This is a genomic window from Pseudomonas sp. GW821-FHT09D08 (assembly GCF_059416305.1).
This window is the reverse complement of record NZ_JBWKOX010000002.1, coordinates 1-226,253: the sequence shown is the minus strand read 5'-3', so window position 1 is coordinate 226,253 and position 226,253 is coordinate 1. Positions and strand designations below refer to the sequence as shown.

208 protein-coding genes and 3 pseudogenes (1 of these 211 running past the window's edge) are annotated in these 226,253 nt (G+C 61.1%); 122 read left to right on the top strand and 89 right to left on the bottom strand.

The features are described 5' to 3' along the window. The 7 genes from AC07OP_RS03995 to AC07OP_RS03965 form a co-directional block, all read left to right on the top strand. A protein-coding gene (locus AC07OP_RS03995; RefSeq protein WP_168209007.1) for an outer membrane usher protein crosses the window boundary here: on the top strand, positions 1-763 show its 3' portion. It extends 1,841 nt beyond the left edge of the window; only the last 763 of its 2,604 coding nucleotides appear in the window; its start codon lies off the left edge, out of view; its stop codon occupies positions 761-763. Then, the gene (locus AC07OP_RS03990; RefSeq protein WP_065926571.1) at positions 760-1,521 is read left to right on the top strand and encodes a fimbria/pilus periplasmic chaperone; all 762 of its coding nucleotides are present in this window, start codon (positions 760-762) and stop codon (positions 1,519-1,521) included. Before AC07OP_RS03995 ends, AC07OP_RS03990 begins: the two co-directional genes overlap by 4 nt. Positions 1,522-1,543: 22 nt before the next feature. Beyond that, complete coding sequence (locus tag AC07OP_RS03985; RefSeq protein ID WP_495100913.1) at positions 1,544-2,125, top strand: fimbrial protein; 582 nt, start codon at positions 1,544-1,546, stop codon at positions 2,123-2,125. 10 nt (positions 2,126-2,135) lie between these two features. Next, positions 2,136-2,630, top strand: a complete 495-nt coding sequence (locus AC07OP_RS03980) for a fimbrial protein (RefSeq protein WP_495100914.1) — start codon at positions 2,136-2,138, stop codon at positions 2,628-2,630. A 13-nt stretch (positions 2,631-2,643) separates the two neighbouring features. Next, complete coding sequence (locus tag AC07OP_RS03975; RefSeq protein ID WP_065926568.1) at positions 2,644-3,123, top strand: fimbrial protein; 480 nt, start codon at positions 2,644-2,646, stop codon at positions 3,121-3,123. 9 nt (positions 3,124-3,132) lie between these two features. Continuing rightward, positions 3,133-3,681, top strand: a complete 549-nt coding sequence (locus AC07OP_RS03970; RefSeq protein ID WP_115487692.1) for a fimbrial protein — start codon at positions 3,133-3,135, stop codon at positions 3,679-3,681. A gap of 112 nt (positions 3,682-3,793) precedes the next feature. Then, positions 3,794-4,750, top strand: a complete 957-nt coding sequence (locus tag AC07OP_RS03965; protein ID WP_115487693.1) for a fimbrial protein — start codon at positions 3,794-3,796, stop codon at positions 4,748-4,750. Positions 4,751-4,753: 3 nt separating this feature from the next. Here AC07OP_RS03965 and AC07OP_RS03960 read toward each other — a convergent pair whose 3' ends face one another. Both AC07OP_RS03960 and AC07OP_RS03955 read right to left on the bottom strand, forming a co-directional pair. Further along, a complete protein-coding gene (locus tag AC07OP_RS03960) occupies positions 4,754-5,521 on the bottom strand; it encodes a siderophore-interacting protein (RefSeq protein WP_495100915.1) in 768 nt (255 codons plus the stop codon). After that, positions 5,518-6,066: a PadR family transcriptional regulator gene (locus tag AC07OP_RS03955; protein ID WP_065938658.1), complete on the bottom strand. Its 549-nt coding sequence runs from the start codon at positions 6,064-6,066 to the stop codon at positions 5,518-5,520. The genes AC07OP_RS03960 and AC07OP_RS03955 overlap by 4 nt, the downstream gene beginning before the upstream one ends. 519 nt (positions 6,067-6,585) lie before the next feature. Here AC07OP_RS03955 and AC07OP_RS03950 point away from each other — a divergent pair. The 6 genes from AC07OP_RS03950 (at position 6,586) to AC07OP_RS03925 (ending at position 13,037) form a co-directional block, all read left to right on the top strand. Further along, entirely contained in the window at positions 6,586-7,077 is a 492-nt protein-coding gene (locus AC07OP_RS03950) for a CS1 type fimbrial major subunit (protein WP_115487695.1), read from the top strand. A 122-nt stretch (positions 7,078-7,199) separates the two neighbouring features. Continuing rightward, a complete protein-coding gene (locus tag AC07OP_RS03945; protein ID WP_495100916.1) occupies positions 7,200-9,725 on the top strand; it encodes a CS1-pili formation C-terminal domain-containing protein in 2,526 nt (841 codons plus the stop codon). 26 nt (positions 9,726-9,751) lie between these two features. Beyond that, on the top strand, positions 9,752-10,990 hold the full coding sequence (locus AC07OP_RS03940; protein ID WP_495100917.1) for a hypothetical protein: 1,239 nt from the start codon (positions 9,752-9,754) through the stop codon (positions 10,988-10,990). A gap of 15 nt (positions 10,991-11,005) precedes the next feature. After that, a complete protein-coding gene (locus AC07OP_RS03935; protein WP_115487697.1) occupies positions 11,006-11,746 on the top strand; it encodes a molecular chaperone in 741 nt (246 codons plus the stop codon). After that, entirely contained in the window at positions 11,746-12,276 is a 531-nt protein-coding gene (locus AC07OP_RS03930) for a CS1 type fimbrial major subunit (RefSeq protein WP_223841661.1), read from the top strand. The genes AC07OP_RS03935 and AC07OP_RS03930 overlap by 1 nt, the downstream gene beginning before the upstream one ends. Before the next feature lie 20 nt (positions 12,277-12,296). After that, the gene (locus tag AC07OP_RS03925) at positions 12,297-13,037 is read left to right on the top strand and encodes a molecular chaperone (protein ID WP_141156861.1); all 741 of its coding nucleotides are present in this window, start codon (positions 12,297-12,299) and stop codon (positions 13,035-13,037) included. On the opposite strand, the gene AC07OP_RS03920 is transcribed toward AC07OP_RS03925, so the two are convergent. Continuing rightward, positions 13,034-16,144, bottom strand: a complete 3,111-nt coding sequence (locus tag AC07OP_RS03920; RefSeq protein WP_495100918.1) for a transglycosylase domain-containing protein — start codon at positions 16,142-16,144, stop codon at positions 13,034-13,036. The two genes, AC07OP_RS03925 and AC07OP_RS03920, sit on opposite strands and share 4 nt — an antisense overlap. Before the next feature lie 457 nt (positions 16,145-16,601). Between AC07OP_RS03920 and AC07OP_RS03915 the strand changes: the two genes are divergently transcribed. Beyond that, a complete protein-coding gene (locus tag AC07OP_RS03915; protein WP_092356291.1) occupies positions 16,602-18,020 on the top strand; it encodes an amino acid permease in 1,419 nt (472 codons plus the stop codon). A 50-nt stretch (positions 18,021-18,070) separates the two neighbouring features. Here AC07OP_RS03915 and AC07OP_RS03910 read toward each other — a convergent pair whose 3' ends face one another. From AC07OP_RS03910 to AC07OP_RS03885, 6 genes are all read right to left on the bottom strand, one after another. Then, positions 18,071-24,559: an NEL-type E3 ubiquitin ligase domain-containing protein gene (locus AC07OP_RS03910; protein WP_495100919.1), complete on the bottom strand. Its 6,489-nt coding sequence runs from the start codon at positions 24,557-24,559 to the stop codon at positions 18,071-18,073. A 66-nt stretch (positions 24,560-24,625) separates the two neighbouring features. Then, positions 24,626-25,759 carry an OpgC family protein gene (locus AC07OP_RS03905; RefSeq protein WP_495100920.1) on the bottom strand — a complete coding sequence of 378 codons (1,134 nt, stop codon included), beginning with the start codon at positions 25,757-25,759 and terminating at the stop codon, positions 24,626-24,628. A 132-nt stretch (positions 25,760-25,891) separates the two neighbouring features. Continuing rightward, entirely contained in the window at positions 25,892-26,188 is a 297-nt protein-coding gene (locus AC07OP_RS03900; protein WP_495100921.1) for a cupin domain-containing protein, read from the bottom strand. A gap of 64 nt (positions 26,189-26,252) precedes the next feature. Then, positions 26,253-27,872, bottom strand: coding sequence for an FMN-binding glutamate synthase family protein (locus AC07OP_RS03895; RefSeq protein WP_495100922.1), 1,620 nt, complete (start codon positions 27,870-27,872; stop codon positions 26,253-26,255). 81 nt (positions 27,873-27,953) lie between these two features. Continuing rightward, positions 27,954-30,218 (bottom strand): glycoside hydrolase family 3 N-terminal domain-containing protein, encoded by a 2,265-nt coding sequence (locus AC07OP_RS03890; protein ID WP_495100923.1) that lies wholly within the window; start codon positions 30,216-30,218, stop codon positions 27,954-27,956. Then, positions 30,215-31,795: an OpgD/OpgG family glucan biosynthesis protein gene (locus tag AC07OP_RS03885; RefSeq protein ID WP_495101045.1), complete on the bottom strand. Its 1,581-nt coding sequence runs from the start codon at positions 31,793-31,795 to the stop codon at positions 30,215-30,217. Before AC07OP_RS03885 ends, AC07OP_RS03890 begins: the two co-directional genes overlap by 4 nt. 371 nt (positions 31,796-32,166) lie before the next feature. On the opposite strand from AC07OP_RS03885, the gene AC07OP_RS03880 reads away from it, so the two are divergent. Then, entirely contained in the window at positions 32,167-32,757 is a 591-nt protein-coding gene (locus AC07OP_RS03880; RefSeq protein ID WP_495100924.1) for a hypothetical protein, read from the top strand. Between the two features lie 81 nt (positions 32,758-32,838). Here the strand turns inward: AC07OP_RS03880 and AC07OP_RS03875 are convergent, their stop codons facing one another. The 4 genes from AC07OP_RS03875 to AC07OP_RS03860 are packed head-to-tail and all read right to left on the bottom strand — an operon-like array spanning position 32,839 to position 38,908. Beyond that, positions 32,839-34,218, bottom strand: coding sequence for an ATP-binding protein (locus tag AC07OP_RS03875; protein ID WP_495100925.1), 1,380 nt, complete (start codon positions 34,216-34,218; stop codon positions 32,839-32,841). After that, positions 34,215-36,029, bottom strand: a complete 1,815-nt coding sequence (locus tag AC07OP_RS03870; RefSeq protein WP_495100926.1) for a DAHL domain-containing sensor histidine kinase — start codon at positions 36,027-36,029, stop codon at positions 34,215-34,217. Before AC07OP_RS03870 ends, AC07OP_RS03875 begins: the two co-directional genes overlap by 4 nt. Before the next feature lie 10 nt (positions 36,030-36,039). Then, positions 36,040-37,008: a cytochrome-c peroxidase gene (locus AC07OP_RS03865; RefSeq protein WP_115487709.1), complete on the bottom strand. Its 969-nt coding sequence runs from the start codon at positions 37,006-37,008 to the stop codon at positions 36,040-36,042. Between the two features lie 25 nt (positions 37,009-37,033). Then, positions 37,034-38,908, bottom strand: a complete 1,875-nt coding sequence (locus AC07OP_RS03860; protein ID WP_495100927.1) for a putative bifunctional diguanylate cyclase/phosphodiesterase — start codon at positions 38,906-38,908, stop codon at positions 37,034-37,036. 219 nt (positions 38,909-39,127) lie between these two features. Here AC07OP_RS03860 and nosR point away from each other — a divergent pair, with 219 nt between their 5' ends. From nosR to AC07OP_RS03845, 3 genes are read left to right on the top strand one after another with little or no spacing between them, the layout of a single operon-like run. Further along, entirely contained in the window at positions 39,128-40,444 is a 1,317-nt protein-coding gene (gene nosR, locus AC07OP_RS03855) for a response regulator c-di-GMP phosphodiesterase, NosR family (protein WP_495100928.1), read from the top strand. 32 nt (positions 40,445-40,476) lie between these two features. After that, a complete protein-coding gene (locus tag AC07OP_RS03850; protein ID WP_092487404.1) occupies positions 40,477-40,890 on the top strand; it encodes an NUDIX hydrolase in 414 nt (137 codons plus the stop codon). A gap of 5 nt (positions 40,891-40,895) precedes the next feature. Then, on the top strand, positions 40,896-41,402 hold the full coding sequence (locus AC07OP_RS03845) for a GNAT family N-acetyltransferase (RefSeq protein WP_495100929.1): 507 nt from the start codon (positions 40,896-40,898) through the stop codon (positions 41,400-41,402). A 49-nt stretch (positions 41,403-41,451) separates the two neighbouring features. Here AC07OP_RS03845 and metR read toward each other — a convergent pair whose 3' ends face one another. Continuing rightward, positions 41,452-42,369 carry a transcriptional regulator MetR gene (gene metR, locus AC07OP_RS03840; RefSeq protein ID WP_027604617.1) on the bottom strand — a complete coding sequence of 306 codons (918 nt, stop codon included), beginning with the start codon at positions 42,367-42,369 and terminating at the stop codon, positions 41,452-41,454. Positions 42,370-42,551: 182 nt separating this feature from the next. On the opposite strand from metR, the gene AC07OP_RS03835 reads away from it, so the two are divergent. The 5 genes from AC07OP_RS03835 to AC07OP_RS03815 all read left to right on the top strand — a co-directional run bounded on the left by AC07OP_RS03835 (position 42,552) and on the right by AC07OP_RS03815 (position 46,169). Beyond that, positions 42,552-43,571, top strand: coding sequence for an alpha/beta fold hydrolase (locus AC07OP_RS03835; RefSeq protein WP_495100930.1), 1,020 nt, complete (start codon positions 42,552-42,554; stop codon positions 43,569-43,571). 55 nt (positions 43,572-43,626) lie between these two features. After that, positions 43,627-44,280, top strand: a complete 654-nt coding sequence (locus AC07OP_RS03830) for a DsbA family oxidoreductase (protein ID WP_495100931.1) — start codon at positions 43,627-43,629, stop codon at positions 44,278-44,280. A 190-nt stretch (positions 44,281-44,470) separates the two neighbouring features. After that, the gene (locus AC07OP_RS03825) at positions 44,471-45,391 is read left to right on the top strand and encodes an arginase family protein (protein ID WP_115487779.1); all 921 of its coding nucleotides are present in this window, start codon (positions 44,471-44,473) and stop codon (positions 45,389-45,391) included. Further along, positions 45,388-45,768 (top strand): DMT family transporter, encoded by a 381-nt coding sequence (locus AC07OP_RS03820; protein WP_065938684.1) that lies wholly within the window; start codon positions 45,388-45,390, stop codon positions 45,766-45,768. The genes AC07OP_RS03825 and AC07OP_RS03820 overlap by 4 nt, the downstream gene beginning before the upstream one ends. Next, complete coding sequence (locus AC07OP_RS03815; protein ID WP_027604612.1) at positions 45,765-46,169, top strand: DMT family transporter; 405 nt, start codon at positions 45,765-45,767, stop codon at positions 46,167-46,169. Before AC07OP_RS03820 ends, AC07OP_RS03815 begins: the two co-directional genes overlap by 4 nt. Before the next feature lie 116 nt (positions 46,170-46,285). On the opposite strand, the gene AC07OP_RS03810 is transcribed toward AC07OP_RS03815, so the two are convergent. Next, a complete protein-coding gene (locus AC07OP_RS03810; RefSeq protein WP_495100932.1) occupies positions 46,286-47,056 on the bottom strand; it encodes a MipA/OmpV family protein in 771 nt (256 codons plus the stop codon). 226 nt (positions 47,057-47,282) lie between these two features. Here AC07OP_RS03810 and AC07OP_RS03805 point away from each other — a divergent pair, with 226 nt between their 5' ends. The 6 genes from AC07OP_RS03805 (at position 47,283) to AC07OP_RS03780 (ending at position 54,741) form a co-directional block, all read left to right on the top strand. After that, the gene (locus AC07OP_RS03805; protein ID WP_027604610.1) at positions 47,283-47,987 is read left to right on the top strand and encodes an MtnX-like HAD-IB family phosphatase; all 705 of its coding nucleotides are present in this window, start codon (positions 47,283-47,285) and stop codon (positions 47,985-47,987) included. Next, positions 47,980-49,374 (top strand): aspartate aminotransferase family protein, encoded by a 1,395-nt coding sequence (locus AC07OP_RS03800; RefSeq protein WP_065938687.1) that lies wholly within the window; start codon positions 47,980-47,982, stop codon positions 49,372-49,374. The genes AC07OP_RS03805 and AC07OP_RS03800 overlap by 8 nt, the downstream gene beginning before the upstream one ends. After that, entirely contained in the window at positions 49,371-50,330 is a 960-nt protein-coding gene (locus AC07OP_RS03795; RefSeq protein ID WP_495100933.1) for an alpha/beta hydrolase, read from the top strand. The genes AC07OP_RS03800 and AC07OP_RS03795 overlap by 4 nt, the downstream gene beginning before the upstream one ends. A gap of 130 nt (positions 50,331-50,460) precedes the next feature. Further along, positions 50,461-51,585: a GNAT family N-acetyltransferase gene (locus tag AC07OP_RS03790; RefSeq protein ID WP_495100934.1), complete on the top strand. Its 1,125-nt coding sequence runs from the start codon at positions 50,461-50,463 to the stop codon at positions 51,583-51,585. Continuing rightward, positions 51,585-53,354 carry an ATP-binding protein gene (locus AC07OP_RS03785; RefSeq protein ID WP_495100935.1) on the top strand — a complete coding sequence of 590 codons (1,770 nt, stop codon included), beginning with the start codon at positions 51,585-51,587 and terminating at the stop codon, positions 53,352-53,354. Before AC07OP_RS03790 ends, AC07OP_RS03785 begins: the two co-directional genes overlap by 1 nt. After that, entirely contained in the window at positions 53,344-54,741 is a 1,398-nt protein-coding gene (locus AC07OP_RS03780) for a sigma-54-dependent transcriptional regulator (RefSeq protein WP_027604606.1), read from the top strand. Before AC07OP_RS03785 ends, AC07OP_RS03780 begins: the two co-directional genes overlap by 11 nt. A gap of 218 nt (positions 54,742-54,959) precedes the next feature. On the opposite strand, the gene AC07OP_RS03775 is transcribed toward AC07OP_RS03780, so the two are convergent. The 11 genes from AC07OP_RS03775 to AC07OP_RS03725 all read right to left on the bottom strand — a co-directional run bounded on the left by AC07OP_RS03775 (position 54,960) and on the right by AC07OP_RS03725 (position 67,242). Then, positions 54,960-55,298, bottom strand: a complete 339-nt coding sequence (locus AC07OP_RS03775; protein WP_495100936.1) for a GlpM family protein — start codon at positions 55,296-55,298, stop codon at positions 54,960-54,962. After that, positions 55,298-56,635 (bottom strand): two-component response regulator AauR, encoded by a 1,338-nt coding sequence (gene aauR, locus AC07OP_RS03770; protein ID WP_495100937.1) that lies wholly within the window; start codon positions 56,633-56,635, stop codon positions 55,298-55,300. Before aauR ends, AC07OP_RS03775 begins: the two co-directional genes overlap by 1 nt. Beyond that, on the bottom strand, positions 56,632-58,533 hold the full coding sequence (aauS, locus tag AC07OP_RS03765; RefSeq protein ID WP_368962184.1) for a two-component sensor histidine kinase AauS: 1,902 nt from the start codon (positions 58,531-58,533) through the stop codon (positions 56,632-56,634). The genes aauR and aauS overlap by 4 nt, the downstream gene beginning before the upstream one ends. Positions 58,534-58,598: 65 nt before the next feature. Further along, on the bottom strand, positions 58,599-59,333 hold the full coding sequence (locus AC07OP_RS03760; RefSeq protein ID WP_027604602.1) for an amino acid ABC transporter ATP-binding protein: 735 nt from the start codon (positions 59,331-59,333) through the stop codon (positions 58,599-58,601). After that, on the bottom strand, positions 59,330-60,001 hold the full coding sequence (locus AC07OP_RS03755) for an amino acid ABC transporter permease (RefSeq protein ID WP_027604601.1): 672 nt from the start codon (positions 59,999-60,001) through the stop codon (positions 59,330-59,332). The genes AC07OP_RS03760 and AC07OP_RS03755 overlap by 4 nt, the downstream gene beginning before the upstream one ends. After that, the gene (locus tag AC07OP_RS03750; RefSeq protein ID WP_024073702.1) at positions 60,001-60,747 is read right to left on the bottom strand and encodes an amino acid ABC transporter permease; all 747 of its coding nucleotides are present in this window, start codon (positions 60,745-60,747) and stop codon (positions 60,001-60,003) included. The genes AC07OP_RS03755 and AC07OP_RS03750 overlap by 1 nt, the downstream gene beginning before the upstream one ends. Before the next feature lie 194 nt (positions 60,748-60,941). After that, a complete protein-coding gene (locus tag AC07OP_RS03745) occupies positions 60,942-61,868 on the bottom strand; it encodes a glutamate/aspartate ABC transporter substrate-binding protein (RefSeq protein ID WP_115487721.1) in 927 nt (308 codons plus the stop codon). Between the two features lie 312 nt (positions 61,869-62,180). Further along, positions 62,181-63,719 (bottom strand): glycerol-3-phosphate dehydrogenase, encoded by a 1,539-nt coding sequence (glpD, locus tag AC07OP_RS03740; RefSeq protein ID WP_495100938.1) that lies wholly within the window; start codon positions 63,717-63,719, stop codon positions 62,181-62,183. A gap of 235 nt (positions 63,720-63,954) precedes the next feature. Further along, positions 63,955-64,710, bottom strand: coding sequence for a DeoR/GlpR family transcriptional regulator (locus AC07OP_RS03735; protein ID WP_253493455.1), 756 nt, complete (start codon positions 64,708-64,710; stop codon positions 63,955-63,957). 95 nt (positions 64,711-64,805) lie between these two features. Continuing rightward, positions 64,806-66,311: a glycerol kinase GlpK gene (gene glpK / locus AC07OP_RS03730; RefSeq protein ID WP_065926529.1), complete on the bottom strand. Its 1,506-nt coding sequence runs from the start codon at positions 66,309-66,311 to the stop codon at positions 64,806-64,808. Positions 66,312-66,387: 76 nt separating this feature from the next. Then, positions 66,388-67,242 carry an MIP/aquaporin family protein gene (locus AC07OP_RS03725; RefSeq protein WP_495100939.1) on the bottom strand — a complete coding sequence of 285 codons (855 nt, stop codon included), beginning with the start codon at positions 67,240-67,242 and terminating at the stop codon, positions 66,388-66,390. A gap of 326 nt (positions 67,243-67,568) precedes the next feature. Here AC07OP_RS03725 and ybaK point away from each other — a divergent pair, with 326 nt between their 5' ends. Next, positions 67,569-68,039, top strand: a complete 471-nt coding sequence (gene ybaK / locus AC07OP_RS03720; protein ID WP_027604595.1) for a Cys-tRNA(Pro) deacylase — start codon at positions 67,569-67,571, stop codon at positions 68,037-68,039. Between the two features lie 63 nt (positions 68,040-68,102). Here ybaK and AC07OP_RS03715 read toward each other — a convergent pair whose 3' ends face one another. Both AC07OP_RS03715 and argF read right to left on the bottom strand, forming a co-directional pair. Then, complete coding sequence (locus AC07OP_RS03715; protein ID WP_065926527.1) at positions 68,103-69,212, bottom strand: ABC transporter ATP-binding protein; 1,110 nt, start codon at positions 69,210-69,212, stop codon at positions 68,103-68,105. Next, entirely contained in the window at positions 69,209-70,129 is a 921-nt protein-coding gene (gene argF / locus AC07OP_RS03710; protein WP_027604593.1) for an ornithine carbamoyltransferase, read from the bottom strand. The genes AC07OP_RS03715 and argF overlap by 4 nt, the downstream gene beginning before the upstream one ends. Positions 70,130-70,560: 431 nt before the next feature. Here argF and AC07OP_RS03705 point away from each other — a divergent pair, with 431 nt between their 5' ends. After that, the gene (locus tag AC07OP_RS03705; RefSeq protein ID WP_495100940.1) at positions 70,561-72,669 is read left to right on the top strand and encodes a molybdopterin oxidoreductase family protein; all 2,109 of its coding nucleotides are present in this window, start codon (positions 70,561-70,563) and stop codon (positions 72,667-72,669) included. 86 nt (positions 72,670-72,755) lie between these two features. Beyond that, a complete protein-coding gene (grxD, locus tag AC07OP_RS03700) occupies positions 72,756-73,094 on the top strand; it encodes a Grx4 family monothiol glutaredoxin (protein WP_027604591.1) in 339 nt (112 codons plus the stop codon). A 69-nt stretch (positions 73,095-73,163) separates the two neighbouring features. Here grxD and bfr read toward each other — a convergent pair whose 3' ends face one another. Continuing rightward, entirely contained in the window at positions 73,164-73,634 is a 471-nt protein-coding gene (gene bfr / locus AC07OP_RS03695) for a bacterioferritin (RefSeq protein WP_012722487.1), read from the bottom strand. Between the two features lie 202 nt (positions 73,635-73,836). Then, the gene (locus AC07OP_RS03690) at positions 73,837-74,055 is read right to left on the bottom strand and encodes a bacterioferritin-associated ferredoxin (RefSeq protein WP_074844072.1); all 219 of its coding nucleotides are present in this window, start codon (positions 74,053-74,055) and stop codon (positions 73,837-73,839) included. A gap of 244 nt (positions 74,056-74,299) precedes the next feature. Between AC07OP_RS03690 and AC07OP_RS03685 the strand changes: the two genes are divergently transcribed. Then, on the top strand, positions 74,300-74,902 hold the full coding sequence (locus AC07OP_RS03685) for a peroxiredoxin (protein ID WP_003172097.1): 603 nt from the start codon (positions 74,300-74,302) through the stop codon (positions 74,900-74,902). Between the two features lie 66 nt (positions 74,903-74,968). Here AC07OP_RS03685 and rnt read toward each other — a convergent pair whose 3' ends face one another. Further along, complete coding sequence (gene rnt / locus AC07OP_RS03680) at positions 74,969-75,643, bottom strand: ribonuclease T (protein WP_027604590.1); 675 nt, start codon at positions 75,641-75,643, stop codon at positions 74,969-74,971. Continuing rightward, a complete protein-coding gene (gene pyrC, locus AC07OP_RS03675) occupies positions 75,640-76,686 on the bottom strand; it encodes a dihydroorotase (protein WP_027604589.1) in 1,047 nt (348 codons plus the stop codon). The genes rnt and pyrC overlap by 4 nt, the downstream gene beginning before the upstream one ends. 156 nt (positions 76,687-76,842) lie before the next feature. Here pyrC and AC07OP_RS03670 point away from each other — a divergent pair, with 156 nt between their 5' ends. The 3 genes from AC07OP_RS03670 to AC07OP_RS03660 all read left to right on the top strand — a co-directional run bounded on the left by AC07OP_RS03670 (position 76,843) and on the right by AC07OP_RS03660 (position 80,322). Beyond that, complete coding sequence (locus tag AC07OP_RS03670; protein ID WP_092356347.1) at positions 76,843-77,751, top strand: flagellar protein MotY; 909 nt, start codon at positions 76,843-76,845, stop codon at positions 77,749-77,751. 129 nt (positions 77,752-77,880) lie between these two features. Then, a complete protein-coding gene (locus AC07OP_RS03665) occupies positions 77,881-79,098 on the top strand; it encodes an argininosuccinate synthase (RefSeq protein WP_012722490.1) in 1,218 nt (405 codons plus the stop codon). 591 nt (positions 79,099-79,689) lie between these two features. Continuing rightward, on the top strand, positions 79,690-80,322 hold the full coding sequence (locus AC07OP_RS03660) for a response regulator transcription factor (RefSeq protein WP_027604587.1): 633 nt from the start codon (positions 79,690-79,692) through the stop codon (positions 80,320-80,322). Positions 80,323-80,406: 84 nt separating this feature from the next. Here the strand turns inward: AC07OP_RS03660 and AC07OP_RS03655 are convergent, their stop codons facing one another. The 4 genes from AC07OP_RS03655 to metG all read right to left on the bottom strand — a co-directional run bounded on the left by AC07OP_RS03655 (position 80,407) and on the right by metG (position 84,546). Next, positions 80,407-80,589, bottom strand: coding sequence for a PA3496 family putative envelope integrity protein (locus AC07OP_RS03655; protein WP_027604586.1), 183 nt, complete (start codon positions 80,587-80,589; stop codon positions 80,407-80,409). 107 nt (positions 80,590-80,696) lie between these two features. Continuing rightward, entirely contained in the window at positions 80,697-81,335 is a 639-nt protein-coding gene (gene nth / locus AC07OP_RS03650; protein WP_027604585.1) for an endonuclease III, read from the bottom strand. Between the two features lie 82 nt (positions 81,336-81,417). Next, positions 81,418-82,380, bottom strand: coding sequence for an electron transport complex subunit RsxB (gene rsxB, locus AC07OP_RS03645; protein WP_169899474.1), 963 nt, complete (start codon positions 82,378-82,380; stop codon positions 81,418-81,420). A 114-nt stretch (positions 82,381-82,494) separates the two neighbouring features. Beyond that, complete coding sequence (gene metG, locus AC07OP_RS03640; RefSeq protein ID WP_027604583.1) at positions 82,495-84,546, bottom strand: methionine--tRNA ligase; 2,052 nt, start codon at positions 84,544-84,546, stop codon at positions 82,495-82,497. 172 nt (positions 84,547-84,718) lie between these two features. Between metG and apbC the strand changes: the two genes are divergently transcribed. Next, complete coding sequence (gene apbC / locus AC07OP_RS03635; RefSeq protein ID WP_141156882.1) at positions 84,719-85,813, top strand: iron-sulfur cluster carrier protein ApbC; 1,095 nt, start codon at positions 84,719-84,721, stop codon at positions 85,811-85,813. 497 nt (positions 85,814-86,310) lie between these two features. Here the strand turns inward: apbC and fdxA are convergent, their stop codons facing one another. The 4 genes from fdxA to AC07OP_RS03615 form a co-directional block, all read right to left on the bottom strand. Next, entirely contained in the window at positions 86,311-86,634 is a 324-nt protein-coding gene (gene fdxA / locus AC07OP_RS03630) for a ferredoxin FdxA (protein ID WP_027604581.1), read from the bottom strand. 142 nt (positions 86,635-86,776) lie between these two features. After that, positions 86,777-89,368: a DNA mismatch repair protein MutS gene (mutS, locus tag AC07OP_RS03625; protein WP_098480304.1), complete on the bottom strand. Its 2,592-nt coding sequence runs from the start codon at positions 89,366-89,368 to the stop codon at positions 86,777-86,779. 214 nt (positions 89,369-89,582) lie between these two features. Beyond that, on the bottom strand, positions 89,583-89,909 hold the full coding sequence (locus AC07OP_RS03620) for a DUF2388 domain-containing protein (RefSeq protein ID WP_115485710.1): 327 nt from the start codon (positions 89,907-89,909) through the stop codon (positions 89,583-89,585). Between the two features lie 135 nt (positions 89,910-90,044). Beyond that, a complete protein-coding gene (locus AC07OP_RS03615; protein WP_115485711.1) occupies positions 90,045-90,260 on the bottom strand; it encodes a hypothetical protein in 216 nt (71 codons plus the stop codon). A gap of 261 nt (positions 90,261-90,521) precedes the next feature. On the opposite strand from AC07OP_RS03615, the gene AC07OP_RS03610 reads away from it, so the two are divergent. The 4 genes from AC07OP_RS03610 (at position 90,522) to AC07OP_RS03595 (ending at position 92,975) form a co-directional block, all read left to right on the top strand. Further along, positions 90,522-90,674 (top strand): hypothetical protein, encoded by a 153-nt coding sequence (locus tag AC07OP_RS03610; protein ID WP_168209008.1) that lies wholly within the window; start codon positions 90,522-90,524, stop codon positions 90,672-90,674. An 80-nt stretch (positions 90,675-90,754) separates the two neighbouring features. After that, positions 90,755-91,498 carry a LexA family transcriptional regulator gene (locus tag AC07OP_RS03605; RefSeq protein ID WP_169899530.1) on the top strand — a complete coding sequence of 248 codons (744 nt, stop codon included), beginning with the start codon at positions 90,755-90,757 and terminating at the stop codon, positions 91,496-91,498. A gap of 596 nt (positions 91,499-92,094) precedes the next feature. Continuing rightward, positions 92,095-92,439 carry a phage holin family protein gene (locus tag AC07OP_RS03600; RefSeq protein ID WP_027604569.1) on the top strand — a complete coding sequence of 115 codons (345 nt, stop codon included), beginning with the start codon at positions 92,095-92,097 and terminating at the stop codon, positions 92,437-92,439. A gap of 20 nt (positions 92,440-92,459) precedes the next feature. Continuing rightward, on the top strand, positions 92,460-92,975 hold the full coding sequence (locus AC07OP_RS03595) for an ATP-binding protein (RefSeq protein ID WP_495100941.1): 516 nt from the start codon (positions 92,460-92,462) through the stop codon (positions 92,973-92,975). A gap of 18 nt (positions 92,976-92,993) precedes the next feature. Here AC07OP_RS03595 and AC07OP_RS03590 read toward each other — a convergent pair whose 3' ends face one another. After that, entirely contained in the window at positions 92,994-93,140 is a 147-nt protein-coding gene (locus AC07OP_RS03590; RefSeq protein ID WP_227451278.1) for a hypothetical protein, read from the bottom strand. On the opposite strand from AC07OP_RS03590, the pseudogene AC07OP_RS03585 reads away from it, so the two are divergent. From AC07OP_RS03585 to recX, 11 genes and pseudogenes are all read left to right on the top strand, one after another. Further along, positions 93,093-93,588: pseudogene (locus AC07OP_RS03585) on the top strand (phage baseplate assembly protein V). The gene AC07OP_RS03590 and the pseudogene AC07OP_RS03585 overlap by 48 nt on opposite strands. A gap of 9 nt (positions 93,589-93,597) precedes the next feature. Then, positions 93,598-93,930, top strand: a complete 333-nt coding sequence (locus AC07OP_RS03580) for a phage baseplate protein (RefSeq protein WP_495100942.1) — start codon at positions 93,598-93,600, stop codon at positions 93,928-93,930. Beyond that, a pseudogene (locus AC07OP_RS03575) lies at positions 93,927-94,112 on the top strand (baseplate J/gp47 family protein); the annotation flags it as partial. The gene AC07OP_RS03580 and the pseudogene AC07OP_RS03575, both read left to right, overlap by 4 nt. A gap of 359 nt (positions 94,113-94,471) precedes the next feature. Next, a pseudogene (locus AC07OP_RS03570) lies at positions 94,472-94,603 on the top strand (zinc finger domain-containing protein); the annotation flags it as partial. 78 nt (positions 94,604-94,681) lie between these two features. Beyond that, positions 94,682-95,644: a DUF6242 domain-containing protein gene (locus AC07OP_RS03565; RefSeq protein WP_115485714.1), complete on the top strand. Its 963-nt coding sequence runs from the start codon at positions 94,682-94,684 to the stop codon at positions 95,642-95,644. 225 nt (positions 95,645-95,869) lie between these two features. Next, entirely contained in the window at positions 95,870-96,805 is a 936-nt protein-coding gene (locus AC07OP_RS03560) for a phage late control D family protein (RefSeq protein WP_495100943.1), read from the top strand. Between the two features lie 22 nt (positions 96,806-96,827). Beyond that, positions 96,828-97,385, top strand: a complete 558-nt coding sequence (locus AC07OP_RS03555) for a glycoside hydrolase family 19 protein (protein ID WP_141156887.1) — start codon at positions 96,828-96,830, stop codon at positions 97,383-97,385. Next, positions 97,373-97,873, top strand: coding sequence for a lysis system i-spanin subunit Rz (locus AC07OP_RS03550; protein WP_495100944.1), 501 nt, complete (start codon positions 97,373-97,375; stop codon positions 97,871-97,873). Before AC07OP_RS03555 ends, AC07OP_RS03550 begins: the two co-directional genes overlap by 13 nt. A gap of 81 nt (positions 97,874-97,954) precedes the next feature. After that, entirely contained in the window at positions 97,955-98,455 is a 501-nt protein-coding gene (locus AC07OP_RS03545) for a CinA family protein (protein ID WP_495100945.1), read from the top strand. 83 nt (positions 98,456-98,538) lie between these two features. Next, complete coding sequence (recA, locus tag AC07OP_RS03540; protein WP_065926514.1) at positions 98,539-99,597, top strand: recombinase RecA; 1,059 nt, start codon at positions 98,539-98,541, stop codon at positions 99,595-99,597. Between the two features lie 8 nt (positions 99,598-99,605). Beyond that, a complete protein-coding gene (recX, locus tag AC07OP_RS03535; protein ID WP_016977936.1) occupies positions 99,606-100,073 on the top strand; it encodes a recombination regulator RecX in 468 nt (155 codons plus the stop codon). 225 nt (positions 100,074-100,298) lie between these two features. On the opposite strand, the gene AC07OP_RS03530 is transcribed toward recX, so the two are convergent. Together AC07OP_RS03530 and AC07OP_RS03525 are read right to left on the bottom strand one after the other, a co-directional pair. Next, entirely contained in the window at positions 100,299-101,411 is a 1,113-nt protein-coding gene (locus tag AC07OP_RS03530; protein WP_065926513.1) for an LOG family protein, read from the bottom strand. Positions 101,412-101,787: 376 nt separating this feature from the next. Beyond that, positions 101,788-102,228 carry a PA3611 family quorum-sensing-regulated virulence factor gene (locus AC07OP_RS03525; protein WP_495100946.1) on the bottom strand — a complete coding sequence of 147 codons (441 nt, stop codon included), beginning with the start codon at positions 102,226-102,228 and terminating at the stop codon, positions 101,788-101,790. A 179-nt stretch (positions 102,229-102,407) separates the two neighbouring features. On the opposite strand from AC07OP_RS03525, the gene AC07OP_RS03520 reads away from it, so the two are divergent. The 3 genes from AC07OP_RS03520 (at position 102,408) to AC07OP_RS03510 (ending at position 104,468) form a co-directional block, all read left to right on the top strand. Next, the gene (locus AC07OP_RS03520) at positions 102,408-103,127 is read left to right on the top strand and encodes a tRNA-uridine aminocarboxypropyltransferase (RefSeq protein ID WP_495100947.1); all 720 of its coding nucleotides are present in this window, start codon (positions 102,408-102,410) and stop codon (positions 103,125-103,127) included. A gap of 252 nt (positions 103,128-103,379) precedes the next feature. Continuing rightward, the gene (erdR, locus tag AC07OP_RS03515) at positions 103,380-104,030 is read left to right on the top strand and encodes a response regulator transcription factor ErdR (protein WP_027604545.1); all 651 of its coding nucleotides are present in this window, start codon (positions 103,380-103,382) and stop codon (positions 104,028-104,030) included. Positions 104,031-104,105: 75 nt separating this feature from the next. Then, entirely contained in the window at positions 104,106-104,468 is a 363-nt protein-coding gene (locus AC07OP_RS03510; protein WP_065938722.1) for a diacylglycerol kinase, read from the top strand. A 3-nt stretch (positions 104,469-104,471) separates the two neighbouring features. Here AC07OP_RS03510 and AC07OP_RS03505 read toward each other — a convergent pair whose 3' ends face one another. After that, positions 104,472-105,398 carry a LysR family transcriptional regulator gene (locus AC07OP_RS03505; protein ID WP_065938723.1) on the bottom strand — a complete coding sequence of 309 codons (927 nt, stop codon included), beginning with the start codon at positions 105,396-105,398 and terminating at the stop codon, positions 104,472-104,474. A 124-nt stretch (positions 105,399-105,522) separates the two neighbouring features. Here AC07OP_RS03505 and fpr point away from each other — a divergent pair, with 124 nt between their 5' ends. Further along, entirely contained in the window at positions 105,523-106,302 is a 780-nt protein-coding gene (fpr, locus tag AC07OP_RS03500; protein WP_003172178.1) for a ferredoxin-NADP reductase, read from the top strand. A gap of 116 nt (positions 106,303-106,418) precedes the next feature. On the opposite strand, the gene tsaA is transcribed toward fpr, so the two are convergent. The 7 genes from tsaA to AC07OP_RS03465 form a co-directional block, all read right to left on the bottom strand. After that, positions 106,419-107,114, bottom strand: a complete 696-nt coding sequence (gene tsaA, locus AC07OP_RS03495; protein WP_495100948.1) for a tRNA (N6-threonylcarbamoyladenosine(37)-N6)-methyltransferase TrmO — start codon at positions 107,112-107,114, stop codon at positions 106,419-106,421. 3 nt (positions 107,115-107,117) lie between these two features. Next, positions 107,118-107,579: a YehS family protein gene (locus tag AC07OP_RS03490; protein WP_141156889.1), complete on the bottom strand. Its 462-nt coding sequence runs from the start codon at positions 107,577-107,579 to the stop codon at positions 107,118-107,120. A gap of 69 nt (positions 107,580-107,648) precedes the next feature. Beyond that, positions 107,649-108,359, bottom strand: a complete 711-nt coding sequence (locus tag AC07OP_RS03485; RefSeq protein ID WP_092356391.1) for an rRNA pseudouridine synthase — start codon at positions 108,357-108,359, stop codon at positions 107,649-107,651. Between the two features lie 71 nt (positions 108,360-108,430). Further along, positions 108,431-108,904 (bottom strand): GNAT family N-acetyltransferase, encoded by a 474-nt coding sequence (locus tag AC07OP_RS03480; RefSeq protein ID WP_495100949.1) that lies wholly within the window; start codon positions 108,902-108,904, stop codon positions 108,431-108,433. Between the two features lie 100 nt (positions 108,905-109,004). Next, positions 109,005-110,345: a 30S ribosomal protein S12 methylthiotransferase RimO gene (gene rimO / locus AC07OP_RS03475; protein ID WP_141156892.1), complete on the bottom strand. Its 1,341-nt coding sequence runs from the start codon at positions 110,343-110,345 to the stop codon at positions 109,005-109,007. 180 nt (positions 110,346-110,525) lie between these two features. Then, complete coding sequence (locus AC07OP_RS03470) at positions 110,526-110,861, bottom strand: addiction module antidote protein (protein WP_043293399.1); 336 nt, start codon at positions 110,859-110,861, stop codon at positions 110,526-110,528. Then, positions 110,858-111,181 carry a type II toxin-antitoxin system RelE/ParE family toxin gene (locus AC07OP_RS03465; RefSeq protein WP_065938726.1) on the bottom strand — a complete coding sequence of 108 codons (324 nt, stop codon included), beginning with the start codon at positions 111,179-111,181 and terminating at the stop codon, positions 110,858-110,860. Before AC07OP_RS03465 ends, AC07OP_RS03470 begins: the two co-directional genes overlap by 4 nt. A 413-nt stretch (positions 111,182-111,594) precedes the next feature. Between AC07OP_RS03465 and AC07OP_RS03460 the strand changes: the two genes are divergently transcribed. From AC07OP_RS03460 to AC07OP_RS03450, 3 genes are all read left to right on the top strand, one after another. Further along, a complete protein-coding gene (locus AC07OP_RS03460) occupies positions 111,595-113,496 on the top strand; it encodes a potassium transporter Kup (protein ID WP_027604535.1) in 1,902 nt (633 codons plus the stop codon). Positions 113,497-113,718: 222 nt separating this feature from the next. After that, on the top strand, positions 113,719-114,825 hold the full coding sequence (locus AC07OP_RS03455; RefSeq protein WP_065948863.1) for an NADH:flavin oxidoreductase/NADH oxidase: 1,107 nt from the start codon (positions 113,719-113,721) through the stop codon (positions 114,823-114,825). Between the two features lie 270 nt (positions 114,826-115,095). After that, positions 115,096-115,281: a hypothetical protein gene (locus AC07OP_RS03450; RefSeq protein WP_027604533.1), complete on the top strand. Its 186-nt coding sequence runs from the start codon at positions 115,096-115,098 to the stop codon at positions 115,279-115,281. A gap of 47 nt (positions 115,282-115,328) precedes the next feature. Here AC07OP_RS03450 and AC07OP_RS03445 read toward each other — a convergent pair whose 3' ends face one another. The 8 genes from AC07OP_RS03445 to AC07OP_RS03410 form a co-directional block, all read right to left on the bottom strand. Next, positions 115,329-116,954: a glucan biosynthesis protein D gene (locus AC07OP_RS03445; RefSeq protein ID WP_495100950.1), complete on the bottom strand. Its 1,626-nt coding sequence runs from the start codon at positions 116,952-116,954 to the stop codon at positions 115,329-115,331. A gap of 361 nt (positions 116,955-117,315) precedes the next feature. Then, entirely contained in the window at positions 117,316-118,740 is a 1,425-nt protein-coding gene (locus AC07OP_RS03440) for a gamma-aminobutyraldehyde dehydrogenase (protein WP_495100951.1), read from the bottom strand. Positions 118,741-118,826: 86 nt separating this feature from the next. Continuing rightward, positions 118,827-119,636 (bottom strand): ABC transporter permease, encoded by an 810-nt coding sequence (locus AC07OP_RS03435; RefSeq protein ID WP_025856826.1) that lies wholly within the window; start codon positions 119,634-119,636, stop codon positions 118,827-118,829. After that, complete coding sequence (locus AC07OP_RS03430; RefSeq protein ID WP_027604529.1) at positions 119,626-120,555, bottom strand: ABC transporter permease; 930 nt, start codon at positions 120,553-120,555, stop codon at positions 119,626-119,628. The genes AC07OP_RS03435 and AC07OP_RS03430 overlap by 11 nt, the downstream gene beginning before the upstream one ends. 1 nt (position 120,556) lies before the next feature. Continuing rightward, positions 120,557-121,591 carry an ABC transporter ATP-binding protein gene (locus AC07OP_RS03425; RefSeq protein WP_065926497.1) on the bottom strand — a complete coding sequence of 345 codons (1,035 nt, stop codon included), beginning with the start codon at positions 121,589-121,591 and terminating at the stop codon, positions 120,557-120,559. A gap of 137 nt (positions 121,592-121,728) precedes the next feature. Further along, positions 121,729-122,880, bottom strand: a complete 1,152-nt coding sequence (gene ydcS / locus AC07OP_RS03420) for a putative ABC transporter substrate-binding protein YdcS (protein WP_065926496.1) — start codon at positions 122,878-122,880, stop codon at positions 121,729-121,731. A gap of 71 nt (positions 122,881-122,951) precedes the next feature. Beyond that, entirely contained in the window at positions 122,952-124,409 is a 1,458-nt protein-coding gene (locus tag AC07OP_RS03415) for a gamma-aminobutyraldehyde dehydrogenase (protein WP_495101046.1), read from the bottom strand. 132 nt (positions 124,410-124,541) lie between these two features. Next, a complete protein-coding gene (locus AC07OP_RS03410; RefSeq protein WP_115485732.1) occupies positions 124,542-125,453 on the bottom strand; it encodes a LysR family transcriptional regulator in 912 nt (303 codons plus the stop codon). 168 nt (positions 125,454-125,621) lie between these two features. Here AC07OP_RS03410 and AC07OP_RS03405 point away from each other — a divergent pair, with 168 nt between their 5' ends. The 16 genes from AC07OP_RS03405 to AC07OP_RS03330 all read left to right on the top strand — a co-directional run bounded on the left by AC07OP_RS03405 (position 125,622) and on the right by AC07OP_RS03330 (position 142,277). Further along, on the top strand, positions 125,622-126,326 hold the full coding sequence (locus AC07OP_RS03405; protein WP_137211486.1) for a tellurite resistance TerB family protein: 705 nt from the start codon (positions 125,622-125,624) through the stop codon (positions 126,324-126,326). Between the two features lie 218 nt (positions 126,327-126,544). After that, a complete protein-coding gene (locus AC07OP_RS03400; RefSeq protein WP_027604523.1) occupies positions 126,545-128,167 on the top strand; it encodes a methyl-accepting chemotaxis protein in 1,623 nt (540 codons plus the stop codon). Further along, a complete protein-coding gene (locus AC07OP_RS03395; RefSeq protein ID WP_027604522.1) occupies positions 128,167-128,679 on the top strand; it encodes a chemotaxis protein CheW in 513 nt (170 codons plus the stop codon). Before AC07OP_RS03400 ends, AC07OP_RS03395 begins: the two co-directional genes overlap by 1 nt. Further along, on the top strand, positions 128,676-129,929 hold the full coding sequence (locus tag AC07OP_RS03390) for a CheR family methyltransferase (RefSeq protein ID WP_495100952.1): 1,254 nt from the start codon (positions 128,676-128,678) through the stop codon (positions 129,927-129,929). The genes AC07OP_RS03395 and AC07OP_RS03390 overlap by 4 nt, the downstream gene beginning before the upstream one ends. Next, the gene (locus AC07OP_RS03385) at positions 129,926-130,627 is read left to right on the top strand and encodes a chemotaxis protein CheW (protein WP_115485734.1); all 702 of its coding nucleotides are present in this window, start codon (positions 129,926-129,928) and stop codon (positions 130,625-130,627) included. Before AC07OP_RS03390 ends, AC07OP_RS03385 begins: the two co-directional genes overlap by 4 nt. Then, a complete protein-coding gene (locus AC07OP_RS03380) occupies positions 130,624-132,906 on the top strand; it encodes a hybrid sensor histidine kinase/response regulator (protein ID WP_495100953.1) in 2,283 nt (760 codons plus the stop codon). The genes AC07OP_RS03385 and AC07OP_RS03380 overlap by 4 nt, the downstream gene beginning before the upstream one ends. After that, positions 132,903-133,913 carry a chemotaxis response regulator protein-glutamate methylesterase gene (locus AC07OP_RS03375; protein ID WP_092356415.1) on the top strand — a complete coding sequence of 337 codons (1,011 nt, stop codon included), beginning with the start codon at positions 132,903-132,905 and terminating at the stop codon, positions 133,911-133,913. The genes AC07OP_RS03380 and AC07OP_RS03375 overlap by 4 nt, the downstream gene beginning before the upstream one ends. Before the next feature lie 49 nt (positions 133,914-133,962). After that, a complete protein-coding gene (locus AC07OP_RS03370; RefSeq protein ID WP_027604517.1) occupies positions 133,963-134,964 on the top strand; it encodes a response regulator in 1,002 nt (333 codons plus the stop codon). 156 nt (positions 134,965-135,120) lie between these two features. Continuing rightward, positions 135,121-136,216, top strand: a protein-coding gene (gene prfB, locus AC07OP_RS03365; protein WP_098465888.1) for a peptide chain release factor 2 whose coding sequence is annotated in 2 segments (ribosomal slippage) — positions 135,121-135,192 and positions 135,194-136,216 — 1,095 coding nt in all. Because the reading frame shifts where the segments join, the coding sequence is not laid out codon by codon here. A 91-nt stretch (positions 136,217-136,307) separates the two neighbouring features. Next, positions 136,308-137,810, top strand: coding sequence for a lysine--tRNA ligase (gene lysS, locus AC07OP_RS03360; protein ID WP_046071251.1), 1,503 nt, complete (start codon positions 136,308-136,310; stop codon positions 137,808-137,810). Between the two features lie 106 nt (positions 137,811-137,916). Next, positions 137,917-138,633, top strand: coding sequence for a TetR/AcrR family transcriptional regulator (locus tag AC07OP_RS03355; RefSeq protein ID WP_027604515.1), 717 nt, complete (start codon positions 137,917-137,919; stop codon positions 138,631-138,633). Positions 138,634-138,648: 15 nt separating this feature from the next. Next, on the top strand, positions 138,649-139,197 hold the full coding sequence (locus tag AC07OP_RS03350; RefSeq protein ID WP_115485736.1) for a hypothetical protein: 549 nt from the start codon (positions 138,649-138,651) through the stop codon (positions 139,195-139,197). A gap of 21 nt (positions 139,198-139,218) precedes the next feature. Next, entirely contained in the window at positions 139,219-140,496 is a 1,278-nt protein-coding gene (locus tag AC07OP_RS03345; RefSeq protein ID WP_027604513.1) for a flavohemoglobin expression-modulating QEGLA motif protein, read from the top strand. Between the two features lie 27 nt (positions 140,497-140,523). Next, positions 140,524-141,429 (top strand): alpha/beta hydrolase, encoded by a 906-nt coding sequence (locus AC07OP_RS03340; protein ID WP_495100954.1) that lies wholly within the window; start codon positions 140,524-140,526, stop codon positions 141,427-141,429. After that, complete coding sequence (locus AC07OP_RS03335; RefSeq protein WP_003172217.1) at positions 141,426-141,752, top strand: PA3694 family proteiin; 327 nt, start codon at positions 141,426-141,428, stop codon at positions 141,750-141,752. Before AC07OP_RS03340 ends, AC07OP_RS03335 begins: the two co-directional genes overlap by 4 nt. Before the next feature lie 30 nt (positions 141,753-141,782). Further along, a complete protein-coding gene (locus AC07OP_RS03330) occupies positions 141,783-142,277 on the top strand; it encodes a hypothetical protein (RefSeq protein WP_495100955.1) in 495 nt (164 codons plus the stop codon). Positions 142,278-142,659: 382 nt separating this feature from the next. Here AC07OP_RS03330 and lptF read toward each other — a convergent pair whose 3' ends face one another. The 3 genes from lptF to AC07OP_RS03315 form a co-directional block, all read right to left on the bottom strand. After that, the gene (gene lptF, locus AC07OP_RS03325) at positions 142,660-143,445 is read right to left on the bottom strand and encodes a lipotoxin F family OmpA-related lipoprotein LptF (RefSeq protein WP_065938744.1); all 786 of its coding nucleotides are present in this window, start codon (positions 143,443-143,445) and stop codon (positions 142,660-142,662) included. A gap of 55 nt (positions 143,446-143,500) precedes the next feature. Next, entirely contained in the window at positions 143,501-143,911 is a 411-nt protein-coding gene (locus AC07OP_RS03320) for a DUF4398 domain-containing protein (RefSeq protein ID WP_169899499.1), read from the bottom strand. A 296-nt stretch (positions 143,912-144,207) separates the two neighbouring features. After that, on the bottom strand, positions 144,208-144,552 hold the full coding sequence (locus tag AC07OP_RS03315; protein ID WP_495100956.1) for a pilin assembly protein: 345 nt from the start codon (positions 144,550-144,552) through the stop codon (positions 144,208-144,210). A gap of 184 nt (positions 144,553-144,736) precedes the next feature. Between AC07OP_RS03315 and ppc the strand changes: the two genes are divergently transcribed. The 7 genes from ppc to AC07OP_RS03280 all read left to right on the top strand — a co-directional run bounded on the left by ppc (position 144,737) and on the right by AC07OP_RS03280 (position 151,971). Further along, positions 144,737-147,382 (top strand): phosphoenolpyruvate carboxylase, encoded by a 2,646-nt coding sequence (gene ppc, locus AC07OP_RS03310; RefSeq protein ID WP_495100957.1) that lies wholly within the window; start codon positions 144,737-144,739, stop codon positions 147,380-147,382. A gap of 299 nt (positions 147,383-147,681) precedes the next feature. Beyond that, on the top strand, positions 147,682-148,329 hold the full coding sequence (adk, locus tag AC07OP_RS03305; RefSeq protein ID WP_010212617.1) for an adenylate kinase: 648 nt from the start codon (positions 147,682-147,684) through the stop codon (positions 148,327-148,329). Between the two features lie 87 nt (positions 148,330-148,416). Continuing rightward, positions 148,417-149,103, top strand: coding sequence for a tRNA (adenosine(37)-N6)-threonylcarbamoyltransferase complex dimerization subunit type 1 TsaB (gene tsaB / locus AC07OP_RS03300; protein ID WP_137211483.1), 687 nt, complete (start codon positions 148,417-148,419; stop codon positions 149,101-149,103). Between the two features lie 160 nt (positions 149,104-149,263). Then, complete coding sequence (locus AC07OP_RS03295) at positions 149,264-149,554, top strand: hypothetical protein (RefSeq protein ID WP_027604506.1); 291 nt, start codon at positions 149,264-149,266, stop codon at positions 149,552-149,554. After that, positions 149,554-150,414 carry a DUF72 domain-containing protein gene (locus AC07OP_RS03290; protein WP_495100958.1) on the top strand — a complete coding sequence of 287 codons (861 nt, stop codon included), beginning with the start codon at positions 149,554-149,556 and terminating at the stop codon, positions 150,412-150,414. Before AC07OP_RS03295 ends, AC07OP_RS03290 begins: the two co-directional genes overlap by 1 nt. Before the next feature lie 27 nt (positions 150,415-150,441). Next, positions 150,442-151,269 carry an isocitrate lyase/PEP mutase family protein gene (locus tag AC07OP_RS03285; protein ID WP_495100959.1) on the top strand — a complete coding sequence of 276 codons (828 nt, stop codon included), beginning with the start codon at positions 150,442-150,444 and terminating at the stop codon, positions 151,267-151,269. Positions 151,270-151,272: 3 nt separating this feature from the next. After that, on the top strand, positions 151,273-151,971 hold the full coding sequence (locus AC07OP_RS03280; RefSeq protein ID WP_495100960.1) for an extensin-like domain-containing protein: 699 nt from the start codon (positions 151,273-151,275) through the stop codon (positions 151,969-151,971). Here the strand turns inward: AC07OP_RS03280 and AC07OP_RS03275 are convergent. Further along, complete coding sequence (locus AC07OP_RS03275) at positions 151,968-152,588, bottom strand: energy transducer TonB (RefSeq protein WP_495100961.1); 621 nt, start codon at positions 152,586-152,588, stop codon at positions 151,968-151,970. The genes AC07OP_RS03280 and AC07OP_RS03275 overlap by 4 nt on opposite strands. A gap of 96 nt (positions 152,589-152,684) precedes the next feature. Between AC07OP_RS03275 and AC07OP_RS03270 the strand changes: the two genes are divergently transcribed. Continuing rightward, complete coding sequence (locus AC07OP_RS03270; protein WP_495100962.1) at positions 152,685-153,467, top strand: class I SAM-dependent methyltransferase; 783 nt, start codon at positions 152,685-152,687, stop codon at positions 153,465-153,467. A gap of 18 nt (positions 153,468-153,485) precedes the next feature. Here AC07OP_RS03270 and AC07OP_RS03265 read toward each other — a convergent pair whose 3' ends face one another. Continuing rightward, positions 153,486-154,139: a TetR/AcrR family transcriptional regulator gene (locus tag AC07OP_RS03265; RefSeq protein WP_495100963.1), complete on the bottom strand. Its 654-nt coding sequence runs from the start codon at positions 154,137-154,139 to the stop codon at positions 153,486-153,488. A 93-nt stretch (positions 154,140-154,232) separates the two neighbouring features. On the opposite strand from AC07OP_RS03265, the gene AC07OP_RS03260 reads away from it, so the two are divergent. Genes AC07OP_RS03260 through AC07OP_RS03250 form a run of 3 tightly spaced genes read left to right on the top strand, consistent with a single transcriptional unit; the run spans position 154,233 to position 159,001 of the window. Beyond that, positions 154,233-155,333, top strand: a complete 1,101-nt coding sequence (locus AC07OP_RS03260; RefSeq protein WP_115485748.1) for an efflux RND transporter periplasmic adaptor subunit — start codon at positions 154,233-154,235, stop codon at positions 155,331-155,333. Positions 155,334-155,339: 6 nt separating this feature from the next. Then, a complete protein-coding gene (locus AC07OP_RS03255) occupies positions 155,340-158,405 on the top strand; it encodes an efflux RND transporter permease subunit (protein WP_141156909.1) in 3,066 nt (1,021 codons plus the stop codon). Between the two features lie 2 nt (positions 158,406-158,407). Further along, positions 158,408-159,001 (top strand): LysE family translocator, encoded by a 594-nt coding sequence (locus AC07OP_RS03250; RefSeq protein ID WP_495100964.1) that lies wholly within the window; start codon positions 158,408-158,410, stop codon positions 158,999-159,001. Positions 159,002-159,380: 379 nt separating this feature from the next. On the opposite strand, the gene AC07OP_RS03245 is transcribed toward AC07OP_RS03250, so the two are convergent. The 3 genes from AC07OP_RS03245 to plsB are packed head-to-tail and all read right to left on the bottom strand — an operon-like array spanning position 159,381 to position 163,050. Continuing rightward, the gene (locus AC07OP_RS03245) at positions 159,381-160,070 is read right to left on the bottom strand and encodes a DUF4197 domain-containing protein (protein ID WP_495100965.1); all 690 of its coding nucleotides are present in this window, start codon (positions 160,068-160,070) and stop codon (positions 159,381-159,383) included. Positions 160,071-160,092: 22 nt separating this feature from the next. Further along, the gene (locus tag AC07OP_RS03240) at positions 160,093-160,494 is read right to left on the bottom strand and encodes a YbaY family lipoprotein (protein ID WP_027604494.1); all 402 of its coding nucleotides are present in this window, start codon (positions 160,492-160,494) and stop codon (positions 160,093-160,095) included. Positions 160,495-160,545: 51 nt separating this feature from the next. After that, a complete protein-coding gene (plsB, locus tag AC07OP_RS03235) occupies positions 160,546-163,050 on the bottom strand; it encodes a glycerol-3-phosphate 1-O-acyltransferase PlsB (protein WP_495100966.1) in 2,505 nt (834 codons plus the stop codon). Between the two features lie 180 nt (positions 163,051-163,230). Between plsB and AC07OP_RS03230 the strand changes: the two genes are divergently transcribed. Continuing rightward, complete coding sequence (locus AC07OP_RS03230; protein ID WP_017529713.1) at positions 163,231-163,440, top strand: cold shock domain-containing protein; 210 nt, start codon at positions 163,231-163,233, stop codon at positions 163,438-163,440. 80 nt (positions 163,441-163,520) lie between these two features. Here the strand turns inward: AC07OP_RS03230 and AC07OP_RS03225 are convergent, their stop codons facing one another. The 4 genes from AC07OP_RS03225 to AC07OP_RS03210 form a co-directional block, all read right to left on the bottom strand. Then, positions 163,521-163,898 (bottom strand): hypothetical protein, encoded by a 378-nt coding sequence (locus AC07OP_RS03225; RefSeq protein WP_065948851.1) that lies wholly within the window; start codon positions 163,896-163,898, stop codon positions 163,521-163,523. 54 nt (positions 163,899-163,952) lie between these two features. Further along, the gene (locus tag AC07OP_RS03220; protein ID WP_115485754.1) at positions 163,953-164,762 is read right to left on the bottom strand and encodes a putative RNA methyltransferase; all 810 of its coding nucleotides are present in this window, start codon (positions 164,760-164,762) and stop codon (positions 163,953-163,955) included. Further along, positions 164,762-165,913 carry a succinyl-diaminopimelate desuccinylase gene (gene dapE / locus AC07OP_RS03215; RefSeq protein ID WP_027604490.1) on the bottom strand — a complete coding sequence of 384 codons (1,152 nt, stop codon included), beginning with the start codon at positions 165,911-165,913 and terminating at the stop codon, positions 164,762-164,764. The genes AC07OP_RS03220 and dapE overlap by 1 nt, the downstream gene beginning before the upstream one ends. A gap of 111 nt (positions 165,914-166,024) precedes the next feature. After that, on the bottom strand, positions 166,025-168,616 hold the full coding sequence (locus AC07OP_RS03210; RefSeq protein WP_141156915.1) for a glycosyltransferase: 2,592 nt from the start codon (positions 168,614-168,616) through the stop codon (positions 166,025-166,027). A 218-nt stretch (positions 168,617-168,834) separates the two neighbouring features. On the opposite strand from AC07OP_RS03210, the gene tcdA reads away from it, so the two are divergent. Then, entirely contained in the window at positions 168,835-169,644 is an 810-nt protein-coding gene (gene tcdA, locus AC07OP_RS03205; RefSeq protein ID WP_495100967.1) for a tRNA cyclic N6-threonylcarbamoyladenosine(37) synthase TcdA, read from the top strand. A 20-nt stretch (positions 169,645-169,664) separates the two neighbouring features. On the opposite strand, the gene AC07OP_RS03200 is transcribed toward tcdA, so the two are convergent. The 4 genes from AC07OP_RS03200 to AC07OP_RS03185 form a co-directional block, all read right to left on the bottom strand. Next, a complete protein-coding gene (locus AC07OP_RS03200) occupies positions 169,665-170,078 on the bottom strand; it encodes a SufE family protein (protein ID WP_098480273.1) in 414 nt (137 codons plus the stop codon). After that, positions 170,075-171,280 (bottom strand): aminotransferase class V-fold PLP-dependent enzyme, encoded by a 1,206-nt coding sequence (locus AC07OP_RS03195; RefSeq protein WP_495100968.1) that lies wholly within the window; start codon positions 171,278-171,280, stop codon positions 170,075-170,077. The genes AC07OP_RS03200 and AC07OP_RS03195 overlap by 4 nt, the downstream gene beginning before the upstream one ends. A 64-nt stretch (positions 171,281-171,344) precedes the next feature. After that, positions 171,345-172,379, bottom strand: a complete 1,035-nt coding sequence (gene dapD / locus AC07OP_RS03190; RefSeq protein ID WP_027604485.1) for a 2,3,4,5-tetrahydropyridine-2,6-dicarboxylate N-succinyltransferase — start codon at positions 172,377-172,379, stop codon at positions 171,345-171,347. Positions 172,380-172,411: 32 nt separating this feature from the next. After that, complete coding sequence (locus tag AC07OP_RS03185) at positions 172,412-172,720, bottom strand: arsenate reductase (protein ID WP_231982825.1); 309 nt, start codon at positions 172,718-172,720, stop codon at positions 172,412-172,414. A gap of 281 nt (positions 172,721-173,001) precedes the next feature. Between AC07OP_RS03185 and AC07OP_RS03180 the strand changes: the two genes are divergently transcribed. Next, positions 173,002-174,645 (top strand): Na+/H+ antiporter, encoded by a 1,644-nt coding sequence (locus AC07OP_RS03180; RefSeq protein WP_495100969.1) that lies wholly within the window; start codon positions 173,002-173,004, stop codon positions 174,643-174,645. Between the two features lie 9 nt (positions 174,646-174,654). Here the strand turns inward: AC07OP_RS03180 and dapC are convergent, their stop codons facing one another. The 3 genes from dapC to map form a co-directional block, all read right to left on the bottom strand. Then, positions 174,655-175,854, bottom strand: coding sequence for a succinyldiaminopimelate transaminase (gene dapC / locus AC07OP_RS03175; RefSeq protein ID WP_065938769.1), 1,200 nt, complete (start codon positions 175,852-175,854; stop codon positions 174,655-174,657). A gap of 59 nt (positions 175,855-175,913) precedes the next feature. Then, positions 175,914-178,616 carry a [protein-PII] uridylyltransferase gene (locus tag AC07OP_RS03170; protein WP_027604481.1) on the bottom strand — a complete coding sequence of 901 codons (2,703 nt, stop codon included), beginning with the start codon at positions 178,614-178,616 and terminating at the stop codon, positions 175,914-175,916. A 65-nt stretch (positions 178,617-178,681) separates the two neighbouring features. Then, positions 178,682-179,464, bottom strand: coding sequence for a type I methionyl aminopeptidase (gene map / locus AC07OP_RS03165; RefSeq protein WP_012722594.1), 783 nt, complete (start codon positions 179,462-179,464; stop codon positions 178,682-178,684). Between the two features lie 387 nt (positions 179,465-179,851). Between map and rpsB the strand changes: the two genes are divergently transcribed. The 23 genes from rpsB to ispD all read left to right on the top strand — a co-directional run bounded on the left by rpsB (position 179,852) and on the right by ispD (position 206,000). Continuing rightward, the gene (gene rpsB, locus AC07OP_RS03160; protein WP_003219330.1) at positions 179,852-180,589 is read left to right on the top strand and encodes a 30S ribosomal protein S2; all 738 of its coding nucleotides are present in this window, start codon (positions 179,852-179,854) and stop codon (positions 180,587-180,589) included. 192 nt (positions 180,590-180,781) lie between these two features. Continuing rightward, positions 180,782-181,645, top strand: coding sequence for a translation elongation factor Ts (gene tsf / locus AC07OP_RS03155; RefSeq protein ID WP_027604480.1), 864 nt, complete (start codon positions 180,782-180,784; stop codon positions 181,643-181,645). Between the two features lie 211 nt (positions 181,646-181,856). Next, positions 181,857-182,600, top strand: a complete 744-nt coding sequence (gene pyrH / locus AC07OP_RS03150; protein WP_003172271.1) for a UMP kinase — start codon at positions 181,857-181,859, stop codon at positions 182,598-182,600. Beyond that, the gene (gene frr, locus AC07OP_RS03145) at positions 182,597-183,154 is read left to right on the top strand and encodes a ribosome recycling factor (protein WP_027604479.1); all 558 of its coding nucleotides are present in this window, start codon (positions 182,597-182,599) and stop codon (positions 183,152-183,154) included. Before pyrH ends, frr begins: the two co-directional genes overlap by 4 nt. A gap of 17 nt (positions 183,155-183,171) precedes the next feature. Then, positions 183,172-183,927, top strand: coding sequence for a polyprenyl diphosphate synthase (gene uppS / locus AC07OP_RS03140; protein WP_495100970.1), 756 nt, complete (start codon positions 183,172-183,174; stop codon positions 183,925-183,927). Continuing rightward, positions 183,928-184,737: a phosphatidate cytidylyltransferase gene (locus AC07OP_RS03135; RefSeq protein ID WP_115485759.1), complete on the top strand. Its 810-nt coding sequence runs from the start codon at positions 183,928-183,930 to the stop codon at positions 184,735-184,737. It begins immediately after the preceding gene. Beyond that, positions 184,734-185,924 (top strand): 1-deoxy-D-xylulose-5-phosphate reductoisomerase, encoded by a 1,191-nt coding sequence (gene ispC, locus AC07OP_RS03130; protein WP_115485760.1) that lies wholly within the window; start codon positions 184,734-184,736, stop codon positions 185,922-185,924. Before AC07OP_RS03135 ends, ispC begins: the two co-directional genes overlap by 4 nt. 54 nt (positions 185,925-185,978) lie before the next feature. Continuing rightward, on the top strand, positions 185,979-187,331 hold the full coding sequence (gene rseP / locus AC07OP_RS03125) for a sigma E protease regulator RseP (RefSeq protein WP_115485761.1): 1,353 nt from the start codon (positions 185,979-185,981) through the stop codon (positions 187,329-187,331). A gap of 74 nt (positions 187,332-187,405) precedes the next feature. Next, complete coding sequence (bamA, locus tag AC07OP_RS03120; RefSeq protein ID WP_115485762.1) at positions 187,406-189,793, top strand: outer membrane protein assembly factor BamA; 2,388 nt, start codon at positions 187,406-187,408, stop codon at positions 189,791-189,793. Between the two features lie 45 nt (positions 189,794-189,838). Next, a complete protein-coding gene (locus AC07OP_RS03115; RefSeq protein WP_003219314.1) occupies positions 189,839-190,342 on the top strand; it encodes an OmpH/Skp family outer membrane protein in 504 nt (167 codons plus the stop codon). A 3-nt stretch (positions 190,343-190,345) separates the two neighbouring features. After that, on the top strand, positions 190,346-191,401 hold the full coding sequence (lpxD, locus tag AC07OP_RS03110) for a UDP-3-O-(3-hydroxymyristoyl)glucosamine N-acyltransferase (protein ID WP_115485763.1): 1,056 nt from the start codon (positions 190,346-190,348) through the stop codon (positions 191,399-191,401). 110 nt (positions 191,402-191,511) lie between these two features. Further along, the gene (gene fabZ / locus AC07OP_RS03105; RefSeq protein ID WP_003172281.1) at positions 191,512-191,952 is read left to right on the top strand and encodes a 3-hydroxyacyl-ACP dehydratase FabZ; all 441 of its coding nucleotides are present in this window, start codon (positions 191,512-191,514) and stop codon (positions 191,950-191,952) included. Then, a complete protein-coding gene (lpxA, locus tag AC07OP_RS03100) occupies positions 191,949-192,725 on the top strand; it encodes an acyl-ACP--UDP-N-acetylglucosamine O-acyltransferase (RefSeq protein WP_027604472.1) in 777 nt (258 codons plus the stop codon). Before fabZ ends, lpxA begins: the two co-directional genes overlap by 4 nt. Positions 192,726-192,727: 2 nt before the next feature. Beyond that, complete coding sequence (gene lpxB / locus AC07OP_RS03095; protein WP_495100971.1) at positions 192,728-193,867, top strand: lipid-A-disaccharide synthase; 1,140 nt, start codon at positions 192,728-192,730, stop codon at positions 193,865-193,867. Beyond that, positions 193,864-194,496, top strand: a complete 633-nt coding sequence (gene rnhB / locus AC07OP_RS03090; RefSeq protein ID WP_065938777.1) for a ribonuclease HII — start codon at positions 193,864-193,866, stop codon at positions 194,494-194,496. Before lpxB ends, rnhB begins: the two co-directional genes overlap by 4 nt. A gap of 77 nt (positions 194,497-194,573) precedes the next feature. Beyond that, positions 194,574-198,095, top strand: a complete 3,522-nt coding sequence (dnaE, locus tag AC07OP_RS03085; RefSeq protein ID WP_065938778.1) for a DNA polymerase III subunit alpha — start codon at positions 194,574-194,576, stop codon at positions 198,093-198,095. Positions 198,096-198,223: 128 nt separating this feature from the next. After that, entirely contained in the window at positions 198,224-199,171 is a 948-nt protein-coding gene (locus tag AC07OP_RS03080; RefSeq protein ID WP_016976871.1) for an acetyl-CoA carboxylase carboxyltransferase subunit alpha, read from the top strand. Positions 199,172-199,332: 161 nt separating this feature from the next. Continuing rightward, positions 199,333-200,643 (top strand): tRNA lysidine(34) synthetase TilS, encoded by a 1,311-nt coding sequence (tilS, locus tag AC07OP_RS03075; protein WP_495100972.1) that lies wholly within the window; start codon positions 199,333-199,335, stop codon positions 200,641-200,643. A 274-nt stretch (positions 200,644-200,917) separates the two neighbouring features. Beyond that, a complete protein-coding gene (pyrG, locus tag AC07OP_RS03070) occupies positions 200,918-202,549 on the top strand; it encodes a CTP synthase (RefSeq protein WP_053137224.1) in 1,632 nt (543 codons plus the stop codon). A 5-nt stretch (positions 202,550-202,554) separates the two neighbouring features. Further along, on the top strand, positions 202,555-203,400 hold the full coding sequence (gene kdsA / locus AC07OP_RS03065) for a 3-deoxy-8-phosphooctulonate synthase (RefSeq protein WP_027604465.1): 846 nt from the start codon (positions 202,555-202,557) through the stop codon (positions 203,398-203,400). A 157-nt stretch (positions 203,401-203,557) separates the two neighbouring features. Beyond that, a complete protein-coding gene (eno, locus tag AC07OP_RS03060; protein WP_027604464.1) occupies positions 203,558-204,847 on the top strand; it encodes a phosphopyruvate hydratase in 1,290 nt (429 codons plus the stop codon). Positions 204,848-205,017: 170 nt separating this feature from the next. Then, a complete protein-coding gene (gene ftsB, locus AC07OP_RS03055; RefSeq protein WP_003172294.1) occupies positions 205,018-205,296 on the top strand; it encodes a cell division protein FtsB in 279 nt (92 codons plus the stop codon). After that, positions 205,293-206,000: a 2-C-methyl-D-erythritol 4-phosphate cytidylyltransferase gene (gene ispD, locus AC07OP_RS03050; protein WP_115485766.1), complete on the top strand. Its 708-nt coding sequence runs from the start codon at positions 205,293-205,295 to the stop codon at positions 205,998-206,000. The genes ftsB and ispD overlap by 4 nt, the downstream gene beginning before the upstream one ends. On the opposite strand, the gene AC07OP_RS03045 is transcribed toward ispD, so the two are convergent. Further along, positions 206,001-206,897 carry a LysR substrate-binding domain-containing protein gene (locus AC07OP_RS03045; protein WP_027604462.1) on the bottom strand — a complete coding sequence of 299 codons (897 nt, stop codon included), beginning with the start codon at positions 206,895-206,897 and terminating at the stop codon, positions 206,001-206,003. 109 nt (positions 206,898-207,006) lie between these two features. On the opposite strand from AC07OP_RS03045, the gene AC07OP_RS03040 reads away from it, so the two are divergent. The 8 genes from AC07OP_RS03040 to rpoS all read left to right on the top strand — a co-directional run bounded on the left by AC07OP_RS03040 (position 207,007) and on the right by rpoS (position 214,124). Continuing rightward, positions 207,007-208,119, top strand: coding sequence for an S-(hydroxymethyl)glutathione dehydrogenase/class III alcohol dehydrogenase (locus AC07OP_RS03040; RefSeq protein WP_017137160.1), 1,113 nt, complete (start codon positions 207,007-207,009; stop codon positions 208,117-208,119). Positions 208,120-208,127: 8 nt separating this feature from the next. After that, positions 208,128-208,973 (top strand): S-formylglutathione hydrolase, encoded by an 846-nt coding sequence (gene fghA / locus AC07OP_RS03035; RefSeq protein WP_065938783.1) that lies wholly within the window; start codon positions 208,128-208,130, stop codon positions 208,971-208,973. Positions 208,974-209,027: 54 nt separating this feature from the next. Further along, positions 209,028-209,501 carry a 2-C-methyl-D-erythritol 2,4-cyclodiphosphate synthase gene (ispF, locus tag AC07OP_RS03030; RefSeq protein WP_012722614.1) on the top strand — a complete coding sequence of 158 codons (474 nt, stop codon included), beginning with the start codon at positions 209,028-209,030 and terminating at the stop codon, positions 209,499-209,501. Next, on the top strand, positions 209,498-210,556 hold the full coding sequence (truD, locus tag AC07OP_RS03025) for a tRNA pseudouridine(13) synthase TruD (RefSeq protein WP_495100973.1): 1,059 nt from the start codon (positions 209,498-209,500) through the stop codon (positions 210,554-210,556). The genes ispF and truD overlap by 4 nt, the downstream gene beginning before the upstream one ends. Beyond that, entirely contained in the window at positions 210,544-211,293 is a 750-nt protein-coding gene (gene surE / locus AC07OP_RS03020; protein WP_027604459.1) for a 5'/3'-nucleotidase SurE, read from the top strand. Before truD ends, surE begins: the two co-directional genes overlap by 13 nt. 41 nt (positions 211,294-211,334) lie before the next feature. Then, a complete protein-coding gene (locus AC07OP_RS03015) occupies positions 211,335-211,970 on the top strand; it encodes a protein-L-isoaspartate(D-aspartate) O-methyltransferase (protein ID WP_169899534.1) in 636 nt (211 codons plus the stop codon). A gap of 207 nt (positions 211,971-212,177) precedes the next feature. Further along, on the top strand, positions 212,178-213,014 hold the full coding sequence (locus AC07OP_RS03010) for a peptidoglycan DD-metalloendopeptidase family protein (protein ID WP_065948790.1): 837 nt from the start codon (positions 212,178-212,180) through the stop codon (positions 213,012-213,014). A 105-nt stretch (positions 213,015-213,119) separates the two neighbouring features. After that, entirely contained in the window at positions 213,120-214,124 is a 1,005-nt protein-coding gene (gene rpoS / locus AC07OP_RS03005; RefSeq protein ID WP_025855149.1) for an RNA polymerase sigma factor RpoS, read from the top strand. Between the two features lie 210 nt (positions 214,125-214,334). On the opposite strand, the gene AC07OP_RS03000 is transcribed toward rpoS, so the two are convergent. Further along, positions 214,335-214,544: a cold-shock protein gene (locus AC07OP_RS03000; RefSeq protein WP_002554837.1), complete on the bottom strand. Its 210-nt coding sequence runs from the start codon at positions 214,542-214,544 to the stop codon at positions 214,335-214,337. Between the two features lie 389 nt (positions 214,545-214,933). Between AC07OP_RS03000 and dcd the strand changes: the two genes are divergently transcribed. Both dcd and AC07OP_RS02990 read left to right on the top strand, forming a co-directional pair. Further along, positions 214,934-215,500, top strand: a complete 567-nt coding sequence (dcd, locus tag AC07OP_RS02995; protein WP_003172320.1) for a dCTP deaminase — start codon at positions 214,934-214,936, stop codon at positions 215,498-215,500. Between the two features lie 107 nt (positions 215,501-215,607). Next, positions 215,608-215,808, top strand: a complete 201-nt coding sequence (locus AC07OP_RS02990; protein WP_495100974.1) for a hypothetical protein — start codon at positions 215,608-215,610, stop codon at positions 215,806-215,808. 15 nt (positions 215,809-215,823) lie between these two features. Here AC07OP_RS02990 and pdeM read toward each other — a convergent pair whose 3' ends face one another. The 9 genes from pdeM to AC07OP_RS02945 form a co-directional block, all read right to left on the bottom strand. Next, on the bottom strand, positions 215,824-216,474 hold the full coding sequence (gene pdeM / locus AC07OP_RS02985) for a ligase-associated DNA damage response endonuclease PdeM (RefSeq protein ID WP_098480263.1): 651 nt from the start codon (positions 216,472-216,474) through the stop codon (positions 215,824-215,826). Next, positions 216,474-218,954, bottom strand: coding sequence for a ligase-associated DNA damage response DEXH box helicase (locus tag AC07OP_RS02980; protein WP_495100975.1), 2,481 nt, complete (start codon positions 218,952-218,954; stop codon positions 216,474-216,476). The genes pdeM and AC07OP_RS02980 overlap by 1 nt, the downstream gene beginning before the upstream one ends. A gap of 57 nt (positions 218,955-219,011) precedes the next feature. Next, positions 219,012-219,776: an ABC transporter ATP-binding protein gene (locus tag AC07OP_RS02975; RefSeq protein WP_495100976.1), complete on the bottom strand. Its 765-nt coding sequence runs from the start codon at positions 219,774-219,776 to the stop codon at positions 219,012-219,014. Positions 219,777-219,789: 13 nt separating this feature from the next. Then, positions 219,790-220,908, bottom strand: coding sequence for a succinylglutamate desuccinylase/aspartoacylase family protein (locus AC07OP_RS02970; RefSeq protein WP_495100977.1), 1,119 nt, complete (start codon positions 220,906-220,908; stop codon positions 219,790-219,792). A 9-nt stretch (positions 220,909-220,917) separates the two neighbouring features. Continuing rightward, complete coding sequence (locus tag AC07OP_RS02965; RefSeq protein ID WP_027604453.1) at positions 220,918-221,628, bottom strand: ABC transporter permease; 711 nt, start codon at positions 221,626-221,628, stop codon at positions 220,918-220,920. Then, complete coding sequence (locus AC07OP_RS02960; protein WP_027604452.1) at positions 221,625-222,353, bottom strand: ABC transporter permease; 729 nt, start codon at positions 222,351-222,353, stop codon at positions 221,625-221,627. Before AC07OP_RS02960 ends, AC07OP_RS02965 begins: the two co-directional genes overlap by 4 nt. Before the next feature lie 57 nt (positions 222,354-222,410). Continuing rightward, entirely contained in the window at positions 222,411-223,190 is a 780-nt protein-coding gene (locus AC07OP_RS02955) for a transporter substrate-binding domain-containing protein (RefSeq protein ID WP_027604451.1), read from the bottom strand. Positions 223,191-223,424: 234 nt separating this feature from the next. Further along, the gene (locus AC07OP_RS02950; RefSeq protein ID WP_495100978.1) at positions 223,425-225,059 is read right to left on the bottom strand and encodes an ATP-dependent DNA ligase; all 1,635 of its coding nucleotides are present in this window, start codon (positions 225,057-225,059) and stop codon (positions 223,425-223,427) included. Further along, the gene (locus AC07OP_RS02945; protein WP_495100979.1) at positions 225,056-226,060 is read right to left on the bottom strand and encodes a ligase-associated DNA damage response exonuclease; all 1,005 of its coding nucleotides are present in this window, start codon (positions 226,058-226,060) and stop codon (positions 225,056-225,058) included. The genes AC07OP_RS02950 and AC07OP_RS02945 overlap by 4 nt, the downstream gene beginning before the upstream one ends. Between the last annotated feature and the right edge of the window lie 193 nt (positions 226,061-226,253).

Below are 226,253 nucleotides of genomic sequence, written 5' to 3'. Positions count from 1 at the left end.
TGAGCGCAACAGCTACCAGCTCAATGCAAGCGACCGCTCCGTCAGCGGCTACCTGAGTCATATCGGCGACCAGGCCGACATCGATCTCAGCGCCAGCACCCAGGAAGGCAGTGGCAGGACCCTCAGTGCATCCATTCGCGGCGGTGGCACGCTCACGCCCTACGGTGCGGCGCTGCACCGAACCAATGGCACCGGTGGCACCCGCCTGATGCTCGACACCGGGGGGGTGCCCGATGTGCCTGTGCGTGGTTACGGCACATCGACCCGCACCAACGCGTTCGGCAAGGCAGTGATTTCTGATATCAGCAGCTACCAGCGTACGGCCGCCAGTGTCGACCTGGAGAACCTGCCGAGCAACGTTGAAGCCACTCAATCGGTGACCCAACTGACCCTTACCGAAGGGGCCATTGGTTATCGGTCCCTGGACGTGATTGCCGGTGAGAAGGCCATGGCTGTCCTGCGCCTGCCGGATGGCAGTGCACCGCCCTTCGGCGCGACGGTGAAGAACACAAAACAGCAGGACACCGGGATTGTGAACGACGGTGGCGCTGTTTACCTGAGCGGTATTCAGGCCGGTGAGCAAATGATCGTCAGTTGGGGCGGCATCGAACGCTGCCTGCTCACGCTGCCCGTCGCGCTGCCCGCAGACAGCTTGACCGATGCCTTGCAATTGCGCTGCCAGAGCGTAGCCACTGATCAATCCTCACCCGAGCCAGCAGCGCTGACCGGGAAGCGTACCGATACGGAGAACAACGCCTCATGATGCTCAATACGCACCCCACACTCCTGGTCTTCGCACTGCTGGCTCTGGGCCTGAGCCAGAGTGCCGGCGCCGCGGTTGGCCTGGACCGAACCCGGGTGATTTTTGACGGTGGCAAGGATGCGACCAGCGTGAATATCACCAATAACAACACCCAACTGCCGTACCTGGCCCAAGGCTGGATCGAGGACGAGGAGGGCAACAAGATCACCTCGCCCTTGATCGTGCTGCCGCCGGTTCAACGCTTGGAGCCCGGCAAGCAAAGCCAGGTGAAAGTGCAGGCGTTGCCGGCGGCCAAGTCGTTGCCGCAGGATCGCGAGACGGTCTACTACTTCAACCTGCGGGAGATTCCACCGCGCAGCGACAAATCCAACACCCTGCAAATCGCGCTGCAGACCCGGATTAAATTGTTCTACCGACCGCAGGCCATCGCTCCCAGTCAGCAAGACCTGTCCAACCCCTGGCAGGAAAAGCTGACCCTGACCCGCCAGGGCGACCGTTACCAGGTGAACAACCCTACGCCTTACTACGTGTCTCTGGTGGATGCTCGCAGCAGTAAAGACGGCAAGACCGTGCCGGGTTTCGAGCCCGTGATGATCCCGCCTAAAGGCACGCAAACCCTCGGGCCGACGGCCAAGGCGCTGGGCAATTCACCCTACCTGGCCTACGTGAATGACTACGGCGGGCGTCCATTACTGGCGTTCACCTGCACGGGCGAAACATGCAAGGTGAACTTGCAAGTCTCGACGCCTAATGAGTAGCAGCCTGCAGCGGGAGAGCGTCATGAAGTTGCACAACGTGAAAGTCCTGGGCTGTGTGTTACTGGTCCTGGCAACGCGCGCGGGCGCTGAGGATGACGATGGAATCGATGGCCAGCGTGGCCGGTTGAACGTTTCCGGATCCATGCATGAGTCCCCTTGCACGCTGGAGATGACATCGCTGCATCAAACGGTCGACTTGGGCGCCGTGTCTACCAGTCAGCTGCAACGACCTGGCGATCAGGCCCCATCGAAGCCGTTTCAACTGCGTTTTCAGGATTGCCAGCGCACCGCAGGCAGTATCCGCAGCGAACGTACCGGGAACCTGGCATGGAGCGCTCACCAACCGGTGTTGTCGGTGACGTTTGTTGCCCCTGCCGATGCCGACGACCCACGACTGGTCAAAGTGCAAGGCATCACCGGGATGGGACTGCGGTTGACCGATGCCCTGGGACGCGATGTACAGCTGGGTTCCAGGGGCGAACCGTTGTATCTGAGCGAGGGCAGCACGACCCAGACGTGGAATGTTCAACCCACGCGTACCGCCGCGCCGTTGACCAGCGGAGCGTTTCGGGCGGTGGTGGATTTCAGGCTCAGTTATGAGTAAGGGCAGAACAATGGCTAAGTCAGTCGGCTCGCGGGCCATTCTTATCGCGGGGGGCCTGTTGTGGGCGGTCAGTCAAGGCGCGCAGGCCGAGACCAGCCTGATCATCCGCGCAGTCATCATTGCGCCTCCGCCCTGCGTCATCAATGGCGGCGGTACGCTCAATGTGCCTTTTGGCAATGACCTTCTTACGTCACGGATCGACGGGGTCAACTACCGTCGCAACGTGCCTTACACCGTCACCTGTGACGCCCCGTTCAGTAACGCGATGACCCTTCAGCTCAGGGGGACCGGGGCTTCGTTCGATGGGCGTGTGCTCTCGACCCGCAACCCGGACCTGGGGGTCAAGCTATCGCTCAATGGCGCTGACTGGCCGCTGAATTCGAACGTGAATTTTACCTATCCGAACTTTCCCGTGGTGCAGGCGGTGCCTGTCAAGCGCGCGGGCAGCCGGCTGGTGGGAGGCGCATTCGATGCTGCCGCCACCTTCGTGATCGATTACCAGTGATGAGGAGCGCGCAATGACATGCTGGCAGCAGCGAGCCTTGCTCGCTTTGTGTTCCATCGGCCTCTGCCATAGTGCGTCGGCCAACGTAACGTTCAGCGGAACGCTTAACGAGCCCCCGCCCTGCACCATCGATGCGGGCAACAAGATTGAAGTCGACTTTGGGGATGTGGGGGTCAAGCGGGTCGATGGGGTGAAATATCGCCGGGGGGTGGGTTACACCATCAATTGTGGCGTCGACACGCTCCCGTGGGTACTCAAGTTGAGTGTCAACGGTACCCCCACGACGTTCGACGGCGCGGCATTGCAGACCAGTGCACCTGACCTGGGTATTCGGATATTCCAAAACAACCTGCCGTTTCGACTCAATACGCCACTGGACATCACCCTGTCTTCCCCGCCGGTATTGGAAGTCGTGCCGGTCAAACAGCCCGGTGCAACGCTTGCCCCCGCCAGGTTTACCGCGGTGGCGACGTTGTTGGCCGAGTACCAGTAGGAGTTGGATATGGGACATGAAACTGTTCGTAGGGCCAGGCTGTACGCCGTGCTGGCGTGCCTGCCGGCCCTCGGCCTGATCTGCGAAGCACACGCGGCGGATAACCTGAATTTCAAGGGCAACCTGGTTGAAGAAGCCTGCACCATCCGTCCGGGTGACGAGGCCATCAGCCTGGAACTCTGGGACCTGACCAGCAAGCACCTCTACATCAATACGCGTTCGGTGGGCAAAGGTTTCAAGCTGCACCTGGAGGACTGCGACACCAGCATCGGCGACACGGTAACCATCACCTTCGGCGGCGTAGAAAACCGGGAGCTTCCGGGGTTGCTCGCACTCGATGGCGGAAGCGGCGCCTCTGGTATCGGGATCGGTATAGAGACGCCGGGTAACAAGCCCTTGCCGCTGAATAAAACCAGCGACGAACAGGGACTGAGTAATGGCAGCAATGTCATCGAACTCAAAGCCTACGTGCAAGGGGAGCCAACGGCCATCAGGGACCAGACCATAGGGCACGGCAGCTATACCGCGACCTCTACTTTTACGCTGGATTATCCGTAATTCACACGCTCAACAACCGGGCGCATACGCATTGGTCTTCAGATCAATCAGGTCTGCACGAACTGATTGTTCGCTGGATGGCGCCTGTGTAGATAAGCAACGAGAGATCAACATGAAACGACTATATGACAGCGCCATTGTGCTTCTCCTGCTGATTGGCGTCAGCACGACCGCGCAGGCCGTAGACTGTCGGGTCAATGGCGGTGAGTGGGCGCGCGTCACTCATCTGACCGTCCCCGTAACGGTACGACTCGATGCGGATCGCACGAGGATCCTGATGGAAGGTGCCCGGCTCGAATGTCGGTTTACGGCTGGAGCAGGCCCCGTTTGGGGGGCGGACTATTGGGAAACCGGCAATGCCTCTGGGACACCTTGGACATCCGGCCCCAAGTTCGTCAGTGAACGGAGTGGTTTGCGTATCAATGGCGCTTTCCTCAATACCCCGGTTCCGGCGGGTATACGGGTGGCTACCATGCCCAACAACGGGATCGGCTATCCGATCAATATCACCCCCTACATCCTGGTGCGTCACAGTCCCTCCAATCCGATCGATATACGAACAGGAGATACCCTCGGCCTGTTGCGTCTCACCAGCTCGAACAATTACGACGCGACACGGCCGCAACTCACTGTCACTTATACGGCTGCCAACAACTTCACCATCTCCCCGTCAACCTGCACGATCAACAATAACAACCCGATCGAGATCGACTTCGGCAATGTGCACCAAAGAGCAATAGGTACCGATCCGCTGACCACGACCATCCGCAGCAACCGCCGGCTCACCTATTCATGCCCGGACGGCGGGATTACCACGCCGATCACCATCACCTACAAAGGTACCGCCTCGTCGTTCGACACGCGCCTGCTGCGCATGACCAACCCGGACGTGGGCACGGGCCTGGTTCGTGGCGCAAGCGCGGTTCAAGTCGGTGGTTCATTCCTGACCCAAATCACCAACAGTGTGGGGAGCGACGATGTAACGTTTTCCCTCGTAAGGCGTGCCGGTTCACTGCCTGCCGCTGGGGTTGTCAGCGGCAGCGGTGTCCTCGTAATGGGTGTGCCCTGAGGCTTACTCCTCTTCGCTGCCTTCCGCACGCCAGTAACCCACCGCCTTGAGGAACGCCTCATTGACCTTGTGGGTGTCCAGCAGCACCCGGCGGACCTGGCGCGACAGCCTGGTTTCGGTGGCGACAAAGCTGTACAACGAACCGCTCGGCAGCGTCAGTTTCTGCACGGTGTCGAGCAGGTCGTCCTGGCCGCGCACGACCCATTTCACCTCCACATCGGCAGCACTTGCCAGTGCCTGCCGTTCCGCCGCATTGGCGATTTCGATCACCGCCAGCACCTTGCGCCCGGCCGGCAATTCTTCCAGGCGCCGAGCAATGGCCGGGATCGCCGTCTCATCGCCGATCAGCAAATAGCTGTCGAACATATCCGGCACGATCATCGAGCCCCGTGGCCCGCCGATGTACAGGTGCTGGCCGACCTTGGCCTGTTCGGCCCAGGTGGAGGCCGGGCCGTCGCCGTGCAGCACGAAGTCGATGTCCAGTTCGCCGATGTCCAGGTCGAAGCGGCGTGGCGTGTAGTCGCGCATCGCCGGTTGCGGGCCGTCGCCCTTGATGTTGAAGGTCGGGCTTTCCAGCGCCGCTTGTTCGGCAGCGCTCTGCGGGAACAGCAGCTTGATGTGATCGTCACTGCCCAGGCTGATAAAACCCGCCAGTTCCGGGCCGCCCAGGGTGATGCGACGCATGCGCGGGGTGAGGTCGACTACCCGCAATACTTCAAGGCGGCGGCGTTTGATTTCGTGGGTCACGCGGTGGATGGCTTGCGTATTCATTGGGCTGTCCCGTCGGCAATGGCTTGGGCGGCGCCGTTGAGCAGCGCCGCGACACGAACGATTTCTTCCGGGCTCCAGCGCCCGTGGTGCGAATGCAAGGCATGGCGCAGGTTGTGCACGGCCTCGTGGATTTCCGCAGGGCGGTCATGACCGCGCAGCGAGCGTTTGCTCACGTCCATGCGCAGGCGAATGCCGTCGAGGGCCACTGCCTGTTCGCTTAGGAAGAGACGACCGGCCTCGGTGATTGTGTAGCGTTTTTTTCCACCTTCGGCGTCGCCGGCGATCAATTCGCTTTCTTCCAGGAAAGTCAGCGTGGGGTAGATCACCCCGGGGCTGGGGCTGTAGGCGCCGTCGAACAGGGTTTCGATGCGGCGGATCAAGTCATAGCCGTGGCACGGCTGCTCGGCAATCAGCGCCGGCAGCAGCAGTTTCAGATCACCCGGTGCGAAGACACGCGGGCCACGCCCACCGCGTTCGCGGCCGGCGCGCTTTTCAAAGCCATCGTGGCGGTCACCGTGGTCTCGGTGGTGATGAGGGTCTCTCATGATGATGTTCTCCTGTCTGATTTCGATACAACTTAAGATATATCTTACGAAGGATGCAAAATCTTCTGACGAGCGGTGCCGGAAGGCGAGAGCTGCTTCGAAGGGGCGCCACGACCCACAATCCGTTTCGGCACTACCATCATTTATTTGACAGTTAAATGGCGATTTTATGAATGTGGAATAAACTTATTAAGTACGCCTTTAGGCGAAACGCTTGAATAGTGGGCGCCTGCAGAGCGTGTAGTTAATGTCTTACAGATAAGCGAATAAATTAAGTAGTGTTGATTACTTGTAAAGGTAATACGTGGATGACAGTTAATATTCAACATATTGAATAATATTGTTTTTTTCTGTATTTCCCAGTCGTGATTAATTACGCGGTTAAACGAATGTGCTGGCATCGTTAAATGGGTTTTCGAGGGACTATTTACCGGCGTCGCAAGACACGCATTACGGGTCTTGTTGCGACGCGAGAAACCGTTTCTCAACTAAAGACTGATGTCATTACAGGTACTTAAAATGCTTAAAAAGACCGCTTTCGTGCTGCCACTGATCGCTCTGGCTATTGGCTCTTCCAGCGTATTCGCTGCCGGCGAAGCCACCAGCGTCATCAACATCAAGGCCACCATTCCTACCAAGCAGTTTCATGTCCAGCCGCGTGATCCCAACTTCGGTCGTGATGAAACCATGGCCTACAACACCGTCAGCGGTGAACTGAGTTCGCTGCGCGCTACCTACGATGTGAAGAATACGGATGGCTCGATCAAGGCCTACATCGAAGGCGGTCCTGCTTCGTTGACCAACGGCACTGCGTCGATCGCACTGACGAACACCTTCAACGGTGTGGTGCTGACCGGTTCGCCGCTGGAAGTGGTCGACGACGCCAGTTCCACCCCAGGTACCCAGGCGGATCTGGTCGTGGCCGCAGCCAAGCCGGCGGATGGTGTTTCCGGCCTCTTCACCACCAACTACACCATCGTGTTCGACCACGAGCCACGCGTTACTCCGTAACGCCAAGCCCGTTGACTCAATAAGCCGCGGCTTATTGTTGGGTAGCGGTACCGGTCGGCAGGCAGCTTTTGTCGGTCGATCGGTCTCCCTGTTTTGACGTCCGAATTCAGAGTATTCCGTTCATGTTCCCGATGACTCCCATCGCGGCAGCGCTCGCCCTGTTGTTTTGTGCGGGCGCGTTGGCGGCAGGTACCGCCGACGGTACAACCCCCCGTAGTTTGCTGTCCCAGGCCAAGGGATTACCGGCGGACTTTGAAGAGCACTTTTTCGACGTGCCGCTGGCGGTCAGGGTTGAATTGGATCAGGAGTTTGTCTCCGAAGCGATGATTGTCCTGACCCGTGATGACCGCATGACCCTGCTCGACTTTACCGACCACGACGGCAGCGTGATCAAGGACGAAGAGCGCGACCAGTGGGCCGATTACCTGAAACAGGGTGTGGCCCTGGGTGCCTGCGCCAGCAACTGCCCGGACGGGCTCATGGCCGTGCACTACAACCTGGAAAACTCCACGGTGTCGCTGCTGACCGAGAACGCCGAGCGCGATGAGCAGGCGCAGCGCTACTATTTCCTGCCCACCGGTGGCAGCACCGGCCTGATCGTACGCAACCAATTGAACCTCAGCGGCGGCGAAGGCCAGGACCTGGGCGGGCGCTTCGGCATTGACGCCAGCAGCAGCCTGGGCCTGTGGAGCCAGACCCTGAACATGCAGTTCTCGCGCCTCGGCGGTCCTGATGACGACGACCTCAACCACGCGGTGTATGCGCTCTATACCCAGCGCGAGTTGCAGGGCAACTTCCTGCGCCTGGGCTACTTCACCCCCAACGCCGAAGGCCTGACCCGCCAGCTGCGCACCTTCGGCGCCAGCCCGGACACTGCGGTCGGCGTGATGTACGGCAGTTCCGACAGCCTGGTGATCAACAATTCCAAACCGGCGGTCTACCCGATCTATGTCACCGCCAGCCGCCAGGCATCGGTGGAGATTTACCGCAACGGCCTGCTGATCAACACCCAGCCGGTCGGCAGTGGCCTGCACAGCCTGGACACCCGACCACTGCCCGGCGGCATCTATGAAGTGGAAGTGCGCCTGGTGGAAGACGGCCAGATCACCAGCACTACCCAGGAGCTGGTGTACAAGCCCAACAACTGGCGCAACCACGACGAGCGTTGGCGTTACAACCTGTTCGCCGGCCAGGAAAGCAAACTGCTGAGTAACTTCGACGAACAAAGCAGCGGCAGTCCGACTGCCGGCGTCTCCCTCAATTACCTGGCGCATCCCCGTGTGGTGCTGGGTGTATCCGGGCGCCAGGTCAAGGACAACATGCAGTACGGCTCCTCGATCGACTGGACCCTGGCCGATCAGGCCAGCCTGTACGCCAACGTGTACTGGACGGAAAAGTACGGCACCGGCCTCGACCTCAACGGCTTATACAACTACGGCCTGGGCAGCGTGGTGTTCAACCACACCCGCAGCTGGCTCGACACCCGCAACACCTACGAAACCCTGCCCGATGGCACGCGTATTCGCCAGCGCGACATCTTTGTCGGCCAGACCAGCAGCTCGTCGATTTCGGTCAACCATCGCCTGAGCAACCTGCGTTCGATCAATGGCCGGCTGTTCTACAGCGAGGGCAATAACGAAGGCGTCGGCCTGGACCTGGGCTGGACCGAGCGTACCCACCTGTTTGGCAACGACGCCAATTGGCGGCTGTCGGTGTTCGACCGGCCCGCCAGCGCCAGCACGGGCGACCGGCGCAACCGCGGGGTCGACCTGAGCGTCAGCCTGGCCCTTGGCGCGCCGGGCGAGCAATGGTCCGCCAGTATCGGCACGCGGACTTCCCGCGACGGGACCCGTGACAACAATGCCTCGCTGACCTACCGCAAGGACCTGCAGGACCACCTGCTGCAAAGCGTGTCCGCCACGGCAACCACCGATACCTACGGCGTCGGTTTGTCCGGCATGGCCAGTTTCGAAAACGAGTTTGTCAGTGGTGATGGCTATGCCCAGCGCTCGTCGTTCAACAACGAGTTGTCCGGCGGCCTCAACCTGGACAGCACCTTCGCCCTGGGCCAGCAGAAGATGGTGCTCACCAGCCAGTACCACGGCACCGGTTCCGGCCTGATCGTGGACGTGGAGACCGACGTCGATGACATCGCCCTGCGCGCCGACGACCTGAGCGGCGGCAGCACGGCCCTGCGCCCCGGCCGCAACTTCATCCCGATCACCGCCTACAAGGGCAGCTCGGTGAGCTTCGACTTCGAAGGCAACCATGCACCCTCGGCCACGATCCAGCCGCCGCGCACGCGCTACCACTTGAACAAGGGGGGCGTGGAGTATCGCAAGATCAGTGTGATGCAAACCGTGACCGTGCTCGGTCGCCTGGTGGACCCCCAGGGCAAACCGCTCAAGGGCTTGCACGTGATCAATCACGCCACCCGTGGGGTGAGCGAGGTCGACGGCTTCTTCTCGCTGGAAATGAACGCCAGTTCACCCACCCTGGAAGTGCGCCGCAACAACCAGTTGCTCTGCCAGTTCCGGCTAGACCCCTCCAAGGCGCGCAGCGAAAACAGCGTGCTGATGATCGGTGACTTGCGTTGCACGCCGGATACGTTGGCCGACACCACCACCGCCGAACAGATTGCCGGTTGAACATGATGACGAGACTAAGCAACGTTATGAAAACCCCCAGCGCCCGCGCGCCTCAACGTTTCGCCCTGGGCCTGGCTGTCCTGCTGTGTGGCGCTGGTGCAACGGCCGACGAAAACATCACCGCGCGGTTCCGCCCCGACCCCTCCAACCCCATGGTGAACAAATTCGAAAACACCACGCCGATCAGCTCGATCTGCGCCGCGCATATTCCTGCGCGCTGCAAGGCGTTGGGTATTTTCAGCCTGCGGGACACCAACTTCACGGCGCTGTCCCTTGCGCCAATCAAGGCCAACCATGAGGACGAGCGCCAGGGCTTCATGGTCAAGGTGCCCTCTGATTGGCGTGACTTGACGGTGACGCATGTCACCACCCAGGAGACCGAGACCGTCCAACTGCGGATCGCCGGTATCGGCTCGCTTTGGTATGTGCCTCGTCCGCCAGGCGTGTCGGCCTGGGGTATGCCTGGGGTTGCCTGGCAACTCCAATGGATGAGGGCGCCCGCGCCGTGTGTGAGCACCAGCCATCTTGCCGCGGGCGTCTCGTTCGCCTCGTACTTCTGGCTGATGCCCGAGGGCGCGGGGCCCTGCAGTCGGCAGCCCTCCGTGGACCTGGCGAGCCTACGCTTCAATACCATGGAGTATGCCTACGAACTGCGCACCCCCAACCCCTTGGGCATGTCCAGCGGGCAATACACCGGCAGCATCACCTACACCATGGGTCCTGGCGGCGATTACGATTTCGGCGACGTCATGATGCCCTCCAAGAACGCCCTCACGTTCAACTTCACCTTGAGCGTGGAGCACGACCTCAAGGTCGAAGTACCACCGGGGGGCAATCGGATTGAACTGGTGCCCCAGGGCGGCTGGCAGGCCTGGCTGAACCAGGGCCGCAAACCTGCGCGGCTGTTCCGTGACCAGACCTTCAGTATCTCCGCCTCGTCGCGCTTCAAGATGCAGTTGGGCTGCGAGCGAACGATGGGGGATACCTGCGCCTTGAGAAACGCCACCGACGGCCACGCAGTGCCGGTGGATGTCAGCGTCAGCCTGCCCCATGGCTTGAGCGGCATGGACGGTGCGCCGGTGAATCGCCAGCCGCTGCTGCTGAGCGGTGCCGGTACCGAGTCATTTCAACCGGGGTTCTATGTCAACCGACGGCCCGGCACCTTGCACTTCGAGGTCAAGAAGGACTACGCCGAACAGATGCTCGAACGGGGAGGCAGCACCTACTCAGGCCAGGTCACGGTGGTCTGGGATTCGGAACTCTAACGGGGATTTATGGCGATGAAACATCTGTTGGCGCTGTGTGCGCTGTGCTGGTTGCCGTTGTCGGCGCCAGCGGCTCCCAACATCAACGTCGGGGTGTTCTATGACTACCTCGACGGTGACAAAAGTACCTACCTGAAACGGATATTCAACGGTGGCGACAGTACGGCGTTCATCAAGGTCTCGGTGATGGAGATCCTCTACAACGCCGATGGCAGCGCCGAGGAGGTCGAGCTCAAGAACACCCCCGGCAACTCCGCGCGCGATGGCCTGATGGCCACGCCGGCCCGCCTGATCGTGCCGCCCGATGGCATGCAGGGCACACGCCTGTTGTACCTGGGCGAGCGGCAAAAAGAGCGTTATTTCCGCCTGCGTTTCGTGCCCGTGATGCCCGAGCCCGAGGACGATTTCGTGGTCTCCAGCGAAGAGCGCGAGGCCTACAAGAACCAACTGTCAGCCGGGGTCACGGTGCTGGCGGGGTTCGGCACGGTGTTTTTCGTGCGGCCCAAGGACACCCGCTTCGCCACCCGCATCGATGAGCAGCCGGTTGAGTACGGGCTGCATAACGACGGCAACAGCGTGGTGGTGGTCGATGAGTTCAAGGACTGCGCCAGTGGCGATAGCCAGGACTGCCTGCCCGTCACCAAGCATCACATCCTGCCGGGGCGTGCCTTCAGCTTTGCCAGGCAGGCCGGGCGTACCTACCGCTTCACCCTGATCGAGGGCAGCGAAAAAAAACCATATGAGGTCAAAGGCTGATGGTCAGTGAAATAGCCCCAGGGGGCGCGCGCCAGTCGTGCAGACATTGCAAGCTCGTGTTGGCGGCGCTGCTGCTGATGGTGGGCGCATTGCTGAGTACCCAGGCCTTGGCGATCCGTGAAGAGCAGGTGTTCGATGTGTCCGTGACCATCCCGACTGCAGACTTTTACGTCCTGCCGATCAACCCCGGGTTCCTGGAACGCGAGCAAAAAATGGTCTGGGACCTGGTACCCGGGCGCCTGCGCCCGCTGCGCGAGCACTTCGACGTGAAGAGCTCCGCCGGCGGCATCAACGCCCGCTTGGGCGCGCTGCCCACGCTGTTCAATGGCGGGCGCACCTATATCGACCTGAACGTCACCTTCAACGGCCAGGTGCTGGGACTCGATGACACCCTGGTGGTGCCGCACGACGAGGCGCGCCAGGGCAAGCGCGTGCTGCTGGATATCTCGGCGGTCGAGCCGGCGGATGGTTTTACCCCAGGTGAGTACTACGGCAGCGTCGAGCTGCTGTTCGATGCGGTACGGCCGTGATGATGGGCAGAGGAGTAGTTATGAAGGCTTTATATGCAATGCTGGGTTTGATCCTGTGTTCACTCAATGCCCAGGCCGGGCCGAACATCAACGTCGGTGACTTCTACGATTACTTGCGCGGCGATAAAAGCACCTACCTTAAGCGGGTATTCAATGGCGGCACCAAGACGGCCTTCGTCAAGGTCAATGTCACCGAGATGCTCTACAAGCCCGACGGCAGCTACGACGAGGTGCCGCTCAAGCTCGAAGCCGACGGCAGCGTGCGCAACGGCCTGGTGGCCAGCCCGGCGCGGCTGATCGTGCCGGCGGACGGCATGCAGAGCACGCGCTTTGTGTTTATCGGTGATCGCGACCGCGAGCGTTACTTCCGGGTACGCTACCTGCCGGTCGCGCCCGAGACCGAAGACGGCTTTGGCCTCAGCGACGAAGAGCGCAAAGCCTACGAAGAGACCTTGGTGGGAGGCGTGCAGGTGATGGCCGGCTACGGCACGGTGTTCTTCGTGCGGCCCAAGGACAGCCGCTTCGACACCCGGGTCGAAAACGGCGGGCAGCGTTACACCTTGCGCAATGCCGGCAACACCGTGGTGGTGGTGGATGAGTTCAAGGATTGCGCGGCAAAGGACCGTACATCCTGCGCCCCGACCACCAAGAACCATATCTTCCCTGGCCGGGTGTTCAGCTTTGAAAAACAGCCCGGGCGGACGTATCGGTTCTATCTGGTGGAGGGCACCTCCGAACGCATCATCGAAATCAACGGTTAGTCTGTTGAGGTCACGGCACGAGGCGGGTTGCACAGGGTATGGCTGCCCGGTTGCAGGTACGGCATCAGCACCGGCGCCATGCCCTTGAGCACCTGCACCGGCAGCGCCGAGGTAAAGGTGAAATTCTGCGCGCCGCTGCCGGGCACGAAGGCCGTCAGCGTGCCGAAATGCCGGTCGCCGATATAGAACACAAAGGTCGCGGTACGGTTGATCGCCTTGGAGCTGAGGATGCGCCCACCGGCGCCGATGGCTTCGATGCGATTGTCCCCGGTGCCGGTCTTGCCGCCCATGGCCAGCGGTGTGCCGTCGGGCAACTTGAAGCTGCCCGACACGCGTTTGGCCGTGCCCGCATCCACCACCTGGGACAACGCACCGCGCAAGGCGGTGGCGACTTCGCTGGGCATCACCCGCTTGCCTTTGTCGGGGTTGTTCACCAGGCGGGTTTCATAGGGCGTGTCGGCGGCAAAGTGCAGGCTGTCGATGCGCAGGGTCGGCTCACGCACGCCGTCGTTGAGGATCGTGCCGACCAGTTCCGCCAGGGCCGCCGGGCGGTCGCCGGAACTGCCGATGGCGGTGGCCAGCGACGGTACCAGATGGTCGAACGGGTAGCCGACCGCCTGCCAGCGCTGGTGAATATCCAGGAACGCCTCGACCTCCAGCATGGTGCGGATACGACTGTCGCGGGCGCTCTTGTGCCGGCTCTTGAACAGCCAGCCATAGACTTCCTGGCGCTCATGCTCGCTGGCGGCGACGGCCTGGGTGAAGGTGGCGTCGGGGTGGTTCAACAGGTAGCCGAGCAGCCACAGGTCCAGGGGGTGGACCTTGGCGATATAGCCTTGGTCCGGTAGGTCGTAGGCACCGGGGCCGTAGTCTGTGTAGAGCTTGGCCAGGCGTTCTTCGGTCAGTTTTTCTGTGGCTTTGGCGCCGGTCAGGTGGGAGCGCACAAAGCTGTTGAAACTCGCCTGGCTGGCCTGGGGCAACAGGTAGCGGTGCACGGCGGCCAGGCGGATGGCGGTGGGGTGCAGGCTGTCGAGAAAGGTGGCGAGCCGCGCCTGGGTGTCCTTGTTGCGGTACTTTTTCCAGAAGCGCAGCAGGAAGGTCGTGCCTTCGCGGTCGGCGAACTGGGCCAGGTATTCCTGGCGCCGTGGGTTGCTGTCGTCCTTGAGCAACTCGGCACTGTTGTTGTCTGCGTGATAGGTGCTGTAGCGCACCAAGTCACGCATCAGGCGAATAAATGGCAGGTTGATCGACTCACGCAGAGCGTCGCGCAACGTCGGGTTGCGGCCGTTGTCTTCATTGCGAAAGTTATGGAAGCGATGCAGGCCGCCGCCGGTAAAGAAGCTCTCGCCGGGGCTGGCGGAATACGCCCGGTCGAGCGCGGCGTCGAGCATCTTCGACAGGCTCTTGTCGCTGTTTTGCGCCAGGTAATCCACGGCCCAGCGCGACAGGCGATCCTGCTCATCGACATCGACTTTTCTCAGCGCAGCCGGTGTCTGGCCGGCGTAGCGCTGGTGCAGTTCGCTGATGATTTGCAGGTAGGTGGTGAGCACCCGCAGCTTGGCGGTGGAGCCCAGTTCCAGCTTGCTGCTCTCGTTGATATCGAAGGGCTGGTCGGTGTTGTCGGTCTGCACCCGGACCCGCGCGCCGTCGCCGGTCATCTCGTACAGCGTGAAGCTGTAGCGCACTTGCGCGGTGCTGGCGGGCGTCAGCAGGCGCGGGCCGAGCAGGCCGAGTTGCCCGGCAAAGGCCGGATCGGCCAGGTGCTTGAGGTAGGCCGTGGCCTGGGTTTGCAGGTCATTGTGCAAGGTGCTGGTGGCGGACAGGTCGAGGCGATCCAGGTCATACAGCGGGCGGTTGAGCAGGGCGGCCAGGCGGCTGCGGGCCATGCTGATGCCTTTGTTGGAGTCAATCGCTTGGAGCGTCGGCTGTTGCTGCCAGTCGCGGTAACTCACTGTGCTGGCCAGGGCGGCCCTTGCCAGGGCAGGGTCGATGATCCCGTCCCGCTCCAGCAGGCGGAGGTGGCTGTCGGTCAGGTTCGAAAGTTCCGCGTGGCCTTTGGACAGGTAATGGGAAGGCCGGCGCTGGGCAATCATCAACGACAACACTTCGCGCAGGGCCAGGCCCTTTTGCGCGAGGTCCTGCGGGCGGGTGTCGGCGAGCAACGCGTTGGTGCGGTCGAAGTCGGCGCCGTACCACACGCGCAACCCTTCGGCCATGCCATGCACTTCGCCGTGACCGGGTACGGCGGACAACGGCACGCTGTTGAGGTAGTCGCGCACGATGTCTTGGCGCGCCTGCAAGGTCTGCGGGCCATCCCGATAGGCGCGCACGCTGGCGGAAAACATCTGGCGCAGTTTCTCGCCGCCGGACAGCGTCAGCCCATCAGGGGAGTGGCGGTATTTTTCCAGCTGGGTGGCCAGGGTACTGCCGCCGGCGGTCTGCCCGGGCAAGTGCAACAGCTTGGCCACTTGCGACCACGCCGCCCTGGCGAAGCGCGGCCAGTCCACCGCCGGGTTGGCCTGGGGCTGGGCCGGGTCGAGCAAATCGCGGTTCTCGATGAACAGCAGGCTGTTGACCACCACCGGCGGGATCGCGTCGAAACGCTGGTAGGACTGCTGTGGGTAGGTGAACCGGTACAACGGCTCGGCGCGGCAATCGCTGATCGACAGGCCGGCCTGGATTTTCTCCCCATAAGGCACGAACAGGCCGCGCTCGGCATAGGTCATCAGGGGCGGGGAGAAGCGCACCTGGCTCTGGACCAGGTAGTTGCGCTTGAGCAGGCGCGGCAGGAATTCATCCAGGTCGCTGTAGCCCAGGCGTTTGTCGAAAGGCCCGTCACCGGGATAGACCACGGCATCGCTGGGGCCGGGCTCGAGCCGGTAGTTCAGGGTGGCGGCCAGGCGGCTCAGTTCCCGGGCCTGCCAGTGGGACGTGCGCATTTCGCGCTGGGCGGCAAACCCTGCGGCGATCAGGCCGATCACCAGCAACAGCCACGCCATTCGCCACCGGTACAGCCGTTTGCGGGAGCGTCGTGGCAATGGCTGTTCGTCCATGCTGTCGGTGGGAGCCGCAGCCTTGGTTGAATCGGTTTGCCATAAAGCGCCCATAGTCGATTGATCCATCCCGGCAGATTGATCGGACTTGATTCAAGCGTAGACGTTGATGGGCACCGCCGAGAAATTTGTCGGCGTGCGGGCGACCCCGTGCAACCCCTGGAGATTCATCGCGGCGAAATCAGCCTGCCCATGGCCCGCACGGTGCTCTTCGACGCGCCGATGTGGGCGCCGCCAGGGTCAGTACGCAGGGCAATGGGCTTAAGCCGCGCACCATCTCCGTGCGATACTCCCACCGCGCAATCGGAGTTCTCCGGGAGTTCCCGCTGAATATTGCCGTTTATAGAGTGAAAATCACTGGGTTGAGCTTTTTATACTGCACCCCCCTGATCTGGCCCGGCCAGACCGGTTGACCCAAAAGGTCCACCGGAGACGGCATGCCATGGCTGACCCGCCGTGGCGTGCCGGACTCGGAGGCTCATATCCAATAACAAGACGAGGTTGTATCCCTATGCCAGTCGGCAACCACCTGCCCCATGGCGAGACCGCTTCGGGCGGCCCGCTCAAACGCGAACTGGGCGAACGGCATATCCGCCTGATGGCGCTCGGCGCCTGTATCGGTGTCGGCCTGTTCCTCGGCTCGGCCAAGGCCATCGAAATGGCCGGCCCGGCCATCATGCTGTCCTACATCATCGGTGGCCTGGCCATCCTGGTGATCATGCGTGCCCTCGGCGAAATGGCCGTGCACAACCCGGTCGCCGGCTCGTTCAGCCGCTATGCCCAGGATTACCTCGGCCCGTTGGCGGGCTTCCTGACCGGCTGGAACTACTGGTTCCTGTGGCTGGTGACCTGCGTGGCGGAAATCACCGCGGTGGCGGTGTACATGGGCGTGTGGTTCCCCGATACGCCGCGCTGGATCTGGGCCCTGGCAGCCCTGATCAGCATGGGCACCATCAACCTGATCGCGGTGAAGGCCTTCGGTGAGTTCGAATTCTGGTTCGCGCTGATCAAGATCGTCACCATCATTGCCATGGTGATCGGCGGCGTCGGCATCATTGCCTTCGGCTTCGGCAACGACGGCGTGGCCCTGGGGATTTCCAACCTGTGGAGCCACGGCGGCTTCATGCCCAATGGCGTCCAGGGCGTGTTGATGTCCTTGCAAATGGTGATGTTCGCCTACCTGGGCGTGGAGATGATCGGCCTCACCGCCGGTGAAGCGAAGAACCCGCAGAAGACCATTCCCCGCGCCATCGGCTCGGTGTTCTGGCGCATCCTGCTGTTCTACGTGGGCGCGTTGTTCGTGATCCTGTCGATCTACCCGTGGAATGAGATCGGCACCCAGGGCAGCCCGTTCGTGATGACCTTCGAGCGCCTGGGCATCAAGACCGCCGCCGGCATCATCAACTTCGTGGTGATCACTGCGGCACTGTCGTCGTGCAACGGCGGCATCTTCAGCACCGGGCGCATGCTCTACAGCCTGGCGCAGAACGGCCAGGCACCGGCCGCGTTCGGTACCACCTCGAGCAACGGTGTACCGCGCAAGGCGCTGCTGTTGTCGATCTTCGCCTTGCTGCTGGGCGTGTTGCTCAACTACCTGGTGCCGGAGAAAGTCTTCGTCTGGGTCACGTCCATCGCCACCTTCGGTGCGATCTGGACGTGGGTCATGATCCTGCTGGCCCAGCTCAAGTTCCGCAGGAGCCTGAGCCCGGCCGAACAGAAAGCCCTCAAGTACCGCATGTGGCTGTACCCGGTCAGTTCGTACCTGGCCCTGGCGTTCCTGGTGCTGGTGGTGGGCCTGATGGCGTACTTCCCGGATACCCGCGTGGCACTGTATGTGGGGCCGGCCTTCCTGGTGCTGCTGACCGTGTTGTTCTACGTGTTCAAGCTGCAGCCGACCCCGGTCGTCCAGGGTTCACAGCCGTCGGCGTGATCCCTTGAGCGCGGGCCGGCCTGTTTTACCACAGGTCGGCCCGCACGGTCTCAGACCCGCTGCAACGTGCGTTGCGTGCCCTCGGTCAACTGCCGCACCAGGCGGTTGTGTTCGTTGGCTTCCTCGTCGACCAGTTGCTGGCGACGCTCCAGGTATTCATCCGAACGCCTGTCCGACAATTCCTGATCCAGCACGCTGACTTTGTAGGTGATGGTGTCCTTGACGGTGAAAAACGCCTCCGGCTCGCTGCTGGCCAGGTACTCGACCCAGAACTCGGTGGCCAGGATCGCCTCCTGCAACGCCGGTGACTGGCCGAGCCTGCGCAGGGTCCGGCGCGCCTCGTCGATGACTGCCGGTGTCACATAGTCATCCACGCTGTACAGCAGCTCCAGTGGATAAAACGGCAAGTTGAATTCCCGCGCCAGTTTACTGCGCAGGTAAATGGTCACCTCGGCGGGATCGGCGTCCAGGTCTGCCCGTTCGCGCGCCAGCACGAACTGGTCGGCAAAGTGGTCGAGCTGATTGAGGTAGAAGCAACTCTTGGCCAGTTCCAGCAAGGCCCGGTCGGCCAGGTAGCTCCTGGGTTGCAGCTTGGCCTGGTGGATGCGGTGATGCAGCTCCATGTTGGTAAAGGCCAGCAGCACGCTGTCGCCGCAATTGCCTGAACCGTAGGTATTGAGGCAGATCGTGTTGCGCAGTTGCGTCGACTCGCCCATCGCGATCAGCAGGCTCCAGACCCGCTCGGTCAGCCGCGTTCTTGACGTGGTGTTGCGGTAGGCGTGGGTCCGCTTGAGGTCGCGCAGGACCCGGAACACATCATCGGCACTCGCCGTTTCATTGGCCTGCAGTTGCTCCCACAGTTGACGGCGGGCCGCCACGTCCTGCTCCGCAACGCCGGTCAACCAGGTATCGAGGTCATTCGACGCCACGGGGGCATGGGCCGGTGTGCGCAGTTGACCCCCCAGGCGGATACCCGTGGCGATACGGTAGGCGTCGATGCTTGCCAGGGTCTCGGCGGACAGCGGGTTTTCGTGCAGCAGGGTGTTGCGATTGGCCATTTGCAACCAGGGGTTGCTGAAGACTTCGTCGGGAATGGTGCTGATCCCGTTGGACTGCAAGTGCAGCTCGGTGAGCACCGGCAGCGCGCTGGCGCCGATGGGCCATTGGGTGATACCGGTGTTGGCCAGGCGCAGGGTATTGAGCTGCAGCATCTGGCTGACATTCGGGGTGAGGGTCAGGTCCGGGTTGTCGTTCAGGTCGAGTTTCTGCAGGCTGACCATATGGGCCAGGCGCTGTACCGACTCTTCGGTCAAGCGCAGGTCGTTGTCGTTCAAGTCAAGGTGGGTGAGCCAGGTCATGTCGGTGATCGCGCTGGGCAAGTCGGTGAGGCGACAGTCGATGCGCAGGGCCTTGAGCTGGGTGAGTTTACCCAGGAACTCTGCCCCCGTGGCGGGGAAGGCGTTCCCGGAAATCCGCAGGTACTCGATGTGGCTGAAGCCGCTGGTGCCGGTCAGGAACGAGCCGGGCGGCAGGCCTTCGTCGTCCAGCTGCAACTCCAGTGACGGTACGTTGAACAGGCCGGCGAGATAGAACGTCGCGTTTTCGCGCCGCCATGCGCCCCGCAGTTGGTAGGCGATATGGCGACGTCGGCCACGGTTCATGCCCAGCGGGTCATTGAGTTCGTTGTCGGCCGGCAGCAGGGTTTCGCTCCAGCGTGACAATTCCACGTCCATGGCCTGGTACTCGGCCTGGCGGCGCTCCAGCTCGATGAGTTTTTCCGGGTCGGTCATGTTCAGGGACTGAAGCATCCGCCGTGCATCGTCATTGTTGAAATGCGGGTAAAGCTCCTGGACCTTGGCCACCAGATCCGGCGGCCGTGGGCCGCGAAACGGCCAGATACGCTGCCAGAACGGATACACCAGGAACGAACGATCCACCCCCATGGCCGGTTGCATCCAGGGTTGCAGATGGGGGATATCCAGCAGGCCCTTGATTTCCACGCGGCGGGCGAAGGCCAGTTCGGCCAGTTGGGTGCGCAGTTGGGCGATGCCGCTTTCGCTGTCCACCTCGAGCAAGGCCTGCTCGTCGGCGGACAAGCTGCTGAGAATCACCCGCAGCAATCGGTTCGAGGGCTGGCCCAGCGGCTCGCCCTGCGGGGTGTAGGCCTGGTAACCGCGATTGGTCCTGGCCACGGTCCGGCGCGAGGAGCCCTGCCGATGGCCGGCGGTTTCCAGCAGGCGCCCCTGATTGTCCCGTTCACGCACATCGATGCGCAGGGTCTTCGGCCAGGCGGGCAGGTTGTGCAGCAGGTACAGGGTGATCCGGTCACTGTCGGCGTTGGCGCAGGCATCCACATACAGGCCTTCGAACGCCCGGTTCAAGCGTAACTCGTGGCCGCTCAGGCGCGCCTGTTCGGCCAGGCGCAGGCTCAGGCGGTCATGTTCATGCAGCTGTTTGAGCTCGCGCTTGGAGGCCTGGCCGAGAATCGCCTTGACCGTGCTGGTGGACAGGTCCGGGTGCTGGGTCTTGAAGCGGCGCTCCGGCTCGCTGCCCGCAGTCTCGCTGCGCATGTACAAGGAGTCGAGGATTTGCGAGCGCTCGCGGTCGGTGTATCCAACGATCCGGGTGATCAGCTGGAACAGGCGCTGTTCCTCGGTCTGCGGCAGCGTGCCGAGCAGCGCCCGGGTCAGGTCATCGTCAGCGATGAATTTTTCCAGCAGCCCGGCCGACTCGAGGTCTTTATCGGTGGCGCTCACCACCTTGGCATCGGTCCGATGACGGGCGGGGTATCTGAGCGGGGCATCCCGGTCGACAATCTCCAGCACGTGGCTGTCGGGCCAGCCGGGCAGGCTGGAGACCACCAGCAGTTGCAGGTTCGGGTCTGGAGCGGTGGCGGAATTATTGGGGAGCTCATACATCGCTTCGATGAAGTGGTTGATTTCCTGATCGATGCGCAAGCGCTTGCAGGTATCGGCCAACAACGGTGGCGACGCCCGACCGCTGCGGTGTATCTGGCGCAGCACGTGGGGCGGGGTGTCGGTCAGGGCGAGAATGCTGCGGGCGGTGTCCTGGGGGAATGTGTAATGGTCGCCCCCGAGGCGATAGAGCAGGCTGTGGTCGTCCCAGCCCATGGGGTTCTCGCTGGACAGGCGCCACGCGCCCTCGCTGTTGTGCTCCAGGGTCGGGGTGTCGACACCGATCTTCTGCGGGTGTTTGAGCCGCCACTTGAACAGCCGTTTGTCATAGACGATCCGGTACCAGGAACCGAACAGGGGCAGATAGTGGTCGCCGGCGAGAGGGAAAATACCCTCGGCATCCGGCCGCAGGCTGGTCGGCAGCGCCAGGGTGTGCTCGTACTGGGCCAGCGAACCGTCGGCCAGCCTGACGAAGCCTTCCGGGCCGCGCTGGTTGCTCATGTAGTCGCCCAGGGTGATGCGCAGGCCCCTGGCGTCGGTGGCACTGTGCATGCCCAATTGTTGCCGCTCGTGGGGTTGCAGCACCGAACCGATGGCCAGGTAGAAACTGTCCACCGCCGGCGTCACCGCAATCGTGCCGGCATTGCGCATGTCATAGGCTTCATAGACGCCCTCGCCGTAGTGACGCAGCTCCACGGTGAGGTCCTCGGGGCCGCTGGAGCGATAGGGTTTGGCGATGCGTCCCGCGACCACTTCGGTGATGAGGAAATCGCGCTTGAGGCTTCGGCGTATCAACGCCGAGGCGAATTCCCGCGCCCATTGATCGGCATCGTTGTTGAACTGGCGCGGGTGGTACAGCGCATCGATTGCAGCGTCGATGCGCAGGGCGGTGCGGTGGTTATCCAACAGTTCGGCAAAGGCCGTGGGCAGCCCGCCTTCACGCAGATAGGCCTGCTGCTGGCGCGGGGTGAGGGGATGCTGCGCCAGCAGGCGCTCCAGCAAGGCCGGTGACAGCGGGCTGTTGAGGTCGCGCAGTTTTTTCAGCAGCGGCGTAACCGCCACCAAGGGCATCGACGCCTTGACCGGCAGGAAACGCCGCACATTGGCGGGCGGCAATAGCTCATGTTTTTCATAGCCGGCGTAGTTCACCAGGGCCGCGAACAGGGCCAGGCGTTCGCGCCGCGCCAGGGCGGCGACGTCGCGCCGTACTGCCAGGATCCGCTGTTCGAGCGTGGCGTCGAGTTGATCCGTGAGCCCCAGCAGCGAGGTGCTCGGTTGCAGGCTGATGACCAGGCTCAGCAAGGGGTCGGCCCGGTAAGGCGGCAGGCCGCCGTCGCCTTCGGCCTGGTAGCGGTGGTCGGCGGCGCGCACGAGGGTGATCGTTGTCGGGCGCGGCACCGTCGGCTCGGTCTTGCCGAAGGTTTCGATCACGCTGCGTTGCGGGTCGTTGATGCTCAGCAAGGTGGCGGCGGGCCAATCGGGCAGTTGGGTCAGCAGGCATAACACCACGCTGTCGCCATAGGGGGGCAGATAGCCGGCTTCATGAAAGCGGTTGATGATGTGCTCGATCACCTGGTCGGCTTGCAGGCGGCGCACGCCTTCGATCAGGTTCAACGGTGCCGGTTCGCCGCGCCACACGTCCTCCAGGGTGGCGCGGGAGGTGGCTGTGCTGCGCAGCATCCGCTCCAGGTCGGCTCGCGCGATCAGCGATGAGCCATCGGGCAGCATCTGTTGTAGCAACTGGGCATCCGACAGGGCCTGGGTGTTGTGCAGGTCGAAGGTCCAGGCTTGCAGCGCCGGGTTGAAGACAATCGATGGCTTATAGGGGCTGCTGCCGTTCTTGAGGACGTAGCGCTGGGTGGCCTGGTCATGGGCGACCTCGGCCACCAAGGTCTGGTTGTCATGGTGCAGCTTGACGTATTGCTGGCCTTGCACGGTGAACACGCACAGGGCGTCGGCGCGTTGACCCTCGAGCAGGTACTGCTGGCGATGGGCGTAGGGACGTGCGTCGGGTTTCCACAGCTCGTCCACCCCGTCGGGACGCGTGACTTTGCGCGGATTGCCCAGCCGCTGCAGGTGCCTGAGCATGCGCTGGCGATGGGCGCTGCCGGCGACGCTGATCAAGCGGCCGCTGATGGCCAGGTCGGCGACATCGCTGAGGGTCGAGGCGAAGCTGCTGGCCTCGCCCTTGACCGCTTCATTCAGGCCCACGCTGACGCTGTAGGTCATGCTGCCCAGCACGGCCAGCTGCATCACCCGGTTCATCCCCGTGACCCCGCCGGGCAAGGGCGTGAGCAGCACTTGCAAGACTTCGGCGGCCACGGCGGCGGTGGCGTCCTGGAGCGCCTGCCAGTCGGCTTCGGAACGGCTGTTGGCCAGGGTGTCGAGGTCGGCCTGGCAGCGTTGGATCTGCCGGTAAGTCAGGGCTTGCACCAGGGTTGCGGCGGGGCCGGCGTGCGGGTCGGTGGAGAAGCGAATGTCGTCGAGGGTGCGCTCCGGGAAGGCCGCATGAAAGCCATCGTAAAGCCGCTCGGCCAGCCAGCTCATGCCCTCGGGGCGGGGTTGCCGGGTCAACAACGACTGGAACACCGACAACCCCACCAGGGGCAGTTGCCGGGAAAACCAGCCCAGGTCGCCTTGCCGGTGGCTGTCCAGCAGTTGTTGGCGAAAATCCACCTCTGCCGCGCGCGCATCGCTGTGGTAACGCAGCGCGCCGCCGGGGCGGAACGGAAAATAGGACAGAACTCCGAGGCTGGCCACTCTGATCAGCAGCAGCGGCACGGGAATGGCACTCTCCCAGGCGACGAAGGGCACGGCGATGACAGGGGTGACGCCCGAGGTCAGGCTCAGGCGGTCGACCGGCAGTTGCGTCCCGCTGCCGTCGATCGATGCGGTGAGGCTGTCATACATCTCGCGGGTCAGGCCGTTGCGGGCGCGGTTGCGCCAGGCGTCAAGCACATCGAACTGCAGCAGTGCCAGCGCCGCCTCGCCCATCAAGCGGCGCAGCGTGCCGTTTTCATCGAGGCTGGCCTTGATCTTCACCTGTAACTGGTGGCCCAGGTCCAGCTCGCGGGCAATGGCGATGAACGCCTGCGCCGTGAGGCTGCGATCGTCACCGGGCCCGACCACACGGCTGGCGTCCACCAGGCTGTAGCCGGAGTCCTGGCGGACCGAGGCGGTGAAGCCGAAATTCAGGCAGGCGGCCTCCCACAGCGAGAGGCTTTTGATGTGTTCGATAAAGCGCAGATCCTTGTCGGAGCGCCGCGGTACCCGCACGTGACTGCCCGGCTGCCGGTCCCAGGGCAGCGGTTGCTCGATCTTTTCCAGGTAGGTGGTTTCGAAGCGATACTGCTCAGGATCGCGCCCACCGATCCGTTCACGCAACTGCGCCAGGCCATTTGCCTTGAAGCTGCGGACCACCCGTTCCTTTTCGGCTTCAACCGCCGCCATGGCCGCCAGGGCGTTGCGTTGCAGGCGCAGGAAGCGGGTTTTTTCCTCGGCGTCCAGGCCTTCCAGGGCTTGCAGGATATTGCGCTGGATCAGCTCCAGCGCCTGTTGCTGGGCCCAGGTGGTACTCGATTGCAGATTGCCGGACAGGCCGTTGAGTAATTGATGAGTCGGCATGCGCTCTACCTTTCACGATAAGTGGAAGGCAGATGGAAGCACCGCGCATACCGGGGCTGGGGCTATCTATTTAAAGGCCGGCGCCTCGCCGCGCAGCGCCAGGTCCAGGCGCTTGTTGAACGCCAGCCACGCCGCCAGCCCGGCCATCAGCGCCAGCCCCAGCAACGCGCTGAACACCTGCATCGGCCAGGCATCCTCGACCTGGGCGTTGAGCATGTCCGCCAGCGGCGCCAGCAGCACGCCGAGGCAGAACACCTCCAGGGAGTAGCGGCCCATGCGACAGCTTTGTTGCGCCCACCAGGTTTGCGTCCAGCCGCGACCGGGCAACAGCTTGGCGGTGACATAGGCCAGGGCCAGGAAGTGCAGCAGGCGCAGCGGCGACAGGTCGGTCTTGCTGATGGGGTAGATCAGGTCGCTGAGCCACGACGGCATCAACGCGTCATGCACCTCGGGCCAGCGCCATGACAGGGTCAGCACACACGCCGCCACGGTGTACACCGCCGCCGCCATGAACAACGGCTGGCGCTTGAGCGGGCGCTGTTCCGGCGGGCGCGCCTGACTGGCCTGCAGCGCCGCCGCGCCACCGAGGATAAACAGGAACTGCCAGGTCACCGGGTTGAAGTACCACACGCCGTCGGCAATCGCCCGCAGGTTCCAGCCCATCCACGGCGCCAGCAGATACACCGTCGCCGACGCGGCCACCACCAGCCAGGTGTGGCGCAACAGCAGCGGCAATACCAGCGGCAACCCCGCCAGCAGCACGATATACAGCGGCAGCGGGTCCATCAGGTTGGGCTTGAAGCGCAGCAGCAGCTCATCGGTGAGGGCCTGTTGCGGGTGGGTGACGAAGTGCGTCAGGCCCATCTCTTGAACCAGATCGCGGGTTTCCACATGGCTGTTGGCGAAGAACACGATGCCCATCAGCATCGCCAGCAAAAAGATATGCACCACGTACAACACCCAGGCGCGACGCAGGATTTTCAGCGAGGCAATCCAGTAGCCGTCGCGTTGCAGGATCTTGCCGTAGGCCAGCACGGCGGCGTAACCGGCGAGGAATACAAAGACCTCGGCCGCATCGCTGAACCCAAAATTGCGCAGGGTGATCTGGCCGAGAGGATTGTGGGGGACGTGATCCCAGAAAATGAAGATCAACGCCAGGCCCCGAAAAAAATCGATGCGTGGGTCGCGTCCGTTCAGCATGGCAGCGGGCTCTTGAACAAAAGGTTTAGTAATGACCGGCGAGCGCGCAGGTTGTCGTACGCCGCACGTCGGGCGGGCGCAGGTTGGCGGTATTTGTAAGCAATTGCAAAGGTTGGGTATTACTGAATGTCTCTAGGCGTCAATGATCACCAGGGTGCCCCGGCTACCTGGAAGTACGGCATGAGCGGTGCCCGCTTCCACGAGGTACATCTGGCCGGTCTCTACGTGGATCTCTTCATCAGCGATGCTCAGGCGCAAATGGCCGCTGATTACCAGTAGCCCCTCGTTGTAGTCGTGCACTTCTTCTTCGTAAGCCTGCTCATCCATGCGCAACACCTTGATCCGCGCCGGGCCGACCTGGCCCAGGCGTATCGATTTCCAGCTGTCAGGCAGTTGCCCGGCGAGTGCAGCGAAGTCCAGTAACGGCATGTGAATCTCCTTGTTTCTACGATGCCGTCGGTGGTCCGGTTCAGCAGGAAAGGGTGTGTACAGGTTACGCAGCCACCACCTCATGGGGCTCAAAACTGTCCGCCCGCGCCATCTGCCACATGCGCGAATAGAACTCGCCATTCACTTCGCCGGTGAGCAGCTCGCCAGGCTTGAGGAATACATGCAACTGCGAGAACAGCTTGATCTCGGTGGCCGACATGCGTCGTACCAAATGCTTGGCCGACAGCTGCGACGGATGATCCAGGCCTGCCGCCGCGAGCATCTCGGCGAGGGCCTTGAGGGTGTTGCGGTGGAAGTTGAACACGCGCTGGGCCTTGTCCGGTACCACCAGGGCGCGTTGGCGCAGCGGATCCTGGGTCGCAACGCCGGTGGGGCATTTGTTGGTGTGGCAGCTTTGGGACTGGATGCAGCCGATGGCGAACATGAAGCCGCGCGCCGAGTTGGCCCAGTCGGCGCCGATGGCGAGCACGCTGGCGATGTCGAAGGCGCTGACGATCTTGCCGCTGGCACCGAGCTTGATCTTGTCGCGCAGGTTCAGGCCGACCAGGGTGTTGTGCACGAACAGCAGCCCTTCGCGCAGCGGCACGCCGATATGGTCGGTGAACTCCACGGGCGCGGCGCCGGTGCCGCCTTCCTTGCCGTCGACGACGATAAAGTCCGGGAGGATGCCGGTTTCGAGCATGGCCTTGGCGATGCCCATGAACTCCCACGGGTGACCCAGGCAGAACTTGAAGCCCACCGGCTTGCCGCCGGACAGTTCACGCAATTGGGCGATGAATTGCATCAACTCGATGGGGGTGGCGAACGCGCTGTGACGCGACGGCGAGATGCAGTCTTCGCCCATCAGGATGCCGCGGGTTTCGGCGATCTCTTGAGTCACCTTGTGCTTGGGCAGGATGCCGCCGTGGCCGGGTTTGGCGCCCTGGCTCATCTTGATTTCGATCATGCGCACCTGCGGGTTCTGCGCCTGCGCGGCAAAGCGCTCCGGGTCGAAGCGGCCGTCGCTGGTGCGGCAGCCGAAGTAGCCGCTGCCCAGTTCCCAGGTCAGGTCGCCGCCGTTTTCGCGGTGATAGGGGCTGATGCTGCCTTCGCCGGTGTCATGGGCAAAATTGCCGAGCTTGGCGCCCTGGTTGAGCGCGCGGATCGCATTGGCGCTCAACGAGCCAAAGCTCATCGCCGAGATATTGAACACCGACGCCGAATACGGCTGGGTGCATTGCGGGCCGCCGACCATCACGCGAAAGGCGCTGGGGTCGCTCAGGGGCGCGGGGCGCATGGAGTGGCCGATAAATTCGAAACCCAGCTGGTACACATCGATCAGGGTGCCGAAGGGTTTGTCGGCGGTTTCGTTCTTGGCCCGCGAGTACACCAGGGATCGCTGCGAGCGCGAGAAGGGCAGGGCGTCGCTGTCGGACTCCAGCAGGTACTGGCGGATTTCCGGGCGGATGGCTTCCACCAGGTAACGGATATTGCCCAGGATCGGGTAGTTGCGGCGCACGGCGTGGGGGCTTTGCAGCAGGTCGAAAATGCCGATCAGGCTCAACACGCCGGTGACCAGGGTGATGGGCCACAGCCATTCGTGTTGGATAAAGGGCAGGCTGGCGAGGGTGAAAATGACGCACACGGCAAAGAAGGCGTAACGGCTTAGCAAGGACAGGCTCATACGGTTTCCTTGGGTTCGGACTCTCAGGTCGATCCGGCATTCTGCGCCAGTAACGAAAGGCCAGACAACCTGCAGGTGTCCTCAGTGTGATCCCCGTGATGGGACAGACTGGCCCGAAATAGACAATGCGCGGCTATCGGTCAGTTCAAACCAGGCCTGGTTTTCGGTGGTCGAGTCTGCCCCAACGAAGACGGTGAACGTGCCGGCCTCAATCACCGGCGAAAAGTTGCTGTCCAGCAGGGCAAAGTCCGCCTGGTCAAGGGTGAAGGTCAGCTCCCGCGCCTCGCCGGGCGCCAGCTGCACTTTGCGGAAACCGCGTAATTGGCGAACCGGGCGGGTCACGCTGGCGACATCATCGCGCAGGTATAACTGCACGATGTCTTCGCCTGGGCGCGCTCCGGTATTGGTGACGGTGACCGCCACGCTCAGCACTTGGGTGGACGCCAGCCGCTGTGTGCTGAGCCGCGGTGCGGAGTAGCTGAACGAGGTGTAGCTCAGGCCGAAGCCGAAGGGATACAGCGGCGTCCAGTGTTCATCGATGTAGGCGGAGGCATAATGACCATCGCCGCTGGGCGGACGACCGGTGTTTTTGTGCGCGTAGTAGAGGGGAATCTGCCCCACGCTGCGGGGGAACGTGATCGGCAGTTTGCCGCTGGGGTTGACGTCACCAAACAGAATGTCGGCCACGGCATGGCCCATCTCACTGCCCAGGAACCAGGTTTCCAGCAGCGCTGGCGCCTGGCGCACGTTTTGCGAGAGCACCAGCGGGCGGCCATTCATCAACAGGATGACCACGGGTTTGCCGCTGTCCAGCAGGGCACGCAACAGTGCTTCCTGGGCACCCGGCAGGCCCAGGTCCGCGCGACTGCGGGCTTCGCCGCTCTGATCGGCGCGCTCGCCGAGTACGGCGATCACTACCTCGGCACGGCGGGCGGCCTGCCGGACCTCGTTGAGGTTCTGCGTCTCGGTGCTGATGGGCGAAGCGCCGGGCAGGTAAACCACCTCGGTGCCAGGGGCGACGGCGCGGCGTATGCCCTGCAAGACCGTGATCGAATCTTCCGGACGAGCCGCCAAGGCCCAGGGACCGAGCGTGGCCTCGGCATCCGTGGCCAGGCTGCCGACCACCAGTATGTTGCGCAGGTGCTTGGACAGCGGCAGCAGGGCGTCGGTATTTTTCAACAATACGATGGACTTCTGTGCGGCCTCGCGCGCCAGTGCCCGGTGCTGCGGGGTCAGGACATTGGCCCGTTGCCGCGCCTCGTCGCTGTAGCGGTAGGGATCGTCAAGCAGTCCCAGGCGCTGCTTGGCCTGGAGTACACGGCGTACCGCATTATCCACGGCGGTCAGGGGAACCTGGCCAGTGCGCACCAGGGTGGGCAGGTATTGGCGGTACGTCTGGCTGACCATGTCGATGTCCACCCCCGCGCTGAACGCCAGCCGTGCCCGGTCGGCCGGGCTGCCGGCGATGCCGTGCTGGCTCAGCTCCCAAATGGCGTTGAAGTCACTGACAATGAGGCCACGGAACCGCCACTGATTGCGCAGCACACCGGTCAACAGTGCGGTGTTGCTGTGCAGGGGCGTTCCGGCCAGTTCGTTGAACGACGGCATGATCCCATCGACGCCCGCCGCCACGGCCGCCTGGAAAGGCGGCAAGTACACTTCCCGCAAGGTGCGTTCCGACACGTCGGCGACGTTGTAGTCGCGCCCGCCTTCGGCGGCACCGTAGGTCACGAAGTGTTTTGCGGTCGCCAGCATATATGACGGGTCGGCAGGCCCGGCACCGTGGAACCCCCGCACCTTGGCGCTGGCCAGCGCTGCGCCCAGGAATGGATCTTCGCCGGTGCTTTCCACCACACGGCCCCAGCGCGGGTCGCGGGCAATGTCGACCATGGGCGCGAAGGTCCAGTGTATGCCGCTGGCCGTCGCTTCAACGGCCGCCGCGCGAGCGGTCCGTTGTGCCAGGTCAACGTCCCAGGCCGCAGCTTCTGCCAACGGCACGGGAAATACGGTGCGAAACCCGTGGATCACATCAAAGGCAAACAACAACGGTATAGGCAGGCGCGAACGGGTGACGGCGTGTTCCTGTAACCGGCGGGTCTGTTCGACGCCGTAGGCGCCAAGGACCGAGCCCACGGTGCTCATGGGCCGTTGCGCCAGCTCGCCTGGGTCAATGACCGGGCCGGTAGGTGTGTCCTGGACGCCGAGCTGGCTGAGTTGGCCGACTTTTTCTTCCAGCGTCATCTGTTGCAACAAGGCCTCTACCGGGTCCTGCTCGCCGGCGTGGAGAGCGTTGCCGCTGACACTGAACACCACGCAGAACAGCGCCCATTGACCGCCGAGCCTCATGGACTATTGCCGGTGTCAGCCGTTGAAGGGGTACCGATTGCCGTCGATTCCGAATGGAAGGGGTGGTACTGATACAGCCAGGTCTCTGACAGCGGCTGGCCGTCCAGGCGCAGGAACAGGCGCAATTCCACCGGGTCCTTGCCGTCGACGTTCAGGTCGAACTGTGCTCGCCAATGGCCGGCGACGCCGTCCGGCACTGCTTCGGTAAAGACCCGGCTGAGCGCGCCCCTGGAGCAACTGATCACGGCCTCGGGCTTGACCCCCGGTGCGAGTTTTTCCAAGGGGACGCCCTGGAATTCCACCACGAATTTACGCACCCCCAGCGGGCGCGGCTCGCCCGGTGAGCCGCCTTTGCCCAGGCGTGTGGCCACGCACACCGCCAGTGGCGAAACGTAGGGTTCCTGGGCCAGCCAGTGCAGGCGATACCGCAGCGCATAACGGTTGCCCGCTTCCGCCGGGGCCGAGGGCACCCACATTGCGACGATGTTGTCGTGGATCTCGTCGTCGGTGCCGTTTTCCATCAGTTGCACGCTGCCTTCGCCCCAATCGCCCAACGGCTCGACCCACAGGCTGGGGCGCCGCTGGTAATTCACGCCATCGAGGTAGTGGTCGAAATTACGGTCGCGCTGTAGCAGGCCGAAGCCCTTCGGTTGCCGATCGCTGAACGCCGAAACCAGGGTGCGTGGCGGGTTGTTCAAGGGCCGCCAGATACGTTCTCCGTTGCCGGTCCACAGCGCCAGGCCGTCACTGTCGTGGACCTCGGGGCGCCAGTCGGCGGCGGTGCGCTTGGCGGTTTCACTGAACCAGAACATCGAGGTCAGCGGCGCAATGCCCAGCCGGCCGACGTTCTTGCGCAGGAAAAACGTGCAGTCGATGTCCATGACCACGCCCTGTGTGCGGTGGATCACGAAACGGTAGGCGCCGCAGATACTGGGGCCGTCGAGCCGCACGTAGAGGGTCATGGCGTTTGTGTGCTGGTTCTTTGGCGGCTCGAACCAGATGTGGGTGAAGTCGGGGAATTCTTCGGCCTTGCCGGCTTGTGCCACATCCAGGGCAATCGCCCGTGCCGACAGGCCGTACTGGTACAACTCGCCGATGGCCCGGAAGTACGACGCGCCAAGGAAGGCCACCCAGTCGTTTTGTTGCCACGCCAGCCTGGCCTGGTCGCCCAGGCGGCTTTCCTGGATACGAAAGCCGGCGAACCCGCTGTTACGGGGCAGGGCATGGGCCGGGCTGTCGCCCGGCATATCAAAGTGCGCCGGGTCGTAGACGATCTCGCGGGCGATGCCGTTGTCCAGCACATACAGCCTGACGGGCGTGCGAAAAAACGCCCCCAAGTGAAAGAATGTCACAGGGAACTTGCCGGGGCCTTTGGCGAACAGGGCGTGCTCGGGTTTGAAGCGGATCTGGCCATGGGCGGCGTAGTCGAGTCGCGCCAGCAGCGCGGCCGATGCGGTGCTGGGGTAGGTGTAGGGTTTCAAGGCATCGGCTTGTGCCTGTTCGATCAAGCCTTCGAAGGAAAAAGTACTGGACGGGTCGGCTGTATCGGCCGCTGGGGCGTCCCTGCCCAGTGGCATGAGCAAGGCGCCCAGTGACGCGTATGTGAGGAACTCGCGGCGCGTAGACATGGTGTCATTTCCTTCGACGATGAGAGCCCAGGCCTCACGTTCAGCACGCCACCGGCATGCAATCGTGTTGCTTGTGTGGAGTGTCGAGTCGGGAAAAGGGTCTGTCTACTGTCAGAAATAACAGGTTGCGAGGGCAGGCAGATCAATGATCTGAGCAGGTTTTTTTGAAGATCGATCGTTCAAGCTGCGTCCGCTGCGAAATCGTGGCCAAGGTTTGGCCACGCAGGTGTCCATTTCAGAGGCCTTGGCGTGCGGAACTCATGAATCGCCCCTGGCCACTTAAACGGGAGTTCCCCAACCTTTCCCAAAGTGAGCCGACCATGACTATCCCGACTATCCCGACTAGCCTGACTTCGTTAGATTTCCTAGCACGCATTGCCTTATCGTCGAAGGTGTCTTCTACCACGCCTCATCCTGTGTCAGACACGCCGCTCTTTACGTCGACACCCCGCGAATCTGCCCCCTTCATGGCCAATGGCAACCCTTTGGTCAAGTCCAGGCTCTATCAGCAAATGGCACCGTCATTATCGGCGCAAGCGCCCGAAGCCGCCGACCGCAGCTGGGTCCAAAAGGCAAGTGGCGACATCGCTCGGCACACCTGGTTTATTCCCGGCTTGAGCAACATGCTTCATGGGCTGGAAAAGTCAGATGGCAGTGTAGACGGGATGATGGACGGGCTGAAAAGCGGCCTTGATAAAACCCTGAAGACGGGTTTGGCCACAGCGATTGCGGGGGCGGCGAAGGGCGATTGGGTGTCGGTTCTAAACGGATACGGACAAGCGGTCGCCCATAACGAATCCACGCCCAAGTCGGTCAAGTCGACGGTGGGGCTGACCCAGGCGCTGGGGGGCACGTTCACTGCCGCTGCTGGGCTTGCAGGAGCGCTGAAAACAACGCCGACCGGGATTTGATCCCGCGCGTTCGAGCGATGTCCTTAACTGCGTGGCCGCTGAGCATCAAGCGGCCTGCGCCCAATTCGCGGACGGCGTGCCCTACGCCGCCGTCTGCCGAATCGGCAATACCACGCGAAACTTCGTGCCCTTGCCCAGTTCGCTGCTGACAAGGATATCGCCATGGTGTTTCTTGACGATGCCGTAGGAGAGTGACAGTCCTAACCCGGTGCCTTCCCCCACCGGCTTGGTGGTGAAAAACGGGTCGAAGATTTTCTGCACCGCCTCGGGGGCAATCCCGCAGCCGTTGTCCGCCACTTCCAGCCACACGTGCTCGCCTTCCACTCCGTTGCTGATGGTGATGATGCCGCGCTCCGGCCCCATGGCCTGCGCGGCATTGATCACCAGGTTCATCACCACCTGGTTGAGCTGCGAGGCCAGGCATTCGATCTCTGGCAGCGGCGCGTAGTGCTTGACCACATCGGCCTTGTACTTGAGTTCGCTGGCAACGATGTTCAGGGTCGAATCGATGCCCTGTTGCAGGTTTGCGAATTGCCAGGTCTGGTCGTTGTCCACCCGCGAGAAGTTTTTCAGGTCCTTGACGATCTGCACCACGCGGCCGATGCCTTCCTTGGACTCGTGGATCAACACCGGAATATCTTCCTGTAGAAACTCCAGTTCCAGGCGGGTGCGCAAGGCCTTGAGCTGCTCGTGCTGTTCACCCGTGGCGAGGCTTTCTTCGGCCTGCCGGTAAGCCTCCAGCATCTGTTGCAACTGGGTGAAGTAGCCGTCGAGGGTGCTGAGGTTGGACGAGATAAAGCCTACCGGGTTATTGATCTCATGGGCCACGCCCGCGGCGAGTTGCCCCAGGGAGGCGAGTTTTTCCGACTGCACCAGTTGGCTTTCCAGGTGCTTGCGCTCCTCGATTTCCAGCTGCAGCGCGTGGGTGCGTTGTTCCACCAGCCGTTCCAGCTGGGTGGTTTGCAGCGCGGCGCGACGGGCCATGTCCCATTTATTGGCCAGGGTGTTGGCCATCTGCTGGACTTCGATGTTATCGAACGGTTTTTTCAGGATCAGCAGGCGATCATGGCCTTGCAGACGGTCGAGCAGGTCCTCCCAGGAATAGTCCGAGTACGCGGTGCACACCACCACTTGCAGGTCGGGGGCGACTTTCCAGAGTTCTTCTATGGTCTTCGCGCCGTCCCAGCCCTGGGGCATGCGCATGTCGACAAACGCCAGGGCATAGGGCTGCTGGTGCGCCATGGCGGTGATGAGCAACTGCAGGCCTTCTTCGCCGCCGTAGGCCGAGTGCAGGTCGAAAGGGGGGGCCGTGGGTTTGCTGGTTTCGCCGAACAGTGCCGACTCCATGTCATCCAGCTCCTGGTTGGATTCAGTGGGCGGCATCAGGATCTTGCGGAAATCCTCATGAATCGACGGCGTGTCGTCAATCAACAGGATGCGCCGGTTGGGAGGCTGGTTCATACGAGGCTTCCGGCAGGAATGAGGGGGATCGTCAGGGTGAATAGCGCGCCCAGGCCCGGCCCGTCGCTGTGGGCGCTGAGGTGGCCGTCCATTTCGACGGCGGCCAGGGCGCAGCTGTGCAGCCCGAAACCGTGGCCTTCCTTGCGGGTGGTAAAACCGTGGGTAAATATCCGCGTCATGTTCTCGGCCGGTATGCCTTCGCCTTCATCCTTCACGCTGATCTGCAACCTGTTGTCCTCCAGCGACTGGACCGTGAGGGTCATCTGCCGTGGCCGGTCGGTGAGGTTGGACATGGCGTACTTGGCGTTGCTGATCAGGTTGACCATGATCAGCAGCAAGCGGTGTTTGTCCCCGAGGACTTCCGGTACCTGCCCATAGTGCTTGACCACCGTGACATTGTGCCGGCTCAGGGCTCCCGCGTTCATGCGCAGGGCGTCTTCCATCAAGGTGCTGATCTGCACCGGCTCCTTGAGCGAGGGCGCGCCCGCATAGGATTGTTGGGTGGAGACGATGTCCTTGATGTGGTCCACGCTTTTGCTCAATTGCCCCAGTTCCTCGATCAGGCCTTGCTGCTCGACGGCAATGGCGTCCACCAACTGGTTCAAGTAGCCGGGCAGCAGCTTGCCCTTCTCATCCTCGGTGATAAAAGTGCCCAGGTCGCCCTGGCGTTCGTTGATCAACTGCATGGCCTTGCCCAGGCCCATAGCCTTGCTGCTGCGCAGTTTGCGGGTGACCAGGTCGGCGGAGATGTTCACGCTGTTAAGCACGTTGCCGACGTTGTGCAGCACGTTGGTGGCGATCTCCGCCATGCCGGCCTGGCGTGCACTGTCCATCAGCTCGCTCTGGGCATCCTTGAGCTGTCGGGTGCGCCGTTCCACGCGCTGTTCGAGGGTTTCGTTCACCGCCTGCAAGGCGCGGTTGACACGGTTGATCTCGGCGAAACTGCGCAGCAGGCGAATCGTCAGGTACAGCAACAGGGCCACCAGCAGTGTGGAGAACACCAGCAGGTAACGGTGGTATTGCTGCTCGACCCGGTCCAGGGCCTGTTGGTCCAGGTTGAGGTGGGTGGTCAGGTCATCCAGGCGTTCGGCTACCGGAATGGCGGCGATCTGGTCGAGCAACGTGTTCACCACCGGCTGCTCGCGCAGGATCAGTTCGATGTGATTGCTCAGGATCTCCACCGGGCCGCGGAATTCGCTGGGCAGCAGTTCCTGGTTGACGGCCAGCTTGCCCAGGCCGACGAGAATGTCGGCGGCGCGCTCGTCGCTGGTGACCTGGGCGAATTCAAGGCTGCTGAGCAGCAGGTCGTAGGTGTCGGTGGCCACGCTTTGCAGTTGCGCTTTTGTATCGTCGTTTACCTGGTTGAACTGCGCCTGGATATCGTCTTCGGCGGTCGGCAGGAAAGCCAGGGAGTTGCGCAATACCGCGTTATGGGACTTGAACTGGTCGACGCGCCGGGCCTTTTCCTGGATGGCCGCCTGATAAGCCTGTTGGCTGGCTTGCCAGGCGGGCAGGTCTTGCGGGCTGTGGTACGAGCCGCGTGCTTCCAGCTCGGCCCACAACCGGGTCATTTCCGTCAGGGGCGTCACCAGGGGGTCGTAGTTGTGGGTGATGGCGATCCTGGCCTTGAGGACTTCGCTGTCCCATTGGGCATTGAGTTGCTGCAACTGCCGGATCAGATCCCGGGAGTGGGTGTAGGAAGACGCCTGGTCGCTGGACGACTTGATGTACAGAAAGATCAGGGTCGAGGCCAGCAACAGGGTGATCAACCCCAAGGCTAACTGGCTGGTGCGGCGGCGAGAAAGGGTCATGACGGTCTGCTCATAAAGGCTTGCCTTTCCATTCGCCGGTCAGGGTCTTGAGAAACTGGATGATCAGGTCTTTATCCTCCTGCGAAGGGTTGCGCCCCAGTTGGAACTTGAACATGACGTCGACGGCTTCTTCCAGGGTCTTGGCCGAGGCATCGTGAAAATACGGGGCCGTGACCGCGACGTTACGCAGGCTGGGGACCTTGAACACGTGCCGGTCTTCCTCATCCTTGGTCAGCAGGTAGCGCCCCAGGTCCGACTCGACGGGGTTGCCGCGCACCTTGAAGTAGTCGCCCATCACGCCGAATTTCTGGAACATGTTGCCGCCGATGTTGATGCCCTGGTGACAGGCGATGCAACCGTAATCCTTGAAGCGCTGGTAGCCGTACTTTTCCTGGATCGTGAGGATGTCCGTGTTGCCCAACAGGTACTGGTCAAATCGTGAGTTGGGCGTCAGCAGCGTGCGTTCATAGGTGGCCAGGGCGTTTTGCACATTGGCGGCGGTGACGCCATCGGGGTAGGCCTGTTTGAACGCCGCCTGGTAGGCGGGCAGGGCGGTCAGGTTCTGCACCACGGTGTTCCAGTCGCTGCCCATTTCTACCGGGCTGATGACCACTTGCTCGACCTGCGCTTCCAGGGTGTCCACGCGGCCATTCCAGAACTGTTTGAAGTTCAGGCTGGCGTTGAAGACCGACGGCGTATTGATCTCCACGGGCTTGCCGTCGAAACCCAGGGAGAAGGGCCTGGTGTCGGCGCCCCCGGATTCGAGGTGATGGCAACTGGCGCAAGACAGCGTGTTGTTCACTGACAGGCGCGGCTCATTGAACAGCTGGCGGCCCAGCTCGACCTTGGCCGCATCGAGGTGCGGCACCGGCGGCAGGGGCTTGAGCGCTTCGTCCAGCGGCGCGGCCGTCACGGTCGTCCCCAGGCACAGCCCCAACGCGAGGATGGAGCCGAAACGGTAGGTTGAAACGTCGCTCAAGCGAGCACTCCTTGCAGGCATAGGGCTATTGGTCGGGCATCAGTGTGGGGCTGCCCACCTGCAGCAACTGGGCGAAATCCTTCGCAGGCACGGCCTTGCTGAACAGAAAGCCCTGGCCTTCCTCACAGTGCTGGGCTCTCAGGAAGTTCAGCTGTTCGACGGTCTCCACCCCTTCGGCGATGATGTTCAGCTCCAGGCTCTTGCCCATGCCGATGATAGCGCTGATCAGCTGCGCGTCCTGGCTATTTTCGTGCAGCCCGCGCACGAATGATTGGTCGATCTTCAGCACATCGATGGGAAAGCGTCGCAGGTAGCTGAGGCTGGAGTAGCCGGTGCCGAAATCATCCAGGGCCAGGCGCACGCCCATGGCCTTGATCCGGTTGAGGATATCAACCGTCTCGTCGACATTCTGCATCAGCACGCTTTCGGTGATTTCCAGCTCCAGCTGGTTGGGCGGCAGGCCGGTCTGCTTGAGGATGGCGGCCAGGTTGTCGACAAACTCCCGCTGGCGGAAGTCGATGGCCGAGATGTTCACCGAGATGCGCAGCGGCGCCAGGCCCATGGCGCGCCAGGCCTGTGCCTGTTCGCAGGCGTGGCGCAGCACCCACTGGGTCAAGGGCACGATCAGCCCGCTGTCTTCGGCCACCGGTATGAAGTCGGCCGGGTGGACCCAGCCCGAGCGCGGTTGAAACCAGCGGATCAGTGCCTCTGCGCCGAGGATCCGCCCGGTTTTCAGGTCCAGCTTGGGCTGGTAGTGCAGGGCAAACTCATCGTGCTCCAGGGCCTGGCGGATCGCGCTTTCCAGGTTCTGCTGGTGCCGGGCGCGCAGGTTCATGTCTTCGGTGTAGAAACTCAGGTCGTCGGGGCCACGCTCCTTGGTGGTGTGCATGGCGGTTTCGGCGTGCTTGATCAGTTCCACCGCAGTGCTGCTGTCGTTCGGGTAGATGCTGATGCCGAGGCTGGCGGTGACGCTCAGGTCGTGCCCCGCGACATGCCGGGTAACGCTGACGGCCTGGAGTACCTTCTGGGCGATGTGCTGGGTTTGCTGGGGGTGTTGGACATCATTGAGCAGGATCACAAACTCGTCCGAACCATAGCGAAACACCGAGTCCGACTCACGCACGGCCGCCACCAGGCTTTGGCTGACCTGCTGGAGCACCTCATCCCCCACCGGATAACCCAGGGCGTTGTTGATGCGCTTGAAGCGGTCGAGGCCGATAAACATCACCGCCAGTTGCGTGTCATGGCGCCGGCCCAGGGCAATGGCCTGGGTCAGGCGGTCGCCCAGCAGCGTGCTGTTGGGCAACTCCGTGAGCGCGTCGTATTGCAGCAGGTGCGAGACTTTCAGCAACTCCTGCACGCGTTCCTCAATCGTGCGTTCGAGCCCGATCACCTTCAGGGCGGCATCCTGGGCGAGCTGCCATTTCCAGGTCAGGGCGCTGGCCATCTGGCGGATTTCCAGGTGGTCGAAGGGCTTCTTCAGGATCAGCAACTGGTCGTTGTACTTCAATCGCGCCTCGATCGCTTCAAAGGAATAGTCGGAATAGGCGGTGCACAGGGCGATCTGCAGGTTGGGATCGACGTTCCACAACTGCTCGATGGTTTGCAGCCCGTCCCAGCCGGGCGGCATGCGCATATCGATGAACGCCATGGCGTAGGGGGTGTTGGTTGCCAGGGCCCGGTTCACCAGATCCAAGGCCTCCTGGCCCTGGTAGGCGGAATCGAGGATAAACGCCTGGCGAGCGACGGTGGTGGTGCCGAACAGGGTCTGCTCAAGGGTATCCAGGGAGGGCTCGGCGTCGGCGTCGGCGCACAGGATCTTGCGAAAGTCCAGGTGGATGGACGTGACATCATCGACGATCAGGATGCGACGGTTGGCCCGCTCAGGGTTCGGGTTCATAGTGCGCGCCTTATCTGCAAACGGTTCGACGGCATAACCATTCCTTCCTTGGTTCCATGGCTGAGCGGGGCGCAGACCTGCCGTGACAGTGTAGTCGAGGTCCCTTGAATTCGGCGGCCAGTTGGCGTCAAATCAACCCCGCGCCTTAAGCGAGGGAAGACGGCTTGGCACACGGGTTCAAATTAGCTCAATTCAGTTCAATGTGAAGGCGCAGCAGGCATGGATGAACAACTTGCGACGAAACCCACTATTTTGCTGGTCGACGATGAAGAGTCGATTCTCAACAGCTTGCGTCGCCTGTTGCGCGGCCAACCCTTCGATGTCGTGCTCGCGGGCAGCGGCGCCGAGGCCCTGGCGATCATGGCCGCCCAGCCCATCGACCTGGTGATGAGCGATGCGCGCATGCCCGGCATGGACGGCGCGCAATTGCTGGCTGAGGTTCATCGCCTTTATCCCGCCACCAGTCGCATCCTGCTCACCGGCTACGCCGACCTGCCGACGATCATCAAGGCGATCAACGAAGGGGCGATCCACCGCTATATCGGCAAACCCTGGAACGACGACGAACTGAAGCTGATCCTGCAGCAGGCCCTGGAATTTCAGCGGCTTGAGCGACTGGCCCATCAGCAGAACGACCAGCTCAAGCTGTTGAACGCGACCCTGGAAAAGCGCGTGGCAGCACGCACCAGTGAGTTGCAACAGACCGCCGACATGCTCGACCTGGCCTACGACGAGCTCAAGCGCAGCTACGTGACCGGCACCGAAGTGTTTTCGTTGCTGGCCAACCTGCGCCTGCCCAAGAACAAACAGACCAACCGAGCACTGATCGAGCTGGTGCGGGTGTACTGCACCGCCCAGTCCATAGACGAAGCCAGCGCCCGCGACATGGCCATGGCCGCCGCGTTGTACAACATCGGCAAGCTGAGCTGGAGCGACAGCATGTTGATCGAGCCGGCCGACAAGCTGCACAGCACCGATCGCGAGCGCTACCGTGGCTATCCGGCCCAGAGCGAATCGCTGCTGATGACCCTGGAGCCGATGAAGGATGCGGCGCGGATCATCCGTCATCACCAGGAACGCTGGGACGGCAGTGGTTTTCCCGACCACCTCAAGGGCGATGCGATTCCGTTCGGTTCACGCCTGCTGAAACTGGCGGTGGACTTCATCGAGTTGCAGAAAGGCCTGATTCTTGAGCGGCACCTGAACAGCGATGAAGCGCTGTTGTATATCCGCAAGTATGCCGGGCGCCTCTACGATCCGGACCTGGTCGAGGACTTCATCCTGGCGTGCGCTGCGTTTCTCAGTGACGTGACCCTGGGCGATCCGACCGTCAAGGTGCTCACCACCCGTGAGCTGGAAGACGGCATGGTCCTGGCGCGTAACCTCAACGCCGATAATGGCATGTTGCTGCTCAATGCCGGCAAGGTGCTGAACCTGCCGCTGGTGGACAAGCTGATTGCGTTCGAGGCGATGGAAGGCGCCAAGTACAGCGTGTTCATCAAGGAGCCGGACGAGAGCGAAGGGGTGCTCCATTAATTTTCATTGTTTGAGTTCAAGGTTTTCAGTTCATGCCTAGCACTATCCGTATTGCCGCTGCCCTGCTGATCGGCAGCGACGGCCACACCTTGCTGGTGCGCAAGCGCGGCACACAGGCCTTTATGCAACCCGGTGGCAAGATCGACGCCGGTGAGCAGCCCGCCGAGGCCCTGGCCCGCGAGCTGTACGAAGAGCTGAACCTGCGCATCGAGCCCGGCGATGCGGTCTACCTGGGTCACTTCTCGGCCCCCGCGGCCAACGAACCGGGGTTTACCGTGGACGCTGAATTGTTCCAGGTGCAGATCGATGTTCCGGTCAGCCCGGCCGCTGAAATCGAAGAGGTGCGCTGGATCGACCCGGCCGGTGATGGCGGCCTGGTGCTGGCGCCCTTGACCCGTGACCTGATCCTGCCGTTTTACCGCGCGTCACTGACCACGCCGGCCTGACGCGAATGAGCGTGCGTGCGCTGGGGGCCAACGATGCCGAGGCTTATCGGGCGTTGATGCTGGAAGCTTACGGCGCCTATCCCCAGGCGTTCACTTCCAGTGTGGCCGAGCGTGCGGCGATGCCGTTGAGCTGGTGGGAAAAGCGCCTGGAGAGTCCGCTGGATCGTTTGCTCGGCGCGTACGTCGACGGGGAACTGGCCGGCATCGTCGGCCTGGCCTTCGAGCCTCGGGAGAAGGCGCGGCACAAAGTGACCCTGTTCGGCATGTACGTGAACGCGGCTTACCAGCAGAAAGGCTTGGGCCGGCGATTGGTCGAGGCAGCGCTGGATGAAGCGCGCCAACATCCGCGCCTGAAAGTGATCCAACTGACCGTCACCGCCGGCAACGATGCAGCGTTTGCGCTGTACCGCCGCTGCGGGTTTATCCAGTACGGCCTGGAACCGCTGGCGGTGCGGGTGGGGGTGGACTACTTCGACAAAATCCACATGTGGCGCGAACTCAACGCTGACTGAGAGCCAATGTGGGAGGCGGCAAGCACCCCACATTTGGAACGGTGTTGTTTCAGCGCACCGCGCTCACGCCATCCAGCGTTGAAAACGACGTGTCCTTGGCCGTCAGCAAAAAATCGCGCATATACGGCGCATCCAGCATATCCGCACGAATCCCCGCATACAGCGTCGCAAACAAGCCTTTCTCACCCAGGCGCTTGGCCTTCACGTAGCCGCGCGAGCTGTACTCATGCAGGGCCCAATGGGGCATGCCGCACACGCCGCGGCCGCTGGCGACCAGTTGCATCATCATCACCGTCAGTTCCGAGGTGCGCACCTGGGCCGGTTCCACGTCGGCCGGTTCCAAGAAGCGGGTAAAGATGTCCAGGCGGTCACGCTCCACCGGGTAGGTGATCAGGGTTTCGCTCAGCAGGTCTTCGGGCACGATGTACGCCTTGTTCGCCAGCGCGTGCTGGTTGGCCACGGCGAGCATGGCTTCGTAGGTGAACAGCGGCACATAGGTGATGCCCGGCAGCTCCAGCGGGTCGGACGTCACCACCAGGTCCAGGTCGCCACGGGCCAGGGCCGGCAGCGGCGCGAACGCAAAGCCCGAGGCCAGGTCCAGTTCGACTTCCGGCCAGGCATCGCGGAACTGGTCGATGGTCGGCATCAGCCACTGGAAACAACTGTGGCACTCGATCGCCATGTGCAGGCGTCCGGCGGTGCCACCGGCCAGGCGCGCGATATCGCGCTCGGCACCGCGCAGCAGGGGCAGAGTGGCGTCGGCCAGTTGCAGCAGGCGCAGGCCGGCGCTGGTGAAGCGCACGGGTTTGGTCTTGCGCACGAACAGCGGCATGCCCAGGCGTTCTTCCAGCTCCTTGAACTGGTGGGACAGCGCCGATTGCGTCAGGTGCAGGCGCTCGGCGGCCTCCACCAGGCTGTCGGCTTCGCGCAGGGCGTGCAGGGTCTTGAGGTGACGGATCTCGAGCACGGGCTCTCCATGAAGACAATTTGTGACGAAGCGGGATAGCGTGAGTTTGTCTCATGTTGCAAGCCGTGTCGACCACGACCGCCGGGCACTCTTCATCAAACTGTCATGGAACTGTGGCAGCGCCCTTGAACAAACTTCATCAGACTCGCGCTCTACTGGGGTTCTGCGTTTCGGTGTTTTTCATGCGCGTGTTGCTTTTACTGGCCGCTCTACTGTTCGGCCTGCCGTCTTTTGCGGCGTCTCGATGTGATGTCAATGTCCCGACCCAAACGGTCGACCTGGCCCAGGTGAGCATCGCCTACCAGAGTATCGGCCGTGCGTCCGACCCGGCCTTGCTGCTGGTGATGGGCCTGGGCGGGCAACTGATCCACTGGCCCGACGAAGTCGTCGTTGCCCTGTGCCAGCAGGGTTTCCGGGTGATCCGCTACGACAACCGCGATGTCGGCCTCTCCACCTGGCGCCAGGCGCCGGCGAACGCCAACCTGGCCTTTGAAGTGCTGCGCTATAAGCTCGGCCTGCCGGTATCGGCGCCGTACACGCTGACGGATATGGCCGATGACGCCCTGGGCTTGATGGACGCCTTGCAGATCCAGCAATTCCACGTACTGGGCGCAAGCATGGGCGGCATGATCGCCCAGCACCTGGCGGCGATGGCGCCGCAGCGCGTGGAAAGCCTGACCCTGGTCATGACCAGCTCCGGCGCCGAAGGCTTGCCGGCCCCGAATGCGGCGCTGGTGCAGTTGTTGTCGCGACGCAGTGCGCCGAATCGTGAAGTGGCGCTGGAGCAGCAGGCCGATTTGCTCGCGGCGCTGGGCAGCCCGACGGTGAAGGACGATCGCCAAGTGCTGCTGCACCAGGCGGCGCTGTCCTATGACCGCGCCTTCAACCCGGACGGCGTGAAGCGCCAGATCATGGCGATCCTCGCCGAACCCAGCCGTGTGCCGCTGCTCAACCAACTGCGTGTACCGACGCTGGTGGTCCACGGCACCGCTGATCCGTTGCTGCCGGTGATGCACGGTGTGCACCTGGCAGCGCATATCCAGGGCAGCCAATTGAAGTTGATTCCCGGCATGGCCCATCGTTTCCAGGAAGCGTTCAAGGCGCCGCTGCTGACGGCGGTGCTGCCGTACCTGCAGGCTCATCGTGAAGATGCCGCCCATTGGGCGCAGATCGATCCGGTCGGGCCTTCGAAGCTGCTGTGACATTGGTGTATCGTGCACCCTTTACGGCGTATTGAAGCCTGCGAGGTTGCCTGTCATGAGTACTCCCCTGAAAATCGATTTCGTCAGCGACGTGTCCTGCCCCTGGTGCATCATCGGCCTGCGCGGCCTGACCGAAGCCCTCGACCAGCTTGGCAGCGAGGTGCAGGCCGAGATCCATTTCCAGCCGTTCGAACTGAACCCGAACATGCCCGCCGAAGGGCAAAATATCGTCGAACACATCACCGAGAAATACGGCTCCAGCGCCGAAGAGTCCCAGGCCAACCGTGCGCGTATCCGTGACATGGGCGCCGAGCTGGGCTTTGCCTTCCGCACCGACGGCCAGAGCCGTATCTACAACACCTTCGACGCACACCGCCTGCTGCATTGGGCCGGGCTCGAGGGCTTGCAGTACAACCTCAAGGAAGCGTTGTTCAAGGCCTACTTCAGCGATGGCCAGGACCCTTCCGATCACGCCACCCTGGCGATCATCGCCGAAAGCGTCGGCCTGGATATCCAGCGCGCCGCCGAGATTCTCGCCAGCGATGAATACGCCGCCGAAGTCCGCGAGCAAGAGCAGTTGTGGACCTCCCGTGGGGTGACGTCGGTGCCGACCATCGTGTTCAACGACCAGTACGCCGTCAGCGGTGGCCAGCCGGCGGAAGCCTTTGTGGGCGCGATTCGCCAGATCATCAACGAAGCTAAAAACTAAAATCGAACACTGATCCAAATCTGGGAGGGGGCTTGCCCCCGAGAGCGGTGGCACATTCAACATCTTTGTTGACTGACACTCTGCTATCGGGAGCAAGCCCCCTCCCACATTTGTTTCTCACTGTCCTTGAGGTAAGCGCTGGCCCGCCCCTTGCATTGACCCCCCCTAAAGCCATAGGGGAAACATGACCTTGAACATTCTCGACCTCGACCACAGCCTCACCGGTCAGGCACCGATTGCCCGGCGTTTGGCCAGTGGCCGTGCCACGCGTATCGACCTGCTGGACCTGGGCCCGAAGCTGCGCCTGTGGTCCACCGAAAAAACCTGGAAGCGCTTTGCCGAACGCCTGGCCCAGCGGCCCCGGCCCACGGATGCGCGTCCGGAAATCCTGTTCGTCGGTTCCGGCGATTATCACCACCTGACGCCGGCGTTTCTGGCCGACCTGAAAGAACCCATCAGCCTGATCCACTTCGACAACCATCCCGACTGGGTGCGCTTTGCGCCCAGGCGACACTGTGGCTCGTGGGTCAACCGCGCACTGAACATGCCGGCGATCAAACGCATCGTCACCCTCGGCCCATGCAGCGATGATCTGCATAACCCGCAACTGCGTGGCGGCAACCTCGGTGCCCTCAAGCGCGGGCGCCTGCAACTGTTCCCCTGGCAGCACCCGCCGTCGAAAGTCTGGGGCCGGGTCGGCGATGGCGCCGGCCACCAGCAGCAGGAAAACCACCTGCACTGGCGCAACCTGGCGGAGCTGGACTGGGCTGCGTTTCTCGAGCAGATGATCGGCAGCCTGCCCACCGAAGCGATCTGGATCACTATCGACAAAGACGTGCTTGCCAGTGAAGACGCCGCCACCAACTGGGACCAGGGCGGCATGCGCCTGACCCATCTGCTGCAAGCCCTGCGCGCATTGGCGGCGCGCAAGCGCATCATCGGCATCGACGTGTGCGGCGAGTTCGCCACGCCGGCGTTCAGCAACGCGTTCAAGCGTTGGGAAGCCAAGTCCGACCAGCCGCCCGCGGAGCGCTGGAGCCCGGAGGATCTGCAGCGTAACGCCGCCACCAATGAAGCCTTGATCGACCTGTTTGAGGAGCTGTTCCCGTGACCTTGACTGTGGTGTTGCTGGTGGCCTTTTCCATCGTGCTCGATGTGATCGGTCAACTGTGTTTCAAGCTCGGCCTGGACCGCTTGCCGGAGCTGGAGGGCGGTTTTCGCCTGAATGCGTTCTGGGGCCAGGTGTTCAATGCGCCGTTGCTGTGGGCGGGGATCGGTGCCTATGTGATCGAGTTTTTCGTATGGCTCGAAGCGCTGTCTCGTGCGCCGTTGAGCCTGTTGTTCCCGGCGGCGGCCCTGGCCTATTGCGGTGTGGTGCTGGCCGGCAAGGTGGTACTGGGCGAAACCGTCAGCCGCCGCCGTTGGCTGGGCACGCTGGTGATTACCTTGGGTGTGATGCTGGTAGCGATTGCTGGGAGTCAGGCATGAGTACGCAAACGATGCATACCGGTTGGTTGCATGGGCGCCTCGGCACGGTGGTGCTGTGGGCCTTGCTGATCTGCACCGAGAGTGCCGGGCAGCTGTTTACCAAGGTTGCAGGGGACCAGCTGGGGCAGATGGATTTCAACTGGCAGTGGTTGTCCGAGGTGGCGCGCAACCCGGGAATCCTGGCGGCGATTGCCTGCTACATCGGCGCGTTTTTCGTGTGGATGCTGATCCTGCGGCGCAGCAGCCTGTCCCTGGCGTTTCCCCTGAGTTCACTGGTGTTTGTGGTGGTGTTGCTCGGTTCGTGGCTGGGGCTGGGGGAACATATCAGCCCGCTGCATTGGGTGGGGGTGGCAGTGATCATCGGCGGTATAGCGCTGCTGGCCGAGGGCGAGGAAAACTGAAACACGGACCCATGTGGGAGGGGGCTTGCTCCCGATAGCGTTAGATCAGTCCCGTATACATTGGCTGACCCTGCGCTATCGGGAGCAAGCCCCCTCCCACATATTGTCCGAAGTGATCAATCGAACGTGTAGCTGATCGCCGTCTGTACCTGGCCCTGGTTCACGTCGCCCGTCTCCTTGACGATGCTGCTGTTGGCCGCCGAGCCCACTAGGTGGATCCAGCTGGCGCTGGTCAGCAGCGACCAGTGGGAGGCCAGGGGGAACTCGAAGCTTTGGGTCAGCGTGAGGTTCTGGAATCCGCCGCTGGCGTTGTAGGGGCGAATGCCGGAGGCCGCGGATTCATTGGCGTCTACCCCGAAATAGGTTTGAGTCTGGCGCGCATCGGCGAAATTCGCCGCCAGGCCGCTGCTGCCGATAATCCCGCCACCCAGTGGATAGCCCAGCTCGCCGCCGACCTTGCCCAGCGCGCCGCTCTGCGAATGCCCGCCGCCCACGGCCTGGCCCATCCGGGCGTACACGCGCCAGAAGTCGGCCGGCGCGTATTGTATGAAACCGCCCACTTCCGCCATGTCCGACACATTGCGCAGGCCTTGCAGCTCGCCGTTGGAAGTACGCCCCTGCAGGTAGTTGATGTAGGGGCCGGCGGTAAAACCGTTGGTGTTCAGGGCGCTCCAGGTCAGGCCGTCATCGGTGCTCAGGCTGACAGGGCCCCAGTCCAGGTCCAGGTAGGGCACGGGGCGGGTTTCGTAGCGGCTGCCGGTGGGGTCGTGGGGTTGATAACTGAGGCCCGCGCCGACTTCACCGGTGATCGGGGCTGCCAGGACACTACTGGAAAAGCCCCATAGTCCGAGTAAGCCGGCAAATACAGTCGCTGTAACCTTGAACATGGAGCGGTTTCCTTATCTGGACATGCGCGCATGAACGCGCGAAGGGCATCCCTTGCGCAAGCACTCATCTTGTTTGTAGCGAGCTACAAAAATTGTAGCTTGCACGACACATATCTCCACCGCTAACGCCAGAACCCCCAGCCCGGCTGGACTTCAGCCAGTTGGCACACTCCCTGCTCTACCCCTTGTGCAAGCGCACACAGCGCGCTCCTCAAGGTAAACGCAGATGATCCACTGGCATATCGTGTGTGACTTCGACGGGACCATTACCCCCACCGATGTCATCGACAACGTCCTCCAACGCTTCGCCGGCCCCGAGTGGGAAACCATCGAACAGGAATGGCTGGATGGGCATATCGGTTCCCGCGAATGCCTGAGCCGCCAACTGGCGCTGATCAAGGCCACCCCAAGTGAACTGCTGGCGTATTTCGACAGTGTCGAGATCGACCCGGATTTCCCCGACTTCGTCGATCACGTGCTCGGCCTGGGCGCTTCCCTCGAAGTGGTCAGCGACGGCATCGAACAGGGTATTGCGCGGATCCTGTCGCGCAACTATGTGACGTTGCTGCCGATCCTTGCCAACCGCCTGCGCCAGGTCGACCAGAACAGCTGGCGCATCGACTTCCCGTATGCCAGCGATGCCTGCCGTGCGGCGTCCGGCAACTGCAAGTGCAAATCCACCCCGCGCAACAAGCGCGTGCTGGTGATCGGCGACGGCAAGTCGGACATGTGCGTGGCCTCCACCGCCGACTTCGTATTTGCCAAAGGCAGCCTCGCCCAGTACTGCGCGGCCAACAACATCCCTCACGCGCGCTTCGACACCTTCGCCGAAGTGCCTGCGTTGCTGGCCCGCCTGCCTCAGGGCATCGCCGCCAACGCCACCACCTTCAACACCTCTTCTGACAATCAGGAACTCTTCCATCATGTCTGATATCCGCATCGCTACCGCCGAAGACCAGATCCTTCTGGATAAAGAAGCCAAGTATTGCTCCTACGGCGACACCGTTCACTACATCGAGCCACCGCGTATTTTCAGCCGTTGCGAAGGCTCCTACGTGTGGGACACCGAAGACCAGGCCTACCTCGACCTGCAAATGTGGTACTCGGCCGTCAACTTCGGCTACGCCAACCCGCGCCTGAACAACGCGCTGAAACAGCAGATCGACACCCTGCCGCAAATCGCCAGCCAGTACCTGCACAAAGGCAAGATCGAGCTGTCGGAAATGATCGCCGTGGACGCCAAGAAGAAATTCGGCCTCGACGGTCGCGTGCACTTCAACGTCGGCGGTTCGCAGTCGATCGAAGACTCCCTGAAGGTGGTGCGTAACGCCACCAACGGCAAAAGCCTGATGTTCGCCTTCGAAGGCGGCTACCACGGCCGGACCCTCGGCGCCTCGTCGATCACCTCCAGCTACCGCTACCGTCGCCGCTACGGCCACTTCGGCGAGCGTGCGCAGTTCATCCCGTTCCCGTACCACTTCCGCGGTCCCAAGGGCATGACCAAGGAAGAGTACGGCAGCCACTGCGTGCAGCAATTCGCGCGCCTGTTCGAGACCGAATACAACGGTGTGTGGGACCCGAAAGTCGGCCAGAGTGAATACGCTGCGTTCTACGTCGAGCCGATCCAGGGCACCGGCGGCTATGTGATCCCGCCGATGAACTTCTATCGCGAACTCAAGCAGGTACTGGACCAGCACGGCATCCTGATGGTGTCCGACGAAATCCAGATGGGCTTCTACCGCACCGGCAAACTCTGGTCCATCGAGCACTTCGACGTCCAACCGGACGTGATCGTGTTCGGCAAGGCGCTGACCAACGGCCTCAACCCATTGGGCGGCATCTGGGCCCGTGAAGAGTTGATCAACCCGAAGATCTTTCCGCCAGGTTCGACCCACTCGACCTTCGCCTCCAACCCATTGGGCACGGCGGTGGGCCTGGAAATGTTCAAGATGACCAACGAAGTCGACTACGGCGCGATGGTCATGGCCAAGGGCAAGTTCTTTCTCGAAGGCCTGCAGGACCTGCAGAAACGTTTCCCGATCATCGGCGACGTCGACGGCCTGGGCCTGGCCCTGCGCTGCGAAATCTGCGGCCCGGACGGCTTCACGCCGGACAAGGCGACCCTGGACTACATGGTCGAAGAAGGCATGAAAGGCGACATGGTCGTCGATGGCCGCAAACTCGGCCTGATCCTCGACGTGGGCGGCTACTACAAAAACGTGATCACCCTGGCACCATCCCTGGAAATCAGCTACCCGGAAATCGAACTGGGCCTGAAGCTGCTCGAACAACTGCTGGTACGGGCGACCCAACGATGAACGCCGCCGGGATCGACCTCGGTGAAGGCAGCGCCGGTTTCGTTCTCGGTGAAGGTCCGGTCGGGATCCTGTTGATCCACGGCCTGACCGGCACCCCGACGGAATTGCGCCAGGTCGCCAAGGGCCTGGCCAAGGCGGGTAATTGCACGGTGTACGTGCCCACCCTGGCCGGGCACTGCGGTGACAACAGCGACCTGCAGGCCACCGGCTGGCTGGACTGGTACGAGGGCGTGCGCAAGACCTTCGTGCAGGTCAGGCAACGCCACGAGCAGGTGTTTGTCGGTGGCTTGTCCATGGGCGCGGTGATGTCGATGTACGTGGCTGCCGAGCACCCTGGGCTAGTTGCCGGGCTGTTGATGTATTCCACCACCCTCAAGTACGACGGCTGGAGCATCAACAAGCTGGCATTCCTTACGCCGCTGCTGATGAAAATTCCGTTCGGCGTGCACATCTGCCGCTTCGAAGAGAAGCCACCCTACGGCATTAAGAACGAACGCCTGCGGGCAATCGTCGAGCGGCAGATGAAGGAAGGGCAGAGCAGCGAAGCCGGTTTGCTGACCATGGAAGGCATCACGGTGCGCGAATTGCACCGCATGAACGCCGTGGTCAGGAAGCGCATGCCCAAGGTCAAGGTGCCGGCCCTGGTGCTGCACTCCCTTGAGGACGACATCACCAGCCGCTGGAACGCCGATTACGTGGAGCGTCACCTGGGCGGCCCGGTGACCAAGATCCTGCTGGACAACTGCTACCACATGATCACCGTCGACCTGCAATACCGCCGGGTGATCGAGTTGAGTGCCGACTTTGTCGAACGGCACACCGCGTTTGTGGACGCCGGCTTACTGGGTGGCGAGCGTGCTTGTTGTGTTGAGCTGGCTTGCTGTTGTGGTGAGCGGGCTTGCCCCGCGCCGGGCGGCGAAGCCGCCCCATCACTGACACTGCATGCGTCCAGTTAGAACTGAGGTGCCTGGGTTTGGGGCTGCTTCGCAGCCCAGCGCGGGGCAAGCCCGCTCACCACAACAAGCCCGCTCACCACAATAAGCCGCTCACCACAGCAAGCTCGCCAGCCATAACAAGGGAAACGATGTGATCACCACCCAAGCCTTCCCGTCCATCCGGGCCCTCCAGCGTAGCGCCTGGAACGACTGTTTTCCCGGTGCCCTGGAAGACTGGGACTATTACGTCGCCGTGGAAAACGCCGCCATCGATGATTTCCAATGGCGCTACCTGGCGGTTTACGACGATGGAACGCTGGTGGCCGTGGCAGCCGCCTTCATCACCCATTATCGCCTCGACACCACGGTGTCGGGCGCCGGCAAGCGTTTGGCCGAACGTGTGGAGCGGCTGTGGCCGGGTGTTTTGCAATTGGGCCTGTATGCCATTGGCTCCCCGGTGGCCGAGCGTTGCGACGCCGGGGTGGCCAGTGGCGTACCCGAGTCGCGTCGTCCGTTGTTGCTCAAACACTTGCTGGAAGCCGCGCGCCAGGATGCCGATGACTTCGGTATCGGCCTGCTGGCGGTCAAGGATGCACCCAGCCAGGATCCCCATTGGCTCGACAGTTGCCGGGTGGCGGGTTTTCAAAGCATGCCGGGCTTGCCCACCGGGGTGTTGCCGCTGCCATACGGCTCGGTGGACGCCTACCTCGGCTCGCTGGGCAAATCCACCCGCAAGGACTTGCGCCGCAAGCTGCGTGCACCTGGACCGCGGGTGGAGTGGCGCGGCAATATCGACGACGTGCTGCCCGAGATCATGCGCCTGTATGAAGCCACGCTGACGCGCGCCGAGTTGCAGTTCGAACGCCTGCCTGCCGGCTATTTCACCGGCGTGCTGGAACGTCTTGGCGATCGCGCCGTCTGTGTTCTTTACTGGGTCGACGAGCAGTTGGTGGCGTTCAACCTGCTGCTGCTGGACGAGCACCGGCTGGTGGACAAGTTTTTCGCCCATGACGTTGCGTTCACCCGTGACTACAACCTGTACTTCCGCAGTTGGCTGACCAACGTCGACTACTGTATTCAACACAATATTGCGGTGTATGAGTGCGGCCAGGCCGGCTATGCCAGTAAGCTGCGCCTGGGCTGCGAGTTCCAGGGCAACAGTGTGTTTTTCCGCCACCGCAACCGGCTGGTCAACGGCCTGCTCGCGCTTGTAAAACTGTTTATTCGACCGGATCGTTCCGACCCTGCCATGGCTGCTGCGATAAGCGAAACCTGATGATCACCAAGACCCGCCAGAAAGCCCGCCCCTTTGCCATTTCGCGCTGGAGCGTCCAGCGCAAGCTGGTGCTGGCGTTCTGGCTGGTCAGCGTGATTCCCACCATGATCGCGGCGGAGCTGGCGGCGACCACGCTGTCGCAGATTTTCGACAGCAACGTGCGTATCTGGCTGCAGGAATCGACCAAGATCGTCAAGGACGAGATCGGCGACATCCTTCACGACAACGCGCGCATGGCCAAGCTGTTCCTGCGTTACACCAGCCCGCCCTCGAGCCGGCAGGCGGCCAAGCATGACCGGCTGACCGCAGACATCGCCGATGCCACCGACATCGACGTGGTGGCGCTGATCCGCACCAGCGATCAAAAGGTGGTGTTCAGCACGGCTTCCGATGACATCGTCAAACAGATCAGCCTGACCAGCAACGCGGTGCTGCAGACCGTGCAAGTGGCAGGGGTGAGCACCGGGATTGTGGTCTCGACCTTCGAAACCAGCCAGGACGGCGTCGACTACCGCCTGTTGGTGGCGACCTACCTGGACAGCAGCTTTCTCACCAGCGTGGCCGATGTGCATTCCCTCGACCTGCGCCTGTACCTGGCCAACCCCGAAGGGTTCTCGGAGATATTTTCGACCCAGCGCTTCGTGGACCATCCTGCGCGCATTCCGAAAAGTGTCGAGACCGCGATGCGCAGTACCAAGCAGCCCAGCGAGCAGTTCACCAACAGTTACAGCGGGTTGTACTGGCCGATCTTCAACGACGCCGGTGACCTCCAAGGCGTGATTTTCAGCGGCCTGCTGCGCCATACCAGCCTGGTGGGGCTGGTGAACCAGAGCAATCTGTTCGTGCTGATTTTCCTGCTCAGCTCGGCGCTGTCCCTGGCGGCGGGGGTGCTGGTGTCACGGCGCCTGACCAAGCCGTTGCGGGACTTGTCCGAAGGCGTGGGCGCGGTGATCTCAGGCAACTACGCGCACCGCGTGCTGGTCAGCGGCGGCGACGAACTGGCGCAATTGAGCAGCACCTTCAACCATATGACCGAGCGCCTGGGCGAGCTGCACCACCTCGAAGCCCAACTGCGCCGGCGCGATCGCCTGCATGCCCTGGGCGAAGTCGCCATGGGCCTTGCCCATGAGATCCGTAACCCGTTGGGCATCATCAAGACGGCCACCCAGTTGTTGCACCGCCGCGTTGACCTGCCGGACGCCGACAAGCGCCACCTGGAATATGTGATCAGCGAAGTCAGCCGCATCAATGACTTGATCACCGAGTTCCTCGACTTTGCCAAACCCAACCCACCGTTGCGCGTGCTGCAGCCGGCCCGTCCGCTGGTGGAGGAGATCCTGGGCTTCTGCGCGCCGGAACTGGCCAGCCATAACATCGACGCGCAGATTGACGACCAGGCGCCGGGGGCGACGATCTACGCCGATGCCAAGCAACTCAAGCAGGCCTGCCTCAACCTGATTCTCAACGCCATCGATGCCATGCCTGAAGGCGGGCGCCTGACCCTGGGCATCCGCAGCGAGGGCGACAACACCGTCATCGCCATCGCCGACACCGGCCAGGGCATCGCGCCGGAGATGATCGAGCGTATCTTTACGCCATTCGTCACCACCAAGGCCTCGGGCACGGGCCTGGGCCTGGCCAAAGTCTATTCGATCATGGAAAGTCACGACGGCAGCATCGAATGCGCCAGCGAAAACGATGCCGGCGCCACCTTCAGCCTGTACATTCCAGCGACAGGCGAAGACGACGAGGACAGTCATGACGCATAACATTCTGGTAGTCGACGACGAACCCAAGCTCTGCGACCTGCTGGCGTCGGCCCTGGGCCAGAACAGCGTGCAGGTGTTCATTGCGGGCAACGGCCTGCATGCGCTCAAGGTGCTGGAACAGGAAGACATCGACCTGGTGATCAGTGACTGGCGCATGCCGGGCATGGACGGGCCGGCCTTGTTGGCCGAGATCAAGGTGCGTTATCCCCACGTGCCGGTGATCGTGATGACCGCCTACAGCACGGTGAAAAACGCCGTGCAGTCGATGCGCAACGGTGCCTACGACTACATTGCCAAACCGTTCGATATCGACGAGCTGGACATCACCGTGGCCAAGGCCCTGCAGTTTCGCGACATCATGCGCGACAACGCGCGCCTGCGCGCCGAGCTGGATGAGCAGGCGCAGTTCGACAGCCTGGTGGGCGACAGCCCGGCGTTTCGCAAAGTGTTGCAGGCGGTGGATTCGGTGCGCGACAGCAGCACCACCATCCTGCTGACCGGCGAAAGCGGCACCGGCAAGGAAATGGTCGCCCGCGCCATCCACAAGCACGGCAGCCGTGCCGACAAGCCGTTTGTGGCGGTCAACTGCGCGGCGATCCCCGAAGGGCTGCTGGAAAGCGAAATGTTCGGTCATCGCAAGGGCGCGTTTACCGGCGCCGTGTCTGACCGGGTCGGGCGCTTCCAGCAGGCCGACAAGGGCACGCTGTTTCTCGATGAAGTGGGCGATATGCCCCTGGCATTGCAGGCCAAGATCCTGCGCGCCTTGCAGGAGCGGGTGATCGAGCCGGTGGGCGACCCCCGCGAGCGCAAGGTGGATGTGCGGGTGATCGCGGCCACCAACAAGAACCTGCTGGAGGCGGTGGCCAACAAGGAGTTTCGCGAAGACCTGTATTACCGCCTCAATGTGTTCCCGATCCCGCTGCCGGCCCTGCGTGAGCGTGTGGAAGACATCGCGCCCCTGGCCCGCCACTTTGCCCGGACCCTCAGCGCCACGGCCGGCAAGCGGATTACCGGCTTCAGCCCTGAGGCGTTGCAGGCCATGGCCGCGTATCACTGGCCGGGCAATATCCGTGAGCTGCAAAACTGTGTGGAGCGCGCGACCATCGTGGCCGCCACGCCTGTGATCGAAGACATTGATTTACCGGGTTATCTGTTTGCTTCCAAACCCAGCGAAGGCGGCGTGACCGCGATCCTCAGCGAAGGGCCGGGGATTCCCCAGGACCTGGATGCGGCGCTGGCGGAGGTGGAGAAAGCCTACATCCTGGCCGCCTTGCAGGAGAGCAACGGCGTGCAGGCTGCGGCGGCGGCGAAGATAGGAATTTCCGAAAGGAGCTTTTGGTATCGCCTGAAGAAACTGGGCATCCAGGTCGACAAAATAGTCCGCTGATTAAAATGTGGGAGGGGGCTTGCCCTAATGTCAGTCAGTTAAGCGTACATCGCCTTCTGTAGGAGCGAGCTTGCTCGCGAAAAACGTCAATGATAACGCGTGCTTCCTGAATGAACGCGGCGCCTGTGAGTTTTTCGCGAGCAAGCTCGCTCCTACAAAAAGCCTTAAATGACTGGCAGTAGGGCAAGCCCCCTCCCACATTGTTTGACCGAGTCGGGTCAGGTATGGATGCGTACCCAGATACTCACCAGGATCGTCGCGGCCATCAGCCACGCTACCGCTGCGACGGCTAAAGAGGCCTCCAGCCGCATGCGGTCCACCATCACATACAACGTCGCCAAATACACAAAGTAGGGAATGATCGACCACATCCCGAACAGGATGGTGGTCTTCAAATCGTCCAGCGAGCGGCTCTTGCCGACGATGTAATGGGCGATCAACGCAAAGGTCGGAAACAGCGGCACCAGCCCGGCGATGTAGTAGTTCCTGGTCTTGGCCAGTGCCGCCAGGATCAGCACCACCGCCGCGCCCAGGGCGGCTTTCAAAAAAAGATCCATCAGTGGCTCAACCCGTATTTCTTGACCTTGTCGAACAGGGTGGTCTTGGCCATGCCCAGTTCCTGGCTGGCCTGGGTCAGGTTGCCGCCGCTGCGTTGCAACGCGTCTGCCAGCAGGTTGCGTTCAAAGGCTTCGACCGCCTCGGTAAAGGCCAGGCCTTGGCCGCTGCTGCTGTTGCCACTTTTCTTGAAGGCGGGCAGGCCGAGGGCGAAGCGTTCGGCGACGTTGCGCAGTTCACGCACGTTACCGGGCCAGTCGTGGCTCATCAGGCTGGACACGGTTTGGTTGTCCAGTTCCGGCGCGGTGCGGTCAAAACGCAGGGATGACTGCTGCAGGAAATGTTCGAACAGTTGCAGGATGTCTTCGCGGCGTTCGCGCAGGGGCGGCAGTTCCAGGGTCACCACGTTGAGGCGGTAGTACAGGTCGCTGCGGAACTGGCTGGCGCGGCTCAGTTCGTCGAGGTCGGACTTGGTGGCGGCGATCACCCGGCAATCCACGGCCACGCTCTGGTTCGAGCCCAGGCGTTCCAGGGTGCGCTCCTGCAGCACTCGCAGCAATTTGATCTGCAGGTTGATCGGCATGCTTTCCACTTCATCGAGGAACAGCGTGCCTTCATGGGCGTGTTCGATCTTGCCGATACGGCGCTTGCCGGCGCCGGTAAAGGCGTTGGCTTCGTGGCCGAAAATCTCGCTTTCGAACAGGTTCTCCGGCAGGCCGCCGCAGTTGAGGGCGACGAACTGGTGGGCGTGCCGGCGGCTGAAATCATGCAGGCAACGCGCGACCAGTTCCTTGCCGGTGCCGGTCTCGCCTTCGATCAGCACGTTGGCCGAGGTGTCCGCGACGTTGGCGATCAGCTCGCGCAGGTTCTGCATGGCCGGCGAGCGACCGATGATGCGGCCTTCCAGCGAATCCCGCTCAGCCAACTGGCGGCGCAGCGACCAGACTTCCCGCGCCAGCCCGCGTTGTTCCAGGGCGCGGCGGGCGACGTCGACCAGGCGCTCGGGGGAGAAGGGTTTCTCCATGAAGTCGTACGCGCCATTGCGCATGGCGCCGACGGCCATGGAGATGTCGCCATGCCCGGTGATCAGCACCACCGGCAGGCTTTTATCCAGGGTCTTGAGACGGGTGAGCAGTTCCAGGCCGTCGATGCCCGGCAGGCGGATATCGCTGATCACGATGCCGGCGAAGTTCTCGCCGATGCATTTCAACGCTTCTTCGGCACTGCCCACGCCCACGCTGGGGATGTCTTCCAGCGCCAGGGCCTGTTGGCAGCCGAGCAGCACATGGGGGTCGTCTTCGACGATCAGCACGGTGAGGTCTTGAGGATCAATATTCATGTCGACTCAGCTTGTTGAGCGCCCACCAGCGGCAGGCTCAGGACAAAGGCAGTGCCACCGCCGGCCGGGTGCTCCACGGCGAGGGTGCCGCCGGTGGCCGCCGCGAGGCTGGCGGAGAGGGTCAGGCCCAGGCCCAGGCCTTGCTCGCCGGGTTTGGTGGTGAAGAAGGGTTCGAACAGATGCTTGCGCGCCTCGGCGTCGATGCCGTGGCCGTTGTCGCGCACCAGCAGGCGGTATTTGCCCTCGGCGGCGCTGCCTTCCAGCCACAACTCGGGAGCCGGTTGTGCCTGCATGGCGTCGAGGGCGTTGCCGATCAGGTTGACCAGGATCTGTTCCAGGCGCGTCTGGTCGATCTGCAGTTGGGCCGGGGCAAAGTTGCGGTGCAGGCTCAGCGGCAGGCTGTCCAGGCGTGGGCCGAGGACCTGGAACGCGGCGTCCACGGCCTTGGCCAGGCTGGCTTCGCCCTGGTCATCGCCGCGTCGGGCAAAGGAGCGCAGGCTGGCGGTGATGCGGCCCATGCGGTCGATCAGCTCGTTGATGGTCTTGAGGTTGGCGCTGGCGGTGTCCAGCGCGCCGCGTTCGAGGAAGCGCACGGTGTTGCCGGACAAGGTGCGCAGCGCGGCCAACGGCTGGTTCAGTTCATGGGCGATGCTGGTGGACATCTGGCCGATGGCCGCCAGCTTGCCGGCCTGTACCAGTTCATCCTGGGCGCGGCGCAGGGTTTCCTCGGCCTGGCGCCGTTCGCGGATCTGGCCCTTGAGCCGCTCGTTGCTGGCACGCAGGTCGGCGGTGCGTTCGGCGATCCGCCGTTCCAGCTGGCTGTTGGCTTCCTGCAAGGCTTCCCGCGCAGCGAGGCGGGTGGCGATGACTTTGCGCCGCTCGTTCCAGGCAATCAGCAAAAACGCGACGAGGCCAAACGCGACAGCCACCAGGATGCCCTGGTTGATCGCCGCGCGGCGCAGGTCGTTGAGCGGGGTGAGCAGGGTGAAATTCCACGGTGTGTCATTGAGTGGGCGGGTTTGCGCCAGGTAGCTGACTTCGTGCTCGTCGTTGACCACTTCAGTGTTGGCCGGGAAGGTCAGCTTCTCGCTGCGGTCATTCAAGCGCTCACGGGCCAGGGGTTCCAGTTCGTTGAGCGTGGCCCAGTAATATTGCAGGCTGTGGGCCAGGCGATCCTTGGTCTCGTCGCTCAGCGGTCGCACCGCCTTGAGGCGTCGAGCCGGGTCGCTGGAGAGAATGATGATGCCGTTCTCGTCGCTCACAAAGGCTTCGAGGCGCGCGCGTTGCCAGCGCTCTTCCAGGGCTTCGAGGCGCACTTTTACCACCGCCACGCCGATGATCTTGCCGTGTTCTTCCAGGCCATGGGCCAGGTAGTAGCCGGGTTCGCCGTTGGTGCTTCCGATGCCGTAGAAACGCCCGGGCTGGCCGCGCACGGCATTCTGGAAATAGGCGCGAAAGGACAGGTCTTCACCCTGGTAACTGTCGGCATCGCGCCAGTTACTGGTGGCCAGCACGCGGCCGGTGGTGTCCATCACGTAGATGGCCCGACTGCGACTGCGTCGGTTCAGGCCTTCGAGGTAGTCGTTGACCGTTTTGCGGGTTTCCTGGTTCGGATCGGCCAGCAGCTTGGAGACGCTCGACTCCAGCTCCAGCAGGCTGGGCAGGTAGGTGTATTTGCTGATTTCACTCTCGACGGTGCGGGCATGCAGCTCCAGCTGGCGTTCGCCGTTGTCGCTGAGGGTGCGGATGCCGTAGTACTCACTGATCCAGAAGCCGATATAACCCAGACCGATCATCAGGGCGATGATCAACGGCGGCAGGAACAGTTGGCGAATCAGACGAGGTTTCACGGCAAGTGATGGCGGTGCGGCGCGATAGAGGTTGGGGTCGCATTTCATCACAGATGCCTTGGGTCAACCAGTTGTGGCGAAGGGGGGGCCCCTTCACCACAGCTGGGTGGTACTTAGTGCTGCAGGATTTTCTCAAGGAAGTGCTGCGCGCGCTCGGAGCGGGCGCTGATGTCGCCGAAGAACTCTTCCTTCGGGCAGTCCTCGATGATCTTGCCGGCGTCCATGAAGATCACGCGGTCGGCCACTTTGCGGGCAAAGCCCATTTCGTGGGTGACGCACATCATGGTCATGCCTTCCTGGGCCAGTTGCACCATCACGTCCAGTACTTCGTTGACCATTTCCGGGTCGAGGGCCGAGGTCGGTTCGTCGAACAGCATGACGATCGGGTCCATGGCCAGGGCGCGGGCGATCGCCACACGTTGCTGCTGGCCACCGGAAAGCTGGCCCGGGTGCTTGTGGGCGTGCGCCGACAGGCCGACGCGCTCAAGCAGTTGCAGGCCTTTCTTGGTGGCTTCTTCCTTGCTGCGGCCGAGCACCTTGATCTGTGCGATGGTCAGGTTTTCGGTGATGGTCAGGTGCGGGAACAGCTCGAAGTGCTGGAACACCATGCCCACGCGCGAACGCAGTTTCGGCAGGTTGGTCTTCGGGTCGGCAATGGACGTGCCGTCGACGATTATGTCGCCTTTCTGGAACGGTTCCAGCGCGTTGACGCACTTGATCAGGGTGGACTTGCCCGAGCCCGATGGCCCGCACACCACGATCACTTCGCCTTTTTTAACCTCGGTGCTGCAATCGGTCAGCACCTGGAAGTCGCCATACCACTTGTTGATGTTCTTGATCGAGATCATACGGCAAACCTTTTTTGCAGACGCTTGACCAGCAGCGAGGCGGAAAAGCTGATGATGAAGTAGACGACACCGGCGAAGATCAGGAACTCATTGGAGCGCCCGATGATGTCGCCGTTGGAGCGGGCGGAGTTGAGGAAGTCCACCAGGCCCACGGTGTAGACCAGCGAGGTGTCCTGGAACAGGATGATCGACTGTTGCAGCAGCAACGGGGTCATCTTGCGGAACGCCTGGGGCAGGATGATCAGGCGCATGGTCTGGCCATAGGTCATGCCCATTGCCTGTGCCGCCGCCATCTGGCCCTTGGGGATCGACTGCACGCCGGCCCGCACGATCTCGCAGAAGTAGGCCGCCTCGAACATCATGAATGCCACGACGCAGGAGGTGAACGCGCCGATCGGGGTGTCTTCGCCGGTGATCCAGCGCAGCACGAACGGCACCGCCAGGTAGAACCAGGTGATCACCAGCAGCAGCGGGATCGAGCGGAAGTAGTTCACATAGGCGCCGGCCACCCGGGACAGCAGTTTGCTGGACGACAGGCGCATCAGTGCGAGGATCGTACCCAGCGCGATGCCGCCGATCACGCCCATGACCATCAGCTTCAAGGTCATGACCATGCCGTTCCACAGGCCCGGGATGGCGGGGATGATGCCGCTGAAATCGAGTTCCATTATTTACCCCCCACGGAGATCAGGCCGGGCACGGCGACTTTCTTCTCGACCACGCGCATCAGCAGCATCAGGCTCATGTTCAGGGTGAAGTAGATCAGCGTGGCCAGGGTGAAGGCTTCAAACAGGTTGGCCGAGAACTCGGCGGTCTGTTTGGTTTGCGCCAGCAGTTCCATCAGGCCGATCAAGGACGCCACGGAGGAGTTCTTGAAGACGTTGAGGAATTCCGAGGTAAGCGGCGGAATGATGATCCGGTAGGCCTGGGGCAGCAGCACGTTCCAGTAGATCTGCGGCAACTTGAAGCCCATGGCACGTGCAGCGGCCTCTTGGCCACGTGGCAGCGCCTGGATACCGGTACGCACTTGCTCGCACACACGGGCAGCGGTGAACAGGCCCAGGCACACGACAACGCTCAGGTAGGCTGAGGTGGTCGGGTTGAGGTCCTGCTTGTACCAGTCCTGCAGGTTCTGCGGCAGCAGGTCGGGTATCAGGAAGTACCAGATGAACAGCTGCACCAGCAGCGGCACGTTACGAAACAGCTCCACGTAGCAGGTCGCGATGCCTGATACGAGGCGGTTTGGCACGGTGCGCATGACCCCCAGAATGGAGCCCAGCAGCAAGGCGATAATCCATGCCACGACAGCGATGGCGATGGTCCAGCCCAGGCCGGCGATGTACCAGTCGAGATAAGTCTCGCTGCCCACGCCGGTGGACTTGAAGAACACGCCCCAGTCCCAGTTGTAATTCATTAGGGTCTCCCCTCGAGATCGATCGATGTACAAGCACCCGCTTGGGGAAAGTCCATTCCCGCCCGGCGATGAACGCCAGGCACACGCGATCGGCTCGAAAACCGCCAGGTCGAGTGTTCCAAAGTATAGCCAGCAGGTAGTAACAGACGCCTGAGGGAGGGTAGGCTCCCTCAGGCGATAAGGTTAGTCAGGAATCAGATTTTTACTTCAGGCGCCGGCTTGTCGGTCGGGTTCTTGATCAGTTCCTTAACCTTGTCGCTCATTGGGAAGTTCAGGTTCAGGTTTTTGGGTGGGATCGGGCTTTCGAACCACTTGGCGTAGATCTTGTTGATTTCGCCGGACTTGTACAGGCCAACAATGGCGTCATCCACCGCTTTCTTGAAGGCAGGGTCTTCTTTGCGAACCATGCACGCGTAGGCTTCGAAGGACTGTGGAGTACCGGTGATGACCCAGTCATCCGGCTTCTTGGCCTTGGCTTCTTCACCGGCCAGCAGGGCGTCGTCCATCATGAAGGCTACGGCACGGCCGCTTTCCAGCATCTGGAAGGACTCGCCATGGTCTTTGGCGGAGATGACGTTCATGCCCATCTGCTTGTCAGCGTTCATCGCCTTGATGATGCGCTCGGACGTGGTGCCGGCGGTGGTCACGACGTTCTTGCCTTTCAGGTCGGCGAAGTCGGCGTAGCTAGGCTTGCCTTCCTTGTCTTTCTTGACCAGCAGACGAGTGCCGATTTCGAAAATGTTGGTGGTGAAGGCGACTTGCTGGGCGCGTTCGGCGTTGTTGGTGGTGGAACCGCACTCGATGTCGACGGTGCCGTTCTGAACCAGCGGAATACGGGTCTGCGAGGTGACCAGGTTGTACTTGGCCTGCAGATCGGGTTTGTTCAGGTCTTTTTTCAGGGCTTCGACGATGGCCAACTGAATGTCGTGGGAGTAGCCCACAGGTTTGCCCGAACCATCCGCAATGTAGGAAAACGGAATGGAGCTGTCGCGGTGCCCGAGGGTGATGGTGCCGGAGTCGTTGATTTTCTTCAGTGTGCCGGTGAGTTCGGCGGCAAAAACTGGAGTGCTGATCAGAGCAGCAGCGATAGCTGCGCCCAGGAAATGGGGAACGATGCGCATCAATACTTCCTCGACATTTGTTTTTTTTATGAAGCCGGCTAGACGGCTCTCTTGTACAGCGAATGCCCGTGACGGCTCCTGAAGCGTCCCAGGCAATCGTCTAGGAGTGTAGAGCATGAGTCGTGCCAGACCGGAAATAAAAGCTTAACAAGTTGATTTACATGAGGATTAATTTTGTATGACGACAAATATGTAACCGTTTGATCCGGTAAACCGAATAGGCTTGCCTGTGGCGTTCGGAAAACCGAATGCCAGGCGCTATAAAAAAGCCCCTGGGCCTTACGGCGCAGGGGCTTTTGTACGACGGGCCTGTCAGGCCGCTTCGATCTTGCTGCGGGTCTGCTCAACCTTGGACAGGTAGCGTTGCACGTTATCCTGTTCCTGTGGGGTGGTGAACAGGCCGAGTTTGGTCCGGCGCCAGAGCACGTCCTGGGGCTGGGTTACCCATTCCTCGGCACACAGGTAGTCAACCTCGCGGGTGTACAGGCCGCCCCCCAAATGTTCACCCAGGTCAGCCAGCGACTGCACGCCTTCGAGCAGGCGCCAGGTGCGGCTGCCATAGGTGGTGGACCAGCGGCGCGCGATCTCGCTCGGCAACCAGTCGAATTTGCTGCGAATGGCCTCGGCCAGGGCTTCTGGCGTGGTCATGTCCTCGCCGCCGGGCAGGCTCGCGGTGGCGGTCCAGCTGGGACGCATCTGCGTGAAGTACGGGGCCAGTTGCGCCATCGCCGATTCGGCGAGCTTGCGGTAGGTGGTCAGCTTGCCGCCGAACACCGACAGGATCGGCGCCTCGCCCGTACCACCGGACAGCGACAGGGTGTAGTCACGGGTAATGGCCGACGGGTTGTCCGACTCGTCGTTGCACAGTGGGCGCACACCCGAGTAGGTGTGGACGATGTCGTCGCGGCTCAGCTGTTTCTTGAAGTGCGCATTGACCACCTTGAGCATGTAGTCGGTTTCGCCTTCGGTGATCGCCACTTTCGCCGGGTCGCCGGTGTATTCGCGGTCGGTGGTGCCGATGATGGTCAGGTGGTTCAGATACGGAATGGTGAAGACGATGCGCTGGTCTTCGTTCTGCAGGATGTGCGCGTGGGCGCCTTCATACAGTTTCGGCACGATCAGGTGGCTGCCCTGGATCAGGCGGATACCGTAGGGCGAGTCCAGCTTCAGGTCGTCCTTGATGAACTTGGCGACCCACGGGCCGGCGGCGTTCACCAGGGCGCGGGCACGGATCGAGAACAGGCTGCCATCGGCGCGTTCCATGTTCATGTCCCATATGCCATTGCTGCGATGGGCACTGATGCAGCGGGTCTGAGTATGGATATGCGCACCTTTTTCACGGGCGGCCATGGCGTTGAGGACCACCAGGCGGGCGTCGTCGACCCAGCAGTCGGAGTATTCGAAGCCTTTGGTGATTTCGCTTTTCAGCGGGCTGTCGGGACCGAACTTGAGGCTCTTGGAGCCGGCGAGTTTCTCGCGCTTGCCCAAGTGGTCATAGAGGAACAGGCCGGCACGGATCATCCACGCCGGGCGCAGGTGGGGGCGGTGTGGCAGGACGAAGCGCATCTGCTTGACGATGTGCGGGGCCTTGGCCAGCAGCACTTCACGTTCAGCCAGGGCTTCGCGTACCAGGCGGAATTCGTAATGTTCGAGGTAGCGCAGGCCGCCGTGGATCAGCTTGCTGCTGGCGGAGGAGGTGTGGCTGGCCAGGTCGTCCTTTTCGCAAAGGAATACCGACAAACCGCGACCGGCTGCGTCTGCTGCAATGCCGACGCCGTTGATCCCGCCACCGATTACGGCAACGTCATAGACTTCGGCAAGCGGTGGAGCAGGCAAGGTAGAAGGGTTCATCGACTGGCCTCGGGAGCTTTTTCGTATTGGAATTCGAACATTAATGTTCATTTGCGAAAATGGTAGCTGATAAACGTGGGCACAGCCAGTCGACTTCGATTGAAAAAACTCATCGAAGGGCGGGAAAAGGAAAATTTGTGAACATGAAACCGCGGCAGGCTTTAGAAATGGCCTGTCAGACAGATCGCCATCGGGGGCAAGTCGAATCGTCGCCCCGATGGCATCAGTGCAGGCGCTATACGACTTCCAGGCGAACCTTGTGCTGGTTCAACAGCTGCACCAAGGCCGGCACCGGCTCCCGATCCGTCACCAGGCAGTCCACCAGGCTGATCGGCCCCAGTCGAATCATGGCATTGCGCCCGAATTTGCTGGAGTCCGCCGCCAGGATCACCTGGCGTGCATTGGCGATGATCGCCTGGGAAACCCGGACTTCCTGGTAGTCGAAGTCCAGCAGGCTGCCGTCCTCGTCGATGCCACTGATACCCACCAATGCGAAGTCGACCTTGAACTGGTTGATGAAGTCGACACTGGCCTGACCCACCACGCCGCCGTCACGGCGCACATTACCGCCGGTCAGCAACACATCGAAGTCGTCCTTGGCGCTGAGCATGGTGGCGACGTTGAGGTTGTTGGTGATGATTTTCAGGTGGTTGTGGTTGAGCAGCGCACGGGCAATGGATTCCGTGGTGGTGCCTATATTGATGAACAGCGAGGCGTGATCGGGAATTTGCGCCGCGATGGCTTCGCCGATGCGTTGTTTCTCATCGCGCATCTGGTCGGCGCGCATGGCGTACGCGGTGTTCTCGACACTGGAGTCATAGGCCGCGCCGCCGTGGTAGCGGCGCAGCAGATTGGCGTCCGCCAGTTGGTTGATATCGCGGCGGATGGTTTGCGGGGTGACAACGAATAGCTGCGCCATTTCCTCGATACTGACGTAGCCGCGTTCGCGGACCAGTTCGAGGATTTGCTGCTGGCGGGGAGGCAGATTCATGGGGCGTCCTTTGGGCTGCCATACAAAAGTGGCCCATGATGACGCAGGAATCTGCTCCCTGCCAGTTGCAACCCGATATAGGGCTGGCGCTTGGCTTATTCGGCGCCTTCGTGGGGCTCCCAGTCACGGGTGCGGCTCACCGCTTTTTGCCAGCCGGCGTAGAGTTTTTCCTTGGCGGCTTCTTCCAGTTGCGGTTCGAATTCGCGCTCGATCACGGCCTTGCCGCGCAGCTCGTCGAGGCTGCCCCAGAAGCCACAGGCCAGGCCTGCCAGGTAGGCGGCGCCGAGTGCCGTGGTTTCACGCATTTGCGGACGTTCGACCTGGGTGCCGAGGATGTCGGCCTGGAACTGCATCAGAAAGTTGTTGGCCACCGCACCGCCGTCCACACGCAGGGCCTTGAGGCGTTCGCCCGAGTCCTGTTGCATGGCGTCGAGTACGTCGCGGGTCTGGTAGGCAATCGACTCCAGGGCGGCACGAATAATGTGATCCACGCGTACGCCGCGGGTCAGGCCAAACAGTGCGCCACGGGCATACGGGTCCCAGTAGGGGGCGCCCAGGCCGGTGAAGGCCGGGACCAGGTACACGCCGTTGCTGTCCTTGACCTTGCCGGCGAAGTATTCGGTGTCGGTGGCATCGGCGATGATTTTCAGCTCGTCACGCAGCCATTGCACGGTAGAGCCGCCGTTGAACACCGCGCCTTCCAGCGCATAGGCTACTTCGCCACGGGGGCCACAGGCGATGGTGGTGAGCATGCCGTGCTTGGATTTCACTGCTTTATCACCGGTGTTCATCAGCAGGAAGCAGCCGGTGCCGTAGGTATTCTTGGCCTGGCCGGCCTCCACGCACATCTGGCCAAACAGCGCCGCTTGCTGGTCACCGGCGATACCGCCGATAGCGATGCCGCTTTTGGTGCGGCCGTAGATCTCGGAGGAAGACTTCACTTCCGGCAGCATTTCCCGCGGAACGTCAAGGATCTCCAGCATCTTCGCATCCCACTCCAGGGTGTGGATGTTGAAGAGCATGGTGCGCGAGGCGTTGGTGTAGTCGGTGACGTGGGTTTTGCCGCCGGTAAATTTCCAGATCAGCCAGCTGTCGATGGTGCCGAACAGCAGCTCGCCGTTGCGCGCACGCTCGCGGCTGCCTTCGACGTTATCGAGGATCCACTTGAGCTTGGTGCCGGAGAAGTACGGGTCGGTGACCAGGCCGGTGGTGTCGTTGATGTATTGCTCGTGGCCGTCGCGCTTGAGCTGCTGGCAGATCTCGGTGCTGCGGCGGCACTGCCAGACGATGGCGTTGTAGATCGGGCGGCCGGTGACTTTGTCCCAGACCACGGTGGTTTCACGCTGGTTGGTGATACCGATGGCGGCGACCTGGTCATGGTGCAGGCCGGCTTGTGCCAGGGCCTCGACCATCACCGCGCTCTGGGTGGCGAAGATTTCCATCGGGTCATGTTCGACCCAGCCGGCTTGCGGGTAGTGCTGGGTGAATTCACGTTGGGCGGTGCAGACCACGTTGGCGTCGCGATCGAAGATGATCGCTCGGGAACTGGTGGTGCCCTGATCAAGGGCAATGATGTAGTTCTTATTCTCGATGTCGGTCATGTCAATTGCCTTGGACGAAATAAGGAAGTCAGAAATCAGCCGGGGCCGCGAAGGGCAGAGGACCAGGCTGGCGCTTTCAGGAAATACGAGTCTTGCCGTTGACAGCCGTGTCAGTTGTTTCAGCTAGAGCAGGTGCGGCGCTCGGCAAGTGACGGGCAATCAGCCCGCGATAGGCCGCAGCACCGAGGCATGCGCCGACAATCGGCGCGAAAATCGGAACCAGGAAGTAAGGAATATCGCGGCCGCCAGTGAAGGCCATTTCACCCCAGCCAGCGAAAAAGGTCATCAGCTTGGGCCCGAAATCCCGCGCCGGGTTCATCGCAAAGCCGGTCAGCGGGCCCATGGCACTGCCGATGACCGCAATCAGCAGGCCAATCAGCAGTGGTGCCAGCGGACCACGCGGCAGGCCGTTGTTGTCATCGGTCAGGGCCATGATCACGCCCATCAGGATCGCGGTAATGACCATTTCCACCAGGAAGGCCTGCGCCGTGCTCAGCAGTGCATGGGGGTAGGTGGAGAACACCGAGGCCAATTCCAGGCTGGCCTGGGTGCCGCGCACCAGATGGTGGGTTTGTTCGTAATCGAAAAAGAGATTGCTATAGAGCGTGTACACCAGCGCCGCCGAGCAGAAGGCCCCGGCGATTTGGGCCAGGATGTAGAACGGCAGTTTGCGCTTGTCGAAGTCGGCAAAAATACACAGGGCGATACTGACCGCCGGATTGAGGTGAGCCCCGGAAATACCGGCGCTCAGGTAGATCGCCATGCTGACGCCGATCCCCCAGATGATGCTGATTTCCCACAACCCGAAGCTAGCACCCGCGACCTTGAGCGCAGCAACGCAGCCTGTACCGAAGAAGATCAGAAGCGCAGTCCCCAGGAACTCGGCCATGCATTGGCTCGAAAGTGAAGGCTGTTGAAGAGCAGTTGTCATGGAAAACCTCGATTGTTGTTCTTGTCTGGCGCACTGCCTCAACGGACGGTTGCGCGATTTTCACCGTGACGAGGATCCCCATCCAAGACACGGCTTACTGCTGGAACGCTGCAGGTGTATTCCTACAGTATTCGGAAACGAAAAAATATAGACAAGAATGACGGCTGTCAAAGGTCGAAAGTGAACTGTTGGTCACTTTCCAACTATTGGTTTGATGAATGATCACGCTCGCCACGTTAAGTGTTGTGGACGGAGAGGGCGGACTAGAGCGTTTTATGCGGGCTTGGCCTAGAATTGGCCGTCTGTTTGCCACGCTCGGAGAGGTCATGACCCCCGCATTGGATTTGTTGAAAAAAGTTCGCGCCGAACATCGCATCCACAGTTATGAACACGACCCCAAGGCGGCCTCCTATGGCCTGGAGGCCGCAGAAAAATTGGGCCTCGACCCGGCGCAGGTGTTCAAGACCTTGTTGGCCAGCAGTGAAAAAGGCGAATTATTGGTGGCTGTGGTGCCGGTCGTCGGAAGTCTGGACCTCAAGGCCCTGGCTCATGCGGCGGGTGTGAAAAAAGTCGAAATGGCTGATCCGGCAGCGGCGCAGCGTTCCACCGGTTACCTGCTGGGAGGCATCAGCCCACTGGGGCAGAAAAAGCGGCTGCGCACATTTATTGATGTAACGGCACAGCCGTTCGCGACAATTTTTGTGAGTGCGGGGAGAAGGGGACTGGAAGTGGAGTTGTCCGCCGCAGTGCTGGCGGAACATACCCAGGCCAAATTCGCAGAAATTGGCCGGGCGTAGTCCCGGTATCCTGGATAACCAATGTGGGAGGAGGCTTGCCCCTCCCACACGTTGATCATTGACTCAGCCAGCCGGGCTGTAGCGTCGTACGCCGGATTCGGCGTGAGGAACCTGCGCCGCGACGCTGCCTGAGGCCTGGAACAGCACCAGATGCTCAGCGGCCACGCGAATGCCCACTTGCGCGCCCACCTGATGGTCGGCATGGCTGGGGAAAATCGACTCCAACTGCGCGCCGGTCGGCAGTTGCAGGCGGTACAGGGTCGACGCGCCAAGGAAGGTCTTGCCGACGATCCGCGCTTTCAAGGCACTGTCCGGCGCGTAGACGATGTCGTCCGGGCGCAGCAAGACGTCCACGGCCCCCCCCGTAGGCCAGGTGTAGGCGCGGTTTCCGCGCAGGTCGCCCAGTTCGGTGTGGACGGACTCGGGCGAACTCAACTGGCCACGAATGAAATAACCCTGGCCGATAAAGCTGGCGACATACGGCGTCAGGGGTTCGTGATAGAGGTTGTAAGGGGTATCCCATTGCTCCAGGCGGCCCTCCTTGAACACCCCGACGTGATCACTCACGGCGAATGCCTCTTCCTGGTCATGGGTGACCAGGATCGCACTGGTGCCCCGTGCCTTGAGAATGTCTCGTACCTCGTGGCTGAGCTTGCGCCGCAGTTCGCCGTCGAGGTTGGAGAACGGTTCGTCCAGCAGCAACAGCTGCGGCTCCGGTGCCAGGGCGCGGGCGAGGGCGACGCGTTGTTGCTGGCCGCCCGACAGTTCGTGGGGGAAACGCTTGCCCAGGTTCTTGAGGTTGACCAGCTCCAGCAGTTCGGCGACCACACGGTCTTTTTGCGGGTGCTTGCGAATGCCGAAGGCGATGTTGTCGGCCACGCTGAGATGGGGAAACAGCGCGTAGTCCTGGAACACCATGCCGATACGACGTTTCTCCGGCGCCAGGGTAAAACCGGCGCTGGAGATCACTTCGCCCGCTAGGCTGATTTCGCCTTCATGCACCGGCTCAAACCCGGCAATCGCGCGCAAGGTCGTGGTTTTGCCACAGCCCGAAGAACCCAGCAGGCAGCCGATATCGCCCGCGTTGAGGTGCAGATTGAGGTTCTGCACCACCCGTTGATCCTGGTAACCGCATGCCAGATTGCGCAAGTTCAGCAGTAATGGCTGGCTCATGCGTGGTGGTACGCCGGTTCGACGAGGAATTCGAGCAGGGCTTTTTGCGCGTGCAGGCGGTTCTCGGCCTGGTCCCAGGCCACGGAGCGTGGGTCATCGAGCAGGTCGAGGCTGATTTCCTCACCCCGGTGGGCGGGCAGGCAGTGCATGAACAGCACGTCCGGCGCGGCCATGTCGAGCAGGGCGCGGGTCACCTGGAAGGGCGCGAACAGGGCCAGGCGCTTGGCGGTTTCGTCTTCCTGGCCCATGGAGGTCCAGACGTCGGTGCTGACCAGGTGGGCGCCGATCGCTGCATCCTTTGGATCGCGCAGGATCTGCACACGGCCATCGGCCTTGGCCAGGAACTCGGCGGCCGGTTCGAAGCCTTCCGGACAGGCGATGCGCAGGTGGAAGTCGAACTGAATCGCCGCTTCTATATAGCTGTTGCACATGTTGTTGCCGTCACCGATCCAGGCCACGGTCTTGCCTTGGATCGAGCCACGGTGCTCAAGGAAGGTCTGCATGTCGGCCAGCAACTGGCATGGGTGCAGGTCATCGGACAGACCGTTGATTACCGGCACACGCGAGTTGGCGGCGAATTCGGTCAGGGTGCTGTGGGCGAAGGTACGGATCATCACCGCATCGAGCATGCGCGACATGACGATCGCGCAGTCGCTGATCGGCTCGCCACGGCCCAGTTGGGTGTCACGCGGCGACAGGAAGATGGCCTGGCCACCCAGCTGGATCATGCCGGCTTCGAACGACAGGCGAGTGCGGGTCGACGACTTCTCGAAAATCATCCCGAGCACGCGGTTTTTCAAAGGCTCGAACAGTACGCCGCGGTTACGCAGGTCTTTAAGCTCAATGCCTCGACGGATCACGCTGACCAGCTCTTCGGGCGTGCAATCCATCAGGGAGAGAAAGTGCCTTGCGCTCATCATTAACTACCTTTTTGCAACAGACCGCAGATACTCAAAGCCTTGTTTATTGTGACAACGGGCGAGACCTGCGGCGAAAGCCGCACGGGGCGACGAAATAGGGGAAGGCGCGATATTGACATTAAATGTCGCGTCTTACCAATAGGGCTACGTTTTTAGGGGTGTTCAAGAAGGGCGCGAGAGCGCTTTTGAAGACGATTTCCTGACAGCAGCGGGCCATTTGTACACTGACGCCATCACCTTTTGCAATGCGCGGGGGCGGGCCTGGATCAGGCTGCGTCGGTTTCAGAGGTTGATGACAGGTTCTGTAACATTTGCTCATGTTTGTGCATGGCCTGGCCTGATGGCTATCGATTCACAGGACGAACGATGCTGGCGCCTGTCATGGTCACGGCCCATAGTCAGGCCAAAGCCCAATAAAGAGACTGGCCATGACCAAGACTCTCCACCACCGTGCCTGCCACCTGTGTGAAGCCATCTGTGGCCTGACCCTGGAAACCACCCAAGCCGAAGACGGCAGCCTGGCGATTACCTCGATCAAGGGCGACACGCTGGACAGCTTCAGTCGCGGCCATATCTGCCCGAAGGCCGTGGCGTTGCAGGACATCCAGAATGATCCTGACCGCCTGCACCAGCCCATGTTGCGGGTGGGCAGCGAATGGCAGCCAATCCCGTGGGATGAGGCATTTGCCCTGGTCGCCGAGCGGCTGGCGGGCATCCAGGCGCGGCATGGGCAGCATGCGGTGGCGGTGTATCAGGGCAACCCCAGCGTGCACAACTATGGGCTGATGACCCACAGCAACTACTTCCTCGGCCAGCTCAAGACGCGCAATCGGTTTTCTGCCACCTCCGTAGACCAGTTGCCCCATCACCTCACCAGCCACCTCATGTACGGCCATGGCCTGTTGCTGCCGATTCCGGACATCGACCACACCGACTTCATGCTGATCCTGGGCGGCAACCCGCTGGCCTCCAACGGCAGCATCATGACCGTGCCCGATGTGGAGAAGCGTCTCAAGGCTATCCAGGCCCGGGGCGGCAAGGTGGTGGTGGTCGATCCTCGGCGCAGTGAGACGGCGGCGATCGCTGATCAGCATCTGTTCGTGCGGCCTGGTGGGGATGCGGCGTTGCTGTTCGGGGTACTCAACACGCTGTTCACCGAGAACCTGACGCGTGACAGTCATTTGCCGGTAGAGGGCCTTGAGGAGGTGCGCCGTGCGATCCTCGGTTTTACCGCCGAAGCCATGAGCCGCCAGTGTGCCGTACCCGCCGGGCAGATTCGCCAGTTGGCACGGGATTTCGCTGCTGCGGATAAAGCGGTGTGCTACGGGCGCATGGGTGTGTCGACCCAGGCGTTCGGTACGCTGTGTCATTGGCTGGTGCAGTTGATCAACCTGGTCACGGGCAACCTCGACCGCGAGGGCGGTGCGTTATGCACCAGTCCGGCAGTGGATTTGGTCGCGTCCACCGGTGGCGGGCATTTCAATCGCTGGCAGAGTCGCGTGTCCGGGCGCCCGGAGTACGGCGGCGAGTTGCCAGTGTCTGCATTGGCCGAAGAAATGCTCACCGGCGGCGAAGGGCAGATCCGCGCGCTGGTGACGGTGGCGGGCAACCCGGTGCTGTCGACCCCCAATGGCCGCCAGTTGGAGCAGGCGCTGGACGGCTTGGAGTTCATGGTCAGCATCGACCTCTATATCAACGAGACCACGCGTTATGCCGATCTGATCCTGCCGTCCACTTCGGCGCTGGAGAACGACCACTACGACACCACGTTCAACATGTTCGCCGTGCGCAATGTCACCCGTTTCAATCGCGCGATTCTGCCCAAGCCTGAGGGGGCGTTGCATGACTGGGAGATTTTTGTCGGCCTGGCCACGGCATTCGCTGCGCAGGCCGGTATGGCGCTCAAGCCCACCATGCCGCCTGCGCAAATGATCGACTTCGGCCTGCGCGCCGGCGCTTATGGTGATGCGTCGAGCCATCAGTTGTCGGTGGCGAAGCTGGCGGATCATCCCCATGGCATGGACTTGGGACCGCTCCAGCCAAATCTCGCAGCGCGGTTGAAAACCGTGGATGGCAAGGTGCAGGCGGCACCGGCAGTGATTCTGGCGGATCTGGCGCGCTTTGCGGCGCAGCCGATGCCTGTGGCTGACGAGTTGCTGCTGATCGGCCGTCGCCATGTGCGCAGTAATAATTCCTGGATGCATAACTATCACCGGCTGGTGAAGGGCAAGCCTCGGCACCAGTTGCATATGCATCCCGACGACCTGGCCAGTCGCCAGTTGGCAGACGGCCAGCGGGTGCGCGTCAGTTCACGTATCGGCATGATCGAGGTGGAGGTGGTCGCCAGCCTGGACATGATGCCCGGCGTGGTCAGCCTGCCCCATGGTTGGGGCCACGCCCGTCCTGGCGTCCAGATGACCATCGCCAGCGAGCAACCGGGGGCGAGCGCGAATGACTTGACCGACGAGCGGCAATTGGATGAGTTATCGGGCAATGCGGCATTGAATGGCGTACCGGTCCAAGTCGCTGCCGCATAAGGAGCCCGAGCACCGCGTTGGAATTTTGCGTTACAATGCGCCACCGTGCCGACCTGTGAGTCGCAAAGTTCCAGCCGAGGTGTTCCATGGATATCATCGAAACGATCAAAGAGCAGATTGCCAACAACACCATTCTGCTTTACATGAAGGGCGCACCTAACGCTCCTCAGTGCGGTTTCTCCGCGAAGGCTTCCCAGGCTGTTATGCAGTGTGGCGAGAAGTTCGCTTACGTGGATATCCTGCAAAACCCGGAAATCCGCGCCAACCTGCCGAAGTACGCCAACTGGCCTACCTTCCCGCAACTGTGGGTAGCCGGTGAGCTGGTCGGCGGTAGCGATATCATCACCGAAATGGCGGCTGATGGTTCGTTGCAGGCGTTGATCAAAGATGCAGCGGCAAACGCGGCGGCCAAGACCGACGCTTGATTCGCCTGCAATAAAAAGCCCCGCTTCTCGTGAGAGAGCGGGGCTTTTTTGTACCTGTGGGCGACGGGGTTATTCACCCATCTGCGATTGCAGGTAGTTTTCCAGGCTGACTTTATCGATCAGGCCCAGTTGGGTTTCCAGCCAGTCGATATGTTCTTCCTGGTCTTCGAGGATATCTTCCAGCAGCTCACGGCTGCCGAAGTCGCCCTTGGTCTCGCAATGTGCGATGGCGGCCTTGAGGTCGCTGTGGCTCTTGCGTTCAAAGCCCAGGTCGCTGCTGATCATTTCCTGGGTGTGCTCGCCGATGTTCAGCTTGCCCAGGTCCTGTACGTTCGGCAGGCCTTCGAGGAACAGGATGCGCTTGATCAGCGCGTCTGCGTCCTTCATGGCCTTGATGGATTCTTTGTATTCACGCTTGCCAAGCTTTTCCAGGCCCCAATCGTCGTACATGCGCGCATGCAGGAAGTACTGATTGATCGCGACCAGTTCATTGGCAAGGATTTTGTTGAGTTGCTGGATGACTGAAATGTCGCCTTTCATGACTGGGGTCCTGCCCTGTAGTAGCTGTGTATAAGGCGGAGTTTGAGCGGCGAAAACCCTAGTGTCAAACCTAAGTTATTGAATAATAAATGAAAATTAATCGGAATAAGAATGTTTGTGTTCCGCGTCTTAGCGCTAACTAATTGAATTACAGGCATAAAAAAAACCGGACACTCGGTCCGGTTCTTCAAAACACGCCTATTTAAGCGTGTGTAAATTCTGCTGAGTAGGGAACAGCTGCCTGGGCTGTTTGCAGCTGCGTCAGGGTTTCCCGTACCACTTGCTTGGCGAGGCAAGCACATTTACCACATTGACTGGCAACGCCGGTGGTTTCACGCACTTCCTTGTAGCTGCAGCAACCTTCATAGATTGCTTCGCGGATTTGTCCGTCGGTGACGCCGGTACACAGGCACACATACATAAGGGAGAACCGTCGCGGGTTTAAGGCTTAAGTGCGATGGATCTTAATGTTAACGAGAATGATTGTCAAAGTAGATTCGTAGGGTATTCGCCTGCACCGCCCTCACGCTGACGAACGGTTTTTTCAGTGTATGATGGTCGGTCTTCACGAAGCGTGACTGCGTCACAGGGCTGTCGCTTGAATGCGGCAGACTCAAGGCCGGTCCTTTTACTTCAATCGTCACCCTTACATCAGGAGATACCCAATGAGCGTACTCGTCGGCAAACAAGCCCCGGATTTCGACGTACCTGCCGTGCTCGGCAATGGCGAAATCGTTGACAGCTTCAAACTGTCTGAAGCCATCAAAGGCAAATACGGCCTGGTGTTCTTCTACCCGCTGGACTTCACCTTCGTCTGCCCTTCGGAGCTGATCGCTCTGGACCACCGCATGGACGATTTCAAGGCACGTAACGTTGAAGTGGTTGCCGTTTCCATCGACTCCCATTTCACCCACAACGCCTGGCGCAACACGGCCATCAACGATGGCGGCATCGGCAAAGTCAAATACACCATGGCTGCCGACATGAAGCACGACATCGCCAAGGCCTATGACGTTGAATCCGAAGGCGGCGTGGCGTTCCGTGGCGCGTTCCTGATCGACGACAAAGGCGTTGTGCGCTCCCAGATCATCAACGACCTGCCGCTAGGCCGTAACATGGAAGAGCTGATCCGTCTGGTCGACGCCCTGCAATTCCACGAAGAGCACGGAGAAGTCTGCCCTGCCAACTGGAAAAAAGGCGACAAAGGCATGAACGCTTCGCCAGAAGGCGTTGCGGCTTACCTGACCGAGAACGCTGGCAAGCTGTAAGCCGGATTCGCGGGACAAAAAAAACCGGCCTGAGAAGGCCGGTTTTTTTGTGCGCGGGATTTGACCTCAGTCGCCGAAGTCTTCCCAGCCGCCCATCTGCTTCCAGCGGTTGACGATGCCGCAGAACAGCTCGGCGGTCTTCTCGGTGTCGTAGCGTGCCGAGTGGGCTTCGCGACCGTCGAAGTCGATGCCGGCCGCCTGGCAGGCCTTGGCTAATACCGTCTGGCCATAGGCCAGACCAGCAAGGGTGGCGGTGTCGAAACTGGAGAACGGGTGGAACGGATTGCGCTTCATGTCCAGCCGCGTCACGGCGGCGTTGAGGAAGCCCAGGTCGAAGCTGCTGTTATGCCCGACCAGGATCGCGCGCTTGCAGCCATTGGCCTTCAAGGCCTTGCGTACGCCACGGAAGATATCGGTGAGTGCCGCCTCTTCGCTGACGGCCATGCGCAGGGGGTGATCCAGTTTGATCCCGGTGAACTCCAGGGCTGCCGCTTCGATATTGGCACCTTCAAACGGCTCGACGCGGAAGAAGTGGGTGTGCTCCGGATACACAAAGCCCTGTTCGTCCATGCCGATAGTCGTTGCGGCGATTTCCAGCAGTGCATCGGTGGCGCAATTGAAGCCGCCGGTTTCTACGTCGACAACGACAGGCAGGTAGCCGCGGAAACGTTCGGCCATCGGATGGCGCGAACCACCACCGCCACCGTGTTCCTGGTCGTCATCGTAATGGTCTTCACTCACTTGCTTTCCTCCAGCAGGCGCCAGCGCAGTGTTTCACCGGCGCGCAGCGGGATAACGGTCAGCTCGCCAAATGGCAGGCTGGCGGGGGCGGTCCAGTCTTCACGGACCAGGGTGATACGGTCGGTATTCGCCGGCAGGCCGTAGAATCGCGGGCCATTGAGGCTGGCGAAACCTTCGAGTTTATCCAGGGCGTTGCGCTGTTCGAACGCTTCGGCATACAGCTCGATGGCGGCGAACGCGGTGTAGCAACCGGCACAACCGCATGCCGCTTCCTTGGCGTGCTGGGCGTGGGGCGCAGAGTCGGTGCCGAGGAAGAATTTCGGATTACCGCTGGTCGCGGCATCCAGCAAGGCCACCTGGTGGGTGTTGCGCTTGAGGATCGGCAGGCAATAGAAGTGCGGCCGAATCCCGCCCACCAACATGTGGTTGCGGTTGTACAGCAGGTGATGGGCGGTGATGGTTGCGCCAACGTTGGCCGAGGCCTCGGTGACGAACTGCACGGCATCGGCCGTGGTGATGTGCTCGAACACCACCTTGAGGGTCGGGAACAGCTCGACTACGCGGCGCATGTGCTCGTCGATGAAGATTTTCTCGCGATCGAACACGTCCACGTCGCCACGGGTGACTTCACCGTGGATCAGCAGCGGCATGCCGACTTCGGCCATGGCTTCGATGGCCGGCAGGATCTTGTCGATACTGGTCACGCCGGAATCGGAGTTGGTGGTCGCGCCGGCCGGGTACAGCTTGGCGGCGTGCACGAAACCGCTGGCCTTGGCCTGGCGAATTTCTTCGGGCTGGGTGCGATCGGTGAGGTAGAGCACCATCAACGGTTCGAAGCGGCTGCCGGCCGGCCGTGCAGCGAGGATGCGCTGGCGATAGGCGTCGGCTTCGGCGGCGTTACGCACCGGTGGTACCAGGTTAGGCATGATGATGGCGCGGCCAAACGTACGCGCTACATCGGCCACGGTTTGGGGCAACGCAGCACCATCGCGAAGATGAATATGCCAGTCGTCGGGACGCAGCAGGGTCAGGCGGTCGGACATTGGGGATTCCAGGCGGGTCAATCTGGTGGGAATGCTACCGGAAAAGACTCTTGCAGGCACTCGCTATCAAGTTTTGCAGGATGCATCCGATAGCCTTTCGTATGCCTTATCGATGTATGACGCTTTGAAGTGTTGTAGAAACCAGTGGAGCCTCCCGTGCGCCAGCATTATCTAGCCCTGCTCAGTGTGTTCGCCAGCCTGCCTGCTATGGCCCTCACGTTCCAGACGCGTCTGGAGAACATTGAGTGGAAGGTGGAGGGGGACAAGTTCGAGTGCCGCCTGAGCCAACCGATCACCGACTTCGGTTCGGGTGAGTTCGTGCGCCGGGCCGGCGAGCAGGCGACGTTTCGTCTGAAAGCCTATAACGGGTCGCTGGGCGCAGGGTCGGCCACCTTGTTGGCCGCCGCAGCCCCCTGGCAGCCCGGTCGGGGTGACATCAATCTCGGCGCCGTACGTGCCGGCAGCGGTGATGTGCTGTTCAACAGCTCTCAGGCCCAGGCCGGGCGTCTCTTCAACGGTTTGCTCGATGGACGCTCGCCCACGGTGCGTCACTATGGACGCGAGGGTGGCTATTCGGAGATTCGCCTGCTGCCGGTGAAATTCAACAAGGCCTACAGCGACTATCAGCTGTGCACGGCCAAGCTGCTGCCGATGAATTACGATCAGGTCAAGCAGACCGAAGTGGGCTTCCCCGGTGGCGGCATCGAGCTGGACGCTGCGGCAAAGCAGAAGCTGGCGGTGATTCTCGAATTCATGAAGGCGGACCCTACCGTCAACCATATCGAATTGAACGGCCACTCGGACAACAGCGGCAATCGCCTGAGCAACCGTGATGTTTCACGCCGTCGTGCGCTGGCGGTGATGGACTACTTCAAGGCCAACGGTATTCCTGAGTCTCAGATCACTCTGCGGTTCCATGGTGAAAGCTACCCCTTGGCGCCCAACACCACTGCCGCCAACCGGGCCCGTAATCGCCGTGTGAATATTCAGCTCGAACGCGTGGCTGCCCCTGAGAAACCGGCCCCCCAGGCCACGGGCCCGAGCAACCCGGCACACACCTCCTGACGTGCGACCATCGGTCGCTCGCTCGACATAATCTGTCGCTTTATCTTCATTTGCTGTCGCGCCCCTGTAAATTCACGGTTTTGATCGGTAGAATCGACGCCTTTCCGTACAACCCCGTGGAGTGATGGCATGGCCGACGTAAACAAGGTCGTTCTCGCGTATTCCGGCGGCCTGGACACTTCGGTGATCCTCAAGTGGCTGCAGGATACTTATAACTGTGAAGTGGTGACCTTCACCGCTGACCTGGGTCAGGGCGAAGAGGTCGAACCTGCACGTGCCAAGGCGCAAGCCATGGGCGTGAAAGAGATCTACATTGACGACCTGCGCGAAGAATTCGTCCGCGATTTCGTCTTCCCGATGTTTCGCGCCAACACCGTCTACGAAGGCGAGTACCTGCTGGGTACTTCCATCGCACGTCCGCTGATCGCCAAGCGCCTGATCGAAATCGCCAACGAAACCGGCGCTGATGCCATTTCCCATGGCGCTACCGGCAAGGGCAACGACCAGGTGCGTTTCGAACTGGGTGCCTACGCGCTCAAGCCTGGTGTGAAAGTGATTGCCCCGTGGCGTGAATGGGACCTGCTGTCCCGTGAAAAGCTGATGGATTACGCTGAAAAGCACGCGATCCCGATCGAGCGTCATGGCAAGAAGAAGTCCCCGTACTCGATGGACGCCAACCTGCTGCACATCTCCTATGAAGGCGGCGTGCTGGAAGACACCTGGACCGAGCACGAAGAAGACATGTGGAAATGGACCGTCTCCCCGGAGAACGCTCCAGACAAGCCGCAGTACCTGGAACTGACCTACCGTAATGGCGACATCGTCGCGCTGGACGGCGTCGAGATGACCCCGGCCACCGTATTGGCGACCTTGAACCGTATCGGTGGCGAGCACGGTATCGGCCGCCTCGACATCGTCGAGAACCGCTATGTGGGCATGAAGTCCCGTGGCTGCTATGAAACCCCGGGCGGCACTATCATGCTGCGTGCTCACCGCGCCATCGAGTCCATCACCCTGGACCGTGAAGTGGCTCACCTCAAAGACGAGTTGATGCCCAAGTACGCCAGCCTGATCTATACCGGCTACTGGTGGAGCCCTGAGCGTCTGATGCTGCAACAGATGATCGACGCCTCCCAGGCCCACGTGAACGGTGTTGTGCGTCTGAAATTGTACAAGGGCAATGTGATTGTTACTGGCCGCAAGTCCGATGACTCGCTGTTCGACGCCAACATCGCCACCTTCGAAGAAGATGGCGGCGCCTACAACCAGGCCGACGCAGCGGGCTTTATCAAGTTGAATGCATTGCGCATGCGCATTGCTGCCAACAAAGGTCGCTCGTTGTTCTGAGTGTTTAGCTCGTTGTAAAAAATGGCCCCTTTTTCAAGGGGCCATTTTTTTTGGCCTGGTATTTTGATTAAGTCCACGCTGTTTAAACTTGTTTAATTGGTGATCCAACTATTGGATTGCTGGTTTTTTTGCCGGGCGAATGATTTTTTATCATTTATGTAGGAACCAGTCTTACAGATAATTCACTCATATAGGTGCGAGGAGTACGTAAGAAGTAAAAAATACTGTAGGAAATATGGAAGTAAATAAATATGTTGAATGGAACTGAAACTACCGATTTTTCTCTGCCAGCTCCGGTACCTGCAGTCGACGGGCAAGGGGCATTTCCTGATAGTGGTGTGCGGCACGTTTACCTTATCCCCTGGGGACCTTGGAAATTTCACTCAAAATATGTGATGCCCCGGAAAGTTCTGAAAGGCTCCATAAAACTGGAAACATCTGAATCGGTGTTTTTTTGTAGGGAATTTCCTTTATCGCTGTGGGTTGGGTCTCTGCTTGCTGTTGCTCGGGGGGGAGCGCTATGCCAACTAGGAAACGACTAGGCTATTGTGTTTGCTCTAAATAATTCGAACAGCGAAATTGGACTTTCTCATGAATAAAGTGCTGATCGTAGATGATCATCCCGTCATTCGTCTTGCTGTGCGTATGCTAATGGAACGTCATGGTTATGAGGTCGTTGCCGAGACCAATAACGGTGTCGATGCATTGCAACTTGCGCGGGAGCATATGCCGGACATTGTCATACTGGATATTGGGATTCCCAAGCTCGATGGCCTGGAAGTTATTTGCCGGCTTTCGTCCACCAAACAGGCTGTACCGTTCAAGGTCCTGGTGCTCACCTCCCAGGCCCCAGGTCACTTTTCCATGCGTTGTATGCAGGCGGGCGCTGCGGGCTATGTGTGCAAGCAACAGGACCTGACCGAGTTGCTGAGTGCGATCAAGGCGGTGTTGTCGGGCTACAGCTATTTTCCAAACCAGGCACTCAACTCGGTACGCTCCACCATGGGTAATGCCAGTGAGGCCGATATGGTCGAGCGTCTGTCCGGCCGGGAGATGATGGTGTTGCAGCAATTGGCTCGGGGCAGAACCAACAAGGAAATCGCCGACGGGATGTTTCTCAGCAACAAGACCGTCAGTACCTACAAGACTCGTCTGCTGCTCAAGCTCAATGCCCGCTCTCTCGTGGACCTGATCGAACTGGCCCAGCGTAACGGCTTGGTATAGGTGAGGGCATAGCACTGCATACAGGCCGCGTAACCGGCAGAAAAAAGCCTCCGTCAGGGAGGCTTCCGGCCGTCGACCGCTTGATCAGAGGTCGAAGTCGTAGTCGGCCAGTTGTTTTTGCAAGCGTCGTTCTTCCAGAAGGTTGTCGATAGTACGGCGTTTGCTCAGATTGGTCTTGGCGACCTCTGCCACAGGTGCTTCCACGCCATCGTCCTCCGATTCAACGAGGTCGTCTTCCACATCCAACTGTTCTTTGTCAGTGCTCATAACGTTAACTCCGGAGTAAGACTGCCGTTGGCGCTCCTTATAACGATAATCCATGAATGGGTAAAAAAGATTTTTTCAATCGACTGATCGAGAAAACCAATGAACCCTCAATCGTCCGACGTCTTGTCCTTGTATTCGCACAGGTCTTCAATGCGGCAGCTGCCGCAGCGCGGCTTGCGGGCCTGGCAAACATAGCGTCCGTGCAGGATCAGCCAATGGTGGGAGTCAAGCAGGTATGGCTTGGGCACGAACTTCATGAGCTGCTTTTCCACTTCGACCACGTTCTTGCCGCGTGCTATGCCGGTTCGATTACTGACCCGAAAAATATGGGTGTCCACGGCCATGGTGAGTTGCCTGAATGCGGTGTTGAGCACCACGTTGGCTGTTTTACGGCCCACCCCCGGCAGGGCTTCCAGCGCTTCGCGGGTTTCTGGCACTTCGCTATTGTGCCGTTCTATCAGCAAGCGGCAGGTCTCGATGACATTCTTGGCTTTGCTGTTGTACAGGCCGATGGTCTTGATGTACTCCGACAACCCGTCCACACCCAGGGCATAAATCGCCTCTGGCGTGTTTGCCACGGGATACAGCCTGGCCGTGGCCTTGTTGACGCCGACGTCTGTGGATTGGGCCGACAGGATCACGGCAATCAGCAACTCGAACGGCGAGGAGTAGGCCAGTTCGGTCTTGGGTTCCGGATTGTCTTCGTGAAGCCTGCGGAAAATTTCCAGGCGTTTTGCGGCGTTCATGGGGCGGAAGGTTCCTTTCGGGCAGTCAGCGTAGTTTCGAATAGTGGGTCCAGGCCTGAAGCCCTGCAAGCCGGATTATCGGTCATGTACCAAGGGTGGCTACTTGTCGCTGCGCATCATCGAGCTTGTGTTGCGCGTCGGCTAATTGTTGCGGATCCGCCTGTTGGTCCAAGGCTTTCTTCAACTCGGCCCGGCGCATCGCCAATTGGATTTTGGCGCGCTTGAGGTCGGCGTTGTTGGCGGCAGGCAGCGGTGTCGCGGGTGTGTGATGCTGGCCCATGGCTGCCAACGCCTGCTCCGCTGCCTCGAATTGCTGTTGCAGGGCGATCAGTTGGGATTGTTGTTCAAAGGTCGGCGGGTGCCCAAAAGCCTGCAAGGATTTGTGCAATTGGGCGCGGCTCATGGCCACATTGATCTTGGCTTTTTTCACCTCCGCATCCTGGGCGGCCCGCGCTGCGTCAAATGGCAAAGGGGGAGTTGGTGCTGAGCGCTGAGGCCGCGCCACACGTTGGGCAGTCCTGTGCTCTTCTTCCCGTTGCAGTCGCGCATTGCGTTGTTCAAAGCGTTGCCGGGCACGATCGCGCTTGAAATCTCGTTCACGGCGTTCGTTTTCGTTCGCTGCCAGGCCGCCGATGATCGGCAGCCCTGTGACCACTGGGCGTAACTCAATGCAGTCGACGGGGCAGGGCGCGACGCACAGGTCGCAACCGGTGCACTCATCGACGATGACGGTGTGCATCAACTTGGCGGCGCCGACAATCGCGTCCACCGGGCAGGCCTGGATGCATTTGGTGCAGCCGATGCACTCGGCCTCGCGGATGTAGGCGACCTGGGCCGGGGCGTCCCCACGGCTGGTATCCAGCTCCAGAATGGGTACACGCAGTAATAGCGCGAGGCCGGTGATCGTCTCCTGTCCTCCGGGTGGGCATTTGTTGATTGCCTCGCCCCGGGCGATACCCTCGGCGTAAGGCTTGCAGCCCGGGTGCCCACACTTACCGCATTGTGTCTGCGGTAGCAGCGCGTCGATACGTTGAATCAGATTCATGGAGTGATCAGTGGCGTGCCGGTTGAACAAACAGGGTTTGATTATCCGGCAAGCGAGAAAGGGGGACTAGTTGAAAAGCCCCGTCGCGGAAACGACGGGGCCGTTTTGCAGGGCTTACTTGATACGTTGACCCGGCTTGGCGCCGCTGTCCGGGCTCAGCAGATAGATTTCTTCACCGCCGGGACCGGCCGCCATCACCATGCCTTCGGAGATACCGAACTTCATCTTCCGTGGCTTGAGGTTGGCAATCATCATGGTCAGGCGACCATTGAGCTTGGACGGGTCGGGATAGGCGCTCTTGATTCCGGAGAACACGTTGCGTTGTTCGTCACCAATATCCAGGGTCAGGCGCAGCAGTTTGTCGGCCCCTTCCACGGCTTCGGCCTTGATGATCAGCGCCACGCGCAGGTCCACGGCAGCAAAGGCGTCAAAGTCGATTTCCGGGGAAAGCGGGTCCTTGGCCAGCTCGCCGTTACCGGCTGGTTTCGATTCGCCGGTATCGGTCTGGCTGGCGGCCAGGTCTTCTTTCGAGGCGTCGGTCATGGCCTGGACCTTGACGGGGTCAATCCGGGTCATCAGAGGCTTGAATTCATTCAACTGATGGTTGCTGAGCAACGTGGCGTGGTCGTTCCAGGTGAGCGGAGCGACATTGAGGAACGCCTCGGCGTCGGCGGCCAGCAATGGCAGCACGGGCTTGAGGAAGATCACCAACTGGCGGAACAGGTTGACGCCGGTGGCGCAGATCGCCTGGACCTCAGCCTGCTTGCCTTCCTGCTTGTTCAGCGACCATGGCGCCTTGTCGGCGATCCAGGCGTTGGCGCGGTCGGCCAGGCCCATGATCTCGCGCATGGCACGGGCAAAGTCACGGGCTTCATAGGCGTCGGCGATGCTTGGCGCGGCAGCCAGGAACGCGTCGGTCAGTTCCGGCGCGGCGTTCTCGGCCACCAGCAGGCCGGCGTTGCCCTTGTGGATAAAACCGGCGCAGCGGCTGGCGATGTTGACCACCTTGCCGACCAGGTCCGAGTTGACCTTCTGGACAAAGTCTTCCAGGTTCAGGTCCAGGTCGTCGACGCCACGGCCCAGCTTGGAGGCGTAGTAGTAGCGCAGGTATTCCGGCGACAGGTGGTCCAGGTAGGTGCGCGCCTTGATAAAGGTGCCACGGGACTTGGACATCTTCTGGCCGTTGACCGTCAGGTAGCCGTGTACGGCGATGCCGGTGGGCTTGCGGTAGCCCGAACCTTCGAGCATGGCTGGCCAGAACAGGGCGTGGAAGTTGACGATGTCCTTGCCGATGAAGTGGTACAGCTCGGCGGTGGAGTCCTTGCCCCAGAACGCATCGAAGTCCAGCTCCGGCGTACGGTCGCAGAGGTTCTTGAAGCTGGCCATGTAGCCGATCGGCGCGTCCAGCCACACGTAGAAGTATTTGCCGGGCTCGCCAGGGATCTCGAAGCCGAAGTACGGCGCATCGCGGGAGATGTCCCACTGTTGCAGGCCTGCATCCAGCCATTCGGCGATCTTGTTGGCCACGGCGTCCTGCAGGGTGCCGCTGCGCGTCCAGGTTTGCAGCATCTGCTGGAAATCCGGAAGCTTGAAGAAGAAATGCTGGGAATCCTTGAGTACCGGGATGGCGCCGGAGATCGCCGAGCGCGGGTTCTTCAGGTCAGTCGGTGCGTAGGTGGCACCGCATTTTTCGCAGTTGTCGCCGTACTGGTCTTCAGTGCCGCATTTCGGGCAGGTGCCCTTGATGAAGCGGTCGGCCAGGAACATTTTCTTTTCCGGGTCGAAATACTGCGTGATCGAGCGCGTGGCGATGTGCCCGGCGTCCTTCAAACGCAGGTAGATCTGGCTCGACAGCTCGCGGTTTTCGGCGGAGTGGGTCGAGTGGAAGTTGTCGAAATCCACCAGGAACTCGGCAAAGTCGGCGCTGTGTTCAGCCTGCACATTGGCGATCAGCTGTTCCGGGGTGATGCCTTCCTTTTCGGCGCGCAGCATGATGGCCGAACCGTGGGCGTCGTCCGCGCAGACATAGATGCATTGATTGCCGCGATGCTTCTGGAAGCGCACCCACATATCGGTCTGGATGTACTCAAGCATATGGCCAAGATGGATGGAACCATTGGCATAGGGCAGGGCGCTGGTGACGAGGATCTTGCGTGGCTCGGACATGGGGCTCGGCTACTTGATGAAACGGAGGTCGGCCACTATAAAGCGCCAGGAAATTTATTTCACCCCGTGGTGCTGTTTCAGAATCTTCCGCACCTGCGAAAGCATGCCGTAACGCGGCTGGAACGGTTAGGATAGCCGCCTGTTTCAGTCAGTCTTTTTTCGGGAGTTGCCCATGAGCGCCGTCAATCGCGCAGCGGTGGAAGCCGTTCTTCGCCAGTACACCGACCCCTATTTGAACCAGGATCCGGTCAGCGCCGGCTGTGTACGCGCCATCGAGGTCCAGGGTGACCAGGTCTCGGTCCAACTGGAGCTGGGTTATGCCGCCGGCCTGTTCAAGAGCGGTTGGGCGCAGATGCTGCAAATGGCCATCGAGGGCCTCGACGGCGTGCGTGCCGCCAAGGTCGACATCCAGTGCGTGATCGCCCCGCACAAGGCCCAGGCGCAGATCCCGGGCCTGGCCAACGTCAAGAACGTGGTGGCAGTCGCTTCCGGCAAGGGCGGCGTGGGCAAATCCACAACAGCAGCCAACCTGGCCCTGGCCCTGGCCCGTGAAGGCGCGCGCGTGGGTATTCTCGACGCCGATATCTACGGCCCGAGCCAGGGCGTGATGTTCGGTATCGCCGAAGGCACGCGGCCGAAGATCAAGGACCAGAAGTGGTTCGTGCCGATCGAGTCCATGGGCGTGGAGGTCATGTCCATGGCGTTCCTGACCGATGACAACACGCCGATGGTGTGGCGCGGGCCGATGGTCTCCGGCGCGTTGCTGCAGTTGGTCACCCAGACTGCCTGGGGCGACCTGGATTACCTGGTGATCGACATGCCGCCAGGCACCGGCGATATCCAGCTGACCCTGGCACAGAAAGTCCCGGTGGCGGGCTCGGTGATCGTGACCACGCCCCAGGACCTGGCCTTGCTGGACGCCAGGAAGGGCGTGGAGATGTTCCGCAAGGTCAACATTCCAGTGTTGGGTGTGGTGGAAAATATGGCGGTGCACATCTGCTCCAACTGCGGCCACGCAGAGCATCTGTTTGGTGAGGGCGGTGGCGAGAAGCTGGCGACCCAGTACGGCGTTGAACTACTGGCTTCGTTGCCATTGTCGATGGGCATTCGTGAACAGGCCGACGGGGGCAAGCCCACCGTAGCGGCAGAGCCCGATGGCCAGATCGCCATGATCTATCAGGAATTGGCTCGCCATGTGGGGGCCCGGATCGTCCTGCAGGAAGCGGCGGCCCCGGCAATGCCGACCATTACCGTCAGCGACGACTGACCTCGCTGAAGGACAAAAAGCCTCGACGTTGTCGGGGCTTTTTCTTGTCTGGAGATCGGTCAATGGGGTTCTTTTACGCTTTTACGCAATGGCGCGCGTAAGCATTCACTTACTTTCTCGTAAGTGTTTGGTTTTTTTGTTAGGTGTGCGCGTCTCGAATCTTTGAAGGAGTTTTCTATCTGTTTGAAAGATAACAATTAATTATCTTTGTCTGGGGGCTGGAGCCCGTCAGTGCCCGGTTTGGATCCCGTTGAACTTCCCTCGGAACTCTCTAACATCAGCCCTGTGTCCACGGATTGACACAGCCATCAAGGAACGATGGTTGAAGGAACGTCGCAGGATGCGATTCATCAGGATGATGAAAAGGAACACAGGGACTAGGGAAAAAATGTGGGCGGGTCATACCGCCCCTTTTTTCGTCTGTAGAAAAGTGAATGCGTTCCCCTGAACGCAAAAAAGGCCCTTGAAGGGCCTTTTTTTGTTGGGCAACGGCGCTTTTAGCGCTCTAGTTGCTCAATCTTGTTGGGTTTGCCATCCCATTCGGCGGCATCCGGCAACGAATCTTTCTTCTCGGTGATGTTTGGCCAGATTTCAGCCAATTCAACGTTCAACTGAATGAACTGTTCCATGCCCGCCGGGACTTCGTCCTCGGAGAAAATGGCGACGGCCGGGCATTCAGGTTCACACAGGGCGCAGTCAATGCACTCGTCCGGGTGGATGACCAGGAAGTTCGGGCCTTCGTAGAAGCAGTCCACCGGACACACTTCTACGCAGTCGGTGTACTTGCACTTGATGCAGTTGTCGGTGACGACGAAGGTCATTTCTAATTCTCTCCTCAGGCGGCGGCAGCGAAACCCTTTGTGGTAGGGCTCGCGAGGTTCGGGAGCGATAGTCTGCAGGCCAGGCTAAGAGCCAGCAGCATCCCAAACCGCGCGAGAGTCTATCAGCTTGCAAGCGTGAGCGTTATATCCGAGTCTTCAGTGCATATAACATTTCCAGCGCTTTTCGCGGCGTCAAGTCGTCCAGGTCAAGCTTTGCCAACTCATCCAGCACCGGATGGGGCAGGCTGGCGAACATATCGCTCTGATGCGGCGCAGCAGGTTTGCGGCTAGCCTTGGCAGGGCTGGCCACCACGGTTTCATGGGGCAAGGCCGTGGTTTCCAGGCGGCTGAGGTGTTCGCGGGCACGGGTGATTACGTCGTTCGGCACGCCGGCCAATTGCGCCACGGCCAGGCCGTAACTCTGGCTGGCCGGCCCTGGCAGCACGTGGTGCAGGAACACGATGCGCTCGTTGTGCTCGGTGGCATTCAGATGCACATTGGCCACCAGCGGCTCGCTTTCCGGCAGCACCGTCAGTTCGAAGTAGTGGGTGGCAAATAGCGTATAGGCACGCAGATGCGCCAACCGCTCGGCCGCCGCCCACGCCAGGGACAGGCCGTCAAACGTACTGGTGCCGCGACCCACTTCGTCCATCAGCACCAGGCTGCGCTCGGTGGCGTTGTGCAGGATATTGGCGGTCTCGCTCATTTCCACCATAAAGGTCGAACGGCCACCGGCCAGGTCATCGCTGGAGCCGATCCGGGTGAAGATGCGATCCACCAGGGACAGCTCGCAACTGGCTGCCGGCACAAAACTGCCGATATGCGCCAGCAGTACGATCAACGCGGTTTGACGCATATAGGTGGATTTACCACCCATGTTCGGCCCCGTAATCACCAACATGCGCGTATCGTCGTCCAGCGACAGGTCGTTGGCGACGAACGGCGTGGTCAGCACCTGTTCCACCACCGGGTGGCGCCCCTGCACGATGCGCATGCACGGCTCACTGACAAACCGCGGGCAGTTCAGGTCGAGATTCAGCGCCCGTTCGGCGAGGTTGCTCAGCACATCCAGCTCCGCCAGGGCGGCGGCGGTGTCCTGCAGCGGCGCCAATTGGCTGATCAAGTCTTCCAGCAACGCCTCGTAGAGCATCTTTTCCCGGGCCAGGGCACGGCTCTTGGCCGACAGCGCCTTGTCTTCAAACGCCTTCAGCTCCGGGGTGATAAAACGCTCGGCTCCCTTGAGTGTCTGGCGGCGTTGATAGTCGATGGGCGCCGACTCGGCCTGCTTGCTCGGCAACTCGATAAAGTAGCCATGCACGCGGTTGTAGCCCACTTTCAGGTTGGCCAGGCCGGTGCGGGCTTTCTCGCGGGCTTCCAGGTCGATCAGGAACTGCCCGGCGTTTTCGCTCAGGGACTGCAGTTCGTCCAGTTCGCTGTCGTAGCCGGTCTTGAGTACACCGCCGTCACGGATGATCGCCGGCGGGTTGTCGATAATGGCCTTTTCCAGCAGCGCGGCCAGTTCCGGGTAGGTACCGGCCGTTACGGCGAGTTGTTGCAGGTGCGGCGTGTCCAGTTCGGTCATCGCCACTTGCAGTTGCGGCAGGGCGCTGAGGGCATCGCGCAGACGCGCCAGGTCACGGGGCCGCGCATTGCGCAGGCCGATCCGCGCCAAGATGCGCTCGATGTCGCCGATCTCCTTCAACTGCGGCTGCAGCTTTTCAAAGCGATAGCCGTCCAGCAGGCAGGTAATCGACGTCTGGCGCGCCTGCAGCACCGTCAAATCCCGCAACGGACGGTTCAACCAGCGGGTCAACAGACGGCTGCCCATGGCGGTTTGGCAGCGGTCGACCACCGATTGCAGGGTGTTATCGCGCCCGCCGGACAGGTTGGTGTCCAGTTCCAGGTTGCGACGGCTCGCGCCATCGAGCACCACGGTGTCGTCCAGGCGCTCGTGGCGCAGGCTGCGCAGGTGCGGCAGGGCGGTGCGCTGGGTTTCCTTGGCGTAGCTGAGCAGGCAACCCGCAGCGCCGATGGCCAGGGTCAGGGTTTCGCAACCGAAGCCTTTAAGGTCCTGCACCGAGAACTGCTGGCATAGACTTTTCAGTGCCGAGTCACGCTCGAAATCCCACGGCGCACGACGCTTGGTCCCACGGCGTTTTTCCGCTGGCAGGTCTTTGGGCCAATCATCCGGGATCAACAGCTCCACCGGGTTGATGCGCTCCAGCTCCGCCAGCAGGTTTTCCCAGCCCTTGATCTCCAGCACGCTGAAATTGCCGCTGGTGATGTCCAGTACCGAAAGCCCGAACAAGCGCTCATCGCCCAGCACCGCGGCGATCAGGTTATCGCGACGCTCATCCAGCAGCGCCTCATCGCTCACCGTCCCCGGGGTAATAATGCGCACCACCTGTCGTTCCACCGGGCCCTTGCTGGTGGCCGGATCGCCGATCTGCTCGCAGATCACCACCGATTCGCCCAGCTTCACCAGCTTGACCAGGTAACCCTCCAGCGAGTGGTAAGGAATCCCGCACATCGGAATCGACTGCCCCGCCGACTGCCCGCGCGCGGTCAAGGTGATGTCCAGCAACTTGGCAGCCTTCTTCGCGTCTTCATAGAAGATCTCGTAGAAGTCGCCCATGCGATAGAACATCAACTGATCAGGGTGCTGGTTTTTCAGGCGCCAGTACTGCTGCATCATCGGGGTGTGGGAGGACAGATCGGACGTGTTTTTACTCATTGGATAATAGGCAAATTCGTTGAAAGGAGTGGGGCAAAGGTGGGGCGCTCGGCCCTGCTGATTTTGCAATGGCCGCAAGGTTAACACGCGAGGTCGGCCCTTCGCAGGTCGCAAACGAATAGGTAAAACCCAAAAGGGGATGGTGCATTTGTTTAAATGCGCAAGGCTTCTGCAGGGACGTGTCGCTGTTGGCACGCAGCCGAAAATGCCTCCCTCAGTACGATGAGGCGATCGCCTTGGCCAGTTGCATATCGGACATAAGAGGCGAGGCGTAGGTCGCGCGATAGTACCGAGATGCCTGTTCGAACTCAGCACCGCGGATCTCGCCGTCCGAACCGATAAAGGCCAGGGCATCGGTTTTGGACGATGTGAAAAGCTTTGGCGCATCGGTCGTGAGAGCGGTGGTTCCCGCAACCAGGATGGTGGGCACGAACGTCGTATACATCAGCGCTTTATCGAAAGGGTTGGCGTTTTCTGCGGCCACTGCTGGGGCGCCGATCAATACCATGGCAGCGATTGCCAGAGTCTTCCATGAGTCCATTCTTCGAAGCTTCCATTTCTATAAGAGGGGGGCACGATAGCAGAGCTGGTCACTTTGCAGATATAAGGCGCCGTCGGCACTGGGGCGGGTTGCCATGCTTGACGGGGTGGTTTTTAACGCTGTGCTCTCGACTCATCAGTTCGCCCCATAGAAATGGTTCAGCGCTATCAATTCAATCACCGCGACGAAACAGCACAGCACAATGAACCCGGGGCTGAAGACCCGCTTGCGATTAGAGCCCCCGCCGCCCAGCGAGCTGAAGTCTGCGCCGTCGGAGATCAACATTAGGAGCGCCAGCACGGCGTATATCCACGCCTTGCCCCAGAAGCTCTGATTTCTCCATTCGGTCATTCGTGGTCTTCCGCATACCGCTTTAAATTGAGGTGAATGGGCGTTGGCGGCAAGGTTAGCACGCAAGGTTGGGGGCTTCGCAGGTCATGAACGGATAGGTAGAACGTAAATAAAAGTGCGGGCGACCCTTTTTGTCCCTTAGCCCATCCTGATCAACGCTTCATTGCGTTGCACTGAGTGCGCAAATCGCTATTGCTGATGTTTTCGCAGCTGGAGCCACTTTGCTGGGCGTTGCAGTAGGCTCGTTGGTCAGAGTCGCTGATGCTGGTGCAACTTGCCGCAAAGATGTACCCACTGAACATCAACAAAATGGCAAGCACGAGTTTCATTGCTTTCTTCCTTGGCTCGCCAGGAATCAGCCTGGCGCTGTTTGAGCGCACCGCATCAAGTACCGCGGTGATCATGCCAAATTGATATTATTTTGCCCGGAAGTTCCGCTGATGTGCATGGAATATGCAAATTAGCATTTGCCAACCCCAAAAACTCCCGTCACTATCGCCGCTATGCAAAAACGCAACGTTTCTATCGTCTTAAGAGAACTGCTGGACCGCGACCGGATCTCCCCCACGGAGCTTCACCGGCGTACTGGCGTGCCTCAATCCACGTTGTCCCGGATTCTCAGCGGCAAGATTGTTGATCCGTCGGATAAACACATCTCGCGCATCGCCGAGTACTTCCGCGTCAGCACCGATCAACTGCGCGGGCGCGCGGCGGTGGGGGCTTTGCGCGATGACGGGCGCGACCCGATGCATTCGGAACTCAAGGATATAAGCCTGTGGGACGATGACACGCCCGTTAATGATGACGAGGTGTCGATCCCCTTTCTGCGCGAGGTTGAATTGGCTGCTGGATCAGGAAGATTCGTCATCGAGGAAAGCGAGAAGGCCAGCCTGCGTTTTGGAAAGCGCAGCCTGCGGCATAACGGTGTGCAGTTCGACCAGGCCAAGTGTGTGACGGTGCGCGGCAACAGTATGTTGCCGGTACTGCGCGACGGCGCGACGGTCGGCGTGAATGCTGGCAAAAGTGGCATCGGCGACATCGTCGATGGCGACTTGTATGCCATCAATCACAATGGCCAGCTGCGGGTTAAACAGCTCTATCGCCTGCCTTCCGGGATTCGCCTGCGCAGTTTCAATCGCGATGAACACCCGGATGAAGACTACAGCTTCCAGGATATCCAGGATGAGCAGATCAGCATCCTCGGTCATGTGTTCTGGTGGGGGATGTACGCCCGTTAACCTCCTTGCGTAAGAGGGAGCCCGCCATCGAGCGGGCTTTTTTTCGCCCGTGGAAAATCGCCCAACCCTTTACCCGAAAGGCCTGAAATGCATCAGTGCATTAGCAAGGTGAAAATAAATGCATTTACGCATTGACTGTATATGCATACATGCATATTCTTCATCCCAAGCCAGCCAATAAGGTCTGGTGGAGGCGGCAAGGATGCTGCCAAGGAAGACAAGGAAGGCACGCAACATCGGCAAGGACGCCATCAGAGCGATGGCAGGGACGCCAGGCAACACCGGCAAGGATGCCGACGCTCTTTAGTGACACCGCTTCAGCAACAGGCAGCGATGAACCGGCCTTGACGGTTCAGAGGGTTGGCAACTGACCCGGGTGTGCAGCGTAAAGCACCAGAAGCAGTTATCCGGCAGACAGGGATCGTGGTCGGAAAAACATCGAGGAAAGATCCGTACCGCGCCAGTAGCGCCGAAAGATCGAAGCTGGACCGCATTACTGAAAAGCCTGGGCAACCGGGCTTTTTGGAATGCCTACCTATACATGGATTTACCCAAAAGCCGGTGCTTACCGGCATTGCTCAGCCAGGAGGCGTGACATGACAAACGAGCAGCAAGCGTTAGCGGAAATGCCTATCTGGCTGGTGATCGCATTGGCGCTGATTGGCGGTGTATCCGGCGAAATGTGGCGCGCCGACAAGGAGGGCGCCCGCGGTTGGTCGCTGGTCCGGCGCCTGGCCCTGCGGTCCGGGGCGTGCATGGTCTGCGGGGTTTCGGCATTGATGCTGTGTTACGCCGCCGGCATGTCGATCTGGACCGCCGGCGCCATTGGTTGCCTGACGGCCATGGCCGGCGCGGACGTCGCCATCGGCCTTTATGAACGCTGGGCGGCCAAGCGCATCGGGGTCAACGAAGCGCCGACATCCCGCTCGGATCAGCAGTAACTGCTGCAAGGACGCAACTGATGACACTTATCGAAAAACCCTCCCAACTGCCTGTAGCCATTGAGGGGGTGCTGAAGCGTGCCTTCCCACAATTACAGGTAGGCAACCACCAGGACGTTGGCGGCGCCGGGGATCACACCGGCGTGCTGATCAGCGTGGAACGCAACGGCCCCGGCGTGCGTTCCCGTGAAGGGCGCAAGGCGCATGCCTTGTCGGTATCACTCAGGGTTACGGTCGCCAGCGCGGCGGCGCCTTTTGACGCGTGCGACCTGGCCAGCCAGTTGATGGACCTGGCCCTGGATAACCGCTGGGGCCTGCCGTCGGACCAGTGCGATTTACCCACGGCCGTCGTTGCGGCGCCCTCTGGACTCGCCAGCGCCGAAACGGACTACGACACCTGGATCGTTTCCTTCACCCAAACCCTTTATCTCGGCCCGTCGTTGCTCGAAGACCCCACCGGCACACCGCTGTTTGCCCGCGCTTGGGAAGTCTCGGACATCGACGATCCGGATCAATATCGGCCCCTGCAGGAGTAGGTCATGTTCGACGCATTGTTACGCATGCAACTGGGGCCGATTGTCGAGCGCCTGGCGGAAATGGAAGCCCAGCTCGAAGACCTGTATCGCCGCGCGGACAGTTTCTGCCGCATTGGCGTGTGCCAGGAGGTCGACGCTGCCAGCAATACCTGCAAGGTCAGCCATGGTGAGTTGCTTACCCCGGCGATTCGGTTCTTCAACCCCAGCGCCGGTGCGCAGACCGAAACCCATTCCATCGGTGGGCGAACAATGCCTGCTGCTCAACTATGGCGGCGGGGAAGGGGGCGCGCAGTCGGTGGCGCTGTTCGGGCTGAACAGCAGCCTGTTTCCACCGGTGTCCAGCGTGGCCTCGCTGATCCGGCGGCGCCATCAGGATGGCACCCAAAGCGACTACGACGATGCCAGCCATACCTTCAACTGGATTAACGGCCCAACCACGTTCAGCGGATCCCGCGAACAGGTCGACGTCAAGGTCGGTGCTGCCAGCCTGACCCTGAGCGCCCAGGGCATCACCCTGCAACTCGGTGCCACCGGCCTTTCGCTGGATGCTGCCGGCGTGCATTTGAGCGGCCCGGTGGTGGATCACCAGGGGCGCGTGATCAGCCGCGCATAAGGAGTTGCCATGATCGGAATCGATAGGAACACCGGGGCAGCCGTGGATGACTGGCTGCAATTCGTACAGCGTGCCACCCGAGCGCTGACCACCCCCTTGGGCACTCGCCAGAAGCGCCCGTTGTACGGCTCGATGATCCCGCAACTGTTTGGCCAGAACCTTGGCGACGACCTGTTGATCCTCGCCCAAAGCCACGCCGCGCAAGCGTTCTACAACCGCCAGAACGGCATTGCCGACTTCCAGCCCCAGGTCATCGTCGCCACCCGCCAGGGCGCCGGGTTATTGCTGCGTTTTGCCGGTACCTGGAAAAACCGCCAACAATCCTTCGAGGTCGTGACATGAGCATGCTGATCCCAGGCCAGAACCAACTGGCGGAGCCGGCGATTATCGCGGTCGATGAGTTCGAACCCCTGCTGGCGGAGTTCAAGGCGTTTGTTGTCGACTACGTCGCCGCCCGTGCGCCGCAAAGCGCGGCCAGACTCAAGGTCAGCCTCGACAACGAAAGCGAGCTGCTGACCCAAGCGGCCGCGCAACAACTGCTGCAAACCTACGCCGACTCCTGCCCTTGCTTGGACGGCCGCGTGAACCCAAGTTGAATCGACTATGCGTTCCACAGCGCCGGTGCGCGCAACTGCAGATACTCGAGCCCTTGAGGCCGATCATGATGATTCACAAAAAACGGCCATTGTGTCGGATTTTTTGTGCCCGGAAGAAAGCAAAAAGCCCCGACAAGTTCAGGGCTTTTTGTTGGGGTCGAAAAAAGAGAGGGCGACTCCAGAGGGTGCTGTAACACCCTAAGGAGACGCCAGATCGCAGATGTAGCCAGCCAGGGCCCTCACTGCTCGCGCGAGCGGGAGGGGGCCTAGCAGATAAATAAACGGACTTGCAGATGTTGAAAGAATTCAGATGCGGTAACTGCAAAAGACTTCTCGCCCGTACGGGTGGGTTTACAGAGCTCCAGATCAAATGTTCCCGATGCGGGACGCTGAATCATGTGAAGGCCGCGAGCCGCGAGCCTCGAGCAATCGCCCATGAGCGCCATACGCCCAATACAGAGGCCTGAACTTAAATCAGCTAAGTAACGGAGTTTAAAATGGAAAGCGCAAACTCGGCGTCTCAAACCTTGCAAGATCTTTGGACTCAAGTACAACCGGTGGATAACACCGGCATGCTTAGGCGCGTAGTTTTTGCGCAAGGCAAGTTCTATGCGGCTGGTGGCAACGGTCTTCCCACAACCACTCAGCTTGTCAGCGGAGACGCAACTGGTACAGCGTGGACCAAGCTTAAGGGCGTCGTCACCTCTGATAGCGGAAAGGTCCTCAACGACCTGTACTGGAACGGTCTTGGGACACAGCTTCAAGCTCTTTCTCAATCCGGCAATGTGGTCTACGGCAGCACAGCACGCCCTGAAAGGGCTTGGACAGACATTACGGCAACTGCTCGCGCGTCCGGAGACTTGCAAGGCATCGTGTATTATCAGCCAATTTCCGGCATTGACACGACCTGGATACTGGTTGGGTCTAACGGTAAAGTCTTTTCCCGTTATGGCGATTGGTCAGGCCAGGTGGAGCGCACTACGACCTTCAACTCTAGCGAGACTGTGTACTGCGTCAACGTCATTGGCGTTTTTGTGTTGGTTGCGGGATCGAATGGGAAGCTGCTTAGCGCTGTGAAGATGGCGACGGAAAATCCGCAATCATTTGCGACCAGAACCAGCACCTTCGGCACTAGCACCATCCTTTCCATGAAGCTTTGCAACGGGAAAATGTTTATCGTTGGTGCGGATGGCAAGATGGCATATTCATCCGATGGGCTTACCTGGACTGCTGTTGAAGATACCAGTTTCGGTGGAACCATCATCCGCGACATTGCTTACGGTAATGGCAAGTATGTAGCTGTCGGCGACGGCGGCAAGACAGCCGTTTCCGAGGATGGGATCGGCTGGGTTCAGCAAGCCAACACTTTCGCAGGAACCGATATCCGGAGCGTCGCCTACGGCAACGGCAATTTTGTAGCTGTTGGTGCAGGCGGCAAGATTGCTTACTGGACTCCATGATCTTCTATCTCCTTGCGTAATAGAGCCCAGCCGTCGCGCTGGGCTTTTTCATTTCTGATTCAGGCTCGCCACAGCCAGGGTTGCCCTTCGGGGGATGCCTGGACGCGGATAAGCCGGTAGTGCAGCGCTACGGAAAAATACCGGCAGCCCGCGCGTGCTGTTAACACCTGACTTCCTATTTGGATCACCGCTCCCCGCCAAGGCGCACCGAATCATTTTTACTGCGTGCGCCTCATCGACGCCGCGTGCATTGAGACCGACCGGCTGGAGCTGACCCTGAATATCGAGGGCCTGGACGGCCTACCCACGCTGAACGGCAAGATCGGCTTGCGTGCCGGTTACCTGGAGTCGGGGTTGGTGGAAAAGGGCGAGTTTGTCGTCACCCAACGCACACCGGTGCTGTTTCCCATGCGCTTGATGATCGTGGCCACCGCAGCGCCCTTCAGCGTGGTCGATGCAACGGGTTACCGCCAGCGTCGATCCGCCAGTTACGGTCCGACCACCCTGGGCGCGCTGTTTCGCCAACTGGTCAGTCGTCACGGCTATTCACCGCGAGTGGCGCCGGCGCTGGAGGGGATTGCGATCGCGCACATTGACCAGTCCAACGAAAGTGATATGGCGTTCATTTCGCGCCTTGCCCGACTTTATAGTGCAGTCACCAAACCGTTCAACGAACTCTATGTATTGGCCGAAGCCGGCCAAGCCAAATCGCTCTCCGGCCAGCTGTTGCCGGAAGTGAAGCTGTCCGTGACGGATGACAATCGCCCCGGTGAACAAAGCTTTATCACCGCCAAGCTCGACGAAAAATCCCGCTCGAAATACGAAGGCTGCCGTGCCAGTTGGTGGGATGTCTCCGCCGGCAAGCAGCGCGTCGTCCAGGTGGGGAACGCGCCGTTCAAAACCTTGCGCCAACGCTATCAGAACGAAGCCGAGGCCCGCGCCGTTGCCGACGGCGAGCTACGCCGTGTGGGGCGTGAAAATTTGAAGTTGCTGATCGATTGCCCGGGCAATCCATTGTTGGCGGCGGAAGGCCTGTTAGTGCTGGATGAGAGCTGGCCGTCCTATATGCAGGGGCGCTGGTCGATAAAGCAGGTGGTTCATGTCGGCGGTCCGGTGGCGGGATACCGCAGTTCGATCACGGCCGGTGGGTTGTCGATATAGCTACTTTTCGAGAGTAAAACCAATGGTGATAACACTCCCCCAACTGCTTGGCGTTATGCCGGATGCCCGCCTTAGAGCGGGCGTTTTTTTAATGCCCTTGAATGCGGCGTTCGTTCGCTTCGAGATTAACCGTGCCAAGCGCATAGCCGCCTTCCTCGCCCAGATCGGCCACGAATCCAGTGAGCTGCGTTACGTGCGCGAACTGGGCAACGATCACTACCTGGGCAAATACGACACCGGCAGCCTGGCCGCACGCCTGGGCAATAGCCTCGAAGCGGATGGCGACGGCCAGTTGTATCGCGGCCGAGGACTGATCCAGATCACCGGTCGGCGCAATTACCTGGCATGCAGCCAGGCGCTGTTTGGTGATGACCGTCTGTTACGGGAGCCGATGTTGCTGGAGCAACCGCAATGGGCGGTTGAGTCGGCCGCCTGGTTCTGGCAGGTCAATGGCCTGAATGAGCTGGCCGACAAGGACCAGTTCACCAGCATTACACGGCGCATCAATGGCGGGCTGAATGGGCTGGAGGATCGCTTGCGGCTGTGGGCGCGGGCGAAGGCGGTGTTATGCGTTTCCTAGGGACCTACCAACTGATCGGTGCTTGCCTGTTGGTGGCGGTGACCTGGCAGGTCCAGGCCTGGCGCTTGGGGGGACAGCTTGAGCGCCAGGCTTCTGCCCATGCACAGGCGTTCAGCCAGCAACGCCAGGCGGCCTTGCATCAACAACAGGTTGAACAAGATAAACGGATGGCCCTGGAGCAACAGCTCAGTGCCAGCGACCAACACCATGCTCGGGAGTTGAGCGATGCCCAACATAACCAGGCTGCTCTGCGCGACCGTCTGGCCACTGCTGATGTGCGGTTGTCAGTCCTTCTCGACGCCACCGAAGCCGCCGATGGCTGCGCAGTGCCAAGTACCACCACCACCGGCGGCCTGGTTCATGCAGCCGCACGAGCCCGACTTGACCCAGCGCATGCTCAGCGAATTATCGGCATCACCGATGCCGGCGACCAGGGACTGATCGCCTTGCGCGCTTGCCAGGCGTATGTGCGCGCTGTCGCCCGCTGATCTCTTGTTCCAGTCTGTCGCTTGCACGAGCGATTTGCTCCTGTAGGGTAGGCAAACCCCCGCCCACTTCTGGAGACCGTCGTGAAGGAAATCACTCAACTTGCCGCTGACCTGGGCCGCCGCCTGCAGGTGCTCAATGCCCACGTCACCACCGCGGAATCCTGTACCGGTGGCGGTATCGCCGAGGCCATTACGCGGATCCCGGGGAGTTCGGCCTGGTTCGAGGCGGGGTATGTCACCTATTCCAATCGGCAGAAGACCCGGCAGTTGAATGTGCCGGAAACCTTGTTTCCAAAGGTTGGGGCGGTCAGCCAGGAAGTGGTGGAGGCCATGGTGCGCGGCGCCCAGGAGAAAAGCCTGGCGCGCTTTGCCGTGGCGGTCAGCGGTGTGGCGGGCCCCGATGGTGGTTCGGTGGACAAACCGGTGGGCACCGTGTGGCTGGCCTTTGGCGTTGGCGAGGAGGTCACGGCCGAGCTTGCGCACTTCTCCGGCAACCGCGACGAGGTCCGCCGACAAACGGTGAAGGCCGCGCTGGAGGGCTTGTTGCGACGAGCTGCAGCAGAAATAGAAAATCAGGGGTAGGCGATCTCCGATCTTTGTGGAACAATACTGTCTACTTATACAGGTGTTGGCCGCCAGGCCTTATTGATTACGTGAGGACTTTAATGGACGACAACAAGAAGAAAGCCTTGGCTGCGGCCCTGGGTCAGATCGAACGTCAATTCGGCAAGGGTGCCGTAATGCGTATGGGCGATCACGACCGTCAGGCGATCCCGGCTATTTCCACTGGCTCTCTGGGTCTGGACATCGCGCTCGGCATTGGCGGCCTGCCAAAAGGCCGTATCGTTGAAATCTACGGTCCTGAATCTTCCGGTAAAACCACCCTGACCCTGTCGGTGATTGCCCAGGCGCAAAAAATGGGCGCTACGTGCGCGTTCGTCGACGCCGAGCACGCCCTGGATCCTGAATACGCCGGCAAGCTGGGCGTCAACGTTGACGACCTGCTGGTGTCCCAGCCGGACACCGGTGAGCAAGCCCTGGAAATCACCGACATGCTGGTGCGCTCAAACGCCATCGACGTGATCGTGGTCGACTCCGTGGCAGCCCTGGTACCCAAGGCTGAAATCGAAGGCGAAATGGGCGACATGCACGTGGGCCTGCAAGCCCGCCTGATGTCCCAGGCGCTGCGTAAAATCACCGGTAACATCAAGAACGCCAACTGCCTGGTGATCTTCATCAACCAGATCCGCATGAAGATCGGCGTGATGTTCGGCAGCCCGGAAACCACCACCGGTGGTAACGCGCTGAAGTTCTATGCTTCGGTCCGCCTGGACATCCGCCGTACCGGCGCGGTGAAAGAGGGTGACGAGGTTGTGGGTAGCGAAACCCGCGTCAAGGTCGTGAAGAACAAAGTGGCTCCGCCTTTCCGCCAGGCTGAATTCCAGATTCTCTACGGCAAGGGTATCTACCTGAACGGCGAGATGATCGACCTGGGCGTGCTGCACGGTTTCGTCGAAAAGTCCGGTGCCTGGTATGCCTACAATGGCAGCAAGATCGGTCAGGGCAAGGCCAACTCGGCCAAGTTCCTGGCGGACAACCCGGATATCGCTGCCACGCTGGAGAAGCAGATCCGCGACAAACTGCTGACCCCAACACCAGACGTGAAAGCTGCCGCCAACCGCGAGCCGGTTGAAGAAGTAGAAGAAGCCGACACTGACATCTGAAGTAAACGATGACCGTTGTACTGGATACACTCGTCGCCGTTCGGCGTACCGCAATGGACCTGCTCGCTCGCCGCGAGCATGGTCGAGTCGAGCTGACGCGTAAGCTGCGTCAGCGCGGCGCGGAACCTGAGATGATCGAAACCGCCCTTGACCGTTTGACGGAAGAGGGGCTGCTTTCGGAAGCCCGTTATCTCGAAAGTTTTGTCTCCTACCGAGCCCGGTCCGGCTATGGCCCGGCGCGTATTCGCGAAGAGCTGAGCCAGCGTGGTTTACAGCGCGCGGATATCGACCTTGCCTTGCGTGAGTGCGGTATCAGTTGGCAGGCGCAACTGGAAGACACCTGGCGCCGCAAATTCTCGGGTCATCTCCCCATTGATGCCAGGGAGCGCGCCAAGCAGGGGCGTTTCTTGAGTTATCGCGGTTTTTCGATGGAAATGATCAGCCGCTTATTAAGTGGCCGAGACATGGATGACTGAACACCTTGTTGTGCGCTGAACGGCCTTGTTGTGTGGTGAATAGGCTTGTTGTTTGTTGAATGGGCTTGTTGTGGTGAGCGGGCTTGCCCCGCGCTGGGCTGCGAAGCAGCCCCAATAGCCTCCCCTTCGATCTAAACCTGAAACACCAAACCTGAAGCCCCCAAAAAAGGCCCGCTATGAAAATAGCGGGCCTTTTTGCGTTTCTGGATTCTGCCTTTCTGGATTTCACGCCGGCTGCGGCGCTACCCGCTGTTGCGTCTTCCCCTGAGCCTGCGCCCAGTTCTCCGGCAAGTTGATGTAATCCACCAGCTCCCGTAACCGGCCTTGGTCACGGCCATTGAAGTTGAACACCAACCGCGTCAAATGGCTGAACTTCGGCTCATCATGCTCCTCGCCCGTATAGGCAAGCTGCTGGAATTCTCCGCTCAATCGCAGGCTGGCAAACTCACTCTGCAAATGAGCCAGAGCTCGATCGCTGAGCGGGTGGTTCATGCGCACCACAAACTCACGTTTCAACCAGCGCGTGGAATGGAAGTTGGCATAGAACTGATTGATCTCTTCCACTGCCTCTTCAGCGCTGTACACCAGGCGTACCAGCTTGAGGTCGGTGGGCAGGATGTAGCGATTGGCTTCCAGCTGGCTACGGATAAAGTCCAGGGCGCCTTGCCAGAAACCGCCACCGGGCGCATCCAGCAACACTACCGGCACCAGCGGGCTTTTGCCGGTCTGGATCAGGGTCAATACTTCCAGGGCTTCATCCAGGGTGCCGAAACCACCCGGGCACAATACCAGCGCATCGGCTTCCTTGACGAAGAACAGCTTGCGGGTAAAGAAGAAGTGGAAGGACAGCAGGTTCTCGGTGCCATCGATGGTCGGGTTGGCATGCTGTTCAAACGGCAGGGTGATATTGAACCCCAGGCTGTGTTCCAGGCCTGCCCCTTCGTGGGCCGCTGCCATGATGCCGCCGCCGCCACCGGTGATTACCATCAGGTCCGAACGGGCCAGTGCGGCACCCACCTCGCGGGCCAAGGCGTACAGTGGGCTTTCCACCGGGGTGCGTGCCGAGCCGAACACCGTGACCTTGCGGCGCCCCTTGAACTGTTCGAGTACGCGGAAGGCGTGGTCCAGTTCGCGAATGGCTTGCAAGGTGATCTTGGCGTTCCAGCGGTTGCGGTCGTCCTGGGCCATGCGCAGCACGGTCAGGATCATGTCGCGATACAGGGGGATATTCGGGCTGTTGGGGGCGATCTGCTGGAGTTGAGCTTCAACCTGTTGCGTAAGGTCGGCCCCGTTTTCTTCAAAATGCCGGAGCAGGCGGTCATTCGGTTCGTAAGGCATTCAACTTCTCCTTCTTCACAGAGGCTGGGCCAACGGCGAGAGATTCGTCCGGGGGCCACGACACTGCATGTGTCGCTGCATACCAAGGCATTGCACGTGTTCGCCAGGCAGCAAACGGGCTCTGTATATTCCTTGTGATTTAAAAAACCTTTGCACTGTACGTCGCAGGAGGGCAACCCTCTTTTGCCCTGGAAATGTTACAGAACGGCGTGGAAGCCGTGATGAACGGGCGGTCGGGATGACTTGATCATGGGCCGAAAAACCCTTGGCTGGCAACCGCTTATTGGTCTCTCAGCAGGGAGTTTAGCCGCCTGCAGGGAAATGAAGCAGGGGAGTGCGCGCTACTGGACAGCAGCGCGCGAAGGGCAAGCGAAGATTACTTTTTCTTCTTGGTGGCAGCTGGTGCCGGGCAATCCGCTTCCACGAATTTCACCGATGCCACAGGACGATTGGTCTTGTTCTCGGTGATTTCATAGCGCATCACTGCGCCCTTGGCCATCAGCTCGCGATAACCTTTGTTCAGGCACACGCTTTGCCCCAGCTGGAAGTACACCGCCTTGGGGTTGGCGCGCATCTGTTCGGCGCGATCAGGCAATACGCTGAGGTGATCGATCAGTTGCATGCCCTCAACGGTGTAGGCCACTTCCAGGGTTTTTTCGTCGATTTCCCGGGGCAGGTCCTTGTTGCTTTCAGTCGCGACGCTTTGCAGCTTCCGGTTCATTTGGGCCTCCAGCAGCGAGGCCGCCTGGGCGCCCACGGGCAGTACCAGCGCAAGTGCGATGGATGGGGCGGCAAGACGCAGCATGGAACGCAGCATGAAACTCTCCTGATTCGGTTACTGGTGCATAGACCAGCCACTGCGCTGTGCGTTCAGTGGCGCGCAATTATAGGTGACCCCTTGCCACTACAGCCAGGCGTATCGCTGGTAAACTGCGGTCACTTCAGCCTTCCACGAGTTTTCTCCGTGTCGATCTACCCCTCTGTACGGCGCATCCGATGAGCCACGCCGTCTCCCGCCTGCGTACCCAGCGCCTGGCACGCGCGATCAAGCCCTTCGTCAATCGAGGCTCCCGTGCCGAACGCTGCCCCGGCTGCCGGGTCATCCCCGAATACTGCCTGTGTGCCTGGCGCCCCCAGGTCGCAGCCAGGTCCGCCATGTGCCTGTTGATGCACGATGTCGAACCGATGAAACCCAGCAACACCGGCTGGCTGATCGCCGACGTGGTCGAGGACACCACGGCATTCGCCTGGTCGCGCACCGAAGTCGACCCGGATTTGCTCACCCTGCTCGCTGACCCGCAGTGGCAGCCCTACATCGTGTTCCCCGGCGAATTCGTGGCGCCCGAGCGTGTTGTCAGTACCGTGGCGATGGCAGAAGGCAAGCGCCCGCTGTTCATCCTGCTGGATGGCACCTGGAGCGAAGCGCGCAAGATGTTTCGCAAGAGTCCCTATCTGGAGCATCTGCCGGTATTGAGCCTGGCGCCTGAGCAGCTTTCGCGCTACAAACTGCGCCGCTCCAAGCGTGACGACCATTTCTGCACCGCCGAAGTCGCCGCCCTGTGCCTGGAACTGGCCGATGACGCCGCTGCCAGCGAAGTGCTGGACGCCTACCTCGACGTATTCAGCACCCATTACCTGGCCGCCAAGTTCCAGCTGCCACTGGACCCGACCGACAGCGTCCATACTCGTCTTGCACCCTATATACCCACGCTATAGCCAGACGACGTTTGCATGATGGCACCGTAAACCTGCACCCCGCTAAAATGCCCATGGGCGTAGTGCTTGACCCCCCAGGCTGCGCTGGGCATGCTGAGCGCCGATTGGGGTGCAACCGTGAGTTTTCGACGTCGTTCCAAGTGCTTTTGACGTTGAACGTACCCTGTGGCGATGGCTGCCTGGCTGTCGCCTTGTGTATTGGTGAACCCTGAACCCATCGGGGCTGCCATAAAAAACAGGATCATTTAATCAATGGCCACATACGAAATCCTGATAGCCGATGACCACCCGCTGTTTCGCAGTGCGTTGCATCAGGCCGTGACCCTGGGCCTTGGCCCCGACGTGCGCCTGGTTGAAGTGGCCAGCATTGCCGAGCTGGAAACCCGCCTTACCGAAAAATCCGATTGGGACCTGGTGCTGCTCGACCTGAACATGCCCGGCGCCTACGGTTTCTCGGGGCTGGTGCTCCTGCGTGGGCAATACCCGCAGATCCCCGTGGTGATGGTCTCTGCCCAGGAAGACGCCGACGTGGTGGTGCGTTCCAAGGAGTTTGGCGCCAGCGGCTTCATTCCAAAGTCCAGCGCGATGGAAGATATTCAGAAGGCCGTGCGCGCAGTGTTGGACGGTGATGTGTCCTGGCCGCCGCAGGCATTCGAACACATCAACGTGTCCGACGAAGCCAAGGCCGCCCGTGATGGCTTGGCCAGCTTGACGCCCCAGCAGTTTCGGGTGCTGACCATGGTCTGCGAAGGTTTGCTGAACAAGCAGATCGCCTATGAGCTGAGTGTGTCGGAAGCGACCATCAAGGCGCATGTCACGGCAATCTTTCGCAAATTGGGGGTGCGCACGCGGACCCAGGCGGCGCTGCTCTTGCAACAACTTGAGTCAATTGCGCAGCATTAAGTTGTTACCGATTCACGCTTTTTTGACTTTGCGTGATCTAGTTTCCCCACTTCTTTGGTTCAGTTGCCTACGTCTATGTCGCCTTTCAAGGGTCAAACCGGTCTCAAACGTATCTTCAATGCAGGGGGCTATTCCCTGGATGGCCTGCGCGCGGCTTTCACCGGTGAGGCGGCGTTCCGTCAACTGGTCTTGTTGAACGTCATCCTGATCCCGCTGAGTTTTTTCCTGCACGTCAGCCGTGTTGAGCGCGCGCTGCTGATTGCGGTGTGCCTGTTGGCCTTGATCGTTGAATTGCTCAATTCGGCGGTAGAAGCGGCGATCGACCGTATTTCCCTCGATCGCCATCCCTTGTCGAAAAACGCCAAGGACATGGGCAGCGCCGCGCAATTCGTGGCGTTGACCATGATCACCCTGGTGTGGGCCGTGATCCTGATCTGACGATCAGGCAATGCTCGGCAGCACGATCTCGTCGCTGCGCTGAACCCCGGCGGTGAAGGTCCGACATAGCTCCAGGAACTCGCGCATGGCCGAGGTCTGGTATTTCTGTTTATGCCAGATGAAGTAGAACTGCCGGGCCAGGTCCAGGTCCGGGGTTTCTACCGGCACCAGGCTGCCACGGCGAAATGCATCGCGCAGCGCCAGCCGGGAAATGCACCCGATGCCCAAACCCGATTCCACCGCCCGTTTGATCGCCTCGGTGTGCTCCAGCTCCAGGCGGATATTCAGCGCGCTGCGGTGATGGCGCATGGCCTGGTCAAAGGTTAGGCGCGTGCCGGAGCCTTGCTCCCGCAGGATCCAGGCCTCATGGGTCAATTCTTCCAGGGTGGCCACGCCGCGCTTGGCCAGGGGGTGCTGAGGTGCACAAAACACCACCAGCTCATCTTCCACCCAGGTTTGCACCTCGATATCTGGGTGGCTGCAGTCGCCTTCGATTAGACCCAGGTCAATTTCGTAGTGCGCAACCTGATGCACGATATTGGCCGTGTTCTGCACATGCAGCTTCACCTGGCTTTCGGGGTGCTGCTGCATGAAGCTGCCGATCAGCAGGGTGGCCAGGTAATTGCCAATGGTCAGGGTCGCGCCGACCGCCAGGGAGCCGAACCCGGACTTACCGTTGAGCAGGTCTTCGATCTCCTTGGCCTGGTCCAACAGCGCCACCGCTTGAGGCAACAGCTGATGGCCCAAGGCGTTGAGACTCAGGCGCTTGCCGGCACGGTCGAATAATTGGCAGCTGGATTGACGCTCCAGCTCGGTAATCGAGGTGCTGGCGGCGGATTGAGATAAGGCCAGAAGGCCAGCAGCGCGAGAGACGCTTTCCTGCTGGGCGACGGCGACGAAGACTTGCAGTTGACGGAGAGTAAATCGCATATCGATATAACCGATAACCCTTATCTTAATAATCCAGTTAACAGATATTGTCGCCGCCATTAGAATGCTGTGCAATTGCGCACTTCATCTTTGGCGCAGACCCATTTCCAGGAGTCCCCCGTACATGAGCAACATGAACCACGAGCGTGTCCTCAGTGTTCATCACTGGAACGACACTCTGTTCAGCTTCAAGTGCACCCGCGATCCGGGCCTGCGCTTCGAGAACGGTCAGTTCGTGATGATCGGCCTGCAACAGCCCAACGGCCGCCCGCTCATGCGCGCTTACTCCATTGCCAGCCCGAACTGGGAAGAGCATCTGGAGTTCTTCAGCATCAAGGTGCCGGATGGCCCGCTGACTTCCCAATTGCAGCACTTGAAGGAGGGCGACGAGATCATCATCAGCAAAAAACCGACAGGCACCCTGGTGCTTGACGATTTGAAGCCGGGCAAACACCTCTACCTGCTCAGCACCGGTACCGGCCTTGCTCCGTTCATGAGCGTGATCCAGGACCCGGAAACCTACGAGCGTTTCGAAAAAGTGATCCTGTGCCACGGCGTGCGCTACGTCAACGAAGTCGCTTACCGCGAATTCATCACCGAGCACCTGCCGCAGAACGAATTCTTCGGCGAGGCCCTGCGTGAGAAGCTGATCTACTACCCGACCGTGACCCGCGAGCCGTTCGAAAACGAAGGCCGCCTGACCGACCTGATGCGCAGCGGCAAGCTGTTCAGCGACATCGGTCTGCCACCGATCAACCCCGAGGACGACCGCGCCATGTTGTGCGGCAGCCCAAGCATGTTGGACGAGACCAGCGAAGTGCTGAACAGCTTCGGCCTGAAAGTTTCGCCACGCATGCGTGAGCCGGGTGATTACTTGATCGAGCGCGCGTTCGTCGAGAAATAACTGCGGTAAAAAATGTGAGAGGGGGCTTGCTCCCGATGGCGATGGGTCAGTCGATATACACGTTGACTGATCCACTGCCATCGGGAGCAAGCCCCCTTCTACATTGGGTTACCGGTTTATCCCGCCGGCACCACTTCCAACACACAAATCATCCCTGCTTCAGGATAGTGCCAGCGCACATCCACATCCCAGAACTGCGCCCCGTATTCGCGTTCAGGCCCTGGCGTCTGGTAGGCCGGGCGTGGATCCTGTGCCAGACACTGATCGATCAACGCCACCAACGGCTCCCCAAGGCGCTGGGCATGGCCTTGTGCCTGCTGCAGTGCGCTCTTCAGCCACTGCACCGGAATCAGCTGCGGCGCACCACTGGCGATGCTGTTGGTGGCCGTGTCGATGATGTCGGCGTAGGGCACATACGGCTTGATATCCAATACCGGGGTGCCATCGAGCAAATCGATTCCGGAAATCCATAGCCGGCCCGGCTCGACCTTGTCCAGCTTGACCACTGACTGGCCAATCCCGTTGGGCCGATGAGTCGCGCGGGTCGCAAACACCCCCATGGACGTGTTGCCACCCAGGCGGGGCGGGCGCACTTTCAGGCGGGGCTTGTCTTCCAGGGCCTGGTGGAACAGAAACAACAGCCACACGTGGCTGACCTGCTCCAGGCCCTGTACCGCCTCGCCTTGGTCGAACGGCGCCACCAACTCCAGCACGCCCCGCGCGGCAGGCGCCAGTTGCGGTTGGCGCGGGATGGCGAACTTCTCCTTGAAGCAGGAGCGTACGAAACCGACCGGCGAGACCTGGTAACCCATGGCTTACGTGCGAACCCGCAGCGTCAGGCCCTTGAGGAAGTTGCGCAGCAGCTGGTCGCCACAGGTGCGGTAGTTGGTATGGCCGAACTTGCGGAACAGTGCGCTCAGCTCAGGCTTGGACACCGGGAATTCGGCGGCCTTGAGGATGGCGTGCATGTCGTCCTCCTTCAGTTCGAAGGCCACACGCAGTTTTTTGAGGATGATGTTGTTGGTCACCGGGGTTTCGATCGGCTGCGGCGGACGGCTTTCGTCCTTGCCGCGCTTGAAAATCACCAGGCCATCGAGGAAGTGGGCCATGACGTCATCCGGGCAGAACACAAAACCCTCTTCCTCGTCTTTCTTGAGGTAGGTCTGCAGGTCTTCCTTGGTCACGTCCATGCCGCCGAGCTTGATAAGCTCGACCATCTTGTTGTCGCTGATGTCGAGCATGTAGCGCACGCTGCGCAGTACGTCGTTGTGAATCATGGTGGGCAATCCTGGTTTTCAACGGTGGGCGCCGCCGGGTGGGGCGGTGCCTGGAAAGGGGGAGGCTGTTTAGAACTTTTCTTTGCCGGACAGATAACGCCATTGGCCAACCGGCACTTTGCCGATGGACACGCCGCCGATGCGAATGCGGCGGATAGCGACGACTTTCAGGCCAACGGCTTCGCAGAACAGGGCGATCACGCCCGGTTGCGGGTTTTTCATCGCAAAGCGCAGGCGATTTTCGTTCTGCCAGCTGGCTTTTACGGCTGGCAGCTCTTTGCCTTTGTAGGTCAGGCCGTGGTTCAGGCGGTTGAGGCCGTGGGCAACCATGTCGCCTTCAACCTCCACCACGTATTCCTGCTCGATCTTGGCGGCATCGGCGGTCAACTTGCGCAGAATCTTCCAGTCCTGAGTAAACACCAACAGGCCGCTGGCCTTGGCTTGCAGGTCGGCGCTGGCGGTCAGGCGCAGGAAGTGGCCCTTGAGCGGACGCTTGCTGAAGCGGTGTTCCTCCGAGAGGGTTTCGGCGCTGATCGAGGCCATTGCCGTCTCGGCATCGACACCGGCCGGGGCGTGGAACAGGATGGTCACCGGCTCTGGCGCAGTGGCCTTGGCCTCCGGGTCCAGTTCGACCTTCTGGGTGGTGATCTTGAATTGCGGCTCGTCGATCACTTCACCGTCCACCGAGACCCAGCCGCCTTCGATAAACAGCTCAGCCTCCCGACGGGAGCAACCGACCAGTTCGATAAGGCGTTTGGAGAGGCGTATGGGGTCAGTCATGACAAGGGCCGTAACAAAAGGGGGCGGCTATTGTACCTGTGTGGGCGCGGTTAATCCCGGCCCCATTTCATTTAGCCCTGACGGGCGTTTTGTTGTTGCTGGCGCAGGCGCAGGTGCAGCAACGGATAGGGCTGCCCCAGGCCGTCATGCTCGGTGCGTCCGACCACTTCGAAACCCTGCTTGAAATAAAACCCCAAGGCTTGCGGGTTCTGCTCGTTGACGTCGAGTTCGTCGGCGTTCATGCGCTCGATTGCATAACGCAGCAACTGCCGGCCGAGGCCTTGCCCGCGGTATTGCGGGTCGATGAACAGCATCTCCACCTTACCGCACGCCACCCCGGCAAACCCGGTGATGCGTTGGCGCGAGTCACGGGTGCAGATCAGCATCACCGAATCCAGGTAGCGGGTCAGCAGCAGGTTTTTCAGCAATACGATGTAACTGTCCGGCAAAAAATCATGGGTGGCCCGCACCGAGGCCTCCCAGATGCGCGCCAGCTCCGCGTAGTCGCTGGTTTTAGGTGTGTGGATAACCGAATGCTGACGCATGCCCGCTGCCCCTTGCGATGATTGGCGCTGATGGGCAAAACGATAGACCTAAAAAAGCCCCGCATCTTGTCCAGAAGCAGGGCTTTTCAAGTTTTTTCGATCAGTCGCGCTTTTCAGCCCACAGATCGTACTCATCAGCGTCGGTCACGGTGCACCAGACCTTGTCACCCGGCTTCAAGCCGCTGGCATCGTCGATAAACACGTTACCGTCGATTTCCGGTGCATCGAAGAAGCAACGGCCGACTGCGCCTTGCTCGTCGACTTCGTCGATCAGTACCTCGATTTCCTTGCCGATACGCAGTTGCAGGCGCGCCGAGCTGATTGCCTGTTGGTGCGCCATGAAGCGCTCCCAACGGTCCTGCTTGACGTCGTCCGGGACCACGGCCAGGTCCAGCAGGTTGGCCGGGGCACCTTCCACGGGCGAGTACTGGAAGCAACCCACACGGTCCAGTTGCGCTTCGGTCAGCCAGTCCAGCAGGTACTGGAAGTCTTCTTCGGTTTCGCCGGGGAAGCCGACGATGAAGGTCGAACGGATGATCAGCTCGGGGCAGATCTCGCGCCAGTTCTTGATGCGCGCCAGGGTCTTGTCTTCGAAGGCCGGGCGTTTCATGGCCTTGAGCACTTTCGGGCTGGCGTGCTGGAACGGGATGTCCAGGTACGGCAGGATCTTGCCGGCGGCCATCAACGGGATCAGCTCGTCCACGTGCGGGTACGGGTAGACGTAGTGCAGGCGCACCCACACGCCCAGGCTGCTGAGGGCTTCGCAGAGTTCGGTCATGCGGGTTTTCACCGGCGCGCCGTTCCAGAAGCCGGTGCGGTATTTCACGTCGACGCCGTAGGCGCTGGTGTCCTGGGAGATCACCAGCAGCTCCTTGACGCCGGACTTGACCAGGCGCTGGGCCTCGTCGAGTACGTCACCCACCGGACGGCTGACCAGCTTGCCGCGCATCGACGGGATGATGCAGAAGCTGCAGCTGTGGTTGCAGCCTTCGGAAATCTTCAGGTACGCATAGTGACGCGGGGTCAGCTTGATGCCTTGGGGCGGCACCAGGTCGATCAGCGGGTTGTGATCCTGGCGCGGCGGCACCACCTCGTGCACGGCATTGACTACCTGCTCGTACTGCTGCGGGCCGGTCACGGCCAGTACGCTGGGGTGCACGTTGCGGATATTGCCTTCTTCCACACCCATGCAGCCGGTCACGATGACCTTGCCGTTTTCCTTGATGGCTTCGCCGATCACTTCCAGGGACTCTGCCTTGGCCGAGTCGATAAAGCCGCAGGTGTTGACCACCACCACATCGGCGTCCTGGTAAGTGGACACCACGTCATAGCCTTCCATGCGCAGTTGCGTGAGGATGCGTTCGGAATCGACGAGCGCCTTCGGGCAACCCAGGGAAACAAAGCCAACCTTGGGGTTGGCTTTTGCGGTGGTGGTGGACATGTCTAACCTCGGTATTGAATGACGCCGCCAGTCGGGCACGACAGGGCTGCGGACGGGCGCTTGCTGCGCCTCTGATCAAAAAGTGCGCAATTCTAGCGACGGGCAACGCACTTGACCAGCTTTATGCAGGGAAATGCGACGAGTGCTGTGTTGGGTGAATCGCCCAGCCCTTACACGTTCTTAAGCCCGGACGTCCTGCTCTGTGCGGTGCGTTACAACTTTAGACATGCCCACACCTAACGCCTGAAGCACTTTCAGGAGAGTGGAAAGCTTTGGGTCGCCGCCGACGCCGAGGGACCTATAGAGATTTGCTCTATTGAGGCCCGTGTTCTGCGACAGACTGAGCATCCCGCCGCGAGCGTCCGCCACTCGACGGATAGCGACAAGGAACGCGTCTTCCCCACCCGCTTCATCGATTTCCTCAAGCGCGACAGATAGATATTCCAAGGCAAATGCTTCGTCGTCTCGGAGCATTTCAAGAACACTATCTTCATGAGAACGAGTACGAATGGTCATTTTTGCTGCACCTTGTAAGATTTCCAGAGGGCCTTGGCCTGATCAATGTCGTTCTGCTGCCTGGCCTTTGAGCCGCCGCCCAACAGGAAAACAATTTTTCGATCCTGGATTGCGTAATACACACGAAACCCAGGCCCGAAGTCGAGTTTCATCTCAAAGACCCCGTCACCCACCGACTCGGTAACACCAAAGTGGCCAAGGGAAGCTCGATCCACTCTGGTGGTGATTCTTGCCTTTGAACGCGTGTCTTGCACGGTGTCCAGCCAAGCCTGGTAGATATCCACCCCGTTGACTGAAAGTACGTGTTTCACTTCGTACATGCGGAATGTACCTTAAAAGAGACAGGGCAATGATTGAGTTTTTATATCGACTACGCACGTGATGCAGGCGCGCGATTTATTGATCAGGCAAGGTGGCCAAGGAGCTTGCGCATACACCGCTGAGGCTGCGCTACTGAGCCGGGCGGAAAATATACGGTTGGCCGTAAATGTGATCAATGCAGGCAAAAAGGCTCCAAAATGCCGCTTCATCTACGACTGACGGTGTAAATCGATACCCGAATCACTTGAGCAGGGAAATACGACGACCGCTGCGCTATGCTTCGCGCCGTTGCGCACGGGGAAAACCCTTGGGTCAATAAAACGTCTGTTACGAGAAGTAAAACAGCGCATGCTAGGGTCAGCTTAGACGCGCTGTTTATAAGAGACCTCAGGTCAAAGGGCAGGAGTGGTTGATGGGTCAGGCAAGTAGTCAGGCAGCAGGTGCCGAGCATTCCAACGCAAAGCCGATCGGCATGCTGGTGGCAGCGGTCGGGGTGGTTTACGGCGATATCGGTACCAGCCCGCTCTATACCCTCAAAGAGGTGTTCAACGGTGGTTATGGGGTGCAGGTCAACCATGACGGTGTGCTGGGGATCCTGGCGCTGATCTTCTGGTCGTTGATCTGGGTGGTGTCGATCAAGTACATGCTGTTCGTGCTGCGCGCCGATAACCAGGGCGAAGGCGGCATCATGGCCCTGACCGCGTTGGCGCGACGGGCGGCGGGGGAGCGCAAGAAGTTGCGCAGTTTCCTCGTGGTGTGTGGCCTGTGCGGTGCGGCGTTGTTCTATGGCGACAGCATGATTACCCCGGCGATTTCGGTGCTGTCGGCCATTGAGGGCCTGGAACTGGCGTTCGACGGCCTGGAAAAATGGGTGGTGCCGATCGCCCTGGTGGTGCTGGTGGCGCTGTTCCTGATCCAGAAGCACGGTACCGACCGCATCGGCAAGTTGTTCGGGCCGGTGATGGTGACCTGGTTCCTGGTGCTGGGGGGCCTCGGCGTGTATGGCATTACCCTGCACCCTGAAGTGCTCAATGCCCTGAACCCGATGTGGGGCGTGCGTTTCTTCGAGGCCCACCCTGGCATTGGCGTGGCGATCCTCGGCGCGGTAGTGCTGGCGTTGACCGGTGCCGAGGCGCTGTATGCCGACATGGGCCACTTCGGCCGCAAACCCATCGCCCGCGCCTGGTTCATCCTGGTGTTGCCGGCGCTGGTGCTCAACTATTTCGGCCAGGGCGCCATGTTGCTGGGCGACCCGGAAGCCGCACGCAACCCGTTCTACCTGTTGGCGCCAAGTTGGGCGCTGATCCCGCTGGTGGTGCTGTCCACCCTGGCCACGGTGATTGCGTCCCAGGCGGTGATTTCCGGTGCGTTCTCGTTGACGCGCCAGGCGATCCAGCTGGGTTATATCCCGCGCATGCACATTCAACACACCTCAAGCGCCGAACAGGGCCAGATCTATATCGGTGCGGTGAACTGGTCGCTGATGGTCGGCGTGATCCTGCTGGTGCTGGGTTTCGAGTCCTCCAACGCACTGGCGTCGGCCTACGGCGTGGCGGTGACGGGGACCATGTTGATGACCACCATCCTGGTGTCGGCAGTCATGCTGTTGCTGTGGAAATGGCCACCGATTCTGGCCGTGCCGGTCCTGGTCTGCTGCCTGTTGGTGGACGGGCTGTACTTCGCGGCCAACGTGCCGAAGATCATTCAGGGCGGCGCCTTCCCGGTATTGGCGGGGATTGTGCTGTTCGTGCTGATGACCACCTGGAAGCGCGGCAAGCAATTGCTGGTGGACCGCCTCGATGAAGGTGGCCTGCCGTTGCCGATCTTCATCAGCAGCATCCGCGTGCAGCCGCCGCATCGCGTGCAGGGTACCGCCGTGTTCCTTACCGCGCGCCCGGACGCCGTGCCCCATGCGCTGTTGCACAACCTGTTGCATAACCAGGTGCTGCATGAACAGGTGGTGTTGCTGACGGTGGTCTACGAAGACATTCCGCGTGTCCCGGCCTCACGGCGCTTCGAGGTGGATTCCTACGGCGAGGGGTTCTTTCGCGTGATCCTGCACTTCGGCTTTACCGATGAGCCGGACGTCCCCGAAGCGTTGAAGCTGTGCCATTTGGACGGCCTGGATTTCAGTCCGATGCGCACCACGTACTTCCTCAGCCGTGAAACCGTCATCGCCTCCCGCATCAAGGGCATGGCCCGTTGGCGCGAAGCGTTGTTTGCATTCATGCTCAAGAACGCCAACGGCAACCTGCGGTTCTTCAAGCTCCCGGTCAACCGAGTGATCGAATTGGGCACCCAGGTCGAAATGTAAGCCTGCGCGGTACGGGAGCCGGCAATCGGCTCCCGCTTTACGTCTGAACCCTGTGCAATCCACGGTTGTCGACTAGGCTCTAAGCACTGTTGTGTAGGAGCGGGCTTGCCCGCGAAAAATGTCACGGTAACGCGTTAATCCTGGATAGACGCGGCGCCTATGAGGCCTTCGCGAGCAAGCTCGCTCCTACAAAAGTGCCCAAAAGCCAAGAAGAGGTGCGCCATGAGTCAGCTGCTCGAACCCTATACCCTGCGCCAATTGACCCTGCTCAACCGCATCGCCGTGTCGCCGATGTGTCAGTACTCAAGTGTCGATGGCCTGGCCAACGACTGGCACCTGGTCCATCTCGGCAGCCGCGCGGTCGGGGGCGCCGGGCTGATATTCACCGAAGCCACCGCCGTAACCGCCGATGGCCGCATCACGGCCGAAGACCTGGGCCTGTGGAACGACGAACAGATCGAACCCCTGCGGCGCATCACACGGTTTATCGCCGCCCAGGGCGCGGTGGCGGGCATCCAGCTGGCCCATGCCGGGCGCAAGGCCAGCACCCACCGGCCATGGATCGGCAAGCACGGCAGCGTCAAGCCGCAAGACGGTGGCTGGGTGCCGGTGGGGCCGTCGCCGATTGCCTTTGACCCGCAGCACACACAACCCAAGCCTTTGGATGAGGCGCAGATCCAGCAAGTGATCGCCGATTTTGTCGCCGCCGCCAGGCGCGCCCTGACCGCCGGTTTTGAAGTGGTGGAAATCCACGCCGCCCATGGTTACCTGCTGCATCAATTCCTCTCGCCCATCAGCAACCAGCGGCAGGACCAATATGGAGGCTCCTTCGAGAACCGTATCCGCCTGGTGCTGCAAGTGACCGAGGCCGTGCGCGAGGCCTGGCCCCAGGAGCTGCCACTGTTCGTGCGGGTGTCGGCCACCGATTGGGTGGAAGATGGCTGGAACCCCGATGAAACCGTGGAACTGGCGCGCCGTCTCAAAGACCTGGGCGTGGACCTGATCGACGTGTCTTCCGGCGGCACTGCCGCCAACGCCGAAATCCCCACCGGCCCTGGCTACCAGACGCGCTTTGCCGAGCGTGTACGCAAGGAGTCGGGCATCGCCACCGGCACCGTCGGCATGATCACCGAACCGGCCCAGGCCGAGCACATCCTGCGTACCTGCCAGGCCGACATCATCTTCCTGGCGCGTGAACTGCTGCGTGACCCTTACTGGCCGTTGCATGCCGATGATGATCTGGGCGGGCGCAAGGCCATTTGGCCGGCTCAGTACCAACGAGCGACCCATCGGGACCAACCGATCCATGAGTCTGACTTGAGGGATTGATCCTGCGTCGGCGCCATCGAAACCCACCTTGAACCGGTGGGTTTTTTTTGCCTGCTGCTGTGGGATGGGGTTGTAGGTATTTGTTACCGAAGTGATTTTTTAAGTGAATACTCTAAAAAAATCCCACGCGTAACGAGATTGTTTCTACGCTTAGGGTACGACTGATTTCTGGCCCAGGGAGTCAGTCTGTTTGTACACCGAGGCATTGCGCTCCCCGGGAAACGGTTTGTGGGCACAGGAGTTTTTGATCGATATCAGGAGAAACAGTCCATGGCCAAGTCCTATGGTGTAGCGGGTGCGGTGGTGTCTTTTTTTACCCGCAGGGTGTCCTTGCGTGGCCGCAGGTTGAGTTCGGACGAAGCCGAATTACTGGCGCAGTATCGCGCCCTGACCGAAAACGATCAGGTGGCGATGCGGTATCTGATTGGAGCGATGAAGAGTGTGTCGCGGTTCTGATGCCGTGCCCGAGGATCGTTCCCACGCGAGCGTGGGAACGATCTGGATCAGGTGTACTTGCGCTGTTCCGGTGCCGGCGGGAAGTACTGATACAACCAGGTTTCACTCAGGGTGCGGTCCTGGGTGCGAATAAACAGCCGCAGTTCCACCGGCTCTACGCTGTCGCTGGTCGGGTACCAGTCGAACAGGATGCGGTAGCCCTTGATGTTGTCGAGCACCAGCACGCTGAAGTCTTTCACTTCGCCGTGGGAGCAGGTCACCACCGGCTCGATCCCGGTGCCGGCCGGCAAGCGGTCCAGGCCGCCGCCCTTGAAGTCCACGGCAAACCGGCGCGCCCACACTGGCGGGTAGTGCTCGCCCGGCGCCCAACCTTCGGTAAAGCCGCCCATGCCGGAACGGGTCGCATCGACTTGCGCCAGCGGTGTGCTGACCGGGGGCAGGGCGCTCCAGTACAGCTTGTAGCCATAGTTGAGTGAATCGCCAGCCGCCACCGGCTTTTTCGGGGTCCAGAAGGCCACGATGTTGTCCAGGGTCTCGCCGGTGGTGGGGATTTCCAACAGGTCGATCGAGCCTTCGCCCCAGGCGGTGGTCGGTTCGACCCACAGGCTTGGACGCTTGCTGTACCAGTCGACGGTGTCCTGGTAGCTGGCGAACTCATGGTCGGTCTGCACCAGGCCGAAACCTTTCGGGTCGGTGTCGGCGAACGCGTTGAACTGCAGCTTGGCCGGGTTATTCAACGGGCGGCAAATCCACTCGCCATTACCCCGCCACATCGCCAGGCGGTCCGAGTCGTGGATCTGTGGGTGGATGGTGTCGCACATGCGGCGCTCGTGGGTGCCGCAACTGAACATGCTGGTCATGGCGGCGATGCCCAACTGTTCGATGGCGGTACGTGCGTTGATATGGGCGTCGATGGCCATCACCACCTGGTTGGCCTGGCAGTCGATATCGAAGCGGTAGGCACCGGTGGCGCTCGGCGAGTCGAGCAGAGCGTAGACCACAAAGCGGGTCGCGTTCTTGTCCGGGGTCTCGAACCAGAACTGCGTGAAATCGGGGAACTCTTCGCGTTTTTTTGCGTAGGTATCAATCGCCAGGCCACGGGCGGAGAGGCCGTACTGGCCGGTGGAATCCACCGCGCGGAAGTAGCTGGCGCCGAGAAACGACAGCACGTCATGGCGATCCAGTTCCGGCGCCTTGAACAACTTGAAGCCGGAGAAACCCAGGTCGCCGGTCAGCTGTTTGGTGTCGACGGTGGTTTTTTCATAATTGAACAGTGAAGGGCGGAAATGCACTTCGCGGGCTTCACGGGTCTTGGGGTCGACGCTGTGCATGCGCACCGGTGTCTTGAAGCCCATGCCGACGTGGAAGAACTGCACGTCGAGCTGGCCGTTCAATTCCTTCCACAGCGAATGGTTGCCGTCGTAGCCGATGGCGTTGAAATTCTGCGGGGTCATGGTCGCCAGGGTGGGCGGTAGCAACTGTTTGGTGTCTTTATACGCGGTTCCGGCGAGTTGTTTGGCTTGGGCCTTGAGCGTTTCAAAATCGAACGCCACGGCCTTGCCATCGGCGGCACGGTTCCCGGCCCAGGCCTGCGCGGCAAGCAGGCCGCTGGCTGATAAACCGGTGTAGGCCGCAATGGCCATGGAGGCTTTGAGCAAATTCCTGCGGTGCATAGAGACAACCTGTCGTGAGCAAATCCCGCGCCGTTCCTGGCACGTGCTGGATCAGAAATTACGGTTCGGACATGCCTTCGGCCAAACGCAACGGACATTAAACAGACGCCGGATAGCTTAAGCGGTTCGATGGAGAAGGAAAATTGATTGATGGCGGGGTGATGGCATTGCAAATGCGACAAGACATTTCCGACGCTGTGAGTGAACACATTACCCACGAATTATGAAGATCCAAATGTAGGAGCGAGCTTGCTCGCGAAGAACGTCAACGATAACGCGGAGATTCTGATTAACCGCAGTGCTCTTGCGTTCTTCGCGAGCAAGCTCGCTCCTACAATAAAGCGTTACGGCACTTGGGGGATCAGTGCTTGAACATCACATGCCGAACCGTGGTGTAGTCCTCCAAGCCATACATGGACATATCCTTGCCATACCCCGACAGTTTCTGACCACCGTGGGGCATTTCGCTGACGAGCATGAAATGGGTGTTTACCCAGGTGCAGCCGTACTGCAGGCGCGCGGCCAGGCGATGGGCGCGTCCTACGTCGGCGGTCCATACCGATGACGCCAACCCGTAGTCCGAATCATTGGCCCAGCCCAGCACCTGCACCTCATCGGTGAACTTGGTCACCGACACCACCGGCCCGAACACCTCGCGGCGCACGATCTCATCGTCCTGTTGCGCATCGGCGAGTACGGTCGGCTCAAAGAAGAAACCATTGCCTTCCACCGCCTTGCCACCGGTGACCAGGCGGATATGCGGCTGCGCCACGGCGCGTTCGACAAACCCGGCAACCCGGTCGCGGTGTTGCGCAGTGATCAACGGCCCCAGCTCAGTGGCCGGGTCATCCTGCAAGCCGTATTTGATGCTGGCGACCGCCGCGCCGAGTTTCTCCACAAAGGCGTCGTAGATGTCCGCCTGCGCATAAATCCGGCACGCTGCGGTGCAGTCCTGGCCGGCATTGTAGAAGCCGAAGGTACGAATGCCTTCCACCGCTGCATCGATATCCGCGTCGTTGAAGATGATCACGGGCGCCTTGCCGCCCAGCTCCATGTGCAGGCGCTTCACGCTGTCGGCGGTGCTGGAGATGATATTCGCGCCGGTGGCGATGGAGCCGGTCAGCGACACCATGCGCACTTTCGGGTGGTTCACCAGCGGACTGCCCACGGTAGGCCCACGGCCGAACACAAGGTTGAGTACTCCGGCCGGGAAAATCTCCGACGCCAACTCGACCATCCGCAACGCGGTCAGCGGGGTTTGCTCCGACGGCTTGAGCACCACGGTATTGCCCGCCGCCAGGGCCGGTGCGATTTTCCAGGCGACCATCATCAACGGGTAGTTCCACGGCGCGATGGACGCGATCACGCCTACCGGGTCGCGACGGATCATCGAGGTGTGGCCGGGCAAGTATTCACCACCGGCCGAACCGCTCATGCATCGGCTGGCGCCGGCGAAGAAGCGGAACACGTCGGCAATTGCCGGGATCTCGTCGTTCAGCGCGGCGCTGTAGGGCTTGCCGCAGTTGTCCGATTCCAGCTTGGCCAGTTCTTCGCCGTGGGCCTCGATCACGTCGGCCAGTTTCAGTAGCAACAGCGAGCGATCCTTGGGCGCGGTCTGCGACCAGCCTTCGAAGGCCGCATCGGCGGCGCGCACGGCGGCGTCGACCTGGGCTTCGCTGGCTTCTTTGATTTCCACCAGCACGCGGCCCAATGCCGGGTTGAACACCGCTTGCGCCGGGCCTTCGCCTTCGACCAGATGGCCGTTGATCAAGAGTTTGGTTTGCATGGTTCAGTCCTCTAGAAAGCGATCGTTATGTCACTGAATAAACCGGCTCTGAATGTGGGAGAGGGCTCGGTGTCTTCAATAAAAAATTATTTACCACCACTCCCTGCCACGCTTTCACCACCGCGGGTCAGGTAATAGGCACCCAGGATCGGGAACATCGTCACCAGCATCACCAGCATCGCGACCACATTGGTCACCGGCACATCCCGTGGCCGGCTCAATTGGTTGAGCAACCACAGCGGCAACGTACGTTCGTGGCCGGCGGTGAAAGTGGTGACGATGATTTCGTCGAACGACAGCGCAAACGCCAGCATGCCTCCGGCCAGCAGCGCCGAGCCGAGGTTGGGCATGATGATGTAGCGGAAGGTCTGCCAGCCGTCGGCGCCCAGGTCCATCGAAGCTTCGATCAGGCTGTGGGATGTGCGGCGCAGGCGGGCGATGACGTTGTTGTAGACGATCACCACGCAGAACGTCGCGTGGCCGACGATGATGGTGAACATCCCCGGCTCGATGCCCAGGGTCTTGAAGGTCGCCAGCAACGCAATACCGGTGATGATCCCCGGCAGCGCAATCGGCAGGATCAACATCAGCGACACGCCTTGCTTGCCAAAGAACTCGCGGCGATACAGCGCCGCCGAGGCCAGGGTGCCCAGCACCATGGCAATCAGGGTGGCGATGGCGGCGATCTGCAGCGACAGCTTGATCGCTTCCAGCACATCCGGCCGGGCGAAGGCCACGCTGAACCACTTCAGGGTAAAGCCCTGGGGCGGAAAGCTGAACGCGGCTTCTTCGGTGTTGAAGGCGTAGAGGAAGATGATCAGGATCGGGAAGTGCAGGAATACCAACCCGCCCCAGGCTGCGATCTTCAAGCCTAATGATGATTTCTCAGAGTGCATCGAAGGCCCCCAGGCGTTTGACGATGGACAGGTAAACCGCGATCAGCACGATCGGCACCAGGGTGAACGCCGCGGCCATGGGCATATTGCCGATGGCGCCTTGCTGGGCGTAGACCATGCCGCCGACGAAGTAACCCGGCGGGCCCACCAGTTGCGGCACGATGAAATCGCCCAGGGTCAGCGAAAACGTGAAGATCGAACCGGCGGCAATCCCCGGCACCGACAGCGGCAGGATTACCTGCATGAAGGTCTGGCGCGGCTTGGCGCCGAGGTCGGCGGAGGCTTGCAGCAACGACGGCGGCAAGCGCTCCAGGGACGCCTGGATCGGCAGGATCATAAAGGGCAGCCAGATATAGACGAACACCATGAAGCGCCCCAGGTGCGAGGTGCTCAAGGTGCTGCCGCCCACGCCGGGAATGCCCAGCACGAACTGCAACACCGGTTCCAGGCCCAGGTGCTGCACGAACCACTGCGCCACGCCGCCCTTGGCCAGCAGCAAGGTCCAGGCATACGCCTTGACGATGTAGCTGGCCCACATCGGCATCATCACCGCGATATAGAAGAACGCCTTGGTCTTGCCGGTGGTGTAGCGCGCCATGTAGTAGGCGATCGGGAAGGCGACGATGGCGCTGGCGATTGACACCACGATCGCCATGCCCAGGGTGCGCAGGATGATGTCGAAGTTCGACGGCTGGAACAGCGCGGCGAAGTTGGCCAGGGTCAGGTCCGGGGTGACCGCCATGGTGAAGTCGTCAAAGGTATAGAAGCCTTGCCATAGCAGGGTCAGCAACGAACCCAGGTAGATCGCGCCGAACCAGATCAGCGGCGGAACCAGCAGCATCGCCAGGTACAGGTTGGGCTTGCGGTACAGCAGGTTGGAAAACCTGCGCATCGGCGGTTGGGAAAGGGCCAGGCTCATGTCACACCTCGCCTGCGCGGTCAGTCAGCGGCGTCATGGCTTCTCGCGCCCAACGGGCGGTGATGGACTGGCCTACCTGATGGCCGCTGCTGATGTCCAGCCACTGGTTGTTGGCCTGGCTGATGTTCAGCGCCTGGCCGTTTTCCAGTTTCAGTTCATAACGGGTGGCGCTGCCCTGGTACTGGATGTCGTGCAGCAAGCCGCTGATTTCCACTTCGCCGGCGCCCAGCGGGCCCTCGGCAAACCGTACGTGTTCCGGGCGAATCGAAAACGGCTGCGCACTGCCGCTGAGGCGCTGGGCCAACTCGCCGCGAATCACGTTGGAGGTGCCGACGAATTCGGCGACGAACGCGGTGGCCGGTTTCATGTACAGGTTGCGCGGGGTGTCGACCTGTTCGATACGGCCCTTGTTGAACACCGCCACACGGTCGGACATCGACAGCGCTTCGGTCTGGTCGTGGGTCACGAAGATAAAGGTGATGCCGAGCTGGCGTTGCAGCTTCTTCAGCTCGCTTTGCATCTGTTCGCGCAGCTTGAGGTCGAGGGCGCCCAAGGGTTCATCGAGCAGCAACACACGGGGGCGATTGACCAGGGCACGGGCCAGGGCTACCCGTTGGCGTTGGCCGCCGGAGAGTTGCACCGGCTTGCGCTCGCCGTAGCCACCGAGTGCGACCATTCCCAAGGCTTCTTCGGCGCGGTTGAGGCGTTCGGTCTTGCCCACGCCTTTGACCTTGAGGCCATAGGCGACGTTATCGCGCACGTTCATATGGGGGAACAGTGCGTAATCCTGGAATACCGTGTTTACGTCACGCTGATACGGCGGCAAGCCAGCGGCTTCCTCGCCATGAATGCGGATCGAGCCTGCGCTCGGCTGCTCGAAACCGGCGATCAGGCGCAGGCAGGTGGTCTTGCCCGAGCCGGATGGGCCGAGCATGGAAAAGAACTCGCCGTCCTGGATATCGATGGAAACCCGGTCAACGGCTTTCACTTCGCCGAACTGACGGGAAACGTGGGTGAATTGGACTGCAAGCGTCATGGTGCGGTGCTCCAAAAAGGCGCGGGTGGTCGCAGCGCCCGGCCTGGACTGCTGAAAAAACAAAACATCCGTGAATGCGGTCGATGTGGGAGGGGGCAAGCCTCCTCCCACAGGGGATCTATGCCGTCTGCATAGTCTTAGCGGCCGCCCATGATCGCGATGTAGTCCTGGGTCCAGCGGCTGTACGGCACGAACTTGCCGCCCTCGGCCTGCGGGGTTTTCCAGAAGGCGATCTTGTCGAACTGGTCGAAGCCGTTGGTCTTGCAACCCTCGGCGCCGAGCAGTTCGCTTTCCTTGCAGGCTGCGGGCACCGCCGGCAGCGAGCCGAACCAGGCGGCGACATCGCCTTGGACTTTGGGCTGCAGCGACCAGTCCATCCACTTGTAGGCGCAATTCGGGTGTTTGGCCTCGCTGTGCAACATGGTGGTGTCGGCCCAGCCGGTGGCGCCTTCCTTGGGAATGGTCGAAGCAATCGGCTGCTTCTCGTTTTGCAGGCCGTTGACCTGATACGGCCAGGCGCTGGAGGCCACCACGCCTTCGTTCTTGAAGTCGCTCATTTGCACGGTGGTGTCATGCCAGTAGCGGTGGATCAACGGCTGCTGCGCGCGCAACAGGTCGAGCACAGCCTTGTACTGGGTTTCGGTCAGCTCGTACGGGCTCTGGATCCCCAGTTCCGGCTGGGTGCTCTTGAGGTACAGCGCCGCATCGGCGATGTAGATCGGACCGTCATAGGCCTGCACACGACCTTTGTTCGGCTTGCCGTCTGGCAGGTTTTGCGCATCGAACAGCACATTCCAGCTGGTGGGCGCGGTCTTGAACACGGTGGTGTTGTACATCAGCACGTTCGGCCCCCACTGGTACGGGGTGCCGTAGGTCTGCTGGCCCACCACGTACCACGGCGCATCCTTGAGGCGCGGGTCGATGTTCTTCCAGTTGGGGATCAACGCCGTGTTGATCGGTTGCACACGCTTGCCGACGATCAATCGCAGCGACGCATCCCCGGACGCGGTGACCAGGTCATAACCGCCCTTGGCCATCAAACTGACCATTTCGTCAGAGGTGGCGGCGGTTTTCACATTGACCTTGCAGCCGGTTTCCTTCTCGAAACCTGTGACCCAGTCGTAGGCCTTGTCGCTTTCGCCACGTTCGATATAGCCGGGCCAGGCGACGATATCCAACTGGCCTTCACCAGCGCCCACCGCCTTGAGCGGTTCGGCGGCCTGGATACTGACGCTGGCCAGCAGCGCGGTGGTCAAGGCACTGAGCAGTGCGGTCTTATGCGCAGACATGGGGATTCCCTCTTCTTTAATTATGGTCGGGGCAGTGTGTGAAGCCGTGACGCATGAGCTTAGTTGTTGTTTTAAAGATGCTGGCCGTGGCGGGCCATGATGTGGCGCACCACGCTGTAGTCCTGTAGCGAATCGCTGGACAGATCTTTCCCATACCCCGAGCGCTTCAAGCCGCCGTGTGGCATTTCGCTGACCAGCATGAAATGGCTGTTGATCCAGGTGCAGCCGTATTGCAGGCGTGCGGCGACCTGCATGGCCTTGTCCAGGTTCTGGGTCCAGACGGAGGAGGCCAGGCCGTATTCGGAAGCGTTGGCCCAGTCCACCGCCTGTTCCAGTTCGTCGAAGCGGGTCACGGTGACCACCGGGCCGAACACTTCGCGCTGGACGATTTCATCGTTCTGCTTGCAACCGGCGAGCAGCGTCGGCTGGTAATAGAAGCCGGCCCCGGAATGCACGGCCGCGCCGGTGACCCGCTCGATATGCGGCTGGCCGAGGGCGCGCTCGACAAAGCTGGCCACGCGGTCGCGCTGGCGTGTGCTGATCAGCGGGCCGAGTTCGTTATCGGCATCGCGCTTGCTGGCGAAGCGCAGGCTGCTGACGGCTGCGCCCAGTTCGGCGACCAATTTGTCGTGGATGCCCGCCTGGGCGTAGATGCGGCACGCCGCGGTGCAGTCCTGGCCGGCGTTGTAGTAACCGTAGGCACGCACGCCTTCGACCACGGCTTGCAGGTCGGCGTCGTTGCATACGATCACCGGCGCCTTGCCGCCCAATTCCAGGTGTGTGCGCTTGAGAGTCTTGGAGGCGGCCTGCAGGATTTTCTGGCCGGTGACGATGTCGCCGGTCAGCGAGACCATGCGCACCTTGGGGTGGCTGACCAGATGGCTGCCGACGCCTTCACCGCCACCGCACAGAATGTTGATGACCCCGCGTGGTAACACGTCCTTCAGGACCGGGGCCAATGCGAGGATCGACAGCGGCGTGTGTTCCGACGGCTTGAACACCAAGGTATTACCGGCCGCCAGCGCCGGGGCGATCTTCCACGCGGCCATCATCAGCGGGTAGTTCCACGGCGCAATCGAGGCCACCACGCCAATCGGATCGCGGCGCACCATGCTGGTGTAGCCCGGCAGGTATTCGCCGCTGAGCTGGCCGGTCTGGCAGCGCACGGCGCCGGCGAAGAAGCGGAACACATCGATGGTGGCGCTCAAGTCATCCTGGCGCGCCAGGTGCAACGGCTTGCCGCAGTTCAGCGATTCCAGGCGGGCGAGGTAGTCGGCGTGTTTCTCGATGGCGTCGGCGATGCCCAGCAGGATGTTCGAGCGTTGTTGCGGCGTGGTCCGCGACCAGCCGGCAAAAGCGCGGTGCGCGGCGAGGATCGCACTTTCGACCTGCTCGGTGCTGGCTTCGGCGATCTGGGTGAGCACTTCGCCGGTGGCCGGGTTGAGGATCGGCTCGGCAACGCCCTGGCCCTGGACCAGTTCGCCGTCGATCAGCAACGAAGTGAGCAGCGGGGTGGGCGCGCCGGACATTTTTCGTGAACTCTTTTCTTGTGTGGTCATGGGCGTTCTCTTACAAGGCGCCTGACCTTCTCTTATGGATAGACAGAGACTAGAGGTCAGGCGCGAGGTCAACAAATACTAAATACTGAATGCAACATTCGATTAAATAGATGGCTTGCGTGGGTGTGGTTGTTCCCGCGCCACGGTGAGGAACGGATCCACCAAGGCCGGCCGCGCGGTGCCCCGACGCCAGGCCAGGCCGACGTCCAGGGTCTGGCTGAGGTCGGCAATCGGCCGCGCTTCAATAATGTCGCCCTCCAGGGACCAGGGGCGGTAGGTCATGTCCGGTTGGATCGACACGCCCAGGCCCGCGGCCACCAGGCTGCGCACCGCCTCGGTGGAGGCGGTGCGCAGGGTCACGCGCGGCTGCAGGCCGGCAGCGGCCCACAGGCGCTGGGCGTTATGCCCCATTTCGTCGACATTCAACTGAATCAACGGCTCCCTTGCCACGTCGGCGAGGTTGATGCTGTCGTGCTCCAGCAGCGGGTGTTGCGCCGGCAGCCACAGGCGGTGGGGCGAGTGGGTGAGGACTTCGGTCTGCAGGGCGTGGCGGTCTTCCAGGTTGGAGAGGATCAGTACGCCCACATCGATTTCACCGCTGACCAGCAAATGCTCGATATACGGGCGTTCGTCTTCCATCACGCGGATCTCCACGTTGGGGTAGGCGCGCTGGAAGCGGGTGAGCAAATCCGCCAGGTAGTAGCCGGCGACCAGGCTGGTCACACCGATGATCAACTGCCCGGCGACCTGGTCGGTGCTCTGTTGCAGGCTGCGCTTGGCATTGTCGACGGTGGCGAGGATCAAGTGCGCCTGGCGCAGGAACTGATGGCCCTGGTGCGTGAGGGTCATGCCCTTGGCGTGCCGGTTGAACAGGGTGACGCCGATTTCCTGCTCCAGTTGCTGGATCGCCAGGGTCAGGGTGGACTGGGAAATGAACGCGGTCTGCGCGGCGGCGGAGATCGAGCCGGTCTCGGCCACGGCGATAAAATGCCGGATTTGACGCAAGGTCATCATGCTGGAATTACCAGTGGGGTGTTTTTATAGATTTGTCCGAGTGTATATCGGTTTTAGCGAAGGGCAGTGGCGTTACATCTGGAAGCACTCTAGATCGCGGCTTTTTGGCACTTAGTTTTACGCTGAGGGCCTATTGGTCCTATGAACCCTAGTGTCTGGAGGCTACGAATGAATACCCGTGGATTGCTCGATCAGTTGCTCAAGTCCGGCCAGGACATGTTGCAGAATAAAACCGGCGGCCAGCGCAAGCAGGACGATAAAGGCGCCCTCGGCGGGCTGCTCGGCGGCGGTCTGGGCAGCCTGCTCGGCGGTGCGGGCGGTGGCGCCCTGGCGGCGGGGGCGATGGGTCTGTTGCTGGGCAACAAGAAGGCGCGCAAGTTTGGCGGCAAAGCCCTGACCTACGGCGGGCTGGCCGCGTTGGGCGTGATTGCCTACAAAGCCTACGGCAACTGGCAGGCCAAGCAGGCCAACGCGCCTCAGGGTGAGCCGCAAACCATCGATCGCCTGCCGCCGGCCCAGGTCGAGCAGCACAGCCAGGGGATCCTCAAGGCATTGGTCGCCGCCGCCAAGGCCGACGGCCATGTGGATGAACGCGAGCGCGCACTGATCGAAGGTGAATTCACCAAGCTGGACAACGACCGCGAACTTCAAAGCTGGCTGCACGCCGAGCTGAACAAGCCGCTGGACCCGGCCGACGTCGCCCGCGCCGCCGGCACCCCGGAAATGGCCGCCGAGATGTACATCGCCAGCGTGATGCTGGTGGATGAGGAGAACTTTATGGAAAAGGCGTATCTGGACGAATTGGCCCGCCAACTCAAGCTCGAACCGGGCTTGAAGCTGGAACTGGAAAAGCAGGTACGGCTTAACCAGTAACCAACGGGGCCGGGCAAATCCAACCTGTGGGAGGGGGCTTGCTCCCGATAGCGGTGGTCCAGTTCGAATCTCTGCAACTGACCCACGGCAATCGGGAGCAAGCCCCCTCCCACAGGTGTTTTTGCAATGTGTGTGTGCCACATCGAAACCCATTGATAAATGAGGGCTTCTGCTCAGCTATACTCCCCTCCATTTGAATGGCCCTTCGAGGAAACACTGTGAAGAATTGGACCTTGCGCCAGCGGATTTTGGCGAGCTTTGCGGTCATTATCGCGATCATGCTGCTGATGGTTGTGGTGTCCTACTCACGGTTGCTGAAGATTGAAGCCAGCCAGGAATCGGTGCGTGACGACGCGGTGCCGGGGGTTTACCTCAGTTCGATGATCCGCAGCGCATGGGTCGACAGTTATTTGCAGACCATCGATATCATTGGCCTGCGCGAGGATAAAACCTTCACCAATAGCGATAAGTCGGACTACAAGGCCTTCGAATCGCGTATCGAACAGCAGATGGCCAATTACGAAAAAACCGTGCATAGCCAGGCCGATCGCATGGAGTTCGACAACTTCAAGGCCGCCCACATCAATTACAACAAGGTTCTGGCCCAGGTACTCGATCGCGTCGAAGCCAATGACCTGCCGGCCGCGCGCGAGCTGCTGGAAGAGCAATTGACGCCGATCTGGACCGAAGGGCGCATGAAGCTCAATGACATCATCACGGAAAACAAGGCCGTGTCCGACAACGCGACGGCCGCCATTGACGACGCCGTTGCCTCGGCCAAGGTCAGCATGTTCCTGTCGCTGGCCGTGGCGATCCTCGCCGCCGGCCTGTGTGGCCTGCTGCTGATGCGCGCGATCATGGCGCCGATGCAGCGTATCGTCGAGATCCTCGAAACCATGCGCACCGGTGACCTGAGCAAACGCTTGAACCTGGAGCGCAAGGACGAGTTCGGCGCGGTGGAAACCGGCTTCAACGACATGATGACCGAGCTTACGGCCCTGGTGTCCCAGGCCCAGCGCTCTTCGGTGCAGGTCACCACCTCGGTCACCGAGATTGCGGCCACCTCCAAGCAGCAACAGGCCACTGCCACTGAAACGGCGGCTACTACCACTGAGATCGGTGCCACTTCGCGGGAGATCGCTGCCACTTCCAAGGATCTGGTTCGCACCATGACCGAAGTGTCTACCGCCGCCGACCAGGCCTCGGTGGCCGCCGGTTCCGGCCAGCAAGGCCTGGCGCGCATGGAAGAAACCATGCATTCGGTGATGGGCGCCGCCGACTTGGTGAATGCCAAGCTGGCGATCCTCAATGAGAAGGCCGGCAACATCAACCAAGTGGTGGTGACCATCGTCAAGGTCGCCGACCAGACCAACCTGCTGTCCCTGAATGCCGCCATCGAGGCCGAAAAGGCCGGTGAATACGGGCGCGGTTTTGCCGTGGTGGCCACCGAAGTACGGCGCCTGGCCGACCAGACCGCCGTGGCCACCTACGACATCGAGCAGATGGTGCGTGAAATCCAATCAGCGGTTTCGGCGGGCGTGATGGGCATGGACAAGTTCTCCGAAGAAGTCCGTCGAGGCATGTTCGAAGTGCAGCAAGTAGGCGAGCAGCTGTCGCAGATCATCCATCAGGTACAGGCCCTGGCGCCGCGGGTGTTGATGGTCAACGAAGGCATGCAGGCCCAGGCCACCGGCGCCGAGCAGATCAACCATGCCCTGGTGCAACTGGGCGATGCCAGCAGCCAGACGGTGGAGTCCCTGCGCCAGGCCAGCTTTGCCATCGATGAACTGAGCCAGGTTGCGGTGGGTCTGCGCAGCGGCGTGTCGCGTTTCAAAGTCTGATGAGCGATCTCGCGGCTAAACGCGGCGCCGTTCCGGCAGCGAAAAAAGCCTTGTTCCTGGTGTTTCACATCGGCAGCGAACGCTTTGCGCTCAAGGCCACGGAGGTGGCCGAGGTGTTGCCACGCCTGCCGCTCAAGCCCATCGCCCATGCGCCACTGTGGGTGGCGGGCATCTTTGCCCATCGCGGGGCGTTGGTACCGGTCATCGACCTGAGCGCGCTGACCTTCGGCACAGCGGCCCAGGCGCGGACGAGTACGCGCCTGGTGCTGGTCAATTACCAGCCGCACACCTGGGTCGAGTCGCGCTGGCTCGGGCTGATCCTCGAGCAGGCCACGGACACCTTGCGGTGCGACCCGGCCGAATTCCAGCCTTACGGCCTGGATAACCGCCAGGCGCGGTACCTGGGGCCGGTGCGGGAGGATGCCCTGGGCCTGATGCAGTGGATTGGCGTGAATGACGTGCTCACCGATGATGTGCGCGCCCTGTTGTTTTCTGCCGAGCTGAGCCTATGAGCAACGACCCGCGTTTCTTTGCCTTCTTGAAAGAACGTATCGGCCTGGACGTCGCGTCGGTCGGCGAGGCCATCATCGAGCGCGCCGTACGCCAGCGCAGCCAGGCCGTGCAGGCACCAACACCAGGTGAATACTGGCAGCACCTGCAAAGCTCCGAGAACGAGCAACAAGCGCTGATCGAAGCCGTGATCGTCCCCGAGACCTGGTTTTTTCGTTACCCCGAATCCTTTGCGACCCTGGCCCGACTGGCGCTTGCACGCCTGGCCGAGATCAAGCAGATGCGCGCCCTGCGCATTCTCAGCCTGCCGTGTTCCACCGGCGAAGAACCCTATTCCATTGCCATGGCCTTGCTGGATGCCGGGTTGGCGCCGCACCAGTTCAAGGTCCTGGGCCTGGATGTCAGCCCGCTGTCTGTGGAGCGCGCCCGGCGCGGGGTGTACGGCAAGAACTCGTTTCGCGGCGGCGATATTGCCTTTCGCGACCGCCACTTCACGGAATGCGGCGACGGGTTCCACATCGCCGACCGCGTGCGCGAACAGGTGCGCCTGCAAGTCGGCAACCTGCTCGACCCGGCGCTGCTGGCGAACGAGGCGAGCTACGATTTCGTGTTTTGCCGCAACCTGCTGATCTACTTTGACCAGCCGACCCAGAAGCAAGTCTTCGACGTACTCAAGGGCCTGACCCATGTGGACGGCGTGCTGTTTATCGGCCCCGCGGAGGGCAGCTTGCTGGGGCGTCACGGCATGCGCTCGATTGGGGTGCCGCAGTCATTTGCCTTCAGCCGGCAGGCCGAGCCGGTGACGCCTGAGCCGGTATTCGTGCCCATGCCGACACCACCGCGCCGCGTCGCGCCGGTCCCGGTCAAGCCGCGACCGTTCAGCACGGCCAGCGCCCAGGGGGTGCCGATCAAGGCGCCGCCCTCCGATGCGGGCACCTTGCTCAGCCGCATCGCCAGCCTGGCCAACGAAGGTAAAAGTGCCGAGGCCCGCGCCGCCTGTGAGCAGTATCTGAACAGTCACCCGCCGGCCGCCCAGGTGTTCTACTGGCTGGGGTTGCTCAGCGACGTGGCCGGCAGCGCCCTGGAAGCCCAGGGGTTTTATCGAAAAGCCTTGTACTTGGAACCCCAGCATCCGCAGGCCTTGATGCACCTGGCTGCCTTGCTCGAGTCCCAGGGCGACAGTGCGGGGGCGCGCCGTTTACAGGCGCGGGCCGCCCGCAGCGAGCGAGCAGACAGTGAGTCCAAACGATGAGTAGCACCGAGGCGCTCAACACCGCAGGCCTGGACTTGACCCTGGCCGACACCCAAGCCATCGACGACTGCTGGAACCGTATCGGTATCCATGGCGACAAGTCGTGCCCGCTGCTGGTGGAGCATATCCACTGCCGCAACTGTTCGGTGTACTCGGCTGCCGCCACGCGCTTGCTGGACCGCTATGCCTTGCAGCAGGACGACCGTCGTCCGGTGGCGGCTGCCGAGGTTGACGAAAAGATCGTCACCCGCTCGCTGTTGATGTTCCGCCTCGGCGAGGAATGGCTGGGCATCGCCACCCGCTGCCTGGTGGAGGTGGCGCCGTTGCAACCGATTCATTCGCTGCCGCACCAGCGCTCCCGTGCCTTGCTCGGTGTGGCCAATGTGCGTGGCGCGCTGGTGGCGTGCCTGTCGCTGGTGGAGTTGCTTGGCCTGGAAACAACCCATCAGGGCGCCAGCGGTGGGCGGATCATGCCGCGTATGCTGATCATCGCCGCGCAGGATGGCCCGGTGGTGGTGCCGGTGGACGAAGTGGATGGTATCCATGCCATCGATGAGCGCACCCTGAAGGCGGCGTCGGCCTCGGGTACCCAGGCCAGCGCGCGCTACACCCAGGGTGTGTTGCAGTGGAAAGGCCGTAGCCTGCGGTGGCTGGACGAGGCGCAATTGTTGTCCGCCGTGACCCGGAGCCTCACATGACCCCCGACCAGATGCGCGACGCCTCGCTGCTGGAGCTGTTCAGCCTGGAAGCCGATGCCCAGACCCAGGTGCTGAGCGCGGGCCTGCTGGCCCTGGAGCGCAACCCTACCCAGGCCGACCAGCTTGAAGCCTGCATGCGTGCCGCGCATTCGCTCAAGGGCGCGGCGCGCATCGTCGGGGTGGACGCCGGGGTCAGCGTGGCCCATGTCATGGAGGACTGCCTGGTCAGCGCCCAGGAACGCCGCCTGCACCTGCAACCCGAGCATATCGACGCGTTGCTGCAAGGCACCGACCTGCTGATGCGTATCGCCACCCCTGGCAACGATGTCGGCACGGCGGACATCGATGCCTATGTGGCGTTGATGGAGCGCCTGCTGGATCCATCCCAACCCAGTGCCTACGTCGCGCCGCTGCCCGCTGTGCCTGAGCCCGCCCCGGCGCCGCTCATCGAAGAGCTGCCGCCGGAGCCTGAGCCCGCACCGCCCGTCGCCAGCGATCCGCCGCGTCAGGGCCGACGCATGACCGAAGGTGGCGAACGCGTATTGCGCGTGACCGCCGAGCGCTTGAACAGCCTGTTGGACCTCTCGAGCAAGTCCCTGGTGGAAACCCAGCGGCTCAAGCCCTACCTGGCCAGCATGCAGCGTCTCAAACGGATTCAAAGCCAGAGCGTACGCGCCCTGGATACCCTGGATGGCCAGCTCAAGACCCTGGGCTTGAGCCTCGAAGCCGAGGAAGCCCTGGCCGATACCCGCCGCCTGTTGAGCGAAGCCCAGGCGCTGCTGGCGGAAAAGACCGCCGAGCTGGATGAGTTCGGCTGGCAGGCCGGCCAGCGTGCCCAGGTGCTCTACGACACCGCGCTGGCGTGTCGCATGCGCCCGTTTGCCGATGTGCTGGCCGGGCAGGTGCGTATGGTGCGCGACCTCGGCCGCAGCCTGGGCAAGCAAGTGCGCCTGGAGATCGACGGGGAAAAGACCCAGGTCGATCGCGACGTGCTGGAAAAGCTCGAAGCGCCACTCACCCATCTATTGCGCAACGCCGTCGACCACGGCATCGAAATGCCCGAGCAACGCCTGCTGGCAGGCAAACCCACAGAAGGCCTGATCCGCCTGCGCGCGTCCCATCAGGCCGGCCTGCTGGTGCTGGAGCTGAGTGACGACGGCAATGGCGTTGACCTGGAGCGCCTGCGCGGCACCATCGTCGATCGGCATCTTTCAACCTGGGAGACGGCCCTGAACCTGAGTGAAGAGGAGCTGCTGACGTTCCTGTTCCTGCCGGGGTTCAGCCTGCGCGACAAGGTCACCGAAGTGTCCGGGCGCGGTGTCGGGCTGGATGCGGTGCAGCATATGGTCCGCCAACTGCGCGGCGCGGTGGTGCTGGAGCAGACGGCAGGGCAGGGCAGCCGCTTCCACCTGGAGGTGCCGCTGACCCTGTCGGTGGTGCGCAGCCTGGTGGTGGAAGTCGGCGAGGAAGCCTATGCGTTCCCGCTGGCGCATATCGAGCGCATGTGCGACCTGGCCCCCGACGACATTGTGCAGTTGGAAGGCCGCCAGCATTTCTGGCACGAAGGTCGGCATGTGGGCCTGGTCGCCGCCAGCCAGTTGTTGCAGCGCCCATTGGGGCAGAGCAATGACGAAACCTTGAAGGTGGTGGTGATCCGCGAGCGCGATGCGGTTTACGGGATTGCCGTGGAACGCTTTATCGGCGAACGCACCCTGGTGGTGCTGCCGCTGGATGATCGCCTGGGCAAGGTCCAGGATATTTCCGCCGGTGCCTTGCTGGACGACGGCTCGGTGGTATTGATCGTCGATGTGGAAGATATGCTGCGCTCGGTGGACAAGCTGCTCAACACCGGGCGCCTGGAACGCATCGCCCGGCGCAGCCAGCAGGCCACCGAGGCACCGCGCAAGCGGGTACTGGTGGTGGACGACTCGCTCACTGTGCGGGAGTTGCAACGCAAACTGCTGCTCAATCGCGGGTACGAAGTGGCCGTCGCGGTCGACGGCATGGACGGCTGGAACGCCTTGCGCTCCGAAGACTTCGACCTGCTTATCACTGATATCGATATGCCTCGTATGGACGGTATTGAATTGGTCACACTCCTGCGCCGTGACAGTCGCCTGCAATCGTTGCCGGTGATGGTGGTGTCGTACAAAGACCGTGAGGAAGACCGCCGTCGCGGCCTGGATGCTGGGGCCGATTATTATCTGGCCAAGGCCAGCTTCCACGATGACGCGCTGCTGGATGCCGTGGTGGAGCTGATCGGAGGCGCGCGCTCATGAGGATTGCGATCGTCAATGACATGCCCCTGGCCGTGGAGGCCCTGCGCCGTGCCTTGAGCTTCGAGCCCCTGCACCAGGTGGTGTGGGTGGCCAGCAATGGCCTGGAGGCGGTGCAGCGCTGCGCCGAATTGACCCCGGACCTGATCCTGATGGACCTGATCATGCCGGTGATGGACGGCGTGGAGGCCACGCGGCAGATCATGGCCGAGACCCCGTGCGCGATCCTGCTGGTGACCGTCGACCGCCAGGCCAATGTGAGCCGGGTGTTCGAAGCCATGGGCCACGGCGCCCTGGATGTGGTGGACACGCCGGCGCTCGGCGTGGGCAACCCCAAGGATGCGGCGGCGCCGTTGCTGCGCAAGATCCTCAACATCGGCTGGCTGATCGGCCAGCGCGGCAGCCGTGTGCGCGCCGAAACCACGCCGGAGCGCAGCACCGGCAAACGCCAGAGCCTGGTGGCGATCGGTTCTTCGGCGGGTGGCCCGGCTGCCCTGGAAATCCTGCTCAAGGGGTTGCCCCGGGACTTTGCCGCCGCCATTGTGCTGGTGCAGCATGTGGACCAGGTCTTCGCCGCCGGCATGGCCGAGTGGCTGAGCAGTGCTTCCGGCCTGCCGGTACGCCTGGCCCGCGAAGGCGAACCGCCGCAAAGCGGGGTGGTGCTGCTGGCCGGCACCAATCACCACATTCGTTTATTGAAGAATGGCACGCTAGCCTATACCGCAGAGCCGGTGAACGAGATTTACCGGCCTTCCATCGATGTGTTTTTCGAAAGCGTGGCCAGCCACTGGAATGGCGATGCCGTCGGCGTACTGCTGACCGGTATGGGCCGTGATGGGGCCCAGGGGCTCAAGCTAATGCGTGAACAAGGTTATTTGACCATCGCCCAGGATCAGCAAAGCTCGGCGGTGTATGGCATGCCCAAAGCGGCGGCGGCGATTGATGCTGCTGTTGAAATTCGCCCACTGGATAGAATTGCGCCCCGATTGCTGGAGGTATTTGCAAAATGATCCACACCTCCCGCGGCTGGCTTGCAGGTAGTAATTCAGGTGACTGCACATGAATGATTTACAGATCGACGACATCAAGACCGACGAAAACGCCGCCATGGTGTTGCTGGTCGACGACCAGGCCATGATCGGCGAAGCCGTACGGCGTGGCCTGGCCCATGAAGAAAACATCGACTTCCACTTCTGTGCCGACCCGCACCAGGCGATTGCCCAGGCCATCCGCATCAAGCCCACGGTGATCCTGCAGGACCTGGTGATGCCCGGCCTCGACGGCCTGACCCTGGTGCGCGAATACCGCAACCACCCGGCCACGCAGAACATCCCGATCATCGTGCTTTCCACCAAGGAAGACCCGCTGATCAAGAGCGCGGCGTTCTCGGCGGGGGCCAACGACTACCTGGTCAAGCTGCCGGACAACATCGAACTGGTGGCGCGCATCCGCTATCACTCGCGCTCCTACATGACCCTGTTGCAGCGCGATGCCGCCTACCGTGCGCTGCGGGTCAGCCAGCAACAGCTGCTGGACACCAACCTGGTGCTGCAACGGCTGATGAACTCCGATGGCCTGACCGGGCTGTCCAACCGCCGCCACTTCGACGAATACCTGGAGCTGGAATGGCGCCGCGCCATGCGTGACCAGACCCAGCTGTCATTGCTGATGATCGACGTGGATTTCTTCAAGACCTACAACGACAGCTTCGGCCACGTCGAGGGTGATGAAGCCTTGCGCAAAGTGGCCAACACCATCCGCGAAGCCAGCAGCCGCCCCTCGGACCTGCCGGCGCGCTATGGCGGCGAGGAATTTGCCCTGGTGTTGCCGAACACCTCGCCGGGTGGGGCACGCCTGGTGGCGGAAAAGCTGCGCATGGCCGTCGCCGCACTGAAGATCCCGCACATCGCGCCGGCGGAAGGCTCGAGCCTGACCATCAGCATCGGCCTGTCGACCATGACGCCGGTGCAGGGTACCGATTGCCGCCGGTTGATCATGGCGGCGGACAAGGGCTTGTATACGGCCAAGCACAACGGGCGCAATCAGGTCGGTATCGAGTGACTCGAGGCCGCAGCAGATCAAAAGGTGGGAAGGGGCTTGCCCCCTCCCACATTTAACCCTGCGTAGTCTGCCTTTTCGCCCAGCGGACTGCCGTTCCCCCCCGTTTGCCGTTATACTCGCCGGCTTTCAAAAGTTCGCCAACGAGTGCTGCCCGCCATGGAAATCAACCCGATCCTTAACACCATCAAGGACCTGTCCGAGCGCTCCGAAACTATTCGGGGGTATCTTTGACTACGATCAAAAGCATGAGCGTCTGACCGAAGTCAATCGCGAGCTTGAAGATCCGAGTGTCTGGAACAAACCTGAATACGCCCAGGAACTGGGACGCGAGCGCGCTGCGCTGGCGCAGATCGTCGACACCCTCGACGAACTGAACACCGGCCTGGCCGATTGCCGCGACCTGCTGGACATGGCCGTCGAAGAAAACGACGAAGGCGCAGTGGGCGATGTCGTCGCCGAGCTGGCCCGTCTCGAGGAAAACCTCGCCAAGCTTGAATTTCGTCGCATGTTCAGCCACGAAATGGACCCGAACAACGCCTACCTGGACATCCAGGCCGGTTCCGGCGGCACCGAAGCCCAGGACTGGGCCAACATCCTGCTGCGCATGTACCTGCGCTGGGCCGACAAGCGCGGTTTCGACGCCACCATCATGGAGCTGTCGGCCGGTGAAGTCGCCGGCATCAAGGGCGCGACCGTGCACATCAAGGGTGAATACGCCTTTGGCTGGCTGCGTACCGAGATCGGCGTACACCGCCTGGTGCGCAAGAGCCCGTTCGACTCTGGCAACCGTCGCCACACCTCGTTCTCTGCGGTGTTCGTCTCGCCCGAGATCGATGACAAGGTGGAAATCGAGATCAACCCGGCTGACCTGCGGATCGACACCTACCGCTCCTCCGGTGCCGGTGGCCAGCACGTAAACACCACCGACTCGGCCGTACGTATTACCCACGTACCGACCAACACCGTGGTGAGCTGCCAGAACGAACGTTCCCAGCACGCGAACAAGGACACCGCCATGAAAATGCTGCGGGCCAAGTTGTACGAGCAGGAAATGCAGAAGCGCAACGCCGCTTCCCAGGCCCTGGAAGACACCAAGTCGGATATCGGCTGGGGTCACCAGATCCGCTCTTATGTGCTCGACGCGTCGCGGATCAAGGATCTGCGCACTAACATCGAACGCAGCGACTGCGACAAGGTGCTCGACGGTGACATCGACGAATACCTGGAAGCCAGCCTGAAATCTGGCCTGTAACCCCTTGTAGGAACCGGGGGGACGCCCAGTCCTTGCCGGCGATCCCCGGCCGCAGGCCGGGGACCACGAACCTGATGGAAAATTTAAAGACATGAGCGACCAACAACTCGACCCGCAAGCCCTGCAACAGGAAGAAAACTCCCTGATCGCCCTGCGCAAGGAAAAGCTGGCTGCCGAGCGCGCCAAGGGCAATGCCTTCCCCAACGACTTCCGTCGCGACAACTACTGCGATGCCTTGCAGAAGCAGTACGCGGACAAGACCAAGGAAGAGCTGGCAGAAGCGGCGATCCCGGTCAAGGTGGCAGGTCGCATCATGCTCAACCGTGGCTCGTTCATGGTGATCCAGGACATGACCGGGCGTATCCAGGTCTACGTCAACCGCAAGACCCTGTCTGAAGAAACCCTGGCCTCGGTGAAAACCTGGGACATGGGCGACATCATCGCCGCCGAAGGCACCCTGGCCCGTTCCGGCAAGGGCGACCTGTACGTGGAAATGACCAGCGTGCGCCTGCTGACCAAGTCCCTGCGCCCGTTGCCGGACAAGCACCACGGCCTGACCGATACCGAGCAACGCTACCGTCAGCGCTACGTTGACCTGATCGTCAACGAAGACGTGCGCCAGACCTTCCGCGTGCGTTCGCAGGTCATCGCGCATATCCGCAGCTTTCTGATGCAGCGTGACTTCCTGGAAGTGGAAACCCCGATGCTGCAGACCATCCCGGGGGGCGCCGCAGCCAAGCCGTTCGAAACCCACCACAACGCACTGGACATGGAAATGTTCCTGCGTATCGCGCCTGAGTTGTACCTCAAGCGTCTTGTGGTCGGTGGCTTCGAGAAGGTGTTCGAGATCAACCGCAACTTCCGTAACGAAGGCGTCTCGACCCGGCACAACCCGGAATTCACCATGTTGGAGTTCTACCAGGCCTACGCCGACTACGAAGACAACATGGACCTGACCGAAGAACTGTTCCGCGAGCTGGCGCAACTGGTCCTGGGCAGCACCGACGTGCCGTATGGTGACAAGGTGTTCCACTTCGGCGAGCCGTTCGTGCGTCTCTCGGTATTCGACTCGATCCTCAAGTACAACCCTGAGCTGACCGCCGACGACCTCAATGACATCGACAAGGCCCGCGCCATCGCCAAGAAAGCCGGCGCCAAGGTGCTGGGCTTCGAAGGCCTGGGCAAACTGCAGGTGATGATTTTCGAAGAGCTGGTGGAGCACAAGCTGGAACAGCCGCACTTCATTACCCAGTACCCGTTCGAAGTGTCGCCGCTGGCCCGTCGCAACGACGACAATCCGAACGTCACCGACCGTTTCGAGCTGTTCATCGGCGGCCGCGAAATCGCCAACGCCTACTCCGAGCTTAACGATGCCGAAGACCAGGCCGAGCGCTTCATGGCCCAGGTGGCCGACAAGGACGCCGGCGATGACGAAGCCATGCACTACGACGCCGACTTCGTACGTGCCCTGGAATACGGCATGCCGCCAACGGCCGGTGAAGGTATCGGCATCGACCGCCTGGTGATGTTGTTGACCAACTCGCCGTCGATCCGCGATGTGATCTTGTTCCCGCACATGCGGCCACAAGCGTAAGCGTAGCGAAATCCGAAGCCGCCTTTTATAAGGCGGCTTTTTTATGTGGCGTTTTTAAGCGTCAAGCAAACAGCGCCAGGTTTTGATCTATTCAAGGATGTGTGTCGTGAACCGCGTAACCGCTCAAGAAGGCGCCGCCGGCATTGCCGCTGCCGTGGCTGAAAGCGTCCAGTACCAGGGCCGTAAGGCCAGCCGTCGGGGCAGCGAGCAACGCAGGCAAGACATTCTCGATGCAGCCATGCGCATCGTGGTGCGCGATGGCGTGCGCGCCGTGCGCCATCGGGCCGTGGCGGCCGAGGCCGGTGTGCCGTTGTCAGCCACTACCTATTACTTCAAGGACATCGATGACCTGCTCACCGATACCTTCGCCCAGTATGTTGAACGCAGCGCGGCCTTCATGGGCAAGCTATGGGTGCGTAACGAAGGCCTGCTGCGTGAGATGGTCGCCTATGGCGATGGCAGCCCGGAATCGCGCTCGCAACTGGCCGATGACATTGCGCGGCTGACCGCCGACTATGTGCTGCGCCAACTGACCAACCGCCGCGAACATTTGATGGCCGAACAGGCCTTCCGCCAGGAAGCCTTGCTCAACCCGCGCCTGGCTGAGCTGGTGCGGTCCCACCAGCAGATCCTGTTGCAGGGCACGGGGCAGTTTTTCCAGGTATTGGGCTCCCGCGAGCCGCAACAGGACGCCAAGGTGTTGACGGCGATTATCAGTCGGATGGAATATCAGGGCCTGCTGGGCGGCGCAGAGCCTCTGACCGGTGAAGAGATGCTTGAGATCCTCAAGCGTTACATGCATTTGGTGTTGGCCTCGGTCTGACACCGGGGGAGTCCAATGAAAACCTGGCGTGTGGCGGTAATCGCCTTGTCGTTCCTGTTGCTCAGCGGTTGCCTGGTCACGTTCAAGGACCCGTTGCCCGCCCATGAGGCGGCGCCGGATGAGTTGCTGGGCCATTGGACCAGCAGGAATGCCTGGGGCGAACCGCTCAATCTGCGCATCAGCCGTGCCGGTGAGCACCGCTACAAGGCGGTGAGCTACCCTAAAGCCACGCCGGCCCAGCGCGATGAGTACCTGTTTACCGTTTCGCGTCATGGCAACCGCTGGTACCTGTCGGCACCGTTGCCGGCCCGGTTCGGAGGGCATTACTTCCTGGCGGGGTTCGAGTTCGACGATAAGCACGAATTGGTGGTCTATAACCTCGACCTCGAACAGATTCACCAGGCCATCGGGCAACAGGTGCTGCAGGGCAGCAACGTGGAGACCGTCGAAGGCGCCGGCGTACGGGTCGACAGTTCCATGAGCCAGGTGTTTGCCTACCTGGATGATCCGGCCAATGCCGATGTGTTCGTTGAAGCCGTGCGCTACCAGCGTGCGGGCAAATAACGTTTAGAGAGGAAGCACCGGGTGGACGATTACCAGCAGACGATACGCAGCTTGTCCGATCGCATTGTGCTGGCGCAAACACCGATTCGCGTCCTCGACGCCGTGAAGTGGGACGACAACATTCGCCAGGGATTCCTCAAGGCCAAGGGCAAGGCCATGCCCGCCGTGGATCGCGACTACTACCTGAACCGACCGCTGTCGTTCGACTCCAGTGCGGTAAAGCTGGAATTCCAGAACATCGAACGCGACATCACTCGCCGCCTCGGCCAGTTCAGCCCGGTGGGGCAGATCATGCGTCGCATGTGCCGCGAATACCGCATGGTGGTGCGCATGCTCGAAGCCCGCGGCACCGAGGACTTCGGCCTGATTTCCCAGGAGCTGTACGGCGCCGCCTCCGATGCCTTCCACGCCGGCGACCCGACCCTGGCTGACCTGGGCCTGATGCTCTCCGACTACCTGAACAATATCGACGGCCGTGGCGACCTCAAGGACGAAGCCAAGACCCTGACCGCCAAAGACGCCGTGGCCCTGCTGCAAACCCGCCTGAACAAGGTATTTGGCGAAGCCGAAGAGACCATCCGGGTGTTTGAGTCCGACGGTATCGTTGCCGATGCCGCAGCGGGTGCCGACTACATCAAGATCCGCGCCGACGCGATGTTCAACGACCGCGACGTGCGTGCGCTGGAAGTCCACGAAGGCCTGGTGCATGTCGGTACCACGCTCAACGGCCAGAACCAGCCGATCTGCACCTTCCTGTCCAAGGGCCCGCCGTCGTCCACCGTGACCCAGGAAGGCCTGGCGATCCTCATGGAGATCATTACGTTCGCCTCCTACCCGAGCCGCTTGCGCAAGCTGACCAACCGCACCCGTGCGATCCACATGGTGGAAGAGGGTGCCGACTTCCTGCAGGTGTTCGAGTTCTTCCGCGAACAAGGCTTTGAAATGGCCGAAAGCTATGGCAACGCCAGCCGGGTATTCCGTGGCTCAGTGCCGAACGGCTTGCCGTTTACCAAGGATCTGTCCTACCTCAAGGGCTTTATCATGGTCTACAACTATATCCAGCTGGCCGTGCGCAAAGGCAAGCTGGAGCAAGTGCCGCTGCTGTTCTGCGGCAAGACCACCCTGGAAGACATGCGCACCTTGCGCCAACTGGTGGACGAAGGCCTGGTGGTGCCGCCCAAGTACCTGCCTGAACAGTTCCGCGACATGAATGCACTGGCGGCGTGGATGTGTTTCTCCAACTTCCTCAACCACTTGAGCCTGGACCGGATCGAGGCGGATTACTCCAATATCCTTTAAACGCTGTTATTCACGAGGCTTCAACGGATGAGAATCCTCGGCATTCTGTGCCTGCTACTCACATTGAACGGTTGCAGCTCCCTGCTGTTCTACCCCGAACCCGGCCTGCCGTTCACGCCCGAAAAAGCACATTTGCAATACCGTGATGTCACCCTCACCACCGCCGACGGCGTGAAGTTGCACGCGTGGTGGCTGCCGGCCAAGGCCGGAGTACCCGTCAAAGGGACGGTGCTGCACCTGCACGGCAACGGCGGTAACCTGGCCTGGCACCTGGGCGGCAGCTGGTGGTTGCCGGAGCAGGGCTACCAGGTACTGCTGCTGGACTATCGCGGTTATGGGCTGTCGGCAGGCAAGCCCTCATTGCCGGCGATTTATCAGGATGTGGATGCGGCATTCAACTGGCTCGACCAGGCGCCCGAAACCCAGGGCCAACCGTTGATCGTCCTCGGTCAAAGCCTCGGCGGTGCGCTGGCGGTGCATTACCTGGCGGAACACCCGCAGCGTCAGTCCCAACTAAAGGCCCTGGTACTGGACGGCGTGCCTGCCAGTTATCGTGACGTAGGACAATTCGCCCTGAGCACCTCCTGGTTAACATGGCCCTTCCAGGTGCCCTTGTCTTGGCTGGTGCCTGACGCCGACAGCGCGATCAACGCCATGCCGCAACTGACCGGCGTGCCGAAATTGCTGTTCCACAGCCTGGATGACCCGATCGTGCCCGTGGCCAACGGTATCCGCCTGTATCAGGCCGCGCCACCGCCACGGGTATTGCAGTTGACCCGCGGCGGCCATGTGCAGACCTTTTCCGACAAGACCTGGCAAACCGTGATGCTGCGCTACCTGGATGACCCGCAGCACTTCAACGGCCTGCGCCGCCTGGGCGAGATTCCGAATTACCCCATTCCTAAAGTTGATCCATCAGAGAGCCCGCAATGAGCGAAGAACGCAACATGATTCCGCTGATCCTCACCGGCATCGGCACCATCATCGGCACCGTCGGCTGCCTGTGGTACTACGGCTATTTGCACTTCGCCAAGCCTGAGGATGCGTTGCTGCTCAGCGACTTCACCATGCTCAAGACCGTGCCGGGCGAGGACTACAAGATCTCCCTGACCCCGGCCGCTCAAGTGGCGCAGTGCGTCGATGGTGTGCTGGTCATGTTCGATACTGAGCAGAAAGGCTTGAGTGGGGTGTTGGTCAATAATAAGAAGCAGGCGGTGCGTTGCATGGGCCAGGAAACCCCGCAATTGCAACAGTGACCTGACACATCGCGTCGTGGGAAAACGCCATTGAACCTGGCGATTAGTCCCTTGCTGCATGTGCGACCCGTTGCTGACCGGAACTATCTTTATTTAACCGCCACAGACTATGGACTGATCGGAACGACTGATCAGTCCATTTCATTAGTCAGTCTGGAGTCAGCGATTATGGTAGATAGTATCAACCGTGTACCGGTTTCAAGGGATTTGTCTGGCGTTGATGGCGGTCAGGAGCCCCAACAAGGCTCCGAACTTGATAACTTAAAAAACCAACTTAAACTAAAAGAGTTAAAAGCTTCCCAGGGCAGCCAGGGAGGTGGGGGGGGCGGCAGCGGCATCGAAGATGAGATTGAAAAGCTGAAGAAAAAGATTGCAGAGCTTGAAGGTAAACAGGGCGTTCAAGTTGCGCAGGGCAATCAAGGTGCACAAGCCGGCCAAGGCTCACAAGACAATCAAGGTGGCTCACAGGACGGAGGCCAAATCCAGGCGTCCGACTACCAGCCTTCCGGAAAAATCGAAGCCTGATTGCCCACTTCTGGAAAGCCCGCCCGTCATGGGCGGGGTTTGTGGTCACCGACCGGTCGATAACGCTGGGCCAGCACTGAGCCAAGATTTTTTGGAACCATATCGCGTAAGGCGCCACACAAAGCGGTGTAACTTACTCAGATCAGGGCCGAGAAAGTGGCGATAATTGCAAATCCTGTACCTCCCGTACATCCGGCAAATCCTGAAAGTCAGGCATTTCGCAACCTGCTGAATATGAGCCGGTGCCATGTAGATCTTGAGCGGCGGACCGCACAGGACCAGAAGATGAAGATGCCAGACGAGGACAAACACCGTCCTATCCAGTTTGGCAATCCATAAAAAAACCCACCATAAGGTGGGTTTTTTATCCAGCATCAATCAATCAGTTCGCCATGGACGAACGGGGCTTGACCGGCTGGTTATCGTTGGAGATGGTCACTTCAACGCGGCGGTTCATGGCTCGGCCCGAGACGCTGCCGTTGTCGGCAACCGGGTATTCCTTGCCATAACCCTGGGTCACGATGCGCGAGATATCCACGCCCTGCTGAGCCAGTGCGCGTTGTACCGAGGCTGCGCGGCGCTCCGACAGGCTTTGGTTGTACGAGTCGGAACCGGTGCTGTCGGTGTAGCCTTCGACGATCACCTTACGATCCGGATTGTCACGCAGGAACTGCGCCAGCTTGGTGATGTTCACCAGGCCGCTGGATTTCAGGTCGGACTTGTTGGTAGCGAACAGCACGTCGCCGAATGTCACCAGCGTACCGCGATCGGTTTGCTTGGCATTCAGGCTGTCCTGCAACTGCTTGATCTGCGCGTCACGGGCCTCAAGCAGGGCACGGGCACGTTCGTCGCCGGCGTTTTTCAGCTTGGCTTCGGATTCGCGCAGCGCGATGGTGTCTTTGGCCACTTCAACACGTTGGTTGGTCAGGTAGGCCAGTTGGTCAACTTTCTTCTGGTCTTCCTTGTCGCGGTAGGCCTTGTCAGCCTTGTCCAGCCATTCGCTGGCGTCCTTGGTTTCCAGCGCGGCAAGCTTGGTGGCTTGCGGGTTGGTTTGCAGGGACGAGAAGTTGGTCCGTGCGTTTTCCAGGTTCGCGTTGGGCGGGGTAGAGCAGGCCGCCAGGGCAACGCTCATCGCCAGCAGGGCAGGGATCATCAATTGTTTACGCATAGTCGTGTCGTCCTTTCAATTCGATATCGGGTGCAGTGCAATCAGGCGCGGCGCTTTATTTCTGCTGGATAGCAGCCGGGCGCATACCTTCCTGACGCAGCTCCTGAACAGCTTTCTGGGAATCCTTCACAGCCTGTTCGGCCTTGGCCGCCTGGGACTTGCGCTCTGCAACGCGAGCATCCCATTCAGCCTGTTCGGCCAGGCGACGCGCCTCGTCATAGTTCTTGTCGTGCATGGCGATTTCGGCTTGCTTGAGCTTGTCCTGGGCCGATTTCATTTCAACTGCTGCGTACTCGGTGCCGCCGGCGCTCACTGCGCTGTTGACCGCGGACTGAGTCACCGCGTATTGCTCGGTGGGCGGGTTGCCGGCGCAGCCAGCCAAAACGAAGCTGGTGCCGATTGCCAGCGCGGCCAATTTAAGCCCGCGCAGGTGGTTAAACGTGGATTTGGCAGTGCTGGTCTTCATCGTCTTCAACTCCATTGGATAGCTCCTAAAAACATCAAAATCCATCGCAGTCGATGAACGGCCGGGGCGCAGCGGTAAAGCACGACGGGCCCTTTCAAACGGCCGTTCCAAGTGATGGCTTACTGGCTGTGACCGGAGGCTTTTTTCAAAAGTTCAGAAGAGATGGCGATTTGCCTAAAAAAATATCTGACTGATTGGTCAGGGTAAAAAATTGGAACTTTTGCCCCGTGCAGGGGTACTCCGAGCCTCGGCAGAGGCCCGGAATACGGGGTTCAGATGGGTGTCAATCGAGTTTGTCAGTGCTTTTGGTCGTCGGCACTGGCAGACAAATCATGCAGATAGCGACGGGACAAGGTCAGGAACCGCGGCGTTGGCCCGACGTCCTCATAGAGCGGGTCGCCCTCTTCATCGGTAGCAATGACCTGTTGCCCCTTGATGTAGGGAAAGCTGGCTTCCAGCTCCTCAAGGGCGGCGCCGATCAGCTCGCCGAGCAGTTCTTCGGTGTGGCGCTTGGGGTACATCTCGCCGATGGCTGCCAGCCGTGCAGCCGCCTCCACATCCAGATGGATGGCGTACTCGGTCTTGGTCAGGCGACCCTTGGCGTTCTCTTCCCAGTGCTGGGCCAGTTCTCGAATTTTCATGGCAACCTCAATAAAGCCTGCGGTGGCGGGCGGTGATGAGTGACCAGCCGTGCGCGTGGATAAACGCGGCGGCTCACACTTGAGACTAGCTGCAAGTCACAAGGTTTAAAGTCTTGTCATAAAACGATGCCGGCGGCACTCTGACACACCTGCGCGTCCCGGATTTCTGGCTGGAGATTGGCTGATGAGTGATATCGATGCACGCTTGCGTGAGGATGTTCACCTGCTGGGTGAGCTGTTGGGCAACACCATTCGAGAGCAGTACGGCGATGATTTTCTCGCCAAGATCGAACAGATCCGCAAAGGCGCCAAGGCCGACCGCCGTGGAGCCGCCCCGGATAAAGCCGCGGGTGACGAACTGAGCGCCAGCCTCAATCAGTTGCAGGAAGACGAACTGCTGCCGGTGGCGCGGGCCTTCAACCAGTTCCTCAACCTGGCCAATATCGCCGAGCAGTACCAGTTGATTCACCGGCGCGACGAGTCGCAACCGGCGCCGTTCGAGTCCCGCGTATTGCCGGAGTTACTGGCGCGCCTGCAGGGCGAGGGCCACAGCAATGAGTCCCTGGCCCGCCAGTTGGGGCGCCTGGACATCGAACTGGTCCTCACCGCCCACCCCACCGAAGTGGCACGCCGCACCCTGATCCAGAAATACGACGCCATCGCCGCACAACTGGCGCTGCAGGATCACCGCGACCTCACCACCGCTGAGCGCGAGCAGATCCGCCAGCGCCTGCAACGCTTGATCGCCGAAGCCTGGCACACCGAAGAAATCCGCCGCACGCGGCCCACCCCCGTGGATGAAGCCAAGTGGGGCTTCGCGGTGATCGAGCATTCGTTGTGGCACGCCATCCCCAATTACCTGCGCAAGGCCGACCAGGCGTTACACGCTGCGACGGGCCTGCGTTTGCCGCTGGAAGCCGCGCCGATCCGCTTTGCGTCGTGGATGGGCGGCGACCGTGACGGCAACCCGAATGTCACCGCGCCGGTCACCCGCGAGGTGTTGCTGCTGGCGCGCTGGATGGCGGCCGACCTGTACCTGCGCGATATCGACCACCTGGCCTCCGAACTGTCGATGCAACAGGCCAGCCCGGCGTTGCAGGCCAAGGTCGGCGACAGCGTCGAACCCTATCGTGCCCTGCTCAAGCAACTGCGCGAACGCCTGCGCGCCACGCGCCAATGGGCCCATACCGCGTTGAGCAGCAGCACGCCGGCGCCTGCCGAGGTGTTGCAGAACAACCGCGACCTGCTCGAGCCACTGGAGCTGTGCTACCAGTCGCTGCACGCGTGCGGCATGGGCGTGATCGCCGACGGCCCGCTGCTCGATTGCCTGCGCCGGGCCGTCACCTTTGGCCTGTTCCTGGTGCGCCTGGATGTGCGCCAGGATTCCAGTCGTCATTCGGCGGCGATGACCGAAATCACCGATTACCTGGGCCTGGGCCGTTACGAGGACTGGAACGAAGAGATGCGCATCAGCTTCCTGATGAAGGAGCTGGCCAACCGTCGACCGCTGTTGCCGGGCTATTTCAAGCCATCGGCCGATACCGCCGAAGTGCTCAACACCTGCAAGGAAGTGGCCGCCGCGCCTGCCGCCTCGTTAGGCTCGTATGTCATCTCCATGGCCGGTGCCGCCTCGGATGTATTGGCGGTGCAGCTGCTGCTTAAAGAGTCGGGCGTTCAACGGCCGATGCGCGTGGTACCGCTGTTCGAAACCCTGGCCGACCTGGATAACGCCGGTCCCGTGATCGAACAACTGTTGCTGCTGCCAGGCTACCGGGCGCGCTTGCAGGGCCCGCAGGAAGTGATGATCGGCTACTCCGACTCGGCCAAGGACGCCGGCACCACCGCCGCCGCCTGGGCGCAGTACCGGGCCCAGGAGCGGCTGGTGGATATCTGCCGGGAGCAACAGGTGGAATTGCTGCTGTTCCATGGCCGTGGCGGCACCGTCGGACGTGGCGGCGGCCCGGCCCACGCGGCGATCCTGTCGCAACCGCCGGGTTCGGTGGCGGGGCGTTTCCGTACCACCGAGCAAGGCGAGATGATTCGCTTCAAATTCGGCTTGCCGGACATTGCTGAACAGAATCTCAATCTCTACCTGGCCGCCGTGTTGGAGGCAACGTTGCTGCCACCGCCGCCACCGGAGCCGGCGTGGCGCCATTTGATGGATGAATTGGCGGCCGACGGCGTCAGCGCTTACCGTGCGGTGGTGCGGGAAAATCCGCAATTCGTCGAGTATTTTCGCCAGTCCACCCCGGAGCAGGAGCTGGGCCGGCTACCTCTGGGCAGTCGCCCGGCCAAGCGTCGCGCCGGTGGTATAGAAAGCCTGCGCGCCATTCCGTGGATCTTCGGTTGGACCCAGACTCGCCTGATGCTGCCGGCCTGGCTGGGTTGGGAAGCCGCATTGAGCAAGGCCCTGGAGCGTGGCGAAGGGGAACTGCTGGGGCAGATGCGCGAACAGTGGCCGTTCTTCCGCACCCGCATCGATATGCTGGAAATGGTCCTGGCCAAGGCCGATGCCGATATTGCGCGCCTGTATGACGAGCGCCTGGTGCAGCCGGACCTGTTGCCATTGGGCGTGCACTTACGCGACCTATTGTCGCAGGCCTGCGACGTGGTGCTTGGCCTGACCGGCCAGTCGCAACTGCTGGCCCATAGCCCTGACACCCTGGAGTTCATCCGCCTGCGTAACACCTACCTCGACCCCTTGCACCTGTTGCAGGCCGAGTTGCTCGCGCGCTCGCGTCGCCAGGAAGCCGCGCAGGACAGCCCTCTGGAACAGGCGCTGCTGGTGTCCGTGGCCGGTATTGCCGCCGGCCTGCGCAACACCGGCTGAGGTTTTTTGCGTGTTCTCAAAGGCTTGCGGATAAACCACGACGGCCGCCCTGAAAGGGGGGGTCGGCGTTTACAGCGCGGGTTGCACTCAGGCACACCCTACCTATGACGTACGCGTGGCGCGGGTTCCTGCGACTTTTGGCGGCTTGTGTGGTTAGGGCCCGCTGTGTATCTTGATCAGCCTTTGGCCGTTTGGGCGGCCTGGGCCCATAGTTTCATGAGCCCTATATTATTTTTACGAGATTGGCCCCACGCGGCGAATCCGAGCGTCATCTCTATAAAAAATTGAGGAGCACATCGATGCGCGTCATTCTGCTGGGAGCTCCCGGGGCCGGTAAAGGTACTCAGGCAAAGTTCATCACTGAAAAATTCGGCATTCCACAAATCTCCACTGGCGACATGTTGCGTGCTGCCGTCAAGGCCGGCACCGAGCTGGGCCTGATCGCCAAGAGCGTGATGGACAGCGGTGGCCTGGTCTCCGATGACCTGATCATCAACCTGGTCAAGGAACGCATCAGCCAGGAAGACTGCAAGAACGGCTTCCTGTTCGATGGTTTCCCACGCACCATTCCCCAGGCCGAAGCCCTGGTGAAAGCCGGCGTCGAGCTGGACGCGGTGGTGGAAATCGCGGTTGAAGATGAAGAAATCGTCCAGCGTATCGCCGGTCGTCGCGTCCACGAAGCCTCCGGCCGCGTGTACCACACCGTCTACAACCCGCCTAAAGTTGAAGGCAAGGACGATGTCACCGGTGAAGACCTGGTGCAGCGCAAGGACGACACCGAAGAAACCGTGCGTCATCGCCTGTCGGTCTACCATTCCCAGACCAAGCCGCTGGTGGATTTCTACCAGAAGCTGTCCGCAGCCCAGGGCAAGCCGAAGTACAGCCATATCCCTGGCGTCGGCTCGGTGGAAGCGATCACCGCCAAGGTCCTGCAAGCACTGAGCTGATCCTTTATCGGCTTGATAGACAACGGCCCGCTTGCGGGCCGTTGTTGTTTATACTGGCGCACTTTTTTTGACTTGGACACCCACCCGATGAGCACCCTGCTGGCCCTGGACACCGCGACTGAAGCTTGCTCCGTTGCCTTGCTGCACGATGGCAAGGTCACAAGCCACTACGAGGTGATCCCGCGCCTGCATGCGCAGAAGCTGTTGCCGATGATCAAGCAGCTGCTTGAAGACGCGGGCACCACCCTGTCGGCCGTGGATGCCATCGCCTTTGGCCGTGGCCCGGGAGCGTTCACCGGGGTGCGCATCGCCATTGGCGTGGTCCAGGGCCTGGCCTTTGCGTTGGAGCGCCCGGTGCTGCCGGTCTCCAACCTTGCCGTACTGGCCCAACGTGCCTTGCGCGAACACGGCGCCCAGCAGGTGGCGGCGGCGATCGATGCGCGTATGGACGAAGTGTATTGGGGGTGCTACCGCGAAACGGCTGGCGAAATGCGCCTTGTCGGCGTGGAAGCGGTGCAGCCACCGGAATCGGCGGTATTGCCGGGCGATGCCAGCGGTGACTGGTTCGGCGCTGGCACCGGCTGGGGGTATGGCGAGCGTATCGGTGTTCAACCGGCTGGGCAGGACGCAACCCTGTTGCCTCACGCCGAAGATCTGCTGACCCTGGCACGCTTTGCGTTCGAACGTGGCGAGGCGATTCCTGCGGATCAGGCCGCACCGGTTTACCTGCGCGATAAAGTCGCGCAGACCAAGGCGGAAAGAGGGATTATTTGACGCCAAAAATGATGGCAATTTGAGGCAAAAGTCGCCAATCGTCAGAATTTGCCCGGGTTTTTAAACCTTTTTCAAATTATGTGTTCTAGTTATCACCAGAGCATTTGCGCGCTACGGATTGCGCCACTAAAATGCCATTACTGATAGCGAGTTCGCGCCTATGCGTATAGATGGATTTTCCTCACAGTCGTACCCGATCAAGCGCAAGCCGCGTAGGGCAAACGCCACGGTGGACGACTCCGTCGAGGATTCGCCGGACTTCATCGAGGTCCAATCCGATGCGCAGGCCAGTTCACAAGCCCGCATCAGCGGCGTTCCCGCCCGTCAGCAAGACATGGTCTTCCCGCGTTCCATGAGCAAAAGCGTTGCCACCGCCCTGGCCAGCTACCTGACCACCGCCGGATTTGTCGAATGGGATATGGAAGTGCTGGGTCTCGACATCCACATCTGATGCGCCTGCCTTACTACCTCGGCTGCCCGTCCTGGAGTGAAAACGCCTGGCGCGAGTACCTGTACCCCGTCGACGCCCGCTCCAGCGATTACCTTGCCCTTTATTCCCAGGTCTTCAACGCCGTCGAAGGCAATACCACGTTCTACGCTCGCCCCTCGGCCGCTACCGTGCAGCGCTGGGCCGACATCATGCCCGACGATTTTCGCTTCACGGCCAAATTCCCCGGTGATATCAGTCACGGTGGCGACTTGCGCGAGCAATTGCCGGCGGCGGAAAGTTTTGTCGGTTTGATGAGCCCGCTCGGTGAACGTGTTTCGCCGCTGTGGCTGCAACTGTCGGCGAGTTTTTCGCCGCAACGCCTGGCTGAACTGTCCGGTTTTATCGATGGCCTGGAGCGCCCGATGGCGGTGGAAGTACGCCACCCTGAGTTCTTCGCCAAGGGCGATGCCGAGCGCACGCTCAACCGTTTGTTGCGGGATCGGGGTGTCGAGCGCATCTGCCTCGACCCACGCGCGTTGTTCAGTTGCACGTCGACCTCGGCGGCGGTACTGCACGCACAATCGAAAAAGCCCAAGGTGCCACCCCGTCCGGCAGCGCTGACCCAGTTTCCCCAAGTGCGTTTTATCGGTCATCCGGAGCTTGAGGCGAATGACCCGTTCCTGGTGCCGTGGGTGGAAAAAGTCGCGGGTTGGATCGAAGAAGGCCGCACACCCTACGTGTTCCTGCACACCTCGGATAATCGCCTTGCCGCGCAACTGGCCCTGCGTTTTCACGCGCAGCTGATGGCGCGCCTGCCCGGCCTGCCGGCGCTGCCGACCTTGCATCGGGAACCCGAAGCCGAGCAACTGGGGTTACTCTAGGGCTCCTTTTCCCGCCAGGAGTCAGTCATGGATGCCCAAACCCTTCGCGCCGAAACCTTCAAGGCCCTGCATGAGCGCGACCGCGCCTTCGTGATGCCAAACCCGTGGGACGCCGGCTCTGCGGTGATGCTCACCAGCCTTGGCTTTGAAGCCCTGGCCACGACCAGCGCGGGTTATGCGTTCAGCCTGGGACGCCCGGACGCGGAAGGGGCGTTGTCCCTGGAAGACACCTTGCGCAATGTCAGCATGATTGCCAAGGCCACCGCGCTGCCGGTGGCGGCCGACCTGGAAAACGGCTTCAGCGATACCCCCGAAGGGTGTGCCGAAACCATCTTGCGGGCGGCGGCCAGCGGTATCGTGGGGGGCTCTATCGAAGATGCCACCGGCGTTGCCGTCGACCCGATCTATCCCTTCGACCTTTCCGTAGAGCGCGTGGAAGCCGCCGTCGCCGCTGCCCGCAGCTTGCCATTCCCCTTCACGCTGACGGCCCGCGCGGAAAACCTCCTGCATGGTCGCCTGGATCTGCCCGACACTATTCGCCGCTTGCAGGCCTACGCCGAAGCCGGCGCCGACGTGCTCTATGCGCCGGGCCTGCGCAGTGCCGAGGATGTGCTGGCGGTGGTCAAGGCCGTGGCGCCAAAGCCGGTGAACGTATTGATGTCCGGCGCCCTGAAACTCAGCGTGGCGCAATTGAGCGCGATGGGGGTAAAGCGCATCAGCGTGGGCTCGGCCATGGCACTGGCGGCCTATGGTGAATTCTACCGCGCGGCCCAGGAAGTCTATGAGCTGGGCACCTTCAGCTTTACCGAGCGCTCGATGCCCTTCAGCCAGGCCAATCAGTTCTTCAAGGACTGAGCCGTGCGTTTTTTCAAACTGCAGGGTGCTCTGCTGGTGCTCAGTGCTGCATTTGCCGTGGGTGTGTGGCGTGGCTGGTTGCCGCTGCCGGCTGAATGGAACCCCTGGTCGCCGCTGGACGTACGGTCCAGCCCGAACCTGTTGACCCGCTACAAGCTGGGACGCCTGCAGGATGACCCCGAGCTGTGCGACCAAGTGCTGAAAACCTCTGCTTTGCGTGTCAGCCATCAGGCTGACACGCCCGCCGACGCTGCCTGTCCGCTGCGCAATACCTTGCGCGTGCAGGGTGCAGACGTGGCATTAAGCAGCAGCTTTCTCGCCAGTTGCCCGTTGGCCGTGGCGTTCGCGCTGTTCGAGCGCCACAGCCTGCAACCGGCAGCCCAGGCGGTGTTCGGTCAGGCGGTGACACGGGTCGATCATCTGGGCAGCTTTGCCTGTCGCAACATGTATAACCGTGCCGAAGGGCGGCTCAGCCAGCATGCGTCGGCCAATGCCTTGGATATCGCCGGGTTTCGCCTGGCGGATGGGCGCAGTATCAGCGTGCTCAAGGATTGGTCCGGGGAGGGCGACAGCGCGCGGTTCCTGCGCCAGGTGCGCGATGGCGCCTGTGATGATTTCAATGTGGTGTTGAGCCCGGACTACAACGCCGCGCACCGCAACCATTTCCATCTGGACATGGGGCGTTGGTGGGTGTGTCGCTAGGCCGCCAGGCGCAGGTTGTGGGTGATCAGCGGGCGTGCCCAGTGGTAGTCGAAGTCCAGCGCCTTCTGTTGCGCCAGCAATTCTTCGGTCGGGTAAGGCGTGGCGGGTGGTGGCAACAGGTCCAGTTCGAACTCGGCAATCGGCAAGTGCAAAGGCCGTGGTTCCGGCGCCGGGCCGGGCTCAGGCAATGGCTGGCCGGCAGTCAGGACGATGGGGCGAACCCAAGCGCTTTCGAAATTCTGCTGGCGCTGCTGCGCGACGATTTCATCCTGTGGGAACGGCTCGGCGGCCGGTGGCAGCAACTCGGTTTCAAATTCGGCGATGGGCAGGAACAGTGGCTCAGGTGGGGCGATCTCGGTGTCTTTGACGTCGCACTCGCGCTGGGTGAGGATCTGCGACAACAGGTCGGCACCGGCGCTGGGCTCTACCGCCGGGTCCGCCGGTGCCGGCGCCTTGGCGGCGAGCGCGTTCGGCGTTTCACCGAGCTGTTCGGCCAGCGCCCGGGCGAAGAAGTCCTGCCACACATGACTCACCCCGGCCAGCGCTTGGGTATTGCGCAGGCCGTAGTGGTTATGGGTCGGCAGTACACCGATGGTTAGGGGGAGAATGTCTGACATTTTTCTCGGTCGACGCTCAGCTCTGGCAAAATACCTGACTGTTGTTTTTATCGGCCGTTGTTTGCCGATCCTTAATATTTTTGAGCGTAGCGATTGATGAGCGAACAACCAGCGGCCAGCCGCATCCAGGTCGAGGCCTTGGGCGAAGGTTTCCAGGCCCGGGCCGAGCAGTGGGCTGCACAGCTCGGCTTGCCTTTACAGCTTGCGGAGGCGGATTTTTCCCTGCAGGTAGGCGAGCATGGCCTGCAACTGCAACAACTGGGGCCCGACGCGCCGGGGCCGGTGCGGGTGGACTTCGTCGAAGGCGGCGCCGCTCACCGACGGCTGTATGGCGGCGGCAGCGGACAGATGATCGCCAAGGCCGTGGGCATTGCCCAAGGCGTGCGTCCCCGTGTGCTGGACGCCACGGCCGGTCTGGGCAAGGACGCGTTCGTGCTGGCCAGCCTGGGCTGCGAGATGAGCCTGATCGAGCGCCAACCGCTGATTGGCGCCCTGCTGGAAGATGGCCTGGCACGCGGCGCGGAGGATTTCGACGTGGCGCCCATCGTGGCGCGCATGCAGCTGCTCAAGGGCAACTCCATTGACGTGATGCTCAATTGGCAAGGGGAGCCGCCCCAGGTGATCTACCTCGACCCGATGTTCCCTCACCGTGAGAAAACCGCCCTGGTGAAGAAAGAAATGCGCCTGTTCCGGCCGCTGGTGGGGGATGATCCGGACGCACCGGCGTTGCTGGCCGCCGCCCTGGCCCTGGCCAGCCACCGTGTGGTGGTCAAGCGCCCGCGCAAGGCGCCTTGCATCGAGGGGCCCAAGCCGAGCCATGCGCTGGATGGCAAGTCCAGTCGGTATGACATTTATCCCAAGAAAGCGCTCAAGTCTTAAGCCACAAGCAGTTTGTAGCTAATCACCTGCAACTGCATCTCTCCTATAGGCCCGCATAAACAACCCCACCACCTCCTGCACATGGGCTTCGGCGGCTTCATCACTCGGTTGCCCGCCGCAGCCATACAGCAGGCAGAAGTTCGCCGTGCCCTTGAGCAGGCAGAAGAAGTGCTCGGCCGCCGTAAACGGTCTGTCGATGCTCAGCGCGCCGCTCTGATCGATCTTGCCGAGCAGGCGCTCCATGCCCTGGAGCATGCGCATGGGCCCGGCTTCAAAGAAGATTTGGGAGAGTTTCACGTCCTGATTGCCGGTGGTCATCATCAGGCGATGCAGGTTTACCGACTCTTCACTGTTGATCAGCCGATGGAACCCCCGCGCGATATTCAACAATACCGTTTCCACCGGCATGCCTTCGGGCAGTTCGAAGTACATCACCGGTAACTGTTCCTCGCACTTGGCCACCACGGCGGCGGTGAACAAGGTTTCTTTGTCGGTGAAGTGGCTGTAGACGGTCAGCTTCGACACGCCGGCCTCAAGGGCCACGGCATCCATGCTGGTACTGGCGTAGCCATTGCTCAAGAACAGGGTTTTTGCTGCCGAGAGGATTGCCTGGCGTTTTGCCATGTCCTTGGGACGCCCGGGGCTATTGGTGCTTACACGATTGTCGGACATTTTCACCTTTAATACTGGACTGGCGAGTTTGGTATTAATAACATACCGGCCAGTATAATTATTCCTAGCTCCATTTGCGAAAGGTCCTTCAGCATGCGCAGCACTTTCCTGCCCTTTGCGTTGCCTGTCTGCCTGGTCTTCCTGTTGGCCGCCTGCGGCCATGAAGAAGCGGTCCAGACCACCGTCCGCCCGGCCATGGTGGTGCAGCCGCAACCCTCGGCGCAGTCGACGGACAGCTACCCCGGTGAAGTCCGCGCTCGCTATGAGCCGGACCTGGCCTTTCGCATCGGTGGCAAAGTCAGCAAGCGTCTGGTGGAGGAGGGCGAGCGGGTCAAGACCAACCAGGCGCTGGCGGAACTTGACCCTCAGGATGTGCGCCTGCAACTGGAGGCCGCCCGTGCCCAGGTCGCCGCAGCCGAAGCCAACCTGAGCCTGGTGCGCGCTGAGCGTGATCGCTACAAGACCCTGATGGACCGCCAGATGGTCAGCCGTTCCCAGTACGACAATTCCGAAAACCTTTACCGTTCCGGCGAAGCGCGCCTCAAGCAGATCAAGGCCGAGTTTGACGTGGCCAGTAACCAGGCTGGCTACGCCGTATTGCGCGCCCCCCAGGATGGTGTCGTAGCCAAGCGCGCGGTGGAAGTCGGCCAAGTGGTCTCCGCTGGCCAGACCGTGTTCACCCTGGCTACCGATGGCGAGCGCGAAGTGCTCATCAGCCTGCCCGAACAAGGGTTTGGTCGCTTCAAGATCGGTCAACCGGTCGCGGTGGAGTTGTGGAGCCAGCCGGGCCAGCGTTTTACCGGGCGCATCCGTGAACTGTCGCCTGCGGCTGATCCAAAATCGCGCACCTTCGCCGCTCGCGTTGCCTTCACCGGCGGCAAAGTCCCGGCGGAACTGGGGCAAAGCGCTCGCGTATTCATACAGGCCGACGGTGTTGTTCCGCTGTCGGTACCGCTGTCTGCCCTGAGTGCGGAGAACGGTGCGTCCTACGTCTGGCGTGTACAGCCGGACAACACCCTCAAGCGCACACCGGTACGCATTGGCGCCTTCGGTGAAAAAACCGTACCGGTGCTGGAAGGCTTGACCCCCAACGACTGGGTGGTCGCAGCCGGCGTGCATGTGCTCCACGAGGGCCAGCAAGTGCGCGCGGTGGATGGCTCCAACCGTGTAGTGAACCTGGCGGCCAAGGAGTAGTCCCCGATGGCTTTCAATCTTTCCGAATGGGCGTTGCGTAACCGCCAGATCGTACTGTTCCTGATGATCCTGCTGGCTGTGGTCGGCACCTTGTCCTACACCAAGCTGGGGCAAAGCGAAGATCCACCGTTTACCTTCAAGGCCATGGTGATCAAGACCAACTGGCCCGGCGCTACGGCCCAGGAAGTCTCGCGCCAGGTCACCGAGCGTATCGAGAAAAAACTGATGGAGACCGGCGAATACGAGCGCATTGTCTCGTTCTCTCGCCCGGGTGAGTCCACCGTCACCTTCATTGCGCGCGACTCCATGCACTCTGTGCAGATTCCTGAGTTGTGGTACCAGGTGCGCAAGAAGATCAGCGACATCCGGCAGACCTTGCCGCCGGATATCCAGGGGCCGTTTTTCAACGACGAGTTCGGTACCACCTTCGGCAATATCTACGCCCTGACCGGCGACGGCTTCGACTATGCCGTGCTCAAGGACTACGCCGACCGCATCCAGATTCAACTGCAACGGGTGGCGGATGTGGGCAAGGTCGAGTTACTTGGCCTACAGGATGAGAAGATCTGGATCGAGCTGTCCAACCTCAAGCTCGCCACTCTTGGCCTGCCGTTGGCCGCTGTACAGCAGGCGTTGCAGGAGCAGAACGCGGTGTCCACTGCCGGCTTCTTTGAAACCCCGAGCGAGCGTGTGCAACTGCGCGTGTCGGGCAACTTCAAGACGGTGGAAGAGATCCGCAACTTTCCGATTCGTGTCGCTGATCGAACCTTCCGGATTGGCGATGTAGCCGACATTCACCGTGGCTTCAACGATCCACCGGCACCGCGCATGCGTTACATGGGGGCGGATGCTATCGGACTGGCCGTGGCCATGCGTGATGGCGGCGATATCCTGGTGCTGGGCAAGGCCCTCGAAGGCGAATTCGCACGTTTGCAAAAGAACCTTCCGGCGGGCATGGAGCTGCGCAAGGTGTCAGACCAACCGGCAGCGGTGAAAACCGGTGTCGGCGAATTCGTGCAGGTGTTGGCCGAGGCATTGGCGATTGTCTTGCTGGTGAGCTTCTTCTCCCTCGGCATACGCACTGGCATGGTCGTAGCCCTGGCGATACCGCTGGTGCTGGCAATGACCTTTGCCACCATGTATTACCTCGGTATCGGCCTGCACAAGATTTCCCTCGGTGCGTTGGTGCTGGCCCTCGGCTTGCTGGTGGATGACGCGATCATTGCCGTGGAAATGATGGCAATCAAAATGGAGCAGGGCTACGACCGGCTCAAGGCGGCCAGTTTTGCCTGGACCAGCACCGCCTTCCCGATGCTCACCGGTACGCTGATCACGGCGGCCGGTTTCCTGCCGATTGCCACCGCGCAGTCGAGCACAGGTGAATACACACGCTCGATCTTCCAGGTGGTGACGATCGCGTTGCTCGCCTCATGGATCGCCGCCGTGGTATTTGTGCCGTACCTGGGGGAAAAACTCCTGCCGGACCTGGCGAAGATTCACGCGGCCAAACACGGCATCGATGGCCCGGATCCCTACGGCACGCCGTTCTACCAACGTGTAAGACGTTTGGTGGAGTGGTGCGTGCGCCGGCGCAAAACCGTGATTGTCCTGACGTTGCTACTGTTTATCGGCTCGGTGGCGTTGTTTCGCTTTGTGCCGCAACAGTTCTTCCCGGCCTCAGGCCGCCTGGAGCTGATGGTCGACCTGAAATTGGCTGAAGGCGCTTCCCTGAGCAATACCGCCGACCAGGTCAAGCGCCTGGAAGCCTTGCTCAAGGAACACGCCGGCATTGATAACTATGTGGCCTACGTCGGCACCGGTTCGCCGCGTTTCTACCTGCCCCTGGACCAGCAACTGCCAGCGGCCAGTTTTGCGCAGTTCGTGGTGTTGGCTAAGACCATCGAGGGCCGCGAGAGCCTGCGTACCTGGCTGATCGAAACCCTCAACGAACAATTCCCCGACCTGCGCTCGCGGGTTACCCGCCTGGAAAACGGCCCTCCTGTCGGCTATCCGGTGCAGTTTCGCGTAACCGGAGAACACATCGAGGAAGTCCGCGCCCTTGCACGGAAGGTCGCGGCCAAGGTTCGCGAAAATACCCACGTGGTCAATGTGCACCTGGACTGGGAAGAGCCGAGCAAGATCGTCTACCTCAATATCGACCAGGACCGCGCCCGCGCCCTCGGCGTCAGTACCGCCAACCTGTCGAAATTCCTGCAAAGCTCACTGACCGGTTCCAGCGTCAGTCAATACCGGGAGGACAACGAGTTGATCGAAATCCTCCTGCGCGGCACCGTCCACGAGCGCACCGAGTTATCGCTGCTGCCCAGCCTGGCGGTGCCGACCGACAACGGTAAAAGCGTGGCCCTGTCGCAGATCGCCACCCTCGAATACGGCTTTGAAGAGGGCATTATCTGGCACCGCAACCGCTTGCCGACGGTGACCGTGCGCGCCGATATCTACGGCAAGGAACAACCGGCAACGCTGGTCCAGCAAATCCTGCCAACCCTTGAGGGTGTGCGCGCCGAATTGCCGGATGGCTACCTGCTGGAAGTCGGTGGCACCGTCGAAGACTCCGCCCGCGGGCAGAACTCGGTGAAGGCTGGCGTGCCGCTGTTTATCGTGGTGGTGCTGACCTTGCTGATGCTGCAACTGCGCAGCTTCTCACGCACGGCGATGGTGTTTCTGACCGCGCCGTTGGGCCTGATTGGCGTGACGCTGTTTCTGCTGGTGTTCCGCCAGCCCTTCGGCTTCGTGGCCATGCTCGGGACCATCGCGCTGTCGGGGATGATCATGCGCAACTCGGTGATCCTGGTGGACCAGATCGAACAGGACATCAAGGCCGGGCTGGCGCCGTGGCAGGCAATTATCGAAGCCACCGTGCGGCGTTTCCGCCCGATTGTGCTGACCGCCCTGGCGGCGGTGCTGGCGATGATCCCGCTGTCACGCAGCGTGTTCTTCGGGCCGATGGCGGTGGCGATCATGGGCGGCTTGATCGTCGCGACGGCGTTGACCCTATTGTTCCTTCCGGCCCTGTATGCTGCGTGGTTCCGAGTGAGGAAGGACGTCGCGTAATCATGCTGGCCACTGTTTCTGCCCTGATGTTGCTGCTGCTCGCCCCCGGCCCGACCAATACCCTGCTGTTTCGTGCCGGGTTGCTGTTCGGGTTCCGGGCTTCGTGGAAACTGGCCTTTATTGAGTGCCTGGCTTACTTGCTGCAGGTCTCACTGTGGGGCGTAGCGCTGGTTTACCTGGCGATGTATTCGCCGTGGGCATTGAAGGCGACGCAACTGGCCGCGGCCTGTTACTTGCTGTACGTCTCCTACAACCTGTGGCAGCGCAAAGGTGCTGCCATCGACCTGAACAGGGATCGATTCTCCGGGCTGTATTTCTTTTGGTTGACGGTCATGAACCCCAAGGGGCTGTTGATCGTGTCGTTCATCGCGCCGGCCGGCGCCTTTATCACGCTGCAAGGTTACGTGGGGTTCATGACCGCCCTTGCCTTGGTGGTGATACCCGTCGGTTGTGCCTGGATCATTCTCGGCAGCCAATTCGAAGGGTTTCAGAAGACCTGGTTGACCCCCTTGAAGATCAATCGTGTCACCTCTGTGGCCATCTGCGGCTTTGCCACGCTCATGATGGGGCGCTTGGTCGAGACGCTCCTGCTGTAGGGATGACGCCTACAGGGGGTGTGGAACCAATCTTATGTGATTGCCACTTAACGTTACCTGATTGGCAGGTACCTGTTTCTGCGTAGGGTAGAAGCAGGAGTGATTGAAACGCAAGGAGTTCAATGTGCTTTTCTTCCCTCTCGTTCTTCCGCTTCTTTTCGGTGGGTTTGGTCGTCCTCAGTGCTGTAGGCCACCTGAGCCTGAACCTGCTCGACCTAACCCTTCACCCCACAGTGTTACAACAACGACTACCACAACGGTTAATGGCCCAGTAACAGGTTACTTCCCAACGCACCGACTCTACTAAGTGCTTTCACACTAAAACGCCCCGAAACAGTCGGGGCGTTTTTTGTAGGGGGTGAGGTGGTCCAGCCATTAGTCAGAGTGTGCCAAACACCTTCTTCGCCAGACTGGTGGCCGCCGCCGCCGGGTTCTTGCGAATCGTCTCTTCCTGCTGCGCAATCATCTTGAACAAACCATCCAGCGCCTGTTCGGTCACGTAGTTTTCCACGTTGGCGCTCTTGGCATCCACGGCGCCAAACGCGGCGGCCTTGCCTGCGAGGGCGTTGTACTGCTGGGCCACGCCCACCTTGTCGGTGGCGGCCTTGACGATCGGCAGGAACTTGGCGCGGATCTGTTCGCGACTGCTCTTGTTCAGGTACTGGGTGGCGGAGTCCTGGCCGCCGCTGAGGATGCCCTTGGCGTCGGTCACGCTCATGTTCTTCACTGCATTGACCAGAATCGGCTGGGCCTGGGTCACGGCGGTTTCAGCGGCTTTGTTCATGCTGTCTTCCAACTGCGTGACCTGGTCACCCATGCCGAACATTTTCAGCTTGTCGGCGACTTTGCCCAGCTTGCCCGGCAGGCCGATCTTCACTTCAGGGTTGTTGCTGAAACCACCGGGTACACCCAGTTGTTTCACGGCGATCTGTGCGCCTTGGGTCAGGGCGTCCTTGAGGCCGCCGCTGGCGTCGCCCTGGGACAGGCTACTGAGGTCCAGGGCCATGGCGTTGGCGCCGAGCAGCAGGCCGGCACACAGGGCAGTGAGGCGAAGGGATTTGCGGAGCATGGGCGCTTCCTTATGTTCGAGTTCAGGGTGCTACGGCGTTCACGCGCACGCGCAGCGGCTGTGGATCCTGGCCGTTGAGCTGCACCGTGTGCCGTTCGGTGGTGATAAACAGTAGCTTGCCATCCAGTTCGATGCGAGCGCTCACCGAATAACTGTGGCCTGGCTTGACCTGTGCGGGGTCGTAGGTCAGGTGAAACGGCAGCGGCACCTGGCCTTTGACCGGGCCTTTCTGCTCGGCCAACGTCACTGCGGGCGCATCCGCCAGGGACACGTCCTGGAGGCTCACGCTCAAGGTGGCAGCGGGCGGCAGGGCAATGCGTTGCAGGTAGAACACTTCGCCGTCGAGGCTGGCCTTGGGCGCTGGATGCATGGATTGGCAGGCTCCGAGCAGGGCGGTGAGGCCCAGGAGAATGATCTTTTTCATGGTGCAGCTCCTTTTCAACGGCGCCAGCATCCAACTGGCGCCTTGTTCAATCTAGCGTGTTTCTTCCGCTTCCACCGGCGCTTCGGCCGCGCCATCCACACGGTGCAAGGCCACCTGGCGGATCGACAGGCGAATCTCCGCGGGCAACACGCGCTTGGCCGCACCTTCGGCCAGTTCGCCGAGCAGGTCGTGGTAGCTCAACTTGCCGGCCTCGTCGCGGCGCAGCACATCTTGCTCCAGCAAGGTCTGGATGAAATGTCGGAAAAGGCTCTTGTCGAAGAATTCCGGGGCGTTGAGGCCATGCAGGATCGACAGGCGCTGGGCCATGATCGTGCACAGGTCTTCCAGTTCTTCGGCGCTGATGCTGTTCTGGCCGCTGTTGAGCAGCAGCGAGATCGCCATGTAGAAGCGTTGCAGGGTCTGGGCGATGGTCTTGGACAGCAGGGTCAGCAGCACGAAGTGCCGCGAGCTTGGTGCAGGGCGCAGGAACACATTGTTTTCGAAGCGCAGCAGGCCCTGTTCGACGAACGCGTCCAGCCATTGATCGACCACCGCATCCAGCTCTTCCAGCGACCAGCGGATAAACAGCTCCGATTGCAGGTACGGGTACAGCGCGTGGGTATAGCGCAGGATCTGCTCGCGGCTCATCCGCGAGCTGCTCTGGAAGAAGCTGGCCAGCAGCGCCGGCAGGGCGAAGATATGCAGCACATTGTTGCGGTAGTAGGTCATCAGGACGGCGTTCTGCTCGTCCAGGTACAGAATTTTGCCCAGGGCATCGCTCTGTTCCGACAGCAGGTCCATGTCCTTGACGTGCTTGATCAGCGCCAGGCCGTCGCCTTCGGGCAAGGTGGTGTGGGGCGAATAAGGCACGCGGCGCAGCAGCGCCAGGTACAGGTCCAACTGGCGGGCCATGGCCTGTTCATCCAGGGCCAGGCGCGTGGTGGACAGCAGCGCCAGGGCCACCAGATTCACCGGGTTCACGGCGGCGGCTTCGTTCAGGTGGCGGGCCACCTGTTCGCCGAGGCGGTTGGTGGTTTCGTTGAGCCAGGCCGGTTTGTAGTTCGGGCCCAGTTCCTGGCTGCGCCAGTCCGGTTGCTCGGCGTCGAGGAACTCGGCCAGCTTGATCGGCTCGCCGAAGTTGACCGCGACCTGGCCAAAGCGCTGCTTGAGCGCGCCGACCACTTTGAAAATATCGAAGATCGACTCTTTCTTCTTGCTCGCACCCCGCAGTTCGCCGAGGTAGGTGCGGCCTTCGAGCACGCGCTCATAGCCGATATACACCGGCACGAACACGATCGGCATGCGCGAGGAGCGCAGGAAACTGCGCAGCGTAATCGCCAGCATCCCGGTCTTAGGCTGCAGCATGCGCCCGGTGCGCGAGCGTCCGCCTTCGACGAAGTACTCCACCGGGAAGCCCTTGGTGAACAAGGTGTGCAGGTATTCGTTGAACACCGAGGTGTACAGCGGGTTGCCCTTGAAGGTGCGGCGCATGAAAAACGCACCGCCACGGCGCAACAGGCTGCCGATTACCGGCATGTTCAGGTTGATGCCGGCGGCGATATGCGGTGGGGTCAGGCCGTTCTTGAACAGCAGGTAGGACAGCAGCAGGTAGTCGATATGGCTGCGGTGGCAAGGCACATAAATCACCTCGTAGCCCTGGGCAACCTGTTGCACGCCCTCGATGTTATTGACCTTGATGCCGTCGTAGATCTTGTTCCAGAACCAGCTCAACACCACTTCCAGGAAGCGGATCGCGGTGTAGGTGTAGTCCGAGGCGATCTCGTTGCCGTAGCGCAGGGCCAGGGCCTTGGCTTTTTCCGGGCTGATTTTTTCCCGCTCGGCTTCGTCAAGGATGGCCTGGCGCACCAGCGGCATGTTGACCAGGCCTTTCACCAGATTGCGCCGGTGGGACAAATCGGGGCCGATCACCGCCGTCTTCAGGTTACGAAAGTGCACGCGCAGGATACGTTGGGCCATGCGCACGGTGCGTTCGTGGCCTTTATTGTGCTCGATCAATTCACGCAGGTTGATGGGCGCGGAGAATTGCACGCGGGTCTTGCGCCCCAGGATCAGGATGCTCAACAACCGGCGTAGACGCCCAGTGACCGCCCAACTGTCGGCAAACAGCAGCTTCCACGGGCTGGACTCGCTCGCAGGGGTTTGCCCCCAGAACACGCTGACCGGAATGATTTGTGCATTCTCTTCGGCGTGTTCGCTGAGGGTGTTGACCAGGCGGGTCAGGGTCGGCGGCGCGCCGCGCTTGTCCTGGCGCCCCAGCCAGTCCGGCTCGGGCGTGAGGTAGAAGAACGCCGCGGGTTCCATCAGCGGGCCTACCGATACCGGCAGTACCGGGCGCGGCAGGCCGGCCTTGGTGCACTCGGCATCGACCACGGCCAATTCGGTGAGGGAGGGCGATTGCAGGACGTAAAACACCGGCCGGCTGCGGTCCAGGTTGAGGGTAAGGGACGACTGGTTGATCGTCTCCGAGCGAACCCAGAGGTACAACAGTCGGCGCAAGGTGCCAAACACCAGACGGCGGAACGGGGAGCGGGTCATAGGCGAGCTGCTTCAAGTGGGAAAAACCGAGCAGGCGCTCGGGCGGGTAGTGTGCCGTATTCGCCGAAAATCGGCAAAAAAGCAGCGATGTAAACTTGAGTTGATCGTTTTTGAGCCTGTCTTATACTCGGCAGTTCAACGCGATCGGCTCAACAATAACAATCAAGTGGGAGTGAACAGATGGCAACGCGCGAGACAGGCAATGTGAAGTGGTTCAACGACGCCAAGGGCTATGGCTTCATCCAGCGTGAAGATGGCAAGGATGTGTTTGTGCACTACCGCGCCATTCGCGGCGACGGCCACCGTTCGTTGGCCGAGGGCCAGCAGGTGGAATACGCCGTGGTAAGCGGCGAGAAGGGGTTGCAGGCGGAGGATGTGGTCGGTTTGTAATGCGGATTTGTTACACCGCAGAACCCATGTGGGAGGGGGCAAGCCCCCTCCCACATTTTGACTGGGTTCGCAATTCAGGCTCAGGCAGTTTTCCAGGTGATCTGCTCTTCACCGTCCGCGCTGATGCGAATCCAGGTGTCGGCGCTTTCCTCACCTTCTTCCTCGACCCAGCTCCCCGGTGCGCAGCGCACTTCCACGTTCAGCGCAGCAAACGCAGCGCGGGCGCAGGCAATGTCGTCTTCCCACGGCGTCTGGTCACTTTCCAGGTACAGGCTGTTCCACTTGCCTACGGCTTTCGGCAGCCAGGTGACCGGCACATTGCCGGCCTTGCACTTGTAGGTCTGGCCACGCTGGACCCAGTCGCTGCAAGGGCCCAGGGCAGCGCCCAGCCAGGCGGCGATGGCCTTGTAGTCGACGTCGGCGTCCTTCAGGTAAATCTCGATATCGGGTTGGCGCATGGATATTCCTCGTTGCGGGATTCGAAAATCCATTCGCGGATGGTTAAAAGTCGGTTATTGAAGCACGAAATAATCGTAGCGCATCGATACCGTGACCAGCAGCGGCTCGGCCGCCTCGATCACCTCGGCACGGCGTTCGGCACTGGCGCGCCAGCCATGGGGGGTCATGGCCAGCAGGTTGGCGCGGTCCCGGGGCTCGGCCAGGCTCAAGGTGAATTCCAGGGTTTCACTGTGGGCCAGGCTCATGCCGTCCGGCACCAGGGCCAGGTGCTTGTCGTCGGTGTACTCGCGCACTTCGTCGTACAGGCGCTCGCGCAGTTCCATCAGGTGGCCGCTGGTCGGGCCGACCTTCATCAGGCCGCCGCCGGGACTGAGCAGGCGCTTGGCCTCTTGCCAATCCAATGGGCTGAACACACTGGCGAGGAACTGGCAGCTGGCGTCGGCCAACGGCACGCGGGCCATGCTGGCGATCAACCAGGTCAGCGTCGGGTCGCGTTTGCACGCGCGCTTGACCGCTTCCTTGGAAATGTCCAGGGCGTAGCCATCGGCATGGGGCAGGGCCGCGGCGATTTGCGCGGTGTAGTAACCCTCGCCGCAACCGATGTCCACCCAGCGCTGCGGTGCGCGTTCGGCGGCCAGCTCGGCCAGGCGCCTGGCCACCGGGGCGTAGTGCCCGGCGTTGAGAAAGTCACGGCGCGCCTCGACCATCGCCAGGTTGTCGCCCGGGTCGCGGCTGTTCTTGTGCTGCACCGGCAGCAGGTTCAGGTAGCCCTGGCGCGCGCGGTCGAAACGGTGCCCGGCCGGGCACGCCACGCCATTGTCCACTGCGTTGAGCGGGGCGCTGCAAATCGGGCAGGCCAGCATCAGGCGAGCAACTTGATCAGGGTCTGGTAATAGATTTCGGTCAGCACGTCGAGGTCGCTGGCCAGGATCCGCTCGTTGACCTGGTGGATCGTCGCGTTCACCGGGCCCAACTCGACCACCTGGGTGCCGAGGGTCGCAATGAAGCGCCCATCGGAGGTGCCGCCACTGGTGGAGGCCTGGGTCTCACGCCCGGTGATCGCCTTGATGCTGGCCGACACCGCATCAAGCAACGCGCCCGGCTCGGTGAGGAACGGCAGGCCCGACAGCGCCCACTCCACATGCCAGTCCAGGCCATGCTTGTCGAGAATCGCCGCAACGCGCTGTTGCAGGCCTTCGACCGTGGATTCGGTGGAAAAACGGAAGTTGAACACCGCCGTCAGGTCACCCGGAATCACGTTGGTGGCGCCGGTGCCAGAGTTGAGGTTGGAGATCTGGAAGCTGGTCGGCGGGAAGAAGGCGTTGCCGTTGTCCCAGTGCTCGGCGGCCAGTTCGGCCAGGGCCGGCGCGGCCAGGTGGATCGGGTTCTTCGCCAGGTGCGGGTAGGCCACATGGCCCTGCACGCCGCGCACGGTCAGGGTGGCACCGAGGGAGCCGCGACGGCCGTTCTTGACCACGTCACCCACCAGGGTAGTGCTCGACGGTTCGCCGACGATGCACCAGTCCAGGCGCTCCTTGCGCGCGGCCAGGCGTTCGATCACGGCCTTGGTGCCATGGTGTGCCGGGCCTTCCTCATCGCTGGTGATCAGGAACGCGACCGAGCCCTTGTGGTCCGGGTAGTCGCTGACGAAGCGCTCGGCCGCCACCAGCATGGCGGCCAGGCTGCCCTTCATGTCGGCCGCGCCACGCCCGCAGAGCATGCCGTTTTCGTCGATCAATGCGTCGAACGGGTCGTTCTGCCAGGCTTGCACCGGACCTGTGGGGACCACGTCGGTGTGGCCGGCGAAGCACAGCACCGGGCCGTCATGCTTGCCATGGGTGGCCCAGAAGTTGTCCACGTCCTCGATGCGCATCGGCTCCAGCGCAAAACCGGCGTCGCCCAGGCGCTGCATCATCAGCTTCTGGCAATCGGCGTCGATCGGCGTGACCGAGGGACGACGGATCAGGTCGATGGCAAGTTGAAGGGTCGGCGAAAGGTCGGCATGGGCCGTCATGGGAAAACTCCGGGAAGCATGTCTGGAAGAGCAGGGCGGGCGGACAAAACGGCCGTTATCTTATAGCAAAACGGCGGCCAGAGGCCGCCGTTTAGTGCATTGCGCAAGTTTTTAAGCCACAGGTGCAGGCTCAGGTGCCACGGCCGGTTTCGGCAGCGACGACAGGAACGCCATGATCAACGCCGCCACATATGGCAGCGATTGCACCAGCAGCATCACCACCCAGAAACGTATGTCATTGCTCGGCAGGCCCTGCACCAGGTAGATCCCCAGCGCCGCGCCCCATAACAGCAGCATGATAAACATTTCTTCGCGGGCTTCGGAAATCGCTACCCAGAAGCCGTGGTTATCCGCGTTTTTCGGTGTACGAAAGAACGGAATGCTGGTGGTGAAGAAACCATACAGCACCGCCTTGGCGATGGTGTGGGATAACGCCAGGCCAGCCAGGGCGGCGCAGAACGCATCCTTGAGGTTCACACCTACCGCGCGGCGGTAGAGGAAGATGATCTTGCCCACCTTGAACACGAACAACGCCAACGGCGGGATCGCGAAAATCAACAGCGGCGGGTCGACCCGCGTCGGCACGATGATCATCGCCGCCGACCACAACAGCGCGCCGACGGTGAAGAAGATGTTCATGCCGTCCGCCACCCACGGCAACCAGCCCGCGAGGAAGTGGTAGCGCTGGCCACGGGTCAGCTCGGTGTCTTTGCCGCGCAGCAGGCTGGCGGTGTGGCGCTTGATGATCTGGATCGCGCCATAGGCCCAGCGGAAACGCTGTTTCTTGAAGTCGATAAAGGTATCCGGCATCAGGCCCTTGCCGTAGCTGTCGTGGTAGTACGCCGCCGACAGGCCTTTCTCGAATACCCGCAGGCCGAGTTCGGCGTCTTCGCAGATGCACCAGTCGGCCCAGCCCAGTTCCTCGAGCACCGAGCGACGGGTCATGGTCATGGTGCCGTGCTGGATGATCGCGTCGCGGTCGTTACGGGTGACCATGCCGATATGGAAGAAGCCTTTGTATTCGGCGTAGCATAGCTTCTTGAAGGTGCTTTCGTTCTGGTCGCGGTAGTCCTGCGGCGACTGCACCACGGCGATTTTCGGGTCGGCGAAGTGCGGCACCATGTGCTTGAGCCAGTTCGGCGACACGCAGTAGTCCGAGTCGATCACCGCGATCACTTCGGCATCCTTGGCGGTGTGCGGGATCAGGTAGTTCAGTGCACCGCCCTTGAAACCGGCCAGGGGCGCGACGTGGAAAAACTTGAAGCGCGGGCCCAGGGTTTCGCAGTAATCGCGCACCGGCTCCCACACCGCCGGGTCCTTGGTGTTGTTGTCTATGATCAGGACTTCGTAGTCCGGGTAATCGAGGGCGGCCAGGGCGTCGAGGGTCTGTTTGACCATCTCTGGCGGCTCGTTGTAGCACGGCACATGGATCGACACTTTCGGGCGGTAGTCCGATTCCCCTTCCACCGGCAGGAATTCACGCCGGCGCTTGTGGGTCCATACCGCTTCCGCCAGTTCGTGGGCTTCGGTCAGCAACACAATGAATACGCCCAGTGCACCCAGGGCCAACAAGATGCCGACGGTCACGCTGAACCAGGTGCTGTATTGCTGGCTGTAGTCGTAGCCGATCCACACCAGTACGGAACCGCAGAGGAACGCGATAAAAGTCAGGAAGGTGCGGCCACGCTGGCGCAGGGATGAGCCGTCGATCATCAGCAGGGTCAGGGACAGCAAGGCGAGCACCACCGAGCCGATCGCCAGGACGCGCCACTGCGGGATTGCCACCACCGGCCCTTCGAAGTTGAATTTCTGCTGGCGCGCGGCGTTGTAGACGCCCCAATACGCGCCGGCCGAGCCTTCGTCGCTGACCTTCCACGGCTGGTCGAAGGCCTCGATCACGAAGTAGTTGTAGCCCTGGCGGTTCAGCTTGTTCACCAGCGTACGCAGGTAAATGGCCTGGTCTGCCGGGGACGTTTCATTCCCGCCGCGCATACGGCCGTTACTTGGCCAGCCCACTTCCGACAACAGCAGCGGCTTTTTCGGGAACAGTTTCTTCAGGTCCCTGGCGCGGTCGAGTACGTACTGGCCGGCCTTGTCCATCGGGATGTATTCCCAGAACGGCAGGATGTGCGCGGCGATCAGGTCGACGTGCTTGGCCAGTTGCGGGTTCTTTTCCCAGATATGCCATTGCTCGGAGGTCGTCACCGGGACTTTCACGGCGGCGCGCACTCGGTCCAGCAGCACAATCAGCGCTTCAGGGGTGATCTCTTCACGGAACAGCGCCTCGTTACCGACCACGACCCGCACGACACTGCGCGAGCTGTTGGCGATCTCGATGGCCCGCTGGACTTCGCGCTCGTTACGCTCCAGATCCGGGCTGATCCAGATCCCCAGGGTTACGCGCAGGCCGAACTCTTCGGCCAGCTTGGGAATGTCCCCCAGCGTGCCGTCGACCGAGTAGGTGCGGATGTTATCCGTCAGCTTGCTCATGATCTCCAGATCGCGGCGCATCTGCTCGTCGGTGGGGTACTGGTCTTTCTGCGGGTACTGGCCTTGCTGGAACGGCGAGTAGGAAAAACCGGAGATCTGCTCGGGCCAGTTGGGAGCAGTGACCGGGCGGTTGATCAGCGCCCAGAAGCCGGTGAACAGCGCGGCAATTGCCAGCACTATCACCAGGTTGAGTCCAAATTTACGCGATGCCATGGTTATGTCGGGTTCCAAAGGGTGTGGAACGAAAAGAGGTGTCGGCCTGCACCGAACGGCGCGCATCCTACACCGGCCTTTCCCTGACCGTACAGCAAGCCGAGAAAAACCGGACATTGGGCAGCGAAAGTACATCTAAGTTCTTAACTTGTAGCTTGTAGCTTAAAACTTGTCGCTGCGTAGTCCTATAATGCGCGCCGGTTTTTGGGGTAATGGTCATGAGTACAGAAGATCCGCGGTTTGCAGGCGTCGCCCGCTTGTATGGCATTGAAGGCCTGGAGCGCTTGAAAGCGGCCCATGTGGCGATCGTCGGCGTCGGCGGCGTCGGCTCGTGGGCGGCGGAAGCCATGGCCCGTTGCGGGGTGGGCGAGATTTCGCTGTTCGACCTGGACGACGTCTGCGTCAGTAACAGCAACCGCCAGTTGCACGCCTTGGACAGCACCGTGGGCAAGCCCAAGGTCGAGGTGATGGCCGAGCGCCTGCGCGCGATCAACCCGAATTGCACGGTGCATGCGGTGGCGGATTTCGTCACCCGCGACACCATGGCGGAGTACATCACGGCCAACATTGATTGCGTGATCGACTGCATCGACGCCGTCAATGCCAAGGCCGCACTGATTGCCTGGTGCAAGCGCCGCAAGATCCAGATCATCACCACCGGTGGCGCCGGTGGGCAGATCGACCCCACGCTGATCCAGGTCTGCGACCTGAACCGCACCTTTAATGACCCCTTGGCGTCGAAAGTGCGCTCCACCTTGCGCCGTGACTACGGTTTTTCCCGCACCGTGACCCGTCATTACAGCGTGCCGTGCGTGTTTTCCACCGAGCAACTGCGCTACCCCAAGCCGGATGGCAGCATCTGTTTGCAGAAGAGTTTTGTCGGTGATGGGGTGAAGCTGGACTGCGCCGGCGGGTTTGGCGCGGTGATGATGGTGACGGCGACCTTCGGCATGGTCGCGGCGACCAAGGCGGTGGACAAGATTGTGGCCGGGGTGCGCAGGCCTTCGGAGCGGGTCAAGCCCGCCTGAGCCTCAGAACGTTACACGGTTCAAATGTGGGTATGACTGAGTTCGCGCATGCGCTGCAGGACTGCATTCAGCCCATTGCTGCGCGACGGCGACAGTTGACGGGAAAGCCCCAGCTGATTGAACCAATCCGGCAAGTCGACCGCCTGCAACTCGTCCGCCGACAACCCATTGACCCGTGCCAGCAGCAATGCCACCAAGCCACGAATCATCCGCGCATCGCTGCTCGCGGCGAACTGCCAGTGGCCATCGTGCAAGCGCCCCACCAACCACACCAGGCTCTCACAGCCCTGCACCAGGTTGGCATCGACCTTCTCCTCGTCCGCCAATACGGGCAGGCGCTCACCCCACTGCATCAGCATTCGAGCGCGTTGCTCCCAACTGCCGATTGAGTGAAAGGTTTCCAGTGCAGCCTGCGCGTCCACCGGCAGGCTCATCGCAGCATATCCAGCGCCCGGTCCAGCGCTTCAAAGAAGCGTTCCAGGTCATCGGAGTCGTTATACAGCGCCAGGGAGACACGGATCGCCCCCGACAAGTGCATCGCCTTGAGCAGCGGCATCGCGCAATGATGGCCGGCACGTACGGCAATGCCTTGTTCGGTCAGCAGGTGCGCGAGGTCGGCATTGTGCACGCCCTCGACCACAAAACTGACCAGCGCCGCCTGCGGCGAGCCCAGCACACGGACGCCATTGCGCGCGTTCAGCCCGCGCAACAGGTAGTCATGCAGGGCCGCTTCATGGTTGAGCACCGCCTGTGGGTCCAGCGAACCCAGGTAGTCCAGGGCCGCGCCCAGGCCGATCACGCTGGCAATCGGCGGGGTGCCGGCTTCGAACCCCAGCGGTGCCGGGCGGAAACTGGCGCTGTGGTAGTCGGCCTGTTGCACCATCTCGCCACCAAATTGCCAATGGCGCAGGTGATGCAGGGTCTCGTTGCGGCCATAGAGCACGCCGACGCCGTCCGGACCGTACAGCTTGTGGCTGGAAAATACATAGAAGTCGCAGCCCAGGGCTTGCACGTCGTGGCGGCCGTGGACGATGCCTTGGGCGCCATCGACCACGGTCAGGGCGCCGTGGGCCTGGGCCAGCGCCAGCAAGGCCGGCAGCGGCTGCCAGGTGCCAAGGACGTTGGACAGTTGGCTCACCGCCAGCAGGCGTGTACGCGGGCCGATCGACTCGGCGGCGGCTTGCAGGTCGATCACGCCGTCATCGCCGAGTGGCAATACCACCAGGGTGAGCGCGCGACGCTTGGCCAGTTGCTGCCACGGCAACAGGTTGGCGTGGTGTTCCAGGGCGCTGATGACAATCTCATCGCCCGCATTGAATAAGTGCTCAAGGCCATAAGCCAGGAGGTTCAGCGCTGACGTCGCGCCGTGGGTAAACACGATTTGCCCGCTGTCACCTGCATTCAACCACTGCGCAACCTTGCTGCGACTGTCCTCGAAGGCCTGGGTCGCATGGGCACCCGGCAAATGCTGGGCACGGTGCACATTGGCGGCGCCATTGGCGTAGTAATGGCTGATGGCATCCAGCAGGGCCTGGGGTTTTTGCGTCGTCGCGGCGTTGTCCAGATAAGTCTGGTCTTGCCGTTGCAGGGTGGCGATGGCCGGAAAGTCGGCGCGCCAGGGGGAGGGCACAAGCATGGTGTTCAAGACTCGTATAAGCGAGCCCCAGGTTCGGGGCCCGCCAGTGGCATCGAGTGGCTGCTTAGTTGTGAGCGTGCAGCGCTTCGTTCAGTTCGATGGCCGATTTGTGGGTTTTGCACTCCACGGCACCGGTCTCGGAGTTACGGCGGAACAGCAGGTCGGGTTGGCCGGCCAGCTCACGGGCCTTGACCACCTTGACCAGTTGGTTCGACTCGTCCAGCAGCGCAACCTTGGTGCCGGCGGTGACGTACAGGCCCGATTCCACGGTGTTGCGGTCGCCCAATGGGATACCGATACCGGCGTTGGCGCCGATCAGGCAGCCTTCGCCGACCTTGATCACGATGTTGCCGCCGCCCGACAGGGTGCCCATGGTCGAGCAACCGCCGCCCAGGTCCGAACCCTTGCCGACGAACACGCCAGCCGATACACGGCCTTCGATCATGCCCGGGCCTTCGGTGCCGGCGTTGAAGTTGACGAAACCTTCATGCATCACGGTGGTGCCTTCGCCCACGTAGGCACCCAGGCGGATACGCGCGGCATCCGCGATACGCACGCCGCTCGGCACCACGTAGTCGGTCATTTTCGGGAACTTGTCCACCGAGAACACTTCCAGCAACTCGCCACGCAGGCGGGCTTCCAGTTGGCGTTCGGCCAACTCGTTGATGTCGATCGCGCCCTGGCTGGTCCACGCCACGTTCGGCAGTTGCGGGAACACACCAGCGAGGCTCAGGCCATGCGGCTTGACCAGGCGATGGGACAGCAGGTGCAGCTTGAGGTAGGCCTCCGGGGTGGACGTCAGTGCGGCGTCTTCGGCCAGCAAGGTGGCGACCAGCGGCGTGTGGCTTTCGGCCAGGCGGCTCAGCAGGGCGGCCTGGGTAGCGTCGACGCCTTTGAGCGCGTCGGCCAGTTGCAGGGCCTGGGCGACGGTGAAGGTGATTGCCTGGTTGCCTTCGCTGTAGCCGAGGATCGGCGCGATGGCGGCAACGATTTCAGCCGATGGGTTGAGCAGGGGTTGTGCGTAAAACACTTCCAGCCAAGCACCTTGGCGGTTCTGAGTGCCGACGCCGAAGCCCAGGCTGAACAGGGAATTGGACATGCTGTTACCTCTACAAAAATGGAAGGGCTGGCCTACTTGAGGGCCGCCGAATAACTATCTGGCTTGAAGCCAATCAGGGTTCTGTCGCCGAGATCAAGCACCGGGCGCTTGATCATCGAAGGTTGTGCGAGCATCAATTCAATGGCTTTCGACTGATCGAGATCGGCTTTGCGTTCGTCTTCGAGTTTGCGAAAGGTGGTGCCCGCACGGTTCAAAACCACCTGCCAACCGTGCTCGTTGCACCATTGGGTCAAGTGTTCGCGGTCGATACCGGCCGTTTTGTAGTCGTGGAACTCATAGCTCACCGCGTGCTCGTCGAGCCAGGTGCGCGCTTTTTTCATGGTGTCGCAGGCTTTGATGCCGAAAAGGTGCAACGTTTTGCTTGAAGCGGTCAAGGAATTGCCCCCCCTGCTTTACTGATGCAAGTGCCAATGAAAATGAAAGATCACGGATTATGCCACGCCCAGAGATTTTGGGTGCCGCTCGTCAGCAGCGTGCGACTTTTGTGCAAAAGCCAGCGCGCAGCATAGGCCGGTAAGATAGCCGGGTAATATGGCACTTCAACGGCCAGTTGTTGCCTGATGTGTGTCGTTGCAAGCCGATCGTCCGGGAAACCCGCGTTATGCAAACCGCCTACACCGTTCTTATCCTGCTGATGCTGGTCAGCGTTTCGCGTCTGGTCGGACGTGTCATCCCCCTGCCGTTACCCCTGGTGCAGATTGCCGCCGGCGCCTTGCTGGCCTGGCCCACGCTGGGACTGCATGTGGCGCTGGACCCGGAGCTGTTCCTGTTTCTGTTCCTGCCACCGCTGCTGTTCTCCGATGGCTGGCGCATGCCCAAGCGCGAATTGTGGCGCCTGCGTGGGCCGATCCTGACACTCGCCGTCGGGTTGGTGCTGTTCACCGTGGTCGGTGCCGGCTACTTCATTCATTGGCTGTTGCCGACGATCCCACTGCCGGTGGCCTTCGCCCTGGCGGCCGTGTTGTCGCCCACCGATGCCGTGGCCGTGTCGGCAATTGCCCAGAACCGCTTGCCGACGCCGCTGATGCATATGCTCCAGGGCGAAGCGTTGATGAATGACGCCTCGGGCCTGGTGACCTTCAAGTTCGCCTTGGCGGCCGCGTTGACCGGTGTGTTCTCGTTGGCCGATGCCAGCCTGACCTTTGTCTTGGTGGCCTTGGGCGGCCTGGCGGTGGGGGTGGCGCTGAGTTGGCTGGTCGGCCGCCTGCGCGCCTGGATGATTGCCCGGGGCTGGGATGACCCGGCAACGCATGTGGTGTTCATGTTGCTGTTGCCGTTTGCGGCCTACGTGTTGGCCGAACAGCTCGGCGCCTCGGGCATCTTGTCGGCGGTTGCGGCGGGCATGATGCAGAGCTGGCTCGACCTGCTGCCTCGCCAGACCAGCACGCGCCTGCTCAATCGCAGTGTCTGGTCATTGCTGGAATTTGCCTTCAATGGCCTGATCTTCCTGCTGTTGGGCCTGCAATTGCCGGACATCATCAAGGCCGTGGCCAGTCATGAGCCGACGCTGTGGCCCACCTTGTTGTATCGCTGCCTGGATGTGATTGCGATTTTCCTGGTGTTGGTGGTGCTGCGTTTTATCTGGGTGCAGAGCATCTGGCGCCTGTCGGGTTTGCTCCGGCGACTGCGTGGGAAAAGTGAGTTGACCCTGGTGCCCACTGCGCGTTCCTGCTGGCTGTTGACCGTGGGCGGTGTGCGCGGTGCGGTGACCCTGGCCGGTGTGATGTCGGTGCCATTGCTGCTGGTGCCAGGCCAGGATTTCCCCGAGCGCGACCTGCTGATCTTTATCGCAGCGGGTGTGATCCTGCTGTCGCTGATCGCCGCCTGCATCGCCCTGCCGCTGCTCTTGCGGGGCGTTGAAAAAAGTCCGGACGAAAAGCGCCATAACGAAGTGCGCGAGGCCTGGAAAAAAACCGCAGTGGCAGCGATTCACGCACTGGAGGCGGAAGAGCCCGTAGAGTCGGAAACCTCCGACGCCGCCCAGGCGGCGCTGGCTACGGAGCTCAAGGCACGGCTGATGTCGGAATACCGCCATCAGTTGGAAGTGTTCAACGACTCTGCCGAAGCCCAGGCGCTTGCGATGCAGATGGACCTGCTCGAGCGAAAGCTGCGGCTCAAGGCACTGCGTGCGCAACGCTTGGAGTTGTACAGCTTGAGCCGTCATCACCAAATTGGTGATGACGTTTTGAGGGAAGTGCTGGCGGAGCTGGATATGAGTGAGGCGAATCTGGGCCAGGTGAAATGACCCGGTTGCTTACCGACGACGCTGAATGAAATCGCGAATCCGTTCAGCCGCTTCCACACACTCGGCCAGCGGCGCAACCAACGCCAGGCGTACGCGCCCGGCGCCGGGGTTCACGCCATCCACTTCCCGGGACAGGTAAGAACCCGGCACCACGGTCACGTGTTCCTCCACGAACAAATCGCGGCAGAACGCGGCATCATCGCCTTGCACATTCGGCCACAGGTAGAAGCCGCCGTCCGGGGCCTGTACGTCCAGCACCGGCTTGAGGATTGCCAGCACGGCATCAAACTTCTCGCGGTACAGGTCGCGGTTGGCCTGCACATGGGCCTCGTCCTGCCAGGCCGCGATGCTTGCCAGCTGGGTTTGCACCGGCATCGCACAGCCATGGTAAGTGCGGTACAGCAGGAAACCCTTGAGGATCTCGGCGTCGCCCGCGACAAAACCGGAGCGCAGGCCTGGCAGGTTGGAGCGCTTGGACAGGCTGTGGAACACCACGCAACGCTTGAAGTCCTGGCGGCCCAGCTCGACGCACGCGCTGAGCAGGCCCGGTGGCGGGGTTTGTTCGTCGAAGTACAGTTCGCTGTAGCACTCGTCGGCGGCGATAACGAAGTCATATTCGTCGGCCAGGGCGATGAGTTTTTTCAGGGTGTCGACCGGGATCAGTGCACCGGTCGGGTTGCCGGGGGAGCACAGGAACAGGATCTGGCAGCGTTTCCAGATGTCCGGCGATACCGCGTCGAAATCCGGGTTGAAGCCGTTTTCATCCAGGCACGGCAGGTAGTGCGGCTTGGCCCCGGCCAGGAACGCGGCGCCTTCGTAGATCTGGTAGAAGGGGTTCGGGCTGACCACCAGCGCGTCGTCGCCTCGGTTGACCACGGTCTGGGTGAAGGCGAACAGCGCTTCACGGGTGCCGTTGACCGGCAGGATAGTGCGCGCCGGATCCAGCCAGCCCTTGGGTACGTCGAAGCGGCGTTCGCACCAGGCACCGATGGCCTCGCGCAAGGCCGGGATGCCCAGGGTGGTCGGGTACACCGCCATCTGGTCGAGGTTGTTGGCCAGGGCATCGGCAACGAACTGCGGCGATTTGTGCTTGGGTTCGCCGATGGACAGCGCGATCGGGCGCTTGTCCGGGTTCGGCGTGACGCTGCCCAGCAGGGCGCGCAGCTTTTCGAACGGGTAGGGCTGGAGCTGGTTCAGGGCGTTGTTCATCGGTGGATCTCGTGCAAGGCGTTAAAAACTGTGAGGGGAGCGGTAGGCCGCTCCTGGTATCAAATCGTCAGGCGCGTCAGCTCGACACCGGGTTCCTGGGGCACGCTCAACTGCTGCACGATCGCCGCCTGCAAGCGCAGGCACAGCTCCGGGTCGGACAGCGGCTGGTTATCGGCATCGGTAATAAAGAACACGTCCTCCACGCGCTCGCCGAGGGTCGCAATCTTGGCGTTCTGCAGTGACAAATCGAATTCCAGGAAAATGCCGCCGATCCGTGCCAGCAGGCCTGGCCGGTCCGGCGCGCTGAGTTCCAGCACGGTCACCGGGCGCTGCGCATCGTTGGAAATGGTCACCTGGGGCGCAAAGGCAAAGTGCTTGAGCTGACGCGGTACCCGGCGCTGGATGATCGTCGGGTAGTCGTCGGGGTTACGCAGGGCTTCGGTCAGGCCTTCGCGGATCTTTTTCACCCGCGCCGGGTTATCGCCGATGGACTCGCCCTCGGTGTCGAGCACGATATAGGTGTCGAGGGTGAACTGGCTGCTGGAGGTGATGACCCGTGCGTCGTGGATGTTCAGGTTGAGCTGGTCCATGGCCGCCACGGTCACGGCGAAGAAGTCGTGCTGGTCGGGCGCATAGATGAAGATCTGCGTGCCGCCTTCGAATTCGCGCTGGGTGGTTTCCTTGATCAACACCAGCGGGCCGCCATCGGCCGGCTGCTGCAGGATCGCGTCACTGTGCCAGGCGACATCGCCGGCGGTGTGGCGCAGGAAGTAATCGTCCCCCAATTGCGACCACAGTTGCTCGACGTCGTCCGGGTCGTTGCCGCCGCGCACCAGGATGTCCAGGGCGGCGCTTTGGGTGCGGCGGATTTGCTCTTCGCGGTCCACCGGGTTTTCCAGGCCACGGCGCAGCGCGCGCTTGGTCTCGGTGTAGAGCTGGCGCAACAGGCTGGCGCGCCAGGAATTCCACAGGGTCGGGTTGGTGGCGTTGATGTCGGAAACGGTCAGCACGTACAGGTAGTCGAGGCGGGTTTCATCGCCGACGATCCCGGCGAAGTCGTGGATCACCTGCGGGTCGGACAAGTCCTTGCGCTGGGCGGTGGTCGACATCACCAGGTGGTTCTGCACCAGCCACACGATCAGGCGGCTGTCCCACAACGGCAGCTGGTGGCGTTGGCAGAACGCCTCGGCATCGACTGCGCCGATTTCCGAGTGATCGCCATGCCGGCCCTTGCCGATGTCGTGGTACAGGCCGGCCAGGTAGATCAACTCCGGCTTGGGCAGCTTGGCCATGAGTTTGCTGGCCAGCGGGAATTTCTCTGACACCTGGGTGTACTGCAACTTGCGCAGGTGCTTGATCAGGTTGAGGGTGTGGGCGTCCACGGTGTAGATGTGAAACAGGTCGTGCTGCATCTGCCCGACGATAAACCCGAACTCCGGCAGGTAACGCCCGAGGATGCCATAGCGGTTCATGCGCCGCAGGTTGCGATGGATGCCGATCTTGCACTTGAACAGCTCGATAAACAGGCTGGTGTTGCGAATGTCGTTGCGAAAGTCGTCGTCGATCAGGTGACGGTTTTCCCGCAGCAGGCGGATGGTGTCGGCGCGTACGCCCTTGATTTCCGGCTGCTGGGCCATCAGCACGAAGATTTCCAGCATGGCGAACGGCGTGCGGCGGAACACGTTGTCGTTGCGTGCCTCGATATAGCCGTCGTGCAGTTGGAAGCGCGAATTGATCGGCTGCGGCGGTGCTTCGTCTTCCGGAGCGAGGATCACTTCTTCGAAATGCTGGATGATCAGGTCGCTGAGCTGGGCAATGCTCATGACCACCCGGTAGTACTGCTGCATGAAGCTTTCGATGCTGGTCTTCGCGTCTTCACCTTCAAACCCCAGCAGGGTGGCGATGGAGCGCTGGTGGTCGAACAGCAGACGATCTTCGGAGCGCCCGGCGAGCATGTGCAGGGCGTAGCGCACTTTCCACAGGAACTCCTGGGACGACGCCAGCAGGGCGTTTTCGCTCTCCACCAGGAAGCCTTCGCCGGCCAGGGCGCGCAGGTTCAGGGTGCCGTATTGGCGGCGCGCTACCCACAGAATCGTCTGGATGTCGCGCAACCCGCCAGGCGAGCCTTTGACGTTGGGTTCGAGGTTGTATTCGGTGTCGTTGTACTTGTGGTGCCGGGCCTTCTGCTCCGCACGCTTGGCCAGGAAGAAATCCTTGCTCGGCCACATGTGTGCGGTGCTGGTGACTTCGAGCATGCGCTGGCGCAGGCGCTCGGGGCCGGCGATGGTGCGGCTTTCCATCAGGTTGGTGATGACGGTCAGGTCGGCGCGGGCCTCTTCGGCGCACTCATCCACCGAGCGCACGCTCTGGCCGACTTCCAGGCCGATGTCCCAAAGCAGTGTCAGAAAGCGCTCGATGGAATCGCGAAAGATCTCATGGTCGGCGCTGTCCAGCAGGATCAGCAGGTCGATGTCGGAGTACGGGTGCAGCTCGCCACGACCGTAGCCGCCGACCGCCACCAGGGCAATATCGGCGTCTTCGCTCCAGCTGAACTGTTCCCAGGCTTTTTGCAGGATGTTATCGACGAACCAGGCGCGGTCTTCGATCAGTCGGCGGATGTCCCGGCCGCTGCGAAAGCGCTCGTCGAGCACCTCGCGGGCCTGGCGGATCGCCTTTTTGAACGCGGCGATGGGGCTCGCTTTCAGTGCCAGCTCGGCCTGGAACTGGCCACGGTCGAAGAGTTCGGGATCCACCTGGGGCATTGATCGGCTTTCCTTTCTATCTATCAGTCAGTCACAACACAGTTTGGGAAAACCTTGGCAGCCCTTCACGCCGAAACGCGTGGGATCGTGTCGTCGGCGCGCAGGGTGAAGATCTCGTAGCCGGTCTCGGTGACCAGCAGGGTGTGTTCCCACTGGGCCGAGAGCTTGCGGTCCTTGGTGATGGCGGTCCAGCCGTCGCCCAGCACCTTGGTGTCGGCCTTGCCCTGGTTGATCATCGGCTCGATGGTAAAGGTCATGCCTGCCTTGAGCTCCATGCCGGTGCCGGCGCGGCCGTAGTGCAGGATCTGCGGTTCTTCGTGGAAGACAGTACCGATACCGTGGCCGCAGAATTCGCGCACCACCGAGAAACCGTTCTTTTCGGCGTGCTTCTGGATCACTTCACCGATGTCGCCCAGGCGGCAGCCAGGCTTGACGATCTCGATGGCCTTGTACATGCATTCCTGGGTGACCTGGGACAGGCGCTCGGCCCACACCGGCACGGTGCCGACGTGGAACATGCGGCTGGTGTCGCCGAAGTAGCGGTCCTTGATCACGGTGACGTCGATGTTCAGGGTGTCGCCGTCCTTCAACGGCTTGTCGCCCGGAATCCCGTGGCAGACCACGTGGTTGACCGAGGTGCAGATCGACTTGGGGAAGCCCTTGTAGTTCAGCGGTGCAGGAATGGCGCCCTGCACATTGACTATATAGTCGTGGCAGATCTGGTTCAGGGTTTCCGTGGTAACGCCGGGCTTGACGTGCTCGGCAATCATTTCCAGCACATCGGCAGCCAGTTTGCCGGCAATGCGCATGCCGGCGATGTCTTCGGCGGTTTTCAAACTAACGGTCATACAGGCTCTCTCTAGCGCGATGCGCTGAAATCAATACGGTTTACGGGCGTGCGACAAAAGGTTGCAGAATTCGCACAAGCGCCAAAAAACGCGATTCTAACAGACGCGGGCGGCAAATCATGAGCCCCCGACGATCGCTTCTCTCTATCAGATGGGGTTATATCGGCTCTATTCAAAGGGTTGCGTACACGTCGCCCAGGCCAAATGTGATTGCGTGTTTCGTTTTCGCCCTTCGTGTGGTATAAAATGCGCCGCTTTCCGGGGATACCCCGAAAAGCTTAAATCCACACACGTGTCGACACGATGACCTGGGTGCCGGAGGCCTTGATGCCGCTGGTTGGTCATTGGGATACGTGGAGGCCAAACCCGACTTATTAAGGAACTATCATGTCCCAAGTCAACATGCGCGATATGCTGAAGGCCGGTGTGCACTTCGGTCACCAGACCCGTTACTGGAACCCGAAAATGGGTAAATACATTTTCGGCGCGCGTAACAAGATCCACATCATCAACCTTGAAAAAACCCTGCCAATGTTCAACGAAGCTCTGACTTTCGTAGAGCGCCTGGCCCAGGGCAAAAACAAGATCCTGTTCGTCGGCACCAAGCGTTCCGCTGGCAAGATCGTTGCTGAAGAAGCAGCACGTTGCGGTTCGCCGTACGTCGATCACCGCTGGTTGGGCGGCATGCTGACCAACTTCAAAACCATCCGTGCTTCCATCAAGCGTCTGCGTGACCTTGAAGTGCAGGCCGAAGACGGTACTTTCGCCAAGCTGACCAAGAAAGAAGCGCTGATGCGCACTCGTGACCTGGAAAAGCTCGATCGTTCCCTGGGTGGTATCAAGGACATGGGCGGTCTGCCTGACGCACTGTTCGTTATCGACGTTGATCACGAGCGCATCGCGATCACCGAAGCCAACAAGCTGGGCATCCCTGTTATCGGCGTAGTCGATACCAACAGCAGCCCGGAAGGCGTTGACTACATCATCCCAGGCAACGATGACGCCATCCGCGCCATCCAGCTGTACATGGGTTCGATGGCTGACGCTGTCATCCGTGGTCGCAACCACGTTGCTGGTGGCACCGAGCAGTTCGTTGAAGAAGCTCCGGTAGCCGCAGCTGAGTAATTGACGCCCTGGCGTTGACTCAGTAAGCAAAAAGGGGGCTTGGCCCCCTTTTTGCCACCTCGAAAACCATTTGTCAGCAGCGCAGCTACATCACCTGTAACGTGCAGCGGCTAACAAGGGTGGTTCGGGAAGAATTGATCCCCCGTTCGATCGGGTGGAATGGTTGAAAACCTATCCAAGAGGAATTTGAAAATGGCAGCAATTACTGCAGCGTTGGTTAAAGAACTGCGTGAGCGTACCGGCGAAGGCATGATGGATTGCAAGAAAGCCCTGGAAAAGGCTGACGGCGACATCGAAAAAGCCATTGATGACATGCGTGCTTCCGGCGCCATCAAGGCTGCCAAGAAAGCAGGCAACGTGGCTGCTGAAGGCGCTATCGCTCTGAAAGAAGACGGCAAATCTGCTGTTCTGCTGGAAGTGAACTCCCAGACCGACTTCCTGGCCCTGCAGGACGACTTCAAGGCATTTGTTGCTGCCAGCGTTGAAAAAGCGTTCGCCGACAAGCTGACTGACGTCGCTCCGCTGATCGCCGCTCAAGAAGCTGATCGCCTGGTGCTGGTCGGCAAGGTTGGCGAAAACGTCAACATCCGTCGCCTGGTGCGCGTTGAAGGTGATGTCGTCGGTGGTTACCTGCACGGCAACAAGATCGGCGTTGCAGTGGTCCTGAAGGGCGGCAACGTTGAGCTGGCCAAAGACATCGCTATGCACGTAGCGGCCAGCAACCCTGAGTTCCTGCTGCCTTCGGAAGTTTCTGCCGAAGCGATCGAGCGTGAAAAAGCTGTGTTCCTGCAGCTGAACGAAGAAAAAATCAAAGGCAAGCCAGAAAACATTGTTGAGAACATGGTCAAGGGCCGTATCAGCAAGTTCCTGGCTGAGGCAAGCCTGGTTGAGCAGGCGTTCGTCAAGAACCCTGAAATCAAGGTTGGCGAACTGGCCAAGAAAGCCGGTGCTGAAATCGTTTCCTTCACTTACTTCAAAGTAGGCGAAGGCATCGAGAAGCCGGTCGACAACTTCGCTGAAGAAGTTGCTGCCCAGCTGGCTGCCGCCAAGCAATAAGACAGTTTTCAACTGTCGCCCGAAAGAGGCTGCCCGCTCACGCGCGCAGCCTCTTTTCAAATGGGCAGGCCGATTTAATTTGGCTTACCCTCGGAACTGGCTTACAAAGCCGTGTTCCGATGGCGCTGTGAGAGCGTCCAGCTAGAGTGAACGCAAGCCGTAAACGGCTCGCCAAGAATTTTTTAAAAATACGCCGCAGGAGAGATTCGCAATGGCTCAGCAGGGCAGTGGTTATCAGGCTCGCTATAAACGCATTCTACTCAAGCTTAGCGGCGAGGCCCTGATGGGCTCGGAAGAGTTCGGGATCGACCCCAAGGTACTCGACCGCATGGCGCTGGAAGTCGGCCAGTTGGTCGGCATCGGCGTACAGGTCGGCCTGGTGATCGGTGGCGGTAACCTGTTCCGCGGCGCGGCACTGAGTGCGGCCGGCATGGATCGGGTCACCGGCGACCACATGGGCATGCTGGCCACTGTGATGAACGCCCTGGCCATGCGTGACGCCCTGGAGCGTGCCAATATCTCGGCTATCGTGATGTCGGCTATTTCCATGGTGGGTGTGACCGATCACTATGATCGTCGCAAAGCCATGCGCCACCTGAACGCCAAAGAGGTGGTGATCTTCGCTGCCGGTACCGGCAACCCGTTCTTCACCACGGACTCGGCTGCTTGCCTGCGCGCCATCGAGATCGATGCCGACGTGGTGCTCAAGGCGACCAAGGTAGATGGCGTGTACACCGCAGACCCATTCAAAGACCCGCATGCCGAGAAGTTCGATCATCTGACCTACGATGAAGTGCTGGATCGCAAGCTGGGCGTGATGGACCTGACGGCTATTTGCCTGTGCCGCGACCATAAGATGCCGCTGCGCGTATTTAACATGAACAAGCCCGGTGCCCTGCTGAATATCGTACACGGCGGCGCGGAAGGGACTCTGATCGAGGAAGGCCAACAATGATCAACGAAATCAAGAAAGACGCCCAAGCGCGTATGCAGAAATCCCTGGAGTCTCTGAGCCACGCATTCGGCCAGATTCGTACCGGCAAGGCGCACCCGAGCATCCTGGGCAGCGTGATGGTGCCCTACTATGGCACTGATACCCCGCTGAGCGGCGTGGCCAACGTTACCGTAAAGGATTCGCGCACCCTGCAAGTCGTGGCCTTCGAGCGCAACATGCTCGCGGCAGTCGACAAGGCCATCCAGAGCGCTGGCCTGAACCTCAATCCCACCAACCTGGGTGAGTTGCTGCTGATCTCCATGCCGGCCCTGACTGAAGAAACCCGCAAGGGTTTCACCAAGCAGGCCCGCAGCGCGGCTGAAGATGCACGTGTTGCAGTGCGTAACATTCGTCGTGATGCCTTGGGCGAGCTGAAGAAGCTGGTCAAGGACAAGGAAATCAGCGAAGACGAAGAGCGTCGTGCCGTCGCCGATATCGACAAGCTGACCAAGGAGGCCGAGGCGAAGATCACCCAGGCAACCGACGAAAAAGAAAAGGACCTGATGGCCGTATAAGGGGTCAGGACGCCTTCATGGAAAAGACCAAGCAGACTGTGCCCACCGTGGTGCCGCGCCATGTCGCGATCATCATGGATGGGAATAATCGCTGGGCGAAGAAACGCTTTATGCCGGGTGTCGCCGGGCATAAGGCGGGTGTCGATGCTGTGCGGGCCGTGATTGAGGTGTGTGCCGAGGCCAAGGTCGAGGTATTGACCCTGTTCGCGTTCTCCAGTGAAAACTGGCAGCGGCCCGCCGAAGAAGTCAGTGCCTTGATGGATCTGTTCTTCAAGGCGCTGCGTCGTGAGGCCAAGCGCCTGAATGACAACAACATCAGCCTGCGCATCATCGGCGACCGCTCGCGCTTCCACCCGGAACTGCAGGCGGCCATGCGTGAAGCCGAGGCGATCACTGCCGGCACTGACCGCTTTGTGCTGCAAATCGCCGCCAACTACGGTGGCCAGTGGGACATTGCCCAGGCTGCGCAGCGACTGGCCCGCGAAGTGCAGGCCGGTCACCTGCGGCCGGACGACATCACGCCTGAACTGTTACAGACCTGCCTGGTGACTGGCGATCTGCCGTTACCTGACTTGTGTATCCGTACCGGTGGTGAGCATCGCATCAGCAATTTCCTCTTATGGCAATTGGCCTATACCGAGTTGTACTTCTCCGACCTGTTCTGGCCGGACTTCAAACACGATGCCATGCGCACTGCGCTGGCCGATTTCGCTTCCCGTCAGCGTCGCTTCGGTAAAACGAGTGAGCAGATCGAAGCTGGAGCCCGGGTTTAAATGCTTAAACAAAGAATCATCACCGCACTGATACTGTTGCCGATTGCCTTGTGCGGGTTTTTCCTGCTGGATGGCTCTGGCTTTGCGCTGTTTATCGGCCTGGTGGTAACCCTGGGTGCCTGGGAATGGGCGCGATTGGCAGGTTTCAATGGGCAGTTGCCGCGTGTGGTGTATGCCCTTGTGGTGGCGGTGCTGCTGTTTCTGATGCATACCCTGTCGAGCATTGTCGTGCCCTGGGTGTTGGGGGCGGCGGTGCTGTGGTGGGCGCTTGCGACCTACCTGGTGCTGACTTTTCCGCGCAGCAGTGGCCAGTGGTCCAGTGTCGCCAGCAAGCTGGTGATTGGCTTGCTGATTCTGTTGCCCGCCTGGCAAGGGCTGGTGGAGATCAAGAATTCGCCGATGGGTAACTGGCTGATCATGGCGGTGATGGTGCTGGTCTGGGGCGCAGACATCGGCGCCTATTTCTCTGGCCGGGCATTCGGCAAGCGCAAGCTGGCGCCGGCAGTCAGTCCGGGCAAGAGTTGGGAAGGCGTGTATGGCGGCCTGGCGTTGACGCTGGCGATCACCCTGGCGGTGGGGCTGGTGCGCGACTGGTCGGCGAAGGAAATCTTCCTGGCCCTGCTGGGCACGGCCATCGTCGTATTTATCTCGGTGGTCGGTGATCTCACCGAAAGCATGTTCAAGCGCCAGGCCGGGATCAAGGACAGCAGCAACCTGCTGCCGGGTCATGGCGGGGTGCTGGATCGTATCGATAGCCTTACCGCAGCCATCCCGATCTTTGCCGTGCTGTTGTGGATGACCGCTTCGTGAGCCGCCTGCAACAAGTGACCGTGCTGGGTGCAACCGGCTCGGTAGGGTTGAGCACCCTGGATGTGATCGCTCGTCATCCTGACCGCTATCAAGTGTTTGCCCTGACCGGGTTCACCCGCCTCAGCGAACTGCTGGCACTGTGCGTGCGCCACGTGCCGCGCTTTGCCGTGGTACCCGGGCGTTCGGCGGCACGGAGCCTGCAGGATGATCTGCGGGCTGCCGGGCTGGCCACTCAGGTACTGGTAGGGGAGGAGGGGTTGTGCCAGGTCTCGGCCGATGCCGAGGTGGATACGGTGGTGGCCGCTATCGTCGGTGCCGCCGGGTTGCGTCCGACCTTGGCTGCCGTGGATGCGGGCAAGAAAATCCTGCTGGCCAACAAAGAAGCGCTGGTGATGTCCGGCGCGCTCTTCATGCAGGCGGTGCGCAAGAGCGGTGCCGTTTTGCTGCCCCTCGACAGTGAACACAATGCGATCTTCCAATGCATGCCCGGCGACTTTGCTCGCGGCCTGGGCCAGGTGGGTGTGCGTCGGATTCTGCTGACCGCGTCGGGTGGTCCTTTCCGACAAACTCCTTTGGCAGAGTTGGAGCAGGTGTCTCCGGACCAGGCGTGTGCTCATCCTAACTGGTCGATGGGGCGCAAGATCTCCGTAGATTCGGCAAGCATGATGAATAAAGGCCTGGAGTTGATCGAGGCGTGCTGGTTGTTCGATGCGCGACCGGAGCAGGTCGAGGTGGTGATTCACCCGCAAAGTGTGATTCATTCACTGGTCGACTATGTGGATGGCTCGGTATTGGCCCAATTGGGCAATCCCGATATGCGCACCCCGATCGCCAATGCCCTGGCCTGGCCGGAGCGAATCGACTCCGGCGTGGCGCCACTGGACCTGTTTGCCATTGCCCGCTTGGACTTCGAGGCGCCGGACGAGCAACGTTTTCCGTGCCTGCGTCTGGCACGTGAGGCGGCGGAGGCGGGTAACAGCGCGCCGGCGATGCTCAATGCGGCGAATGAAGTGGCCGTGGCGGCGTTTCTCGAACGGCGCATCCGCTTTCCGCAGATCGCGAGTATCATCGATGACGTCCTGGGTCTTGAGCCCGTGGTGGCAGTCAACGACCTCGGCGCGGTATTCGAGGCGGACACCAAGGCGCGCGCCTTGGCCGAACAATGGTTGGACCGCAACGCGCGTTAGTCTTGTGGGCGCGATTGAGCCTTGGGGCACTGGATTGGAATGCGGAGAAATTAGATGAGTGCGCTTTACATGATTGTCGGCACCCTGGTTGCTCTGGGTGTGCTGGTTACCTTCCACGAATTCGGCCACTTCTGGGTGGCACGTCGTTGCGGCGTCAAGGTACTGCGCTTTTCCGTCGGCTTCGGCATGCCGCTGGTTCGCTGGCACGACCGGCACGGCACCGAGTTCGTGATCGCGGCTATCCCGTTGGGTGGCTACGTCAAGATGCTCGATGAGCGTGAAGGCGAAGTGCCGGCTGATCAGTTGGACCAATCCTTCAATCGCAAGACCGTTCGTCAGCGTATCGCCATTGTTGCGGCCGGTCCGATCGCCAACTTCCTCCTGGCGATGCTGTTTTTCTGGGTCCTGGCCATGCTCGGCAGCGAGCAGGTGCGTCCAGTCATCGGCGCGGTCGAGGCGGACAGTATCGCCGCCAAGGCAGGTCTGGTGGCGGGGCAGGAAATTGTTTCCATTGATGGTGAGCCGACGACGGGTTGGGGCGCGGTCAATTTGCAGCTGGTCCGTCGTTTGGGTGAAAGCGGTACCGTCAATGTCGTGGTACGTGAGCAGGATTCCAATGCCGAGACCCCGCGCACGTTGGCTCTGGACCATTGGCTCAAGGGTGCTGACGAGCCTGATCCGATCAAGTCCCTGGGCATCCGGCCATGGCGTCCTGCGCTGCCGCCAGTACTTGCCGAGCTGGATCCGAAGGGTCCGGCCCAGGCCGCGGGTCTGAAAACCGGCGATCGCTTGCTGGCCCTTGATGGCCAGGCGTTGGGTGAGTGGCAGCAGGTGGTCGACCTGGTACGTGTACGCCCTGATACAAGGATTGTGCTGAAAATTGAGCGTGACGGTGCTCAAATCGACGTCCCCGTGACCCTGGCGGTACGTGGGGAAGCCAAGGCGGCCGGGGGTTACCTGGGTGCAGGCGTCAAGAGTCCGGAGTGGCCGCCCTCGATGGTGCGTGAGGTCAGTTTCGGGCCGCTGGCGGCCATTGGCGAGGGTGCAAAACGCACCTGGACCATGAGTGTGCTGACCCTCGAATCCCTCAAGAAAATGTTGTTCGGCGAGCTCTCGGTAAAAAACTTGAGTGGACCGATAACCATTGCTAAAGTGGCGGGCGCTTCTGCCCAGTCGGGTGTCGCGGATTTCCTGAATTTCCTGGCTTATCTGAGTATCAGCCTGGGTGTTCTGAATTTGCTGCCCATTCCGGTATTGGATGGGGGGCATCTGTTGTTTTATCTGGTCGAGTGGGTGCGTGGTCGCCCCTTGTCGGATCGGGTGCAGGGTTGGGGGATACAGATCGGTATCAGCTTGGTGGTCGGGGTGATGTTATTAGCCTTGGTCAACGATCTGGGTCGACTGTAACGCTTCGCTGAATTGCGAATCTGCCGCATTTTGCGGCAGTTTGTTTATTGCCAGTTGGAATAAGAAAGGACTTCATGAAACGTCTGCTGCTAACTGCGGTTCTCACCGTATTGATGATCGCCGAAGTTCACGCCGAGTCCTTCACCATCTCCGATATTCGCGTCAACGGCCTCCAGCGGGTTTCCGCGGGTAGCGTCTTTGGTGCCTTGCCGTTGAACGTCGGGGAACAGGCTGATGACCGTCGCCTGGTGGAATCCACTCGTGCGCTGTTCAAAACCGGGTTCTTTCAAGACATCCAACTGGGTCGCGAAGGTAACGTCCTGGTTATCACCGTCGTCGAGCGACCTTCCGTCGCCAGTATCGAGATCGAAGGCAACAAGGCGATCTCCACTGAAGACCTGATGAAAGGCCTGAAGCAATCCGGCCTGGCCGAGGGCGAGATCTTCCAGCGCGCCACCCTTGAAGGTGTGCGTAACGAACTGCAACGCCAGTACGTTGCCCAGGGTCGCTACTCCGCGACCGTGGAAACGGAAGTCGTGCCGCAGCCTCGTAACCGTGTCGGCCTCAAGGTCAACATCAACGAAGGTACCGTGGCGGCCATTCAGCACATCAACGTGGTGGGCAACACCAAGTTCGCTGATGAAGACCTGATCGACCTGTTCGAGCTCAAGACCACCAACTGGTTGTCGTTCTTCAAGAACGATGACAAGTACGCCCGCGAAAAACTCTCCGGTGACCTGGAGCGCCTGCGTTCCTACTACCTGGACCGTGGCTATATCAACATGGATATCGCTTCGACCCAGGTGTCCATCACCCCGGACAAGAAGCACGTCTACATCACTGTCAACGTCAACGAAGGCGAGAAGTACAAGGTTCGTGACGTTAAGCTCAGCGGCGACTTGAAAGTGCCTGAAGACCAGGTCAAGGCCCTGTTGCTGGTGCAGAAAGACCAGGTGTTCTCGCGCAAGCTGATGACCACCACGTCCGAACTGATCACCCGTCGCCTGGGTAACGAAGGCTATACCTTCGCCAACGTCAACGGCGTGCCTACCCCGCACGATGAAGACCACACCGTGGACATCACCTTTGTTGTCGACCCAGGCAAGCGTGCCTACGTGAACCGCATCAACTTCCGTGGCAACACCAAGTCCGCGGACGAAGTGCTGCGCCGCGAAATGCGCCAGATGGAAGGTGGCTGGGCGTCGACTTACCTGATCGACCAGTCCAAGACCCGTCTTGAGCGCCTGGGCTTCTTCAAGGAAGTGAACGTCGAAACGCCAGCCGTACCGGGTGTGGATGACCAGGTTGACGTGAACTACGCCGTGGAAGAGCAAGCGTCGGGTTCGATCACCGCCAGTGTCGGTTTCGCACAGAGTGCCGGCCTGATCCTCGGTGGTTCCATCACCCAGAACAACTTCCTGGGTACCGGTAACAAGGTGTCCATCGGCCTGACCCGAAGCGAATACCAGAGCCGTTATAACTTCGGTTATGTCGACCCCTACTGGACCGCGGACGGTGTCAGCCTGGGCTACAACGCCTTCTATCGCACCACCGACTACAAAGACCTCGACGTTGACGTAGCCAGCTATGCAATCGACAGCCTGGGCGTAGGCGCCAACATCGGTTATCCGATCAGCGAGACCTCGCGCCTGACCTTCGGCCTGACTGCGCAACAGGATGAGATCAAGACCGGTGTGTACACCGTGGACGAGATCTTCGACTTCACTCGCAAGGAGGGCGACAAGTTCCTGAACTTCAAGGCGTCCGCCGGCTGGTCCGAGTCGACCCTGAACAAAGGCGTGCTTGCTACCCGTGGTCACTCCCAGAGCCTGACGCTGGAAGCAACGACGCCGGGCAGCGACCTGTCGTTCTTCAAGCTCGATTACCGTGGCCAGTTGTTCCAGCCGTTGAGCGATAACTACACCATGCGCCTGCACACCGAGTTGGGCTATGGCGACGGTTATGGTTCCACCAATGGGCTGCCGTTCTACGAGAACTACTACGCGGGTGGCTTCAACTCCGTGCGGGGCTTCAAGGACAGCACCCTGGGTCCACGTGGTACTCCGAGCCGTGGCGTTGGTGTGACCGGTAACCAGGGCACCGTCGCTGACTCCGACAACGACCCGCTGCCATTCGGTGGTAACGTGTTGATTCAGGGTGGTGCGGAAATCCTGTTCCCGCTGCCGTTCGTCAAAGATCAGCGGTCCCTGCGTACTTCGGTCTTCTGGGATGTGGGTAACGTATTCGACTCCAAGTGCGAACAGATCACTAACCCAAGTGGCGTGAAGTCCAAGACTGAGTGCAACGACGTGAGCCTTAGCAACCTGGCGAGCTCGGTGGGTGTCGGTGTGACCTGGGTGACTGCGCTTGGCCCGTTGAGCTTTGCTCTGGCCATGCCGATCAAGAAACCGGATAACGCTGAAACCCAGATTTTCCAATTCTCCCTCGGCCAGACGTTCTAAGCGTCTGACCCAAGATAACGACAACGGATTCTGTAGGAGTACATCGTGCGTAAGTTGACTCAATTGGTTCTGCTGGCCACCGTGCTGGTAGCCACCCCGGCCTTCGCCGAAATGAAAATCGCCGTCCTGAACTATCAGATGGCCCTGCTGGAATCCGATGCGGCCAAGAAATACGCCGTGGATGCCGAGAAAAAATTCGGTCCGCAACTGACCAAGCTCAAGACGTTGGAAAGCAGCGCCAAGGGTATCCAGGACCGTCTGGTAGCGGGTGGCGACAAGATGCAGCAAGGCGAGCGCGAGCGTCTGGAGCTTGAGTTCAAGCAAAAGGCCCGTGACTACCAGTTCCAATCCAAGGAGCTCAACGAAGCCAAAGCTGTTGCCGACCGTGAAATGCTGAAACAGCTGAAGCCGAAACTCGACAGCGCCGTGGAAGAAGTCATCAAGAAAGGTGCCTTTGACCTGGTGTTCGAGCGTGGCGCCGTGATCGACGTCAAGCCTCAATACGACATCACCCGTCAGGTGATCGAGCGCATGAACCAGCTGAAGTAAGCCATGACCGCGACTATCAAGCTCGGCGAGTTGGCCGAGTTCCTGGGAGCCACCTTGCGTGGTTCCCCGGAGAAGGAAATCACTGGGCTAGCCACCTTGCAGGAGGCTGGCCCAGCTCAGTTGAGCTTCCTCGCAAACCCCCAATACCGTAAATACCTGGTCGACTGCCAGGCCGCAGCCGTGTTGCTGAAGGCCGCTGACGCCGAGGGTTACGCCGGGGATGCCCTGGTAGTGGCTGACCCCTACCTGTCGTACGCGAAGGCGTCGCATCTGTTCGACCCGAAGCCCAAGGCTGCGGGTGGTGTTCATCCGTCTGCGGTTATCGCCGATGATGCCCAGGTTGACCCTGCGGCCAGCATCGGTGCGTTTGCGGTGATCGAGAGCGGCGCACGCATCGCGGCCGGTGTAACGGTCGGTGCGCATTGCTTTATCGGTGCTCGCTGTGTAATCGGCGCCGACGGTTGGCTGGCACCTCGCGTGACCCTGTACCACGACGTGCGCATCGGTGAACGTGTGGTCATTCAGTCGGGTGCCGTGATTGGCGGTGAAGGTTTTGGCTTTGCCAACTCGAAAGGCGTCTGGCACAAGATTGCCCAGGTCGGCGGCGTATTGATCGGCGACGACGTGGAAATCGGTGTCAACACGGCGGTCGATCGCGGGGCCTTGGCCGATACCGTGATCGGTAACGGCGTGAAGCTCGACAACCAGATCCAGATCGCCCACAACGTGCAGATTGGCGATCACACCGCCATGGCCGCCTGTGTAGGCATTTCCGGCAGCACCAAAATCGGCAAGCATTGCATGCTCGCCGGTGGCGTCGGGCTGGTGGGGCATATCGATATTTGCGACAACGTTTTCATCACCGGCATGACCATGGTCACCCACTCGATTACCGAACCGGGGGCCTATTCATCTGGTACCGCCATGCAGCCCGCAGCTGAATGGCGCAAGAGCGCAGCACGTTTGAGGCAGCTCGACGACATGGCTCGACGTCTCAAACAGCTGGAAAAGCGTGTTGGGGACGTGACCCCTGGCGGTAATGCTTCATCAGAAGGCTGATACCATTTCCATATCAAGTGTGCACAGCCGCTAGACTGCCTCCTTGATTTGCTAGCGGGGCGTGCGTTTAGTCGCCCGCCCCCAATCTTTATTACAGGCTTCCCCCCGAAATGATGGACATCAACGAGATTCGCGAATACCTGCCCCACCGTTACCCGTTCCTGCTGGTGGACCGTGTAGTGGACCTCAATGTTGAGGAAAAGCGCATTCGTGCCTACAAGAATGTCAGCATCAACGAACCGTTCTTCAACGGTCACTTTCCCGCGCATCCCATCATGCCGGGCGTATTGATCATCGAAGCAATGGCCCAGGCTGCCGGTATCCTTGGTTTCAAAATGCTCGACCTCAAGCCTGCCGACGGCACGCTTTACTATTTCGTCGGCTCCGACAAGTTGCGCTTTCGCAACCCGGTTACCCCGGGTGACCAGTTGATCCTGGAAGCCAAGTTCATCAGCTGCAAGCGCCAGATCTGGAAGTTCGAATGCCAGGCCTCGGTAGACGGCAAGCCGGTGTGCTCTGCCGAGATCATCTGTGCGGAACGCAAACTATGAGTTTGATTGACCCTCGCGCAATCATCGATCCGTCGGCCGTACTGGCCGCCGACGTTGAGGTCGGCCCCTGGTCGATCATCGGCGCAGGTGTGGAAATCGGCGAGGGGACTGTCATCGGGCCGCACGTGATCCTCAAGGGTCCGACCCGTATTGGCAAACACAACCGCATCTACCAGTTTTCCTCGGTAGGCGAAGACACCCCGGACATGAAGTACAAGGGTGAAGAAACCCGCCTGGTAATCGGTGATCACAACATCATCCGTGAAGGCGTGACCATTCACCGTGGCACCGTGCAGGATCGTGCCGAGACCACGCTGGGTGATCACAACCTGGTCATGGCCTATGCCCATATCGGTCATGACAGCGTGATCGGCAACCACTGCATACTGGTCAACAACACCGCGTTGGCTGGCCATGTACACGTTGACGATTGGGCGATCCTGTCCGGCTTTACCCTGGTGCATCAGTATTGCCATATCGGCGCCCACAGCTTTTCCGGCATGGGCACCGCCATCGGCAAGGACGTTCCGGCGTTCGTCACGGTGTTCGGCAACCCGGCCGAAGCTCGCAGCATGAACTTCGAAGGCATGCGCCGTCGAGGCTTCAGCGAAGAGGCGATCCACGCCCTGCGCCGCGCCTACAAGGTGGTCTACCGTCAGGGGCTGACGGTGGACCAGGCATTGATCCAACTGGCCGAGCCGGCAGCCTTGTTTCCGGAAGTCGCGGTGTTCCGTGACTCGATCCAGGCGTCGACCCGCGGCATCACCCGCTGATCATGGCCACTCTGCGTATCGCGCTGGTGGCCGGAGAAGCTTCCGGCGACATTTTGGGCGCAGGTCTGATGCGGGCACTCAAGGCCCGGCACCCTGCGGTGGAATTTATCGGCGTCGGCGGCCCGCTGATGCAGGCCGAAGGCCTGGCGTCGTACTTCCCTATGGAGCGTCTGTCGGTCATGGGGCTGGTCGAGGTGCTGGGTCGCCTGCGTGAGCTCCTGGCTCGTCGCAAGCTGCTGATCCAGACGTTGATCGAAGAAAAGCCCGATGTCTTTATCGGAATCGATGCGCCGGACTTCACCCTCAATATCGAACTCAAGTTGCGTCAGGCCGGGATCAAGACCGTGCACTACGTCAGCCCCTCCGTGTGGGCATGGCGGCAGAAGCGTGTGTTGAAGATCCGCGAAGGCTGCGACCTGATGCTGACCTTGTTGCCGTTCGAGGCCAGGTTCTACGAGGAGAAGGGTGTGCCAGTGCGGTTTGTCGGGCATACCCTGGCTGACAGCATTCCTTTGCAGGCTGACCGTGCAGCAGCGCGTGCCGAACTGGGCCTGCCCGACGGCCCGCTCGTCGCGCTGATGCCGGGCAGTCGAGGCGGAGAAGTGGGCCGTCTTGCCAGTGTGTTTTTCGATGCTGCCGAGCGCCTGCAAGCCTTGAAGCCCGGCGTACGTTTTGTGTTGCCCTGCGCCAGCCCGCAACGGCGTGCACAAATCGAGACGCTGCTGGTCGGTCGCAATCTGCCATTGACCCTGCTCGACGGCCAGTCGCACCTGGCCCTGGCGGCCTGTGATGCGGTGCTGATCGCTTCGGGTACCGCGACCTTGGAGGCCCTGCTCTACAAGCGCCCGATGGTCGTGGCCTATCGCCTGGCGCCGCTGACGTTCTGGATTCTCAAGCGCATGGTCAAAAGTCCTTACATCTCCTTGCCCAACTTGCTGGCCCAGCGCTTGTTGGTGCCGGAATTATTGCAGGACGATGCAACCCCCGAAGCCCTCGCGCAAACCCTATTGCCCTTGATCGACGGCGGCGAAGAACAGACCCGTGGTTTTGACGACATCCACCGCACCCTGCGCCGTGATGCGTCGAACCAGGCGGCCGACGCCGTATTGACCCTGATCGGCCAAAAACAGGAAGCTTTATGAGCACGCAAATAGGCCTGGATTTCAGCCTCGTTGCCCAAGCCCACGAACTGGTGGCCGGTGTTGACGAAGTGGGGCGCGGCCCGCTGTGTGGCGCGGTGGTGACGGCGGCCGTGATCCTGGATCCGAACCGCCCGATCCTGGGCCTCAACGACTCGAAAAAACTCACCGAAGCGCGCCGTGAAAAACTCTACGACGAAATCTGTGAAAAGGCCCTGAGCTGGCATATCGCCCGGGCCGAAGTTGAAGAAATCGACGAATTGAACATTCTGCACGCCACGATGCTGGCCATGCAGCGTGCCGTTGAAGGCCTGCATATCACCCCAAAACTGGCGATGATCGACGGCAACCGTTGCCCGAAGCTGGCGATGCCGGCTGAAGCGGTGGTCAAGGGCGATAGCAAGGTTCCAGCCATTGCCGCCGCGTCGATCCTGGCCAAGGTCAGCCGAGACCGTGAAATGGCTGCCTTCGAATTGATTTACCCCGGCTACGGCATCGGGGGCCATAAAGGCTATCCGACGCCCGTTCATCTGGAAGCCCTGGCCCGTCTCGGCCCAACGCCGATCCATCGGCGCTCGTTTGCCCCGGTGCGCCAGGCTTATGAGCTGCGCGAGAACCTCAGCGAGGTTTAGTCGCAAGGCTGATGTTTTTGCCAAGGCCCGGTACAATCCCGGGCCTTGTTGTTTCTAAGTTTCTGGACAGGATCACTATGCCGGCTTCATTCGTTCACCTGCGCCTGCACACTGAATACTCCCTGGTCGACGGCCTTGTACGGATCAAACCGCTGGTCAAGACTCTGGTGGGCATGAACATGCCTGCGGTCGCGGTTACCGATCAGAACAACATGTGCTCCCTGGTCAAGTTCTACAAGAACGCCATGGGCGCCGGCATCAAGCCGATCTGCGGCGCTGACCTGTGGCTGTCCAACAAAGATCCGGATAACCCCCTGAGCCGCATCAGCCTGCTGGCGATGAATGGCGTGGGTTATCGCAACCTCACCGAATTGATTTCCCGTGGCTTTATCGACGGCCAGCGCAACGGCTCGATCATCATCGAGCGCGAATGGGTCGCCGAGGCCAGCGAAGGCCTGATCATGCTGTCGGCCGCCAAAGAGGGCGAGATCGGTATCGCACTGCTGGGCGGCAACCCCCATGAAGCCGAAGTGCTGGCGAGGGAGTGGATGCAGGTCTTCCCCGACCGTTTCTACCTGGAAGTCCAGCGCACCAACCGTCCCAACGACGAAGAGCATCTGCACGCCGCCGTAGCCCTGGCCGACAAGCTGGGCGCACCCTTGGTGGCGACCAACGATGTGCGCTTTATCAAGAAGGAAGATTTCGAGGCCCATGAAACCCGCGTGTGCATCGGTGAAGGCCGGGCCCTGGATGACCCGCGTCGTTCCAAGAACTACAGCGAAGAGCAGTACCTCAAGAGCGCGGACGAAATGGCCGAGCTGTTCAGCGACCTGCCCGAGGCCCTGGAAAACTCCGTCGAGATTGCCAAGCGCTGCAATATCGAAGTGAAGCTGGGCAAGCACTTTTTGCCCAACTTCCCGATTCCCGATGGCATGACCATCGACGAGTATTTCCGCAAGGTGTCGTTTGATGGTCTGGAGGAGCGGCTCTCCGTCCTGCTGCCCAGGGACACCACCGAAGATTACGAGGCCAAGCGCCAGGTCTATGTCGATCGGCTGAATTTCGAGCTGGATATCATCATCCAGATGGGGTTCCCCGGTTACTTCCTGATCGTGATGGACTTTATCCAGTGGGCCAAGAGCAACGGCGTGCCGGTAGGTCCGGGCCGGGGGTCGGGTGCCGGCTCGCTGGTCGCCTATGTACAGAAGATCACCGACCTTGATCCGCTGGAATATGACTTGCTGTTCGAACGGTTCCTGAACCCGGAACGGGTCTCCATGCCCGACTTCGACGTCGACTTCTGCATGGACGGTCGCGACCGTGTGATCGAATACGTGGCCGAGAAATATGGCCGCAACGCCGTGAGCCAGATCATCACCTTCGGTTCCATGGCGGCCAAGGCGGTTATCCGTGACGTAGCGCGGGTGCAGGGCAAGTCCTACGGCCTGGCGGACCGCCTGTCGAAGATGATCCCGTTCGAAGTCGGCATGACCCTGGAAAAAGCCTACGAGCAGGAAGAGATCCTGCGCGACTTCATCAAGGTCGATGAAGAGGCCGCCGAAATCTGGGAGATGGCGCGCAAGCTCGAAGGCGTGGTGCGTAACGTCGGTAAACACGCCGGTGGTGTGGTCATTGCGCCGACCAAGCTGACTGACTTTTCGCCTATCTATTGCGATGAAGAGGGCGGCGGCCTGGTCACCCAGTTCGACAAGGACGATGTGGAGGCGGCCGGCCTGGTGAAGTTTGACTTCCTCGGGCTGCGGACCCTGACGATCATCGACTGGGCGCTCAAGACCATCAACCGCGACCGCGCCAAGGTCAACGAAGAGCCGCTGGATATCGCCTTCATCCCGCTGGACGACAAGCCGACCTACACCTTGCTGCAAAAAGCCGAAACCACGGCGGTGTTCCAGCTTGAGTCCCGCGGCATGAAAGAGCTGATCAAAAAGCTCAAGCCCGACTGCCTGGAAGACTTGATCGCACTGGTGGCTCTGTTCCGTCCGGGCCCGCTGCAATCGGGCATGGTGGATGACTTCATCAACCGTAAGCACGGTCGTGCCGAGCTGGCGTACCCGCACTCCGACTACCAGTACGAAGGCCTCAAGCCGGTATTGGCGCCGACCTACGGCATCATCCTGTACCAGGAACAGGTGATGCAGATCGCCCAGGTGATGGCCGGCTACACCCTCGGTGGCGCTGACATGCTGCGGCGGGCCATGGGTAAGAAAAAGCCCGAGGAAATGGCCAAGCAACGCGGCGGTTTCATTGAGGGTTGCGCCACCAACAATATCGATGCCGACCTGGCCGGTAACATTTTCGACCTGGTGGAAAAATTCGCCGGTTATGGCTTCAACAAATCCCACTCCGCCGCCTACGGCCTGGTGTCGTACCAGACCGCCTGGCTGAAAGCCCACTACCCGGCGCCGTTCATGGCTGCGGTACTCTCGGCGGATATGCACAACACCGACAAGGTCGTGACCTTGATCGAAGAAGTGCGCACCATGAAGCTGCGCCTCGACGCGCCGGACGTGAACGCCTCGGAGTTCAAGTTCACGGTGAACGATGAAGGTCGCATCATCTATGGCCTGGGCGCGATCAAGGGCGTGGGCGAAGGCCCGGTGGAAGCCATCACCGAAGCGCGCCAGGACGGGCCGTTCAAGGATCTGTTCGACTTCTGCGCACGGGTCGACCTCAAGCGCATCAACAAACGTACCCTCGATGGCCTGATCCGCAGCGGCGCGCTCGACCGTCTCGGGCCGTATTTCCACGATGAGCCGAAGGCGTACCAGGCGAATATCGATCGCAACCGTGCAGTGCTGCTCACCGCCATGGAAGAAGCGATCAAGGCCGCCGAACAGACCGCCCGCACCCACGACAGCGGCCACGCCGACCTGTTTGGCGGGTTGTTCGTCGAAGAAGATGCGGACGTGTATGCCAACCATCGCAAGGCCAAGGAGCTGACCCTCAAGGAACGCCTCAAGGGTGAGAAAGACACCTTGGGCCTGTACCTCACCGGTCACCCGATTGACGAATATGAAGGCGAGATCCGTCGTTTCGCCCGTCAACGCATCATCGACCTGAAACCGGCGCGGGATACCCAGACCGTCGCCGGCATGATCATCGCCCTGCGGGTGATGAAAAACAAAAAGGGCGACAAGATGGGCTTTATTACCCTCGACGACCGCTCGGGCCGGATCGAGGCGTCGCTGTTTGCCGACGCCTTTCATTCCGCGCAGTCGCTGCTGCAGACCGACGCCATGGTGGTGGTGGAAGGGGAGGTCAGCAACGATGACTTCTCCGGCGGCTTGCGCCTGCGGATCAAGCGGGTGATGAGCATGGAAGATGCGCGCACCAACCTGGCCGAAAGCCTGCGCCTGAAGGTGAAGACCGAAGCCCTCAAGGGCGATCAGCTACGCTGGTTGGGTGACCTGCTCAAGCGCCATCGTGGCGCCTGCCCGGTGACCATGGAGTACACCGGCAACGACGCCAAGGCCATGTTGCAGTTTGGCGAGACGTGGCGAATTGATCCCGCTGACGGCTTGATTCAAGCTTTGCGTGACCAGTTCGGTCGTGACAACGTCTTCCTCCAATACCGTTGACGGTCAGGACGCCTGACCTCGGCTGAACATTTAATCTCGACCTAAACGCGCCTCTCCCTTAAGGTAGGGCGCGAATAGACAACCGGCTGGCCAGGCAACCCTTGGCCGTCGACCCAAGACGGACGCTTATGAACCCGAATTTTCTTGATTTCGAACAGCCGATCGCTGACCTGCAAGCCAAGATCGAAGAGCTGCGCCTGGTCGGCAATGACAATTCGCTGAATATCGGCGATGAGATCGCTCGCCTGCAAGACAAGAGCAGCACGCTCACCGAAGACATCTTCGGCAAGCTGACCAGCTGGCAGATCGCGCGCCTGGCCCGCCACCCGCGCCGTCCGTATACCCTGGACTATATTCAGCACATCTTCACCGAGTTCGACGAGCTGCACGGCGACCGCCATTTCTCCGACGACGCGGCCATCGTGGGCGGTATCGCTCGCCTGGACGACCAGCCGGTCATGGTTATCGGTCACCAGAAAGGCCGTGAAGTGCGCGAGAAAGTACGCCGCAACTTCGGCATGCCGCGTCCGGAAGGCTACCGCAAGGCGTGCCGCCTGATGGAAATGGCCGAGCGCTTCAAGATGCCGATCCTGACCTTTATCGACACCCCGGGTGCTTACCCGGGTATCGACGCCGAAGAGCGCAACCAGAGCGAAGCGATTGCCTGGAACCTGCGAGTGATGGCCCGCCTGAAAACCCCGATCATCGCCACCGTGATTGGTGAAGGTGGTTCTGGCGGTGCACTGGCCATCGGTGTCTGCGACCAGTTGAACATGCTGCAATATTCGACCTACGCGGTGATCTCGCCGGAAGGTTGCGCCTCGATCCTGTGGAAAACCGCAGAAAAAGCGCCGGACGCTGCCGAAGCCATGGGCATCACTGCCGATCGCCTCAAGGGCCTGGGTATCGTCGACAAAGTGATCGCCGAGCCATTGGGCGGCGCCCACCGCGACCCGGCCGCTGCCGCCGCGACTATCCGTGCCGAACTGGGTTCGCAACTGGCGATGCTCAAGAAGCTGGATAACGAAGCGCTGCTGGCCCGTCGCTACGAGCGCCTGATGAGCTACGGTCTCTAAGGTCGCAGCAGCACTAATGTGGGAGGGGGCTTGCCCCCGATTGCTGAGTGTCAGTCACTGTATTCACTGGCTGATGCTCCGCTGTCGGGGGCAAGCCCCCTCCCACATTTGCTTTGTGTATGCTTGGCTTGGGTATTCCAGATTTGCGGCGGTAACCTGTGATGAAACCGACTTTATCCGCCAAACTCCTGCACGCCCTGGCCCCCTGGCGCAACGTCCCTGCTTGGCATATAGCCTTCTCTGGTGGTCTTGATTCCACGGTCCTGCTGCATCTCCTAGCCAATGCCGAAGCCGTTCCGCCTCTAAGCGCTGTCCATGTCCACCATGGCCTGCAGGCTGTCGCCGACGCCTGGCCAGGTCATTGCCAGTCGGTGTGCGACAGCCTGGGCGTCCCCTTGCGGGTCATGCGCGTGCACGTGCAGCCCGGCGCCAGTCTCGAGCGTGCAGCGCGTGATGCACGTTACCGGGCGTTTACCGAGGTGATCGGGGCAGGGGAAGTGTTACTCACCGGCCAGCATCGCGATGATCAAGCCGAAACCCTGCTATTCCGCCTGCTGCGCGGTGCCGGGGTGCGAGGGCTCGCCGCAATGCCTGCGCATCGTCCGTTGGCAGGTGGTTTCCTGGTGCGGCCGTTGCTGGAGGTCTCGCGCGCCGAGCTGGAAGCCTACGCCGATGAGCATCAACTCACGTGGATTGAAGATCCTTCCAACACCGATCCACGTTTCTCCCGTAATTACCTGCGTCACCGCGTGATCCCGACGCTGACGGCGCGTTGGCCCCAAGCTGTCTCCAGTCTGGCCCGGACTGCCGACCACCTCGGTGAAGCCCAGGCGCTGCTGGGTGAACTGGCCTGCATGGACCTGCAAGCCGCCGATCAACCTTCGCGGTTTCCTTGGTTGGTGTTGCCATCATTGGACCTTGGTCCACTGCGCGAACTTTCCGATGCCCGCCAGCGCAATGTCCTGCGCCATTGGCTGGCGCCGCTGACCCGTTTACCTGACAGCGATCATTGGGCTGGCTGGTATTCCCTGCGCGATGCCAAGGGCGACGCACAGCCCTTATGGCGTCTGGCCGATGGGGATTTGCAACGTTGCGGTGCACGCATCTGGTGGTTGCCTCGCGCCTGGTCGGAGTTTTCCCACACATCGGTGAGCTGGCCTGATCCGCAAAAGCCACTAGAGTTACCCGGCAATGGCCTGCTGGAAATGAGCGGCAAGGTGCCCGAAGGCCCGCTGGAGGTGCGTTATCGTCAGGGCGGCGAAATGCTCGAACTACCAGGCCGAGGCCGGCGTGACTTGAAGCGCCTGCTTAATGAGCATGGTGTGCCGGGCTTCGTCCGTGGCAGATTGCCGCTGCTGTATCGGGGCGAGCAATTGCTCGGCGTGCCCCTCCTCACAGGACTCTGGGCCGCACCGAGTGAAGCTTGGCAATTACATTGGATGCCAGAGACCTGCGATCAAGGTTTGAGCTGATAGAGCCTTTCCGGTAGACTACGCTCCCTTCTTGATACAACTTCTGTGGATTCGCCTGAATCGCAGCAGTTGCCGATTACCAAGCAGTCTTTGCTGGGCGATTCCAAAAAATGTGTAGCGATCAACGTACCGGCAGTTTCACTGCTGGTCTGTCACAACGCGGCGGTTTTTTTGAAAGGTGCACTGTGATTAATGCAGGTGATCGGGGGCTTCGGCCTCTCTTCGCTTTCCCCGGCGGCTCGGACCGCTTTAACGCAGACTTCTAGGGTTTTTCATGACGCGCTACATATTCGTCACGGGCGGTGTTGTTTCTTCATTGGGGAAAGGCATTGCCTCCGCTTCATTGGCGGCCATCCTGGAGGCGCGGGGGCTTAAAGTCACCATGCTCAAGCTGGACCCGTACATCAACGTCGACCCGGGCACCATGAGCCCGTTCCAGCATGGTGAAGTGTTCGTCACACACGACGGCGCCGAGACCGACCTGGACCTGGGCCACTACGAGCGGTTCATCCGCACGACCATGACCCAGAACAACAACTTCACCACCGGCCGTGTCTACGAGCACGTGCTGCGCAAAGAGCGCCGTGGTGACTACCTGGGTGCAACCATCCAGGTGATCCCGCACATCACCGACGAAATCAAGCGCCGCATCATCAAGGGTGCAGGCGATGCCGACGTGGCGATGGTCGAGATCGGTGGCACCGTGGGTGACATCGAATCCCAGCCGTTCCTCGAAGCCATCCGCCAGCTGCGTTTCGAAGTCGGCGCCAAGCGCGCGATGCTGATGCACCTCACGTTGGTGCCGTACATCGCCACCGCCGGCGAAACCAAAACCAAGCCTACCCAGCACTCGGTCAAGGAACTGCGTTCCATCGGCCTGCAGCCGGACGTACTGGTATGCCGCTCCGACCACCCGATCGATATTTCCTCGCGTCGCAAGATCGCGCAGTTCACCAACGTTGAAGAACGTGCGGTGATCGCCCTGGAAGACGCCGACACCATCTACAAGATCCCGGGCATCCTGCATTCGCAAGGCCTGGATGATTTTGTGGTCGAGCGTTTCGGCCTGCAGTGCAACGGCGCGGACCTGTCCGAGTGGGAAGCCGTGGTTGACGCCAAGCTCAACCCTGAGCACGAAGTCACCATCGCCATGGTCGGCAAGTACATGGAACTGCTGGATGCGTACAAGTCGCTGATCGAAGCGATGAGCCACGCGGGCATCAGCAACCGTACCAAGGTCAACCTGCGCTACATCGATTCCGAAGACATCGAAAACCAGGGCACCGCGCTGCTCGAAGGTGTTGATGCGATCCTCGTTCCAGGCGGTTTCGGCCTGCGTGGCGTGGAAGGCAAGATCACTGCCGTGCAATACGCTCGCGAGAACAAGGTGCCGTACCTGGGCATCTGCCTGGGCATGCAAGTGGCCGTTATCGAGTTCGCCCGTAACGTGATGGGCTGGAAAGACGCCAACTCCACCGAGTTCGACAGCAAGAGCGGCCACCCGGTCGTGGGCTTGATCACCGAGTGGGAAGATGCCACCGGCGCCGTCGAAACCCGTACCGAAAGCTCCGACCTGGGCGGCACCATGCGCCTTGGCGCGCAAGACTGCCTGCTGGAGCCGGGTTCCCTGGTTCACGATTGCTACGGCAAGGACGTGATCGTCGAACGTCACCGTCACCGCTACGAAGTGAACAACAACCTGCTGCCGCAGATCAAAGAGGCTGGCCTGAAAATCTCCGGTCGCTCCGGTGATGGCGCGCTGGTTGAAGTGGTCGAGGCCCCGGATCATCCATGGTTCGTCGCTTGCCAGTTCCACCCTGAGTTCACCTCGACACCGCGCGACGGTCACCCGTTGTTCAGCGGTTTCGTCAAGGCTGCACTGACGCAACACCAGAAGAAGGCGTAAACCTGATGGCCCAGAAGATCATTCGCGTAGGCGACATCGAGATTGCCAACGACAAGCCCATGGTGCTGTTCGGCGGCATGAACGTGCTGGAAAGCCGTGACATGGCGATGCAGGTCTGTGAAGAGTACGTCAAGGTTACCGAGAAACTGGGTATCCCCTACGTGTTCAAGGCCAGCTTCGACAAGGCCAACCGTTCGTCCGTGACCTCCTACCGCGGCCCGGGCCTTGAAGAAGGCATGCGGATCTTCCAGGACATCAAGCAAGCCTTCGGCGTGCCGATCATCACCGACGTCCACGAGCCTGAACAGGCTGCCGTGGTCGCCGAGGTGTGCGACATCATCCAGCTGCCGGCCTTCCTGTCGCGCCAGACCGACCTCGTGGTCGCGATGGCCAGGACCGGCGCTGTGATCAATATCAAGAAAGCCCAGTTCCTCGCGCCCCAGGAGATGAAACACATCCTGAACAAGTGCGTGGAAGCGGGTAACGACCAGTTGATCCTCTGCGAGCGGGGTTCGAGCTTCGGCTACAACAACCTCGTGGTGGACATGCTCGGTTTCGGCATCATGAAGCAGTTCGAATACCCGGTGTTCTTCGACGTGACCCACGCGCTGCAAATGCCCGGTGGTCGCGCCGATTCCGCCGGTGGGCGCCGTGCCCAGGTACTGGACCTGGCCAAGGCCGGCATCAGCCAGTCCCTGGCGGGCCTGTTCCTCGAAGCCCACCCGGACCCGGACAACGCCAAATGCGACGGCCCATGCGCCCTGCGCCTGGACAAGCTGGAGCCATTCCTGGCCCAGCTCAAGCAGTTGGACGAACTGGTCAAGAGTTTTCCGACGGTAGAGACCGCGTAAGCGTTGATTCTCCGGTAGACTTTCCCACGCTTTACGCTCAGGCCTACGGGCCTGAGCCTTGTCGCCTGCAAGCCTGCCCCGTTGTTCCACCCTTGCGGTCGGTCAAAAGATTTCCTTCAGCTGCGTCGTTTTCGTCAACTTTGGAGTGTTTACAACAATGGCAAAAATCGTCGACATCAAAGGTCGTGAAGTTCTCGACTCCCGTGGCAACCCCACCGTCGAAGCCGACGTGCTTCTCGATAACGGCATCATCGGCAGCGCCTGCGCGCCGTCCGGTGCTTCCACAGGTTCGCGCGAAGCGCTGGAACTGCGTGATGGCGACAAGAGCCGTTACCTGGGCAAGGGTGTCCTCAAGGCTGTAGCCAACATCAACGGCCCGATCCGTGACCTGCTGCTGGGCAAAGACCCGCTGGACCAGAAAGCCCTGGACCACGCGATGATCAAGCTCGACGGCACTGAAAACAAAGGCAGCCTCGGCGCCAACGCCATCCTCGCCGTGTCCCTGGCTGCTGCCAAGGCCGCCGCCCAGGACCAGGACCTGCCGCTGTACGCCCACATCGCCAACCTGAACGGTACGCCGGGTGTCTACTCGATGCCGGTTCCGATGATGAACATCATCAACGGTGGCGAGCATGCCGATAACAACGTCGACATCCAGGAATTCATGGTGCAGCCGGTCGGCGCCAAGACCTTCTCCGAAGGCCTGCGCATGGGCACCGAGATTTTCCATCACCTCAAAGCCGTGCTGAAAGCCCGTGGCCTGAGCACTGCCGTAGGTGACGAAGGTGGTTTCGCACCGAACCTGGCGTCCAACGAAGATGCACTGAAAGTGATCTCCGAAGCCGTGGCCAACGCCGGCTACACACTGGGCACCGACGTGACCCTGGCCCTGGACTGTGCCGCCAGCGAGTTCTACGAAGATGGCAAATACAACCTGTCCGGCGAAGGCCAGGTGTTCAACTCCGAAGGCTTTGCCGACTACCTCAAGGGCCTGACCCAGCGCTATCCGATCATCTCGATCGAAGACGGCCTGGACGAGTCCGACTGGGATGGCTGGAAGATCCTCACCGACAAGATCGGCGAAAAAGTCCAGCTGGTGGGTGACGACCTGTTCGTGACCAACACCAAGATCCTGAAAGAAGGCATCGACAAAAAGATCGCCAACTCGATCCTGATCAAGTTCAACCAGATCGGCACCCTGACCGAAACCCTGGAAGCCATCCAGATGGCCAAGGCTGCGGGCTACACCGCCGTGATCTCGCACCGCTCCGGCGAAACCGAAGATTCGACCATCGCCGACCTGGCCGTGGGCACTTCGGCGGGCCAGATCAAGACCGGCTCCCTGTGCCGTTCCGACCGTGTGTCCAAGTACAACCAATTGCTGCGTATCGAAGAGCAACTGGCCGGCAAAGCCAAGTACAACGGTCGCGGCGAGTTTCGCGGCTGATCGGTAAGTGGTAAAAAGTCGGTGGATTGCGTCGGAAAGATCACGAAGGTGCGAGTTTCGACGCTAATCTGATGGCGATCAAGCACAAGCCTGGTTCTTCCAGGCTTCGTGCTATCCGTTGCTGTAAAAGTTTTGCATGGCGTGTTTTTCCACTGGATACCCGATATTCGATGCGCAGTCCCAATTGGTTGTTCCTCGTCTTGCTCTTGTTGCTGGCTGGCCTGCAGTACCGCCTATGGGTAGGTAATGGCAGCTTTGCGCAGGTAAAAGACCTGACCCAGCAAATTGCCGACCAGCACGCCGAGAACGAACGCCTGCTGGAGCGCAACCGCGTCCTCGATGCCGAAGTGCTTGAGCTGAAAAAGGGTACCGAGACCGTTGAAGAGCGGGCCCGTCATGAGTTGGGCATGGTCAAGGAGGGCGAAACCCTCTACCAGTTGGCCCAATGAGTTACCGTTTGCCGGCCTTCTGGGCCGTGATACCTGCCGCGGGCGTCGGGGCCCGTATGGCCGCGGACCGTCCCAAGCAATACTTGCAATTGGGCGGGCGCACTATTCTCGAACACAGCCTTGGCTGTTTTCTCGACCATCCCAGCCTCAAGGGGTTGGTAGTCAGTCTTGCTGCTGATGATCCGTATTGGCCCGACCTGGCGTGTGCCGCTGACCCGCGTATCCAACGTGCGGACGGTGGTTCGGAGCGCTCGGGTTCGGTGCTCAATGCACTGCTGCAACTCAATGTCCTGGGCGCCGGCGATGACGATTGGGTGTTGGTGCATGATGCGGCACGGCCTAATTTGAGCCGTGATGACCTCGACAAGTTGCTGGCCGAGTTGGCGGACGATCCGGTAGGCGGCCTCCTGGCGGTGCCGGCTCGCGATACCCTCAAGCGCGTCGACAAGCAGGGGCGGGTGGTGGAAACCGTCGACCGCAGCTTGATCTGGCAAGCCTATACGCCGCAGATGTTCCGCCTCGGGGCCTTGCACCGCGCATTGGCTGACAGCCTGGTGGCCGATGCGGTGATCACCGATGAAGCCTCGGCCATGGAGTGGTCCGGGCAGGCGCCGCGCTTGATCGAAGGGCGCTCGGACAATATCAAGGTGACCCGGCCGGAAGACCTGGAGTGGCTGCGACTGCGTTGGGCGAATCGTCGTTAATCAACCACTGTACTCCGGCCGCTCGGCCAAGCCCTCTTTCAAGAAATCCACCAACTTCCTGACCTTCGGCGACAAATGTCGCTGCTGCGGATACAGCGCCCACACCGCCGTATTCGGCGGCTGATGCGCCTCCAGCAGCGACACCAGCGCACCGCTGTGCAGATGCTCCAGCACGTAATAGTCCGGCAGTTGGCACAGCCCCACCCCTTGCAGCGCCGCATCCAGCACCGCTTGCCCACTGTTGCAGCGCCAGTTTCCCTGTACCCGTTGGGAAAATTCGCGCCCGTCCTGGGCCAGTTGCCAAATGTCCGAGCTGCCGATCAGGCAGTTATGCCGACTCAATTCCGACAAGCTATGGGGCCGTCCGTACCGGGCCAGGTAGGACGGCGACGCGCACAGGTACATACGCCGAGGTGCGAGGCGACTGGCGACCATGCGCGAATCCTGCAAGCGCCCCAGGCGAATCGCCAGGTCGAGGCCTTCGTGCACCAGATCCAGTTGGCGGTTGCTCAATTCGATATCCACCCGCAATTGCGGGTACAGGCCCATGAACCGTGTCACCAGCGGCACAATGAAACGCTCGCCATAGGCCACCGCGCAGGTCATGCGCAGCATGCCTTTCGGTTCGCTGGTGAGGTCACCCACGGCGCGCAGGGCTTCTTCGCGGCCGTCCTGTAGGCGCTGGCAATGTTGCAGAAATGTCTGACCCGCTTCGGTCAGGGTCACCTTGCGGGTACTTCTATACAGCAAGCGCGTTTGCAGGCGCTCTTCCAGGCGCGCCACCTGGCGGCTGATATGGGACGACGACACACCCAGCCGCTCGGCAGCCGCCGTAAATTGGCTGCATTCGGCGACGGCAACGAACTCATCGATGCCTTCCCAGCGGTTCTCCAACATGATGATTATCCCTGTACAGCAATAAAGTTTTGCTTTTGCCTGGATTATTAATCATGGAGCCATGTTTTACACTCTCTCCATCATTTTTAACGCCCTGGAGAAAACCTGGATGATCAAGTCCCGCGCTGCCGTTGCCTTTGAAGCCAAGAAACCCCTCGAGATCGTGGAAGTCGATGTGGCCATGCCCAAGGCGGGCGAAGTGTTGTTGCGTGTGGTCGCCTCCGGGGTTTGCCATACCGACGCCTACACCCTGTCCGGCGCTGACCCGGAAGGCATCTTCCCGTCGATCCTTGGCCATGAAGGCGGTGCGGTGGTCGAAGCCATCGGCGAGGGCGTGACGTCGGTGGCGGTCGGCGACCATGTGATCCCGCTGTACACCCCGGAATGCGGCAAGTGCAAATTCTGCCTGTCGGGCAAGACCAACCTGTGCCAGGCCATTCGCTCCACCCAAGGCAAAGGCCTGATGCCGGATGGCACCACGCGCTTTTCCTACAAGGGTCAGCCGATTTTCCACTACATGGGCACCTCGACGTTCTCCGAGTACACCGTGCTGCCGGAAATTTCCGTTGCCAAAATTCCCAAAGAAGCGCCGCTGGAGAAGGTCTGCCTGCTCGGGTGTGGCGTCACCACCGGCATCGGTGCGGTGATCAACACCGCCAAGGTCAAGCCGGGTGACACCGTGGCCATCTTCGGTCTTGGCGGTATCGGCCTGTCGGCCGTGATCGGTGCGGTCAAGGCCAAGGCCGGCCGTATCATCGCGATTGACATCAACCCGGCCAAGTTCGAGATCGCCAAGCAACTGGGCGCTACCGACTGCATCAATCCGAAAGACTATGACCGCCCGATCCAAGACGTGATTGTCGATTTGACTGACGGCGGCGTGGACTTTTCCTTCGAGTGCATCGGCAACGTGCAACTGATGCGTGCCGCGCTCGAGTGCTGCCACAAGGGTTGGGGTGAGTCGGTGATCATCGGGGTTGCCGGTGCCGGCCAGGAAATCTCCACCCGCCCATTCCAGCTGGTGACCGGTCGTGTCTGGCGTGGCTCGGCGTTCGGTGGCGTACGCGGCCGTACCGAGTTGCCAAGCTACGTGGAAATGGCCCAGACCGGCGAGATTCCGCTGGACACGTTCATCACCCACACCATGGGCCTGGAAGACATCAACAAAGCGTTTGACCTGATGCATGAAGGCAAGAGCATTCGTACCGTCATCCACTTCTGAGGTCGGCCATGAGTCTGGAAAACCTGTCGTGCCAGAAGAGCTTCGGCGGCTGGCATAAACGCTACAAGCATCACTCCGATGTGCTCGGCTGCGACATGACCTTCGCCGTCTATCTGCCGCCGCAAGCGGAGCAGGGCGGCAAATTGCCGGTGCTGTACTGGCTGTCCGGCCTGACCTGCACCGATGAGAACTTCATGCAGAAAGCCGGTGCCCAGCGCATGGCGGCGGAACTGGGGTTGATCATCGTGGCGCCGGACACCAGCCCACGTGGGCCCGGTGTACCGGGCGACCCGGACAATGCCTGGGATTTCGGCCTGGGCGCAGGGTTTTACCTGAATGCCACGCAGGAACCGTGGGCCAAGCACTATCGGATGCATGACTACGTGGTGCAGGAATTGCCGGCATTGGTTGAAGCGCATTTCCCAGCGTCTGACAAGCGGGGTATCAGCGGCCACTCCATGGGCGGCCACGGTGCGTTGGTGTGTGCCTTGCGCAACCCTGGGCGTTACCTGTCGGTGTCGGCGTTTTCGCCGATTAACAATCCGATGGATTGCCCGTGGGGCCAGAAAGCTTTCTCCCGTTACCTGGGTGAAGAGCGCGCCAAATGGCGTGAATGGGATGCCTGTGTGCTGATCGGCGAAGCCTCGGAAAAGCTGCCGTTGCTGGTGGACCAGGGCGACCGCGACGATTTCCTTGCCGTGCAGCTCAAGCCCGAAGCCTTGCAGCAAGCGGCCAAGGCGGCCAGCCATCCGCTGGAACTGCGCCTGCAGCCCGGCTACGACCACAGCTACTTCTTTATCGCCAGCTTCATCGAAGACCATTTGCGACATCATGGTCGTGCTTTGCTCGGTTAATGTGAGGCAAAAGTAGGTAGAATCACGCCCTGAATTAAATCGGGGCGTTTTTTTATGCGTATTGGCCACGGCTACGATGTGCACCGTTTCGCTGAAGGCGATTTCATCACCCTGGGCGGCGTGCGCATTGCACACCACCATGGGTTGCTGGCTCATTCCGACGGCGACGTTGTCCTGCATGCCTTGAGCGATGCCTTGCTCGGCGCGGCGGCGCTGGGCGATATCGGCAAGCACTTTCCGGATACCGATCCCACCTTCAAGGGCGCGGACAGCCGTGTCCTGCTGCGCCATGTGGTCGGCCTGATCCATGCCAAGGGCTGGAAGGTCGGCAATGTCGATAACACCATCGTGGCCCAGGCGCCGAAAATGGCCCCGCATATCGAATCCATGCGCGCACTGATTGCCGCAGACCTGCAAATTGAATTGGATCAAGTCAACGTGAAAGCCACCACCACCGAAAAGCTCGGGTTCACCGGTCGTGAAGAGGGCATCGCGGTGCACTCCGTCGCCTTGTTGCTGCGCGCATGAACGACCTGCAACTGCTGGGCCCGCGTGCCTATGGCGAGGCCCTGGGCAGCGCGGTCCTGAAAGCCACGGCTGAAGATTTCCAGGTCGACGAAGTGCTCGATATTCCGCTCAGCGGCGAAGGCGAGCACCTGTGGTTGTGGGTTGAGAAGCGCGGGCTCAATACTGAGGAAGCCGCGCGCCGTATTGCCAAGGCGGCTGGCGTACCGTTGCGCACTGTCAGCTATGCCGGGCTCAAGGACCGCCAGGCGTTGACCCGCCAGTGGTTCAGCGTTCAACTGCCGGGCAAGGCCGATCCGGACATGAGCGGTGCGGAAAACGACACCCTCAGGATCCTGAAAACCGCCCGCCACAAGCGCAAGCTGCAACGTGGCGCGCACTCGGCCAACGGCTTTACCTTGCGCCTGACCCAATTGGCCGGTGATGCCGCCGCCATTGACGCGCGGCTGCAATTGATTGCCCAGCACGGCATCCCCAACTATTTCGGCACCCAGCGCTTTGGCCACAACGGTGGCAATGTCGTCGACGCCCGCGAATGGGCCGCGCGCAAGGCCTTGCCGGAGCAACGCAATGTGCGTTCGCGGTTGTTGTCCACCGCGCGTAGCTTCCTCTTCAACAAAGTGTTGGCGGCACGTGTCGCCGACGGTTCCTGGCAGCGCGCGCAAGTGGGTGATCTGCTGGCGTTTACCGACAGCCGCAGCTTTTTTCCGGCGGGGGAGGCTGAGTGCAGCGACCCGCGCCTGGCGATCCTGGACCTGCACCCCACCGGCCCGCAGTGGGGCGAGGGTGATTCTCCGGCGACAGGCGCCACGTTTGAGTTGGAGCAGGCGGTCGCCGCCGGTGAAGCCGACCTGCGTGATTGGCTGGTGAGTGCCGGCATGAGCCAGGAACGTCGCATTCTGCGACTGCCCATTGGCGGGTTGACGTGGCATTATCCCGGGCCTGACATTCTGCAATTGGAATTCGTCCTGCCGGCCGGATGCTTCGCCACTGTCTTGGTGCGCGAGCTTGTTGATCTGGTGCCGGTGGGGCAGACGGACAGCCCATGCGTATTCTGATATCAAACGATGATGGTGCCACCGCACCCGGCCTTGCCGCGCTCTATGCTGCGCTGCAGGATTACGCCGAGTGCGTGGTGGTTGCCCCCGACCAGGACAAGAGCGGCGCCAGCAGTTCGCTGACGCTCGACCGTCCGCTGCACCCGCAGGTTCTGGCCAATGGCTTTATCAGTGTGAACGGCACCCCCACCGACTGCGTGCACCTGGCGATCAACAGTTTGTTGGACCAGGAGCCGGACCTGGTGGTGTCGGGCATCAACCTCGGCGCCAACCTGGGCGACGACGTGCTGTATTCCGGCACGGTGGCGGCGGCGCTTGAAGGACGCTTCCTCGGCCGCACCTCGTTTGCGTTTTCGTTGGCATCGCGTCAACTGGACAACCTGCCCACCGCGGCCTATTTCGCGCGCAAGCTGGTGGAGGCCCATGGCGCCCTGGACCTGCCGCCGCGCACGGTGCTCAACGTCAACATTCCCAATTTGCCCCTCGACCACATTCGCGGTATCCAGCTTACGCGCCTTGGCCATCGCGCCCGCGCGGCAGCGCCGTTGAAGGTCGTCGACCCGCGTGGCAAGGAAGGCTACTGGATCGCGGCAGCGGGCGATGCCGAAGACGGTGGCCCAGGCACGGACTTTCACGCGGTGATGCAAGGCTATGTGTCGATTACCCCGTTGCAACTTGATCGCACCTTCAGTGATGCCTTCAGTAGTCTCGATGGCTGGCTGGAGGGGCTGCGCTGATGGCTCGTGAACAAGACGACCTGCTGCGCCGGGGCATCGGGATGACCTCCCAGCGTACCCGTGAGCGTTTGATCCAGCGCCTGTACGAAGAGGGGCTTTCCAACGCCCAGGTGTTGGAAGTGATCCGGCGTACGCCTCGGCACCTCTTTGTCGATGAAGCCTTGGCCCATCGTGCCTACGAAGACACGGCATTGCCCATCGGCCATAACCAGACCATCTCCCAGCCTTATATGGTTGCGCGCATGAGCGAGCTGCTGCTGGCGGCGGGGCCGTTGGACAAGGTGCTGGAGATCGGCACCGGTTCCGGCTACCAGACGGCGGTGCTGTCGCAACTGGTGGAGCGGGTGTTCTCGGTGGAACGCATCAAGGTGCTGCAGGATCGCGCCAAGGAACGCCTGGTGGAGCTGAACCTGCGCAACGTGGTATTCCGCTGGGGCGATGGTTGGGAAGGTTGGCCGGCGCTGGCGCCCTACAACGGGATTATCGTCACTGCCGTGGCCACCGATGTGCCGCAGGCGCTGCTCGATCAACTGGCACCGGGTGGGCGGCTGGTCATTCCGGTGGGGTCCGGTGAAGTGCAACAATTGATGCTTATTGTCCGTGAAGACGACGGTTTTTCCCGGCATGTACTCGGCGCCGTGCGTTTCGTGCCGTTGCTCAATGGCCCGCTGGCCTGATCATTTTTCGCGGGCAGTGAATTCTGTTGGTGAGGATGTGTCTTACGGCGGGGTCTATCAAGTCAACATGATAGGCGGGGCGATTCAACGCGCTGAATGATTCGTTTCAGTCGCGTGACGGTAAAACTTCAATGCCCAGTTATACTTGCGTCATATTTCAAGCCTGATACAGGCATTCATGTTCAGCCACCACAAAGGGAGCGGCGGGTGAGTCTCACAGGTCTTGCGCAGCGTATGAGTAAAACAAGTTTTCAGCGACTGGTGCTTGGCCTTGTCTTTGGTTCCCTTCTGGTAGGGTGTTCCAGCTCGCCAAGCAGCGGTGCACGGGTCGTTGACCGCAATAACGCTGCACCACAAAAGCCGACGGTGACCACCGGGCAGTATGTCGTGCGCAAGGGCGACACCTTGTTCTCGATTGCCTTCCGTTATGGCTGGGACTACAAGGCCCTCGCAGCCCGTAACAATATTCCTGTGCCCTACACGATACATCCGGGTCAGACGATTCGCTTTGACGGTCGCACCGGTTCTACCCCTACGGCAGTTGTGACAAACACCGGATCTTCGCCGTCGTCTTCGAGCAAAACCACCATCATTACCCGGCCTGCGGGTACCGCTGCGCCGAGTGCTGCGAACAAGCCGGCACCCGCGCCGTTGCCCCCCGCAGGGCCTGCGCCGACCGGTTGGGGATGGCCCTCAAATGGAGTGTTAATTGGAAAATTCTCTTCAAACGGCAGTTTGAATAAAGGCATTGATATTGCCGGGGATTTGGGACAGCCTGTTTTAGCTGCGTCTGATGGGACGGTGGTGTACGCCGGGAGTGGTTTGCGGGGCTACGGCGAGCTGGTCATCATCAAACACAGCGATACCTACGTCAGTGCTTACGGCCACAACCGTAGGCTGTTGGTTCGGGAGGGGCAGCAGGTCAAAGTCGGACAGACAATTGCCGAAATGGGATCAACTGGTACAGACCGGGTGAAACTGCACTTTGAGATTCGCCGTCAAGGGAAGCCTGTAGATCCACTGCAATTCCTACCCCGTCGTTGATATGTTGCACAGCCTGTTCCTCACGTAGAAGGAACAGGCTCCAGCGTTGCCAAGGATAAAGGCGTCGCTTGAGCTTGAGGTCGAACTCACCAAAGGACTATAACAATGGCTCTCAGTAAAGAAGCGCCGGAGTTTGACATCGACGATGAGGTTCTCCTTATGGAGACCGGCATCGCTACGGAATCGATGTCGAATGAGGGACCTGCTGTACCTTCAGTTCGCACCAAATCCAAGAACTCCACCGCGTTAAAGCAACACAAATACATTGATTACACGCGGGCGCTCGATGCAACCCAGCTGTACCTCAATGAAATCGGCTTTTCCCCTCTGCTGACTCCCGAAGAAGAAGTCCATTTTGCGCGCTTGTCGCAAAAGGGTGATCCGGCTGGGCGCAAGCGCATGATTGAAAGCAACCTGCGCCTGGTGGTGAAAATCGCCCGACGCTACGTCAATCGTGGGCTTTCCTTGTTGGACCTGATCGAGGAGGGCAACCTGGGCTTGATCCGGGCGGTGGAGAAGTTCGATCCTGAGCGGGGCTTCCGCTTCTCGACCTATGCCACCTGGTGGATTCGCCAGACCATCGAGCGGGCGATCATGAATCAGACCCGCACGATCCGGTTACCGATCCATGTGGTCAAGGAGCTCAACGTCTACCTGCGGGCGGCACGTGAGCTCACTCAAAAACTCGATCATGAACCCTCGCCCGAAGAAATCGCCAACCTGCTGGAAAAGCCGGTAGGAGAGGTCAAGCGCATGCTGGGGCTTAACGAGCGTGTGTCTTCGGTCGACGTCTCGCTGGGGCCGGATTCGGATAAAACCCTGCTGGACACCCTGACGGATGATCGTCCTACGGATCCTTGCGAGCTGCTGCAGGACGATGATCTTTCCCAAAGCATTGACCAGTGGCTGTCGGAGCTCACGGACAAGCAGCGTGAGGTGGTGATACGCCGCTTCGGCCTGCGTGGCCATGAGAGCAGCACGCTGGAGGACGTAGGCCTGGAGATTGGCCTGACCCGTGAGCGGGTGCGGCAGATCCAGGTGGAAGGGCTCAAGCGCTTGCGCGAGATCCTGGAGAAGAATGGCTTGTCGAGTGAGTCGTTGTTTCAATAACGACGCCGCTTGAATGCTTGAATGTGGGAGGGGGCTTGCCCCCGATAGTGGTCTGTCAGTCAATGCAAGTATCGACTGCTACACCGCCATCGGGGGCAAGCCACCTCCCATATTTTTTGCGCACGACATTTTATTCATATATGCCCAAATCCCGGGCATAAAAAAACCCCGCTTTTAAGGGCGGGGTCTTTTTGACTGAGTCAGTACAAGTTAGATAACTTGAACTTCTTCAGCTTGCATGCCTTTCTGACCGCGGGTAGCGATGAAAGAAACCTGTTGGCCTTCTTTCAGGCTTTTGAAGCCGTCGGATTGGATAGCTTTGAAGTGAACGAACAGGTCGTCACCGGATTGTGGAGTGATGAAGCCGAAGCCTTTTTCATCGTTGAACCACTTAACGGTACCAGTTTGGCGATTAGACATGGTGTATCTCCTTGGACAAAGTTAACTGCGACTCAGGAAAAGCCCTGGCCGAGACTGAGTGCAAAGAGCAGGAAAAATTCTTGGAGATGGTTGGATCGAAATTCAACATATCGTGTAGAGATTCTCAGTGACACAAGCAGCACAGTGGCGCCACCTTAACCCTTTTTCCGGAACGTGCCAATGGTATTTCCGAAGGTTTCTCTATTTTCGTGACTGGCGGTGGTATTTACACACACCGGTTGCGGCAATGCGGGTCCCGGCCCCGCTGGCTGCGCCTTATGGCAGCCGGTGCGTTCATCAAGAAAAGCCCGACGCCCTTTGAACCCCAACGCCGGCCCCGGTAAGATGCCCCACAGAATTTTTCCACCTCGCTATTCAGGACACCCGCCATGAGCATCAAATCGGACAAGTGGATTCGCCGCATGGCGCAAGAGCACGGCATGATCGAACCGTTCGTCGAGCGCCAGATTCGTGGCGAAGGCGATGACCGTGTGATCTCGTACGGCGTTTCCAGCTACGGCTACGATGTGCGCTGCGCCGACGAGTTCAAGGTGTTCACCAACATCAACTCGGCGATCGTCGATCCGAAGAACTTCGACGAAAAGAGCTTCGTCGATGTGAAAAGCGACGTGTGCATTATCCCGCCGAACTCCTTTGCCTTGGCACGCACCGTGGAATTCTTCCGTATTCCCCGCGACGTGCTGACCATCTGCCTGGGTAAAAGCACCTACGCGCGCTGCGGCATTATCGTCAACGTGACGCCACTTGAGCCTGAGTGGGAAGGCCACGTGACCCTGGAGTTCTCCAACACCACCACTCTGCCGGCGAAGATCTACGCCAATGAAGGCGTGGCGCAGATGCTGTTCCTGCAGTCTGACGAGGCCTGTGAAGTGTCCTACAAAGACCGCGCCGGCAAGTACCAGGGCCAGCGCGGCGTCACCTTGCCACGCGCTTGATCGAAAGGTCCTACGCGTAAAGGGAATTAGTCCGCAGAAAGTGACTCTATTGGGTGTACTGCCTCGGTGCGTGCAAAACGCACCGAGCCACGCTTGAGGAGTGCCTTATGAAGATTGACCCGCGAATCAGCGCAGAACTTGCCCGGCTTGAACCCAACCAGATTGGCGTTCTGGCCTGGTCCCTGATGGCTGATCCCGCCTATGCAGGCGGCATCCCCGGCCAACCCGATGAAGATTGGCCACAGCAGCCCACCGAGCCCGGTGAGCCGACCCGTCCGGACGAGCCGCCTCCCGCACCGGTCGCCTGATACCCGCAAGGCCGGTCAGCGAACCTGCCACACCTGGTGATCGCCGATGACAAAGATTCGGCGGTCATTGTCCTGCTCCACCGTATGCCCCCCGGTAAACGCCCCAAACGCCGGCAGTAGGCTGACGCGCGTGCCGAACTGGAAACACGGCAGGCGCAGGCTCTGCCGGCCCTTGCCGCGCAAGCGATACACCGGGTGCACGTGCCCCGCCAGCACATGGTGGCTGGCATGGGCGTGCGGTTCGTGTTGCAGGGCGAAAGGGCCCATCAGCAGTGGCTCCGGGACCACTTCGATGTTCAAGTCAGCCGGTGGGTCGCCCGCGCGTTTATCGTGATTACCGCGAATCAAGGTCATCGACAGGTCGCAATGACGTGCTCGCCAGGCTCTCAAGGCGCTGAGGGTGCCGCTGGCGTGGGAGCCGGGCCCGTGGAGGAAATCGCCGAGAAAGATTACCTGGGCGCACGGTACGGCCGCCAACAGCCGATCCAGGCGCTGCAGATTCTCGGTGGTGGTTCCTTGCGGTACCGGCTGGCCCAGGCTGCGATAGGCCGATGCCTTGCCAAAGTGTGCATCGGCGATCAGCAGGCACTGGCGCGCTGGCCAATAGAGCGCCTTATCCGCCAACAGCCACAGCTCTTCGCCCTCCAGCGTCACTGAGCACACCATCAGCGTTTGCCGTTATCGGCGACTTTTTCCAAGTCCTTGACCATCCGCGCAATGCGCTCCGAGAGTTTTTCCGAACTCATGCTTTCGCGCATCCGTTCTACCAGCAGTGGGAAGGCCAGGGGCGTAGGACGTTCGATCCTATGCACGTCCAGTGTCAGCGCCGAGAGGCGAAGCAAGGTCTCTTCCAACCGACGAATATCCAATTCGTCGCGTAGGACTTCTTCCCCCGCCTGGGCCAGCAACAGGTTTTGCGGGTCATATTGCTTGAACACTTCAAAGAACAACCCGCTGGACGCCTGCACCTGGCGCGTGCTTTTCGGTGCGCCGGGGTAACCGGCAAACACCAGTCCGGCGATACGCGCAATCTCGCGAAAGCGGCGCAGGGCGAGTTCCCCGGCGTTCAGGCTGGCCGCCACGTCTGTCAGCAACTGCTTCGGGCTCAGCAGCGCCCCATTCAGCAAGCGTGGCCAATCCACCTCGGTGGCGCTGAGCAACTCCAAACCATAATCGTTGACGGCAATCGAGAAGGTCACAGGCTGCTGCTGGCTGATCCGCCACGCCAGCAGACTCGCCAGCCCCAGGTGCACCTGGCGGCCGGCAAACGGGTAGAGGAACAGGTGCCAGCCCTCCCGCGATTTCAATGCTTCGGCCAGCAAGTGTTCGCGTGTCGGCAAGCCGGACCAGCGCAACTGTATCTGCAGCAGGGTTTGCACAGCCCGCATTTCCGGCCCCTCGTAGACCCCGTGCGCGGCCGCATCGAAGCGCTCCACCACGGCTTGGGCCAGCTCGTTGGAAAGGGGCATACGCCCGCCATTCCAGCGGGGTACGGCAGCTTTTTTGGCGCTGCTGCGGCGCACATAGGCGGTCATGTTTTCCACCCGCACCAGCTCCAGCAGGCGACCGGCAAACAGGAAGCCATCGCCAGGCTTGAGGCGTGCAATAAAGCCTTCTTCAACACTGCCCAGGTTCTTGCCACCGCCGCCCTTGCTCCAGAATTTCAGTTGGATGCTGGCGTCGCTGACAATGGTGCCCACGCTCATGCGATGGCGACGCGCAAGCCGGGCATCCGGGACGCGCCAGATGCCGTGCTCGTCCGGCTCCACGCGGCGGTAATCCGGGTAAGCGGTCAGCGATAAGCCGCCATGCCGTACAAAACCCAGGGCCCAGGCCCAATCGGCCTCGCTGAGGTCACGATAGGCCCAGGCGCCACGCACCTCCGCCAGCAGCGCCTGCGGTGTAAAGCCACCGCCCAGGGCCATGCTCACCAAATGTTGTACGAGCACATCCAACGGCTTGTGGGGCGATTCGCGGGCTTCGATGCGCCGCGCTGCAATGGCGTCCTGGGCCGCAGCGGCTTCCACCAGTTCCAGGCTGTGGGTCGGCACCAGGGTCACCCGCGACGGCCGCCCGGGTGCATGGCCGGAGCGCCCGGCGCGTTGCATCAGGCGCGCCACGCCTTTGGCCGAGCCGATTTGCAGCACGCGCTCCACCGGCAAAAAATCCACCCCCAGGTCCAGGCTGGAGGTACACACCACCGCCTTGAGCTGTCCGTCTTTCAACGCCCGCTCCACCCAGTCGCGGGTCTCGCGGGCCAGCGAACCATGGTGCAGGGCAATCACCCCGGCCCAATCCGGGCGTGCATCGAGCAGCGCCTGATACCAGATTTCCGACTGCGCCCGCGTGTTGGTAAACACCAGGCAACTGCTGCTGGCGTCGACCTCGGCGACCACCTGCGGCAGCATCTTCAAGCCGATATGCCCGGCCCAGGGAAACCGCTCGGCGATGGGCGGCAGCAAGGTGTCGACGTGCAACTGCTTGGCCGTTTGCCCCTGCACATTAATTCCGTCCCCTTGTGGGACCAGCACTTCAAGGGCGTGGGACTGGTTACCGAGGGTGGCCGAAATGCCCCATACCATCAGTTCAGGATGCCAACGCCGCAGCCGCGCCAACGCCAGCTGCAACTGCACGCCGCGCTTGTTGCCGATCAGCTCATGCCATTCATCCACCACCACCATGCGCAGGTGCGCCAGGCTCGTTTCGCTGTCGGCGCGGGCGAGCATCAGGGTCAGGCTTTCCGGGGTGGTGACCAGTGCGGTGGGCTGGCGTCGGGTTTGCCGGGCACGCTCGCTGCTGCTGGTATCGCCGGTGCGCAGGCCGACGCTCCAGGGAATCTGCAAGGCCTCGAGCGGCGCTTCGAGGGCGCGTGCGGTGTCGGCGGCCAATGCACGCATGGGCGTGATCCACAGCACGGTCAGTGGCTCAGCCGGTGGTTTGCGTTTACCGGTGGCGGGCGGGCGGGTGATCGCGAAACGATTGAGGGCGGCAAACCACAGGGCGTAGGTTTTGCCGGCGCCCGTGCTGGCGTGCAGCAAGCCCGAGCGGCCGTCCTTGATCGCCGTCCATACGTCTTTCTGGAAGGCGAACGGCTTCCAGCCTTTGGCGGCAAACCACGTTTTGGCGAAGTCGAGGGGTTTTGCCATGGGGCGGCGAACGCTCTGGAGGGCCTATTCCACAGACCCTCCAGGCGTCGCAAAGGTTTACTTCAAATTGCCGCTCAGGAACTGTTGCAGGCGCTCGCTCTTCGGATTGCCCAGCACATCCTCCGGCGAGCCTTGCTCTTCCACCAGGCCCTTGTGCAGGAACAGCACCTGGCTGGATACCTTGCGCGCAAAGCTCATTTCGTGGGTCACCATGATCATGGTGCGGCCTTCCTCGGCCAGGCCCTGGATGACCTTCAACACTTCACCCACCAACTCCGGGTCGAGGGCCGAGGTGGGTTCGTCGAACAGCATCACTTCCGGCTCCATGGCCAGGGCGCGGGCGATGGCCACCCGTTGCTGCTGGCCACCGGACAGGAACGCCGGGTATTGGTCCGCCACGCGTGCCGGTAAACCCACCTTGTCCAGGTAGCGACGGGCACGGTCTTCAGCGTCCTTTTTGCTGCAACCCAGCACCCGGCGCGGGGCCATGGTGATGTTTTCCAGCACGCTCATATGGCTCCACAGGTTGAAATGCTGGAACACCATCGCCAGTCGCGTGCGCAGGCGCTGCAGTTCGGCATCGTCGGCCACGCGCATGCCGTGGCGGTCGCTGACCATGCGGATCGGCTGGCCGTCGAGGGTCATGGCGCCGTCGTTGGGGGTTTCCAGGAAGTTGATGCAACGCAAAAAGGTGCTTTTGCCCGAGCCGCTGGCACCGATCAGGCTGATCACATCACCGGTTCTGGCCTTGAGCGAGACACCTTTGAGCACCTCATTGTCGCCATAGCTTTTATGCAGGCCTTCAACGGTCAATTTGTACATGGGGCGTGCATCCTCAAGGCGAAAGTAGATAGCCGCTGCGGTAGGCCTCGGTGCCTGCGACATGGCCGACGACCATCCCGGCAGTGGCCATGCGGCGCAGCGAACGGGCGTAAAGCAGGCCGGCCTTCTGGCAGTGCACGGGCGTTACGCGGTCGGTAATGGGGTCGATGATTTCGGCGATCAGTTGCCCGGCTTCCAGGTATTCACCGGGCAGGGCGCTGAACACCAGGAGGCCGCCCACCGGCGTCGCCACGGGTTCGACGCCCGCCAGCGGCGTGGCGGGGTAGGGCAGTTCGGGCAGCGGTGCGGCGTCGCCGGCAATCGCGCCGAAGTGAATCAGGTAGTCGATGATTGCCTGGCAGTCGAGGGCGGCCAACCCATGGTTGACGTCGCCCTGGCCACGCAGTTCGACGGTCACCGAAAAGCTGCCCATGGGGATCGGGAAGCGCGCGCCAAAGCGTTGCTGCAACTGCCACCACACCAGGGTGAAACACTCATCGAAGGATTGCCCGCCGGAATCGGTGGCGAGCAGATTGGCCTCCGAGCCGATATAGCGTGCCAGCGGTTCCACCAGCGGCCAGGCTTCGGGCGTGGTGTAGAGATGCGCCACCGCTTCGAAGTCGCAATGCAGGTCCAGCACCATGTCGGCATCGCAGGCCAGGCGTTGCAACACCAGGCGTTGGGAGTGCAACTGGGTCTCGGCGATTTGCACGGCCAGGGCAGCGCTCAAGGCGGCGCGGATCAGTTCGACGTTTTGTTGCGGGTTATCGCCGAGCGAGCCCTCGACCTGATCGCCGACGGTATCACTGAGGTCGACAAACAGGCGATTGAAGTTCTGTCCGCTTTCCAACTCGTAGCGGCCCAGCGGGGTGTCCATCAACACCTGCTCCAGGCCTGCCGGATTGGCGATGGGCACCAGCACGATCTCGCTCATTAACCGCCCGGCTGCCGCCAACTCGGCCAGGCGCACCTTCAAGTGCCAGGCCACCAGCATGCCCGGCAGTTCATCGGCATGCAGCGATGACTGGATATAGACCTTGCCTTCGGCATGTTCGGGGCCGAAGTGGAAACTGTGAATCTGCCGCGCCGTGCCTGGCACCGGCGCGACCAGATCGTGTACCTGATGACGCATGAAGGCTCCTTAATGGCTGGGCCCGAGAAACGCCAGCCAACGGCGCTCCGCCAGACGGAACAGACCGACCAGGGCAAAGGTCACGGTCAGGTAGATCAGCGCGGCGATACCGAATGATTGGAACGTCATGAACGTGGCCGAGTTGGCGTCCCGCGCCACCTTGAGGATGTCCGGGATCGTCGCGGTAAACGCTACCGTGGTCGAGTGCAGCATCAAGATCACTTCGTTGCTGTAGTAGGGCAACGAACGGCGCAACGCCGAGGGCATGATCACGTAGGCGTACAACTTCCAGCCGCTTAAACCGTAGGCCTTGGCCGCCTCGACTTCGCCGTGGGCCATGCTGCGGATGGCCCCGGCGAAAATCTCCGTGGTGTAGGCACAGGTGTTGAGGGCGAAGGCCAGGATCGTGCAGTTCATCGCATCGCGAAAGAACGCATCCAGCAGCGGCTGTTCACGTACGGCGGCGATGCTGTAGATGCCGGTGTAGCAGATCAGCAACTGGATATAGAGCGGCGTGCCACGGAACAGGTAGGTGTAGAACTGCACCGGCCAGCGTACCAGCGGGTTGCGCGATACACGGGCGATGGACAGCGGGATCGACACCACAAAGCCGATGACCAAGGCGGCGCTGAGCAACCACAGGGTCATGGCCAGGCCGGTGATGTGCTGGCCGTCGCTATAGAGGAAGGGACGCCAGTATTCCTGCAAGAGTTCGATCATCGCACCGCCTCCCGTGAGCCCGCGGAGTAGCGACGTTCAAGACGGCGCAGGACGAAGTTGGACGCGCTGGTGATCAACAGGTAGATCAGCGCGGCGAGTACCAGGAAGTAGAACAGTTGGTAGGTGCTTTTGCCGGCATCCTGGGCGGCCTTGACCAGGTCCGCCAGGCCGATGATCGACACCAGGGCCGTGGCCTTGAGCATCACCATCCAATTGTTGCCGATACCCGGCAGGGCAAAGCGCATCATCTGCGGGAAGGTCACGTAGCGAAAGCGTTGCCCGCGCTTGAGGCCATAGGCCGTGGCGGCTTCGAGCTGGCCACGGGGGACGGCGAGGATCGCGCCGCGAAACGTCTCGGTGAAATAAGCACCGTAGATAAAGCCCAGGGTGATCACCCCGGCGCTGAATGGGTCGATCTCGATGTATTCCCATTCCATGAAGTCGGTCAGGCCGGTGAGCCAGGTTTGCAGGCTGTAGAAAATCAGCAGCATCAGCACCAGGTCGGGTACACCGCGAATCAGGGTGGTGTAGAGCTGGGCGGGGATGCGCAGGAAGGGCAGGCTGGAGAGCTTGGCGCTGGCGCCGAGCAGGCCCAGCAATACGCTGACGATCAGGGACAGCACCGACAACTTGATGGTCATCCAGGTGCCTTGCAGCAACAACGGGCCGAAACCCTTCAGGCTGAGTGCGCTCAGCCCGAGGGTTTGCAACAGTTCTTCGAACATAAATCAGGACCTATGGCGATAAAAAAGCGCCCCTTGAGAGAAGGGGCGCCCCAGGCATTATTTGCCGCTGTACAGGTTCAGATCGCCAAAGTGTTTCTTCTGGATGGTGGCGTAGGTGCCATCATCGTGTAACGCTTTGATACCTTTATCCAAAAGGGCCTTCAGTTCAGTGTTACCTTTTTTGATACCGATGGCGGTTTTCGATGGCAGCAATGGGTCATCGATGGCGGCGCTGACTTCATAGCCGGCACCGGCCGGTGACTTCAAGAAGCCCAGTTCGGCTTGCAGCATGTCCTGCACGGAAGCGTCGAGACGACCGGAGGTCAGGTCGGCGTAAACCTGGTCCTGGTTGGCGTAGGCCTTGGTAGTCACGCCGGCTTTATCCAGTACCGCCTTGGCGTAGGCTTCCTGGATGGTGCCTTGCTCGTAGCCCACGGATTTGCCCTTGAGGGACTCTGGGGTCGAGTAACCCGCGCCTTTCTTGAACACCAGCGAGGTCGGGCCGGAGAACAGTTCGCTGGAGAAGTCGATGGCCTTCTCGCGCACCGGGGTCACGGTCATGGACGAAATCACACCGTCGAACTTGTTGGCTTTGAGGCCTGGAATCATGCCGTCAAAGTCACTCTCGACCCACTTGCACTTCACTTTCAGTTCGGCGCAGATCGCATTGCCCAGGTCGATATCGAAGCCTACCAGGCTGCCATCGGCCGCCTTGGATTCGAACGGCGCGTAGGACGGATCGACACCAAAACGCAGTTCCTTGTATTCCTTGGCCAACGCGGTACCGGCGGCCATGCACAGAGCCAGTGCAGAAAGGGTCAGCAATGCTTTTTTCATTATTTAATCCCTGGAAACCAAGATAAGCGCTTGTGGCGCGTTTTAGGACTGTTACTGAACGGTGTCAGACGGATCACGAGTAGCAATTTCTGCACCATAGTTCCGAATGAGCGTTTTAAAAGGTGGGACAAGGGAGTCATGAGTGTAGGAGATGCCCGAAAATGGGCATTGAAAATCGAACGCACTATTTCGGAACATTTGGCGATCCAATTGTGGGAGGGGCAGAGTTCTGGGTCAGGCCAGTAAGTCCTGCAGGGTGGCAAGACTATCCGCCTCATCCACCGCCTTGTCCTGGCGCCAACGCAACATCCGCGGAAAGCGCACCGCAATCCCGCTCTTGTGCCGCTTGGACAGGGCAATGCCTTCAAACCCCAGCTCGAACACCATGCTGGGCGTCACGCTGCTGACCGGGCCGAACTTCTCCACGGTGGTCTTGCGCACGATGGCGTCGACCTTGCGCATTTCTTCGTCGGTCAGCCCTGAATAGGCCTTGGCGAAGGGCACCAGCGTGCGTTCATCGCCGGGCGGACCATCCCATACGGCGAAGGTGTAGTCGCTGTAGAGGCTGGCGCGCCGGCCATGGCCGCGTTGGGCGTAGATCAACACGGCATCGACACTGAAGGGGTCGACTTTCCACTTCCACCACAGGCCCATGTCCTTGGTGCGGCCCACGCCGTACAGGCCGTCGCGAGCCTTGAGCATCATGCCCTCCACGCCGAGGCTGCGGGAGGCTTCGCGTTGCTGTGCCAGGTCCTGCCATGTGGCGCCCGTCAGCAGGGGCGAGGGCTGCAACACGGGTTGGTTGCACTGGGCAATCACCTGTTCCAGTTGGGCGCGACGTTCGGCCTGGGGGTGGTTGCGCCAGTCGTCGCCCTGATGTTCCAGCAGGTCATAGGCGAGGAGCGCAACCGGGGCATCGTCGAGCACTTTTTTGCTCAGGGTCTTGCGACCAATGCGCTGCTGCAAAAGGGCAAAGGGTTGTACCGAGTCCTTCCACACCACGATCTCGCCATCGATCACCGTGCCATCGGGCAAACCACTGACCAGGCTGTGCAGTTCGGGAAAACGTTCGGTCACCAGCTCTTCGCCCCGCGACCAGATCCACAGCCGGCCTTCGCGCTTGACCAGCTGCGCGCGAATGCCGTCCCACTTCCATTCCACCTGCCAGTGGTCGGGGGAACCGAGCAAGGCGTCGAATTGCTCCACCGGTTGCGCCAGCCCGTGGGCAAGAAAAAACGGATAAGGCTGTCCGCCCCGTTGCGCATGCTCGTCGGCTGATTCGGCGGCGATCAGCTTGAGGTAGCCTTCGGCTGTCGGTCGGTTGGATAAATCGGTGTAGCCTACCAATCGCTGCGCGACGCGCTTGCTGTCGAGGTCGGCCATGGCCGCGAGTGCGCGGGTGACCAGCAATTTGGACACGCCGACGCGAAAGCTGCCGGTGATCAACTTGATGCACACCATCAGGCTCGGTTGGTCCAGTTGCGCCCATAACGCTGGCAACCGTTCGGCCAGGTCCAGGGGCGACAGGCCACGCAGCGGCAGGAGTTTTTCTTCCAGCCACACGGCGAGGCCGTCCTCGGAGGTGTAGGTGGATTCCGGCAGGAGCAGGGAAATCGTCTCGGCCAGGTCGCCTACCGATTGGTAGCTTTCTTCAAACAGCCACGGCTGGATGCCGGATGCTTCGGTGGCCATGTCCCGCAGCAGACGCGTCGGTACCAATTGTCGCGGTCGTCCGCCGGACAGGAAATACACCGCCCACGCAGCGTCTTCAGGCGGCGCTTGCAGGAAGTAGGCTTGCAGGGCCGCGAGCTTGGCATTGCTGGAGGTGGTGGCGTCGAGGTTGGCGTACAGCTCGGCGAAGGCTTTCATGCCGTGGCCTCCTCTTCGTCATCACCGTATTCGGTGGTGAAGCCCTGGGCATCCAGGCCTTTTTCCCGCAGGTGGCGTACCAATACCCCGACGGAGCCGTGGGTGACCATCACCCGTTCGGCGCCGGTTTGTTCGATCGCCCACAGCAGCCCGGGCCAGTCCGCATGATCCGACAGCACAAAGCCTCGGTCCACTCCGCGCCGCCGTCGCGTACCGCGCAGGCGCATCCAGCCGCTGGCGAAGGCATCGCTGTAGTCGCCGAAGCGCTTGATCCAACTGCTGCCACCGGCGGAAGGCGGCGCGATGATCAGGGCCTGGCGCAGCAATGGGTCGGTCTTTTTGAAATCGCCGGCGTAGAGGGTTTCGGGAATATAAATGCCGGCCTCGCGGTACACCCGGTTCAGCGGCTCGACCGCGCCATGGCTGAGGATCGGCCCGATGCTGGCGTCGATGCCATGCAGGATGCGTTGGGCTTTGCCGAAGGAATAACAGAACAGCACACTGGCTTTGCCGGCGGCAATATTGCTCTTCCACCAATCGTTGATCCCGGCGAAGATCTGCGCCTGGGGCTGCCAACGGTAGATCGGCAGGCCAAAGGTGGATTCGGTGATGAAGGTATGGCAACGCACCGGTTCGAAGGGCGCGCAGGTGCCGTCCGGTTCCACTTTGTAGTCGCCGGACGCCACCCAGACTTCGCCCTGGTACTCGAGGCGCACCTGGGCCGAGCCAAGTACATGCCCGGCCGGATGGAAGCTCAGGGTCACGCCGTGGTGGACGAGTTTTTCGCCATAGGCCAGGGTTTGCAGGTTGATGTCCTGGCCCAGGCGCGAGCGCAGGATGCCTTCGCCGGAGGCGGCGGCCAGGTAGTGCTGGTTACCGCTGCGGGCGTGGTCGCCGTGGGCGTGGGTGATGACCGAGCGTTCCACCGGGCGCCAGGGATCGATGTAGAAATCTCCGGCGGGGCAGTAGAGGCCTTCCGGCCGGGCGATGACAAGGTCCATGGGGTGACCGGGGCGATGGGCTTATCAGGTATGAGGCGGGGGCGAGCGCAGAAGTTCTATCTGAATGCATGTGGGCCAAATGTGGGAGGGGGCAAGCCCTAATGCCAGTCAGTTATGGCTTTTTGTAGGAGCGAGCTTGCTCGCGAAAAACTCACAGGCGCCGCGTTCATTCAGGAAGCACGCGTTATCGTTG

Bases quoted from the DNA above. Each gene is read 5' to 3' on its own strand.
- AC07OP_RS03810 (WP_495100932.1), bottom strand. From the start codon at position 47,056: ATGTTCAAGGTTACAGCGACTGTATTTGCCGGCTTACTCGGACTATGG.
- dapC (WP_065938769.1), bottom strand. From the start codon at position 175,854: ATGAACAACGCCCTGAACCAGCTCCAGCCCTACCCGTTCGAAAAGCTG.
- ftsB (WP_003172294.1), top strand. From the start codon at position 205,018: ATGCGCAGTCCCAATTGGTTGTTCCTCGTCTTGCTCTTGTTGCTGGCT.
- AC07OP_RS03135 (WP_115485759.1), top strand. From the start codon at position 183,928: ATGCTTAAACAAAGAATCATCACCGCACTGATACTGTTGCCGATTGCC.
- AC07OP_RS03480 (WP_495100949.1), bottom strand. From the start codon at position 108,904: ATGCGTCAGCATTCGGTTATCCACACACCTAAAACCAGCGACTACGCG.
- rseP (WP_115485761.1), top strand. From the start codon at position 185,979: ATGAGTGCGCTTTACATGATTGTCGGCACCCTGGTTGCTCTGGGTGTG.
- AC07OP_RS03895 (WP_495100922.1), bottom strand. From the start codon at position 27,872: ATGAGCCTGTCCTTGCTAAGCCGTTACGCCTTCTTTGCCGTGTGCGTC.
- AC07OP_RS03965 (WP_115487693.1), top strand. From the start codon at position 3,794: ATGAAACGACTATATGACAGCGCCATTGTGCTTCTCCTGCTGATTGGC.
- map (WP_012722594.1), bottom strand. From the start codon at position 179,464: ATGACCGTTAGTTTGAAAACCGCCGAAGACATCGCCGGCATGCGCATT.
- AC07OP_RS02980 (WP_495100975.1), bottom strand. From the start codon at position 218,954: ATGGCAAAACCCCTCGACTTCGCCAAAACGTGGTTTGCCGCCAAAGGC.
- AC07OP_RS02990 (WP_495100974.1), top strand. From the start codon at position 215,608: ATGAAGATTGACCCGCGAATCAGCGCAGAACTTGCCCGGCTTGAACCC.
- AC07OP_RS03550 (WP_495100944.1), top strand. From the start codon at position 97,373: ATGCGTTTCCTAGGGACCTACCAACTGATCGGTGCTTGCCTGTTGGTG.
- bfr (WP_012722487.1), bottom strand. From the start codon at position 73,634: ATGAAAGGCGACATTTCAGTCATCCAGCAACTCAACAAAATCCTTGCC.
- lpxB (WP_495100971.1), top strand. From the start codon at position 192,728: ATGGCCACTCTGCGTATCGCGCTGGTGGCCGGAGAAGCTTCCGGCGAC.
- AC07OP_RS03460 (WP_027604535.1), top strand. From the start codon at position 111,595: ATGGGTCAGGCAAGTAGTCAGGCAGCAGGTGCCGAGCATTCCAACGCA.
- AC07OP_RS03265 (WP_495100963.1), bottom strand. From the start codon at position 154,139: ATGTCCGACAATCGTGTAAGCACCAATAGCCCCGGGCGTCCCAAGGAC.
- AC07OP_RS03385 (WP_115485734.1), top strand. From the start codon at position 129,926: ATGAGTAGCACCGAGGCGCTCAACACCGCAGGCCTGGACTTGACCCTG.
- kdsA (WP_027604465.1), top strand. From the start codon at position 202,555: ATGGCCCAGAAGATCATTCGCGTAGGCGACATCGAGATTGCCAACGAC.
- AC07OP_RS03240 (WP_027604494.1), bottom strand. From the start codon at position 160,494: ATGAAAAAGATCATTCTCCTGGGCCTCACCGCCCTGCTCGGAGCCTGC.
- AC07OP_RS02955 (WP_027604451.1), bottom strand. From the start codon at position 223,190: ATGAAAAAAGCATTGCTGACCCTTTCTGCACTGGCTCTGTGCATGGCC.
- aauS (WP_368962184.1), bottom strand. From the start codon at position 58,533: ATGAAATGCGACCCCAACCTCTATCGCGCCGCACCGCCATCACTTGCC.
- AC07OP_RS03380 (WP_495100953.1), top strand. From the start codon at position 130,624: ATGACCCCCGACCAGATGCGCGACGCCTCGCTGCTGGAGCTGTTCAGC.
- dcd (WP_003172320.1), top strand. From the start codon at position 214,934: ATGAGCATCAAATCGGACAAGTGGATTCGCCGCATGGCGCAAGAGCAC.
- AC07OP_RS03430 (WP_027604529.1), bottom strand. From the start codon at position 120,555: ATGAGCCTGGCCCTTTCCCAACCGCCGATGCGCAGGTTTTCCAACCTG.
- pyrH (WP_003172271.1), top strand. From the start codon at position 181,857: ATGGCTCAGCAGGGCAGTGGTTATCAGGCTCGCTATAAACGCATTCTA.
- AC07OP_RS03880 (WP_495100924.1), top strand. From the start codon at position 32,167: ATGACTATCCCGACTATCCCGACTAGCCTGACTTCGTTAGATTTCCTA.
- AC07OP_RS03905 (WP_495100920.1), bottom strand. From the start codon at position 25,759: ATGCTGAACGGACGCGACCCACGCATCGATTTTTTTCGGGGCCTGGCG.
- AC07OP_RS03715 (WP_065926527.1), bottom strand. From the start codon at position 69,212: ATGAGCCAGCCATTACTGCTGAACTTGCGCAATCTGGCATGCGGTTAC.
- AC07OP_RS03970 (WP_115487692.1), top strand. From the start codon at position 3,133: ATGGGACATGAAACTGTTCGTAGGGCCAGGCTGTACGCCGTGCTGGCG.
- uppS (WP_495100970.1), top strand. From the start codon at position 183,172: ATGGAAAAGACCAAGCAGACTGTGCCCACCGTGGTGCCGCGCCATGTC.
- AC07OP_RS03885 (WP_495101045.1), bottom strand. From the start codon at position 31,795: ATGCCACTGGGCAGGGACGCCCCAGCGGCCGATACAGCCGACCCGTCC.
- AC07OP_RS03930 (WP_223841661.1), top strand. From the start codon at position 11,746: ATGGTCAGTGAAATAGCCCCAGGGGGCGCGCGCCAGTCGTGCAGACAT.
- AC07OP_RS03410 (WP_115485732.1), bottom strand. From the start codon at position 125,453: ATGATGACCTTGCGTCAAATCCGGCATTTTATCGCCGTGGCCGAGACC.
- AC07OP_RS03180 (WP_495100969.1), top strand. From the start codon at position 173,002: ATGCAAACCGCCTACACCGTTCTTATCCTGCTGATGCTGGTCAGCGTT.
- AC07OP_RS03875 (WP_495100925.1), bottom strand. From the start codon at position 34,218: ATGAACCAGCCTCCCAACCGGCGCATCCTGTTGATTGACGACACGCCG.
- rpsB (WP_003219330.1), top strand. From the start codon at position 179,852: ATGTCCCAAGTCAACATGCGCGATATGCTGAAGGCCGGTGTGCACTTC.
- AC07OP_RS03705 (WP_495100940.1), top strand. From the start codon at position 70,561: ATGACCAAGACTCTCCACCACCGTGCCTGCCACCTGTGTGAAGCCATC.
- AC07OP_RS03395 (WP_027604522.1), top strand. From the start codon at position 128,167: ATGAGCGATCTCGCGGCTAAACGCGGCGCCGTTCCGGCAGCGAAAAAA.
- ispD (WP_115485766.1), top strand. From the start codon at position 205,293: ATGAGTTACCGTTTGCCGGCCTTCTGGGCCGTGATACCTGCCGCGGGC.
- AC07OP_RS03250 (WP_495100964.1), top strand. From the start codon at position 158,408: ATGCTGGCCACTGTTTCTGCCCTGATGTTGCTGCTGCTCGCCCCCGGC.
- AC07OP_RS03320 (WP_169899499.1), bottom strand. From the start codon at position 143,911: ATGAAGACCAGCACTGCCAAATCCACGTTTAACCACCTGCGCGGGCTT.
- AC07OP_RS03940 (WP_495100917.1), top strand. From the start codon at position 9,752: ATGAAAACCCCCAGCGCCCGCGCGCCTCAACGTTTCGCCCTGGGCCTG.
- eno (WP_027604464.1), top strand. From the start codon at position 203,558: ATGGCAAAAATCGTCGACATCAAAGGTCGTGAAGTTCTCGACTCCCGT.
- pyrG (WP_053137224.1), top strand. From the start codon at position 200,918: ATGACGCGCTACATATTCGTCACGGGCGGTGTTGTTTCTTCATTGGGG.
- tsaA (WP_495100948.1), bottom strand. From the start codon at position 107,114: ATGGGTTACCAGGTCTCGCCGGTCGGTTTCGTACGCTCCTGCTTCAAG.
- AC07OP_RS03485 (WP_092356391.1), bottom strand. From the start codon at position 108,359: ATGACTGACCCCATACGCCTCTCCAAACGCCTTATCGAACTGGTCGGT.
- AC07OP_RS03525 (WP_495100946.1), bottom strand. From the start codon at position 102,228: ATGCTGCGTTCCATGCTGCGTCTTGCCGCCCCATCCATCGCACTTGCG.
- AC07OP_RS02970 (WP_495100977.1), bottom strand. From the start codon at position 220,908: ATGCGTCATCAGGTACACGATCTGGTCGCGCCGGTGCCAGGCACGGCG.
- AC07OP_RS03830 (WP_495100931.1), top strand. From the start codon at position 43,627: ATGAGTACTCCCCTGAAAATCGATTTCGTCAGCGACGTGTCCTGCCCC.
- nosR (WP_495100928.1), top strand. From the start codon at position 39,128: ATGGATGAACAACTTGCGACGAAACCCACTATTTTGCTGGTCGACGAT.
- dapD (WP_027604485.1), bottom strand. From the start codon at position 172,379: ATGTCCAATTCCCTGTTCAGCCTGGGCTTCGGCGTCGGCACTCAGAAC.
- AC07OP_RS03200 (WP_098480273.1), bottom strand. From the start codon at position 170,078: ATGAGCCTGCCGGTGGACGCGCAGGCTGCACTGGAAACCTTTCACTCA.
- mutS (WP_098480304.1), bottom strand. From the start codon at position 89,368: ATGAGTAAAAACACGTCCGATCTGTCCTCCCACACCCCGATGATGCAG.
- AC07OP_RS03590 (WP_227451278.1), bottom strand. From the start codon at position 93,140: ATGGCTGACCTTGCAGGTATTGCTGGCAGCGTCGACCTCCTGGCACAC.
- tsf (WP_027604480.1), top strand. From the start codon at position 180,782: ATGGCAGCAATTACTGCAGCGTTGGTTAAAGAACTGCGTGAGCGTACC.
- dapE (WP_027604490.1), bottom strand. From the start codon at position 165,913: ATGACGGCCCATGCCGACCTTTCGCCGACCCTTCAACTTGCCATCGAC.
- AC07OP_RS03390 (WP_495100952.1), top strand. From the start codon at position 128,676: ATGAGCAACGACCCGCGTTTCTTTGCCTTCTTGAAAGAACGTATCGGC.
- AC07OP_RS03795 (WP_495100933.1), top strand. From the start codon at position 49,371: ATGAACGCCGCCGGGATCGACCTCGGTGAAGGCAGCGCCGGTTTCGTT.
- grxD (WP_027604591.1), top strand. From the start codon at position 72,756: ATGGATATCATCGAAACGATCAAAGAGCAGATTGCCAACAACACCATT.
- surE (WP_027604459.1), top strand. From the start codon at position 210,544: ATGCGTATTCTGATATCAAACGATGATGGTGCCACCGCACCCGGCCTT.
- AC07OP_RS03505 (WP_065938723.1), bottom strand. From the start codon at position 105,398: ATGCGATTTACTCTCCGTCAACTGCAAGTCTTCGTCGCCGTCGCCCAG.
- AC07OP_RS03990 (WP_065926571.1), top strand. From the start codon at position 760: ATGATGCTCAATACGCACCCCACACTCCTGGTCTTCGCACTGCTGGCT.
- AC07OP_RS03435 (WP_025856826.1), bottom strand. From the start codon at position 119,636: ATGCACTCTGAGAAATCATCATTAGGCTTGAAGATCGCAGCCTGGGGC.
- glpK (WP_065926529.1), bottom strand. From the start codon at position 66,311: ATGACCGACATCGAGAATAAGAACTACATCATTGCCCTTGATCAGGGC.
- adk (WP_010212617.1), top strand. From the start codon at position 147,682: ATGCGCGTCATTCTGCTGGGAGCTCCCGGGGCCGGTAAAGGTACTCAG.
- AC07OP_RS03445 (WP_495100950.1), bottom strand. From the start codon at position 116,954: ATGCACCGCAGGAATTTGCTCAAAGCCTCCATGGCCATTGCGGCCTAC.
- AC07OP_RS03950 (WP_115487695.1), top strand. From the start codon at position 6,586: ATGCTTAAAAAGACCGCTTTCGTGCTGCCACTGATCGCTCTGGCTATT.
- AC07OP_RS03925 (WP_141156861.1), top strand. From the start codon at position 12,297: ATGAAGGCTTTATATGCAATGCTGGGTTTGATCCTGTGTTCACTCAAT.
- AC07OP_RS03600 (WP_027604569.1), top strand. From the start codon at position 92,095: ATGACAAACGAGCAGCAAGCGTTAGCGGAAATGCCTATCTGGCTGGTG.
- AC07OP_RS03455 (WP_065948863.1), top strand. From the start codon at position 113,719: ATGAGTCAGCTGCTCGAACCCTATACCCTGCGCCAATTGACCCTGCTC.
- AC07OP_RS03290 (WP_495100958.1), top strand. From the start codon at position 149,554: ATGCGCCTGCCTTACTACCTCGGCTGCCCGTCCTGGAGTGAAAACGCC.
- glpD (WP_495100938.1), bottom strand. From the start codon at position 63,719: ATGAACCCTTCTACCTTGCCTGCTCCACCGCTTGCCGAAGTCTATGAC.
- AC07OP_RS03275 (WP_495100961.1), bottom strand. From the start codon at position 152,588: ATGTCAGACATTCTCCCCCTAACCATCGGTGTACTGCCGACCCATAAC.
- erdR (WP_027604545.1), top strand. From the start codon at position 103,380: ATGGCCACATACGAAATCCTGATAGCCGATGACCACCCGCTGTTTCGC.
- AC07OP_RS03225 (WP_065948851.1), bottom strand. From the start codon at position 163,898: ATGCGCCAACCCGATATCGAGATTTACCTGAAGGACGCCGACGTCGAC.
- AC07OP_RS03015 (WP_169899534.1), top strand. From the start codon at position 211,335: ATGACCTCCCAGCGTACCCGTGAGCGTTTGATCCAGCGCCTGTACGAA.
- AC07OP_RS03945 (WP_495100916.1), top strand. From the start codon at position 7,200: ATGTTCCCGATGACTCCCATCGCGGCAGCGCTCGCCCTGTTGTTTTGT.
- AC07OP_RS03270 (WP_495100962.1), top strand. From the start codon at position 152,685: ATGAGCGAACAACCAGCGGCCAGCCGCATCCAGGTCGAGGCCTTGGGC.
- AC07OP_RS03610 (WP_168209008.1), top strand. From the start codon at position 90,522: ATGCTGGTGCAACTTGCCGCAAAGATGTACCCACTGAACATCAACAAA.
- AC07OP_RS03780 (WP_027604606.1), top strand. From the start codon at position 53,344: ATGACGCATAACATTCTGGTAGTCGACGACGAACCCAAGCTCTGCGAC.
- AC07OP_RS03750 (WP_024073702.1), bottom strand. From the start codon at position 60,747: ATGAATTACAACTGGGACTGGGGCGTGTTCTTCAAGTCCACCGGCGTG.
- lpxA (WP_027604472.1), top strand. From the start codon at position 191,949: ATGAGTTTGATTGACCCTCGCGCAATCATCGATCCGTCGGCCGTACTG.
- AC07OP_RS03045 (WP_027604462.1), bottom strand. From the start codon at position 206,897: ATGTTGGAGAACCGCTGGGAAGGCATCGATGAGTTCGTTGCCGTCGCC.
- dnaE (WP_065938778.1), top strand. From the start codon at position 194,574: ATGCCGGCTTCATTCGTTCACCTGCGCCTGCACACTGAATACTCCCTG.
- AC07OP_RS03350 (WP_115485736.1), top strand. From the start codon at position 138,649: ATGAAAACCTGGCGTGTGGCGGTAATCGCCTTGTCGTTCCTGTTGCTC.
- AC07OP_RS03660 (WP_027604587.1), top strand. From the start codon at position 79,690: ATGAATAAAGTGCTGATCGTAGATGATCATCCCGTCATTCGTCTTGCT.
- AC07OP_RS03815 (WP_027604612.1), top strand. From the start codon at position 45,765: ATGAGTACGCAAACGATGCATACCGGTTGGTTGCATGGGCGCCTCGGC.
- tcdA (WP_495100967.1), top strand. From the start codon at position 168,835: ATGAGTACAGAAGATCCGCGGTTTGCAGGCGTCGCCCGCTTGTATGGC.
- AC07OP_RS03555 (WP_141156887.1), top strand. From the start codon at position 96,828: ATGGTGATAACACTCCCCCAACTGCTTGGCGTTATGCCGGATGCCCGC.
- rimO (WP_141156892.1), bottom strand. From the start codon at position 110,345: ATGTCCACCACCACCGCAAAAGCCAACCCCAAGGTTGGCTTTGTTTCC.
- AC07OP_RS03440 (WP_495100951.1), bottom strand. From the start codon at position 118,740: ATGCAAACCAAACTCTTGATCAACGGCCATCTGGTCGAAGGCGAAGGC.
- AC07OP_RS03755 (WP_027604601.1), bottom strand. From the start codon at position 60,001: ATGGAACTCGATTTCAGCGGCATCATCCCCGCCATCCCGGGCCTGTGG.
- AC07OP_RS03620 (WP_115485710.1), bottom strand. From the start codon at position 89,909: ATGGACTCATGGAAGACTCTGGCAATCGCTGCCATGGTATTGATCGGC.
- AC07OP_RS03655 (WP_027604586.1), bottom strand. From the start codon at position 80,589: ATGAGCACTGACAAAGAACAGTTGGATGTGGAAGACGACCTCGTTGAA.
- AC07OP_RS03910 (WP_495100919.1), bottom strand. From the start codon at position 24,559: ATGCCGACTCATCAATTACTCAACGGCCTGTCCGGCAATCTGCAATCG.
- AC07OP_RS03745 (WP_115487721.1), bottom strand. From the start codon at position 61,868: ATGCGCATCGTTCCCCATTTCCTGGGCGCAGCTATCGCTGCTGCTCTG.
- rnhB (WP_065938777.1), top strand. From the start codon at position 193,864: ATGAGCACGCAAATAGGCCTGGATTTCAGCCTCGTTGCCCAAGCCCAC.
- AC07OP_RS03520 (WP_495100947.1), top strand. From the start codon at position 102,408: ATGAGCCACGCCGTCTCCCGCCTGCGTACCCAGCGCCTGGCACGCGCG.
- AC07OP_RS02965 (WP_027604453.1), bottom strand. From the start codon at position 221,628: ATGATCGAACTCTTGCAGGAATACTGGCGTCCCTTCCTCTATAGCGAC.
- AC07OP_RS03210 (WP_141156915.1), bottom strand. From the start codon at position 168,616: ATGGCATCGCGTAAATTTGGACTCAACCTGGTGATAGTGCTGGCAATT.
- AC07OP_RS03805 (WP_027604610.1), top strand. From the start codon at position 47,283: ATGATCCACTGGCATATCGTGTGTGACTTCGACGGGACCATTACCCCC.
- AC07OP_RS03470 (WP_043293399.1), bottom strand. From the start codon at position 110,861: ATGACCATTCGTACTCGTTCTCATGAAGATAGTGTTCTTGAAATGCTC.
- AC07OP_RS02950 (WP_495100978.1), bottom strand. From the start codon at position 225,059: ATGAAAGCCTTCGCCGAGCTGTACGCCAACCTCGACGCCACCACCTCC.
- frr (WP_027604479.1), top strand. From the start codon at position 182,597: ATGATCAACGAAATCAAGAAAGACGCCCAAGCGCGTATGCAGAAATCC.
- AC07OP_RS03260 (WP_115485748.1), top strand. From the start codon at position 154,233: ATGCGCAGCACTTTCCTGCCCTTTGCGTTGCCTGTCTGCCTGGTCTTC.
- fpr (WP_003172178.1), top strand. From the start codon at position 105,523: ATGAGCAACATGAACCACGAGCGTGTCCTCAGTGTTCATCACTGGAAC.
- AC07OP_RS03530 (WP_065926513.1), bottom strand. From the start codon at position 101,411: ATGCCTTACGAACCGAATGACCGCCTGCTCCGGCATTTTGAAGAAAAC.
- AC07OP_RS03980 (WP_495100914.1), top strand. From the start codon at position 2,136: ATGGCTAAGTCAGTCGGCTCGCGGGCCATTCTTATCGCGGGGGGCCTG.
- AC07OP_RS03685 (WP_003172097.1), top strand. From the start codon at position 74,300: ATGAGCGTACTCGTCGGCAAACAAGCCCCGGATTTCGACGTACCTGCC.
- AC07OP_RS03615 (WP_115485711.1), bottom strand. From the start codon at position 90,260: ATGACCGAATGGAGAAATCAGAGCTTCTGGGGCAAGGCGTGGATATAC.
- AC07OP_RS03845 (WP_495100929.1), top strand. From the start codon at position 40,896: ATGAGCGTGCGTGCGCTGGGGGCCAACGATGCCGAGGCTTATCGGGCG.
- recX (WP_016977936.1), top strand. From the start codon at position 99,606: ATGACCGTTGTACTGGATACACTCGTCGCCGTTCGGCGTACCGCAATG.
- AC07OP_RS03405 (WP_137211486.1), top strand. From the start codon at position 125,622: ATGAATACCCGTGGATTGCTCGATCAGTTGCTCAAGTCCGGCCAGGAC.
- fghA (WP_065938783.1), top strand. From the start codon at position 208,128: ATGAGTCTGGAAAACCTGTCGTGCCAGAAGAGCTTCGGCGGCTGGCAT.
- recA (WP_065926514.1), top strand. From the start codon at position 98,539: ATGGACGACAACAAGAAGAAAGCCTTGGCTGCGGCCCTGGGTCAGATC.
- AC07OP_RS03375 (WP_092356415.1), top strand. From the start codon at position 132,903: ATGAGGATTGCGATCGTCAATGACATGCCCCTGGCCGTGGAGGCCCTG.
- AC07OP_RS03835 (WP_495100930.1), top strand. From the start codon at position 42,552: ATGCGCGTGTTGCTTTTACTGGCCGCTCTACTGTTCGGCCTGCCGTCT.
- AC07OP_RS02975 (WP_495100976.1), bottom strand. From the start codon at position 219,776: ATGTACAAATTGACCGTTGAAGGCCTGCATAAAAGCTATGGCGACAAT.
- AC07OP_RS03735 (WP_253493455.1), bottom strand. From the start codon at position 64,710: ATGAATCTGCCTCCCCGCCAGCAGCAAATCCTCGAACTGGTCCGCGAA.
- AC07OP_RS03285 (WP_495100959.1), top strand. From the start codon at position 150,442: ATGGATGCCCAAACCCTTCGCGCCGAAACCTTCAAGGCCCTGCATGAG.
- AC07OP_RS03785 (WP_495100935.1), top strand. From the start codon at position 51,585: ATGATCACCAAGACCCGCCAGAAAGCCCGCCCCTTTGCCATTTCGCGC.
- AC07OP_RS03870 (WP_495100926.1), bottom strand. From the start codon at position 36,029: ATGACCCTTTCTCGCCGCCGCACCAGCCAGTTAGCCTTGGGGTTGATC.
- ydcS (WP_065926496.1), bottom strand. From the start codon at position 122,880: ATGTCTGCGCATAAGACCGCACTGCTCAGTGCCTTGACCACCGCGCTG.
- AC07OP_RS03450 (WP_027604533.1), top strand. From the start codon at position 115,096: ATGGCCAAGTCCTATGGTGTAGCGGGTGCGGTGGTGTCTTTTTTTACC.
- AC07OP_RS03230 (WP_017529713.1), top strand. From the start codon at position 163,231: ATGGCAACGCGCGAGACAGGCAATGTGAAGTGGTTCAACGACGCCAAG.
- AC07OP_RS03890 (WP_495100923.1), bottom strand. From the start codon at position 30,218: ATGAGGCTCGGCGGTCAATGGGCGCTGTTCTGCGTGGTGTTCAGTGTC.
- AC07OP_RS03800 (WP_065938687.1), top strand. From the start codon at position 47,980: ATGTCTGATATCCGCATCGCTACCGCCGAAGACCAGATCCTTCTGGAT.
- AC07OP_RS02960 (WP_027604452.1), bottom strand. From the start codon at position 222,353: ATGTTCGAAGAACTGTTGCAAACCCTCGGGCTGAGCGCACTCAGCCTG.
- AC07OP_RS03775 (WP_495100936.1), bottom strand. From the start codon at position 55,298: ATGGATCTTTTTTTGAAAGCCGCCCTGGGCGCGGCGGTGGTGCTGATC.
- AC07OP_RS03340 (WP_495100954.1), top strand. From the start codon at position 140,524: ATGAGAATCCTCGGCATTCTGTGCCTGCTACTCACATTGAACGGTTGC.
- AC07OP_RS03725 (WP_495100939.1), bottom strand. From the start codon at position 67,242: ATGACAACTGCTCTTCAACAGCCTTCACTTTCGAGCCAATGCATGGCC.
- AC07OP_RS03170 (WP_027604481.1), bottom strand. From the start codon at position 178,616: ATGCCCCAGGTGGATCCCGAACTCTTCGACCGTGGCCAGTTCCAGGCC.
- AC07OP_RS03195 (WP_495100968.1), bottom strand. From the start codon at position 171,280: ATGCTTGTGCCCTCCCCCTGGCGCGCCGACTTTCCGGCCATCGCCACC.
- AC07OP_RS03595 (WP_495100941.1), top strand. From the start codon at position 92,460: ATGACACTTATCGAAAAACCCTCCCAACTGCCTGTAGCCATTGAGGGG.
- AC07OP_RS03665 (WP_012722490.1), top strand. From the start codon at position 77,881: ATGGCCGACGTAAACAAGGTCGTTCTCGCGTATTCCGGCGGCCTGGAC.
- metG (WP_027604583.1), bottom strand. From the start codon at position 84,546: ATGTCCGAGCCACGCAAGATCCTCGTCACCAGCGCCCTGCCCTATGCC.
- AC07OP_RS03960 (WP_495100915.1), bottom strand. From the start codon at position 5,521: ATGAATACGCAAGCCATCCACCGCGTGACCCACGAAATCAAACGCCGC.
- aauR (WP_495100937.1), bottom strand. From the start codon at position 56,635: ATGAATATTGATCCTCAAGACCTCACCGTGCTGATCGTCGAAGACGAC.
- AC07OP_RS03490 (WP_141156889.1), bottom strand. From the start codon at position 107,579: ATGATTCACAACGACGTACTGCGCAGCGTGCGCTACATGCTCGACATC.
- fdxA (WP_027604581.1), bottom strand. From the start codon at position 86,634: ATGACCTTCGTCGTCACCGACAACTGCATCAAGTGCAAGTACACCGAC.
- lpxD (WP_115485763.1), top strand. From the start codon at position 190,346: ATGACCGCGACTATCAAGCTCGGCGAGTTGGCCGAGTTCCTGGGAGCC.
- AC07OP_RS03850 (WP_092487404.1), top strand. From the start codon at position 40,477: ATGCCTAGCACTATCCGTATTGCCGCTGCCCTGCTGATCGGCAGCGAC.
- ybaK (WP_027604595.1), top strand. From the start codon at position 67,569: ATGACCCCCGCATTGGATTTGTTGAAAAAAGTTCGCGCCGAACATCGC.
- AC07OP_RS03900 (WP_495100921.1), bottom strand. From the start codon at position 26,188: ATGCCGTTACTGGACTTCGCTGCACTCGCCGGGCAACTGCCTGACAGC.
- AC07OP_RS03080 (WP_016976871.1), top strand. From the start codon at position 198,224: ATGAACCCGAATTTTCTTGATTTCGAACAGCCGATCGCTGACCTGCAA.
- AC07OP_RS03565 (WP_115485714.1), top strand. From the start codon at position 94,682: ATGGAAAGCGCAAACTCGGCGTCTCAAACCTTGCAAGATCTTTGGACT.
- ppc (WP_495100957.1), top strand. From the start codon at position 144,737: ATGAGTGATATCGATGCACGCTTGCGTGAGGATGTTCACCTGCTGGGT.
- tilS (WP_495100972.1), top strand. From the start codon at position 199,333: ATGAAACCGACTTTATCCGCCAAACTCCTGCACGCCCTGGCCCCCTGG.
- rsxB (WP_169899474.1), bottom strand. From the start codon at position 82,380: ATGAATCTGATTCAACGTATCGACGCGCTGCTACCGCAGACACAATGC.
- AC07OP_RS03220 (WP_115485754.1), bottom strand. From the start codon at position 164,762: ATGCTGGCCTGCCCGATTTGCAGCGCCCCGCTCAACGCAGTGGACAAT.
- pyrC (WP_027604589.1), bottom strand. From the start codon at position 76,686: ATGTCCGACCGCCTGACCCTGCTGCGTCCCGACGACTGGCATATTCAT.
- pdeM (WP_098480263.1), bottom strand. From the start codon at position 216,474: ATGGTGTGCTCAGTGACGCTGGAGGGCGAAGAGCTGTGGCTGTTGGCG.
- AC07OP_RS03935 (WP_115487697.1), top strand. From the start codon at position 11,006: ATGAAACATCTGTTGGCGCTGTGTGCGCTGTGCTGGTTGCCGTTGTCG.
- AC07OP_RS03465 (WP_065938726.1), bottom strand. From the start codon at position 111,181: ATGTACGAAGTGAAACACGTACTTTCAGTCAACGGGGTGGATATCTAC.
- lptF (WP_065938744.1), bottom strand. From the start codon at position 143,445: ATGCGTAAACAATTGATGATCCCTGCCCTGCTGGCGATGAGCGTTGCC.
- lysS (WP_046071251.1), top strand. From the start codon at position 136,308: ATGAGCGACCAACAACTCGACCCGCAAGCCCTGCAACAGGAAGAAAAC.
- AC07OP_RS03415 (WP_495101046.1), bottom strand. From the start codon at position 124,409: ATGTCCGGCGCGCCCACCCCGCTGCTCACTTCGTTGCTGATCGACGGC.
- tsaB (WP_137211483.1), top strand. From the start codon at position 148,417: ATGAGCACCCTGCTGGCCCTGGACACCGCGACTGAAGCTTGCTCCGTT.
- argF (WP_027604593.1), bottom strand. From the start codon at position 70,129: ATGAGCGCAAGGCACTTTCTCTCCCTGATGGATTGCACGCCCGAAGAG.
- plsB (WP_495100966.1), bottom strand. From the start codon at position 163,050: ATGACCCGCTCCCCGTTCCGCCGTCTGGTGTTTGGCACCTTGCGCCGA.
- AC07OP_RS03425 (WP_065926497.1), bottom strand. From the start codon at position 121,591: ATGACGCTTGCAGTCCAATTCACCCACGTTTCCCGTCAGTTCGGCGAA.
- AC07OP_RS03255 (WP_141156909.1), top strand. From the start codon at position 155,340: ATGGCTTTCAATCTTTCCGAATGGGCGTTGCGTAACCGCCAGATCGTA.
- AC07OP_RS03335 (WP_003172217.1), top strand. From the start codon at position 141,426: ATGAGCGAAGAACGCAACATGATTCCGCTGATCCTCACCGGCATCGGC.
- AC07OP_RS03920 (WP_495100918.1), bottom strand. From the start codon at position 16,144: ATGGGCGCTTTATGGCAAACCGATTCAACCAAGGCTGCGGCTCCCACC.
- AC07OP_RS03975 (WP_065926568.1), top strand. From the start codon at position 2,644: ATGACATGCTGGCAGCAGCGAGCCTTGCTCGCTTTGTGTTCCATCGGC.
- AC07OP_RS03000 (WP_002554837.1), bottom strand. From the start codon at position 214,544: ATGTCTAATCGCCAAACTGGTACCGTTAAGTGGTTCAACGATGAAAAA.
- AC07OP_RS03040 (WP_017137160.1), top strand. From the start codon at position 207,007: ATGATCAAGTCCCGCGCTGCCGTTGCCTTTGAAGCCAAGAAACCCCTC.
- apbC (WP_141156882.1), top strand. From the start codon at position 84,719: ATGAGCGCCGTCAATCGCGCAGCGGTGGAAGCCGTTCTTCGCCAGTAC.
- AC07OP_RS03295 (WP_027604506.1), top strand. From the start codon at position 149,264: ATGCGTATAGATGGATTTTCCTCACAGTCGTACCCGATCAAGCGCAAG.
- nth (WP_027604585.1), bottom strand. From the start codon at position 81,335: ATGAACGCCGCAAAACGCCTGGAAATTTTCCGCAGGCTTCACGAAGAC.
- AC07OP_RS03985 (WP_495100913.1), top strand. From the start codon at position 1,544: ATGAAGTTGCACAACGTGAAAGTCCTGGGCTGTGTGTTACTGGTCCTG.
- AC07OP_RS03370 (WP_027604517.1), top strand. From the start codon at position 133,963: ATGAATGATTTACAGATCGACGACATCAAGACCGACGAAAACGCCGCC.
- AC07OP_RS03580 (WP_495100942.1), top strand. From the start codon at position 93,598: ATGATCGGAATCGATAGGAACACCGGGGCAGCCGTGGATGACTGGCTG.
- ispF (WP_012722614.1), top strand. From the start codon at position 209,028: ATGCGTATTGGCCACGGCTACGATGTGCACCGTTTCGCTGAAGGCGAT.
- AC07OP_RS03955 (WP_065938658.1), bottom strand. From the start codon at position 6,066: ATGAGAGACCCTCATCACCACCGAGACCACGGTGACCGCCACGATGGC.
- AC07OP_RS03915 (WP_092356291.1), top strand. From the start codon at position 16,602: ATGCCAGTCGGCAACCACCTGCCCCATGGCGAGACCGCTTCGGGCGGC.
- truD (WP_495100973.1), top strand. From the start codon at position 209,498: ATGAACGACCTGCAACTGCTGGGCCCGCGTGCCTATGGCGAGGCCCTG.
- fabZ (WP_003172281.1), top strand. From the start codon at position 191,512: ATGATGGACATCAACGAGATTCGCGAATACCTGCCCCACCGTTACCCG.
- AC07OP_RS03690 (WP_074844072.1), bottom strand. From the start codon at position 74,055: ATGTATGTGTGCCTGTGTACCGGCGTCACCGACGGACAAATCCGCGAA.
- AC07OP_RS02945 (WP_495100979.1), bottom strand. From the start codon at position 226,060: ATGGACCTTGTCATCGCCCGGCCGGAAGGCCTCTACTGCCCCGCCGGA.
- AC07OP_RS03245 (WP_495100965.1), bottom strand. From the start codon at position 160,070: ATGCTCCGCAAATCCCTTCGCCTCACTGCCCTGTGTGCCGGCCTGCTG.
- AC07OP_RS03510 (WP_065938722.1), top strand. From the start codon at position 104,106: ATGTCGCCTTTCAAGGGTCAAACCGGTCTCAAACGTATCTTCAATGCA.
- bamA (WP_115485762.1), top strand. From the start codon at position 187,406: ATGAAACGTCTGCTGCTAACTGCGGTTCTCACCGTATTGATGATCGCC.
- rpoS (WP_025855149.1), top strand. From the start codon at position 213,120: ATGGCTCTCAGTAAAGAAGCGCCGGAGTTTGACATCGACGATGAGGTT.
- AC07OP_RS03185 (WP_231982825.1), bottom strand. From the start codon at position 172,720: ATGAAAAAAGCGCGCACCTGGCTCGACGAGCACGCGGTGAGCTATGAG.
- AC07OP_RS03760 (WP_027604602.1), bottom strand. From the start codon at position 59,333: ATGATCTCGATCAAGAACATCAACAAGTGGTATGGCGACTTCCAGGTG.
- AC07OP_RS03315 (WP_495100956.1), bottom strand. From the start codon at position 144,552: ATGAAAATTCGAGAACTGGCCCAGCACTGGGAAGAGAACGCCAAGGGT.
- AC07OP_RS03860 (WP_495100927.1), bottom strand. From the start codon at position 38,908: ATGAACCCGAACCCTGAGCGGGCCAACCGTCGCATCCTGATCGTCGAT.